Here is a 230,686-nt window from a genome sequence, read left to right as displayed (position 1 = left end):
TCCCGGCTGTTTCCCTGATCGCACGGAGCTGACATGCGAAAGCACATCTTGAATGCGATCCAGGCGCACGCGGCGGCCGAGTACCCGAAAGAGTGCTGCGGCCTGCTGCTGGCGATCGGACGCAAGCAACAATACTTCCCCTGCATCAATGTCTCGACGGAGCCGAATGAAGAGTTCCGAATCGACCCCGAGCAGTACGCCGCGGCCGAAGACGAAGGCGAAGTAATCGGCATAATTCATTCGCATCCAGACGCAACCAGCAGGCCGTCCCCGCGTGACCTCGCCATGTGCGAAGCGACCGCGATGCCTTGGCATATCCTGAGCTGGCCGGAAGGGGATCTGCGGACCATCGTCCCGACTGGTGATGTGCCGCTGCTGAAGCGTCCATTCGTGCACGGCGCCTGGGACTGCTGGCAGGTCTGCGCCGACTGGTACAAGCGCGAGTGGGGACTGGAGTTCGAAGCCTTCAAGCGCGCCGATGGCTGGTGGGAAAGCAAAGACAACACCAGCCTGTACGAGGCGAATTACGAGGCCGCCGGCTTCTACCGAGTCGACCAGCCGCAGCGCGGCGACATGATCGTGATGGAAGTGGGGCGGACGGTTTACCCGAACCACGCTGGGATCTTTCTCGGTACTGATCCTGCGCTGCCGGGTGAGGATGCTGCGACGTTCGGGCCGGGGCCGTTCCTGCTTCACCACCTGTACGGCAGGCCATCTGAGGTCATTGTCTTCGGCGGCCCGTGGCTCGACCGCACGCGACTGGTGCTGCGGCACCGCCGATCTCAGTGATAAGGTGTAAGCCTTATCACAGGAGTGGCATAAATGAGCAAAAACGCAAGCTCGCTATCGGTACTTTTATTGGCGGGAATGACCTTCGCGCCCCTAGTTAATGCCGAATGGGTTAGGTCCGAAGTAAAAGACGAGATGCGCGGAAGCGTTACGATAGTTTTCAGCCAAACAGCAAAGCCAGCGGATGGCGGCGGGCCTAGCGCCACTTTAATGGTAATGGACAAAAAAGATGGAAAGCCTGGCGTCGTTTTGCACGTGGAAGACGGCAAGGTCAAAGGCTGCCCTGCGCCAGACGGATCGCTTTGTAGTGCAAGCATCAAATTCGACGACGGCAAGGTTCGAGAAGAGCTCTTTGCTTCTGACGACGGACGACAATTGATACCGACCCAGGTGGTAGCTTTTGCCGGTTCTGTCGTCAGAGCAAAGCAACTATTTGTAGAACTGAAAGTAAGCGGAGTAGGTACTCGCCAATACAAATTTGATTCCGGCGCATTGGACCTATCCATAGATGAAGGGCGACCGCTCACCCTGCTTGGCTATCAGCTCGGCAAAAAGTACCCCGATGTGGGCCCTCCTTTGGAAAGGACAAAAGGCGAGGGGCTAGATGCTTGCTACACGGGGGATAATTTGCCAAACGTTCTTGGCCCAGAAAAAATGCAAAAGAGCACTCTGTGTTTTTTTGACGGTTTCTTTTATAGCGCGGTCGTCGTTCCTGGAACGAAGGCGGGCTACGCATCCGGCGTTAAGTATCTAACGTCGGTTTTCGGAAAGCCTGATCCGGACGGCGTTTATCCTTCCTGGCCAAATAGAGGCGGCAAGCTACTCGATATGGACACTCGGAGAGCCTCATATTTCTCGATTGGCAAAACAACTTATACAGAACCATTTATCATAGCCGATGAGATAATCAGCCCCTTCGTCCCGCAATAGCTGTCCGCGCTTGCCTCAAGGAGAGGATTTTGAAGTTTATATCTATTGTTGTCGCCATGCTGATGTTGGCCGGTTGCGCCACGACGCCAATACCGTCATCCCAGGCTGAGCCTGTGCCCGCATCAAGACTTTTTGCATATCAGAAGCCAGCTTCAGACGATGCTGTCTTGATCGTTACCCGTGATTCCGGCTTTGTTGGTGGTGGCTGTAATACTTCCGTAAGCATCGACGGGCGAAAAGCTGCCGAGATTGGCTCTGGCGAAACCGCAAAGTTCTACGTTCCCGCCGGTGAGCATATCGTCGGCGCGTCGTCATGCGGCAGCGGGCTTAAAGAGCGGGAAGCCAACATAAAGGCTGGCGCCACTAAGAAATTCAGGATATCCATCGACTCATCAATGAGCATGGACTTATCACCCACCATGCAATGACAAAGCCGCCTACGGGCGGTTTTTTTATGACCGGAGAAAGCCGTGGCAGTGACAGCGAGTAACAACCCAGCCATGACAACCATTCTTCTTTCAGGCCCGCTTATCAAGCTGTTTGGTCGAGTCCATCACCGAGAGCTTGGCAGCAAGTCCGTGGGCGAGGCGTTCAAAGCGCTGAAGTGCACGATCGAAGGATTCGAAGGCGCTATTAAAGATCTTGAGCGCAAAGGGATGCGTTTTGCGATTTTCAGAAACCGGAAAAACGTAGCTGAAAAAGATTTCGGTCTCGGCGGAACCCAAGAGATTCGCATCGTCCCAGTCATTTCCGGGAGCAAACGAGCAGGCCTGCTTCAGACGATCATTGGCGCGGTTCTGGTCGTGGCCGGCTCGTATTTCGGTCAGCCTTGGGCCGTGCAGTTGGGTGCTGGGCTGGTGGCTGGCGGCGTCATTCAGATGCTCAGCCCTCAAGCGAAGGGCCTGAAGCAAAGCGCATCCCCCGAAAACTCCCCGTCCTACGCCTTCGGCAGCGCCAAGAACACCACGGCCAGCGGCAACCCGGTACCGATCTGCATCGGCGAACGCCGGTGGGGCGGGATGATCATTTCGGCCTCGATCCTGGCTGAAGACAAAGTGTAATCAGGACAGCAGCACACAGACCGCCCGCGAGGCGGTTTTTTTATGCCTGGAGGAAAGCATGGGCGCAGCAGCACAGATCGATATCCACGGCGAGAAGGGCGGCAGCAGCAAGCCGAAGTCGCCGACCGAAGCCAGCGACAGCCTGCGCTCCACCAACCTGGCAAAGCTGCTCATCGCCGTGGGCGAGGGTGAATTCGACAGCGTCCCGACCGATTACGACATCTACCTGGACAACACGCCGATTCGCGATGCCAGCGGCAACTACAACTTCCCGAACGTGAAGTGGGACTGGCGCCCGGGATCGGTGGATCAGACGTACATCCCCGGCATTCCGTCCGTCGAGAACGAGACGTCGCTGAACATTGAGCTGCGCAGCGATTCGCCGTGGGTGCGCTCGATCACCAATACCCAGCTTTCCGCCGTGCGCATGCGGTTGGCCTGGCCGGCGCTGCAACGCTCCGATGACCAAGGCAACGTTGGCGGCTACCGGATCGAATACGCAATCGACGTGGCCACCGATGGCGGCGCCTATCAGCAGGTGCTGGTGGATGCCGTCGACGGCAAGACCACCACGCGCTACGAGCGCTCGCGCCGCATCGATTTGCCGACCGCCACCACGGGCTGGCAGATCCGCGTGCGCCGCCTGACGCCGAACCAGAACAGTAACAAGGTCGCCGACACCATGCTTGTGGCCGGTTACACCGAAGTGATCGATGCCAAGCTGCGCTATCCGAATACCGCGCTGCTCTACATTGAGTTCGACGCCGAGCAATTCACCAACATCCCGGCGGTGACCGTGAAGTGCAAGGCCCGGCGCTGGATGGTGCCGAGCAACTACGACCCGATTCTGCGCACCTACACCGGGACGTGGGACGGCTCGATGAAATCGGCCTGGACCAATAACCCGGCTTGGATCACCTACGGCGTCTGCACCGAAGACCGTTTCGGCCTGGGCAAGCGCATCAAGCCTTTCATGGTCGACAAGTGGGAGCTGTACCGCATTGCCCAGTATTGCGACCAGCTGGTGCCGAATGGCCTCGGCGGTCAGGAACCGCGCTTCCTCTGCGACATGAACCTGCAGGGCAAGGCTGATGCCTGGTCGCTGCTGCGCGATATCTCAGCGATTTACCGGGGCATGACGTATTGGGCGCAGGGCCAGTTGGTGATGCAGGCTGACATGCCGCGCGCGCAGGATTTCGACTACGTCTTCACCCGGGCCAACGTCATCGACGGCAAATTCTCGTATGGCAGCGCTTCGGCGAAAACCCGGTACACCCGGGCACTGGTCAGCTACGACAACCCGGCGAACAACTACGACACCGACGTCATACCGTTTGCGGATCTGGATCTGCAGCGCCGCTATGGCGACCGGCCGACCGAACTGAGTGCCATTGGCTGCACCCGCGCCTCCGAGGCCCAGCGCCGCGGCAAGTGGGCGATCTTGAGCAACAACCAAGACCGCACCGTGTCGTTCAAAACCGGCATGGAGGGCGTGATTCCGCTGCCGGGGCACATCATCCCGGTGGCTGATTCTTTGCTCGCGGGCCGCGAAGTCGGCGGCCGGATCTCGTCAGCTGCTGGCCGCGTGGTGACGCTCGATCGCGATACCCAGGCCAAGGCCGGTGATCGGTTGATTATCAACCTACCGGGCGGCCGCGCCGAAGGGCGCACCGTGCAGAGCGTCAACGGCCGCGCGGTAACGGTGACTGTCGCTTACAGCGAGCCACCAGTCGCGCAACTGCAATGGGCGCTCGACGCTGACGACCTGGCGATTCCGCTGTACCGCGTGTTGCGCACCAAGCGCACGACTGAAGGCGACTTCGAGATCAGCGCGCTGCAGTTCGAACCGAGCAAGTTCGCACACATCGACACTGGCGCTCGACTGGAAGAGCGGCCGATCAGCGTGATTCCGATCACCGTCGTTCCGGCGCCGGCCAGCGTATCCCTCACGTCGACATCGTCGGTAGTGCAGGGCCTCGCCGTGGCCACCATGACCATCAGCTGGCCTGCCGTGGACGGCGCGGTTGGTTACGACGTGGAATGGCGCAAGGACAGCGGCAACTGGATCAAGCTGCAGCGCACTGGCATGACCAACGTCGACGTGGTCGGTATCTACGCCGGTGCCTACGTGGCGCGGGTCCGCGCGGTGAGTGCGTTCGATATCTCATCGCAATGGCGCAACTCGATCCTGACCAACCTCAGCGGGAAGCAGGGACTGCCGCCGGCGCTCAGCTATCTGACGGCCACGCCACTGCTGTTCGGCATCTACTTGAAGTGGGGTTTTCCTGCTGGCGCTGAGGACAGTCAGCGCACTGAAATCTGGTACGGGCCGACCACCAGCTTGGACGCTGCGACCAAGTTGACCGATTTGGCTTACCCACAGAGTGACTTTTCGTTGCTCGGCCTGCGGGCTGGTGTGACGTTCTACTTCTGGGGCCGGGTCGTCGACAAAATCGGCAACATCGGGCCGTGGTATCCGATCGGCATGGGTGTGCAGGGGCAGTCCAGTGCGAACGCTGGCGATATTCTTGAAATGATCGCCGGAGAGATTGGCCGCACGGAACTTGGCCAGGACATCCTCGACGAGATCGACAAGATTCCGGGACTTCAAGAGCAGATCGACAATATCGCCGACGCGCTCGAATACGACCCTGAGTCAACTTACCTGAAAGGCGACACCGTTCGAGTGGGGCGACGCTTGTATCAGGCCGCGCAGGCAGTTCCAGTCAACACTCCACCGCCGAATCCTACCTACTGGGATGATATTGGCCAGGTCTTGGAGGAGGCCAATGCACTGGCCGCTCAAGTCTCGAAAAACACGCTGGATATCGAGCATCAGGGAGACCAACTGACCGCTCAGGCGTCCAAGCTTGATGGCGTCTACGTGCAGGTGAATCCCGCGCTCGCTGGCGACACCGAAGGGTTTGCCGGCTCTGACCAGGTTTATGTTGGGGTTTGGTCGGAGCAGTCGGCGCGGCTTGAGGACGGAATCGCCACTGCCAAGCGGATCGATACCGTACAGGCGGACGTGAACAAGAACAGCGCCACAGTGCAGACGGTCAGCCAGGCTGTGGCCACGCTTGACGGAAAGGCCTCAACGATGTGGTCGGTGAAGATGCAGGTTACCGCCGGGGGGCAATACGTCGCCGCTGGTATCGGTCTTGGGATTGAGAACACCGGCGCCGGTCTGCAAAGCCAGTTTCTGGTCAGTGCTGATCGCTTCGCCATAGTCAACTCGATTGCAGGCGGAGCTACGTCGGTGCCGTTCGCGGTGCAGGGTGGTCAGGTATTTCTCAACTCGGCGTTCATCCTGGACGGCACCATCACCAACGCAAAAATCGGCAGCTACATCAGCTCAACCAACTACATCGCCGGCCAGCAAGGCTGGATTCTCAACAAAGACGGAACTCTGGAGATCAACGGCATCGTGCCAGGGCAGGGACGGCTGGTGATCAACTCGCTGAACGTCTCGGTCTACGACGCCAACAATGTGCTGCGCGTCCGTCTTGGATATCTGGGGTGACCAATGGGGCTATTTGGCCTGCGTGTCTTTGATGAGAGCGGTCAGCTCGCCATGGACACCAACAGCTTTACCTACCAGGTGCTGTGGCAGGGCGTGATCGATTTCAGTGGAGCTGTTCCCAGCTACACGCTCAACATTCCGGGCTTCAACCCGGCCAACTGCGTGTTCATGATCATCCCGACGAGGGGGCAGGACGTACAAGCGTCGGAAACCGATGGCCTGGGAAACAGCAAGTCATATCCCTACGTGACCACTTCAGCTGGACAGGTTGTTGTGAGGAACAAAAACCCATCAGCCAGTGCTTCGACGACCGCGACGCGAATTGTCGCGAAAGGCTTCGCTATCAGGTACGGGACATGACTTTTGGCTTTCAGAGCATCAACGACAACTCGTTTGTTCAAATCGATTCCGACGCACCCAGGTTGTGCGTCCTCACCAAAGGCACCTATTCCGGCGTGGCAACCGCATCAGGAACGTTTGCGCGGGCGGTGACCAGCCAAGACCCGCCAATGGTGTTCATTCGCCCTGATCAGGGCGGTGCGATTCAGGTTCCCATTTCTGTGTGGTTCACCGGCGGTCCGGGTAACTGGACTGGTTTTGCCATGAACGCATCAAAGGTCAACGAAACACTAAGCGGTCAGTATTTCGTGGCTGCATGGGCTTCGATGGGTACCGCCACGTACGGGATGCGCCTTTGGGGCGGTGCTGGCGCGCTCGTCTACGACAGTGGCGCGCCCGCGGTCGTCGTCACGTTCGCCGCTGGCAACTGGACTTATCTGGGTACAGAGCAACTGAGCGTCGGGCGCCGGTACATCTGGGGAATCAATAAGGCGCTCGGTGCTGGGGAGTACGTGTCCCTCAACCCCTTCACGATGAACTGCCACAACGATGGAACCGGTGGCGGTTGCGCACTCGGGGTCGATTACGCAAACGGCCGAATCATGATGTACAGCCTAGCCTTTACGGCTTGGACTGATCAGGGACATCGCCCATTTCTTTGCGCCAAGCTGGTGGCTTAAACCGCGGCGCTCCAAACAAACGGAAAAATTTCATGGCAAAGCAGACGATCAATCTCGGCACTCCTCCTACCGGCGTGGGCGGTGATACGCCCCGTAGTGCGTTTACCAAAACCCAGAGCAACTTCGACGAACTGTATGCAGCAGACGCTTTGAACTACAAAAAGTCGAACGTTCTTGGCCCTGTCGGCATTGCAAACGGGGTGCCGACCGGCGCCGTTATGAGCTACTCGATCGATACCACCACCGGCGATAGAACCACGAAGTACGCCAATGGGCAGATGATCTTCGACGGTGTCCGACAGGCAACTGTAGGGGTTGGTCCAGGCGCGTTTGTGGCGCCCTCAATCGCTCGGCCTGCGGATTTCGTCGGTAACGTTTCGTCATTTTGTGATCTGGCGTTCTTCACCGGCGGTGGAACGGCTGGCAATCAACTCTACGCGACTCGGCAATCTCTTACGTCTTCCAGCAATCTTTATCTGGGCGCTTTCATCAATATGGGGCGATCGCCTGCAAGTGAAATTCCAAACCTTGCGCTTGGCTCAACGGTAGCCCAGAGCTATCTCTTCTGGTTCGTGGCCGTCGGCCGCTGGTTCTAATCGAGGTTCACATGCCATACGCAGCAACTAATCAAATCAGCACTGCACCGATCGAAGGCGGAATCGAGATCACCGACGAGCAGTACGCCTCTACGCTGGCCAGCATTGAGGCCGGTAACTTTCTGACCGTTTCTGTGGTGGGTGGCATCTTCAGTGCCAGTCCGGCGCCGCCGCCGGCGAGCCAGACACCCGAAGAGCAGGCGCATTGGGACCGGCTCAGCGCGATCGCTGGCGAAGACACCTGGCGTGTGGCTGAGGTGGCATTCATTACCGATCAGCTGATCGCGCTTGAGGATGGCGACCCATCCGCCATGCCCGGAAGTGTTCAGCAGTGGCGGGAATACCGAACCGCCGTCCGCGGATGGAAGGACGGGGCACCCGGCTTCCCGGATTCGTCGGCTCGGCCGTCTCGCCCGGCGTAACCATTTCAAACCCGTCAACCCGCCATTGAGCGGGATTTTTTTTGCCTGGAGAAAAGTGATGCCTGTAACCGAAAAAGACCGCGACATCCTCGCCCGAACCTTGTGGGGTGAGGCTCGCGGCGAAGGCACGGCCGGCCAGATCGCCGTGGCCTGGACGATCCGCAACCGTGTGTTCGATGGTAAGGAAAAGTCGTGGTGGGGTGAGGGGTACGCTGGCGTGTGCCAGAAGCCGTATCAGTTCAGCTGCTGGAACAAGACCGACCCCAACTATCAATTCCTGATCGGCGTGAAGCAGATCCCGTTCCGCGAGCTGGCGCAGTGCCGAATCGCTGCTGACCAGGTGATCGACGGCAAGGTGCCGGATCCAACTGGCGGCGCCACCCATTACTACGCCACTAGCATCAAGGCGCCGGCCTGGTCGGCGAAGGCCAAGCAAACGCTCAAGTTGGGCGGGCACGTCTTCTTCAAGGATGTGCCGTGATGGTCGTGCCTTGGAAAACGGTTGGCGTGCTGGTGCTCGTCCTGATCGGCGCCGGTAGCGCTTGGCAGTTTCAGGACTGGCGCTACGGGAAGCAGTTGGCCCAGCAGGCCCAGCAGCACGCCGAAACCCTCAATCAACTGACCCAGGCAGCGGCGGCAGCGCAACAGGCCGAGCAGGACAAACGTCTGGCGCTCGAGCAGCGGCTGGCGGCCAGTGAACAAACCCACTTCAGGAAAATGACCGATGCCCAACGTGACCAAGATCGCCTGCGCGATCGCCTTGCCACTTCTGATCTGCGGCTGTCAGTCCTCCTCGACGCAACCGACGCTGCCAAAGGCTGCGGGGTGCCAGCCACCGCCGGCCCCGGCGGCGTGGATCATGCAGCCGTACGCGCCCGACTTGACCCAGCGCATGCTCAACGAATTATCGCCATCACCGACGAAGGCGACCGGGGGCTGATCGCGCTGCAGGCATGTCAAGCCTACGTCCGTACGCTGAGTGATGGCTCGGAGCTATTGTTGCGAGGTGAGCACCGGTAAACCATCATTTATGTTCGATCTGGATGATGCGGGCACATGGACAAGCAACTGGCTGGCTACTCAATTGTGATGACGATTATCTGGGTTTCAGTCGTTCTTTCTGTCATTTATTGGATGTCGTAGTGAAGGTAATAGGTGGCTGATATGGAAGGCGTGGTGCTGAGCGATAAGCAGAAACGAGAGGCTGATCGGTTGCTGGCGCAAATCGTTCGGGCCGATTCGATGATCATCGCTGTGAAGGCGGGAGCACGGGCGGATGGCTTCGTGCTTGGACTGGAAACCGGCGGGGCTTTGCGCGCCGGCGATGCGGAAAGGCTGTACATCATTTTCGAAGCCGCCTTGGTGGAGCGGCTGAAAACGCTGACGCACAGTTGATCAATCGACGGGCTTTATCAGATCCGGGCCTTGATTCCGGACATTCCCCACGGCCCGATCAACCTTGAACCACTCGAAAACCTCTGTCGGTTCGCCCTGATGCAGCACCATCTGTTCGGCGCGTTCTTTAGGCGTGGCCGGATCCAACCATTCCCGTGCGAGTTCAGGCGATAACGCCACCGGCCGCCGGTCGTGTATATCGACCATTCCCCCGGCGCTGTCGGCTGTAATGATCACAAAGCCGTCGTGCTCGCCCGGATCGTGCTCTTCGTTCGGATATTGGCCGATGGCGGCACACAGGATTGGTGACTGGTCCCGGTGCCTGATCAAATAGGGCTGCTTTTTCGGCCCGCCTTCGTCGACCCACTCGAACCAGTTGTTGATGGCTATGATCGCCCGGTGCGGCCAGATCGCGCGGAAGAACGGGCCGTGGGCTACTTTCTCGACCCTGGCGTTGATCGGTGCGGCGCGGTCTTTTGCCCAGTGCGGTCGCCATCCCCACCGAACCATGTCCGCGTGCAAGAATTGGCCTTCTTGGTGGAAAAGGGCGAGCTGGGCGGTCGGCGCGGCGTTGTACCGCTCGAAACGCTGATCCCCAGTCGAATTGACCAGGGCGTTCGGCATGCTCAGCGCTGCCACGAAGTCGTGAATGCCACTGTACTGGGATAGTCGTCCGCACATTGCCCGATCCTCGCATGGTTTCTTCAGCGTAGACCCGCGGGCGCGGGCTTCGTCACAAAACCTTTTCCGGAGCAGGTTGGGCAGTCATCACGCGCATCAAAGCGATCGAGGCAGGTGGTGCACATACAGAAAGCCGCCGACTCGATGTGCGGGCGCACCTTTTCAAAGGCACGTAGGTCGCGCTCTTCCTGGGCGATTTGAGCCGCATCAACCAGCGCTCGGTAAGCGTCTGGGTCGTCGACAGGTTTGTAGTCGACGCCACTGATCACCCGCTCGGTTTCCACCAGCTGGTACTGGCGCCCATTCAGTTCCAACATCAGGCCCGAGATTGTCCCAATCTTTCGAGAGAGCCCAAGAGTCAGGTGCACTCCATCAGCGCCAGAGTAGACCTTGCCGTCGTAAGGAAAGGAGGCGCCGCGCGGTTCGTCACTTTCGAAGTTGAAGATCGACCGGCTGATCGTACCCAGCAATTTCCCGTTGTCGATCCGCACGACGTCGTAGGTCGACGCTCCGCGGTACTGGCCCGGCGAGTTCTGCAACTCCTCCACGGCGTGCCAGTAGGCAGCGTCTGCCATCTCGTTCATGTCGAATTGCTCAAGCTGATCGATCAGTCCCTCTGTATGTAGCGCACCAGCCATTTGATGAAGCGTTTCCCGATGTGCCTCCGGGTTTTGCATGCGAAAGTCTTGGTCGTCGAGAGTCGCGCGCCATTGCTGGAGCCGGAGAGATTTGGCTTGGTCGAAATTCATGGAGGGAGATTCGCTGTACAGATGCTGTATGCATGTACAGTAATCGAGGCGCTGCATGTGAGCGAGGGTGAGGCGACGAGCTGTAGGATTTGGGATTGGTGTTCGGTCGGCAGAACGCCGTAGACTTGGGCCAATTTTTGGGCCAATGGTGTGAAATGATGGGGGTTGGTGCGGGCGCAACCCCCTGTAAATGCTGGCTTTAACCCTCAGAAAACCCCGATCAATACTGCATCGTGATGTTAGCTGTAGAAATCAAAGGTTTTTCCTGCGAAGCATTCTGAGTAGCGAGGGTGCGGCTGGAGCGCTTGGCCCGAGTCAAAGTGCGCTGAGGCGGGACATTCCCGTCATCAACCAAGGGGGCGCGTAAAGTTTGGCGGCGATTGTACTGGTCTGGCTCTTTAAACGATAGGGCGATGACGCCGCGTCTGCCGTTTGGCAGATTCAGCGGACAGTTTTTCACAGATCAGGTTCACCATTGGTTACAAAGTATGGCTAAAATGCCAGCCAGTTACCCAATAGCCGCTAACGGCAAGGGCTCAAGGAAGTGCCACCGGGATAGTATTTGTATTCATGCCACTGCATCAGACCCTGGGCCACCGGCCGGCAGGCGCGCAGTTTGTTCACTTTTGACGTGTGACGATTTCCGTGAAACTCATCATTGCTGCTATTTATGTCATTTCGATTGCATACGTTCACCTTCGTGGGCGCGTGCGTCACAAACTGGGCCGTCAGTTGAGCGATCACTCGACGTTCCTGGCGCCGATCAACTGCTTCCTGTACCTGTTTTCGAAGAAGCCGAACAAGCCGTATCTCGATCCTTCCGAATTTCCTGATCTGAGCCCTTTGCAGGCGCACTGGGAAGAAATTCGCCAGGAAGGGCAGAATCTGCTGCGCGCCGGTGAGATCAAACGCTCGAATCAGTACGATGACGTCGGTTTCAACTCGTTCTTCAAAAGTGGCTGGAAGCGTTTCTACCTCAAGTGGTATGGCGAGAGCCATCCGTCGGCCATGAAGTTGTGCCCGCGCACCACCGAGCTGGTGCAGAGCATCGGTTCGATCAAGGCAGCGATGTTCGCCGAGCTGCCGCCGGGTTCGAAACTGGTCCGTCACCGTGATCCTTACGCCGGTTCGTATCGCTACCATCTGGGTCTCGACACGCCGAACGACGCGGGTTGCTACATCAATGTCGACGGTGAGAGCTATCACTGGCGCGACGGTGAGGCGGTGATGTTCGATGAGACCTACATTCACTACGCCGAAAACACCACCGACAAAAACCGCATCATTCTGTTCTGCGACATCGAGCGGCCGATGAAGTATCGCTGGGCAGCGGCGTTCAATGCCTGGTTCAGCCGCACCGTGATGTCGGCGGCAGGTGCGCCAAACGATGCGGGTGATCGTGTCGGTGGGATCAACCGACTGTTTACCAAAATCTACAAAGTCCGACTGCGTGGCAAAGAGCTGAAAAAGCGCAATCGCACGCGTTACTACATGGAAAAGTGGGCGATCTTCGGCGGTTTGCTGGCGGTGTTCATTCTGATCTGACAGCATCGCCAGCCTGCTGGCGATGAGTCTCTCAAAACCAACCTGTCAGCTTCCTGACAGGAACCGGATCTGATTACGCCCCCGAGGCCTTTTTGGTCTTTCTCGCGGGGGCTGCCTTGCTGGCAGGCTTCGCTTTTGCCTTCGGTTTGGCCGTGGCCTTGCCGCCCAGACTGCGTTTAAGCAGCTCGGTCAGGTCGATCACATCCGCAGACTTGCGCTCTTCCTCGCCACCCACCGTCTCGACATCCTCGATCTTGCCTTCATGGGCCTTTTTCTCGACCAGCGCCATGATCTTGTCTTCAAACTCGTCCTTGTAATCCTCCGGACTCCAGTCGCCGCTCATGTCCTGCACCAGACGTTTGGCCATGTCCAGCTCACCCTTGGCCAACTGTGGCTTGGTCACTTCGCTGCCCAGCTCCAATTCGTCGAGGCCGCGCACTTCCTGCGGCCAGCGCAGCTTGACCAGCACCAGCGCCGATTCCAGCGGCATCAGTGCCGCCAGATATTGCCGAGTGTGCAGGACGACGCGGGCGAGGGCGACCTTGTTGGTTTTGCTCAATGTTTCACGCAGCAGCGCATAGACCTTGCCGCCGCGCTTGTCTGGCGCCAGGTAATAAGGCGTGTCGATGTTTTGTAGCGGAATCTGCTCGGCATCGACGAATGAAAAAATGTCGATGGTCTGGGTCGACACGGGGTGCGCCGACCGAATTTCTTCCTCGCTGAGCACCACGTAGCGGCCCTTCTCATATGCCACACCTTTAACGATGTTCTCTTTGGTGACTTCCTTGCCCGTGACTTTGTTAACCCGTTTATAACCGACCGGGTCCATGCTGCGGCTATCGAGCCAGTCGAAGTCGACGCCTTGCGAGGACGTTGCCGACACCAGCGCGACGGGGATGTGTACCAGTCCGAAGCTGATCGCGCCTTTCCAGATTGCCCGAGCCATGGTGAGTTCTCCGAGTGATGATCAGGTGACCCACGTCCCGGCTCGAAAGTTTCCAGCGTTTGCATGGGCTCGCAGCAATGCCGGTCAAGTCGTGTTACATCTTGTTTAAGGGCGATGGGTTAACAAATCCGAACCCAGGGCGTAGCGTGGACTCGAAGGCTCTATCCCCTGCGCATCGAGAGGCCGCGCCATGACCCGAATTCCGTTAGGCATCATCGTTCTGTTCCTTGGGGCGGGGCTGGCGCATGCCGAAGTCGGGCCGCCGTCCGCGCCGCTGCTGCTGGCACAGAGTCCCACCGGTACCGACAACAACCCTTACAACAGCCCGATCCGCCGCGCCAATCCCAACAGCATGCAGGGCACACAGCCCAGTGCGCCGATTATTCGCGGGCCGAACACGGTGCCGGTACCCAGTTCGCCAACCGTCGGTAATGGCGGCATCGGCAATGGTCAGCAACAACGTTCGGTGCCGAGTACACCACCAAAATTCATTCCCAACCCACCTTCACGCGATGGAGACAGCAACCGTTGAACGGCAGGACTGAGCGCCTGTCAGCCTTTCGAACGAACAAAAGGAATCGTGCATGTTGCGTAAAACCTTTCTAGCCACGCTGTGTGTCGGCGCGTTGATCAGCGCTCCCGCTTTCGCCGCTGTCCCCAAAGAGCTCAAAAGCGAGCAGGGTACCCTTGAAGTCACCACGATTACCCAAGGACTCGAGCACCCTTGGGCGCTGGCGTTTCTGCCGGATCGGCAGGGCATGCTGGTGACCGAGCGTCCAGGCAACCTGCGGGTGATCAGTGCCGATGGCAAGCGCTCTGAACCGATCAGCGGCGTACCGAAAGTCTGGGCCAAGGGCCAGGGTGGATTGCTCGATGTGGTGCTGTCGCCGGACTTCAAAGAGGATCGGCTGGTCTACCTGTCCTATGCCGAGGGCGGTGGTGCCGGGGACAAGGCCGGGACGGCGGTGGGGCGCGGTCGTCTGTCGGACGACTTGCGCAGTCTGAGTGATTTCAAAGTGATCTTCCGTCAGGAACCGAAGCTTTCGACTGGCAACCACTTCGGTTCACGGCTGGTGTTCGACCGCGACGGCTACCTGTTTGTCACGCTTGGCGAAAACAACGAGCGGCCCACCGCGCAGGATCTCGACAAGCTGCAAGGCAAGGTCGTGCGAATCTTCCCCGATGGCAAGGTGCCGGATGACAACCCTTTTGTGGGCCAGTCCGGCGTGCGGCCGGAAATCTGGTCTTATGGCCATCGTAATCCGCAGGGCGCTGCGCTCAATCCGTGGAACGGCACAATCTGGGAGAACGAACACGGTCCCCGGGGTGGCGATGAGGTGAACATCATCGAACGCGGGAAAAACTACGGCTGGCCGTTGGCGACCCACGGCATCAACTATTCGCTGCAACCGATCCCGGAAGCCAAGGGCAAAAGTGTCGAAGGCGCCGTGGATCCGCACCATGTGTGGGAGAAGTCTCCCGGCGTCACCGGGATGGCGTTTTATGACGCTGATCGTTTCAAACCGTGGCAGCAGAACCTGTTCATCGGCGCGCTGGTCAGTCAGGAGCTGATCCGGCTGCAGTTCGATGGCGACAAGGTCGTGCACGAGGAGCGTTTGCTGGGCGATTTGAAACAGAGAATTCGTGATGTGCGGCAGGGGCCGGATGGGTATCTGTATGTGCTGACGGATGAGCAGGACGGTTCGCTCTACAAGATCGGCCTGAAGTAACCTTACTTCAAATTTTCACAGATATCCTGTGGCGAGGGAGCTTGCTCCCGCTGGGTTGCGCAGCAGCCCCAAAATTTTGTGAGCGCTACGCATTCATGCGGGAGCAAGCGCCCTCGCCACCAAAAAGCCTCTAGAGCCTAACGATAGTTGGCGTAGGGCGGTCATACAAAACCACTGCCGCCCGCAATTTCCCCCGCCCAAACCGGCTCATCTTTTCAAACTCCCCATGGCTGACCGGCACATGTTGGCAGTCCATCGGCTGGCGATGCTGGCTGTGATCGATGTCGGGATCGTGCAGGTACACAAAGTCTTCATCGCAATCGGTGACCACCACCCAGTGCGGTGATTTGGAGCGGGTCAGGCGATAGCTGCTGATCAGCACCAGTGGCTGACCGCCAGCCTCCAGCAGGCGCGGTAAATCCAGATGGTTGCCAATCTTCCGCTCGATGTCGGTCTCCTGCATTTGAGCGGTGAACTCCTCGTGCACCAGGCGCATGACGTCTTTTTTATGCTCATCGCGCACGCCGTCGAGAAACAATGGCCCGGCCATACTCAGCTGCAAACGCACCCGGAAACCCCGCCGCCAGGCCGCCAGTGCCAAACCCTGGGGGCTGCAGCCACCATGGCCGGAGGTCATGAACACCGTGGTCGCTTCACGCCAGATCTGCAATTCCTCACACCGCTCCAGCAGGCGCGCAGGCTGCAGCGCGCCCATGGCCATCAGCAGACAGGCCGGGCCACAGGTGAATTCGGTGGTTTGCGGGTAGTAGGGCACCTTGATACTGCGCGAGTCACGGTGCTGAACAATGCGCTTTTCCAGACGCAGTGCATCGGCATGGTCCTCGTAGTAGTCGTGAATCAGCGCGAAACGCCGATAGCCGTTGCGCTCGTAAAGCGCGATGGCGGTGGGGTTATCGATACGGACTTCAAGGCGCAGATACGCGCAGTCATGCTCAACGGCACAGGCCTCGATACGTTGCAGCAATTGTTTGCCCAGACCGGTGCCACGGGCTTCGCCGGCAATGGCGATGGAATACAGGCGCGCCAGTGATGTGCCGCGATGAAACAGCACCAGTGCATAGCCGAGCAATCGCCCGTCAAGCTCGGCGACCAGCAGTTGCGCATGGGCGCGGGTGATCATCCATTGAAAGCTGCGGCTGGTGAGCCGGTCGGTGGTGAAACATTGCATTTCCAGGGCCAGCAACGCTGGCAGATCTTCAACTACCGCCAAACGAAAAACAGCACTCATATGACCACCGTAAAAGTTGCGTAACGAAACGGGACTTTCGAAAAACTTCGTGCTTAATAGAAATGGTCTTGTTCTCCAACGGATCAATCTCTATGTCAGCGGTACAGGGTCATTGGCGCGAAGTATCCGAGCAAAGTTTGCCGACGGCAACTTTTTTAAATCCAGTCATCAGAACTTCCAGTCAAGTGTTGATCATCGTCGAACGCAAGGAAGACTGGGCCTCGTACTTTCCCAGCGAGGACATCGTCACGGCTCAGGAATACCTTGAGCAAACCCGTGACAGCGAACCTGGCAAACGGGTGCAGGTGATTAACCTGTGCCGCAGCTACAAGTACCTGGGGCACGGTTACTATTGCTCGCTGCTGGCAGAAGCCCGCGGTCACAAGGTGATTCCATCGGTCCGCACCATCAGCGAACTGACGAAAAAATCGCTTTACGGCCTGGCGCTGGACGACCTCGATAAAACCCTGGAAAAAGCCCTCAGCCATCATCTGTACAGCGATACCGAAGGTTTCACCCTGACACTTTACTTCGGCAAGACGCATATCGAGCCGCTGCAGGATCTGGCCCGGCAATTGTTTGAAGTGTTTCCGTGTCCGATTCTGCTAGTTGAGTTTCGCCGAACTAACGGCTGGCACATCGAGGGTATAAAGTCCGGCGCTCTGCACAAGTTGCGCGACGATCAGGAAGATCAGTTCGCCAATGCGCTGGACGGCTTTAGCCGTAAAGTCTGGCGAGTGCCGCGCTCGCCGCAAGTGGCGCGTTATGACTTGGCGATTCTGCACGATCCACAAGAAGCCTTGCCGCCGTCAAATGCCAAGGCACTGGAGAATTTCGTGCGGGTCGGCAAGGGTATGGGCATCGATGTCGAGCTGATCGAACGCAAGGACTACGCGCGGCTCGCCGAGTACGACGGCCTGTTGATTCGCGAGACTACCAGCGTCGATAACCACACCTATCGCTTCGCGAAAAAAGCCGAGAGCGAAGGGTTGGTGGTCATGGATGACCCGACGTCGATTCTGCGTTGCACCAACAAGGTCTATCTGACTGACCTGCTCAACAGCCATCAACTGGGTATGCCTGCCACGGAAATTCTCTACAAGGAACGACCGGAAGATTTCGAACGGGTCGGCGAACGCCTCGGTTTTCCGCTGGTGCTGAAGATCCCCGACGGCTGTTTTTCTCGCGGGGTGATCAAGGTTGAAAGCCAGCAGGCGCTGCTTGAGGCTACCGCTGAATTGTTCGAACACTCGGTATTGCTGTTGGCTCAGGAGTTTTTCTACACCGAGTACGACTGGCGCATCGGCGTGCTCAACCGCAAACCGATTTTCGCCTGCCAATACTTCATGTCCAAGGGCCACTGGCAAATCTACAACCACAAGGCCAAGGGCCAGGACATCAATGGCGAGTGCCGCACCCTGGCTGTTCACGAGGCACCGCGGGCAGTGGTGGAACTGGCGGTCAAGACCGCGAACCTGATTGGCGACGGCCTCTACGGCGTGGATCTGAAACAGGCTGGCGACAAAGTGGTGGTGATCGAGGTCAACGACAATCCGAACCTCGATGCCGGCATCGAAGACGCCTATTTGCAGGACGATCTGTATTCACTGGTGCTGGAGGAGTTCGTGCGACGACTGGAACTCAAACGTCGCGGCCAGGCCTGGTGAAGCGCCGATGATCAGCAGTTTCGCATTGAGTCACGGCGCGTTGCAGCGGGTGGAACGGCTGGATGCCGAGGTGATGCTGTTCAGCAATCCCGATGCTGCCGAGCGCGACTTGCTCCACACTCACTACAAGGTCGATGAACACGCGCTGGCCTCGGCGCTGGATCCGGACGAAGTCTCGCGAATCGAGTTTCACCCCGACCACTTGTTCCTGATCTGGAAGCGCCCGGAAAACTATTCCGGCGGTGGCAGCCTGGCGTTTGAAGTGTCGTCCTGCGGCCTGCTGTTTTCACCCGGTAAGTTGCTGGTGATCGCCACCGACGACACGCCATTGCACGGCATCGGCACGCGCCAGCCGCTCAATGCGCCGCTGGATGTGTTGCTCGATTTGCTGTTCAACAACATCCACCATTATCTCGGCCACCTGAAGGTGATCAAACTGGTCGCCCGTGAGCTTCAACAGAAGTTCAACGCCTCGATGCAGAACCAGCATCTGGTGCAGATGTTCAACCTCAGCGAAAGCCTGATCTATTACATCAATGCCCTGCACAGCAACGGCGCAGTGCTGACGCGGCTGCGCAATCACGCGGAAAAACAGCACTTCGGCAGCGAGGCGATCGGGTTGATCGACGACCTGATCATCGAGAACAACCAGTGCTACAAACAGGCAGAGATCTACTCAACGGTGTTTTCCGGGCTGATCGATGCGCGCGGCAATCTGATGAACAACAGCATGAACAATCTGCTGCGCAAGCTGACGTTGATCAACGTGGTGTTTCTACCGTTGAACCTGATTGCCAGTATTGGCGGGATGTCGGAGTTCAGCATGATGACGGCGGGGACGCCGTGGTGGATTTCCTACCCGGTGTTTCTGATGGTGATGTTGCTCGGGGCGGGGGGAATGTTGTTTGGGCTGCGGCGGTTGGCCCAGTGATCGGTGGTGACTTGGCCGACGCCATCGCGAGCAGGCTCACTCCTACAAATTGGAACGCGTTTCTCTGTAGGAGTGAGCCTGCTCGCGATGGCGTATTCAGCAATACCGGAAACCCGGATCAGCTCACCGGGTTCGCCGCTGCGACCTTCCGGCGCTCCCGAACCCCACGCACCACCAGATACAACAGCGGCCCAATCGACACAAATACTGCCGTCAGCAACAGATACGGCACCACCGACCAGACCGACATCCCTCGCGACCGCGCATCCTTGACCATCCACACCCCGGCCAGCGTCGCCAGCAGATACAGATCAATCACCACCTGCGCCGTGTCCGGGCGCGACATCAGGCTGATACCGAAGTCGATCAACGACTGTTCGGCCTGGAGCATCACCGACACGGTGTAGCCAGTAAACGCAATCAACGCCGTGAGGGGCAGGGCGACAGGCATCATGTATTCCTTCCTTGGGGTGATGAGCAGAATCGCCAGCCTACCTTGGCATCCCCAAATAAGCCATTGACTCGCCGGCCGCCGCCGGGCTAATTTCAGGCCCATGACTTCCACCGTATTGCGCTGCCAGCCAAGCATTATTACCGCCATTCCTCATTTGGCGGGCTAGCTCACGACTGCAGCACCCAACCCGCCCTAGAGGCGGGTTTTCATTTTCTGTCTCCGGGGTTTTAACAACGAAGGCTCCCTGTAGGAGCTGCCGAAGGCTGCGATCTTTTGACTTTGTTTTACTCAAATCAAAAACAAGATCAAGAGATCGCAGCCTTCGGCAGCTCCTACACAGAGCGCACGGAGATGACGATGAAATACAGCCCCGACCAGCAAGTCCTGCTTGAGCAGTACGTGAAAAAGATCCTTGCCGCGCCGGTCTACGACATTGCTGTGCGCACGCCGTTGCAAGCGGCGCCGGCGCTGTCCGATGCGCTGGGCAACCGGATCCTGCTCAAGCGCGAAGACCTGCAACCGACGTTCTCCTTCAAGATCCGTGGCGCCTACAACAAGCTGGTGCAATTGAGTGATGCGCAGAAAGCACGCGGCGTAATCACCGCGTCAGCGGGTAATCATGCCCAGGGCGTGGCCCTGGCGGCACTGGAACTGGGGATGGCGGCGACCATCGTCATGCCGTTGACCACGCCCGAACTGAAGGTGCTTGGAGTGCGAAGTCGGGGCGCCGAGGCGTTGCTGCACGGCGAAAGTTTTCCGTTTGCCCTGGCCCATGCGCTGCAATTGGCCGAGCAAACCGGGCGCACTTTCGTTTCACCGTTCGATGACCCGGACGTGATCGCCGGGCAAGGTACGGTGGCCATGGAAATCCTGCGTCAGCATCAGGGGCCGCTGGAGGCGATCTTCGTTCCGGTGGGCGGTGGCGGCCTGATCGCCGGTATCGCGGCATACGTCAAATACCTGCGGCCGGAGGTGCGCATCATCGGTGTTGAATCGGAGCACTCCGCCTGCTTGAAGGCAGCGTTGCAAGCGGATGCGCGTGTGATGTTGCCCAGTGTCGGGACGTTCGCCGATGGCGTGGCCGTGGCGCAGATCGGCGCGTATGGTTTCGATGTGTGTCGGTTTTGCGTGGACGAGGTGGTCACCGTCAGCAATGACGAGCTCTGCGCCGCGATCAAGAACATCTACGACGATACCCGCTCAATCACCGAACCTTCCGGCGCGCTGGCGGTGGCCGGGATCAAGCAGTACGTGGCGCGTAACTGTGTTCGCGAGCAGACCTTCGTCGCGATCGACTCCGGCGCCAACATCAATTTCGACAGCCTGCGCCACGTCGCCGAGCGCGCCGCGGTATGCGGCGTCCCGGCGTGATAACGCTCAGGGCAGTAGCGGGCGCAGAAAACTGCGCTCGTAGCTGACGATGAATTTTTTCTGCACCAGCGATTCCACCAGCGCCGTGCTTTCCGGATCGGTCAGCGCGATGTGCCGGTAGCTTTCGTAATCGGCCAGCGAGGGAAAGCTGAACAGGCAATAAGCGATGTTGCTCGCGCCCTCGGAGGGCAGGAAATAGCCGTGATGAGTGCCGCCCAAACGCTCGACGATGCCCAACCAGGCCTTGGCATAGGCCTCGAACTCGGTCAGTTGGTACGGATCGATCACGTATCGCACATGGCAGGTAATCACGTTTGGCGCTCCCTGTTCAGGTCATTCCGCAATAGCAGTGCCGACCTTGTCCGAAGCCGACCAGATGCGATAGCGCACCTCGACATCTTTCGGGGCGTAGATCACCAGTGGCAGCTTGCTGTTGTAGCGCAGCATGAAGCCGTCACCGACGACCGGCACAAATGCGCGCTTTTTCTGAGTGCCAGGCGGGCAGGCCATCAGTGTGCTCATCGGGCCGATGACTTTTTCCAGTCGGTAGAACGGGTAACCCCAGCCTTCGAGATTTTTCTCATCCAGGGCGCCGCCCAGACGCTGGCTAGTGCAGTCGACGTCCAGGTTTTTGCCGGCAAGGACTTCAACCTGGAAATTCTCTTCCTGTTCTTGCTTGGGCAGGTAGATGACCTGACGGGTAAAGCCGTTTTCCGCCTTGGGGTAAGGGGCAACGTCTTCCAGTTTGGCCCCGTGGGCGAAGGTGGACAGGCCGGCAATGAGCAGACCGATTGTCGCGTGAGCACTTAAAGAACCCATGAAAGCCTCCTGGCGGGTGTAGGGTGGAGTGACCGGCATTCTCACTGTCATGGTCGATGAATGCAAACCGGCGTCGACGTGCATATTGCAGTGTCCAAGTGGGGCATTCTTGCAATTTGCAACTGGCCAACTACTGGCCACCGCGCCAAGTGCTTGATTTATCGAGGGTCAAAATGACCCGATGAAAGGCACGGTTTATGCGTCTACTTGGTGCAGCGCACCGCGTTCGGGCGCCTACACTCCAAGAAGCATTTCGCTGTACAACCGTTTGCCGCACCAGGGAATCAGCGGGGAAACACCCGTGCAGGGGCAGCAAAAGCGGTCAACGTGAAGGGTTGATTGGCAGTTTCATCAATAAGGAGAGGTTCATCATGTTTCTGTCTGCCTTGGAACTACGCAACATCATTGAAAGCAGTTTTCTGCCTAAACGTTGCCAGTGCACGCTGTCGCCAGACCTGTCGATGACCGTCAAGGTATTCGGTGACCACCAGACTGACCAGGTTGATTTGCACGTCAGCGGGATCGATGCCAGCCATCTCAATGGCTGCCGCGAGATCAACGAACTGATTGCCGGCCTGCGCTCGGATCTGGCGCAACAAACCACGCCACAGCATTACAGTCCTCGCTCCAGAGCGCTTTAACTCACCGTTTCACCCAGTTCGACCGTCACGCGCCGGGCCTGCACAAAGCCAAGGCCCAGCGCGAACTCGACAAGCACCGCGAGCAGAATCCCGGGGCCGGCATGGCCGTTGAGCCATTCGCCGAAACCCAGTACTGCCAAACCAAAACAACCGACGATAAAACCGTTGCTCAGGGCATTACGACCCAGTGATGGCGGAGCGCTGCGCACCAGATAAAACATCACCCCTAACGCCGCAAACAGCACCGCACTGCGCCGCGCAACAAAACCGGCAGCGAACGAATACTCAATGCTCCAGATCGCCAGCAACACCTCCGGGAAAAAGCCCCAGACCAGCGCCAGTACAAAACACAACGAAGAAGTGATGATCGACAACGTACGAAACGACAACTGCATGGCGAGTCCTTGCGGCAGTGAGGAGGGCCCCCGAGCATAACCCGCGAACCCTCCACCGCCTACCGCAACCCCGCAAATCAGAGCCTTCTGTCAGTTCTGGTCACTGCAGGCGTCGGACATTTTCCGATAGGTGATTTCCTCAGGCTTCCCGGCATTGTCGATGTACTTCATGTCAGCAGTAACGACTTTGCACTGACGAGTGGGTTGCTCGGTCATGGAGATCACTTTGTTCACATGCAACGGCATGCCGTACTGATAGGGGACAGGCTTGGTTGTGGCGGTGGTGTCATTGGCCTGAGCCAGTCCGGCGAAAGCTGTGCAGGCGAGGGCGGAGGTGAGCAGTAGCGTGCGAATGTTCATGGATCGGACTCCCGTGCGACGGAATGAGCGTTCGGCACCATACGGCCGAACCTGCCGCACTCGGCGTCAGCCAGCGGCTGAGGTGTGCGGTTCAGTAGAGTCTTGGACTGCGGCGTTAAGTGATGGTTAACCTGGCTGAACGCCGGCTGTCTGGCAGAGGGATGATTTCTTTGGGATGCGGGGCCGATTCCTACAAGGATGGATGCTTTGTCTGCTTTCGGCGGCGGGAGCGGGGCGGGTATGGTTTGGCGTCGCTGCAAAATCAGCGATTCGGGTTTGGTCACCTGAGCACGACACCATTGCAGATGTGCCATCATTTGCGCTGCGGACTTCTATGTCTTTGCAGTGCGCTGTTATGGCGGCTGTGTGCAGGGCGCCTTCGGGCGAGCTGAGTTTTGGTGTTGTCTCAGTTGACCAATCCTGCATGCGGCCGCCTCCCACTGTTTGGTCACGGTACTGGCGGTTACTTTCTAAAATATCGAGTAATCAAAATGCCAATACTAAACCCGCTCCCAAACCGCTATCACCCGCTCAACAGCGGCGTCACCGACAGCGCACCAATAGTCATCGACACCCAAGCCAATCCCCAAGACATCCTCGAGTCCGCCGTCCAGCGCATCCGCGCCTGCAGCGACCTGCTCGAAACCCTGCACTGCATGTGCTTCCGCCATGGCGATGTTCAGGACATTCCACACATTACCCATGCGCTGTACCTGCTGGCGCAGGATGGCAATGATTTGCTGCAGGTGGCGCAGCAGCAGATGCTGGATTGGAAGGCGCCGGTTTGAAATTCTAGAATCAGGCTTGGAGGGAAGTCAGACGAGACTTCCCTCCAACTGCATAGGCCGTTTGCATCAGACCATTATCGTGATGCTGCCTCAAGCCATGCTTGTAGTGGTGGATCGCGGAATTTGTGCCAAACGTACCGACTCCTGATTCTCACGATGCTCAGCCCAACGATCGATATGCTTTTGCAGCTCCGGCAGTGCCGTGCAATCGCCGTAGATTTCAGCCAATGTCAGCTTTGTAGAGCTCAAGCGCGTGATCGTCAGGAGTGTTTCTTCAAGCGCTTTCAGTTCCTTTTGGTTATGTTTTATTGCTTGCCTGATTGCCGTCTGGCGCTCTTGAAGGTCGGACATCGTCGAGCGGCGCTGGAATGCGGTGGCGCGATCTTGAGGGCGGCTTTCAATAGTGCCGCCGGGGAATTCCTTATCCGCCTCGGTCTGCCATTGCTGCAGTTGCGCGCGGTAGGTTTCCACCTCCAGCTTCAAACGGTCGGATTCGGTTTTGCTGACGATGTAGCCGCCGGTTTTCTCTGTATCCTGCCAGCGGCGTAACGATGCCCAGCATGCCGGAATATAACCGTCGAGCATCTTGTGATCGGCACCGTTGGCCGCCTGAACCAGGAATTGCTTGCGATCCGGTGTGTCGTTGTTCTTCAACTGAGCAACGCATTTGGCCATGGCTGCTTCTTCGTAGCCTTCGCAACCGGGTGTCCAAAGGACAGACGAGACCTCGCGACCGGGCAGGCGCAATGGCATGAAGTAGCGCTGCTCACCATGATGCCAATAAGGCTTGCCGCCAAAACGCGTCAAGCCGGCCGCAAACACCAGTCCCCCGGCGGCTGGCGTCAAAACACCCGAGACAGTTGCCGCAAGGCCGGTGATCCAGATCGGTTTTTTGGTATCCATCCAGCCGGCGGGTACGCTTGGCACTGGGTCGTTTTGGTTGACGATCCGGTGATGAACCAAGCCGCTGGCGGATTCGACGAAGTCTTTGTCGCCGGCACGCGGTGAGCCGAAGGTGTAGAGGATTACGTCGCTGGTGATCTCACGATGGAGCCATTCCGAAAGCAGCAAGGAAATGGCGCCGCCCAGACTATGGCCGCAGACGATGATTTTCTGGTCGGTGCGAAAGCGAAGAATGTAGCGTTCGATAAATGGCCGCAACGCCATGAACGCTTCATAAAAGCCTTGATGCGCCTTTCCGGTTCCGCCCTCAATCGGTACTTGTTTGGCATCGGCATCTCGCCAGCCGTCCCAGCCTTCGGCCGTACCCCGTACACCGATAAGGATGATCCGGTCATCGTGGGTGGCATAGGCCTGGGTGTCGGTATTTTTCCAGTCCGTTGCACCTTGTCTCAAATCATTGAAAAAATGCACGTCTGAGGGGGTTTCCAGTTCTTCACCAGAGGATGGGTCATTCTGCGGGTAAAGTTCTGGATCGAAGGGGACGATTTCCAGGCGCTTGGAGTAGGGCACATCTTCTACGAGTGGAAACGATGGCTTCTTGGAGTCCGCGTAACTCGACGGCTCTTCGAAACACGCAAGGCAAGTATTCAGTACATGACCAATGGTGCCGCGCGAGGGATAGGTGAACGCAAAATCTTTTTTCGGGGCCGCATCAGCTTTCTCAGGTGTCTGACCGAAAGCGCCGTAACTGAGCGTGGCGAGCAGAGACAGTTGATAAAGGTTCAACGCGCTGAATTCCGGCGCCAGCGACAGAAGCGGCCTGAACGCGCGCAAGGCGCGAACTTCGAGGACATAGTGTTTTTCTGGTAGCAGGCCTACACCAAAACTCGGAACTTTGTCCCCGGCGAAATCACGGGCGAGTTTGGCGCAACCTGCTGGCACAGGATTTGAAAGCTCTGCAGCAGGGGGCAAATGTTTGCTGAATTCAACAAAGTCACGAACTTCAACGTTGTGAAACTCGCCTTTTTCTGCCGAGGCGCGGTATGCACCCGTTTTGCTGGTGCTACCAATTGGTCGTCGTAGTGTTTGCTCTGCGGCAGCTTGCAGCTCTGTTATCGGCAATGGGTAATCTTTCCGGTTTGACAGATCGGCATAGATCTTTTCTCCACCCTTGTATGGGGCGGATAGTGTCAATATCAGCGGTCCGCTGTAAGTCCCTGTTAATCGAGCATAAGCCTCTCCGTCCAAGACCCCTTCGTATCTTGTACCTTCAGAGTCAGTCAATACATAGCTGAGGCCTGCATAAGGCGTGGCTTCTCCGAACTCGTCTACTAAGCGGAAACTTATCCAGCCCCCCCGCAACGGACATGTGCGCCCTTGATCAGAAAGCAGTGATTTTTCTTGGCTCTGCATAAAAATCCTTATTCATTACACCCGGGATACACGGAGCAATCGCGTCCATTCAGTTTGAAAGTTCTAAATTGAGGGGGCGAAGTACATAGTTCTTCTCGACTAGAATTCCAGCGTCCAGTACATGGCTTCCAGCCACCTGGGAGCTTGATCCAGTAATTTTGATAGTATGGTTCTTCTAATGGGGATAATTTGAACTCTACATGGACTGATTTGTTCGATATGTCACCTCTTGCGATTACGCCACCAGGCTTGCGACGTTTAAAGCGATCGTGTGTCATTTCCCACTCAGGGCCTGTTGCTTCACAGGAAAGGATTTTTTCAATTTCGCCTTTTTTGATTTTTGATGTGCTTATCTGGAAGTACCAAGTGCAGATTCCGCGTTGCTCTATAACGCTAGAGGCCGACTCTATTGTGATGGAGGCCTTATCTGCAACTGAAAGCCCACCTGCTAACTCCATGTCGCGATCCAAGGAGCCTGGGCCGTATCTACCGCTTAGCTCATAGCTAACGCTTGTAAGCTCCATCGAACAGTCCGCGATATTATATTCAAGCGGAATATCCGTAGATACTGTCTGCTCAACTTGCTTTGCCTCAGTCGTATTAGATTTTTGTTGTTGGCGTGTCACCTTTCCACCAAGGCCGGGGCTATAGATATCGCATTTTTTTCCATCTTTAGGAGAGTATTTGGCTTTTGATGTGAAGCCGAATTTGGCAGGGATGGTGGCAACTAGAGTGAAGTGATCGTCGCTGTAATAGCTTGTAGCCCCTTCTAACGAGTTGCTCGCAATTTGCCCGGCAAAGCTGCATGCGCCCATTAATGGTAGAACAAGGAAAAACACAATTCTGACACTGTGCGGGAAATAACGGTCACTCATTAATTGCTCCTTGTTCAATGCAGTTTGGATATACGGTGCATTCGCGCTCATCTGCCATGAAGGATCGAAATATAGGTGGATCTACACATCGGGCCGTATATTTCGTTTCTTGACAAGGTTTCCATCCGTAAGCTGTTTTAATCCAGCGATTAGCTTTGGAGGGTTCTTCAATTTTAGAGAAATTAAATGTAACGCTGATTATATTTTTTGACAGTATGTCTCGAGCTATCGTGCCCCCAATTTTTTTTTGTTGGGAATAATCAGCCTGGACTTTCCACTTTTCGTCCGCGGCGCTGCATGACAAAATTTTCTCAATATTGTCTTTTTTCGTCTTCGCTGTGCTGATTTGAAAAAGCCATCTACAGATTCCACGTTGTGCTATTACATTTTTAGAAGGTTGTTCTGGGGCGCTCTTGGAGTCTTTTACAGTTAACCCTCCTGCAAATTCCAAATCACGATCCCGGGCGCCCGTTCCGTAAGAAGCACTCACCTCATAACTAACCCTGCCAAGCTCCATCGAACACCCCGCAATGTGATATTCCAGCGGTATATCCGTAGACGCAGTCTGCGCTTCCGCTTTTGCTTCAACCGTATGGGACTTCTGCTGTTGACGGGTGACGTAGCCGCCGAGTCCGGAGCTGTAGACCTCGCAGGTCTGGCCCGGTTTTGGGTAGTAGTGTGCTTTAGAGGTGAAACCGAAGTTCGCCGGTACGGTGGCGATCAACGTGAAATGGTCGCTTGAGTAGTAACTCACGCTGCTTTCGGCAATCTGTTGCGCGAAGCTGCATCCGCCCAGTGCCGGTAGCACTGCCATGGCGGGCCAAAGACTGATTCTCAAGCCAGGACGCCTGCTTTTGGATTACTGAACACTCGCTGACAACGCGCAAAATGGACTTCTGGCGTCTCCCCCAAAAGGGGTTCCCAGGCGATATCAGATGCGCACTGTGTCGACAGGCGCAGGCTCAGCATCAACTGACGTTGTTCTTCGGTCCGCCAGTCCCATGCATCCAGCAAGTCCATTTGCTCCTCAAGCCATTCACTGACAACTCGGGTTTCGGCCAGTGTGGCAGCCGCATCGACGTGATAGGTCAGCAACCAGCGCTTGAGGTTGTCTCGCAGGATGCTTCTGGCTTGCTCGCCTGATTCCGGAGTGCGGAGCCATGGCGCCGGATTCGGTACCGGATACATCCCAGACCTACTGTTATCTGCACTTTTCCATTGATCCTGGTCCCAATACAGCACGCTGCTGATTGGCCCGAGCAGCAGCGGCCATTCGGTTTCTTCCATGTTGCCCAGGCAGCGGGCCAGAACCCGGTTGTCTTGAAAACGGAACAGCGAGCGCTCGCCGTCTTCATCAATGACCATACGGGCAATCCAGTGCTGGGTAAGGCTGTCGAGATCAGCCTTGTCCATGCTGCCGATCCAGCCCCAGTTACGCTGTGGGTCATCGAGTAGTCTGCGGAACGCATCGTTGCCCGGGTTCTGTAATTCGCTCAGCCATGGACTGATGGCGGCGAACTGCGCGTATTCGGTACGGCGGTAAAGTTGTACCGAGCGTTGCATGACGCCGGCGCTGTACAGCGAGGTCACCGGATTGGGTTCGGCGAGGCTGTCCAGTGCCAGAATCAGCACGCGATTGAGTCTGGCCTGTTCGCCTAGCCAGTTGTTGAGTGCTTCGCTCATGCTGTAGCTCCCAGATCGCATTTGCCTTCGCGGCAGGCTTCGCAGATCGGGCAACGTATGTCGCCGGCAGCGCGAGCGGCTTTGGCCAAGGCCATCTGTGCGGCGGCCGGGACGAGCAGGGCACCTGCTTTGTCTTTCGCTGCGGCCCACGGTATGACAGGTTCCAGAATCCCGATGCCGGTGCCGGCGCCAGGCGCACCACCGGTATTCACCTTCACCTCAGCCCCGCTGATGGTCACACCACCGGCATCCACCTTCACAAAGCTCCCACCAGCCTTGGCTGTAAGCTCCATGCCACCCTCGATCACCACTTTCTCACCCGCGTGATAGTGAATCTCGGTCCCAGCCTCGACAAACTGCGCTGTACCGACCTTCACATGCTGCGTCACGCCCACCGTGAGGTGATCATCCGCGCGCATCTCGCTGATGCGATCCAGATGGGTAATACGGTGTTCCTCAACCTTGAATTCGCTCAGGGTGTTGGCCTCAACCGTGTCATGCCGCTCATTGCCCACTCGGATCTTCTGGTCGTGCTCGATGTTTTCATCCCAATCGCGCTGGGCGTGGATGTAGATCTGCTCGGCACCCTTTTTGTCTTCGATGCGAAATTCGTTGTAGCCCTTGCCACCCGGGGAGCTGAGGGTTTTGAAGGTGCTGCGGGTCTTGTTTGCCGGCAGGTCGTAGGGGACGACGTTTTCCTTGTGGTACAGGCAGCCGGTGACGAGTGGCTGGTCGGGGTCGCCTTCGAGGAAGGTGACGAGGACTTCCATGCCGATGCGCGGGATGGCGATGCCGCCGTAGGCCGCGCCGGCCCAGCCGCTGGCGACGCGCAGCCAGCAGGTGGTTTTGTCGTCGGACTGGCCATCGCGGTCCCAGTGGAACTGGACTTTGATGCGGCCGTACTGGTCGCAGTGGATTTCTTCGCCGGCCGGACCGGTGACGACCGCGGTCTGGCTGCCGAGGACTTTTGGTTTCGGGTGTTCGAGGGCAGGGCGGTAATGCGCGTCCCATGGGGTGGCGAGGAAGCTGTTGCGGTAGCCCTGGTGGAAATCGCTTTTGTTGTCGGTGACGTCGCTGGTGACGTTTTCACCGAGCACTTGCGGTTGTTTGCCTTCGTGGATGACTTCCAGCAGCAGCCACAAGTCGTTCCATTCAGCGCGCGGGTGTTCGGCCAGGGTCAGGAAGTGGCCGCTGGTCAGGGTCGGTTCGTCACCTTTGCCTTCGGCGAGTTTGTAGTCGCTGCGATGACGTTCAAGGGCGCGGGTCGAGAGGAATTTGCCGCGCTCGCGGGTGGTGAAACGACCGGGGTAATCGTAGTCCTCAAGATCCGGGGCGAACTCGGATTTGACTGCACCTTCGGGCAGGATCTTCGGTTTTTCGAAGTCATAGTCGCGGCGGCTGACGCGGGTGGTGCGGGTTTCCAGGCGCAGGTTGAAGCGCTTGATCACCGGTTTATCGGCGCTCATGCCGGAGTCTTGCTTGTAGCTCACGGCCTTGAGTTTGCGGAACACCGTCTGGTCGTCGCCGAACACCAGTTTGTGCCCGCTGCTGCTGTGCTGGAAGTGGAAGTGGATGCCTTCCTCTTCGCACAGCCGCTGGATGAAATGCAGGTCGGACTCGTCGTACTGCACGCAGTAATCGCGTTGCGGGTACTCGGCGTTGAGCTGGAAGCTGTAGGCGTCGGCGAGGATGCCGCGATCTTCCAGCACCTGGGCGATGATCTTCGGCACCGTGAGGTTCTGGAAAATCTGCTGGTCATGGTTGTGCCGCAAATAGGCCAGTTGCGGCACCAGGCTGATGCTGTAGCGGGTCAGGGTCTTGCCGGAATCGCCTTGCTCGATGCGGTACACCAGGCCATGAATCTTGCCTTCGCCGGTGGCGCCGAAGGTCAGGACACCGGGCTTGTGCAGCAGCTCTTCGAGTTTGAGGTCGGGGCGGGCGCTGACCAGTTCGAGGTCGAAACGGAAAGGCTCGTTGAGGGCTTCGCGACCGGTGAAGCTGAGCACTTGCAGGTCGGCGGAGGCGCCTTCGAGCGTAAGGGTAATGTGGGTAGCGTTGGCGTCCAGCATGCCTTGAATTCCGTCCATTGAATAAGCAGGTGACGGATGATGGAGGATTAAACCGCCCCGTTCAAGGCGCAAATGCCGTAGGGATGGGGTCTGCGACGTATAGGGAAAACCCTTAGATCGGCTTTTTGGCCCAATGAAACCGGGGGCTTCGCAGTCGTGATCCATTGATCAGCAGGCGGTTTTAGCCAATTGCAGGCCAAAGAATAGCCAGTCAGTTTCAGACTAAAGTCGCCTTCAGCCCGTAAAAGCCATCTGCCATCATTGCGGCTCACCCCTGCGTGTCCACTTCTTCCCGGCTGTTTTTGACCCGGGACGGGAGCTATTTTTCTGGCTAACTGCGCCCCGGCGCAAACGCTGTACTGTTGGAGTTTTTCATGCGCCCCCCATTTCCCCTCATCACCCCGCGCCACTCGTTTGGCTTCGGCGCCGTTGTGCTGTGCGCCGGTTTTACCGCGCAGGCTCAGGCCAGCGGTTTTCTCGAAGACACCACGGCGAAAATCGAATCGCGCACGGTGTATTTCAACCGCGATTTCCGTGATGGGCACACCTCCAACGAGCAGGGCGCTTCCAAGCGTGAAGAGTCGGCTCAAGGCTTTATTCTCAATCTGCAATCGGGTTACACCGAGGGCACTGTGGGCTTCGGTATCGATGCGCTGGGCATGCTCGGCTTCCAGCTCGATTCCAGCCCTGATCGCAGCAACAGCGGCTTGCTGCCGTCCAGCGGCGACAACCCGCGCGGCTCGAAGGGCCAGTACGCGAAAATGGGCCTGACCGCCAAGGTCAAGGTCTCGGACACGGTGTTGAAGTACGGCGCGTTGCTGCCGGATCTGCCGCTGCTCAAGTACAACGACGGTCGCTTGCTGCCGACCATGTTTAACGGCGCCATGCTGACCTCCAAAGAGGTCAAGGATCTGACCGTCATGGCCGCGCGTCTGGACAAGTACACCGCACGTGATTCCACCGACTCGCAAGACATCCGCGTGCACTGCAAGAACAAGCGCTACGCCTGCAACACCACCGCCGATCATTTCGACATGTATGGCATCGACTACAAGATCAACGATCGCCTGACCGCGCAGTATCACTACGCGGAACTGGAAGACATCTACCGTCAGCACTTCATTGGTTTGCTCGGCAATCAGCCGTTGGGCGACGGTGTGCTGAAGGCTGATCTGCGCGTGATCAAGAGTGCCGACAGCGGTGCTGAGCGTGCCGGTTCGATCGACAACCGCGCCTTGAGCGGCATGCTTTCCTATGGCATCAGCGGCCACACCTTCAGTGCCGGCTGGCAGCGCATGAACGGCGACAACTCGATGCCGTACCTCGATGGCAGCAACCCGTATCTGGTCAACTACGTGCAGGTCAACGATTTCGCCGCGGCGCAGGAGCGTTCCTGGCAGCTGCGTTATGACTATGACTTCAAGGCCATCGGCATCAACGGCCTGAGCTTCCTGACCCGCTATGTGAACGGTGACCACATCAAAGTCCCGGGCAGCGATCAGGAAGGCAAAGAGTGGGAACGCGACAGCGAGCTGAAGTACGTGATCCAGACGGGCACGTTCAAGGATGTGAGCCTGCGTCTGCGCAATGCGACGTACCGCACCAACTATGAAAAGTTTGCGCGGGATGTGGATGAGACCCGGCTGATTGTGAGTTACAACTTCTCCGTCCTCTAAGCCTCACCCCTGTGTAGGAGCTGCCGCAGGCTGCGATCTTTTGATCTTGGTTGTAAAAAAAAATCAAAAGATCGTAGCCTCGCTGCACTCGTCAGCTCCTTGAGGGAGGGTGTCACGGAAGTTTGCTTATGAAAGCCTGGAAGTTTGCCTGAGGTGTCGCTTTGAAGTGGCCAACCGCATCCTGAGCCGAATTTGTAATGGCTGTTCCGCGATAAGAGCCAGCGCCCGGTGCGGGCTGAATGCTGCTTAAGCCACTACTTGGATTCCAGGTGAAAGCAGTCACCGGTAAAGTAATGTCATTGGCAGCGCAGGTCATGAGTAACGTATCGACACTTTGGGCGATGGCGTTGGCCAAACAGAAATCGAATTTCGGCGGTAATGGTATCTGCTGTCCGTTGACTGCTGACGCAGGCCAGTAGACCGGCAACCTCTTGTCAGGAGTGATTGCGTTGGCAATGACGGAGCCGTTGCTATTGAAAAAGGCCGCTTCGGTTGGCAGATTGTCCGTAAATACCAGTGTCTTTGGCTCAGCATCGAACTGCGGCCAGAAAGTAGCCTTTGTGCTGCCGGTGTAGTGACAAGTACCCGCAACCTGATTGTTACCATTGATGCCAATAACCTCGCAATAACTGGCATTTGCAGGCAGTTTCAACGCTTTCATGGTGTAGTTGGAACCGTTGTAAGTCGCGATGGTGGCGGTTGTAATTCCAGATCCGTCCGGGCAATTGAGTGCTACGGGAGTAGAACTATCAAAAACTGAATCAGCAATGGCTGCTACCCGGCAGTTATCGTTGCGACCAGAGACCTGTACGGGGTCACCCCTTTTTTCAAAGCGCCAGATCACCGCTGTGCTTCCGGAAGGAGTGAGGCTTTGTCCCGCTACATTGCCAAAAAGTGTTGCTGCGAGCGCTACGCTTCCCGTATCGGTGGGCAAAGGTTTGAAAGGTTGCGGTTCGCTCTTGGCGGAGGCAACGGGCCAGAATACCGGTACAGCGCCCTGCGATTGGTCACAGTTTCCCGTGATTATGTTCAGGGCCAGAAAACCACTCTCGCACGATTGATTGGGTTGCAAGGGTTTGAGGTTGATCAGCTCGGCCGGACTCGTGCTTCTGTACCAGGCTTTTTTGACACCGTCGACTACGCAATAGCCTAAAACCCTGGAGTCTTCTACTACGCCCGTTGCTGTACATCGTCCTTCAGTAGGACCCACTGTTTGAGGTTCTCCGGCCTGTGCATTGGCCAAAAGAGTCGACATCGAAAGCAGCGGGATGGCGATGAGAAGCGGTTTCACAATAAGTTTCATGAGAGTTCCTTCCATTGGATGGGCTGGTCGGCAGCCTTCCAATTGAAGTAGACAGACAAAAAACACCGTTGCCTAGCTGTCAGAGTTGACAACTAGGCAACGGTGTTTTTTAAGTGTAAAGAAGCGAATGGCCGAGAACGAGCACCACTACAACCAATGCCAGAACCGGCTCCAGAAGCCGCGATTCAGATCGTCCTTGCATCCGGCATACTGCCGCGCATACACGTCGGAACGCGCTTGCACCTTGCGTGCAGTCGGCATCAGCCAGGCCTTGCTGGCGTAGGTCTTGTTGCGGAAACCGCCCCAGCCTTCGTGGTAGTTCAGGTACTGGTTATAGGCGTCGTACTTGTACACGCCATTGATCGAAGTGGTCTTGTCCATGTACCAGCCGACGAAGTCGATGGCGTCGTCGAAGTCTTCGCGATCGGCGCCATGTCTGCCGGTGCTTTTCTGGTAGTCGGACCAGACTTCATCCTTGGCTTGGGCGTAGCCCGACGCGGTGGTGACCCGGCCCCACGGGATCACCCACAGCAGGTATTTGCGCGGCGTCTTGGCGTCGTAGCGATAGCCGGACTCCTGATACATGATCGCGAAGGGCACCTGGATCGGTACGCCCCAGCGCTTTTGCGTGACTTGCGCGGCGTCGTACCAGTCGCTTTTTTCGCGGAAGATTGCGCAGATGTCTTCCGGCGAACGCGGCGGCGAGGTGCCGCAGCCGCTGAGTAATCCCGCCAGTATCAAAAGTCCCGCCGTCCGCCCCGAAATCAAACCGTCATCCCCATGCGCGCAAAAAGGGCGACAGTTTACGCGCTCACCTCAACTGCTGACGATAGGGCAAATCCGGACCGGTTTTGCTGCACGTAAGGGCGGCCGCCTGTACGGCAAACCTGAGCATCGTGTCGATCTGCTCGCGGCTGAGTGCTTGAACCCCTTCGACCGAGTCCAGCCCCTGTTCAGTCAACCAGGTGATCAGCGCCGCTTGAAAGGTATCGCCGGCGCCGACGGTATCGGCGATTTTCACTGAAACCGCTGGTACCGACCATGAGCCGTGAGCGCGACTGAATACCGTTGCGCCTTCGCCGCCACGGGTCAGGAACACCAACTGGCAGCGATGCTGCAGCCAGCCTTCGATGACGCGCTGCGGATCCTGTTCCGGGTACAGCAGGCTCAGGTCTTCGTCGCTGACCTTGATCATGTCGGCCAGTTGCACCAGGGTCGCCACGCGCTCGCGCCACAGGTCGATGTTCGGCTCCGGGTTGAGGCGCACGTTGGGGTCGAGGGTGATCAACCGCTTGCCGCTTTCACGCTGCACCAGCGTCAGCAAGGTGTCGGCGATCGGCTGCACCACCAGCGAGAACGAGCCGATGTGCAGGCCGCGTACTTCGGCGCTCAACTGCGGCAGATGGGCGAGGCTCAACTGGCGATCGGCGCAGCCCTCGCCGCGAAAGCTGTAATGCGGCGAACCGTTGGCGCCGACCGCAACCATCGCCAGCGTGGTTGGCGCGGCGAAGTCGATCAGGTAGTCCGCACGCACGCCTTCATCCTGCAGCACCTGCTGCAAACGCCGGCCGAGATAGTCGGTAGACAGCCCGGCAAACAGCGCCGAATCCACGCCCAAACGGCGCAAGCCGACCGCGACGTTGAACGGCGAGCCGCCGGCAATCGCCTTGAAATTCACCTTCGAGGCCAGACCGCTGGCTTCGTCTTCGCTGAAGAAATCGAACAGAGCTTCGCCACACACCAAATACATAATTGTTTGCTCTTTATAGGGTTGCGACATGCTGTTGATAGCGTTCATAGGCCTGCTGGAACGCCGCGACATTCGCGGCAATCGGCAGGGTTTCACTGTGCAGATCGAGTTTTACGCAGCGCTGGCACAGATCGGCCAAAGTGTCCTCGTGGCCGTTCGACCATGATTTGCACCACGCCGCCTGAATCGCCGCGCCAAGGGCTGCAGCTTCGCTGTGTTCGGTGCAGATCACCGGGGTGTTCATGATGTCGGCGACGATCTGCCGCCACACCGCGCTTTTGGAGCCGCCGCCGATCAGGCAAATGCTGCGGCTTTGTAAACCATTGTGGCGCAACAGATCCAGTCCATAACGCAAACCGAAGGTGGTGCCCTCGACCACGGCGCGACACAGGTTGGCCTGGGTCAGGTTGTTCAGGGTCAAGCCGTGCAGGCTGCCGGTGGCATGGGGCAGGGCGGGGACGCGTTCGCCGTTGAGGAACGGCAGCATGCTCACGCCTTCGGCACCGATCGGCGCCTGGGCCACGAGTTGATTGAATTGCTCCAGGTCGAGGTCGAACAGTTCGCGGATTGCGCCGGTGGCGTTGGTCAGGTTCATGGTGCAGATCAGCGGCAGCCAGCCACCGCTGGACGAACAGAACGTGGCGACCGAGGCATCCGCGCTGACCTTCGGCGCTGCGGCATAGGCGTACACCGTGCCGGAGGAGCCGAGGCTCATGGTGATCGCACCCGGCTGAATGTTGCCGGTGCCGATGGCGCCCATCATGTTGTCGCCACCACCGCTGGAGACCTGTGCATTCGGGTTGAGGCCGAGCTGTTCGGCAATCGAAGGCAGCAGCGTACCGACCGCCTGATGCGCGTCGATCAGCTCCGGCAGCGCTGCTTGCAGGCGACCGGTGGCGTCAATGTCGCGCAGCAGTTGCAAGTCCCACTGGCGGCTGCGCACATTGAAATAGCCGGTGCCGGAGGCGTCGCCGTATTCGCTGCACGCGCGGCCGGTGAGCCAGTAATTCAGATAATCGTGGGGCAGCAGAATGCGCGCGATACGCGAGAACACCTCCGGGTGTTGTTCTTTGGTCCAGAGCAGTTTCGACACGGTGTAGCCCGGCGCGATGACCACGCCGAGGCGTTCCAGTGAGCCTTTTTCGCCGCCGAGGTGTTTGAGCAAACGGTCGTTTTCATCAGTGGTTTCGGTGTCGCACCACAGCTTGGCCGGACGCAGCACCTGGCCCTGATCGTCGAGCAGCACCAAGCCGTGTTGCTGACCGGAGACGCCGATGCCGAGAATCGCCTGACCGTCGATATTGGCGGCGAGCAAGGCGCGGCGGGTGGCGAGGGCGAAGGCGTCCAGCCACTGTTGAGTGTCCTGCTCGCGCCGGCCGTGGGCGCTGCTGATCATCGTATGGGTAGCGGCGCCTTCGCCGAGCACCTGACCGCTGGTGGCATCAAGGATGATCGCCTTGGTGCCCTGGGTGCCGCAGTCGATGCCGAGGAAGAGTTGTCGGGTGGTCACAGTGAGGTCCTCAGGGTTTCAGATCTGCCAAGGTGAGGCTGCCATTCGCGAGCAAGCCCGCTCCCACATTTTGAAACGCGTTCCCCTGTGGGAGCGAGCCTGCTCGCGAAGGCGTCGGTGGTTTCACCGCTGAATTCAGGCCAAAACCCGCTCCAAAGTGCGCGTCACACCCACCTCACGCAAGCTGTTGCAGCACCACTCGAACGCCGCGACAAACGCCGCCGAACGCGGAATCGTCGTGCCGAAGATCTCCTCGACCGCCAGCAGCCGCTGGGTAATCAGCGCATCATCCGCCACCAGCCCCTGACAAAATTCCGCCCGCGGATCAGGAATCGCATAGGTATCGCCGTTCTCGTCGACTCCCTTCAGATACAGCGCCCAAGCCGCCACCACCAGCGCCGCACGCCTGGTTTCCTGACCATCGGCAATCAAGCGGTTGATCGTCGGAATGGTGAACTTGGGAAACTTCGACGAGCCGTCTGAACACACCCGTTCCAGCTGATCGGCAATCGCCTGATTAGAGAAGCGCGCGACCAGCGTATTTTTGTAGTCGGTCAGATCGATGCCCGGTACCGGCGCCAGTTGTGGGGTGACGTCGAGGTCCATGTACGCACGCATGTAGCGCACGAACAGCGGGTCGTTCATGGTTTCGTGAACGAAGCGGTAGCCCTTCAGAAAACCCAGATACGTCAGCGCCAAGTGGCTGCCGTTGAGCAGTTTGATCTTCATTTCTTCGTAGGGCGAAACGTCATCGGTGAACTGCACGCCGACCTGTTCCCAGGCCGGGCGACCGTTGACGAATTTGTCTTCCAGCACCCATTGCACAAACGGCTCGCAGACCACTGGCCAGGCATCGTCCACCGCGTGTTTGTCGGCCAGTTGCAGGCGATGCGCGGTGCTGGTCATCGGCGTGATGCGATCAACCATGGCGTTGGGAAAACTGACGTTCTGCTCGATCCAGTCGCGCAGCCCCTGGTCACGCAGGGTGGCGAAGGCGAGCAGGGCTTTGCGGGTGACCGCGCCGTTGTGCGGCAGGTTATCGCAGGACATGAGAGTAAACGCCGGCGTGCCCGCGCCACGACGTTTTTCCAGCGCGGCGCAGAGGAAACCGAACACGGTTTTCGGCGTTTGCGGATTCGTTAGATCGTGCTGAATCTGTGGCAGATGCGCCATGAACTCGCCGTTGCTGTCGTCGATGCAGTAGCCGCCCTCGGTGATGGTCAGCGAGACGATGCGGATCTGCGGATCGGCGAGTTTGTCGATCAGCGCCTGCGCGCCGTCTTCGGCGAGGAGCATGTCGCGGATCGCGCCGATCACCCGCACCTCGGTGTCGTCGCTGTCACCGAGTTCGAATAGGGTGAACAGGTAGTCCTGTTCCTTCAGGTCGTCACGGGCGCGGCGGTCTTCAGCGCGCAGGCCGACGCCGCAGATCGCCCAGTCCAGTGCCTGACCGGTGTTCATCAGTGCATCGGTGTAGTACGCCTGATGCGCGCGGTGAAAGCCGCCGACGCCAATGTGTGCGATGCCCTGTCGGGTGTCGCTGAGGCTGTAGGCCGGCAGTTGCACCTCGGGAGCGAGGCGATGCAGGTTTTGTTTATTCAGTTTCATCGGGCAAGTCTCGAAATTCAGGCCGCCGCACGCAGCGGGCGGGTCAGCGCCACGCCATTGGCGTCGAACAGGTGGCAATGGCTGGCGTCCAGGTGCAGGTTCAGTTGCTCGCCGTAGCGGCTCGCCAGGTCACCGCGCACGCGCATGGTCAGGGCTTCGCCGGCGCTGGTGGTGACGTGGCAGAAGGTGTCGCTGCCCAGACGCTCACTGACGTCGGCGGTGACTTGCAAGGTGCAGTCGCCCGGTTGCGCCAGTTCCAGATGTTCCGGGCGAATGCCCAGGGTCACCGCGCTGCCGATGCTCAGGTTGGCGGTGTTGAACGGCAGGGTGATGCGCGTGCCGGCATCCAGCGAGACTTCGCAGGTCTGGCTGTCGACACGGGCGATTTTGCCCTTGAGGAAACCCATTTTCGGCGTGCCGAGAAAACCGGCGACGAACAGGTTGGCCGGGTTGTGATAGAGGTCCAGCGGCGAGCCGACCTGCTCGATCTTGCCGCCATTGAGCACCACGACCTTGTCGGCCATGGTCATCGCTTCGACCTGATCGTGGGTCACGTAGATCATTGTCGCTTGCAGGTCTTTGTGCAGACGCAGCAGCTCCAGACGCATCTGCACGCGCAGCGCAGCGTCGAGGTTGGACAGCGGTTCGTCGAACAGGAAGATCTTCGGATTGCGCACGATGGCCCGGCCGATGGCGACCCGTTGCCGTTGGCCGCCGGACAGCTGTTTCGGCTTGCGCTCCAGCATCGGCCCGAGTTCGAGAATGCGCGCCGCTTCACCGACCTTTTTCTCGACTTCGGCTTTCGGTACGCCGGCCAGGTCGAGGGCGAACGACATGTTTTTCTTCACGGTCATGTGCGGGTACAGCGCGTAGGTCTGGAACACCATCGCCAGATCGCGCTTGGCCGGGCTGACTTCGGTGATGTCGCGGCCATCGAGTTCGATGGTGCCGCCACTGACTTCTTCCAGCCCGGCGATCAGCCGCAGCAGGGTCGATTTACCGCAGCCGGACGGGCCGACGAAGACCACGAATTCCTTGTCGTTCACCTCAAGGTCGATGCCCTTGATGATGGAGAAACCTTCGAAGCCTTTTTGCAGATTCTTGATTTTCAGGTTGGCCATGGTGATGGGCCTCCGCTTAAGTTAATTCAATTGCGCCGGGCAGGTTTTTGGTGGGAGCGGGTACGGTTGGAGAACTTCATTTCACGGCGCCGAACGACAAACCGCGCACCAGTTGTTTCTGGCTGATCCAGCCGAAGATCAGGATCGGCGCACAAGCCAGGGTCGAGACCGCCGACAACTTGGCCCAGAACAAGCCTTCAGGGCTTGAATACGAGGCGATCAGCGCGGTCAGTGGCGCGGCTTTCGACGAGGTCAGGTTCAACGACCAGAAGGCCTCGTTCCAGCACAGAATCAGCGACAGCAGCACGGTCGAAGCGAGCCCACCCTTGGCAATCGGCAGCAGCACGCGGACCATTTCCTGCCACAGGGTGGCGCCGTCCAGACGCGCGGCCTCGAGGATGTCCTTGGGGATGTCCTTGAAGTAGGTGTAAATCATCCAGACCACGATCGGCAGGTTGATCAGGGTGTAGATCACGATCAGTGCGATGCGTGTATCGAGCAGGCCGAAACTCTTGGCCAGCAGGTAGATCGGCATCAGCACGCCTACCGGCGGCAGCATCTTGGTCGAGAGCATCCACAGCAACGTGCCCTTGGTGCGCTGGGTTTCATAGAACGCCATCGAGTAGGCGGCAGGCACCGCGATCAGCAGGCACAGCGCCGTGGCACTGAAGGAAATCACCACCGAGTTCCAGGCGAAACTGAAGTAGTCGCTGCGCTCGTTGATGTGCAGATAGTTCTCCAGCGTTGGCGTGAAGATGAACTGCGGCGGCGTGGCGAAGGCGTCGATTTCGGTTTTGAAACTGGTCATCACCATCCAGAAGATCGGGAAGAAAATCACGATCGCGATGGCCCAGGCCAGGGTGCCGAGCAGCAGGCTTTGCAGCCGGCGGGATTGTTGAAGAGTCATGGCAGGCCTCAGGCTTTGTCAGTCAGGTTTTTGCCGATCATCCGCACCAGAATGATCGCCGCGATGTTGGCGATGACCACGGCAATCAAGCCGCCCGCCGAGGCCATGCCGACGTCGAACTGCACCAGCGCCTGGTTGTAGATCAGGTAGGCGAGGTTGGTCGAGGCGTAGCCGGGGCCGCCGTTGGTGGTGGTGAAAATCTCGGCAAACACCGACAGCAGGAAGATCGTTTCGATCATCACCACCACCGCAATCGGCCGCGCCAGGTGTGGCAGGGTCAGGTGCCAGAAGATCGCCACCGGACCGGCGCCATCCAGGCGTGCAGCTTCTTTCTGTTCCTGGTCGAGGGACTGCATGGCGGTCATCAGGATCAGGATCGCGAACGGCAGCCATTGCCACGAGACAATGATGATGATCGACAGCAGCGGATAGTGCGCCAGCCAGTCCACCGGTTCGGCGCCAAACAGCCGCCAGACGTAGGCGAGGATTCCCGACACCGGATGGAAAATCAGGTTCTTCCAGATCAGCGCACCGACGGTGGGCATGATGAAGAACGGTGAAATCAGCATCACCCGCACGATGCCGCGTCCGAGAAATTCGCTGGCCTCAAGCAACGCGCTGATCAACACCCCGAACACCACGCTGATCAACAGCACGCTGCCCACCAGCAACAGGGTATTGGTGGCGCCGGGCAGGAAACCGGAGTCGGTCAGGAAGTAGGTGAAGTTCTCCAGCCCGACGAATTCGTTCACCCCCGGATCGAGCAGGTTGTAGCGAATCATCGAGAAGTAAATGGTCATGCCCAGCGGCACGATCATCCACAGCAGCAACAGGGCCACCGACGGGCTGACCAGAAACCAGCCGGGATTGCGTACGCGGACTTTGCGCTGGGGTTGCGACAGGTCGAGGTGGGCTTTGGCAGTTGAAGTATTCATGGTGATCACAACCGAGTCATACAGACCTATGGAGATCCCTTGTGGGAGCGGGCTTGCTCGCGAAGGCGCCGTGTCAGTCAATACACATGACACTGACCCACCGCTTTCGCGAGCAAGCCCGCTCCCACAGGAGGCAGGAGCAAGTCGTTCAGCGGTTACTTGGGATAACCGGCGCGCTTCATCTCGCGTTCGGTAGTTTGCTGCGCGGCGGCCAGGGCCTGGTCCACCGTGGTCTGGCCGATCAGCGCCGCCGAGAACAGTTTGCCGACCTGGGTGCCCACGCCCTGGAATTCAGGAATGGTCACCAGTTGAATGCCGATATAGGGCACCGGTTTCAACGTCGGTTTGCTCGGATCCGCCGCTTTCAGCGACTCCAGCGTGACCTTGGCGAACGGTGCGGCGCTCATGTAAGCGTCGCTGTAAGTCGAAGCGCGGGTGCCCGGTGGCACGTTGGCGATGCCATCGGTCTTGGCCACCAGTTCACCGTACTCCTTGGAGGTGGCCCAGGCACTGAACGCCTTGGCGGCATCCTTGGCTTTGGAGCTGGTCGGAATTGCCAGCGCCCACGAATACAGCCATGCCGAGCCCTTATCGGTAACCTGATGCGGCGCGAAAGTGAAGCCGACGTGATCGGCGACCTTGCTCTGGGTCTTGTCGGTGACGAACGAGCCAGCGACGGAAGCGTCCACCCAGATTGCGCACTTGCCGCTGTTGAACAGCGCCAGGTTCTCGTTGAACCCGTTACTGGAGGCGCCCGGCGGGCCGGATTTCTTCATGGTGTCGACGTAGAAGTTCAGCGCGTTTTTCCACTCCGGGCCGGTGAATTCCGGCTGCCATTTTTCATCGAACCAGCGCGCGCCATAAGCATTGGCGACAGTGGTGATCAGCGCCATGTTCTCGCCCCAGCCGGCCTTGCCGCGCAGGCAGATGCCGTACTGCTCTTTATCCTTGTTGGTGAGTTTTTCGGCGAAGCCGGCGATCTGTTCCCAGGTCGGGCGCTCGGGCATGGTCAGCCCGGCGTCCTTGAACAGGTCGGTGCGGTAATAGGTGATCGAGCTTTCGGCATAGAACGGCAGTGCGTACAGCGAACCCTTGACCGACAGGCCTTCACGCACAGACGGGAACACGTCGTCGAGGGCGTAACTGGCCGGCAGATCCTTCATCGGTTCCAGCCAGCCCTTGGCCCCCCAAAGTGCCGCTTCGTACATGCCAATGGTCAACACATCGAACTGACCGCCCTGGGTCGCGATGTCGGTGGTCAGGCGCTGACGCAGAACGTTTTCTTCCAGTACCACCCAATTGAGCTTGATCTCCGGATGCTCGCTCTCGAAGGTTTTCGAGAGTTTTTGCATGCGGATCATGTCGCTGTTGTTGACGGTGGCGATGGTCAGGGTCTGGGCGCCAAGGCTGACGCTGCTGAGGGTCATGCAGGTGAGGGCAAGCAGAGCTTTTGCAGTGAGTTGCATCGTGCACTCCTTTTCTGCGTCCGTTGGGAGGCAGAAGGACAGTTATTGTTTTTGTGTCTTCCTGTGCAGGAAGAATGTGCACTGATTACAGCCCTCAATCGACGGGCTGACAAATCATCCGTCGCACTCGAATCAATACTTTTTTGCACTGGGGTTTATTGCAGTAAATGCAGGGAAGGGGTTTTCAGCGGGGAGGGGCTATTGAATCAGTACAGGTTTCATCGCGTCGGATGCTTTTTTTGGGAGCGGGCTTGCTCGCGAAAGCGCTGTGTCAGTTTGCCGATCAGTTGACTGATACAGCGCTTTCGCGAGCAGGCTTACTCCTACAGGGGGCGGTGGTATCAGCCGAGGTTTTGTTCAGTCAGGCGCTGCACGGCGAGGCGTCGATAGTGTGACGGCGTCATGCCCTTGAGTTGCTGGAAGCGTCGATTGAAATTGGAAATGTTGTTGAACCCCGACTCGAAGCACACGTCGGTCACCGGTTTGTCGCCATCGGCCAACAATTCGCAGGATTTGCTGATGCGCAGGCGATTGACGAATTCGATGAAGTTGCGCCCGGTGGCCTGTTTGAACACACGACTGAAATAGGTCGGTTTCATCCCCAGATGCTCGGCGACTTCTTCCAGGGTCAGCTCGCGCGCGTAGTGGCTGAAGATGTAATCCACCGCGCGGTTGGTGCGGTCGATATTGTGCTCATCGGCCAGTTGCGTGTTGGTGGCACCGGACAGCAATTGATAGTCGTCAGTGGCTGCCAGCAGCTCCATCAGGATGAAAAAGTACCCGAGACGGGTAATGCCGCGTGTATCGGCAATCTGCTGCATCAGGGTCATGGCCTGGCGGATCGTGTCCTTGTCTCGAAACTCGATACCGTACTGCGCGCGTTCCAGCAGGGGGGTCAGGGTTTTGAGTTCGGCAAACACCAGATGCCCGCCTTCGAACAACTCGTCGGTGAAGTTCACCAGCATGTCGCGCTTTTCCACCACCTCGTCTTCGGCCACCTGGCTGATCCAGTTGTGCGGCAGATTGGGCCCGGTGAGGAACAGTGTTTGCGGGTAGAAGTTGCCGATGTAGTCGCCAATGAACACTTTGCCGGAGCTGGCGACGATCAGGTGCAGTTCGTATTCCTTGTGGAAATGCCAGCGCACCAGCGGACAGGGAAAACCGTGCTGGCGGTAAATGATGGACAGGCCGTTATGGTCGTCCATCAACTCGTAGGAGGGATCAGTGATTCGGGTGGCCCGGGTCATGTCCGATGCATTCTGTTGTCATGTTGACGTCCATCATGCACGCACGCTCCGGCCAGTGCCAGCGTCTCAGCCCCGGGCCTTCCTGAGACCTTTGGCGTGGTTGATCTGCTGGCAATACTCGATCAGTGGCGTGCCACCGATGAAGTCGGCATTGATGATGCTGCACTTGGGCGCCCATCCCGAGTCCGGGCCAAACCATTGATTGAGTTCGTTGGTAATTCGTTTGACGCCGGCCAGTTCGCCGTAACTGGTTGCGGACAATGACCACAAGGTGCCGGATCGCGGCGGGTTGGCCAGGGTTTTCGTGATGTGTTGCTTGAGTTGCTCGGGAGACGTGATGTCACTGCCGCTCCATTCATGACGGATATTCGGCCAGTACAGCGGCGAATTGAAGTCGGGATGCCATTCACTGGCCAACACCACTCGTTGCCGTGAATCGGCTTGTTTAAGTTGCCCCAGCGTCAAGTGGCTGTTGCTCCGGGGGATCAGTCGCGGCGCCAGATGATTCATGATGACTTGATGGAAACCCTGATAATCAAAAGGCTTGTTGTCGACCCCCTTGAGTTCATGAATGTCGAGGACGACGAATTCGCTCGGGTGCTCATCGAGGAACACTTCCAGGCTCTTGATCAGTTCACTCAGGGAGCGCCCGCGGAACAGTTTCAGGCCGTGAAAAGTATGAAACTTCTTGATGCCCAGCCAATGTTCGTCCGAATGCAGGCGCAAGTCGAAGGCGCGCACACCTTCACTCAGTTGCTGAATGAACGGGCCATCCTGGCAAACGAACCAGTTTTTTGCGGGTTGGAGATAGGCCGGATACGAGAAGTCGTAATCCAGCCCGGCGTTATGTGCGCCAGGCCAGAGAACTTCGCCGAGGGTCAAGGCGTCGATGGCGGACGCAGTCGTCATCCAGTTTTTATACGGGTAATTATTCATGGTGCATTCCGTTGCAGACAAAGTTGAGAGTTTACGACCCGAAAGATAGTTGCTTCAGTTCGAAAAACATTCTTTGGTTTGCTCGGGGAAAGTACAAGTCAACACTCTTTTCAAAGTGTTGAAGTGCTTTTGTTTAATACTGAAGAATTAACTGTTGTGGTTTTTTGCTTCGATCCATTGCGCCATGTATTGGGTGCTTTTGTGCAAGTGGTGACGCAACATGCTGCCGGTGAAGTTAGCGCGGCGCAGGGCCGGCAAGTTGTCGCGGCATTCTTGCAGACGTTCAATCAATGCCCGACCGTGGATGGCGTGCCGATAGCGCTCGTGCAACAACGTGACGCCGGCCTGTTGCGCGTCGGTCCAGCGCAACTTGTCTTCATGCAGTCTGACCGCCGCATCGGCCAGCGCCTGGGCCGACAGCGCCACCTCACCGGGCCACGGCAGCGCACCGCTCATGCCCTCAGCGCCGATGGGGGTGGTGACGTTCGGCGTGCCACAGAGCATGGCATCGACGATTTTGCCCTTGATCCCTGCACCGAACCGCAAGGGGGCCAGGCAAACCCGGGCTTGCGACATCACTTGCAGCGCATCTTCGGCCCAGTTCATCACATGAAAACCCTGCGCCGCGTTGTGCAGTGCAGTGGCCTTGGGCGGGGTGTAGGCACCGTAGATATGCAACTGCGCACCGGGCAATTGCTGGCGAATCAGCGGCCAGACTGCGTTCTTCATCCACAGCACGGCGTCCCAGTTCGGCGCGTGACGGAAATTGCCGATACTCAGAAAGTGCGCACGATCCTCGAAGGGCACGAAAGCGCCGCTCGGTGGTTCGAGCATCAACGGGCACCAGTGCAACAGGTCCCGGGGCACCTGGAACTGTTCGATCAGCAACTGGATTTCCACTTCGGAAATCATCAGGTTGAGGTCACAGCGATACAGCGCGGCGATTTCCCGTTTGGCCAGGTCGGTGTCGGCCATCAAGTCGAACTCTTCACCCAGCGCCGGGGCAAACAGTGCGCTGAAATCCTGATTATCCGGGTCGTCCTTCAAGCGCTCCTTGAGCCGCTGGTGACGGGCGTGTCGCAGACTTTGCAGGTCGGAAGTCTCCAGCACCCGCAGGGCATTCGGGCAATGTTTCTCGACGCGCCAGCCGAACTGCTCTTCCATCATGAACTGGTCGAACAGGACGATATCCGGGGCCAGTTCTCTGACGAAAGCATCAAAACTGCTGTTATTGAGTTCGATCGGTACTTCCAGAATCCCCAGCCCAGTCAGGTCAGCCTTGTGTTCGCCGGGCCCCGCCGGGCTGCTGAAGGTGATGTCCCAGCCTTGTTGCAGGAAGGTTTCGAGAATCTGCATCACATGCCCGCTGGCCGCCGAAGAGCGGGGTTCGGGCCAGACGTAGCCGATGACCAGAACTTTGGTGGCAGGCGATGCAGTCATTGACAGGTGTTCCTTACAGACAGGCAGAGAAAAACGGGGCGCATTAGACCACATCTGATGCCGGCTTTTACAGACAGGAAGTTTTCCGACTTGAGGAGTTGGCGGAGTTGCCTGACCGCAAGAGCCTGTTTCTGAAAGTTTGAATGTTGTCGGGATGTTGGAAAAAGTTGCTAACGGAACTTCATTTAATATTTCTTTCTTATATCGGTATGTTGCCTGCTGCTCGATAACTTCAAGTCAGCATTGATTGCTGGCCTCATACCGGAAAGTTAACTGATGAAAATGGATGCAGATGTTTTTGATCTTGGTCAAGCCGCAAGCGAGGACTGCGGGTTATTGGCGCTGCTTGATCCCTGGGGGACTCAGAGCAACTTGAACGAACCTCGCGTAGAGGCGCTGACGCAGGTACCTGACGGAGAAGATCCGGCCGATTTCATTGATTCGGTGAATATCAAGGAACTCGGCGACAAGATTGCCAGTCATTGCGCCGCTCTGACCGATCCTGCCAGTTTTCACCCGGCTTATTTCATCCGCACCCGCATCGAAGACACGGCGCATGCGTGGGTCACTGCACCCAAGGAACTGGCACAGATCACCTATGACGCGACGATTGCAGTCAAGTATCTGGAACATGACCCGGTCAATCGCAGCGATTCGCTGAAACCCGAAAAAGCACCGGCCAAATGGCGCCAGAAAAACTTCACCCTGGCCGAGCTTTGCACCGATCATCATTTGGTGGTGCTGAAGGAACATGGTTACAAGGAGATCCTCTGGCCTGAGTTTTATCCCAAGGCGTTGATCGAGGCCTTTTCTGAGGCCAACTACCAGGACGATTTCAAACAGTATGTGAAGGACCATCTCTTGCCCGCCGGCGCCCGTGTGTTTGGCTACTATTTAAAGAGAACGGAACTGATCAAACTGGTGGTCGAATTCATCAAGGACGAGAAGCGCGCGCTCGACGACCGTCATATCGCTTTCGCGTTTCTCAGAGGGACTCTGCCAGCGCGCACGTTGCTGCTGCACAGTGACCCGAACCTGCTGGTGGATAACGCGGTGTTTATTGGCCCCGACAACCTGTCCAACGGCATTCTGTTCTTTCTGGGTGAAGACCGGCAGGCCATTGTCTTTCCGTCCGGACATGACGCGCGCGGGAAGTTTCTCGAAAACAATGCGCAACTGCAGACGTTGTTGCTCAAGCGCGTTCCGCTTCGGGCACAGCAGCAGGCCCATGTCAGGGACTTCAAATATCGCGGCATGGAAATGCCGCTGTTCGCGACTCGGCCGCACTATCGGGAGCTGGTGTTCCGCACGAGCAACGACATCGGGCGCAGCTTGTATGAGCTGCAGGTCGAGCGCGCACTGGCGGATATCGACACCCTGGTGTCGACCTCGGAGGAGCGCATAACCGACCTGGCGCTCGAGGCCGCAGGGCATGTCCTGCAATGTCTGGCGCTGGCGGCTTCGATGCCCTGGGGCGGCAGCGGTGTGCTGGCCTCGACCTCGGTGAAGGTTCTGGTATCGATGCTGGTGGGCCTCGGTGCGGCGGCGACCGATCTGATCCGTGCGGAAATTGCCGACGACCCGGCCGAAACCGACCGCTTGCGCATCACTGCCGCGATAGGCGTACTGGCCGAGCTCGCGGGCCCGATCGGTGAGCGGCTGATCGGCAAAGCGTTGTCGGCCGCCGCGAAAAAACGCTTGAGCCAGCGCATTCTCAATACTCTGACCCAGGCGAACAGACCCTCACTGTTACGTCGACCGGGCGCAAGTCTGTCGCATCATTTGGCGAGTACGACTGGCAAGGAGATACCGGATCGGGCCAAAGGCGCGGTGGTCGCCGGTCAACTGCAAGAGCTGGCGGGCGGGCCGAGTGTCGCGCAAATGATCGCCGATCAAACCCAGCTCGTGCACCACGCGGGGCCGCAGAAGGGCTTTGTGTATCAAGGCTTCACCTTTCGCGGCGACACCCGTGATCCGTCGATTGTCTTCAAGGAGGGGTTCCGCCAGCGCACGCCCATCACTGACCTCAATCAGGTCAACGGTTTCAAGGGCGGCTACGGCGGCGCGCACGATGCGTTGGCACCGGACGGCGCAGGCATTTCAACGTCGGCATTTTACAAGAAGGATGGTGCTGGAGCCTTTGTCTACGGCGGCGACAAGGGCGGCCACACGTATTTCATCGATGCCCGGCAACTGGAGGGGTTTCATTTGTACGCCAACACCGAGCTGGCATTTCGGCCGAACACCGGGCTCAAGATGCTGCCTCCGCTGGAAATCAACTACGCCGTCGATATCTCGCCAAGGTTGATCCTCGGGGCATACGACAGTGCGGGTAAATTCATCCCCAATCCGCAGGCACTGCGACTGGCGATCCAGGCGAGTCAGGACGGCGTCGGTCACGGATTCGGCCGGGATGTTGCGAAAAAGGCCGGTAGCGGTGCCGATCCATTGATTCCAACGGGTGGCGAGACCTACGGCAACGAGCCAAGGCTCGAAGCCGAATATGGAGGGGCTAAATTCAGCATAGGGTGACTTTAGCCCGCTTCACGGTTACTTCTGAGAGAGAATGCCCTTGACCTTGTCACGCAACTGATCGATCGAGAACGGTTTGCCGATGACGTGCATGTCAGCGGGTACGTCGATGTTTTCGGCGTAACCGCTGGCGAACAACACGGGCAGGGTGGGGCGTAGTTCACGGGCTTTGCCGGCCAGTTCACTACCTTTCATGCCCGGCAGGCCGTAGTCGGTCATCATCAAGTCGATATCGTTGCTCTGATCCCCGAGAATCTTCAGCGCAGACTCGCCGTCGTCCGCCTCCAGCACATTGAACGCCAGCTCCTCCAGCACGTCGACGATGAGCATGCGCACGATGTTGTCGTCTTCTACTACAAGGATGGTGGACGCTGGGGTGGACATATTGGTGCTCTCAAGAAAGGAAATCGGGACGGCGACCGGTCGAAAATGCCGGGCTCTTGCATGAGTAAGTGGCGCATGGCCACAAGTTCCCGATTCGATGGAAAAAAGATTAGCTGCAATCCGCGGCGCAAGGATAACGGTTGGTTGCTCGAGAAGCGCAGCAAAATGTAGGAAATTGCTGCCAAAGCAGTCAGAAACATGGATCCATGCGGCCGTTTTGGGGCAAACTCCCGGGTTTCGACAGTTCGACAAGGCCGCCCCATGTCCACTCCGTCTTCGATTGATGAAACACGGTTTCGCAAACTCCTGACGCGCAACATCGGCTTGCCGCTGGGCGTTGGCGCGCTCAGCGCCGTGTTCTTTGTGTCTCTGATTACTTATCTGCTGTCGGTGATCCAATGGGTGGAACACACCGACCGGGTGATCAATAACGCCAACGAAGCGGTGAAGCTCACCGTTGATCTGGAAACCGGCATGCGCGGTTTCCTGCTCAGCGGCGACGAACACTTCCTCGACCCGTATGAAACCGCCAAGCCGCGGATCAACGTCGCGCTCAATACCCTGCTGGAACTGACCGCCGACAACCCGGTGCAGACCGATCGTCTGCGGCGTCTGCAGGCATTGCAGACCGAGTGGGCCAACTACGCGCAATCGATGATCGATCTGCAGCGCTCCAGCGGTGATTACCGGGGCGCGGTGAAAGCCGGGCGTGGCAAGCGCCTGACCGACGAGATCCGCAAGCAATTCGAAGATGTGATCGATATGGAGCAGCAGTTGCGCACCACGCGCAACGAAGACGTGCGCCGCACCACGATCTGGAGCATCACCCTGTACCTGCTGTTTATCGCCGGGATCAGCGGCTTGCTGGCCTATGTCGGTCGCCGCGATCTGATTCGCCTGTCTGACAGCTACAGCGCCAACCTCGCCGCGCAGCAGGCCAGCGCCGAGCGTCTGGAGCGCCAGGCGTGGATGCGCAGCGGCCAGACCGAACTGGCAGAGCAGGTGCTGGGGCAACTGACGCTGAACCTGCTGGGGCGCAACATTCTGCAGTTCTGCGCGCAATATCTGGGCACCGCCGTGGCGGCGTTGTACGTGCGCGAAGAACACGGCGGCCTCAAGCGTGTGGCGTCCTACGGCTTCTCCCGCGAGCAGGAAGAACTGGATCAGCAGATCTATAGCGGCGAAGGCATCGTTGGTCAGGTTGCCCAGCAGGGGCAACTGATTCGTCTGGACTCGGTGCCGGCCGACTACTTCAAAGTCAGCTCGGGCCTGGGTCAGGGGCTGCCACGCAGCGTGCTGGTGGTGCCGACGACTAATGATGACCAGGTCAACGGCGTGATCGAGTTGGGCTTTTTACGGCCACTCACCGAGCGCGATATCGAATTGCTGGAACTGATTGCCGGCAACATCGGCACCTCGATCGAAGCGGCGCGTTATCGCCAGCGCCTGCAGGAAGTGCTGGCTGAAACCCAGCAGCTCAACGAAGAGTTGCAGGTGCAGCAGGAAGAGCTGAAAACCGCCAACGAAGAACTCGAAGAGCAGTCGCGGATTCTCAAGGAGTCGCAGGCGCATCTGGAAACCCAGCAGGTCGAGCTGGAGCAGACCAACGAGCAATTGGCCGAACAGGCAAAGACCCTGGCCGAGCAACGCGATGCGATGGATCAGAAGAACACCGAGCTCAATCATGCCCAGGTGCAGCTCGAAGAGCGCGCCGAAGAGCTGCAGCGCTCGAGCAAGTACAAGTCCGAATTCCTCGCCAACATGTCCCACGAACTGCGCACGCCGCTGAACAGTTCGCTGATCCTCGCCAAGTTGCTGGCGGAGAACCCGCAGGACAATCTATCGGCCGAACAGGTCAAGTTCGCCGAATCAATCTATTCGGCGGGCAACGATCTGCTGAACCTGATCAACGACATTCTCGACATTTCCAAGGTCGAGGCCGGCAAGCTGGAAGTGATCCCGGAAAACACCAGTGTCGCGCGTCTGGCCGATGGCCTGCGCAGCGTGTTCGAACCGCTGGCAGCGGAGAAGCAACTGTCTTTCAGCGTCGAGTTGCAGGCGGATGCGCCGATCATGCTGTACACCGACCGCCAGCGTTTGGAACAGGTGATCAAAAACCTGCTGTCCAATGCCGTGAAGTTCACCGAACACGGCGCGGTCAGCCTGACCATCGCCAGTCAGCCGAACGAGCGCATTGCGTTCATCGTGCGCGATTCCGGGATCGGTATTGCCGCGGACCAGCAGGAAAGCATCTTCGAAGCATTCCGTCAGGCCGACGGCACGACCAACCGCAAGTACGGCGGCACCGGTCTGGGCCTGTCGATCTCGCGGGATCTGGCGGCATTGCTCGGCGGTTCGATCAGCGTCAGCAGCGCGCCGGGGCAGGGCAGTGTGTTCACTCTGGTGTTGCCGCAGCAATACAGCGAGCCGGGTGACAGCCCCGCGGCCCCGTTGACCTTCACTGCGCCGGCATCGATTCCGGTGCCGGTTGCACTGCCACCGGCAGGCGTATCGCCCATGGCGCCGGTGCACATCCCGCGCTTTGCCGATGACCGTGGCAAGGCACCGTTCGCCACCCGCTGCATTCTGGTGGTGGAAGACGAGCCGAATTTTGCCCACATCCTCTACGACCTCGCCCACGAACTGGGTTACCAGTGTCTGGTGGCCCACGGTGCGGACGAAGGGTATGACCTGGCCCGCGAGTTCGTGCCGGACGCGATCCTGCTCGATATGCGCCTGCCGGACCACTCCGGTCTGACCGTGTTGCAGCGTCTGAAAGAACACGCCGAAACCCGGCACATCCCGGTGCACGTGATCTCGGTTGAAGACCGCGTTGAGGCCGCGATGCACATGGGCGCGATCGGTTATGCGGTCAAGCCGACCACCCGCGAAGAGCTCAAGGACGTGTTCGCCCGCCTCGAAGCCAAGCTGACCCAGAAGGTCAAGCGCGTGCTGCTGGTCGAAGATGACGATCTGCAGCGCGAAAGCATTGCCCGCCTGATCGGCGACGATGACATCGAGATCACCGCCGTCGGTCTGGCGCAGGACGCGCTGGAGAAACTGCGCACGACGATCTACGACTGCATGGTGATCGACCTGAAATTGCCGGACATGCTCGGCAACGATCTGCTCAAGCGCATGTCTACCGAGGACATCTGTTCGTTCCCGCCGGTGATTGTCTACACCGGACGCAACCTGACCCGCGATGAAGAAGCCGAGCTGCGCAAGTATTCGCGCTCGATCATCATCAAGGGCGCACGTTCGCCGGAACGTCTGCTCGATGAAGTGACACTCTTTCTGCACAAAGTCGAATCGCAGTTGTCCCATGAGCGGCAGAAGATGCTCAAGACTGCCCGCAGCCGCGACAAGGTTTTTGAGGGGCGCAAGGTGCTGCTGGTGGACGACGATGTGCGCAACATCTTCGCCCTGACCAGCGCGCTGGAGCATAAGGGCGCAGTCGTGGTCATCGGCCGGAATGGTCGTGAGGCGATTGATAAGTTGAATGAAGTCGAGGACATTGATCTGGTGCTGATGGACGTGATGATGCCGGAAATGGATGGTTTTGAAGCCACCATTGAAATCCGCAAGGACCCGCGCTGGCGCAAGCTGCCGATCATTGCGGTGACGGCCAAGGCCATGAAGGACGATCAGGAGCGCTGCCTGCAGGCGGGCGCCAATGATTACCTGGCCAAGCCCATTGACCTGGATCGCCTGTTCTCGTTGATTCGCGTGTGGTTACCGAAGATGGAACGCATTTAGTGGAAAGCAGTCACTCTTTGGAGCGCAACAGCGAAATCGAATTACGCCTGTTGATCGAGGCTATCTACCTCAAGTACAGCTACGATTTTCGCGATTACTCCGGCGCTTCGATCAAGCGCCGGGTGCAGCACGCCTTGAGCCAGTTCGAATGCGCGACCATTTCGGCCTTGCAGGAGAAAGTCCTGCACGATCCGACCGCGTTCATGCAGTTGCTGCAGTTGTTGACGATCCCGGTCAGCGAGATGTTTCGCGATCCATCGCACTTTCTGGCGATCCGCAAGGAAGTGGTGCCGCTGCTGCGCACCTATCCGTCGCTGAAGATCTGGATCGCCGGGTGCAGCACGGGTGAGGAGGTGTATTCGATGGCGATTCTGCTGCGCGAGGAAGGCCTGCTCGACCGCACGATCATCTACGCCACTGACATCAACCCGCGCTCGCTGGACAAGGCCAAACAGGGGATTTTCTCCATGGAGAACGTCCGCGCCTACACCGCCAATTACCAGCAGGCCGGCGGCCAGCGCTCCTTTGCCGATTACTACACCGCTGCTTACGGCTACGCGATCTTCGACAAGAGCCTGTGCGAGAACGTGACCTTCGCCGACCACAGTCTCGCGACTGATAGCGTGTTCTCCGAAACGCAGCTGATTTCCTGCCGCAACGTACTGATTTACTTCAACAAGAAACTTCAGGACCGTGCCTTCGGTCTGTTTCACGAATCGCTGTGCCACCGTGGCTTTCTGGTGTTGGGCAGCAAGGAAACGCTGGACTTTTCCAACTACTCGAATCAGTTCGAACCGCTGGTCAAACAAGAACGGATCTACCGCAAATTATGAACGATGCCGTTGATTTGCCTCGCGTCGAAGCCATCGTGGTCGGTGCTTCGGCCGGTGGTGTCGAAGCACTGCTGACGCTGCTCGCGCCGCTGCGCAAGGGCTACGTGTTGCCGATCATTGTCGTGTTGCATCTGCCGGAAGAGCGCCGCAGCCTGTTGGCCGAGGTGTTTGAGCGGCGGCTGATGCTGCCGGTGCAGGAGGCGACGGACAAGCAGGACATCGTCCCCGGCACGGTTTACTTCGCTACACCCGGTTATCACCTGTCGGTCGAGCAGGATCGCAGTCTGTCGCTGAGCCTTGAAGACCGCGTGCACCATTCCCGACCGTCGATTGACTACCTGTTCGAATCCGCCGCCGACGCTTACGGCGAAACACTGGCCGCCGTGTTGCTGACCGGCGCCAATCACGATGGCGCTCGCGGCCTGGCGCAAGTCAAGCAGCGCGGCGGACTGACCATCGTTCAAGACCCAGAAGATGCACAGGTCGCCACCATGCCTCAGGCTGCACTGAAGCTTCAGCAGCCCGACCATGTCCTACCCATTCACGGCATCGGCCGTCTGCTTGTCGAGCTGGAACGAATCGCATGCTGAGTAATATCCAGGCCAAATTGCTGATCGTCGACGATCTGCCGGAAAACCTGCTGGCCCTCGAAGCGCTGATCAAGCGCGAGGACCGCACCGTCTACAAGGCGCTGTCGGCGGATGAAGCACTTTCGCTGCTGCTGCAACACGAGTTCGCCATGGCCATCCTCGACGTACAGATGCCGGGTATGAACGGCTTCGAACTCGCCGAGTTGATGCGCGGCACCGAGAAAACCAAGAACATTCCGATCATTTTCGTCAGCGCCGCCGGCCGCGAATTGAACTACGCGTTCAAGGGCTATGAAAGTGGTGCGGTGGACTTCCTGCATAAGCCGCTGGATATCCACGCGGTGAAGAGCAAGGTCAACGTATTCGTCGACCTGTACCGTCAGAGCAAGGCCATGAAGCAACAGGTCGAAGCCCTTGAGCAGGCGCGCCGCGAGCAGGAAGCGCTGCTGCAGCAACTGCAGAGCACGCAACTGGAGCTGGAGCAGGCGGTGCGGATGCGCGATGACTTCATGTCAATCGTCGCCCACGAAGTGCGCACGCCGCTCAATGGCCTGATACTCGAGACCCAATTGCGCAAGATGCATCTGGCACGGGACAACGCCGCTGCGTTTACCCTCGACAAAATGCACGCGATGGTCGATCGCGACGAGCGGCAGATCAAAAGCCTGATCCGGCTGATCGAAGACATGCTCGACGTTTCGCGCATCCGCACCGGCAAGCTGTCGATCCGGCCGAATCGTTTCGATTTGTCGCAACTGGTGGGCAACCTGCTGCAGAATTTCGCGCAGCAGATGGAGGCCGCCGAGACTGAAGTCAGCTTCACCGCGCCGGAGCCGGTGGTGGGTCATTGGGACGAGTTCCGTATCGAACAGGTGGTGTCCAACCTGCTGACCAATGCCTTGCGCTACGGTGGCCGCAGTCCGATTCAGGTGCGCGTGTACCGTGTGGGCGACGAGGCGCGGGTCGAGGTTCAGGACCATGGCATCGGTATCAGTGAAGAGAACCAGAAACGTATTTTCCAACAGTTCGAACGGGTTTCCGCCAAGACGGTAGTGGCTGGTCTCGGGCTGGGTCTGTTCATTTCCGAGCAGATCGTCGCCGCCCATGGCGGCTCCATCGCCGTCGAGAGTCAAATCAACGAAGGCGCCCTGTTTCGCGTTTGTCTGCCAATCCAGGAAAACGGCACATCCGACGCAACCTCTGAGTGACCGCACGGTCGTATCAGCAGCTATTGACCGAACAAAGGCTTCCCATGAGCGTAGATGCACAAGATGTAGTACTCGTCGTCGAGGACGAACCGGTTATCTTGATGGTGCTGACAGATTATCTGTCGGGGCAGGGGTATCGCGTGTTGCAGGCCGAAAACGGCGAGCAGGCGTTCGAGATTCTCGCGAGCAAGCCGCATCTGGACATGTTGATCACCGACTTCCGCCTGCCGGGCGGAATCTCCGGCGTGCAGATCGCCGAGCCGGCAGTAAAACTGCGCCCGGATCTGAAAGTGATCTTCATCAGCGGCTACCCGCAGGAAATCCGTGAGACCGGCAGCCCGATCACGCGCAAGGCGCCGATCCTGGAAAAACCGTTCGATCTGGATGTGCTGCAGGAAAAGATTCAGGAACTGCTGGCCTGATCTGAATACACCGAAACGCCCCTGTAGGAGCTGCCGCAGGCTGCGATCTCTTGATCCTGAAAACAAGATCAAAAGATCGCAGCCTGCGGCAGCTCCTACAGTCGTTTTTGGGGGTCAGTTCTTGATCATCTCGCGAACCTTGGCGGTCAGCAGATCGAAGGTGAACGGTTTGGTGATCATCTGCATCCCCGAGTCGAGGAAGCCACCGCGCACGGCAGCGTGCTCGGCATAACCGGTGATGAACAACACCTTCAACCCGGGCCGGTACTGCCGGCCGATTTCCGCCAGTTGCCGACCATTCATGCCCGGCAGGCCGACGTCACTGATCAGCAGATCGATGCGCTGCGCCGAGTTGAGGATCGGCACGGCGCCGTCGGCATCGCCGGCTTCGACAAACGCATAACCCAATTCACTGAGCACCGCGCTGACCAGCACGCGCACGGCAGGGTCGTCTTCGACGATCAACACGGTTTCGCCATCCAACGCCTCCGGGGCCTGCTGAACAGCGGACACCGGATGCTCCACCTCTTCGCCGCGAAAGCGTGGCAGGTACAGTTTGACCGTGGTGCCCTGATCGATTTCGCTTTCAATCGTGACGTGACCACGGGACTGTTTGCTGAAGCCGTAAATCATCGACAGACCCAACCCCGTACCCTGACCGATGGGCTTGGTGGTGAAAAACGGATCGAACGCGCGGTTGATCACGCTCTGCGGCATGCCGCTGCCATTGTCGGTGACGCTGAGCATCACGTAATCGCCAGGCTCGAGATTCGGGTAGGCCTCGGTGAATTCCCGTTCAAGCACCTGGTTGCTGGTCTCGACCACCAGTTTGCCGCCTTCGGGCATCGCGTCGCGGGCGTTGAGCACCAGATTGAGCAGGGCGCTTTCCAGTTGATTGGGGTCGGCTTCGGCGATCCACAGCTGGTCGTTGAGGCGCATGTCCAACTGAATGCTTTCGTTGAGGCTGCGTTGCAGCAGCTCGCCCATCGACAGCACCAGTGTGTTCATCTGTACGGCTTTGGAGTCCAGCGATTGCCGGCGCGAGAACGCCAGCAAGCGGTGAGTCAGTCCGGCAGCGCGGTTGGCTGAAGTCACGCCAAGATCGATCAGGCTGTCGAGGTCTTCGGTGCGCCCGCGAGCCAGCCGTCGACGTAGCAGCTCGAGACTGCCGATGATCCCGGTGAGCATGTTGTTGAAGTCGTGGGCGATGCCGCCTGTGAGCTGGCCGACCGCTTCCATTTTCTGCGACTGGCGCAAGGCTTCTTCGTTGTGGCGAAGTTGCGCGGTGCGCTCCTCGACCTGTTGCTCAAGGGTTTCCAGGGTCGATTGCAGGCGCCGTTCGCTTTCACTCAAATCGATCAGGCGATCGCGGGCGTCGTACTGTCGTCGTCGTCCGCGCAGGGCGGTGGAGACCAGGCTGACCAGGGTCGCCGGATGGAACGGGCGCTCCAGGAACGTGACGTTGCCCAGCAGTTTGCTCAGGCGTGAGGAGGGGCCTGGTTCCGGGCCTCCGTGGTGGGTCAGCAAGACGATCGGCAGATCCGACCAGGCCGGTTGCTGTTCGAGAAAATTCAGCAGCGTTTCCAGTTCGGGGCCGCGCAGGGCTTCGGTGGCAATCAGCAGCAGTCCGGCGCCGGGTTCCAGTTGCGCACACAGTGCACCCAGATCTGGCGTGATGACCCCACCAAACCCTGCCTCATTGAGGATCATCAGCGCCACCTGGCTGTCACGACCCATGGGCGCCAGAATCAGCGCCCGTTCCGCCAGCGTTACGGTAACCGTCACAAGGTTTCTTCCCGCAACAGCGGATTGCTCGCGCCGAGGTAAGTCGGCACGCCGCGCAACACACCCTGGAAGGCCTCCAGCGGTTCACCGATGGTCATGCCGTGCGTGGAAATACGATATTCACGGATGGTCGATTCGTGGCTGCCGGTACGTTTCTTGATGATCGAAATCGCCCGGCGGACCTTGCCGATGGCTTCGAAGTAGCGGAGCAGGATCACCGTGTCGGCCAGGTAAGTGATGTCCACTGGCGCCTGCATGTCGCCGACCAGACCGTGCTGGGCCACGGTCATGAAGGTCGCTGCGCCTTTGCGGTTGAGGTACAGCAGCAGCTCGTGCATGTGCAGCACCAGTGCGTTCTCTTCCGGCATCGCCGCTTGGTAACCGTTGATGCTGTCGATCACCACGGTCTTGATGTTGCCTTCGTCAACGCAGCGACGTACCCGGTGGGAGAACTCGCCGGGGGACAGTTCGGCAGCATCCACTTGTTCGATCAGCAGGTTGCCGGTGGCTTGCAGCGCCTTGAGGTCGATGCCGATGTTGTTCATACGCTCAAACAGCAGACCCAGTTCTTCATCGAAGATGAACAGGGCGGCTTTCTCGCCGCGAGACACGGCGGAGGCGGCGAAGATCATCGAGATCAGCGATTTGCCGGTACCGGCCGGGCCAAGGATCAGCGTACTGGAGCCGGTTTCGACCCCGCCGCCGAGCAAGGCGTCCATTTCCTGGATGCCGCTGCTCAGTTGCAGGCGTGGGTAGTCGCTGCGGTGTTCGGCGGCGACCAGGCGTGGGAACACATGCACGCCGTCGCCCATGATGGTGAAGTCGTGGTAACCGCCACGGTACTTCTGGCCGCGATACTTGACGATGCGCACGCGTCGGCGCTCGGCGCCGTAATTGGGGGTCAGTTCTTCGAGGCGGATCACCCCGTGGGCGACGCTGTGCACGGTCTTGTCGAGGGATTCGGTGGTCAGGTCGTCAAGCAGCAGGACAGTGGCGTCGTAGCGCACAAAGTAGTGCTTGATCGCCAGAATCTGTCGGCGGTAACGCAGCGAACTCTGCGCCAGCAGGCGGATTTCGGAGAGGCTGTCGAGTACCACGCGAGTCGGCTTGAAACGCTCGACCACTTCGAAAATCTGCTTGGTGGCTTCGCCCAGTTCCAGGTCGGAGGAGTACAGCAGGCTTTGCTGATGCTCGGCATTGAGCAGGCTTTCGGGTGGCGTCAGCTCGAAGATCTCGATGTTCTCGTTGAGCTCCCAACCGTGAGACAGCGCGCCCTGGCGCAGTTCACGTTCGGTTTCCGACAGCGTGATGTACAGACAACGTTCGCCGGCACGGGCGCCCGCCATCAAGAAATGCAACGCGACGGTGGTTTTGCCTGTACCGGGTTCACCTTCGAGCAAAAACACATGCCCTCGGGACAAACCGCCGGCCAGGATGTCATCCAGGCCGACGATGCCGGTGGCGGCTTTTGCACTGATCAACTCGTTGGACGTAGACAAAGAATGCCCTCTCATGACTAGGGGAATCGAGGCAGCAGGCTGTATCAGCCGTTGTGCTCTACCTGATTACTTGACCGCTGCCAGTCATGACGGTTCCGAGGTTTCGATATCAAAATGTCATTGAATTAACGAGTAAAGGCTCAAAGTCCTTGCTGCAAGGCCGGGTCGTCAGGGTTCATCTGCTCCAGTTGTGCCAGCAGGATCTGCACGTTCTGCAACTGCCCGCTTTCCTTCCAGTAATTGATCAGCAGCACCCGGGCCTTGCGGTCGGCGGGGTGGCGCTGCACGACTTCCTGCAACTGTTTTTGCGCCGCTTCCAGCTCTTCGGCGGCGTGCAGGGTGGTGGCGAGGTCGTAGCGGTAGTCCTTGTTGTCGGGCTCGAGTTCCACCGCTTTGGACAAACCGAGCAGGGCGAACTCACGTTGGTCGTGGTGCAGCAGCCACAGCCCCAACGCGTGTTGCAGGTAGGCGGAATCCGGTTGGGCCTGCAGCTGTCTGGCCAGCAACTGGCGGGCGGCGTCGCTTTGGCCCTGACGGTCGAGGACATCGATTTGCATGACCAGCGCCGGAAGGTTATCCGGTTCCAGGCGCAGGGTATTGTCGAGCGCTTGCTGCGCTTGTTTGAGTTCGGCGTTGTGCAGATACAGGCGCGCCAGTTGCGCATAGGTGGCGGCGTTTTCCGGTTGCTCCTTGAGCACTTGCTCCCAGCCATCGATCGCTTGCTGCAACGGCGCGAAATACAGACCCAGTTCATCCGGCGTCAGGCCCAGCAAGGCGTTGATCGCAGCGAACCGCACACTTTGGTCTTCATCGTCGAGCATTGGCCCGAGCAACAGACTGCGCTGCCCGCCGGGCACCAGTCCCACCACACTTTGAATCGCCGCCAGTCGCACTTCGGGCGCGTCGTTTTGCAGATGGGCGTCGGCCAGTTTCAGCGCTTGCGGGCTTGGATAGTTGGGCAGCTCCGCCAGCAGCCAGGCACTGCGTTTGGGCGACAGATCCGGGCGTCCCAACTGTTGATACAACTGCCGCGCTGCACCCGGCTGCCCCGAACGGGCCGCCGTGAGGGCTTCGCTGTAGCCGCGCTTGATCGCTTCTGGCACCACCGGCGTGGTGCTGCGCAGCGATAACCAGGCGATGACGATAACCAGCACAAGGCCAAGGCTGATGAACAGGTAGCGGCGGGACTGAGGCATGCAGGATTCCGTGAACGGGCGTTCTTTGGCAGAGGGGGCAAGCTTCGGTCAGCATGGCCGTTGAGTCAAATTCCCACACCGATCAATTGTGAGAACAGGCACAAAAAAGCCCCGCGACCGAATGATACGCGGGGCAAAAAATTGGTTGGTTGCGGCCAACCAAAGGAGCTCTGTAGAAATGCTTACTTGCTGGCGACGGTTTCCGGCTGCCAGCCACCACCCAGGGCCTTGTAGATCGCGACGATGCCGCGATACAGATCGACTTCAGCCTGGGCCTGGCTGTCTTCGGCATTCAGACGTTCCCGCTGAGCGTCGAGCAGCACGAGGAAGTCGGTAGTGCCTTCGCGGTAGCGGATCTCCGCCAGATCGGCTGCCTTGCGGCTCGATTCACTCTGGCGGATCAGCGAGATCAGCCGTTGCTGACGCTTGCCGTAATCGCTGAAGGCGTTTTCCGATTCTTCCAGCGCCAGCAGCACTTGTTGCTCGTAGGTCGCGAGCGCGCCTTCGGCATCGGCATCGGCGCCGCGCAGACGGGCGCGCACGCTGCCTAGGTCGAACGCTGCCCAAGTGATGCTCGGGCCGAGTGCCCAGGCGTTGGCCGCCGAGGAACCGATCTGCGAACCACGCCCGGCCGTCCAGCCAAGGAACCCGCTGAGGCTGACCCGTGGGAACAGATCAGCTTTCGCCACGCCGATTCGCGCGGTGGCCGAGGCCAGTTTGCGTTCGGCGCTGAGGATGTCCGGACGGCGTTGCAGCAGCTCACCCGGATCGCCGATCGGCAAGGCCTTGGCAATCGCCGGCAATTCTTTCGGGCTCAGATCCACGGTCAGTTTGTCCGGACGCTCACCCAAGAGGGTAGCGATACGGTTTTTCTGCCGAACCTGTTCCGCCTGCAGTTGCGGCACGCTGGCTTCGACCGAGGCCAGACGCGCATCGGCACGTTCGACGTCGAGCTGATCGCCAACGCCGGCGTCACGCAGGCTGATGGTGATCTTGCGTGACTCCTGCTGGTTTTCCAGGTTGGCCACGGCGATTTTCTCGCGCAGTTGCGCACCGCGCAGCTGACCGTAGGCATCCACCAGTTCGGCAATCATGGTGACTTGCAGTTGGTACAGATCGGCTTCCGCTGCCTGCTGGTCGGCGTCGCTGGCTTCCAGATTGCGCTGGATGCGCCCGAACAGGTCGATTTCCCAGGCCATGTCCAGCCCCAGATCGTAGCGTTCGCTGTTGACCCGTTTGGTGGTCTGGCCGGGGATTTGCCCCTTGGCCAGATCACTGCTCGCGCGGCTGGTGATGGTCGGCATCGCATCGTTGCTGACGTCGTCGCGGATCGCCCGGGCGGCTTTCCAGCGGGCGAACGCCACGCGCAGTTGACGGTTGCCTTGCAGCGATTGAGTCACCAACTGGTTGAGGGTCGGATCGTCGAATTGCTGCCACCAGATGCCTTCGAACTTCGAACGGTCAAAGTTCTTCTGACCGGCAGCGCCGTCGGTGGCGGTCGTGATGTTGGCCGCCTCCGTCGCCGGGGTCTTGTAGTCAGGGCCGACGGCGCAGGCGCTCAACGCCAGCACCAGCAGACTCGGCAGGAAGACTTTCAGACTCATTATTGCGCCTCCAGTGGCTTTTGCAGAGCGTGTGCCTTGGCCGCTTTGCGGGCTTCGCCACGCTCGACGAAATTACGGATCAATACGTAGAACACTGGCGTCAGCAACAGACCGAAGAAGGTCACCCCGAGCATCCCGGAGAACACCGCCACACCCATGGCATGACGCATCTCGGCACCGGCACCGCTGGAGAACACCAGAGGCACCACACCCATGATGAACGCGAAGGAGGTCATCAGGATCGGCCGCAGACGCAGACGGCAGGCTTCCAGAACCGCCGCCAGCGGATCGAGACCTTCCAGCTGTTTGTCCTTGGCGAACTCGACGATCAGAATCGCGTTCTTGCACGCAAGCCCCACCAGTACGATCAAGCCGATCTGGGTGAAGATGTTGTTGTCGCTGCCAGAGATGATCACACCAGTGATGGCCGACAGCAGGGTCATCGGTACGATCAGGATCACCGCCAGTGGCAGGCTCCAGCTTTCGTACTGAGCGGCGAGTACCAGGAACGCCAGCAGGACGCAGAGCGGGAACACGAACAGCGCGGTGTTGCCGGACAGAATCTGCTGGTAGGTCAGGTCGGTCCACTCGTAGGTCATGCCGTTCGGCAGTTCATCCTTGAGCAGTTTCTCGATGGCTTTTTCCGCTTGACCGGAGCTGTAGCCGGGGGCTGCCGCACCGTTGATTTCCGCGGTGATGAAGCCGTTATAGTGCATCACGCGATCCGGGCCCGAGGTGTCGCTGACCTTGATGAAGGTCGCCAGCGGGATCATTTCGCCTTTGTTGTTGCGCACTTTCAGCTGACCGATCTGGTCGGATTCGAGACGGAACTGCTGTTCAGCCTGAACGTTGACCTGATAGGTGCGCCCGAAGCGGTTGAAGTCGTTGGCATACAGCGAACCCAGGTAGATCTGCAGGGTATCGAAGATGTCGCTGACGGCCACGCCGTGGGTCTTGGCTTTTTCGCGGTCGATGGCAGCGTCGACCTGCGGCACGTTCACCGTGTAGCTGGTGAACAGCCCGGCCAGTTCAGGCACGTTGTGGCTCTTGGCGATGATGTTCATGGTTTCCTTGTACAGCTCGTCGTAGCCCAGGTTGCCCCGGTCTTCGATTTGCAGGCGGAAACCACCAATGGTGCCCAGGCCTTGTACCGGCGGTGGCGGGAAGATCGCCATGTACGCTTCCTGAATGTTCGCGTACTGACCGTTCAAGGCTCCGGCGATTGCTCCGGCGGACATGCTTGGGTCTTTACGTTCGTCGAACGGTTTCAGGGTCACGAACACGATGCCGGCGTTCGGACTGTTGGTGAAGCCGTTGATCGACAGACCGGGGAACGCTACGGCGCTTTCCACGCCTGGCTGTTTCAGCGCCAGGTCTGACATGCGCTTGATCACGTCTTCGGTGCGATCCAGGCTCGCGGCGTCCGGCAGTTGCGCGAAAGCCACCAGGTATTGCTTGTCCTGGCCGGGGACGAAACCGGTCGGGGTGTTGGCAAAACCGAAGAAGGTCAGCACCATCAGGCCTGCGTACAGCAGCAGGGCGATACCGCTGCTGCGGATAACCCGGCGCACGGTGCCGACATAACCATGGCTGGCGCGGTCGAAGAAGCGGTTGAACGGACGGAACAGCCAGCCACCGAAGATCTTGTCGAGCACTTTGGAGAAGCGGTCTTTCGGCGCGTCATGCCCTTTGAGCAATACGGCAGCCAGTGCCGGCGACAGGGTCAGCGAGTTGAACGCAGAGATCACGGTCGAGATCGCAATGGTCAACGCAAACTGCTTGTAGAACTGCCCGGTGAGGCCGGAGATGAACGCGGCCGGTACGAACACCGCACACAACACCAGCGCCGTGGCGATGATCGGGCCGGTCACTTCACGCATCGCCCGCTTGGTCGCTTCGACCGGGGTCAGTCCCAGTTCGATGTTGCGCTCGACGTTCTCCACCACCACGATGGCGTCGTCCACCACGATCCCGATCGCCAGTACCAGACCGAACAGCGACAGGGCGTTGAGCGAGAAACCGAACAGGTGCATCACCGCAAACGTACCGATCAACGATACCGGCACCGCCACCAACGGAATGATCGAGGCGCGCCAGGTCTGCAGGAACAGGATCACCACCAGCACCACAAGGATCAGTGCTTCGAAGAGGGTGTGAACCACTGCTTCGATCGAGCCGCGCACGAAGATCGTCGGGTCATAGACGATGCTGTAGTCCATGCCTTGCGGGAAGCTTTTCTTCAGCTCTTCCATCTTGCCGCGAACTTCGTTCGAGATCTCGATGGCGTTCGAGCCTGGACGCTGGAAGATCGGGATCGCTACAGCAGGCTGGTTGTTCAGCAACGAACGCAGGGCGTACTGGCTGGAACCCAGCTCGACGCGAGCGATGTCCTTGAGACGAGTGATTTCACCGTTGTCGCCTGCGCGAATGATGATGTTCTCGAACTCTTCTTCGGAGACCAGACGGCCCTGCGTGTTGACCGACAGCTGGAAGCTTTGGGCATTCGGGGCAGGGGGCGCGCCGAGCTGACCGGCAGCCACTTGACGGTTCTGCTCACGAATCGCCGTCACCACATCAGTGGCGGTCAGATTGCGCGAAGCGGTCTTGTTCGGATCCAGCCAGACCCGCAGCGAGTAGTCGCCCATGCCGAACAGTTGCACGTCACCGACACCGCCCAGGCGAGCCAGCTCATCCTTGATGTTGAGGATCGCGTAGTTGGACAGGTAGAGCATGTCGTAGCGTTTGTCCGGCGAGGTCAAGTGCACAACCATGGTCAGGTCGGGCGAGGCCTTGTCGACGGTGATACCGATGCGCGTCACTTCCTCGGGAAGTTTCGGTTCGGTACGGGTCACCCGGTTTTGCACCTGCACCTGCGCGTTGTCCAGGTCGGTGCCCAGGGCGAAGGTGATGGTCAGGGTGATCTTGCCGTCAGCGGTGGACTGCGAGGACATGTACAGCATGTTCTCGACGCCGGTGATGGCTTGCTCCAGCGGAGCGGCCACGGTTTCACCGATGACTTTGGGGTTGGCGCCCGGGAAGTTGGCACGCACCACCACGGTGGGCGGCACGACTTCCGGGTATTCGCTGATCGGTAGCTGGAACAGCGAGATCGCACCGGCGATCAGGATCAACAGCGAGAGCACCGCTGCGAAGATCGGCCGTGAAATGAAGAATTGGGAAAAATTCATCGGAGTTGTCGTCCCTTAACCGCGTGGGGTCGCAGCGGCGAGCTTCACAGCCGTACCCTGTGCACCTTTGGCGGGTGCGACTTTGGGCAGGTTGCTGGCTTCCAGCGCTTGTCGTTGTTGAGCCAGAGCGGCAATGGTCTGCTCGCTGGCCATCGGGATCACTTCAGGGGTAACCGGCGAACCCGGACGTACCCGCTGCAAGCCCTTGACGATGATCGTGTCGTCCTTGTTCAGGCCGCTGCGCACGATGCGCAGGCCTTCGATCTTCGGCCCGAGTTCGACGGGACGGTAGGCGGTCTTGTTGTCCGCATCCATCACCAGCACGAACTTCTTGCCCAGATCGGTGCCGACCGCTTCGTCGTTGATCAGCATGGCGTTGTAGGTGCCGCTGCCGACCAGTTTCAGCCGTGCGTACAGGCCTGGGGTGTAGGTGCCGTCGCTGTTGTCGAACACCGCACGGCCACGGATGGTGCCGGTTTTCGGGTTGACCTGGTTGTCGACGAAGTTCATTTGACCGAGGTGCGGGTTGCCGTCTTCGTTGGACAGGCCCATGTACACCGGAGTGGTCGCGCCGCGCTGACCGTTACGGGCGAGTTGGGTGTATTTGAGGAACACACGCTCGTCGGCGTCGAAGTAGGCGTAGACCTTGTCGGTGGAGACCACGCTGGTCAGCGGGGTGGTGTCGGCGGTCACCAGGTTGCCCGCAGTGATTTCGGCACGGCTGACGCGACCGCTGATTGGCGCGGTAACGCGGGTGAAGCTCAGGTTCAGCTTGGCCAGATCCAGCTGCGCTTGCAGTGCGCCAACGGCGGCGCGGGCTTCCTGTGCAGCACTGGTGCGCGAGTCGGCCAGTTCCGCGGAGATCGCGTTGCTGGCACGCAGACGTTCGCCACGACCGGCTTCGTTTTCACTGCGGGTGGCGTTGGCGCGGGATTGGGCAACCAGAGCTTCGAGGCGGCGCACCTCAGCCTGGAAAGGACGCGGGTCGATCTGGAACAGCAGGTCGCCTTTCTTGACCAGCGCGCCTTCGGTGAAGGCGACCTCGTCGATCTGGCCAGAGACCCGGGGACGGATTTCAACGGTTTCCGGCGCTTCGAGGCGCCCGGTGAATTCGTCCCACTCGTTGACCGGTTGTTCCAGCACCTTCGCCACGCTGACTTTGGCAGCGGGCAGGGTGGCGGCAGTCTCCGGAGTCTTGCCGCAAGCGCTCATCACCAGCACGGCCAACAGGGCCAAGGGGAAGCGCAAATGTTTGAGTGACTGTTCCATGGAATCATCCGCCAATGTATTGAAGATGGGCGGATGATGCTCGGCGGGGGTGTGATGGCACGAATCGAATGAAGCAAAGGTAACTATCATTCGGAATGATATAAGACCGATTCGAGCCCTCTAGCATGCACCTTTCGTTAGGGGGCTATCAATCTGTTTGATGACAAATCTATGTTGCGCCGCGAGTAAAAATCCAGCGGCGTTTCAGATTCATGTCGTACAAACAAAAAGACGGCCATGAAGGCCGTCTCGTTCAACGTGCTGCGGGGTGATTCAGTTGTTGCCTTTGCGGTTCGGCCCGAAACGGTTTGGCCCCGGCTGGCTGTCTTGCACCAGGAACACCAGGTTGACGATCGGCAGCAGCAACCACCAGCCGCTACGGTCGGTGTCGTGCATGCGGCGCGCACCGGCGGCAATGCTCGGCAGGAACATCGCCAGACTGTACAGGTTGTAGAGCACGCCCTTGGTGTTGAGCATTGCATCGAGAACGCCCATGACAATGCAGATACCCAGGTTGATCAGCACGAACATCCAGTATTCGCGGCGAGTGGCGCGGCCTTTGAATTCGGCGTAATTCTTCAGCGCTTCCACGTAAGGGTTGCCCGTGGTGATCGCGGGACCGCTTGCATAGGACTGTTGAGTGGCCTGAGGTGCACCGCACTGTGGGCAGGCCACAGCCAGACTACTAATCTCCTTGGCGCAACCACGGCAGAAAACCAAGCTCATATTTTTTCCCTAAAATTATTCAATCGATAGACAGGACAAAACGAACGCGGCAAGGCCTGACAAAACAATGCCGGCAATCGCGATGTTTCTTCCTGGGTGTTTTTGGTTGATACAGACGATGCCGCAAGTGAGGCCCGCAAGGCTGAGAATGCCCACACCGACAATCGCATCCCTGTCCCATTCGGAATCATCAAACAGGGTAAGTGCGCTGATAATTCCGAGGATCAACGAAACGATGGCCAGCCAGGGTATTGCAGCTTGCGTTTGCGGCACGCAGGCCTGTTGGGCAGCCCCGCATTGGGGGCAGGTGAGCGCCGTTTCGTGTAGCTCCTTGGCGCAAGCACGACAATAGACCATTGCCATCGTTTTCCTTAACTGAGTGCGAATGCCCGACCCTCCATCGGTCGGGGCGGCGGTAAGTTAATAGTTATTGCAAGATTTGTCATGCAGCGTTTGTATAAACAGCCTCTCAATGTTTAATCCGAGAGAAAGTAAGCGGGTATTACCATTGGCTGTTCATTTTGAGATCCCTGAAGTTTTCTGGCGCTTTTTGAGGTGTACTTTCGCAGATAGCGTCAAGATGTCAGGGTTATTGATATTCCCTATGATTGAGCTGTTGAATTTCAATTTTGCCGGCTCGAACGGTCTGCATAGACTGCCTGACAGCGGATGTCTGCTCGATTGACAGTCGCGCGGCAGATTTGCGCAAATACAAGCCGCCGTCGTTCATGCAAGCATTGCCGGGCAGATCCAGTCAGTGGGGGATTGGCTGTGAAAATGAACGCCGGGTACCTGCTGATCTCTATCGTCCAGAAAAAAAAGAATGGTGTGGCAGGCATACATTGCGTTCGCGACGTCGATTCTCCTTTCAGTGTTTTGCGTTGAGGAAGGTGCGGCGTTCTGTATTCCTCGAGCCCGACAGAAGTGATCATCATGAGGGAACAAGATGACCGGGGGTTTTTCGAATAATCACTCTACGCATTGGGAACATGAAGTTCTCGACAGTGCAGGGACGCTGCAAGCTTTCATAAATAAGGCTGCGCCATTGAAGGTCGATATGGTGCTGGAAGGCGAAACCGGCACCGGCAAGGACACGCTGGCCCGACGTATTCATCAATTGTCCTGTCGCGAGGGACCGCTGATTGCACTCAACTGTGCAGCGGTGCCCGAACAACTGGCCGAGAGTGAATTGTTCGGGGTCATGGCCGGCGCCTATACCGGCGCGTCAAAGTCCCGGGCGGGCTACATCGAAGCCTCCAACCACGGCACGCTGTATCTCGACGAAATCGATAGCATGCCGTTGCTGCTCCAGGCCAAGTTGCTGCGTGTGCTGGAGATGCGCGGTATCGAGCGCCTGGGCTCGACGCGCTTTGTGCCGCTGGACCTGCGGGTAATCGTCGCCACCCAGACCCCCCTGGAAAAACTGGTGGAAGAGGGAAAGTTTCGCCGCGACCTGTTTTTTCGCCTCAATGTGATCAAGATCCAGCTCCCCACCTTGCGCTCGAGCCTGCAACACATCCAGCCGTTGTTTCAGCGCTTCGTCAATGAAGCCGCCGTGCGTCACCATCAACCGATTCCGCAACCCGACCCCGACCTGCTCAAGCGTCTGCTCAGCCATCGCTGGCCGGGCAACATCCGAGAACTCAAATGCGCTGCCGAGCGTTTCGTGCTGGGCATGCCTGCGTTGCAGATGGATGCACCTTTCGGTGATTGCCAGTCCGGCGTGCCGCTCAAAAGCCATTTGCGCCTGTTCGAGAAAACCCTGATTCAGGATTGCCTCAGCCGTCACGACAAGTGCATTGACGCGGTGATCAGCGAACTGGGGATCCCCCGACGCACCCTTTACCACCGTATGAAAAGCCTGAGCATCGATTCCCCCGAGCTCTGATCTCGGGTTTGTGCGCATCGATTTGCCGACCTCATGGAACCGCTTCCGAGAATCGACCACTCACTGTTCGAACACCATTGGGGTGTTCAAACAACCTTCGATTATCAGGAGTAACACTATGGCCGGTACCGCATCCCTTGGCGCTTCGATGGCTGCCATGACGCAGATGGACGCCACTGCTGCAGCAACCACCACCATGAACGCCCAGGCTCAGTCCAACAAGATGATGACCGATACCGTCAACGGTATCGCCAGCGCCTATCAGGACTCTGCCACCAAAGCGCAGAACGCTGCCCAGCAGACCGGCAAGGCGATCAACTACTAAGTGGTCGTGGGCCCTCTCGACTCCGGTCGAGAGGGCCATGACTTGCGCAGTCAAGCAGGAGCACATCTATGTTTTCCACTTCGATAAGCATGCCCCAGACCACCTCGTTCCAGGGCGGTTTCAATACCTCCGGCCTGGGCAATCTGCAGAGCAACTCCGACAGCGGCGCCGGGCAGATCGCCTCGTTGCTGGGCGAGGCACTGTTCGAGAAAAACGGCAGCGGCGCGAACATCCGTGATGCGAAAAACCCGCTGCTGGGGATGATCGCCGACTACATGGACAAGAACCCGGACAAATTCGGCAAACCCGACGATGCCAGCGGCAAGGTTCGCAGCTGGCGTGATGAGCTGAGTGAGGACAACTACCTCAACAAAGAGGAGAAGCAGGCCTTCACCCAAGGTCTGGAAGGTCTGATCAAGGACATTCTCGGCGGCGGCACCCAGAACGGCGGCAACGTCGGTGGCAGCAATGGCGGCTGGAATCCGGGCGCCGGCAATACCGGCAACAGTCAGGGCAGTGGCGGTATCCAGGACTTGCTGTCGTCGTTGCTGGGCAATCTGGGCGAAGAAAAACTCGACAACCTGCTCAAGCCAACCGGCAACCCCGTGCGTGACGCGAAGGGCGAAATGGCTTTCTCCAACGACGACAAGGACGTGCTCAAGGAAGTCGCGCGTTTCATGGACATGCACCCGGAAGAGTTCGGCAAACCGGACGGCAAATCCAAGGACTGGATGGGCGAGTTGTCCGAGGGCGATCTGTTCATGTCCAAGGGCGAGAGCAAGCAGTTCCAGAAAGCCATCGACATGATCAAGGGTGAGGTCAAGGGCAGTGCCCAAGGCAATTCACTGGGTGGACTGTTCCCCAATGCCGAGCAGAACTTCCTTAACGGCGGTGCCGGTAACACCCTGAAAACCGACGCCAGCATCGCGGCCGGCAACGTCTTGTCGGTGCTGGTACAGCAAAGCTCCACCAGCTATCGCGGCTGATTGTAAACCTTCGTCCCGGCAGGAGAGCATGAATGGCGATTACAGGGGTAACAGCTAACCACTCGGGTCTATCCGTTACCGAAGGGCTGCCGCTCAGGCCGCCTGCCGAGGCGGACATTGCCTGGTTTAACTCACAGATGCAGCAGGCCGCTGCCCGGCCACCGCGCGAGGAGGCGGCAGATTCGCCGATCGCCCGGGCTTCTACGGCCCTGCAAAAGGATGCCGACAAGGCCGATCGAGACTTGCAGCGAGCATCGCGCTCCACCGATCCGCAGCAGGCGTTGCAGGCCAACCGGTCCTTGTCCTCGTTTTATCTGGAGAGCCTGCTCAGCGCCAAACTGGTGAGCAAGGCTGCTCAGAGCGTAGAAAAACTCACCAGTCTTCAATAAGGCCAGACCATGCATTTCAAGGCATTCAGGCGGCTTGTGCCGGCGCTGATGATCCTGCTGCTGTGCGGTTGTGGCGAGCGTATGGAGCTGCATCGCGACCTCTCCGAACAGGACGCCAACGAAGTGCTGGCGGAACTGGCCGGCAAGCACATCGATGCGCAGAAGCGGCTGGACAAGAACGGCGTCGCGGTGCTGGTGGCGACCCGTGACATTTCCCGGGCGGTGCGGGCGCTCGAAGCCGTGGGGTTGCCGCGCCGCTCGCGCTCCAGCCTGGGTGAAGTGTTTCGCAAGGAAGGGGTGATTTCCTCGCCGCTGGAAGAGCGCGCGCGGTACCTCTATGCCTTGTCCCAGGAGCTGGAGCAGACCCTGTCGCAGATCGACGGTGTGGTGGTGGCCCGGGTTCACGTGGTGCTGCCGGAACGGGTGGCGCCGGGCGAACCGGTGCAACCGGCGTCGGCAGCGGTGTTCATCAAACACCGCGCGGAACTCGACCCGGACAGTGTACTGCCACGCATCCGGCGCATGGTTGCCAGCAGCATTCCGGGAATCAGCGGCGCCGATGACAAGAAACTCGCGGTGATCTTCGTGCCCGCCCAGAGCTATCAGGAGGCCGAGGAACAGGTGAGTATCGGCCCGCTGCGCATGACTCAGGAACGCTGGCAGTTCTGGCAGTGGCTTGCCGGGCTGTGTGTGCTGGCGGCGTTATTGCTGGCGGGCGGATTGCTGGTGCTCAACCCGCAATGGCGTCAGCGCCTGGGCAAAGCGGTAGGCGGGGCGAGACCGACGCCGTCCGATCCGCGATGAGTGTGCCGGCGGTTTCTCCGGAGCAAGCGCTGGCCTGGGTGCGCTGGTGGGTGCAGGGCGCACGGCAAGCCGAGGCTGATTGGGCTTTGGGCGAGCAGAACGTTGCAACACACTGCCTGGCGTTTTTACGCAGTCATTCGGGGCCGTGGCTGGATGCGCATCTGGGCATGAGCGCCGAGTGGCCCGCCACACCCAACCCCGTTCTGTTGCCGTTGCTCAGCCTGGATCGTGAGCAATGGCGGCGGGTGTTGAACCTGGTGGCAACGGTCTGCGCGGGCAGCCAGACCCCGCAACCACCGGGCTTGAGCCAGCCCGAGCTGATCTGGTGTCGACGTCTGGGCAAGGCGCTGCAACCGGGAAACTGGTTGCCGCCGACAGCGTTGGCCGACACTGCCGAGATTCGCGGCCTGCGCCTGTTGCGGGCGTGGGTGGGGGAGTCGGCCTGGTCTCGCTTGCGTCTGACGTTTGCCCGTTCGCGCGTGGTCGATGCCGAACGTGTGAGTTTCGCTTCGCTGCCGGGGCAACGCCTGACGAGCCTGTGGCAGGCCGTCAGTTGGTACGCCCTTACTGTCCCGAATGAACAAGGAACGCCCCATGTTGACTCGCCGCTGTCTGACGTTCAGTGATCCTCAGGCGTTGCCCGACGGCCCGGTTCTGCGCCGTGAAATCCTCGAACAAAATCTGTTGGCCAGTCAGCTGCTGGAGGCTGCCCGCAGCAATGCCGAAAGCATCCTCGCTCAGGCACGCCGGCAGTCGGCGCAACTGGCCGACGAGGCCCGTGAGCAGGCACGGGCCGAGGTCTGGCGTCAGGCGGACGCGCTGCTCAACGAATGGCAGCGGCAGCGGCAACAGATGTGGACGGACATTATCGCCAGTGCCGAAACATTGGTCAGTGAGGCCATGCAGTGTCTGTTGGGCGAAACGGCGCAACCGGAGCGTATCAAGGCGCTGTTGCGCCAGCTCGCCGCAGCTCAGCCCTCGGATGAAGCAGGCGTGCTGCACTGTCATCCTGCAGCGCTGGATGCCGTCAGCCACCAGTTGCAGACGACGCAAGCGTTGTGGAGTGTCCGCGCCGACCCGCAACTGCCGCCGGACAGCCTGTGCCTGCGAACGGCGCTGGGGGATTTCAGCCTGTCGTGGGGCGCCCTGGTCGCCCAGGTCTGGCCATTGCCGCAAGTCCCGGCGCAATCAGTGCGATAACGCATGGAACCAAACTCGAAGGCTGACCACTCAGTGGGCAGTTTTCGGACCTGGAGTCTCACCATGCTGTCTTCTGATGCACTGCGCCGCCGTCTCGACAACACCTTCGAACACACGCAAAAGGATCTGGATTCCGCGGCTTTGTCACTGGATGCGTTTTCCCCGGATGACTGGCACGCGTTCAACTCGGCGATCCGCCAGTCCTCCACCGCCAGTTGGGCGGCCAATCAGGAAATTGTCGTCAAGCACAACCTGGCCAAGGCAATCATCAATGAAATCCGCTGAGCTGAGCGTCACCGTGCAACGCTGGCTGGACAGTGGTGAGGGCGAGCTGACGCTGCTGATCGATCAGCAATCGGTGCGCCTGCAACGGCGACCCGCCGGAGTGCTGTGTTGTGCCGGATTGAGTGTCGCCTGGCGCGGTGGCGACGCCGACCTTGAAGCGGCTCTGCGTTTGTCCGGCCCCAGTCTCGGACGCTTCAGCGCCGCCCTGGCGCTGGACCCGCAGGAGCGGCGTCTGTGTCTGGTGCGCTATCTGCCATTCGACGGTGTCAGCCCGATCATCGCCGCGCTGGAAGCCTTGGCCAATCAGCGTGAAGTCTGGGAAGCGATGCTGGCCCATACCCCGGCACCGGTGCGCCCTCGGCATCACGCTCTACCTTTGGGGCACCGTTATGTTTAAGCATTTGTGCGGGATGTCCCTGCTGCTGGCACTGTCGTTGCCGACCCTGGCTGCGGTCCCCGCTGACTGGGGGCAATCGGCCTACGCCTACGAAGCCACACAAACTCCGCTGGACACCGTGCTCAGGGATTTCGCCAATGCCTTTGGGGTCGGCCTGAGTGTGACCGGTGTCAGCGGTATGCTCGACGTCAAATTGCGCGCGACCAATGCCGTGGAATTTCTCGATCGACTGGCGCTGGAACACCAGTTTCAGTGGTTCGTCTACAACGGCAAGTTGTACATCAGCCCCCAATCGGCTCAGGTTGCACAGCGCCTCGAAGTGTCGGCCGATGCCGCGCCGGATCTGAAACAGGCGCTGACCGATATCGGCCTGCTGGACAAGCGTTTCGGCTGGGGCGAATTGCCCGATGAAGGTGTGGTGCTGGTCAGCGGGCCGGCGCGTTATGTCGAGCTGATCCGCAGCTTCAGCAAGGAGAAGATCAAGCCTGACGAGAAGCAACAGGTGATGATGTTTCCGCTGCGTTTTGCGGCCGTTGCCGACCGGCAGATTCAGTACCGCGAGCAAACCGTGAGCATCCCCGGCGTGGCGGCGATTCTCGAAGGGCTGCTGGAAAACCAGCGCTCCACGACGCCTTCAGCGCTGGACCCCAAGGCCAATATCAATGCGCTGCAGAGCATGGCTGATACTGCCCGGGGCAAGATCGTGCGTTTGGCCACGGAGCGGGTCAGCGGCCGTGCCGAGGTCAAGTCCAACGCCAGTGGACAGCGGCGCGTTGCCGCTGATGTGCGCAACAACGCCGTGCTGATTTACGACAACCCGGACAAGCGCGGGCAATACCAGCAACTGATCGAGCAGCTGGATTTGCCGAGCAAACTGGTGGAGATCGACGCGATCATCCTTGATATCGACCGCAGCCAGTTGACCACCCTGGAGTCGCGCTGGTCGGCCCGTGCTGGCAGCGTCACGGCGGGTAGCTCGCTGCTCGGCAGTGGCTCGTCGACCTTGTTCATACGCGATTTCGACCGATTCTTCGCCGAGATTCAGGCACTGGAGGGGCAGGGCGTGGCCTCGGTGATCGCCCGTCCCTCGGTGCTGACCCTGGAAAATCAGCCGGCAGTGATCGACTTCAGCCGCACGCAGTACATCACCGCCACCGGCGAGCGCGTAGCGACGATTGAACCGGTTACGGCCGGCACCAGCCTGCAAGTGATTCCGCGCACCATTGCCGGCGGTGGCGACAATCGTTTTCAGTTGATCGTCGATATCGAAGATGGCCAGCTGGAGCAGGTTCGCGACCAACAGACGCCGACCGTCAAACGCGGCACGGTAAGCACTCAGGCGGTGATCGCCGAAAACCGTTCGCTGGTGATCGGTGGTTTCCACGTCGATGAGCGTGGCGACCAGCAGCAACAGGTTCCGGTGCTCGGACAGATTCCGTTGCTGGGGCCACTGTTTTCCTCCAACAAGCGCCAGACGTCGCGGCGCGAGCGCTTGTTCATCCTGACGCCACGCCTGATTGGCGACCAGGTGGACCCGGCGCGCTATGTGGCCAGCGAAAACCGCGGGCAACTCGACCGGGCGCTGGCGTCCGGCCGTGAACCGGGAAAACCTGCGATTTTGCGTGCAGCGATAGCCGCGACTTTTGCCGGTCTGGTCAAGGGCGCTATCCCGGGTGATATCAAACAGTCATCATCTGGTGCGGCCTTGGGCGACCTGTGTAAAGTGCCAGCGACGCTCACGCTGGATCGGCAGCGGATGCAGTGGTTCAACGCAACGGATTATCGGGTGGCGGTCGGCGTGGTGAAAAACACCAGTGCCACACCGCAGCGCATTGACCCGGCAGCTTGTTCAGGATCACAGACATTGGCCGTAACAGTTGCGCCCAAGTTCCTGTTGCAACCTGGTGAATCAACTGAGATTTTCGTGGCTTTACGACCGACGGCGACTGCAACGCCTGCGGCAACACCGGCACGGATATCGATGTTGCCCCCACAGTGATGGGGGTTATAAAAAATAACGAGACCTGCATCGTTTTTTCGCCGTCCTGCCCAATGGGTGGCCGGAAAAGGATGTAGCGTCCGACAAGGAAGGTGACGAGATGAAGTTGTACCAGGCCATTATTGTGGCAGCGAGTCTGCTTTTGTTGAGCGCTTGTACTTTAATTCCAGAAGCTTCATGTGGTTCAGGTGATTGTCAGCAACTTGGCGCCAATAATGCCGAGTTGAATGTCTGGTGGTCTCCCGCACTACGGGATGGCGGCGGCGAATACAGTACGGTGTCTCTGAATGACTGAAACGATTTTGCAAAGTACCGATCAACAGGATTTTCTTGCGCGCATCGGCGAGAAGCAGGCCAGTGCCTGGCAATGGGCTCCGGGCATTGAGTTCGTGTGTCGCAAGGAGAGTCTGGGCTGGGGGCTGGCGCTGAATATCCAGCGTCAGGCACAACGTCCCGATTTGTTTTCGGACGCGCTTAAACGGCGTTTCGAAAATGTTGAATCCTACGACGGTTACTACATTTGCCTGGATAGCCAGCACACTTTCGTGGTCTGGCATGAACTCAACAATGAATATCAAGGAGAACAACTACAGGCGTTACTTGCTCAACTCTTGTCGCTGGCCGGGTTGAAACACTGATTTCGCAATGTTTGTTCTGAACGGAACTCCTCGTCGTTGTTTTTCCACTCATGTTTCGTACCGGCAGCTGTCCGGCGAAATCAACTACAGGAAAAGCAATGGCGAACTCCGAGTCCATCATCCAGCGTTTAATTGCCCAGTTGGCCAGCCAATTGGGCACGCCACTTACCTTTCAGCGCGGCGTCTGTGCGTTATATGACCGCGACCATCTTCAAGCGGCTGTCATCGAGTTGCCGGAACACAGCGAAACCGTGGTTTTGCATTGTCGCCTGGGCACTGCGCAACCGGGGGCGGACAACCTGCAACGTCTGCTGAGCATGAACTTCGATGTCGCGACTTTGCGCGGCTGCTGGCTGGCCCTGGATCAGGGCGACGTGCGCCTGTGTACTTCCCGTGAACTGGCTCGACTCGATGAAGACACCTTCGGTGGGCTGGTGCAGGGCTTTATTGCCCAGGTACGGGAAACCCGCCTGAGTCTGGCCCGGCTGCTCAATTGATTGACGAAGGAACTGCCTGCCAGCGCCGGCCACACAGAGGGCGTGTCGCCGCACAGTGCTGCGGCGAGCACGGTGGATCGCAGGCCATCCCGGCCTCGATCCGGACTCTCTCAGCAACGGGGTACGATGCAGATGGCAGATTTCAGTGTTTTTTCAGGGCTTTCACAGAGTGGGTCGGTGGCCGGTTTGTCGCTGGATCAGAGCACGCTGCCAGGTCAGAACGCGCCGTCCGGTGCTTCCGGGTTGCATGATCTGGCCAGCATGCTGGCCGAGATGTTGTTGGGCTCATCGTCGGGCAAGGAAGCCGGCGCCTCCGACCAGAGCGCCGGCGATGATTTGCTGCAGAAGCTGCAAGGGTCGGGCAAGGACGGGCAAACCGCCACCGAGGGCAGTGGCGGCGAGTCGTCCAAAGAGTTGCTGACTCAGGTCTTGATGGCACTGTTCGAGAAGATCCTCGGCGGCGACGGTGCTCAGGGCGGTGACGGCGCACAGGCCAAGGGTGTGGGGGGCACGCAAGGGGCTGGCGCTGGTTCGAGCCCCGAGGATCTGGTCAATACGCTGATGAAGAGCCTTGGCGAAGGCTCCCTGAACAGCGCGATCAGTCCGACTGCCGAGGGCGGCGGACAAGTGTCCGGCGACGATCGACTCAAGGAACTGCTGGAGATGATCGCCCAGTTCATGGACAGCCACCCGGATACCTTTGGCACACCGGGAGCCGACGGTGGTGGCACATCAAGCAAGGGCGGCGCACCGGTAACCGGCAACACTGTGCCGGTGCCGGACGCTGGTGTCAGTCCGAACCCGGAAGCTGGGGCACCGGTTCTGGACAACATTGGTGCAGCGCCGGTGACGTTCCCGACCGCTTCGAGCAACCCGACCGTGGTCAACAGCACCATCAAGGTCGGGCCGGGCGAAGTGTTCGACGGCGGCGGCAAGACCTTCACTGCCGGTGCCGCACTGGGCGACGGTGGTCAGGGCGAGTCGCAGAAACCGCTGTTCGAACTGGCTGAAGGCGCCACTTTGAAAAACGTGATCATCGGCGAAAACGGCGCTGATGGCGTGCACGTCAAGGCAAACGGCGAGGACCCAGTCAACGTGGATAACGTGCACTGGACCAATGTCGGCGAAGATGCCCTGACGGTGAAGGACGGCGGCGCCAAGACCACCCACCTGAACATCACCAACAGCAGTGCCCAGGGCGCGGTGGACAAGATCTTCCAGCTCAATGCCGATGCCAACGTCAATGTCGACAACTTCAAGGCCAAGGACTTTGGCACCTTCATGCGCACCAACGGTGGTCAGCAGGGCAACTGGAACCTCAATCTGAGCAACATCAGCGCCGAAAACGGCAAGTTCTCCTTCGTCAAAAGCGACAGCGAGGGTTTGAACATCAGCACTCACAACATCGACCTGAAAAACGTGCAGAACGCTTACAGCAAGCTGCCCGAGTCGACCCGGTTCCAGGAGGTCTGACATGAGCGCCCAGCCTTCAATCCCGAGCAGTTGGAAGGCGCTGGTTCATGGCAATGGCGAGCTGGATGCCCGTCAGCGTCAGGCGTTCGAACAGGCCATCGCTCTGGTCAGTCAGAGCTTGCGGGCGAGCCTCGAAAAACCGGCGATTCGCCGCAGCGAGCGCTTCAGCCTGCCGCGTTACATCGACAGCCTGGAACAGGATTTCCAGCCGCATGGCGCAACGGATCAATTACAGCAGGCAGCTGCGCTGACGGCCTACTGGATTGTCCGTTTGCTGGCTGAGCGTTTGCAGGAAGCGAACGCTCAGCCGCGCCGCTAACGGCCACCATAAAAAAACGGGCACCTGGTGACAGGCGCCCGTTTTTTATTGCGCTTCAGTGCTGGCCCTGCAGGCGTGCCTGCTCGAATTCCAGATAAAGGATCGTGCGCGGTGCATCGCTGGCATTGACCACAAAATGATCCTGCGAGCCGTCGAAGATCACCGCCGTGCCGCAGCGATGCTGATAAAACTCGCCGGCAACGTTCAGGTAGGCGTAGTTGCGTTCGGCGGCCGCGCCCAGGGTCAGGTGCATTTGCAGCAGGCCTTCCTCGCAGACCTCGGGATGACGGTGAGTGCTGAGCCAGGCGTGAGGCTCCAGTCGAGCGAGGGCGGCGACCTTGAGCCCGGCCAGGGTTTCGAGCAGCGCCACCGTGCGCGGCAGTGCCGCCCGGGCGGGAGGCAGTACCTGATCGCGGAACAGCAGCGGGTATTGCACCCAGTCGCGGTTACCACCGGCGTCGCCCCAGCCTTTGAGCCAGCCATAGTCGCCGCCCTGTTGCAGGTGCGTGGTGACTTCGTGGTGAATCTGTTCATGAGCCTTGTCAGTGCGGTCGATGTCGAGCACCGGCGCTTGCAACGTCAGCACCTCGTGCTGCATCAACGGCCATTGCGCGGCCAGTTCGGCCAGTAACGGAAAATCGTCGAGGGGATAAAACGCAGGACGCATGTGGCCTCCTTGGAGAGTCTGGATAATCGCTTGGGGAAAAAGCCGTGGCCACGCGGGCCACGGCGAAGGCAGGCAGGTTCAGCTCTTGAGTTGCAGGCCGTCTTTCTTCAAGGCGTCCACCGTGGCCTTGAGCGACGCCCCAGGCCTTGAGAGTTCGCCGTCGAGGAAGTAACTCTTGGGGGTGTCCTGATCCTGGCCATAGCTGAAGTTGATCTTGCCCAGCGTCTTGTTGACGTTGAGCGAAGCACTGCTGCTGTAGCTGACCAAGGGCAGCGGCGAGGTGAAGCTCTCGGGCTGGTTGACGCTCTGGAACACGGTGATGGCCTTGATCCGCATGTTGTCGCGGTCGCTGAGGAGCGCCGCCAGTTCCTTCTGCGACAGGTCGCCTCGGCGGCTGCCTTCATCGATGCGGTCCTGCACCGAGTCCTTGAGTTCAAGGCGCACTCGCGCCAGGGTGCCCGGCGTGCCTTGCAGATCCTTGACCAGGGCCTTGAGCGTCGGGTCCTGGCCGAGCAACGCGGAGACGCGCTCAGCGTTGCTCGGCGAGTGCATCGGGCTGACCAGACTCATGACCTTGGACACCACGCCTTGCTCGTCCAGACGCGAGAGGTTGGTGTAGGAGCTTTCAAAGCGTCCGCCGTCGAGCAGGCTGTGTCTGGCCTCCGCCGCCTGTTGCTGTACGCCGGCCCGCTTGAGCGCGCGCAGGGCTGCGTATTGCTCGTCGTTTTCCGCCGGTTTGTCGGCGAAGTGTCGCTGCAGACCGTCCAGTTGCTTTTGCAGTTTTTCCTTGGGGCCGAGGCCTGCGTAGTCGGCATGTGCGGTATCGGCCAGTCGCGTCAGTATCTGTTGTGACGCCGGATCCTTGAACGCGGCGCCGAGGCTGCCACCGAGTTTGCTCAGGTTGGCACTGGTCAGCGGTTCGGCTTCCTTGAAGGTGAATTTGACGCGTTTGCTGGTCTTGTTGTCGACGTTGACGGTCGCACTGCCACCCAGTGGCGCGACCACGCCCTGCGAGGCGCCGGACGGCTGGGCATTGCTGCCGGCGAGCTGGGCGCGGGCGAACAGTGAACCGCCGAAGCTGTTGAGCGCGCGCGGACGGTTGCGGCTGCTTTCCTGCAACTCGCCCTTGTTGCTGTGCTGGTCGAGGGAGTAGTTGGTGTAGTTGAGCAGGTTGACGTTGACCGTGCCGCCGACACCGAGCCGTGCGGCGGCGGATAACGGCGAGCTGTCCTTGTCGCTGATGCCAAGGGCGACGCGCATCTCGGCGCTGGCGCTGGCATTGACGTCGACGTTGAAACGCAGGCCTTTCTGGGTTTCGTGATCGACGCCTTTTTTCATCACTTCAAGCGGACTCATCTTGCCGCTGAACAGGTTGTCGACGAACTGATCGATGCCTTCGTCAGGCACGGTGAACACCACGCCGTCACGCTGAGTGCGGGTGGCGGTGCCGGTGACGTCCACGCCCAGGCGAAACGCCGGGGTCAGTTGCCGATCATTGCCGATATCAACCTTGGTGAACTTGTCCACTTCGCCGGCCTTGAAGAACCCCGGCCAGTAGTCCTTGCCGCCACCCACGCCACCGCTGGCCATCCCCGAGCCTTCACGTTGCAGGTACACGGTCACGCCTTTGTCGCCACGCTCGGCGTTGAGGTTGTAATTGCGCCCGCCACCCACCGCACCGCTGGGCCACGGGCCCATGCCCTTGTTGGCCAGCGACACGAACGGCGTGCTGAGGTTGAGTCCGTAGCTGCGTTGCAGGGCAATTTCGTCGTCGGGGTGTTCGAGTTGCTTGAGCGCCGACTTGAGCTGGTCCGCCAGTTCCGCCTGGGTCTTGCTGCCGGTTGCGGCCCGCAGGTTGACGCTGGTGGCGTGGTCTTCCTTCTTGAACCCGTTGAGGAAGGCCTTGATGCCGTCATAGGACGCTTCGAGGTTGGCGTGATCGGTGAAACCCATGTCGGTGATCTGCTTCACCGGATGTTCACCGTAGGTCTTGTCCCGCAAATCGCTGAATTGCTTTTTCAACTGCGCCAGCTGCTGGCTGTTGTCGGCGTCGGGGCGGAGCATTTCCACCCTGCCCAGCAGGTCGCCGAGGTCCTTCAGCGTCACCACGTCCAGCGCCAGCCGGGCTTTGGTCAGTCCTTGGCTGTCACTGGCGTCACGGCGTTGCCCGAGGGGAATATCGGCCTTTTGATGAGAGAGCTTCATGCCGTTGTCCTGCAGGGTCTTGAGCAGGGTGCCGGTGGGATTGTCCGCTGACGGTGCAACCTGCTTGAGTGCGCCTTGCACCTCCTTGAGCAGGTCATGACCTGAGCTGGCGATATTGAGTTTTTGCCCGAGGTTTTCCAGTTTCATGCTCAGTTGCGTGCGTCGTGATGCCGGCGCCAGTTCGCCGTGGATGTTCAGCAAACCCTCCTTTTGCTGCAGCAGTTTCGACTTGCCGTGCTGCTGGCCCAGATGCCGGGTGGCCCGCAGGCTGTTGTCCTCCAGCTCGCCGCGCAGGGATTCGAGATCCTGCAGCAGGTCGGCGCCTTGCGGGCCAAGATCGAGCTGACTGATCCGCGACTTCAGATCGCGCCCCGGCGGCGCGGCGGGCTGATCGTGATTGAGAATTTCCAGACGCTTGAACAGCTCGCCTTCGGACTTGTACAGCGGACGCAAACCTTCGCGGCCGTGGTGGTGGTGCTGGATGTGGTTGCCGATATTTTTCAGTACCCGCGGGGTTTCCAGCGTCGGTTTGAAAATGTTGGCGCGGATGAATTCACGGGTGGGCGCACGGTTGGAGTTTTCCACGTTGCCACGGCCCATGAAGTTGGCATTCAGGCGTGCGGTGAGGCCGGTACCGGGAATTCTTGCGGTTTTCTCGCCGCCGCGCACTCGCGTGAACAAGTCGCTGAGGGCGTTATGGTCGGCCGGGCGCGGTGTCACGGGTTGCCAGGTCTGGTCCTTGAGCTGCAAGGGCGGTTGCTCGGGGTTGTCCCTGACGGTCACGTTCAAGCGATTGTCATCGCCGGTGCGGATACTTTGCAGCCGTTGCCCGGCCGGCAGCGGCACGGGTTTCCAGCTGGCCTCAGGGCGCGGCTGGTCGGGCTTGGCCTGCCAGTCATCCTTGGCCAGAGTGAACAGTTTGCCTTCGGTGGTCAGCGCATGCAGGTTGTGATTTTCGTCCAGTGCCAGCGAGGCTACGGTGCCTTCCAGATCGAGGCGGCTGAGGTCGCTGCTGGTGCCGTCGGGATGATGCGCGGTCAGGCGCTGGTTGCTGTCCTGGGCGACAAACTGCTTGTCGTTGAGCATCGCGAATGCAGTGATATGGCGCTCTTCAAGGCCGGCCAGCGGCTCGCCCAGTGCAACCTTGGTTGAGCGCGGCGGCTGGTTCAGGGTGTGGCTGCCGCCGACGTTGACGGTGTTGTAATGGGGGCTGACATCGAGCTTTTTCAGCTGCCCGTCCTGCAGCAAATAAGCTTTGCTGTCGATACCGCGCTGCAACTGCTCGACGCCCTTGATGCCGGTGTCCTTCCAGTCCTGACTGGTGGAGTCCCAGCGCTGCACACGCTGATCGCTCAGGCCCACCCGGCCCAGCCGATCAAGGTCGAAGGTCTGCGCCGGCGTTGGCGCGGCACTGCCGGGCAGGCCGCGCTTGTTGTCCAGCACCAGCGCGTCACTGAGATTCCAGCCATCCTTGAGGCGCAGATTGGGCTCGTCCAGCGCATGGGTGTGGGTCTGCCCGGCGCGATCGCTGAGCAACACCTGCAAACCGCCCTGATTGTCATGGAGCAAACCGCTGACCTGATGTTTGCCGCCCAAGCGTTCACCTTCGGGGTGGAAGTGCTCCTCGGGCATCAGTTGCAGGGTCGGCGATTCGGCATCGATATCCGCACGCTTGACGCTGTACAGACGACCTTCAGTGTCGCTGACGAACAAGCGCTCAGGGCTCAGGCCGATGTGCCTGGCTTCGGCCAGGCCGCCATTGAGGATCAGCGTCTTGCCGGCGCCGGCAGCCGGGGTTTCCTGTGCCAGATCGAACAGGTGCAGGGTACGGTTCTGCTCGTCACTCAGGGTCGCGACATGCTGATCGGCGCCGACTGAAAAGGCCTTGAGTTGCGGAATATCAACGTGCGGTACATCGCGGCTGGTGAGGTCCACCAGATGATCACCGATCTGTCCATACAACTTGCCGTTGCCCTGACTCGACAGATGGCTGAACTGCATGTCTTCGCTGCCCGGCGGCGTGCTCCAGGTGCGGCTGGCGTGATCGAATTCGTAAAGCTTTTCTTCGTGCAGACGCAAGGGCTGACCGTCGCGATCCTGATGGATTCCGGTCAGATGGCCGAGATGCGCGCGGCCAATCGTGTCCAGTGCGTTGCCGGTGTTGACGCGTGCTTGCTGGTCTTGCAGGACCAGTGTCGGTGACTGACCTTTGCCGGTTTCCTGCGGGCCGGCCGGCTGGCTGCTGCGCAGCATTGTCACGGCGATCGGCGTCTGTTTGATGTGCAGCAAATGGCCTTGGGACTCCAGCAGCAGATGGTCCTCGCCATTGCGGTCACTGGCGCTGGCCTGATAGTGCTGCCCGGATCGGGTCAAGGTGCTGTGCAGCAGATCGGCCACCGCAGCCGGTTTGAAATCACTGAATTGCGGCTGGCCCTTGGCATCCAGATGTATCTCCGGCGACTTGTCGTCGCTCGGCGTGCGACGCTGAATGCGCTCTTCCTGACCATTGAAGTGCGCGGCGTTGCTGCGGCTCAGTCGCGGCGTTTGCCCGGTGTTGCCGGCGCTCGAAGACGAGGCCTGCGGTTCGCTTTCCAGTGCCGCCGACGGATTGGCGTTGCTGGCCGAGGAGGAGGGGGCCGACAGGCGAGGCGTCGCCTGGGTGTCCTGTTTGACATGGCCGACCAGGTTCAGCAGGCGTCGACCCAGATCTCTCAAGGTGTGACTGCTGCGCTGGGTCGGTGCCTGCGGCTGTTGTTCCAGGCCCAGCGGGTTGTGGGTGGTCTGCGGGAGGGGCGCCAGCGTCGGCGACGCCGTCCGTTGAATCGATGACTCCATGGGAGAGCTCCAGGTCATGGACTGACACGGCGGGGTCGTTACGTCCGCCTTGGGCGTTCAGGAAAAATTCCTTTGCCCTGAGTGGCCGTCGCCGAGAGCTGGTTCCTTGGTGGTTCAGTAGGGTGTGCCGGGCATTTCAATGGTCTGCTCCTGCAGCTGATCGTCGAGTTCACGCAGCAGGCGATAGACCTGAGCCACCGCTTGCAGGGTTTCACGCGGGATGAACTGGCCGACTTCGCTGCGATACAGCGTGCGCGCCAGCCACACATAACGAATCACCGGCACGCCGGCCGCCCGGGCGCGCTCGATCAGCTCCCGCGCCTCGGCATCGTGGCCCTTGCCGATGATGCGTGGCAGCGGGGTTTGCTGCGGGCGATAGAACAACGCCACGGCATAGTGGGTCGGGTTGACCAGCAGCAAATCGGCTTCTTCCACCGGCGCCTTGGCCGCAGCCGCGCCGGCCGGCTGCTGGAGCATTTCCCGGGCCAGTGACTTGCGGTGCGACTTCATGTGCGGGTCGCCTTCCATTTGCTTGAATTCCTTGCGCAGGTCTTCGTGGCTCATGCGCTGACCCTTGATGAAAAAGTACTTCTGCAGGGCGAAGTCCACCACCGCCAGCACCAGCAGCAAACCCAGGCAGATACGGGAGAGGCGGCGAAACAGGGCGATCATGGCTTGCCAGTAAGTGTCCAGGTCAGCACTGGCCAGACTGATCAGATCGCCCAGCGCCGGCGGCAACACCAGGTACAGGACCACACCGATCAGCAACGCCTTGCACAGGCTGTTGAGCAGGTTGAACAACTGGCGCGAAGAGAACATCTGCTTGAACTGATTCAGTGGATTGAGCCGCTCGAAATCCAGCTTGAGCGCTTCGGGCGCGAACAGCGGCCCGAACTGCACCCAGCCACCGATCAGGCGCATGGCCACGGCAATCCCCAGCACTGGCAGCATGAACAGCAGCAAGTCCCAGCCGGCCTTGGTCAACACCTCGCCGACGCCGGCGCCGAACGGCCGGCCGATCTGCTGCAGGGGCAGGTTCATCAGCGCCTTGAGCCTGGCGATGCCGCCGTCGGCCAGTCCCAGGATCAGCTCGAGCAGTGCGCCGAAGATCAGCAGTTTGGGCACGTCCTGGCTTTGGCCTACCTGACCTTTCTTGCGGGCATCGGCGAGTTTTTTCTGCGTCGGCTGCTCGGTTTTTTCGCTCATGGCGTGGCCTTGAGCAGCAAGGGCAGCAGGTGTTTGAAGTCACCCAACTGCGCCAACTGGCCCTGGCCGAGCCAGCACAGCATCGGCAGATAGAGCACCAGAAAGCCCAGACCGACCAGGCTTTTTGCCGGCATCGCCAGCGTCGACACCTGCAACTGCGGGCTGTACAGGCTGAGAATCGCCATGCCGAACTCGATCAGCAACAACAAGCCCACCAGCGGCGCGGCGTACAGCACCATGCAGCGAAAGGTGCTGGCGAGCAGTTTCAGGTAAAGATCCCAGCCATCCGTAGCGGGCATTGGCAGCCAGTGATTGGCCGGCCACACCGCGTAGCTGTCCCAGATCACCTGCGTCAGCGCGGCATAACCGCCGCCGAGGATCAGCAACAGAATCAACAGTTGCTTGAACATGTGCCCCAGTTCCGAGGTGTTGTCGCCCAATGCCGGGTTGATCTGGCCGCCGATCAGCGCACCGCGCTGGTTGTCGAACAGGCAGCCGATGGACTCAAACATCCAGAACGGCATCGCCAGCAGCAGGCCCAGCAGCAGGCCGATCAGGCTCTCTTTCAAGACCAGCCCGCCAAGGTCGATCCAACCCAGGTCGTGACCGGCCAGACTGGCGCGGATGCCTGGCATCGGCACCAGCGCCAACGCCAGGACGATGGCGTGGCGCAGCATGCCCTTGATCTCGCGAAAGGCGAACGCCGGCACCAGCAACAGGCAGGGATAGAGGCGCGCCATGCCTAACGTCAGAGCGAGGATGGATTCGGAGACTTCAGTGAAGGCCGGCTGGAACATTTCAGGCCCTCGTCTGCGCGATCATGCTGAATGCCAGGTTGGCCAATTGCATCAACTCGACGCCAATCCAGCGCCCGGTCAACGCCAGAGCGATGCCCACGGCGACCAGTTTGATCGCGAACGGCAGGGTCTGGTCCTGCAACTGCATGACCGCTTGCAGCAACGAGGTCAGCACGCCGACGATCACCGCCACGATCAACGGCGGCGCCGACAGCACCACCACCAGCAACATTGCCTGCTTGAACAGCGTCAATGTATCCATGGCGCCCTCACAGGTAGCTGTAGAAAAGGCCATCGAGCAGGCGTGTCCAGCCATCGACCAGCACGAACAGCAGGATCTTCAACGGCAGGGAAATGGTCATCGGCGCCACCATTTGCATGCCCAGCGCGAGCAGGATGTTGGAGACGATCAGGTCGATCACGATGAAGGGCACGTAGATCAGAAAACCGATCTGGAACCCGGCCTGCAACTCCGAGAGCACGAACGCCGGGACAATCAGCAACAGGTCGTCGCGGCTGGCCTTGGCCGCCATCGGCGCCGGCCACATGCGCTGAGTGTTTTCCAGCAGATGGGTCTGGATGTCGGGATCGACATTGCGTGACATGAACAGGCGCAACGGCTCCAGCACCTGGGTGCCGGCGCTTTGCATGGCGCTGAAGTTGTCCATGCGTTGCGGCAACTGCCGGAAGCGCTGGCCCATGTCGTTGAACACCGGCGCCATAATGAACAGCGTCGCCGCCAGCGCGATGCCGTACAGCGCCATGTTCGGCGGTGCCTGCTGCACACCGATGGCGTTGCGGGTAATCAGCAGCACCATGGAAATCTTCAGGAACGCGGTGCAGATCATCATCAGCAGCGGCACCAGCGACAGGGCGCCGAGGAACAGGGCGAGGGTCAGCGGGTCGACATCCTGCACATTCACAGGCGCGGCTCCAGCCGGGTGATCTGCAAGCCCAGACGGCCTTCGATGTCGACCAGTTCACCCTGCGCCAGCACCCGCTCGCCGTGGCATAACGTGGCTTCACCCGGGGTGCAGCCGTTGAATCGCAGCACCGAGCCGACCCCCAGATTACGCAACTGGCCGAGGCTCAAGTGGAGGCTGCCGGCACGCAAGGTCAGGGCCAGCGGCAGGTCGTCAAAGCGCGTGGATTCTGCACCCGGCGCTGAGGGCTGTACCTCGCTGGGCATGGGTTGATCGGCGAGGGCGAAGTGATCCAGAGAGGCATTCATCGTCAGGTCTTCCAGTTCGGTGAGGGTGAAGTGCAGGGCAGTGCCCGGCAATTGACGCAGGTGCAGACGGCAGGCGCCGATCTGCAGGCTGCCCTGGCCGTCGGCGCTGAACAGGGCCTGGTGGATAAGCAGAACATCACCCGGTTGCAAGTCGAGTAATTCGCCGCGACTCAGGCTGCAATGTCCCAGCAGCAACGGGATATGCACGGGCCAGATCGGCTCGTTGTCGTTGCCGGGATTGCTTTGCCAGGCCGCGTTTTCGAGCCAGCGCAGCAAGGTCTCGGCGCTGATTCGCAGACGGCTGGTGTGGGTGCCCAGCGTCGCGCCGCGCAGCTCCAGCAGACAGTCCAGCCCCGGCACGGGCGGTGCAATGACCGTTTGCAACGGGCTCCATATCGCCTGCAGTTCAGGGGCCAGATACTGGTTGTACAGCGGCCAGTACCAGGAGCATTGCGTGCTGGCAGTCAGTGGGTCGGCAAGGATCGCCGGGCATGCGGAGATCGCACTCAGCAGTGGTTCTGCGTTGTCCAGCCAGAACCGGCCGCAAACTGATTCGAGCGCTGTGGCGGGCTCGCTATTGAAGGCGGCCGGGGCCAGCCGTAGATGAAGGGTAGTGGGCGCCGGTTGCGTCAGGTTCAGGCACAGGCCCGCGCCCAAACGCTCGCGCACCTGGGCTTCGGCCCACGACAGGTTGCGCAGGCGCAACGCTTGCACGGTCATGTCAAACGCCCTCCCGGTGCAGCCGCAGGCGCACCGCGCGTCCCAATTGCCGGGCAAGCCACGCCGCGCTGGTCTGTTGCAGCGGTTCGACTTGGCACCACGCATCCGGAGCCATGTGCACGGCGATTTCCAGCGCCGCGCCGTGGTGGATGACATTGACCTTGACCGGGCCAAGGTTGGGCAGCTCCAGATGCGCTTCGAGTACGCCGGGTTGCGGATCATCCAGATGCTGCTCCAGACGTTCCAGCAGTGCTTGCCACCAATCGATGTCGCGCTGCTCCAGTGCCGCCGCACTGTCTGCGGAGGAACCGGAATTCTGCTGCTGCGGCTCCTGAAAACCGGCACCGCCAAAGTCGGCCAGCAGGCCTCGGTCGAGGTTGCCCAGGGTGTCCAGCAAGTGTTCGAAATGCTCGCTCTCGTCACGAATTTCACCGCGCAGATCCTGGCGCCGTTCGGTTCTGGCGGGCCAGGTCGAGGCCGTGGTTTCCTGACGTGGGCGCGGGGCTTCGGGCATACGCGGTGGCGGTTTGAGCGTGGCGTGGCGCGGATTCATGAGGCATCCCGTGCGAGGTCGCGCAAATAGTCGAGTTTCTCCACATCGCGCTGGCGCCGCCGCAATTGCTGCTCGCTGTCCTCCGTCCATTGCTGCTGTTGCCGATGTTCGTCCTGCAAGGCCTGATAGCTTTGCTCGACCCGCTCGATTTTGCGCAGAGCCTGCTGTTCGCCGACCAGCCACTGGTTCATCTCGGTGAGCAGCAGACGCCGATTGACGTGGGCGTCGCGTTGGTCAATGCGACCTTGCTGGTGTTGGTCACGCAGCTCGCGCAGCTCACCGGCCAATTGTTCGAGCCGGCCGTGCAAGGCGCTGAGCACCGAGCGTTGGCGTTGCCAGGCTTGTTCGGCCATGGTCAAACGGTGGCGGCGGATCGGCAGTAGCAGATCGAGCGTCGGTGTCAGGTCGGCATTGGCCGGGGTCTGGTAATCGGAATCAGACTGGAGCATGGGCGGTTACCTGCAGAAGGTGATCCAGGGTTTCATCGAGCGTCACCGGCTCGCGCAGCGATTGCTGGAGGAAGGCCTCGATGCGGGCGCGAGCGTCCACGGCGCAATCGGTCAGCGGGTCGTTGCCAGGCTGGTACTCGCCGAGCTTGATGAGCATTTCCACTTGCTGATAAGCAGCCATCAGTCGGCGCAACTGTGTGGCCCCGTGTTGCTGTTCGGTTCCCACCACATTGCTCATTGTCCGGCTCAGGCTGGCGAGAATGTCCACCGCCGGGTAATGCCCGCGTTCGGCCAGGCGCCGGGACAGCACGATGTGGCCGTCGAGCAGCGAGCGCACCTCGTCGGCGACCGGATCGTTCATCGAGTCCTGTTCGATCAGCACCGAATACAGCGCGGTGATGACGCCGTCGTGGGTGCGCCCGGCGCGTTCCACCAGACGCGGCAACAGGCTGTAGACCGACGGCGGCAAGCCACCGCGCCCGGCCGGCTCACCGCTGGCCAGACCGATCTCGCGCTGGGCACGGGCAAAGCGGGTCAGCGAGTCAATGATCAGCAGCGTCGATTTGCCCTGCTGGCGGAAGCCCTCGGCAATCGCCGTGGCGGTGAACGCAGCGCGGGCGCGCTCCATGCTGCTGCGGTCGGAGGTGGCGCAGACCAGCACGGTGCGGCTGCGCAGTTCGGCATCCAGTTCATGGTCGAGAAACTCACGCAGCTCGCGTCCGCGCTCGCCGATCAAGCCAAACACGATGGCCTGACACGGGGTATTGCGTGCCAGTTCGGCGAGCAGGGTGGTCTTGCCGCAGCCGGCACCGGCGAATATCCCCACCCGCTGGCCTTCACCCAGCGTCAGCAGACCGTCAATGGCGCGCAGCCCGGTGGCCAGCGGTGCTTCGATTCGCGGGCGCTCGCTGGCGGCGGGGGCATCGCGAATCACCGGCAGCGCGCCAATCACCCCGGCCTCGGCAAACGCCTGCGGGCCTTCGCCGTTGAGCGCGCGGCCAAAGCCGTCGAGCACGCAGCCTAAAAGGTGATCGCCGACCAGCAGACTGTGCGGCTGGAACAGTGGTGTGACTCGCGCGCCAATGGCTATCCCGTCCAGCGCGCCGAGGGCCGCCAGCAACGTGTGTTCACGGTCGAACCCGACGATTTCGGCCATCACCTCGCTGCCGTCGGCACGCTGGATCTGGCACAGATCGCCGATCCGCGCCCGGGGCATGCGGCTGTGCAGCAAAATGCCGCTGACCCCGGTGATGCGCCCGTGGATCGCTACCGGTGCGCAGTGTTCGATCCGTTGCCGATGTTGCCCGCACCATTGCTGCAACTGTGCGATGGCATCCTGCATCACCAGCTCACCTCGATGCGCCGATCACCTTCGAACACCACTTGATGTTCGCTGATGCCGACCAGCCGCACGCCAGCCACTTCGTCGCCGAGAAACAAGCGCCGGCCATCGCTGGTCAACACGTTGGGCAAGCGCGCCAGACTGATCTGGACAATGCTGAACGGCAGCAGCGGGGTGGCTTCGGGCAGGTCGCTGAGCACCTGCAACGGGCTGCGATACTGCTGCTCGAAACGCAGCAGCATGCGTTCGGTCGATTGCAGCAGATCGTCCTCGTCGAAACGGCCTTTGAGCAGGATTTTGCCCGGTTGCTCGACGAGGCTGATCCGGCTCTGCAACTCACGCTCGTTGAGCATGTCTTGCAGAACCTGACGGACTTCGGCGGCATCCTTGAGCGCGGTTCGGCCCGGCACTGGCAGCGGCGTCGGCGGTTGCGCCGGGGTGTTGATGCCCCAGATCAATGTGGCGAGAAACAGCAACAGCGCACCCAGCAACAGCAATGGGCCGAGCAGCGAACGCGAGCGTGTCGGGGCGGCTATGTCAGCGTCGCGCTCCGCATTCATGGGCGGCAATGGGGTTTCTGTCGATGCCTGCGGCTGATCTTCAGGCTCGTCCTCGGCGGGCCATTCGGTGTTGGCACTGACCACCGACAACCAGACACCATTGAGGGCAAACGGCGTGCCCGGTTGCAGGGTGGCGATGGCATCGACCTTGTGCCCCTCGCTGTCGGTGACCGGGCCGTCCTTGCGGGCCAGCGACCAGGTGTCGTCGACCAGCCGCAGCAGGCAGTGGCGATCCTTGATGCCGGGGTCGTACAACGCCAGGTCGGCGCTCTGGGCCGAACCGATGCACCATTCGCCACCGCTCAACGGCAGCGCCGCCCCCCGGTGCAAACCGGTGAGCACGCGCAGCTCATACATCATCTCGGGTTTCATCGCATCACTCCGTCAGGCCATCAAGGCATGGGCTTCTTGCAGATCGAGGCGTCCCAGCACCTGTACCTGCACCGAGGACAGCAACTCGGCGAATGACAGCACCGGAACATGGTTGAATTCATCCCTGAGCAAACCGTGCAACGGGCTGCGCAGGTCCTGCGCCACCAGCAGCACCGGCGCCGGTCGCGAGCGCAGCGGGAAAGCGTGGCGCAGTTGTTCGAGCAGGGCATTGCCCAGTTCCGGTTCGAGGGCAAACCAGGCTTCGTTCTGGCTCTGGCGCAGGGCGTCGCGCAGCAGCACTTCGGTTTCCGGGGTGATCAGCCACGCATTGAGCGCACCTTGTTCTGTGTGCTGGTGGCAGATTTGTGCCTTGAGGGCGATGCGCACGTAATCGGTGAGGGCGTTCAGGTCGCGTTCGTGTTGCCCTTGTTCGATCAGCGTCTCGGCAATCGGCCGCACCGAGCGCAGCGACACCAGCTCGGCGGACAGCCGTTGCAGCACGGCGGCGAAACGCGCCAGGGGCAGGGTACGTTGCAGCTCCTGCGCCAGCTCCGGCTGTTCGCTTTCGAGCCAGCCGAGGATCGCCTTGCTTTCCTGCAGACCAATGAACTGCGGGCCGGTGGCCTGGAAGGCGCGGCTCATGCGTTCGAGGATCAGTTCCTCGGCACTGACCGGCTCGACACTGCTCATGCGCAACAGCGCATGGTCGGGGGCAAACCACACCCATTCACTTTCATCACGCTCCGCGCGCCCCGGCTCGCCGTCGTGCAGCTCCCCGCACTGGCGCAGATGCACGGCTTGCAGGGTTTCACTCCAGGTGGCGCGAATCAGCGGCACTTCGTAGACGCAGAATCGAAATTCGTCTTCGGCGCAATCCTCGCTGAACTCCAGATCGAACGAAGGCAAGGTCAAGCCGAAACGGTGCACCAGGGTGTTACGTCGCTGGCGAATGCCGTGCAGCAAACGCTCCAGCGCCGCACTGCCTTTGTGGGCGGGATGGAACTGCAACAAATAGGCGCGGGACGGATTGAAGCGGCGGATGTCTTCGCGGCCATTGAGCTCGGGCGCGCCATTGCGGGTGGCGCCGTCGTGATCCTGGAGAATCTGCTTCTGGCGAATGCGCCACAGCTGAATCAGGCCACTGAACAGGCAGATCAGGCTGATGCTGATGAACACCAGACTGGGCATGCCGGGGATCGCGGCAAAGCCGAGCATGCCGATCGAGGAAAACACCCAGGCCTTGGGCTGACTGGTCAATTGTTCGGCGATTTCATGGCCGATGTTGGCGTCGCCGGCCTGACTGTCCGGCGCCACCCGGGTGATGATCATGCCGGCAGTCAGGGAAATCAGCAGCGCGGGAATCTGCGCGATCAGGCCGTCGCCGATGGTCAGCACCGAGTACAGGTGCATGGCGTCGGAGGCCTGCATGCCGTTTTGCAGCACGCCGATGGAGAAGCCGCCGATCAGGTTGATAAAGACGATCACCAGACCGGCGATGGCGTCACCTTTGACGAATTTCATCGCACCGTCCATGGCGCCGAACAACTGACTTTCCTTGGACAGTTGCTCGCGCCGCTGACGGGCTTCACGCACGTTGATCAGGTTGGCGCGCAGGTCGCTGTCGATCGACATCTGTTTGCCGGGCATGGCATCCAGGGTGAAGCGCGCGGCGACTTCGGCCACCCGTTCCGAGCCCTTGGTGATCACCAGAAAGTTGACGATGGTCAGGATCAGGAAGATCACCAGACCCACCGCCAGATTGCCGCCCACCACGAAACTGCCGAAGGCTTCGACGATGTGCCCCGCATCCTGTTGCAGCAGGATCAGGCGGGTGGTGGCGATCGACAGCGACAGCCGAAACATGGTGGTCAGCAATAGCACCGCCGGAAACGTCGAGAACGCCAGCGGTCGCGGCAGGTACATGGCCAGCACGATCAGCAGCGAAGAGATGCAGATGTTCAGCGCGATCAGCACGTCGACCAATGCGGTGGGCAGCGGCAGGATCATCATGAACACGATGGCCATGACCATCACGGCGCCGACAATTTCGGTGCGGCGCATCACCGCCAGCGCCAGGCGGTTGAGGGCGTGGATCAGGCGATTCATTGCAGACCTCGCCCCGGCTCGACCAGCCCCATGGCCTGGCGTTCTTGCCGGGCCAGTTGCTCCATCAGGTTATGCAACAGGCGCAGGCCGTTTTGCCGGGTCTTGAGGTCTTTCCACAACACCAGCGGCAGGTTTTGCAGCAGTGGATAGAGGCCGTTGAAATACAGCGGCTGCAAGTGCGGAGCGTTGTCCAGGGTGTCATCGCTGAGCAGCGTCAGGTCGCGGGCGAAGAAACCGTTGGCACAAAAGCGCAGCAGCCGTTTGCTCATGGCCAGCGGCGTCATGCTTTCGCGGCGTTGTTTCTGGCTCAAACGCTGCAACAGGTCGTGGCAAGCCTTGATCAGATTGTTGAGCTGCCCGCAGGAGCCCAAGCCGCGCAACATCGAGCCGAGAACGTTACCGGGCAACGAGGGCGAAAGGGCGGCGATGTCGTCCGCCAGCGCCCGTTGCAAGGTGCGCAGGCCGCGGGCGAATTGCTCTTCACTGAAGTGTTCGAGCAGGGCTTCGAGCAGGCTGGCCAAGGGTTGCTGGCCGACGATGGCTTTGTAGTAGAGCTGACGCATCGCCGCCCGTTGCTGCGGGTCGCGGCTGAACAGGGCGATGGCGCTGGCGGTATTGAAGCCCGCTCGGATTTTGTCACCGTGCACCAGACGCAATTCGTCGATCAGCTCGCGCGTGTTCTGCGCCTCGCCGTCCAGACCTTCAGCCAATGACAGGCGCATCGCCTGTTGCAGCAGAATGTCGGTGCGCGCCGGATCGTTGTCCGCGACGCTCAGCGCCGCCTGCAGCGACGGCTGCTGTTGCAGTTGCTGCTGCATGCGCCGCGCCTGTTGTTCGAGGCTCGGCTGGTCGCCGTGATCAAGCAGGCGATAGAGCTCGACGAGCTTCTCGATGCGCTCCACGCGCTGCCCTCGGGAAGCATCGCTGATGTGGCGCTCGTCGAGGCTCTTGCTGTGGCGCTCGATGCTTTCGCTGAACTTCAGGGCCACCTCTTCCATGGAGTCGATCAGCGGGTTCTTCGCCGTGGCCGCAGTGGCTTCGGTGCCAAACAGCGGACGCGGCAGCAAGTCCAGTGGCAGGGCATCGTTGTAGTTGGAAATTTTCATGGAGGCGCACGTTCCACCGCTATTCAGGTGTGCAGTGAGTGGCGTTTGCCGGCGTCCGGTTCCCTGGGCGCGAAGCGGCCCGTTTGACTGTGCAAGAACTGGCACAAGCATTTTGTCGAAAGTGCAACAAATGGCAAAAAACGCGCTTTTCGGTTTTTAAAAGTGTTTAAAAACAACACGTTGGAAAAGTACCAAGGTTGGTACGCTCGCTGCTCTCTATCCCTCCCGCCACTGTCGGCATAGCGTGAGTGATGAGGGAACAAGCGTGGAATCGAGTAGTGTTCAAACGGAAGCGAAAGTCATTGCCGCCATCGAACTGGACCTGGGCGGACTGGCACACAGCAGCGAGAAAAAGCTGCGCGGTTTCATCAATAAGCGAGTGTTCAACCCGGCCGATGTCGATGACCTGATGCAGATGACTTATCTGGAAGCCTGGCGCAACCAGCACAAGTACACCGGGGCGTCGAAACCGGAAACCTGGCTGTTCGGCATTGCCACTAACCTGGTCAGCAACCACTTCAAGAACTTCTATCGCCGGCCGCAGTGCGCGGTGCTGGAAGAGGCGGGCATCGAAAGTCTGGAATATGGCCACGACCCGAGCCAGGTCAGCGAGCACCAGCGCCTGCTCAGGCGCACGCTGGAGGCCATCGACGACTTGTCGGTGGACATGCGCGCGGTGATCGATCTGGTGGTGGATTCCGACATCAGCTATCAGGACGCCGCGCAGCAACTGGGCGTGCCCATCGGCACGGTGCGTTCACGTCTGGCCAGGGCTCGGGGCCAGTTGAAGTCCAGTGTCTACACCGGGAGGGCCAGCGCATGAACGGATTTCGTCATAGCCAACCCATGACCCTGCCACGCGGTGTGCGTGAGTCCTGCGATGCCGACCTGCCGGCGATGATGGAGATCTTCAACGAAACCGCCGGCACGGGTGCCAACTCGCCAGTGACCCGGCCGATGACGCTTGAGGAAGTGACTTTCTATATCAATCTGTACAAGCGCGATGGCCTGCCCGTCTACGTGCTTGAACGCGGCGGCGAAGTGGTCGGCTGGCTGTCGATCAACCGCTTCAGTTGGGGCACCCAGGCCTGTCGCAACACCGGCGAAACCGCCATTTATGTGCGCGCCGATCGCTACGGCAGTGGTATTGGCGTGCGCCTGGGCCATGCGACGGTGATCCTCGGGCGTCAGTTTGGCCTGGAAACCCTGGTCGCCTGGATCATGGCCGCCAACGTGCCTAGCCAGCACATCGTGCAATCCATCGGCGCGGTACTCTGGGCCCGCTTGCCAGGTATCGCCCGGTTTGGCGAGGAGCGGGCGGACGTGTTGCTGTTTGGTCTACCGTTGTTTGAGGATGGGCCGGACTGAGGGCAGATGTGCATCTGCTGCTGTGCAGCGGTGACTCGCGTCGCCGCTGCCGAGGGCAGCCTCGGCAGCGGCGCTGGTTACTTCCTAGACATGGTCGAGCGCTTCACCGGTCCTTTGCTGCTCAAGATCCGTCGTGCGGCATGTACCGCGCGCTCGGAGAGCATTTCCATGCGCGGTGATTGCAGCGCCCACGCATGCCAGTACAGTTCGACATCGGTGAAATGCCCCGGCGCCACATCCACCAGTTCGCGACTTTTCAGCAAATCGCTGACCTGCATATACGGCACCATGCCGTAGCCGAGTCCGCGGCGAATGGCTTTCAGACGAGCCTCTGGCAGTGACAGGTAGTGCGTGGGGTAAGCGTCTGCGTGCAGGCCGAAGCGTGACTGCATGAACTCCGACTGCAGGGTGTCTTTGCGCGAATAGGCAAATACCGGCGCCTTGCGTGCCGCCGCGCGGGTCAGGCCTTTGGCAAACCAGCGCTGCTGAAACTCCGGCGATGCGACCAACTGGTAACGCACCGGACCCAGCAGCTCAGCGAAACAACCGCGCATAGGCTGCGAACGCGTGCCGATGCAGCCGATGACCTGGCCGCTTTCCAGCAAGGCATAGGTGTGATCCTGATCGTCGACCACGACGTCGAGCAAAATATTCTCGCTGACGAATATCTCGGCCAGTGCCGGAAAGAACCATGTCGCCAGCGTGTCGCCATTGACGGCAATGACCACGCGCAGGTGATCCTGTTCATCGCCGGTCAGCTCGTTCAGCAGTTCTTCTTCGAGCACGGTTGCACGGCGCAGATAGAGCATCAGTTTTCTGCCCGCCAGCGTCGGCTCGCACGGGCGACCGCGCACCACCACCGAGCTGCCCAAGCGAACTTCAAGGGCGTGTATGCGTTGCGACACCGCCGACGGCGTCACGTTAAGACGTTCCGCAGCCTTCTCGAAACTGCCGCTGTCGACCACGGCGAGGAACGCCTGCATCTGTTTTGCGTCGAGTTGCATGGCTGTCGCTCTGGTTAAGTATTTCTAATCGTTACTGAAAGATACTGCGTTTTTCTTCACTTAAACATAGTGCTGCTCAATCATTGCTCGGCGGCGACAGTGAGCGGTTTCAACCCGCGCAAAACACTGCACCGGGTGTCATCCGATTTTCCGAATGACAGCAATGAGGCTTTATTCACAGAGAAAGGTGGGCGTGATGAGCATTCAAATATGCAGCGTCCGATACTTGCCATGAAACTCAATATGATCATCGCTGTGAGCGCCATTGCATTGGTCGGCAACTATGTCTGGCAATCCCACGACCTGAAACTCGGTCCTTATGAGTATCAGGTCTCGGCAAAAACACAGCCGTCCCGCCACACTCATTCCGAGGCCCGTCGGATGGCGCTTAGCGGCGCCGGGAAGAAGTGCGCTTCGCTCGGCAAGCAGATCGACGTGTTTGACGTGCAATCGCGCTTGCCGCTCGATCCCGGGAATGACGTGGCTAACGTGACATTCGTCTGCAAGTGATCGCTGTTTCGGCGATTCGAGCCAGCCAGGAACATTGCAACTTTTAATCTATCGGCGGTACACACCATGAAGTTATTGATGATTGCGTTGCTTGCGACGCTGTTGAGCGCCTGTGTGACATCTGTGCATGACTGGTCCAGACCCGGCGCGAGTGCCGCTGATATCCAGCACGACAAAGCTGAATGCCAGTACCAGGCCAAGGCCGCGACCGCCAGCTACCATTCAAGCCCTGCTGCAAACGATACAACTCACGGCATGGGCAGTGCCGTGGGTGACGGGATCGTCATTGCGGAAAAACAGATCGACCTGACGAATGATTGCATGCGCGTCAAAGGCTACTCAGGGCAATGAGCGAGGCAGATGGTCTCATTCAAGACCTCGCCTTATTGACCGATGCATACCGTGTTGGACTTGGTTCGTGTGGTTTGGCCATCGGCTGACGCGTCACCCTGAACATCGACGCTTTCGGTGGTATTACATTCCTGCATGGCGGGTTTCGCGGTCTTCTGTTGCCACTCCCGATCTTGCTGGGCTTGCCAATCGGCAACGGCTTTCTTGCGTTTCTGGTCGGAGATCATCATGCAGTTTGCAAACTCGGTAGAGCCTTGTACGTAGCCGTAACCGGCGCATGTCTGACGGTCTTCAGCCGCTTGTTGTTCAGCGCTCATGCAACCGCTTAACGTGGCGGCAGCGCTGAATGTCAGGAAAAGGAGGGGAATGGCGCGTGCAGCGCAGGTATGAGGCGATTTCATGGGAATTTCCAGGAAGTGAGGTCATACATTCAGGGGCTGCACGTCCTGGTCCGCTGGCCTGATGCCTGTGCTTGAGGGATCGAGGGGCACTCGAAAGTGAACGTCGAGTGCTTCAACCCGTTGGACAAGTCACCAAATCTTTATAGTACAGTCGTCATCGAACCACCTGTCGTATGAGGCTTTTCGGCAATGGGTGTACAAAAAACCGACAGATGGGCACGGATCGCATGCGTACAATTACGCACGATCATCGAAGAGTAATACGACGTTTAAATGAGTGATTCTACGGCGACAAACAACGGCAACTGGTACGCAGTGATTGCCCTGGCACTGGCTGCGTTTGTGTTCAACACCACCGAGTTTGTACCGGTCGGTCTGTTGAGTTCGATCGGCAGCAGCTTCGACATGTCGACCGCGCAGGTTGGCCTGATGTTGACTATCTATGCGTGGGTGGTGTCTTTGACGTCGCTGCCGATCATGCTGCTGACACGCAATGTCGAGCGCCGACGGCTGTTGATCGTGCTGTTTGGAATGTTTATCGCCAGTCACATTCTGTCGAGTCTGGCGACCAGCTTCGGTGTGTTGCTGGTGAGCCGGATCGGTGTGGCGCTGTCGCATGCGCTGTTCTGGTCGATCACCGCGTCTCTGGCCGTACGCCTCGCGCCGCCGGGCAAACAGGTTCAGGCCTTGGGTTTGCTGGCAACCGGTACTTCGCTGGCGATGGTGCTGGGCATTCCCCTCGGCCGCTTGTTGGGCGAGGCCATGGGCTGGCGCACCACGTTCATCGTGATCGCCGGCTTTGCGGCGGCGCTGGTGTTCTGTCTGGCAAAGGTGCTGCCGTTGTTGCCCAGTCAGAACTCCGGCTCGCTCAAGAGTCTGCCCGTGTTGTTGAAGCGGCCGGCACTGGTGGCCATCTATGTGCTGACGGCGCTGGTCGTGACGGCACAGTTCACCGCCTACAGCTACATCGAACCGTTCGTTCTGACCGTGGCGGGCATGAGCGGCGATGTGGTTACGCTCCTGCTGTTGTTGTTCGGCGGCGCCGGGATTTTCGGCTCGCTGCTATTCAGCTACCTGCACAGCTATAACCCGCAGCGCTTTCTGATCATCTGCGTGTCGTTGCTCGCCTTGTGCCTGGCTTCGCTGTTGCCGCTGAGCGGCAACGTCTCATACCTCGGCGTGCTGAGTGTGTTCTGGGGGATGGCGATCATGGGCTTCGGGCTGGCGTTGCAGTCGAAGGTCCTGGTGCTGGCTCCGGACGCTACCGACGTGGCGATGGCGTTGTTTTCCGGGATCTACAACATCGGTATCGGCGGCGGGGCACTGGTCGGGAGTTGGGTGGGGAGTCAGTTTGGCTTTGCTTACATTGGGGTGGTGGGCGGGATGCTGGCGGTGTCGGCGCTGGCGTTTTACTGCCTGTCGCTGTATCGCCTGGCCCGGTCCGTGGCTTGAGTTCAAGGACTACAAGCCGCCGGGCGCATTTCATTTAAAACGTTGCCTGCTTAATGTGCAGGCAACTCGAGACTGTCCGGGTCGCCGAAGAACATCTGAATCCGCGACCGTAACCAACGCTCCCCGGGATCATTATCCTGCGACCCGCGCCACGCCATGTGCAGCTCAAACGTGCGCGTCGGCAACGGCGGGTCTTCCGCCCGCACGCCACCGGCGGCCGTCAGTGCATCGGCGGTGTAATCCGGTACGGTGGCGACGATGTCGGTGCCGGCGAGCAACGTACTCAAACCGTTGAATTGCGGCACGGCCAGCACCACATGGCGCTTGCGCCCGAGCTTCTCCAGTTCCTCATCAATAAAACCACTGAGGTCGCCGGCGAACGACACCAGCGCATGCGGGCGCGCGCAATAGTCATCCAGGCTCAGCGGGCCGGGCACGGTGTCGGCGCGCAGCAGTTTCGGCTGGCTGCGACGCAGCACCTTGCGTTTGGCGTTGGCCGGCAGGTCAGTGGTGTAGCTGACGCCGATGGAGATTTCGCCAGAAGCCAGCAGCCCCGGCATCAATATGTAGTTGACCCGACGCACGACCAGCACGATGCCCGGTGCTTCGGCGCGCAGACGTTTGAGCAGCATTGGCAGCAGGGCGAATTCGACGTCGTCGGACAGGCCGATACGGAATACCGAAGTGCTGGTGGCCGGATCGAACTCAGCCGCACGGCTGACGGCGGTGGAAATCGAGTCGAGCGCCGGGGAGAGCAGGGCAAAGATCTCCACCGCGCGGGCGGACGGTTCCATGCTGCGCCCGGTGCGCACAAACAACGGGTCATCGAAAAGGCTGCGCAGGCGCGAGAGCGCCGCACTGATTGCCGGCTGGCCAAGAAAAAGCTTCTCGGCGGCGCGGGTCACGCTGCGTTCGTGCATCAGAGTTTCGAATACGATCAACAGGTTCAGGTCGACACGACGCAGGTCATTACGATTCATCTGGAGTCCTGGCAGAGTCATCAAGCTTGACGAGAGCGGCCATATGAGAACAATGGCCGGCATGAATATTACGGGGAAAGGCTGGTACTCTGCACCGCTAAATTCAGCTTTACCGAGCCGGTTGCGGTATTTTTTTCATCGATTTTGCCAATGCCGTCCATACTGCGGAATCAATGACAGGCATGTCGACTATTAATAGCCACTGATAGTCTTGGGTCAAAAGCCCAGATAGAGTTCAGGGCATTAGAGGTTACTTTGACGAGGTTTGCGATGTCCCGCACGATCCGTTTTCACAAGTTTGGTCCGGCCGAGGTGCTCAAATGCGAAGAGCATGCGGCCGCTCAGCCAGGTCCCGGCGAAGTGCAGGTGCGTGTCGAAGCGATCGGCATCAGCTGGTACGACATTCTCTGGCGTCAGAACCTGGCCTCGTCCCAGGCGCGCCTGCCGTCTGGTCTCGGCCATGAAATGGCCGGTGTGGTGACCGCCGTCGGTGACGGTATCGGCGATCTGTCGGTTGGCGACAAGGTGGCCAGTTTCCCGGCGCAAAGTCCGAACGACTATCCGGTGTATGGCGAGCAGATCGTGCTGCCACGCACCGCGCTGACCCGCTATCCGGATGTGCTCAGCCCGGTAGAAGCCAGCGTGCATTACACACCGCTGTTGATCGCCTATTTTGCCTACGCCGATCTGGCACGGGTCAAACCCGGGCAGTTTGCCCTGGTCACTGACGCCAGCCATTGCGCCGGCCCGTCCTTTGTCCAGTTGGGCAAAGCCTTGGGTGTGCGGGTGATCGCGGCGACAAAAACCGCTGAAGAGCGCGAATATCTGCTGTCGCTGGGTGCCGAGAAAGTCATCGTCACCGAGGAAGAAGATCTGTTGATGCGCATCAACAAGATCACCGACAGCCGTGGTGTCGACGTGGTATTCGATGGTCTCGGCGGCCCGCAGATGTCGTTGCTAGGCGATGTGCTCGCCCCACGTGGCAGCCTGGTTCTGTACGGTCTGCAGGGTGGTAACCAGACACCATTCCCGGCGTGTGCGGCGTTCCAGAAAAACATTCAGTTCTTCGTACACTGCATCGGTAACTTCACCGGTAAGCCCGAGCTGGGCATCACCCAGGACCACGTCGCCTTGCAGCGTGCCCTGCGTGACATCAATCAGCTCACCGCCGACCGCGTACTGCTGCCACTCAAGACTCGGGTCTTCCCGTTCAACGAGTTCGTCGAAGCACATCGCTACATGGACGAATGCCCATGCCGCGAACGGGTCGCCCTTCAGGTCGAACCTGCGTAACGCCCTCCAAACAGAGTCCGTGGCCCCACGGACTCTTGCGTTGTACCCCTCGCAAATAATCAGACATACCGGACAGGGTGCGTGGCCGGTTGTGCATCTGAACCGGTTTTTGTCCGCTATCTGTATCTTCTAATCGGCATTTAAGCCCTGATAATTGAATGATTACTTTCATCTCAAGGAATGAGCCATGTCTGTGCATTCTGTTTTGTTTGCCGTGTTTAATATTTCCTCCTGTGGGCGATATACCGGTTTCTGTTTAATGGCTGTAGGTTATTTCCTATTGTCGTTCTGCTTTTCTTGTACTCAATGTTCGTGGGACGCTGTAAGAAGTTTCCTCAGATATTTTTCACTCAGGGAAAACTCAATGGTGACGGGGGTTTACGTCACCTAGAGTGGCGAAGATAACGACTTTCATGCGTCAAGTGTTTCAAATAACTTCAAAAGCATAAGTGTTAGTATTTGATCGTCTATTACTTATTGATGAATTTATTGCGCCAGCTTCACTGCTGATGCGCGATATGAATTTTTTACGCCGGGTAAAGTACTGATGAGCACGATCCATGATCAGGCAATGAACTATGTCTATCAGCAAGTATTGCAGCGTCTGCTGAGTTTCTTTTCCAGAGCCGAACGCACAGCATTGCAATTGCTGATTCAGCGGCTGGTGGTCGCCGCCGGTGGAATGGAGCGCATGGGTGAATACAAGGTCATGGTGACACCGTCCGGTACCCGTGACAGTTGCTATACCCTGGCGTTGCTGCGCGCCGCGCAGCTGAGTATCGCTGGTCGAGCGCCGGCCACTTTTCAGTTGCGTGTGGCCACATTGCGCTGGAGCGGAGCGGGGGCGGCGCCCGGAAATATGCACCGCAGCTTCGCCGCACTGTTTCTGTACGACGATCCCCGGGTCGAGTTGCTGATGGTGGATCATCGTCAGGTGTTGCCATTCAATCACCTGGCGCCGCCCGACAAGGACAGTACGGAAGCCAATCGCACCAACCTACTGATGATGGGGCATCGACGGGCTTCGGACGAAAAGCTTGAGTTGTGGGATGACGCATGCCTGGCCTGGGCGGAGTTTTGCGGCCAGATCGCCCGCTGGGGCAATGGTGTCGACGCCTGGGTTGCCAGCGAGTCGCCGCGTCGACAAAAGCAATTCATCGATAACCTCGATCGGGCGGTGCAAAAGGCGGGGCTCGGTGCGCTGCCGCCCAATGCCGGAACATTCGATGAGCTGTTCGCCTTGCTCGACGGATTGGGAGGGGACTTGTATCGTGGTTTTTACGCCGAATCCGAGCGCCGCTGCTGGCGTCCGGAAGACGGGTTCGAGTCATGCCGTCGCACAACGTTTGTCGACATTCACGACATGGCGGTGGGCAACCTGGAAGAACGCTGGCCGCTGCTCAGCGAGTTTCTCGGGTTTCAGGCAGAGGAGTGGGTGTTCCACCAGGGCGAGGGCGAATACGCCGACCCGTTGATCAAGGCCCATTTGCGCGGCCTGGAGGCGGAATTCCTCGACGGCCGCAGCTATGAAACCGGATTTTCCCAACATGTTCAGCACATGCTGGCGACCATGCAGCAGCAACGGGTGCCGGAACCGGTATGCGAGCAGATGATTGCCAGGTTGGGGCAACAGCCGGCGCTGGATGAACTGCGCGAGGCCGCGGCGAACTGCATTCACGCGACCTACGGCTTGAATGAAACCCAATGGGTCTGCCTGTTGTTCACGCCGTTCATTGACCGTGGTGCCGGCCTCGAGCGGTTCCTGCGCCGTTGTCATCCCGGCATGTTGGTGGCGATGCCCGATTTGCATCGTGCCATGCAGGGGCTGCACGGCCCGGAGCAAGTGCTGCAATGGATGACGGATGTCAGTGGTTTGCCGGTCAGGCTGATCAGTCGTCTCTACGCCATGGAGTCATTGCCGGTGCGTGGCGCCGCCCCGCACGCAGCAGACGCCGCGCACCAAACGGCTATCGACGCCAGCGTGGGTGAGCGATCAGCGGAACGTTGAGGTGAGCGCTCCATTCTTCGGCGCATCTGTGTCAACGGTATTGGGCTCATGAAGACTGCGCGGGAGCCCGGTTTTGCTTATCAGGCGGTCTATCGCTACCTGATGCGGCTGATAGCGGAGTCGTCCGGCGACGGCAACGCCAGGCTGCCGTCGTTGCGCCAGTTGGCCAATCGTCTGAACGTATCGATCTCGACCATTCAATACGCTTATTCGTTGCTGGAGAAGGAAGGCAGGATCTATTCAGTCGCCAAGTCCGGGTACTACGCCCGGGCGGTGGCGCAGGTTACGCAGCCAGCGTTCGGCAATGATCTGCTCGAAACGGTCTACGTCAATGCGCGGCGCCCTGGAATGCGATTGTTGAGTGCCGAAGATCCGGTTTCACTCCAATCGCTGGACAGCCCGTTGCTGTTGATGGAGCGCGAACTGCTGCGTCAGTATCCCCGGCAGCCACTGTTGCTCGGCCAGCCCTGTGGTGACTCGGAGTTGCGCGCTGCGCTGGCGGCCCGCTACACCACCTCGCCGAGGCAATGCTGGCATGCCGAGGATGTCTACATCGGTGCGGATCTGCGCGGGGTACTGGAAATCCTCGTTGCCGTTCTGCAACTCAAACACGCAACCGTTCTGGTCGAGTCGCCGTGTGACTGGTTGATACTGCGGTTGCTGCAGGCGGCAGAGGTGCGCGTGATCGAGCTGCCGTTGCTGGCCTGTGGCGGGCTGGAGCCGCAACTTCTGGAAACACTGCTCAAGACTGAAAACGTGCGGCTGATTCTCCTGTCGTCGGGCCTGAGCATGCCCCGTGGCACGCAGGTTCCTGCGGATAACCGCGACATCATTGCCGGACTGCTTCGCGAGCATGGCACCTGGGTGCTGGAAAATGATTGCTATGGCGAGCTTGGCGAGGGAGTGGACGGCGAGCGCTTGCGTGATCGGCTGGATCCTGACCGGCTGTTGATCTTCTCCTCCTTCGAGAAAATCATTGGCATCGAGGCCCCTTACGGGTTCGTGTTATCGCGCCAATGGAAAAACGAAATGCTGCGGCATTTTCTGATGCGATCATTCCGACTGTCCCCGATCCGTCAGAAAGCCATTTCCCGACTGTTTGGAAACGGCCGGATCGACCAGCACCTGCATGTACTTCGCAGGCTCCTCAGGGAGTGTCGGACCCCGATGATTCACTTGCTGCGCGAGCGTTTGGGCGATGCACTTCAGGTCGTCGAACCGCAAGGCGGTGCGACCGTCTGGGTACGGGCACTGCGTCCGGTGGACATGCGCGATGTGTTCCAGCGCCTGCTCCGACAACAGGTATTGATTGCGCCGGGCGAACTGTTCAGTTTGCAGGGATTGCACCGTCGCCATCTGCGCCTGAACCTGCTGGATCATAGTGACACCGGTTTGGCAGGGGCGATTGCACTGCTGGGCGATGCACTGCGGTTGGCACCTCTTGAATGAACGTTGAAATCTGTCGGATAGATCCCGTCGCGCTGTGGTCAAACTGCCAGTAAACTGCGCTGTATTTCCTGAACCACTCTATTTCAGAGGTTTTGCATGACTATCAGTCCTTTTGCGGGCAAACCGGCACCGGCAGAATTGTTGGTCGACATCCCGCGACTGGTAACGGCTTATTACACCGGCCAACCGGACGCTTCGATTTCCACCCAGCGTGTGGCGTTTGGTACTTCCGGGCACCGCGGCAGCTCCTTCGACCTGAGTTTCAATGAGTGGCACGTTCTGGCAATCAGCCAGGCGATCTGCCTGTACCGCGAAGCCCAGGGCATCGATGGCCCGTTGTTTGTGGGCATTGATACTCACGCACTGTCGACCCCGGCCGGGGCCAGCGCGCTGGAAGTGCTGGCGGCCAACGGCGTGACCGTGATGATCGCCGAAGGTGACGAATACACGCCAACCCCGGCGATTTCACACGCCATTCTCTGCTACAACCGTGGCCGCACTTCGGGCCTGGCGGATGGCATCGTGATTACGCCGTCGCACAATCCGCCGCAAAGCGGTGGCTACAAATACAACCCTACCAACGGTGGCCCGGCCGATACCCACATCACCAAGTGGATCGAAGCCAAGGCCAACGAACTGCTCGCCAACAAACTGGCCGGCGTCAAACGCATCAGCTACGAGCAGGCGCTCAAGGCCAGCACCACTCACCGTCACGATTATCTGAACACCTACGTTGCCGATCTGATCAACGTGATCGACTTCGATGCCATTCGTGACGCCAAGCTGCGTCTGGGTGTCGATCCGCTGGGCGGAGCAGGGGTGCGCTACTGGTCGGCGATTGCCGAGCATTACCGTCTTGATCTGGACGTGGTGAACAAGCAGGTCGATCCGACTTTCCGTTTCATGACGGTCGATTGGGACGGGCAGATCCGCATGGATCCTTCCTCCAGCCATGCCATGCAAGGTTTGATTGGTCTCAAGGAACGTTACGAGGTGGCCTTCGCCTGCGACCCGGATCACGACCGTCATGGCATCGTCACCCCTTCGGGTGGTCTGCTGGCGCCGAACAACTACCTGGCGGTGTCCATCGACTACCTGTTCCAGAATCGTCCGCAATGGCGCGCCGATGCCGCCGTGGGTAAAACCGTGGTCAGCAGCGGTCTGATCGATCGCGTGGCCAAGCGTCTGGGACGTCGTCTGTACGAAGTACCGGTCGGTTTCAAATGGTTCGCCGATGGCCTGTTTGACGGCTCGTTGGGTTTTGGTGGCGAGGAGAGTGCTGGCGCTTCGTTCCTGCGCAAGGATGGCGGCGTCTGGAGCACCGACAAGGACGGTTTGATTCCGGCGTTGTTGGCGGCTGAAATGACCGCCCGTACCGGCCGTGATCCAAGCCAGGCCTATCGCGCCCTGACCGATGAACTGGGCGAACCGTTCTCGGTGCGCGTCGATGCCAAGGCCAACCCTGAGCAGAAAGCGCTGCTGAGCAAGCTGTCGCCGGAGCAAGTGACTTCGACCGAGCTGGCAGGCGAGAAGATTCAGAGCATCCTCAGCCACGCGCCGGGCAACGATCAGGCCATTGGTGGCCTGAAGGTGATGACCGAAAACGGCTGGTTCGCCGCGCGACCTTCGGGTACTGAAGACATCTACAAGATCTACGCCGAAAGCTTCATTGGCGACGATCACCTCAAGCAACTGGTGGCCGAAGCGCAAACGCTGGTGGATGGCGCAATCAGCACCCAGTGATCTTCAGGGAGGTGAGTTCTTTCTGTGGTGAGGGGATTCATCCCCGATGGACTGCGTAGCAGTCCGCTCCAACGGTAAAGAAGGGCCGCTTCGCGGCCAATCGGGGATGAGTCCCCTCGCCACAAAAGTTACAAAAAAGGGGCGACCATGACGGTCGCTCCTTTTTTTCGCCTGCAGTTCAGGCCATCAAGCCAGATCCACCAACACGATTTCGCTGTCTTCGAGCGCGGTCACGGTCAGCACCGACTCATGTTCCACAGCAACACCGTCTCGAGCTTGCGCACGCAAGCCATTGACTTCAATCAAACCGGTGGCAGGCACTAGATAGGCTCGGCGTCCGGCATCCAGACGATATTCAGCCGTTTCCCCAGCCTTGATATTCGCCGCGACCAGCCGCGCATCGGCGCGAATGCGCAGGCTCTGGTCGTCACCGTCCTTGCCGCTGGCCAGGGTCACGAACCCTTCGCGCTGGCCTTTGGGGAACGGTTTGGCGCCCCACGATGGTGGCGCGCCGGTTTCGGTTGGAAGAATCCATATCTGGAAAATCCGCGTTTCCTGGTCTTCCAGGTTGTACTCGCTGTGAGCGATGCCCGTGCCGGCGCTCATGACCTGTACGTCGCCAGCCTCGGTACGGCCCTTGTTGCCAAGGTTGTCCTGGTGGGTAATCGCACCTTCACGAACGTAAGTGATGATTTCCATGTCGCGGTGCGGGTGTTGTGGGAACCCGGTGCCGGCGGCGATCACATCATCGTTCCACACCCGCAGATTGCCCCAGTTCATGCGCTGCGGGTCGTAGTATTCGGCGAACGAAAAGTGGTGATGGGCATCCAACCAGCCGTGATGAGCGCCGCCCAGCGTGTTGAAAGGTCTGAGTTCAAGCATGATCGTCTCCTCAAAAGGTTCGTCATGGGGCGCAACGCCAGAGCCACGAAGCGAGACCGTTGGTTAAAGACGGGCATCATCCTTCAGTCAATCATCGAGAAAAAGCGTAAAAAGTGCGGCATTCTCATCGAATCTGTTGATGGGAAGCAGGCTCGAAACGATCTCACCCAACTTTCAGTTCATCGCCTAAACCAATGACCTGTAAGCATTTCGCTAGAACTCATGGGCAAATAAAGACACCATAGCCCCCAACAGCCTCACACACTGGAGCCCATCAGCGTGGCGCAACACACTCCCGATCTTCCTTCCGAACTTCGTCCGTTGGCCGAGATGCCTTGGTTCAAACGTCTGGCCGCGCGTTTCTTCGGCCATGGCCTGACGCGTTTGCGCGCCCAGCACCGTGCCTCTTGGCTGCACGGTCAGGCTGACGGGTTTCGCAGCGGGCACACCGCGGGTGTGGAGTACGGTTTCAAAGAAGGAAAACTCGAAGGGCTGGAGGAAGGTCGCCAGGTCCTGCTGATTCGTGACAGCCGCAGCACCGAGCATCGTCCGCCGAGCGTCGACAACCATCTGTTCGATGATTGGCGTCTGCCACTCAGCGCCGAACTGAAGAAACGCATGAAGGCCGATGTGGCACGCCTGCTGCCCGAGCACGCCCAGCCAAGCGTCGCGCAATGGAAGATGATTTTCAGTGATACACCCTCAACCTCGGTGATTGCCGGGGCCGGTGCGGGTAAATCGACGACGCTGGTGCTGCGTATTCTGTTGCTTACGCATTATCTGGGCTTCGAACTCGACTCGATGACCGTGGTGACCTTCACTCGCGAGTCACGCAAGGATTTCATCAATAAACTGATCGAGATGCTCGCGCTCTGGGGCCAGAAATTGAGTTTGAAACAGGCGCGGGAACTGGTGCGGACTTTTCACTCGCGCATTCTGCCGATGGTTCGCAGCCTGCCGGGCTTCGAGCGCTTGCAGGCTTTTGAAAACCTCAGCAATCGACCACAAGGGGCTGACGAGGAAGTCGATAGCAACCCGTTCGATCTGCGGATCAACGATGCCCAGCGCCAGCAGCTCAACGCCTGCTACCACCGGTTATTCAATGAAGACGAGCGTTTTCGCCCGTTGATTCAGCCGTTGGCCAAGGCTGCCTTGCAGCTCAAGGAACTGGAGCGCGATCACCCGGACGTGCAGAAGCGCATGGCGGTGACCGAACTGGCGTCCAAACGCGACGAAGAACTGTGCGACGCCATCGAAGACCTGTGGTTTCGCGCCGGTGCCTGGCCGATCAAAGGCATTGAGCCCAACCGGCAGACGTTCGAGATCAACGGTTCGACCTTTCATTGTCATGGCTACATCCCCAGCCTCGATGCCTGGGTGGTGCTCGGCTTCGATCCCCGGGAAAACCCGCAGATCTGCCGGCCCAACGCCAAGCTCAGCGTGCGCGCCGAGTGGGCTGTAAAACGCACCCTGTTTCAAGCTTTCTGTCGTAAGCCATTGATTTGGCTAGATAGCTATGAAATGTCAAAGCGAGTTCTGTCGACGTTGGCCGGCGACGCGAGCGCGGGTCCCGGGTTCGATTACAAGGTCAAAGGTGAGCTGGTCTCAGCGCCGCTGCTGGACTGTTTTGTCGCGGCGGCCGGTTTCATCGAAAACCTCGGGCTGGATGTGCCGGACGCTGTCGGTCGTATGAGTTTTGCCAAGGATGATCCGGATCGGTTTTTCTTCGAGGCGCTGAGCCTGTTCTGGCGTGCCCTGGAAGATCATTTGCTTGATCAGAAGCCGCCGGTGATGACCTACAACCGGATGTTCGCGCTGTTCAGCGAACACTCGCCGGAAAATCTCAAGCTGCTGAGTGATGAGCTGCTGCGGCCCATGTCGCACTTGATGATCGACGAGTTTCAGGACGTATCGCCGCAAATCGTCTCGTGGATCCGCGCCAGCCTTGCGGAAATCCGCAGTCGTGGCCCGGCCATGCATGTCGGGCGGGGCGCACAGCGTTCGTCGTTGCTGTGTGTGGGTGACGACTGGCAGTCGATCTACGGCTGGCGGGGCAGTTCGCCGAGTTACTTCATGGAGTTCAACAAGGAGTTCCCGTCTCCGAGCACCACGCGGGTGATGCTCAGTGACAATTACCGCAGCCATCAGCACATCATCGATGCCGCCGAACACATCGTCCGCGCCGCGCCGGCAATTCCGGGCAAGAAGGCCAAGGCCAGTGGCGCAGCCAAGGCTTTGCAGCCGGTGAATGTGCTGGAGCGCGATGATCAGGCTTTGGGTCAGCGCCTGGCCGAACATTACAATCGCGGCGATTCAATCTTGATGCTTTATCGAAAAAGCAGTGATAAGTCATTGATAGAGCAGCATATACAGCCTGTTGTTAATGTGGATTCGAGCTTGCCGTACGAGGCTCGACGCCTGAAGCAACTGACCTATCACAGCGCCAAAGGTCTGCAAGCCGACGCCGTGTTCCTGCTCGGTGATTGCCAGCACCTGACCAGTTCGCCGTACAAGAATCAGGTGTACCGCATGGCCGGGCTGGGCAAGGCCGGTGACAGCGAGCCTTATGACACGGCGCAAAAGGACGAGATCCTGCGTCTGGCCTATGTTGGCATCACTCGGGCGGTCAGCCATTGCTATTGGTACGTCGAGCCGCAGGACAACCAGGCAGTAAACATGCCGAGGGCGTCCGATCGGGTTGCGCAAGGCAAGGCGTTCTTTGTCGATCACCGCTCGCAAGCAAAAACCGGGTAACCGCCGCGCACAAAAAAGCCCGCCTTTACGGCGGGCTTTTTTATTCAAAACAATTACTTATGCGTAACTCCTGAAAGATTCCGGAGGAATGAATGCTTCCAGCTCATCCTCTACGGCCTCGATAATGCGCTCGACATCGGCCGCGTTCATCACCGTGGCACATGGAATACCGGCAATGGCGATCATGGTTTCACCGCTGGCACGATCAAACAGACGGGCAATCATGCTGCCCGGTGCATCCATCGTTGCTTCGAAACCCATGGGATGAAAGTGCCAGCGCATCAGCTGGCACGCGTTGGGGAAGGTGACTTTGCTCGAAGCTTTATTCATGTGTTGCCCGCCTTCTTCATCGAGCGCTTCCTTTTGCTCATGTTAGGTGGGAAGAGCCTTCATTGGCTCAACCGTTCAGTGACTTTAAAAGTAGCATCCGGATGTGAAATCTCTGTGAGATTTTTCAGTTCATTTTGCGATTGCTTCGCGTTTTTTGATGTAAGTCACGCTCTGGTCAGTGATCGCCAAAAGGCCACTACGGTTTGCTCGTTGATCGTTTTCATGAAGTTGGGCAAGCTCGACTCTTTTGCATCGAGCCCTTTATGCACGCCGACGATGACGGCCCCGAACAGACCCCGGCCACGGCCGCCACGGTCATGCGCTACCACCTGAGCTGGAAGCACCGCGATCTGGACAGCGTCATGGCGCTGTATCACCCGGACGTCCAGTACAACGATTTCTTTCAGAACCGGGTCCTCGGCCTCGACGAACTGCGCGAGTACGTGCGCGTGAGCATGCCGCGAGAATCCGACGAAGCGCTGGAGCATTGCGACCGGATCCGCGTGGATGGCAACACTGCGTTCATTCAGTACGAAGTGACCCTGCGCGGCGGCGACGGGCTGGTGTCATTCCGTTCCAGCGAAGCGATCACGGTCAAGGACGGGTTGATCTGGCGGGTCAACGAATACGCTTCACTGGTTCGTGCGCAAACCAACGGTGCCGTCGCACCCAGTCAGCGCCCGGCGGTGAGTCGCCTGGGCTTGTCGCCGCGCCAGATCAGTTTCATGGCCGAGGATCTGCAGCAGTATTTCGAACGCCAGCAGCCGTACCTCGATCCGGAACTGGACCTGCAACGAGTGGCGAAGGAGTGCGGGTACAGCCGCAATCAGATTTCCTATCTGCTCAATCAGGTGTTGGGCCAGAGCTTCTATCGCTACGTCAACCAGGCACGCTTGCAGCACTTGCTCAAGTCACTGGATCAGGCCACGCCGCCGCTGCGTATCGACGAGCTGGCGTTTGCGGCCGGTTTCAACTCGCTGTCAGCGTTCTACAGCTGTTTCCGCCAGCACACCGGCCAATCCCCCAAGGCTTACGCCAAACAAATTTCTTTGCGGGCACGCGCGCAAGACATTCGCTGAAGGCACGCACTAGGATCGGCGCCATCGAAGGTTTTCAGTGGCGGAGTCTTGCATGCCGGCGTGGCGCACTATCAGTTTGTGGATGGATCAACTCGACGAGCCGCTTACCGCGCGGCCAGCGCTGGAGCGGGATCTGGATGTCGACGTTGCAATCATCGGCGCCGGTTATACCGGGCTGTGGACCGCGTACTACCTGAAAAAACTCGCTCCCGGTCTGGATATCGCCATCGTCGAGGCGCAAACCGCCGGTTTCGGGGCGTCCGGGCGAAATGGCGGCTGGCTGATGGGCAACCTGCTGGGCGAGGATCGACTGCTTGCCGGGCTCTCGCCACAACAACGCCGCGCTTCGTTCGATCTGCTGCACAGCATCCCCGATGAAGTAGAAGTTGTGCTCGAACGTGAGGGCATCGACTGCGATTACCGCAAAGGCGGGGTGCTGTACTGCGCCGCACGCTATCCGGAGCAGGAAACCAGCCTGCGTGAATACCTCGACAAACTGCATGCTCAGGGCCTGACCGACAACGATTATCGCTGGCTCAGCCCCGAGCAACTGGCGCAACAGATTCGTGTGGCAAAACCCTACGGCGGCATCTATGCGCCGCATGTGGCGACCATTCACCCGGCGAAACTGGTGCGCGGTCTGGCGCGCACCGTGCAGAACATGGGCGTGAAGATCTACGAAAACAGCCCGGTCACGCACTGGCAGTCCGGCAGCCTGCGCACGGCCAAGGCCAGTGTGCGCAGTCGCTGGATCGTGCCAGCCGTCGAAGGTTATTCGGTGACGTTGCCGCCGCTGGGCCGCTATCAGTTGCCGGTGCAAAGCCTGATTGTCGCCACCGAACCGTTGTCGGCAGCGACCTGGGATGAAATCGGCCTCAACCGTGGCCAGGCCTTCAGCGAGTTCAGCCGCCAGGTCACCTACGGCCAGCGCAGTGCCGATAACCGCCTGATCTTCGGCGCCCGCGGCGGTTACCAGTTCGCCGGCAAGCTACGCCACAACTTCGATCTGACCCGTGATGAAGTAGAGCTGCGCCGCTATCTGTTCGGCGAACTGTTCCCTCAGCTGAAAAACGTGCAGATCACCCACGCCTGGGGCGGCAACCTCGGCATGTCGCGGCATTTCAAGCCGCACATGCTCTGCGATCGCGCCAACGGTATTGCGCTGTCCGGCGGTTATGGCGGGGAGGGTGTCGGTGCAAGCAACCTCGGCGGCCGAACGTTGGCCGATCTGATTCTGGAGCGCGACACCGAACTGGTGCATCAGCCGTGGGTGCTGCCGGATGGCGGGATACATGCGCTGCGCGCCTGGGAACCGGAACCGTGCCGCTGGCTGGGCTACAACGCGATCATCAAAAGTTTTGTCCACGAAGACCAGACCCTGGCCAACCCGGCCACTGCACCGTGGCGGCGCAAGCTTGCCAGCCAGGTCGCGGGTTTCATGGAAGGTTTCATGCACTAACCGCCGTTTTCTTCAAAAGACAGGTCCCCCCATGAGCATTACGCAGTTCAAGAACACCGCCACTCTGCAACTGGACGAGTCCAACCCGGTCGCCGTGCCCCTCGGTGAGCCGGTCGCGATTGCCTCGACCACCAGCGTCGAACGCGACGACGGCGTCGAAACCGGCGTCTGGGAATGCACCCCGGGGCGCTGGCGCCGGCAGATCACCGCGCAGGAATTCTGCCATTTCATTTCTGGCCGCTGCACGTTCACCCCGGACGACGGCGGCGCAACCCTGCACATACAAGGTGGCGACGCACTGATGTTGCCGGCCAACACGCTCGGCGTCTGGGACATCCAGGAGACCGTGCGCAAGACCTACGTGCTGATTTTCTGATTGCTTGATCCTTTGATTGCCTGCCAACAAAAATAGCCACTACAGGAATCACCTCATGATCCAGAAAACCCTCGCTCTGGCGCCGCTGCTGCTGGCCGCCTCCATCAGCCATGCCGCCGAAACGGTCAAGGTTTACAACTGGTCCGATTACATCGCGCCGGACACCACGAAAAGCTTCCAGAAAGACACCGGCATCGGCGTCACCTATGACGTCTACGATAGCAATGAGACCCTCGACGGCAAGTTGATGACCGGCAAATCCGGTTATGACGTGGTGTTCCCGTCCAACCACTTCATGGCCCGGCAGATCCAGGGCGGGGCGCTGAAGAAGCTCGACAAGAGCCAGTTGCCGAACTGGAAGAACCTCAACCCGGTATTGCTCAAGGCCTTGCAGGTCAACGACCCGAACAACGAGCACGGCTTTCCGTACCTGTGGGGCAGCACCGGCATCGGCTACAACATCGCCAAGGTCAAAGCGGTGCTGGGTGACAACGCGCCAGTGGACTCCTGGGATCTGATCTTCAAGCCCGAGTACATGGAAAAACTGCAGAAGTGCGGTGTGGCGATCCTCGATAACGGCCCGGAACTGCTGCCGGCGGCGCTCAACTATCTCGGCTTGCCGCCCCACAGCAAGAACCCCGAGGACTACAAGAAAGCCGAAGCGCTGCTGATGAAAGTGCGGCCGTATGTCAGCTACTTCCATTCCTCGAAATACACCAGTGACCTGGCCAACGGTGACATCTGCGTGGCGGTCGGCTTCTCCGGCGACATCCTGCAAGCGGAAAACCGCGCCAAGGAAGCGAAGAACGGCATCGACATCGGTTACGCGATTCCCAAGGAAGGCGCGGCGATCTGGTTCGACATGGTGGCCATGCCGGCCGATGCGCCGGACGAGAAGGCCGGTTACGCGTTCATGAACTACCTGCTGCGCCCGGACGTGATGGCCGGCATCAGCAATTACGTGCACTACGCCAACGGCAACGAGCAGGCTGACAGTCTGATCGACCCGGCTATCAAGAGCGACACCAAGGTCTATCCGAGCCCGGAGATGATGGGCAAGCTGTTCGCGCTGGAAGCGATGCCGCTGAACATCGACCGGATTCGTACGCGGGTGTGGAACAAAATTCGAACGGGTAGTTGATTCACTTCATTCCTGTGGGAGCGGGCTTGCTCGCGAATGCGTCCGTTCAGTCAGCAATTATGTTGATTGATAAGCCGCATTCGCGAGCAAGCCCGCTCCCACAATGTGTTTTCAGCGCAGCATTTTATTTGATATCAATACACTGGCATCGCACTAATAGAGTGCAGGAAAGTGAGACGCGTCTAACAAAAAACAACTTACCAATATTTAATATTTAAATAGAAAATCGTCAGACAATTGGGCGTGGTGATGCCCGGTAAAACAATCTTTCGACCCCGCAGGCTTTGTTTTCGGCAGTTTTACGCAACAGTTCAATTTGATCTCAAAAAAACGCTAGACGACAGATTTCAAATTGTGTCAGGTTTCTTACGCCTTCATTGGGCGAGTGATAGGACGATCTCGCCAGGGATTGTCGCTATCTGACAAAAACTGTTCCATTGCTAAACAAGGAAGTGTGTTTATGTCGAAAGTAAAAGCTAACGCTATTGATATCACCGCAGATACATTCGTACCTGTCGGCGCAGCGCAGTCTCTGGCTGCATCCAGCTCCGCCTGGAACCAGATCAATAGCTTCAGCCATCAGTACGATCGTGGCGGCAACCTCACGGTCAATGGCAAACCCTCCTTCTCGGTGGATCAAGCCGCTACTCAACTGTTGCGAGACGGTGCTTCCTGGCACGATCTCGATAACAGCGGCAAGATCGAACTGACTTACACCTTTCTGACCGCCAAAACCGCCAACTTCAGCGGCTTGGGCGTCACCGGTTTCAGTCAGTTCAGTGCCCTGCAAAAAGCTCAGGCCGTGCTCGCCATGCAATCCTGGGCTGACGTTGCCAATGTCACGTTTACCGAGGCTGCCAAAGGTGGCGACGGTCACATGACATTCGGTAACTACAGCGGTGGCCAGGAAGGCGCGGCGGCGTTTGCGTTCCTGCCAGGCACCGAGCCAGGCTATGACGGTCAGTCCTGGTACCTGACCGGCAGTGGCTATGACGTCAACAAAACCCCGGGCCTGAACAATTACGGGCGTCAGACTCTGACGCACGAAATCGGTCACACCCTGGGCCTGTCTCACCCTGGCGACTACAACGCCGGCGAAGGCAACCCGACCTACAAGGATGCTTCCTACGGTCAGGACACCCGTGGTTACAGCCTCATGAGTTACTGGAGCGAAAGCAACACCGCCCAGAACTTCAGCAAGGGCGGTGTGGAAGCCTATGCCTCCGGCCCGCTGATGGATGACATTGCGGCGATCCAGAAGCTGTACGGCGCCAATATGAGCACCCGTGCCGGTGACACCACCTACGGCTTCAACTCCAACGCCGGGCGCGATTTCCTCAGCGCCTCGTCGTCGAGCGACAAGCTGGTGTTCTCGGTGTGGGATGCGGGCGGCAAAGACACCTTCGACTTCTCGGGTTTCACCCAGAACCAGAAGATCAACCTCAATGAAGCCTCGTTCTCCGACGTTGGTGGCATGGTGGGTAACGTGTCCATCGCCAAGGGCGTGACCATCGAAAACGCCATCGGCGGTTCGGGCAACGACCTGCTGATCGGTAACAGTGCGTCCAACGAGCTGAAGGGCGGTGCCGGCAACGACATCATCTACGGCGCCGGTGGTGCGGACAAACTGTGGGGCGGCGCCGGTTCGGACACCTTTGTGTTCGCAGCCAGCTCCGACTCCAAGCCGGGTGCCATCGATCAGATCCTCGATTTCGTCAGCGGTCTGGACAAAATCGACCTGAGCGCCATCACCAACGGTTCCGGTCTGCACTTCGTCAGCAGCTTCACCGGTGCAGCCGGCGACGCGATCCTGACTTCGTCGGGCGGCAACAGCCTGTTGTCGGTGGACTTCTCCGGGCACGGCGTGGCGGACTTCCAGGTCAGCACCGTTGGCCAGGCAGCGACCAGCGACATCGTGGCGTGATGTGAAACGGGAAAGCGGCGCTCAATGCGCCGCTTTCTTTACTTGCATCGTCCTGGCCGCTGGGCAAGGCTACGTGCCGGAGCGAATATTCTCATGATCTATAAAGCTTTTACCTACAAGGCAATGGCGTGGCTTTCGGCGGCGTTCATCATGATTTCTGGAGAAACAACCATGGCAAGCAGCCTCAGACTTGAAGATCCATCGGTTTTTGCCGGGCAATGGCAGGCTGTATTGACTGCGCCTGATGACGCCCCGCAGGCGCAGGCATTGCAAGACAAACCGTCGAACACCTGCCTGATCGATCTTGAACCCAACCAGACGCTGGGCAAGGGCGCCGAATGCCTGGGGGCATGGCTTGAGCAAGCGCCGATCGGCTGGTTTCCTGATCCGGACGGCCTGTCGATTACCGGCAAGGAAGGTTCAAGAATCCAGTTCTTCAGCCGACAACGTGATGGGCTTTATCTGAGCACTTTGAAGTCGGGGCTGGTGATTACGCTCACGCGCCATACGCCGCAGTCGTGAACAGCGCCACCGACTGAGCAGTTGCATATAAGGTTGTGCGTTGCAGTTATAAGCAACAGCTCAATACAACGAATGGCCGTTTAAATGACGGAAGTTGTTATTGAAGTGTCAGTGAAAGTTGCAAGAACTAGTCCGGCATGTGCGCGGATAATTAATGGAAGCGTCTCGTCAAAGATTGGCGGGGAATAATTTCAGGAATATTCAATGAAGATGGCGAAGGCCCCAGCCACCGCTCCCTTATTCAAGGCTTTGGGTGACTATAAAGGCATTCTGATCAGCGTCGGGTGCTTTACTGCACTGATTAACGTGCTGATGCTGGTGCCCTCGATTTATATGCTGCAGGTCTACGACCGCGTACTGTCTTCGCAGAACGAAACCACCCTGGCGATGCTGTCCTTGATGGTCGTTGGATTTTTTGCGTTCATCGGCATGCTGGAGGTAGTGCGCAGTTTCATCGTGATCCGTATCGGCAGCCAACTGGAGCGCCGCTTCAACCTGCGGGTCTATCAGGCGGCGTTCGAACGCAACCTGTTCAAGGGCGAGGGTAACGCCGGGCAATCGCTGGGCGACTTGACCCACATTCGCCAATTCGTCACCGGGCCGGCGCTGTTTGCGTTTTTCGACGCTCCGTGGTTCCCGGTCTATCTGTTCGTCATCTACCTGTTCAACGTCTGGCTGGGCGTGCTCGCCACCGCTGGGGCGCTGCTGCTGATCGCGCTGGCGTGCCTCAACGAATACATGACCAAGAAGCCGCTGGGCGAAGCCGCCGGTTACTCGCAGAAGTCCAGCCAACTGGCGACCAGCCACCTGCATAATGCCGAAACCATTCAGGCCATGGGCATGCTTGGCGCGCTGCGCAAGCGCTGGTTTGGTGTGCATTCGCGCTTCCTTGGCCTGCAGAATCAGGCCAGCGACACTGGCGCGGTAATCAGCTCGATCAGTAAGACCCTGCGTTTGTGCCTGCAATCGCTGGTGCTCGGCCTGGGTGCGTTGCTGGTGATCAAGGGCGACATGACCGCCGGGATGATGATCGCCGGTTCGATCCTGATGGGCCGGGTGCTGAGCCCGATCGACCAGTTGATCGCCGTGTGGAAACAGTGGAGCGGGGCGAAGCTGGCCTACCGTCGTCTGGACTCGTTGCTGCAGGCGTTTCCGCCGAGTGACGACGCCATGGCGTTGCCGGCGCCGAAAGGCCAGATTGCCTTTGAGCAAGTCAGTGCCGGCCCTCCGGGGCAGCGCGCGGCGACCCTGCAGATGGTCAACTTCAGCATCGGCGCGGGCGAAGTGCTGGGCGTGCTCGGCGCCTCTGGTTCCGGCAAGTCGACCCTGGCCCGGGTGCTGGTCGGCGTGTGGCCGACCCTTGGCGGGACTGTGCGCCTGGACGGTGCGGATATCCACCGCTGGAACCGCGATGAACTCGGTCCATACATCGGCTACCTGCCACAGGACATCGAACTGTTCAGCGGCAGCATCGCCGAGAACATCGCCCGTTTCAGCGAAGCCAACCCGGAAAAAGTCGTGGCCGCCGCGCAACAGGCGGGTGTCCACGAGATGATTCTGCGTATGCCCCAAGGCTACGACACCCAACTGGGGGAGGACGGCAGCGGCCTGTCCGGCGGCCAGAAGCAGCGCGTCGCTCTGGCTCGCGCCATGTATGGCGATCCGAGTCTGGTCGTGCTGGATGAGCCGAACTCCAACCTCGACACCGTTGGCGAAGCCGCGCTGGCCAGCGCCATCGCCCAGCTCAAGGCCAAGGGCACCACCGTGGTGCTGGTCACGCACCGTTCTTCGGTACTGGCCCAGGCCGACAAGTTGCTGGTGCTCAACGATGGTCGTTTGCAGGCGTTCGGCAACAGTCAGGATGTCCTCAAGGCGCTGTCCGGCGCCCAGGAACAACAACGGGAAAAATCTGCGCAGGCACCGGGCGGGCTCAGCATGAGCCGGCAGTACCAGCCCACGACAAGGAATTCGGGTGTATGAGCAGCGCCAGCATGAACACTGAAAACGAAGCCTCCATGGAACACGCGTACGTCACCGAGCGCCCGGAGCGCGATGCGAAATTCTTCGCGCGCATGGGCTGGATTCTGGCCATCGTCGGCGCCGGCAGCTTCTTCACCTGGGCCGCACTGGCGCCGCTGGATCAAGGCATTCCAGTGCAGGGCACCGTGGTGGTGTCGGGCAAGCGCAAGGCTGTGCAGTCGATGAGCAGCGGCGTGGTCAGCCGGATTCTGGTACGTGAAGGCGAAATCGTGAAGCAGGGGCAACCGTTGTTCCGCCTCGATCAGACCCAGGTCGCCGCCGACGTGCAGTCGCTGCAGGCGCAATACCGCATGGCGTGGGCCAGCCTCGCGCGCTGGCAGGCCGAACGCGACAACCTCAAAGAAATCACCTTTCCCGCCGAGCTGAGCAACGACCCGGACCCGCGTCTGGCACTGGTGCTGGAAGGTCAGCGTCAACTGTTCAGCAGCCGCCGCGAAGCGTTCTACCGCGAGCAGGCCGGCCTGCGCGCCAGCATCGAAGGTGCCACCGCGCAACTGGCGGGCATGCGACGCGCGCGCACCGACCTCAATGCCCAGGCCGATTCGCTGCAACAGCAACTGAGCAACCTGCAACCGCTGGCGGACAACGGCTACATCCCGCGCAACCGTTTGATGGAGTACCAGCGGCAGCTGTCGCAAGTGCAGCAGCAACTGGCGGAAAACACCGGTGAAAGCGGCCGGGTGGAGCAGGGCATCCTCGAGTCGCGCCTGAAGTTGCAACAGCATGGCGAGGAATACCAGAAGGAAGTGCGCACGCAACTGGCCGACGCGCAGCTGAAAAGCGTGACCCTGTCCGAGCAACTGACTTCTGCCGGTTTCGACCTGCAACACAGTGAGATCCTTGCCACCGCCGATGGTGTGGCGGTCAACCTCGGCGTGCACACCGAAGGCGCCGTGGTGCGTCAGGGCGAAACCCTGCTGGAGATCGTCCCGCAAGGCACCACCCTGGAAGTCGAAGGGCACTTGCCGATCAACCTGATCGACAAGGTCGGCACGCATCTGCCGGTCGATATCCTCTTCACCGCGTTCAACCAGAGCAAGACCCCGCGTGTGCCGGGTGAGGTCAGTCTGATTTCCGCCGACCAGATGGTCGACGAGAAAACCGGCGTGCCGTACTACGTGTTGCGCAGCAGTGTCAGTGACCAGGCCATGGAGAAGCTTCACGGTCTGGTGATCAAGCCCGGTATGCCAGCGGAAATGTTCGTGCGCACTGGCGAACGCTCACTGCTCAACTACCTGTTCAAACCGCTGCTCGATCGGGCCGGCTCCGCGTTGACCGAAGAATAAGGATGTTCGGCTGTATGAATAAGCTTTCGATGTTGGGAGCAGCGTTCGCGCTGCTCGCAGGAAACAGCGCGCTGGCGGCCATGGGGCCATTCGAGATCTACGAGCAGGCATTGCGTAACGACCCGGTGTTCCTCGGCGCGATCAAGGAGCGCGACGCGGGCCTGGAAAACCGCATCATCGGCCGCGCCGGGCTATTGCCGAGACTGGGTTACAACTACAACCGTGGTCATAACACCTCCAAGGCCACGCAACTGACCAATCGCGGCAGCCTCACCGAAGACCGCAACTACAACAGCTACGGCTCGACTCTGACCTTGCAGCAACCGTTGCTCGATTACGAAGCCTATGCGGCATATCGCAAAGGCGTGGCCCAGTCGCTGTTCGCCGACGAGGCGTTTCGCGGCAAGAGTCAGGAGCTGTTGGTGCGGGTGCTGGATAACTACACCAAGGCCTTGTTCGCCCAGGATCAGATCGACATCGCCCAGGCCAAGAAGAAAGCCTACGAGCAGCAGTTCCAGCAGAACGAGCACATGTTCAAACAGGGTGAGGGCACACGCACCGACATCCTTGAAGCCGAGTCGCGCTATGAGCTGGCGACCGCCGAGGAGATCGAAGCGCGCAACGAGCAGGACGCGGCGCTGCGTGAGCTGGGTGCGCTGGTCGGCGTGCCGACGGTGGACATCAGCGAGCTGGCGCCACTGGATCAGAATTTCCAGACCTTCGCCCTGATGCCGGCCAACTACGACACCTGGCACGAACTGGCGATCAGCAACAACCCGAACCTGGCGTCGCAGCGTCAGGCGGTTGAAGTGGCCAAGTACGAAGTGGAGCGCAACCGCGCCGGGCACATGCCCAAAGTCAGTGCCTATGCTTCGATCCGCCAGACTGAATCGGACAGCGGCAACACCTATAACCAGCGCTATGACACCAATACCATCGGTTTTGAAGTCAACGTGCCGCTGTATGCCGGTGGCGGGGTGTCGGCTTCGACCCGTCAGGCCAGCCGCACCATGGAGCAGGCGGAATACGAACTCGACGGCAAGACTCGCGAGACGTTGATCGAATTGCGCCGCCAGTTCAGCGCCTGCCTGTCGGGTGTCAACAAGCTGCGCGCGTACCAGAAGGCCTTGGCCTCGGCTGAAGCGCTGGTGGTGTCGACCAAGCAAAGCATTCTCGGCGGCGAGCGGACCAATCTCGATGCGTTGAATGCCGAACAACAACTATTTACCACCCGCCGCGATCTGGCTCAGGCACGCTACGACTACTTGATGGCCTGGACCAAGCTGCATTACTACGCGGGGACCTTGAACGAACAGGATCTGGCGCGGGTGGATGAGGCCTTCGGACAAGGCCCGAAAAGCAACCCGCGTTAATGCTTGGCACTGAACTTGTGGCGAGGGAGCTTGCTCCCGCTTGAGTGCGCAGCGCTCACCGGATTTTGCGCTGCTGCGCAGCCAGCGGGAGCAAGCTCCCTCGCCACGAATGGAGACGCGCTCGATATTTCAGGAAATGCTCGCCCGGCGAAACGGGTCATAACAAAAACATAAGAAAAGTGAGTGGTGAACATGGACGTACGCATCAAGCCGGCAGCGGTCGGCACTCTGTTGCTCGCAGTTTCCATTGCGCAAGCCAACGCGCAGTACCTTGAAACCGGCAAGCCCGGCGATCCCGCCAGTTGGCGCAGCGCCGAATTCCAGCGCGACTGGGGCCTGGCGCGGATGCAGGCGGATCAGGCCTACGCCGCCGGCATCACCGGTAAAGGCGTGAAGATCGGCGCTCTCGACTCCGGCTTCGATGCCGCCCATCCCGAGTTCGCCAGCGACCGCTATCACCCGGTGCTGGCCTCCGGCAGTTACGTCGATGGTTCGCTGTTCAGTGTCAACGGCACCCTCAACCCCAACAACGATTCCCACGGCACTCACGTGGTCGGCACCATGGGCGCGAGCCGGGACGGCACCGGCATGCACGGCGTGGCGTACAACGCACAAATCTACGTCGGCAACACCAACAACAACGACAGCTTCCTCTTCGGCCCCAAACCCGATCCGCGCTATTTCAAAGCGGCCTACGACGCCCTGGCCGCTGCCGGCGTGCGCGCGATCAACAACAGTTGGGGCAGTCAGCCGCCTGATGTCAGCTATCGCACCCTGGCCGATCTGCATGCCGCTTATGCCCAACACTGGAATCAGGGCACCTGGCTCGATGCAGCGGCGGACGTCTCGCGCCGTGGCGTGATCAACGTGTTCAGCGCCGGCAACAGCGGCTATCCGAACGCCAGCGTGCGCTCGGCGTTGCCGTACTTTCAGCCGGATCTCGAAGGTCACTGGCTGGCGGTCTCGGGGCTGGATCAGAGTAATCAGCAGAAGTACAACCAGTGCGGCATCGCCAAATACTGGTGCATCACCACACCGGGGGCGAAGATCGACAGCACCATTCCGGGTGGCGATTATGCGATCAAGTCCGGCACCTCGATGGCCGCGCCGCACGCCACCGGGGCACTGGCGCTGGTGATGGAACGCTATCCGTACATGAACAATCAGCAGGCGCTCGAAGTGCTGCTGACCACCGCCACGCAACTCGACGGCTCGGTCACCGATGCACCCACCGAACGGGTCGGCTGGGGCGTGGCCAACCTGGATCGGGCGATGCGCGGGCCGGGGCAGTTGCTTGGCGCGTTCGATGCCAACCTGGCGGCCGGGCAAAGCGATGTCTGGAGCAATGACATCTCCGACAAGGCACTGATTCAGCGTCAGCGCGAAGACCTCGCCGAACACAGCGCCTGGCAGCAAACCCTGCAGGACAAGGGCTGGCAGAACGGCATTGCGGCCGGCGCCAGTCAGCAGGATCAGACCGACTACGCGGTCGGTATGGCGCGTGATGCCGCCGCGGCGACCCGGGTCTATCAGGGCAGTTTGATCAAGTCCGGAGCAGGACGTTTGCTGCTGACCGGCGACAACACCTTCCGTGGCCCGACCACGGTCAATGGCGGCTTGCTCAGCGTCAACGGTTCGCTGGCGTCGGCGGTGACGGTCAACGACAGCGGCACCCTGGGCGGCTCCGGGCGCATCGGCGCGTTGCTCGCCAACAGCGGCGGCCGTGTGGCGCCGGGCAACTCCATCGGCACCTTGAACGTGGCCGGTGACGTGACCTTCGCCGCGGGCTCGACTTACGCGGTGGAGCTGTCACCGACCAGCAGCGACCGCATCGTCGCCGGCGGCGTCGCGAGCATCAACGGTGCCACGGTCAGCCTGTCGCTGGAAAACAGCCCGACTCTGCTCAGCACCACTGAAACTCGCAGCCTGCTCGGCCACTCGTACGACATTCTGCAAGCGGCTGGCGGCATTCAGGGCCGGTTCGGCGCGGTACTGCCGGACTACCTGTTCATCGGCGGCAACCTCGACTACGCGGCCAACGCGATTCAGCTCGACATCCAGCGCAACGCTACCTCGTTCGCCAGCGTCGGACAAACCCCGAATCAGCGCGCCGTAGCGGCTGCCGTCGAAGGTTTGGGCGCTGGCAATTCGGTGTACGAAAGCCTGCTGCTCTCAGCGTCTGCCGCCTCGGCGCAGCAAGCTTTCCAGCAACTGAGTGGGGAGATCTACCCGGCAATCGGTTCGATGCTGATCAATGACAGCCGCCAGTTGCGCGACGCGGTGGGCGAACGTCTGCACGATGCCAGCACCTCACAAAGCAATGGCTGGATCAAGGCCCTCGGTGCCTGGGGTTCGACCGACTCCGCTAACGACACGGCGCGCTACAGCACTTCGATCGGTGGCTTGCTCGCCGGTGTCGACGGTGCGCTGGACGAGCAGACCCGCATCGGTCTGGTCACCGGTTACAGCGACAGCTCGCTGAACATGGGGTCGGACACGCACTCGTCGGCCAAGGTCGACAGCTATCACCTCGGCGCTTACGCCGGTCATGAAATCGGCGCCTGGCGCCTGAGCACCGGCGCGGCCTACAGCTGGCATCGCGCCGATGTGAAGCGCGATCTGCAATACGGCGACGTCAGCGCCAAACAGAAAGCCAAGGTCGATGCGACCACTGCTCAGGTCTTCGGTGAAGCAGCTTACCGGCTGAACCTGCAACCGCTGGCACTGGAGCCGTTCGCCAACCTCGCTTACGTGCATCTGGACACTGACGGCTTCACCGAAAAAGGTGACGCGGCGGCGCTGAAAAGCTCTGGCGACCAGCGTGATGCGGTGCTCGGTACGCTCGGTGTGCGCGCGGTCAAGCGCTTCAACCTGTCGAATCAGCAGGCGCTGGACCTGAGCGGGCATCTCGGCTGGCAGCACAGCCTCAGCGACATCGACTCTGAACAACATCTGCGTTTTGCCAGCGGCAGCACGCCGTACTCGGTCGAGAGTTCGCCATTGGTGCGTGATGCGGCGCTGGTCGGTGTGCAAGCCAGCCTGGCCTTGAGCAAGGACGTGCGGGTCAACCTTGATTACAACGGGCAACTGGCCAATCGCGAGAAGAGCCATGGGGTTGGGTTGAGCCTGAACTGGCAGTTCTGACGGACGGTGTACGCGTCTCCCTGTAGGAGCACATACCTGTGGCGAGGGAGCTTGCTCCCGCTCGGCTGCGCAGCAGTCGCAAATTCGCAAAACCGGGTTCGACTGGAAAAATGCAGGGGGCCGCTTCGCGCCCCAGCGGGAGCAAGCTCCCTCGCCACAAAAAGCAGCATTCATGAGATTGAAGTACACGGATTTTTCGCAACAACACTAAGGAAGGTCGCTGGATGAATAACAACAAAACCCCCGCGCAAACGGGCGGTCGCTTCGCCATGAAAACGCTCAATTGCGCCGTGATTTGTGCGCTGACCACTTGGGGCAGCGCACACGCGGCGCCTTATGTGGAAAGCGGCCGCACTGGCGATCCCGCCAGTTGGCGCAGTGCCGAATTCAAGGCTGACTGGGGCCTGGGCGCCATCGGCGCGGATTACGCCTACGCCGCCGGTTACACCGGCAAAGGCGTGAAGCTGGGGATCTTCGACCAGCCGGTGTACGCCGCCCACCCGGAGTTTTCCGGGGCTAACAAAGTCATCACCCTGGTCACCAGCGGGATCCGCGAATACACCGACCCGTACATCCCGGTCAAAGCCGGGGACGCGTTCCGCTATGACGGTTCGCCCTCGGTCGGTTCCAACGGCAAGCTCGGCGCCCACGGCACCCACGTCGGCGGTATTGCCGCCGGCAGCCGCGACGGCGGGCCGATGCACGGGGTGGCGTTCGGTGCGCAGATCATCAGTGCCGACAACGGTGACCCGGGCCCAGAGGACGGTATCGTCCGTGGCAACGACGGCGCGGTGTACAAGGCCGGTTGGGATGCGCTGATCGCCAGCGGCGCGCGGATCATCAACAACAGCTGGGGCATCGGCATCACCGACCGTTTCGACCTCGGCGGCCGCAACCCGGCGTATCCGCACTTCACCGTCAACGACGCGCAATTGCAGTTCAACGAAATCCGCACGCTGCTCGGCACCAAGCCCGGCGGTGCCTACGACGGCGCCATCGCCGCCGCCCGCAGCGGTATCGTGACGATCTTCGCCGCCGGTAACGATTACAACCTGAACAACCCGGATGCCATCGCCGGCCTCGGTTACTTCGTGCCAGACATCGCGCCGAACTGGATCACCGTCGCCGCGTTGCAGAAGAACCCGGACCTGGCCAGCGCCAATCCGTACATCATGAGTACGTTCTCTTCGCGTTGCGGCTACACCGCGAGCTTCTGCGTCTCGGCACCGGGCACGCAGATCTACAGCTCGATCATCAGCGGCACCAACGCTGACAACCTGACCACTGGCTACGCCAACTACAATGGCACCTCGATGGCCGCGCCACACGTGGCCGGCTCGATGGCGGTGCTGATGGAGCGCTTCCCGTACATGACTGGCGATCAGGTCGCCACGGTGTTGCGTACCACCGCGACCGACCTCGGTGCACCGGGCATCGACGCCTTGTACGGCTGGGGCATGATCAACCTGCGCAAGGGCATTGATGGTCCGGCGATGTTCGTCACCGAGAAAGACATTCCGGAAGAATTTCGCATCCAGGGTGCCTACGGTTCCGGGCAGTTCGTCGCGGACTTGCCGGGCATCGGCGCGATCATCGACAAGGGCAAACCGACCGAGCGCCTGTGCACCGACATCACTTGTGGCCTCGACACCTGGCGCAACGACATTTCCGGTCACGGCGGCCTGACCAAACAGGGCATCGGCACCCTGGTGATGACCGGCAACAACACCTACAGCGGCCCGACCCTGGTCAATCAGGGGCGTCTGGCGATCAACGGCTCGCTGGCTTCGGCGGTCACGGTCAACGACAGCGGGATCCTCGGGGGGAACGGCCGCATCGGCGCACTGACCGCGAAAAGCGGCGGTACCGTCGCGCCGGGCAACTCGATCGGCACGCTGAACGTCGCCGGTGACGTGACCTTTGAACCAGGTTCGACCTACGCGGTAGAAGTATCGCCGACCAGCAGCGACAAGATCGTTGCCGGCGGCAAGGCGGTGATCGATGGCGCCACGGTCAGTCTGTCGCTGGAAAACAGCCCGACCTTGCTGACCACCACTGAAGTGCAGAGCCTGCTCGGCACGCAGTTCAACATCCTGCAAGCGGCCGGTGGCATTCAAGGGCAGTTCGGGCAAGTGCTGCCGAACTACGCGTTCCTCGGCGGCACCCTGGCGTACTCGGCGAGCGGCGTACAACTGGAAGTGGGGCGCAATGGCGCGTCGTTCGCCAGTGTCGGTCTGACGCCGAACCAGCGTGCGGTCGGCGCGGCTGCCGAGCGTCTGGGCGCGGGCAATGCGCTGTTCGAAACCCTGCTGTTGTCGCCGAACGCGGCGACGGCGCAACAAGCGTTCCAGCAGCTGTCCGGCGAGATCCATCCAGCCATCGGCACGCTGCTGATCAACGACAGCCGCTACCTGCGTGAAGCCGTGGGCGAGCGTTTGCGTGAGCGTGATCTGTTCAATGCCAACGCGCCGACCGACGATCGCAGCAACGCCTGGGTCAAGGTCCTGGGTTCGTGGGGCAAGAGCGATGGTGGGCATGAAAATGCCGACTCCAACAGCTCCATCAGCGGGCTGCTGGCTGGCGTCGACGGCTTGATTGCTGAAGATACGCGTCTGGGTTTCGTTACCGGTTATAGCGACAGCTCGTTGGGTATGGGCGACGGCACGCATTCGTCGGCCTCGGTCGACAGTTACCACCTGGGTGCGTACCTGGGGCATCAGATCGATGCGCTGCGTCTGACCGCCGGTGCGGCCTACAGCTGGCATCGCGTGGATGTGAAACGTGACCTGCAATTCGGTGACGTCAGCGGTAAACAGAAAACCAAGCACGATGCGGCGACTACCCAAGTGTTCACCGAAGCGGCTTATGATCTGCGCCTGCAACCGATGAATCTGGAGCCGTTCGCCAATCTGTCGTACGTGCACTTGAACACCGACAGCTTCACCGAGAAGGGTGATGCGGCGGCGCTCAAGGGTAGTGAAGACAACCGCGATGTGGTGCTGTCGACCCTTGGCGTACGCGCCAAGCGCACCTTCGCGCTGTCGGACAAACATCAGCTGGAACTGGGCGCGACCCTGGGCTGGCAGCACAACCTGAGCAGTGTCGATGCTGACAGCCACCTGGCCTTCGCCAATGGCAACAGCGCGTTCACCGTGCAGAGTGTGTCGATGGATCGTGATGCTGCCGTGGTCGGTGTACGCGCCGGGCTGGCGCTCAATCGCGATGTCCGGGTTAACCTGGACTATAACGGACTGATCGGTAACAACGAGAAGGATCACGGTGTGGGTCTGACGCTCGACTGGCAGTTCTAAAGGCAATGCCGGCAGTTCCTTGGGGGCTGCCGGTTTTGAAGGAAGAGAGAGCACAACATGGGACTGTTCGATTACAAGAATGCCGATGGCAAAGCGTTGTACAGCGACGCTATCGCGCTGACGCTGTATGCCTACACCCCGACCGGGCAAGCATTGCCGGGCACGGCCTGGAAACCGCTCAGTGCGACAGCGCTGGGCTATCAGGGCAAGGTCGGGGCGCAGGGTACGTTCTTCGGCGAGAAGGACGGCTTCACCAGCGCCGAAGCCGAAGTGCTTGGCAAATACGACGCAGCAGGCAAGCTGACCGGTATCGGTGTGGCCTTTCGTGGCACCGGCGGGCTTGGTTTCAGCGACACTTTCGGCGACTTGAAAAACAACCTGCTGGCCGCCATCGGGCCATCGGATTACGCGAGCAACTACGCGAAAAATGCCTTCGATAATCTGCTCAAGGCTGTCGCCGCGTTCGCGGTATCACACGGCATTGCCGCCAAAGATGTACTGATCAGCGGTCACAGCCTTGGCGGGCTCGGGGTCAACAGCGTGGCCGAGTTGAGCGCCAGCAACTGGGGCGGGTTCTTCAAGGACGCCAACTACATTGCGTTCGCTTCGCCGACGCAGAGCAGCACCGGCAACAACGTGCTGAACATCGGTTACGAAAACGATCCGGTGTTCCGTGTGCTCGACGGCACCACCTTCAGCAGCAGCTCAATGGGCAAGCACGACAAGCCGCATGAGTCGACCACCGACAACATCGTCAACTTCAATGACCATTACGCGTCCACCGCGCAGAACCTGGTGCCGTTCAGCATTGCCAATCCGCTGAGCTGGTCGGCCCATGGCTCGTTGGGCTATGCCGATGGCTTGAATCGGGTGATCGACTCGAAGTTCTACAACCTGACGCACAAGGACTCGACCATCATCGTCTCCAACCTTGAGGAAGCGTCCCGGGGCAAGACCTGGGTCGAGGATCTGGGGCGCAGCGGCGAGCCGCACACCGGCAGCACTTTCATCATTGGCACGCAGAGCAACGACTGGCTCAAGGGCGGGGCGGGTAACGACTTCCTCGAAGGCCTGGGCGGCGATGACCGTTTCCGTGATGACGGTGGCTTCAACATTCTGCTGGGCGGCCAGGGTCACAACACCTTCGAGCTGCAGAAACCGCTGCAGAACTTCAGCTTTGCCAACGACGGCGACGGCACGCTTTACGTGCGCGACGCCTACGGCGGTATCAGCATGACCCGCGACATCGGCGCGCTGGTGAGCAAGGAATCGGGTTCGTGGTGGGGCAGCAAGGAGATCACCTGGGGCGTCACGGCCAAGGGTTTGACCAATGGCAACGACCTGACCCAGTACACCCATTCGCTCAACGGCGATGCGTACGGTAATGCACTGCACGCCAGTGCCGAGGGGGACTGGCTGTTCGGGCTGGGCGGCGATGACAAGCTGATCAGCGACAAAGGCCACGTGACCTTCGTCGGCGGCGCCGGCAATGACGTGATGACGGCGGTGGGTGGCAACAACACCTTCCTGTTCAGCGGCGCGTTCGGTTTCGACGCGATCAATGGATATCAGGGCAGCGACAAACTGGTGTTCATGGGCGTCGAAGGCGCGGGGCAGGGCTACGACTACAAGCAGCATGCGGCACAGTCGGGGGCTGATACCGTGCTGAAGATTGGCGAGTATGCCGTGACCCTGATCGGGGTTGGGGTGGCTAACCTGTCGGACTCGTCTTTCGTGTTTGCCTAGCTCTAATGTGGGAGCGAGCTTGCTCGCGAAAGCGGTGTGCCAGCCAAGCAAATGGCAGCTGACACTCCCTCTTCGCGAGCAAGCTCGCTCCCACAGATTTGATGTGTAAGTAGTGAAAATGCTCCGGGGCGTGCCCGCGAGGGGCGCCCTGGCTGTGAGCTATCTCTGACAATTCCAACAAAAGAGAGGCAATAGCAATGGGTGTGTATGACTACAAGAACTTCGGCACAGCCGATTCCAAGGCGCTGTTCAGCGATGCCATGGCGATCACGCTGTATTCCTACCACAACCTCGATAACGGCTTTGCCGCCGGTTATCAGCACAACGGCTTCGGCCTCGGCCTGCCCGCCACGTTGGTGACCGCACTGCTCGGCGGTACTGATTCGCAAGGGGTGATTCCCGGTATTCCGTGGAATCCCGACTCGGAAAAACTAGCCCTCGACGCCGTGAAAAAGGCTGGCTGGACACCGATCACCGCTTCGCAACTGGGCTACGACGGCAAGACCGACGCGCGCGGAACCTTCTTCGGCGAGAAGGCCGGTTACACCACCGCCCAGGTGGAAATCCTCGGCAAGTACGATGCCCAGGGCCATCTCACGGAAATCGGCATCGCCTTTCGTGGCACCAGCGGCCCACGGGAAAACCTGATCCTCGACTCGATCGGCGACGTGATCAACGACCTGCTGGCAGCCTTCGGTCCCAAGGACTACGCCAAGAATTACGTCGGCGAAGCGTTCGGTAATCTACTGAATGATGTGGTGGCGTTCGCCAAGGCCAATGGCCTCAGCGGCAAGGACGTGCTGGTCAGCGGCCACAGCCTCGGCGGGCTGGCGGTCAACAGCATGGCCGATCTGAGCGGCGGCAAGTGGGGCGGATTCTTTGCCGATTCCAACTATATTGCCTACGCCTCGCCGACCCAGAGCGGCACCGACAAGGTGCTCAACGTCGGTTACGAAAACGATCCAGTGTTCCGCGCCCTCGACGGCTCGACCTTCACCGGCGCCTCGGTCGGCGTGCACGACGCGCCCAAGGAATCGGCCACCGACAACATCGTCAGCTTCAACGATCACTACGCCTCGACCGCGTGGAATCTGCTGCCGTTCTCCATCCTCAACATCCCGACCTGGATCTCGCATCTGCCGACCGCTTACGGTGACGGCATGAACCGGATCATCGAGTCGAAGTTCTACGATCTGACCAGCAAGGACTCGACGATCATCGTCGCCAACCTGTCGGACCCGGCGCGGGCCAACACCTGGGTGCAGGACCTCAACCGCAACGCTGAAACCCACAAGGGCAGCACGTTCATCATCGGCAGCGACAGTAACGACCTGATCCAGGGCGGCAGCGGCAACGATTATCTCGAAGGTCGCGCCGGCAACGACACCTTCCGTGACAGTGGCGGCTACAACGTCATTCTCGGCGGCGCCGGCAACAACACCCTCGACTTGCAGCAGTCGGTGAGCAAATTCGACTTCGCCAACGACGGCGCCGGCAACCTGTACATCCGCGATGCCAAGGGCGGGATCAGCATTACCCGCGACATCGGCAGCATCGTCACCAAGGAGCCGGGCTTCCTCTGGGGCCTGTTCAAGGACGACGTGACCCATAGCGTGACGGCCAGCGGCCTGAAGGTCGGCAACAACGTCACGCAGTACGCGTCCAGCGTCAAAGGCACCAGCGGCGCCGATACGCTGAAGGCCCACGCCAGTGGTGACTGGTTGTTCGGTCTGGACGGCAACGACCACTTGATCGGCGGTGCCGGCAACGACGTGTTTGTCGGTGGCGCCGGCAATGACCTGATGGAGTCGGGGGGCGGGGCGGATACGTTCCTGTTCAACGGCGCGTTTGGTCAGGATCGGGTGGTGGGTTTTACGTCCAACGACAAACTGGTGTTCCTTGGCGTGCAGGGCGTGTTGCCTAACGACGACTTCCGCGCGCATGCCTCGATGGTGGGGCAGGACACGGTGCTGAAGTTTGGCGCTGACTCGGTGACGCTGGTTGGAGTGGCACTGAATAGCCTCAGTGCCGATGGAATTGTGATCGCCTGATGCACCCGTAACCTGTGGCGAGGGAGCTTGCTCCCGCTGGGTCGCGAAGCGGCCCTGAAGACTTTGTGCGCGCTACGCGCTCAAGCGGGAGCAAGCTCCCTCGCCACAACCCAGTATCAAAAGTGACTCGATAGCCACACCCTGACTCAAAAGCTGTGCAAACAGCAAAAGCGGCCTAAAGCCAGCACGTGCCCACACGTTCTATAGCTAGCCGCCATCGAGTACAGGAGATTCACACGTGAGAAGGTTCAAGGGGTATGTCGGGATTGTCGGACTGGCGCTGTTATCGGCCAATGCCTGGGCCGATCTGCCGCCAACCTCGATTCTGAGCCGCTACGGGATCAGTACCGATCAACTGCCGAAACCGGAAAAGACCGAAGTGGTCGAGCCGGTGGAAGAGAAAAGCCTGTTTCAGATTCAGCCCGAACAGCCGTTCGTGACGTTCCGGCCGGGTGACGGCAAACAAGCGCAAGCCACTGGCAACCTGAGCATTGACCGCATGACCCAGCTGGATCTGGAACGCTGCCGGCGTCTGCAAGCAGAACTGGCGCGGCGGGGCGAGCAGTATTTCAGCTGTGACAACAGCATTGTGGGTTTGCCTGCTTTCGAATAACCCAGGCGGATAACACTTTCCTTGTAGGAGCTGCCGCAGGCTGCGATCTTTTGATTTTGATCTTGAAAAACAAAGTCAAAAGATCGCAGCCTTCGGCAGCTCCTACACGTACAGCAGGGTGGTCAGTCTTCCTTGCGCACCGTCGCGACCTCGTCGCCGCGGACTCTCACCTTGGTCCCGGAAATATCCTCGAATTCATAGAACCCATCCTTGTTCTTGGTTTTCGGCATGTCCTTGGTCAAATACTGGGTGCCGTTCTGCAAGGTGACCACCGTCGGCGTCGAGCAGCCGCCCAATGCCAGCAGGGCCGCTACCGCCAGGGGAATACCCAGAGTCTTGATCTTCATACCCACCTCAAATACCTCATTCCATATCAATTGACCGACTTCGGTCTCTAACGCGGTTGGTGCCATCCAACCGGGAAAAGTTCGATGGCACCCTGAAAAAATTCCGATTGCCGCTGCCACTGATCTTTTTCCGTTTGCACGCGACAGGGTAGAGCTGGTATCTGTACGCATAACCAGTATTCGCTCGCCATGGCCCTGAATTCCCGTGACTGCCAACCCGCTCGACGATCCGTTCTATTACCTCAACAACTTCCGGCAAGTGCTTGATTGGCTTGAGCTGCGCTATGCCGATGTGATGAGCGAATCCGAGCACGGCTTTATCCGCCACTTCAAGGCTTTGCCACGCGCCTCACAGGGTTTGCTGGTGCGCATGGTAATGCGCAAGGGCGTGCATTTCCGCCTCGGCAAACTCAACTACCCGGAAATCGGGGACATCAGCGACGCCGCGCAGCCGTTGCTGAGTCACGGCTGGCTCGACGATCAGGCTCTGTTGAGCGTGGCCGAAGTGTTCGACGTGTTGCTCAAGGCCGAACTGCTGCAAGCGTTCGGTGCTTTTATCGAACAACCCAAGGGGCGCAAGGACGACTGGCTGCCGGCGCTCGCGGAGCAATTCAGCGCACCGCGCAGCCTGTCCGACTGGGCGCCGACGCTGGGCGACTGCTTGCTCAGCCTGACCATCATGGACCTGTGCGACCGCCTGCGCCTGATGTTCTTCGGCAACCTGTACCAGGACTGGTCGGAATTCGTCCTCGCCGACCTCGGCATCTTTACCTACGAAAAAGTCGAGTTCTGCGCCGATTCCCGTGGCCTGCGCAGCCGTGAAGACGTTGACGCCTGCCTGTTCCTGCATCAGTGCCAGCAACGCTTCGAGGCCGGTGAACCGTTGGAAACCATTGTCGAGCAGGTCAGCGCATTGCAGTTCGCCAACCCGTGGCTGCAACGGCGGCGCGGCAAGGTGCTGTTCCAGATCGGCCAGTATTGCGAGCGCATCACGGAGTTCGCCCTGGCGCTGAGCATTTACCGCGATTGCGCCTACCCCGGCGCCCGCCAGCGAATGATTCGGGTGCTGGAGCGCTGCGGCGAATACGCACTGGCGCTGGAGCTTGCCACTCGCGCCGAACAGGCGCCGGAAAGCGCCGCCGAACAGCAGAGTCTGCAGCGGATGCTGCCCCGGCTGCGACGCAAACTCGGCGGGCCACCGCTCAAGCGCGCAACGCCGCGCCCGGTCGAGCGCCTTGATCTGCAATTGCCGCGCACCGATCCGTCGCTGTCGGTGGAGTTTTATGTGCAGGCGCATCTGCACGAAGACAGCGGCCCGGTGCATTACGTCGAGAACAGCCTGATCAACTCGCTGTTCGGCCTGCTGTGCTGGCCGGCGATTTTTGCGCCGCTGCCGGGGGCGTTTTTTCATCCGTTTCAGCGTGGGCCGGTGGATCTGCTCAACGAAGACTTCCAGCAACGCCGCGCCGAACTGTTCCAGGCGTGCCTCGACCAACTCGACGATGGCCGTTATACGGCGACCATTCGTGAGCGCTTCGTCGCCAAATGGGGCGTGCAGTCGCCGTTCGTGTTCTGGGGCGCCTTGAATGAGCAACTGCTGGAGCAGGCGCTGGCGTGCTTGCCGGCCGAACATCTCAAGCACTGGTTCAATCGCCTGCTGCTTGACATCAAGGCCAACCGCGCCGGTATGCCCGATCTGATCCAGTTCTGGCCGCAGCACAAGACCTACCGGATGATCGAAGTCAAAGGCCCCGGTGACCGCCTGCAGGACAACCAACTGCGCTGGCTGGAGTTCTGCCACCAACACCAGATGCCGGTCGCCGTGTGCTACGTGCAATGGGCGGAGCAGAGCGCTTGAGCTACAGCATTGCGGTCCGCGCGTTGTGCGAGTTCACCGCCAAGACCGGCGACCTCGACCTGCGGTTTACCCCTTCGCCGACTGCGCTCGAAGGCATGCTCGGGCACCGCACCGTGGCCTCGCGGCGCAGCGACAAGTACCAGAGCGAAGTGGCGCTGGAAGGCGAGTTTCTGCAATTGAAAGTCAGGGGCAGGGCGGACGGCTACGACCCGGCGCAGAACTGTCTGGAAGAAGTCAAAACCTATCGCGGTGACCTGAGCAAGCAGCCGGCCAACCATCGCCAGCTGCATTGGGCGCAGGCAAAAGTCTACGGCTGGCTGATGTGCCGCAAGCTCGAGCTTGAGCAGATCAATCTGGCGCTGGTGTATTTCGACATCGTCAGCGAGAAGGAAACCTGTCTGGTCGAGGCCTTCACTGCGCCAGTCTTGCAAGACTTTTTCGAACAACAATGCCGGTTGTTCCTGAACTGGGCCGAGCAGGAAGTGGCCCATCGCGAGGCGCGCAATCGGGCCGCGCAGCAATTGAGCTTTCCCCACGCCGACTTTCGCCCCGGCCAGCGGCATCTGGCCGAATCGGTGTTTAAAGCGGTCAGCACCGGCCGTTGCCTGATGGCGCAGGCGCCCACCGGGATCGGTAAAACCCTCGGCACGCTGTTCCCGATGCTCAAGGCGTTGGCGCCGCAGCAACTGGACAAGGTGTTGTTCCTGACCGCCAAGACCCCGGGGCGCAAACTGGCGCTGGATGCCAGTCAGGTGTTGTTCGATCAGTCTGAACGCTTGCCGTTGCGGGTGCTGGAGATGGTCGCCCGCGACAAGGCCTGCGAACACCCGGACAAAGCCTGTCACGGCGAGTCCTGCCCGTTGGCCCAAGGCTTCTATGATCGCCTGCCCGCCGCCCGTGAAGCGGCCAGCCGGATCAATCTGCTGGATCAGGCGGCGATGCGCGAAGTGGCTCGCCAGCACACGGTTTGCCCGTACTACCTGAGCCAGGAAATGGCCCGTTGGGCCGACGTGGTGGTGGCGGACTACAACTATTACTTCGATTTCAGCGCGCTGCTGTTCGGTCTGGCCCAGCTCAATCAGTGGAAAGTCGCGGTGCTGGCCGATGAAGCGCACAACCTGGTCGAGCGCGGACGTTCGATGTACAGCGCCAGTCTCGATCAGGCCGCGCTGGCCAGTGTGCGCAAGACGGCCCCCGAGGTGCTGAAAAAATCCCTGCAACGGGTCAACCGCGAATGGAACGCGCTGCATCAGCCGCAACTGGCGCCATATCAAGCCTACGACAAGGCCCCGGAGAAACTGCTGCAAGCGGTGTCCCTGTGCAGCGCGGCGATTGGTGATTACCTCAACGACCATCCGCAGGGACTCGACAGCGCGCTGCAAACCTTCTACTTCGACATGCTGCAGTTCGGCCGGGTAGCGGAGCTGTTCGACGAGCATTACCTGTTTGACATCAGCAAACGTGACCTCGAGCGCAAACGGCCGCTGTCGCAGCTGTGCCTGCGCAATGTGGTGCCGGCAGCGTTCATCGGCCCGCGCCTGAAAGCGGCGCGCAGCAGCGTGCTGTTTTCCGCAACGCTGAGCCCGCGGCGCTATTACGCCGACCTGCTCGGTACGCCCGCCGACACGGTATGCATCGACGTCGAATCGCCGTTCAGCGCCGATCAACTGCAGGTGCAGATCGTCAGCCGCATTTCCACGCGCTTCAATCATCGGCAGGCGTCGCTGGAACCGATCGTCGAGCTGATCGCCCGCCAGTTCAGCGAGCGTCCGGGCAATTACCTGGCGTTCTTCAGCAGCTTCGATTACCTGCAACAGGTGCTGACCCTGCTCGCCAAACGTCATCCGCAGATCAATCTGTGGCAGCAATCCCGGGGCATGGCTGAAGGGCAGCGTCAGGTATTTCTCGATCAGTTCACCGCCGACAGCCAGGGCATCGGCTTCGCCGTGTTGGGCGGTGCGTTCGGCGAGGGCATCGACCTGCCCGGCGCACGGCTGATCGGCGCGTTCATTGCGACCCTGGGGCTGGCCCAGCTCAACCCGGTCAACGAACAGTTGAAACGGCGTATGGCGGCGATTTTCGGTGCCGGTTACGATTACACCTATCTGTATCCGGGTGTGCAGAAAGTGGTGCAGGCCGCCGGGCGAGTAATCCGCACGCGGCAGGATCGCGGCGTGGTGATGCTGATCGATGACCGCTTCGCCGAACCGCGCATTCAGCAACTGTTGCCGCGCTGGTGGGCGCTCGGTACAGACCCGGCCTCAGATCAAAGCGTGAATTGAAGCGCGTTTGCACCTTCCCATGGCGCTGGATTGCCGCATACTTGCGCTAATGAAAACCAGCGGTGAACCTGATGAGTGACAACCCGAGCAAAACTGCCGCGATCGAGGAGATGCGTTTCCGTCTGCTGATCGATGCGGTGGTCGATTATGCGATTTACATGATCGACCCGGACGGCATCATCACCAGTTGGAACTCCGGCGCGAAACGCTTCAAGGGCTACGAAGAGGCGGAAATTCTCGGCGAGCATTTCTCGCGCTTCTATACCGCCGTTGATCGTGCGGCGGGCCTGCCGCAACGCGCGCTCGACACCGCGCTGCACGAAGGACGATTCGAAGGCGAGGGCTGGCGGGTGCGCAAGGATGGCACCAACTTCTGGTGTCACGTGGTCATCGATCCGATCATCGATCCCAACGGCAAACTGCTCGGCTACGCCAAGATCACCCGCGACCTGACTGATCGCAAGATGGCCGAGGAAACCCTCAGGCAAAGCGAGCAGCAGTTCCGCCTGTTGGTGCAGGGTGTCACCGATTATGCGATCTACATGCTCAGCTCCGAAGGTCGCGTGAGCAACTGGAATCAGGGCGCCCAGCGGATCAAGGGGTACAAGCCGGAAGAAATCATCGGCCAGCATTTTTCGATTTTCTACACCCCTGAAGACCGCATCGCCGGCGAACCGCAACGAGCGCTGGAGATTGCCACCCGCGAGGGTCGTTTCGAAAACAAGAGCTGGCGCATGCGCAAGGATGGCACGCGGTTTCTGGCACACGTGGTGGTCGATGCCATTCGCGGCGAAACCGGTACGCTGCTCGGATTTGCCAAGATCACCCGCGATGTCACCGAAGCCCATGAGGCGCAAGTGGCGCTGGAAAAGACCCGTGAAGCGCTGTTCCAGGCGCAGAAGATGCAGGCCATCGGTCAGCTCAGCGGCGGCATCGCCCATGACTTCAACAATTTGCTGACGGTGATTCTCGGCAATCTGGAGATTCTTCAGAAGCGCATCGGCGAAGATCCGAAAAACAGTCGTCTGCTGGAAAACGCCACGCAGGGTGCATTGCGTGGCGTATCGCTGACCCAACGCATGCTGGCCTTCGCCCGCCGTCAGGAACTCAAGACCGAGCCGGTCGATATCCCGCAACTGGTGCAAGGTATCACCGGGCTGTTGCGCAGCTCGATAGGCCCCGGGATTCGCATCGAGACGCGCTTTCCCGAGGATCTGCAACCGGTGCTGGCGGACAGCAACCAACTGGAACTGGCGTTGCTCAATCTGGCAACCAACGCCCGCGACGCCATGGTCGACGGTGGCAGCCTGACCATTACCGCGAAGCCGGAAGTCGTGCTTGAGCAAAGCCTTTCGTCAATGGCCGCGGGGCGCTATGTGTGCCTGAGCGTGATCGACACGGGTGAGGGCATGGACGAAGCCACGCTGGGTTCGGCCAGAGATCCGTTTTTCACCACCAAGGGCGTGGGCAAGGGCACCGGGCTGGGCTTGTCGATGGTGCATGGCTTTATCGAGCAACTGGGTGGCCGTTTCATTCTCAAGAGCGAAAAAGGCCATGGCACCCGCGCAGAAATGTGGATACCGGTGGCGCTGGCCGGGGAGACGGCAAAAAACCTGTACCCGGCGGTCAAACCGGTGTTGGTGCCACGCCTCAGCGTGCTGGTGGTCGACGACGACTCGCTGGTGATGACCAGCACCACGCTGCTGCTCGAAGATCTTGGCCATCGTGTGATCAGCGCCACGTCCGGTGCCAAGGCGCTGATGCTGTTCGAGCAGGGTGAAGTCATCGACCTGATGATCACCGACATGGCCATGCCGCAGATGAGCGGCGCGCAACTGGCCCATGCAGTACGTCTGCTCAAACCGGATCTGCCGATCATCCTCGCCACCGGTTACGCTGAACGACTGGAGGGGTTTGCCGCGAACTTGCCGCGTCTGCCCAAGCCGTTCACCCAACTTAATCTGGTGGAAATCATCGCTCAGTCGATGAAATGAATCCGCCTGAACTTGTCCGTGGCGAGGGCCTTCTAAAAGGTTTCCCCGCCATGGAGTGCGCGTCCCTTGCCTCGCATACTGACCCAGCCCACCGCAGAAGAGCACCTGACCGAACACGACGCCAAGATGTTCGGCTCACCCAAGGAACGGCTGGATTTCTATCGCAAGGAAATCCAGTACGAAACCAGCATCCTCGCCAACCGCACTGACGCCTATCTGGCGGCGCAGTCGTTTCTGGTGATTGCCTTTGCCTCGTGCATGGCCAACCTCAACCCCGAGTGGGGCAAGCTGTTTACACTGGTGGTGCCGCCGTTCCTCGCACTGCTCGGGCTGCTCAGTTCGCTCAATGCCTGGCCGGGGATTCGTGCCGCGTACGACATCATCGATCACTGGCACTACAAGCAGAGCGAGTTGTTGCGCAGCGAGCCGATCATGGGCATGGCTTACGACGAGTCGCCGTTGTTCAGTGAAATGGAATCCAGCCATAAGGGCTATCGCAAGTCGCTGTTGTTTTCGGTGCGCACGCCATGGATCTTCGCCACGTTCTGGATACTGCTGGGTACTTACGCGGTGTTCATTCAGGTGACCAACCCCGGCGGCTGAACGCCGCCCAAAGAAAAAGCCCGGACATCGCTGCCGGGCTTTTTCTTGTGCGCTTTATTCGACGGTTTCAAGCTGCCGGCGCAACTCCTGCGAGTGATGCGGCGACATCGGAATCGGCGGGAAGTCCTCGTTGAGGACGCACAAGTGATCGATGGCTTCGGCGAACTTCGCATCGGCTTTGCGGCGCATGGCTCGATAGTGCTCAAACAGTTCGAGGTCCAGATTGTCCGCCTCCAGCAGCTCGTAAGCGGCGCGGTTGAGGGCGTGGGCGTCTTCGAACAGTTGACGATTGCGTTCCAGGGCCAAAGCCCTGCAAGCCTTGATTTGTGCCGGAGTCGAGCATTCTTTCATGACCGTGACCTTGTTATCCAAAGATTCCTATTCATGGGCTGCAAGCCGCAGGGGAACCGAACCTGCCGGACCCCGCCGAGTGCTTACAGCGAGGGGTTATGGTTGTGACTGCCGGAATCTGCAGAGGGATCCATTTATTTTCAGAAAAAACTTCGATGGATTGCCCAAGATATAGCCGCCTGAAAAATCAGTTTTTTCGTTTTTGCCGTTGTTCGTAGCGCGCCAGCAGTGGCTGGGTGCTGATGCCATGCAGCAAAATGCTCAGTGCCACCACGGACAGGGTGATGTTGGTACACAGCGTCGCGACCGAAGGACTCAGGCCGTGGTTCAAGGCATAAAACAGATAGAACAGGCTGCCGATCCCGCGGATGCCGAACCAGCCGATCAACAGCCGCTGACCACCATCGAGCAAGGTGCCCCATGGCATCAGTGCAACGCAGAGCGGACGCACCACGCAGAACAGCACCGCGCCAATGATCAACGCCCGCCAATCCCAATGCGGCACCAGCACCACGCCGAGCAGGGTCACCAGAAACACTTCCATGGCCCGTTCCACCAGACTGCCGAAGGAGAGCATGTCGCCCATCATGATCCCGGCAGCGACCTGACTGCTTTCCAGGCGTTCGGTATCACCGTGTACCGCGTGCTGCGGTTCGATGTTCTGATGGCCCACCACCGGTTGCACCAGATGTTCGGCGGGCGGTTGGCTGGCGCCGGTGGATTTGACTTCTTCCTGACGCAGGCCAAGGCCGGCAGCGAACACCGACAGAAAGCCGTAACCGCCGATGGCATCCGCGCCGACGTAAGCCAAGGCAATCAGCGACAGCGCCAGATAATCATTCGGGCTCAGGGTGCTGTCGTCGTTACGGATGCGCAGTGACAAGGTGATCCGACCAATGCCGCGGCCCATCCAGTAACCGGTGAGCAAGCCGACCGGCACCGCCCAGAGCAAACCGTGCAGCACCCAATCGGTCAGCGCGCCGGGATGAGCATCGGCCTGTACCAGCAGCAGGCCGAGAATCACGAACGGGAACGCGATCCCGTCGTTCAGTCCGGCTTCACCGGAAAGACCAAAGCGCACGCTGTCGACATCCCGTGCGTCGTTGACCTGCACCAGCGCGGCCAGCACCGGGTCGGTCGGTGCGAGAATCGCGCCGATCAGCAGTGACGGCCCCCAAGGCAGTTGCAGGCCCCAATGCAGCAATACGCTGACCCCGGCGATGGTCAACACCATCACCGGGCCGGCCAGCCCGAAAGCAATCCGCCAGCGCTTGTCGCGCAATGGCAAACGCAGCTTGAGGCCGCAGACAAACAGGGAAAACAGCACCGCCACTTCCGTAAGGTGTTCCATCCATACGGAAGCGTTTTCCAGTGACAGTTTCAGCAGATCCAGCCCGCTCGGGCCGATGACAATCCCCAGCAACAGGCACACCGCCGAGGTGGTGACCGGCATCCAGCGCAGGTAGGACGAGGTCAGCGCAAGGGTCAGCAAGACGGCGCCCAGCACCGCGACCCAAATGACAAAGCTCATGAGGCTTACAACATCGGCTTGCCGCCGGTGACGCCGTAGCGCTGACCGGTGATGTAACTGGCTTCATCAGAGGCCAGCAGCACATAGATCGGCGCCACTTCCACCGGTTGTCCGGGGCGACCGAGCGGAGTTTCGCTGCCGAAATTCTGTACTTCTTCATCGGGCATGGTCGAGACGATCAGCGGCGTCCAGATCGGTCCCGGGGCCACGCAGTTCACGCGGATTTCTTTCGGCCCGAGTATCTGCGCCAGCCCGCCGGTGAAGTTGGCAATTGCGCCTTTGGTGGTGGCATAGGCGAGCAGGGTCGGTTTGGGCATGTCCGAGTTGATCGAGCTGGTGTTAATGATCGACGCACCGGGGCGCATGTGTTTGATCGCCGCCTGACACAGGCGGAAAATCGCCGTGATGTTGACGTCGAAGGTCATCACCCATTCGTCATCGGGGATTTCTTCGAAGCTTTCGTGGGTCATCTGGAACGCAGCGTTGTTGACCAGAATATCGATGCGCCCGAAGCGTTCGACGGTCTTGTCCACCAGTGCCTGGCAGTGAGCCTTTTGCGCCAGATCGCCGGACAGCAGCAGGCATTGGCGACCCGCCTGTTCGACCCAGCGTGCGGTCTCTTTGGCGTCGTCATGTTCATTCAGATAGGCCACGACCACATCGGCGCCTTCACGGGCGAAGGCAATTGCCACCGCGCGACCGATGCCGCTGTCGGCACCGGTGATCAGCGCAATCTTGCCGGCCAGCCGCCCGGAACCGACGTAGCTTTGTTCGCCACAATCGGGGTAGGGCTGCATTTTGCTTTGCGCACCGGGGACAGCTTGGGCTTGTGCGGGGAAGGGCGGTTTTGGGTAGTCGGTCATCACAAATCTCCGAGGTCTCAGGGCAGGTATGGGCGGTTGACCCGGACGGTTTGCCGTGAGTTCGATCGGATTTGCGCTGGATTGTTTGGCGATGACAATGCAAAACCCTGTGGGAGCGAGCTTGCTCGCGAATACGGTGTTTCAGCCGACATCAAGGTTGACTGAACCAACGCTTTCGCGAGCAAGCTCGCTCCCACAGGGGGCTCTACTGTGGATTCAGGTATTGCGGTTTGTCAGGGCGCGCTCCATGCGGCTGATGCCTTCTTCAAGCAACGACCGTGGGCAGCCGAAGTTCAGGCGCACGAACTGTTGGTGCTGATCGCCGAAATCCACACCAGCGCTGAGGCCGACCTTGGCCTGTTCGAGGAAGAACTGCTGAGGATTGTCCAGCTCCAGCGCCGAGCAATCGAGCCACGCCAGATACGTCCCTTGCGGCACATTGATGGTCACGCCCGGCAAGCGGCTGCGCACCGCGTCCACCAGCCAGTCGCGGTTGGCCTGCAGATAGGTTTTCAGTTCGGCCAGCCACGGCGCGCCTTCGCTGTAGGCGACGCGGGTGGCTTCCATGCCCAACGGGTTGACGCTATCGACCATGCCACAACGTGCATGGTTGACGCGCTCGCGCAGGGCGGCGTCCTGGATGATCATGAACGAGGTCTTGAGGCCGGCGATGTTGTAGGCCTTGCTGGCGGACATCAGGGTGATGGTGCGCTTGGCGATTTCCGGGCTGAGGGAGGCGGTCGGAACATGTACGCGGCCGTCGAAGCACAGCTCGGCGTGGATCTCGTCGGAGATGATCCAGGCGTCCTGTACCGCACAGATGTCGGCCACGGCTTGCAGCTCTTCACGAGCAAACACTTTGCCGATCGGGTTGTGCGGGTTGCTCAGGAGCAGGGCACCGCCACCGTTCAGCGATTCGCGCAGGGTCTCCAGCGGCGTGGCGTAAGTGCCATCGGCCTGGGCGACAAATTCCAGCTCAACCTTGTTCAGCCCCCAATGCCCCGGCGCATGCCGCAGCGGCGGGTAGTTCGGCACTTGCACCACGACGTTCTGCTGCGGCTGCACCAAGGCTTTCAAAGCCATGTTGAAACCGGATTCAACGCCGGGCAGGAAAATCAGTTCCTGTGGTTTGACCTTCCAGGCGAACTTGTTCCACAGGTCGGCGACGATGGCTTCACGCAGATTGTCCTGCGCCACGCTATAGCCCACCAGCGGGTGCAGCAGGCGCTGCTGCAACGCCTCGATGATCACCGGAGGCGCGGCGAAATCCATATCAGCGACCCACATCGGCAACACATCGGCCGGGTAGCGGCTCCACTTGGTGCTGCCGGTGTTGTGGCGGTCGAATACCTGATCAAAATCGAAAGTCATGCGCGGTCTCGTGAAGGCGGGATGGGTCCTGCCGGGCATTCTAAGCCCTACGCGATCCTTGTGGGAGCTGGCTTGCCAGCGATGGCGTCGTCACTGTCGCTATTAGTGTTGACTGATCCACCGCTTTCGCTGGCAAGCCAGCTCCCACAGGGTTTTTGCGTTTGTTGGCGGATGTACCGACAAACGGCCGACGGTCGGTTTTCACACAGAACGTGTGGTCATTGTCTACAGTGAAAAAACCGGCAGGCATTCTGCCGTGACCGTGTTTGTCCAGAAAAAGCCCGGCTCAAGTACCGGGTTCCACCTGATCAGGAGTGCACGATGGATCTCAGCCGTCGTCAATTCTTCAAGGTCGCCGGTATCGGCCTTGCAGGCTCTAGCCTGGGCGCGTTGGGCATGGCCCCGACGCCGGCCTTCGCCGAGCAGGTGCGTCACTTTAAGCTTGCCCACACCCATGAAACCCGCAACACCTGCCCGTATTGCTCGGTCGGTTGCGGGTTGATCATGTACAGCCAGGGCGATGCCGCGAAGAACGTCGCGCAAAACATCATCCACATCGAGGGCGACGCCGACCACCCGGTCAACCGCGGCACCCTGTGTCCAAAAGGCGCAGGCCTGCTGGACTTCATTCACAGCCCGGGCCGTCTGCTGTATCCGCAAACGCGCAAGCCCGGCAGCAGCGAATGGACCCGGATCAGCTGGGATGAAGCGCTGGATCGCATCGCCGACCTGATGAAGGCCGACCGCGACGCCAACTTCATCGAGAAGAACGACAGCGGGCAAACGGTCAATCGCTGGCTGACCACCGGATTCCTCGCCGCGTCCGCAGCGTCCAACGAAGCGGGCTACATCACCCAGAAGGTGATTCGCAGTCTCGGCATGCTGGGGTTCGATAACCAGGCGCGTGTCTGACACGGCCCGACGGTGGCAAGTCTTGCCCCGACGTACGGCCGTGGAGCCATGACCAACACCTGGACCGATATCGCCAACGCGAATCTGATCCTGGTGATGGGCGGCAACGCAGCAGAAGCGCATCCGTGCGGCTTCAAATGGGTGACCGAGGCCAAGGCGCATAACGCTGCCCGGCTGATCGTGGTCGATCCGCGTTTTACCCGGACCGCTTCGGTGGCCGACTATTACGCGCCGATCCGTACCGGTACCGACATCGCCTTCATGGGCGGGTTGATCAATTACCTGCTGACCCAGGACAAGATCCAGCACGAATACGTGCGCAATTACACCGACGTGTCGTTCATCGTCAAAGCCGGCTATGGCTTTGAAGACGGCATCTTCAGCGGCTATGACGCAGCCAAGCGCAGCTACACCGACAAATCCGGCTGGGGTTACGAGCTGGGTGAAGACGGCTTCGTCAAGGTCGACCCGACCCTGCAGGATCCGCAGTGCGTCTATCAATTGATGAAGCAGCATTACAGCCGCTACAACATTGATCTGGCGAGCCAGATCTGCGGGATGCCGGTCGATGCGATGCAGAAAATCTGGGATGAGATTGCCACGTGCTCCACGCCCGGCAAGACCATGACCATTCTCTATGCGCTCGGCTGGACGCAGCATTCGATCGGCGCCCAGATCATCCGCAGCGCGGCGATGGTGCAATTGCTGCTGGGCAACGTCGGCATGCCGGGCGGCGGCGTCAATGCCTTGCGCGGACACTCGAACATTCAGGGCCTGACCGACCTCGGGTTGCTGTCCAACTCGTTGCCGGGTTATCTGACCCTGGGCAGCGATGGCGAGCAGGACTACAACGCCTTTATCAAAAAACGTACGCAAATGCCGTTGCGTCCGGGGCAACTGTCCTACTGGCAGAACTACAGCAAATTCCACGTCAGCCTGATGAAGTCCTGGTACGGCGCCAACGCCACGCTGGAGAACAACTGGAATTACGACTATCTGCCGAAACTCGACATCCCCAACTACGACGTTCTGAAGATGTTCGACCTGATGAGTCAGGGCAAGGTCAACGGCTACATGTGCCAAGGCTTCAACCCGATCGCCGCGTTGCCCGACAAGAACCGGGTGATGGGCGCGCTGGCCAAGCTCAAGTGGCTGGTGGTGATGGATCCGCTGGCCACCGAGACCTCGGAGTTCTGGCACAACGTCGGGCCATACAACGACGTGAAAAGTGCGGAGATCCAGACCGAAGTGATTCGCCTGCCGACCACCTGCTTTGCCGAGGAGGACGGTTCGCTGGTCAACAGCAGCCGCTGGCTGCAATGGCACTGGAAAGGCGCCGACGGCCCCGGCGAAGCGCAGACCGACATCCGCATCATGAGCGAATTGTTCCTGCGCCTGCGCAAGCGTTATCAGGCCGAGGGTGGCAAGTTCGCCGATCCGCTGCTGAAACTGTCGTGGCCATACAAGATCCCGGACGAGCCTTCGCCGGAGGAACTGGCCAAGGAGATCAACGGCAGCGCCATGGCCGACTTCACCGACGCCAGCGGTGCGACGGTCAAGGCCGGCTCGCAACTGGCCGCGTTCGCTCAGCTCAAGGATGACGGCAGCACCGCCTCCGGCTGCTGGATCTTCGCCGGCAGCTGGACCGAGGCCGGTAACCAGATGGCCCGGCGCGACAACGCCGACCCGTATGGCATGCACCAGCATCTGGGCTGGGCCTGGGCGTGGCCGGCCAACCGGAGGATTCTCTACAACCGCGCTTCGGCGGATGTCTCGGGCAAACCGTGGGATCCGAAAAAGCGCCTCGTATGGTGGAACGGCAAGGCTTGGGGTGGCACCGATGTGCCGGACTACAAGGCCGATGTGCCGCCGGAAGCCGGGATGAACCCGTTCATCATGAACCCCGAGGGCGTCGCGCGGTTCTTCGCCGTCGACAAGATGAACGAGGGGCCATTCCCCGAGCACTACGAGCCGTTCGAAACGCCGATCGGCATCAACCCGCTGCACCCGCAAAACAAGAAAGCCACCAGCAACCCGGCGGCGCGGATCTTCGATTCGGTCTGGGAAAGCCTCGGCGAAGCCAAGGACTTCCCGTACGCCGGCACCAGCTACCGGCTGACCGAGCACTTCCACTTCTGGAGCAAGCATTGCAAGTTGAATGCAATTGCCCAGCCCGAGCAGTTCGTCGAAATCGGCGAAGTGCTGGCGAAGGAGAAGGGCATCGCGGCCGGAGATCGGGTGCGGGTCAGCTGCAAGCGCGGGTTCATCGAGGCGGTGGCGGTGGTGACCAAACGCATCCGGCCGCTGCAGGTCAACGGCCAGGTGGTGCATCAGATCGGCATCCCGCTGCACTGGGGATTCACCGGCCAGACGCGCCACGGTTACCTGACCAACACCCTGGTGCCGTTCCTCGGCGATGGCAACACCCAGACCCCGGAATCCAAGTCATTCCTGGTCAACGTGGAGAAACTGTAAATGGCCAGCCAAGACATCATTGCCCGCTCGGCCACCACCACGGTGCCGCCCTCGGTGAGGAATCAGCAAGAAGTCGCCAAGCTGATCGACACCACCAAATGCATCGGTTGCAAGGCCTGCCAGGTCGCCTGTTCGGAATGGAACGAGCTGCGCGACGAGGTTGGCCACAACCACGGCACCTACGACAACCCGCAGGACTTGAGCGCAGAAACCTGGACCTTGATGCGCTTCACCGAACACGAAACCGACGCCGGCAACCTGGAGTGGCTGATCCGCAAGGACGGCTGCATGCATTGCGCCGAACCGGGGTGCCTCGCGGCATGCCCAAGTCCCGGGGCGATCATCAAGCACGCCAACGGCATCGTCGATTTCGATCAGGATCACTGCATCGGTTGCGGCTACTGCATCACCGGTTGCCCGTTCAATATTCCGCGGATTTCGCAGAAGGATCACAAGGCTTATAAGTGCACCTTGTGTTCTGACCGCGTCGCGGTAGGGCTGGAACCGGCGTGCGTGAAAACCTGTCCGACCGGGGCCATCGTCTTCGGCAGCAAGGAAGACATGAAGGAACACGCCGCCGAACGCATCGTCGACCTGAAAAGCCGTGGCTTCGACAACGCCGGTCTGTACGACCCGGAAGGCGTCGGCGGCACTCATGTGATGTACGTGTTGCACCACGCCGACACGCCGAAGATCTACGCCGGGTTGCCGGATGCGCCGGCCATCAGTCCGCTGGTGGGCCTGTGGAAAGGCATCAGCAAACCGCTCGGCCTGCTGGCGATGGGCGCGGCGGTGCTGGCCGGGTTCTTCCACTACGTGCGCATCGGGCCGAACCGTACCGAGGAGGATGACCATCCGACGCCGCCCGATACCTCGGTGCATGTTGTCGATCCGGCGGTGCACACCTTCGATCCACGCGGGGAGGACCGGCCATGAGCAACAAGACGATCCTGCGCTACACCGCCAACCAGCGCACCAATCACTGGCTGGTGGCGATTCTGTTCTTCATGGCCGGGCTGTCCGGGCTGGCGTTGTTTCATCCGTCGATGTTCTGGCTGACCAACCTGTTTGGCGGCGGGCCGTGGACGCGGATTCTGCACCCGTTCATGGGCGTGCTGATGTTCGTGTTGTTCCTCGGCCTGGTGTTCCGCTTCTGGCGCGCGAACTTCTTCATCGACAACGACTGGAAGTGGATGCGCCGCATCGATCGGGTGTTGGTCAACGATGAAGAAAGCGTACCGCCGGTGGGCAAGTACAACGCCGGGCAGAAGATGCTGTTCTGGACTTTACTGCTGTGCATGCTCGGTTTGCTGTTCACCGGGCTGGTGATCTGGCGTGCGTATTTCAGTGCGTACTTCGGCATCACCGTGATCCGCTGGGCCATGCTCCTGCATGCGCTGGCCGGGTTTGTGCTGATCCTCAGCATCATCGTGCACATCTACGCCGGGCTATGGATCAAGGGTTCGGTGGACGCAATGCTGCATGGCTGGGTCAGTCGCGCCTGGGCGAAGAAGCACCACGAACTCTGGTATCGCGACATCACCCGCGATGAACGCAATCCGGACGTGCCGGAGCGACCGATCACCAAAAAGGGCTGACCTTTGGCAACCATTCTTGAACCCGGGGAAATCGAAGCGGCGGCCAGTTCGCCGCCGTTTCTGCACCTGCCACCGCACAATCTGTTCACTTTGCGCGCCCAGCGGCTGGAGCAATTGGCCGAAGGGCATCCGCTGGTCGATTATCTGCTGCTGATCGCCGGATTGTGCCGGGCTCAGCAGCAGGTGATGGACGAGCCGCCCTTGACGGTGCCAATCGACGCGCAACGCCTTGAAGTCTGTCAGCGCCACGGCTTGCCGCCATTTGCCGCCGATACGCTGGTGCGCGAGGACGGCTGGCAGGCGTATCTGGATGCTTTGCTGCAACGCTATGTGCCATCGGAACAGCCGGCGGTGCTCGACGCGTTGGCCACGCTGCGGGAGGCCAGTGCCGGCCAGTTGCGTGCGTGGGCGGTGGCGCTGGTCAGCGGCCAGTATTCAATGGTGCCGGCGGCGCTGGTGCCGTTTCTCGGCGCCGGCCTGCAAGCGGCGTGGAGCCACTGGCTGCTCAGCGCAGCGAACTTGCAACTGAAACCCGGCGACAGCCTCAACCAGTGTCCGGGCTGCGGTTCGCCGGCGATGGCCGGGGTGATCCGTCATCGCGGCAAACACAACGGTCTGCGCTATCTGGTGTGCTCGCTGTGCGCCTGCGAATGGCACGTGGTGCGGGTCAAGTGCGTGTATTGCGAGTCGAGCAAAGGCCTCGATTACCTGAGCCTGGAGGACGATCGCCACGCCGCCAATCAGGCGCCGATTCGCGCGGAGGTCTGTCCGAGTTGCAACAGCTACCTGAAATTGCTGTACCTGGAAAACGATGCCGAAGGCGAAGCGTTGTCGGCGGATCTCACCAGCCTGCTGCTCGACATGCGTCTGGCGCAGGACGGTTATCAGCGTCTGGCACCGAATCTGATGCTGGCGCCGGGAGACGAATGACCAGAACGTCTACACTCCTGAAAAACCTGTGGGAGGGGGCTTGCTCCCGAAGGGGCCGTGTCAGTCAGATCATTTGTGGCTGACTCACCGCATTCGCGAGCAAGCCCGCTCCCACAATTGAGGGCCGGTGTGCAGTATTTAGACGCGTTGCGTCAGGTCATGCCGGAGAGTCTTGTTTTCGGGAGTGGCTGATGTCTTCGAGTGTTGCCCTGCGGTTGCCTTCCATTGATGGGTTGTTGCGTCACCCGGCCTGTCTGCCGCTGGCCGAGCGTTATGGTCGTGAGGCGTTGTTGAGCGGCTTGCGGCAGTTGCTTGATGAGCTGCGGCTCAGCGTGTTGCAAGGTCAACTGTCTGCCATTGAAATCAGCCCCGAAGTGCTCGCCGGCCGCGTCGGCGAGCGCCTGACCCAGCAACAGCGCAGTAACGTTCGGCGAGTGTTCAACCTGACCGGCACGGTGCTGCATACCAACCTCGGCCGCGCCTTGCTGCCCGAAGAGGCCATCGAAGCGGTGCAGATGGCCGCACGTTACCCGCTCAATCTGGAATTCGATCTGGCCAACGGCAAGCGCGGTGATCGCGATGATCTGATCGAAGGCCTGATCCGCGAACTGACCGGCGCCGAGGCCGTCACTGTGGTCAACAACAATGCCGCTGCGGTGCTCCTGACGCTCAACAGCCTGGGCGCGCGCAAGGAAGGCATCATCTCACGCGGCGAGCTGATCGAGATCGGCGGCGCGTTCCGCATTCCCGACATCATGGCCCGCGCGGGCGTGCGCCTGCATGAAGTCGGCACCACCAACCGCACCCACGCCCGCGACTACGAAGCAGCGATCAGCCCGCGCAGCGGCTTGATCATGCGCGTGCATGCGAGCAACTACAGCATCGAAGGCTTTACCGCTCGCGTACCCACCGCCGAGCTGGCCGAGCTGGCTCATCGGCATGGCTTGCCGCTGCTGGAGGATCTGGGCAGCGGCAGCCTGCTGGACCTGACCCGTTGGGGCCTGCCGGCGGAACCCACAGTGCGCCAGGCGCTGCTGGATGGCGCGGACATCGTCACTTTCAGCGGCGACAAATTGCTCGGCGGACCACAGGCTGGCTTGATTGTCGGGCGCAAAGACCTGATCGCGAAGATCAAGAAAAATCCGTTGAAGCGTGCTTTGCGGGTCGACAAGTTAACCCTGGCCGCACTGGAAGCGGTGCTGGGTTTGTATCGCGACCCGGATCGCCTCGCCGAACGTCTGCCGAGCCTGCGGCTGTTGACTCGCCCGCAAGCCGAGATCCTCGCCCAGGCCGAGCGCCTGCTACCGGCCCTGGTACAGGTCATCGGCGAACCGTGGAATGTCAGTGCAGTGAAAGCGCTGGGCATGATCGGCAGCGGCAGCCAACCGGTGGCGCGGTTGCCGAGTGCGGCGCTGTGTTTGCGCCCGCAGGTGTCGAAACGCATGCGCGGGCGTTGTCTGCTAAATCTGGAAGCGGCATTGCGTGCGTTGCCAATCCCTGTGCTCGGGCGCATTGACGACGACGCGCTGTGGCTCGATCTACGCCAACTCGACGACGAAGCGGCGTGGCTGGCGCAGTTGCCGCAGTTGCCGCAGTTGCAGGTCGAGTCGTGATCGTCGGCACCGCCGGGCACATCGACCACGGCAAAACCTCGTTGCTGCAAGCCCTGACCGGACAAACCGGCGACCGCCGGCCGCAGGAGCGCGAGCGCGGAATGACCATCGACCTCGGTTATCTCTACGCAGAGCTGGAGCCCGGAGCCGGACTGACCGGGTTCATCGATGTGCCGGGCCACGAGAAATTCACCCACAACATGCTCGCCGGGGCGCAGGGCATCGATCTGGTGTTGCTGGTGGTGGCGGCGGACGACGGGGTGATGCCGCAGACCCGTGAGCATCTGGCAATTGTTCAGTTGCTGGGCATTCCCCGGGCATTGGTGGCGATCACTAAATGCGATCGGGTCGAGACGGGCAGGGTGAAGCAGGTTCAGCGGCAGATTCTCGATCTGCTCGAAACCGGGCGGTTTACCGACGCGCCGATACTGGCGGTGTCGAGCGTGACCGGGCAGGGCGTCGATGAACTGCGCCAGGCCTTGCTGCAGACCCAGGGTGATGTGCATCAGCGCAGCCGTGAAGGTGGTTTTCGCCTGGCCATCGACCGCGCCTTCAGCGTGGCGGGCGCCGGGATTGTGGTGACTGGCACGGCGTTGTCGGGGACGGTTTCCGTCGGGGACAAACTGACCCTCGGGCCATCCGGTAAAGCACTGCGAGTGCGTGGCTTGCATGCGCAAAACACAGTCGCTGAACAGGCCTTCGCCGGGCAACGAGTGGCGTTGAATATCAGCGGCGAGCGACTGACATTGGAACAGATCCATCGCGGCCAATGGCTTTTGGCAGACTGGCTGTACGCACCGACGCAACGCGTGGACATCGAATTTCAACTGTTGCCCGGCGAGCGTACCTTCGAACATTTTCACCCGGTCCACGTGCATCTCGGCACCCAGGACGTCATCGCCCGCGTCGCGTTGCTCGAAGGCACGCGCCTGCTACCTGGCGAGCGCATGTTCGCGCAACTGCTGATCAACACGCCGGTGCACGCGGTGAAGGGGGATCGCGTGATCCTGCGCGACCAGAGTGCGCAACGTACCCTCGGCGGAGGTCCGGTACTCGACCCGTTCGCCCCGGCCCGCCAGCGCCGCAGCCCGGAGCGACTGGCGCAACTGCAAGCGCTGGCCCGCAGCGACACTCTTGAGCAGGCGCTGCCGGTGTTGCTCAACCACAGTGCTGGCGGCCTCGATCCGCAACGGCTGGAGCGTCAGTTCAATCGCTCGCGTGAGGGCTGGTCGCTACCGGCCAACGTGCGCCTGATCGACACCCGCCAAGGTCCGGTGCTGTTCAATTTGCAGCGCTGGGGACAACTGAAATTCACCGTGCTGGAGCAACTGGCGAAGTTTCATGAGCTGGAGCCCGACCAGATGGGCCCGGACCGCGACCGCTTGCGGCGCTTCAGTGGTCTGGCGCTGGAGCGTTCGACTTTTGTCAGCCTGCTGGAAGAACTGCGTGCTGCCGGGTCGATCAACGCCAGCGGGCCTTGGCTGCATCTGCCCGATCATCAGGTACGGTTGAATGCTGAAGACGAGACCCTGTGGCAGCAGATGCAGCCGCTGTTCGAGCAGGCCGGATTTGATCCGCCGTGGGTGCGCGACATTGCCAAAACGCTTGGTACGGAGGATGCCGTGGTGCGTCTGCTGCTGCGCAAACTGGCGCGGTTGGGGTTGATGCACCAGGTGGTGCGCGACCTGTTTCTGTCTGACGGGCAACGGCAGCGCATGGCCGACATTCTGTTGCAACTGGAGCAGGAAAATCCGTCGATCCAGGTGACAACGTTCCGCGATGCGCTAGGCTTGGGACGCAAACGTTGTATTCAGTACCTGGAATACTTCGACCGCCTCGGCCTGACCCGGCGCATCGGCGAATCGCGGGTGATCCGCCACGACAACGCGCTGGCCAGTGCCGACGCACCCTGAGTTCAAAGGAAGGCAATCGCGCCCGGTGGCGCGGCCGGGCTTCAAACCCGGTTGGGGACGGCATCCGTTCCCGGGCAGGTTCGACTCCGGCTGCCTTCCGCCAATCATTCGATATAAAATATATTTAGAGAAATTGGATAATTGTTGAAAAGCTTTTAGCTTGCAGCTCTGAAGCTTTCCCTTACAGATACCGCTTTGATAAAGTCGCTCGCACATTCAGGACAAGGAAGCATTGACGCGATGGGTATTACACAAACCACACAATCTCCGACGGAAGCGGATCTTGAGGCACAGATAAACGCCTCGATAAAGCGTGTTTTCTTCAATCTAACAAGTGATTCAATTCGTCATCAAATTAAATTCAAATTTGATTTTGGGCACAAAACGATTGAAATAGATGGTGCCAAACCATTTTCAGTGCATGCCATCGCTGACGTGATTCTATTTTGGAACGATGTCCCCCTAGCAGTTCTTGAATTGAAGCGACCTGGAGTCAAGCTTCGAAAAGAAGATGGGAGTCAGGGGTTATCTTATGCGCGCGCCTTATTTCCGACTCCACCGCTCGTAATCGTCACCAATGGAAATGAAACAATTTTTTTCGAAACTCGGACGGCAGAGCGTTGGGAAGCGTTGGAGGTAAATGAAAAGTCGTTGAAGGCGCTATTTGAAAGTGCCGTCTGTGCCGCCCGCTCAGACATGAGGTTTGCGGTTGATACACTGATGGGTACAAATCCTGACGTATGGATGCAGGCCATCAGAAAAACGTCAGAAGCCACATTGGAAGAGTTGACGGGAGAACTATCAGAACTCACCCAGCCGTTTGCTCGTGATTTTCTTATAAAACGTTCCGCGACTGCAGAATTAATCGAAATGTTGGACAGTGGTGAAAATCTGATTTTCGTAGAAGGCTCATCCCTTTCAGGGAAGAGCAGTGTTTTGCGCGAGTTGTGTGAGCAAAGCTTTAATAACAGTAAGCGGTCTGCGCTTTATATGCATAATGATGGGCAGTGCAGTATTTATCAAACCATCGCAGATTCGCTGGAAGAATCTTTGAATTGGCCCTTGACACTAGATGAGGTGCGATCTTGGCTAAAGCGACTGTCCAAGTCAGACGGACCTCAATTGATTCTGGTCATTGATGGCCTAAATAACGATTCCAAGGGAGTGCAGAAGGAAATCAAAGAACTCTCGAGCAGTATGTATGGTAAGCAATTGAAAATTGTTATTGCACTGGATACGTCTGTCGCTACCAGACTTTCAACGGACAAAGGCAGAAATAAAACAACCATCGGCCGTAGAGCATCAATCATAAGAATCTCCAAGCTTGATGATGACGAATTTGCTAATGCTAGAGAGCTGTTGTTAGAAAAAGGCATGATTTTTATGCAGGGAGCCCAGTTCAGTAATGATTACAGGCGACCATGGATTATTCGATCCGTGGCTGCATTCGCACAGCACAATTCCAAACCTACAAGTCTTGCCAACGAAATTGCCGTCCCGCCGCTACCAGGTACTGGACTGATAACATTTGCGCGCGAGCGTTTTTCAAATATTGAGATTCGTGAATACTTCAGTTTTCTCGCCACTGCTATTGTCAAGGAGTCACAAGACAGCAGCCGACATCGAGTTTTAATGGATGAGTTAAATCTTACCCCTTTAATTCGCAAAAAGATGTTTCGCCAATATTTAAATGATGATGCGGAGAAATATTTGATTGAGAATGGTTATCTGGTTGAAGTGATCCATTACGTTACTGATGAGCATGTGTTTTATATTCGTCAGCCAGCGCTGATGGCCAGCGAGATATCAAGGTTAATGGAAAAACAAATACTTCCATATTTGTTCTCTAAACCTAAAGAGACTATGAACTGGATAGTTGGCGTTGTCGAGCACCTGCCGTTGGGCGGGATAATCATGGCTCAAGCGTTGTGGGGGGCGGGAATTGAAAATAAGCAATTATTAAGAGAAGCAGTTGATTTGCTCAAGGCTATTGAGCCCGTTACTCATCAACCGAATGTGGGGCAAGAATTTACTGCGTTTTTGGGTGGGCTTCCAAAAACATTGCGGATGATTGAAAAAGACGTATTTGAAGTTTTGGTCAAAGGCCAGCCGCCTCAAATTGTCAGAGGTACATTTACAATAGCTCACATGAATGGTGACTTTGCACCTTGGGAAATACTTTCGCATTTGGCAGAGTTGGAGATTCACAGTGGCTTGGAAGAGTCTCTCGGCAGAGCAGAAGAAATCCTTCTGACAATTGGTACTGCTCCCAAACCTTTTATTGTTGGTAGTAAAGGGTCCAAGTCAATACAGATATACGATATATCTCCCGATGAAACGGTAGTTTGCCATCAGTCAGGAATTGTAGAACAAATAACTCAGTCCCTATGGTGGCTTTTGAAAGCCGATACCGCTCGCGCAAGTCTCTTTTTAGAAAAAGCCATATTAAAAAACTCAACACCGTTGCTCTGCCGGATTCATATTGCGCTGCTCGAAATCAAGCAATCTGCGGATATCAAACTGTCCAAGTGGTCAAAAGACACACTAGACAATATCGTACTTCCAGTTTTACGAGTAAAGGCTCCTGTACTGTTTTCAGCTCAAACCTCCTTTGATTGACGTGAACCTATACATGATCTGAACAAGGTACAAGCAAACCTTGGCTGAGCCGCCAATACCCGTCGCTAAACAGGTAAGGGTGGCGGCTGTACGCAGGTTAGCGAACCGGTCAAAGGCACCCGGTAGACCCGAAGGTCTCCCGCATACAGCCACCATAGCGAGACTGCAGACATGAGTCCGCAACGAAGCCTGGAGTGCTGATGCGCCTTTATTGAACAGAGTCGCTAAACCCGATCGCTGAATGAGTCAGCGACCCGGAAACGATAGAGACCCGCCCCAAAGCGCACAAGCCGGCGGATTCTGGCGTAGCCGTAGGCAACGACGCAAGGATGTGTAGGCTGCGAGAGTGTCTGCAAGTGTTGCTTAAACAAGGCTGTTTAGCGCAGCACAAATCCCCTGTGGGAGCGGCGGTGCGACGACTCCCACAATGGGCAATGGGTAATGGGTTTCGGGTTACAACACGCCATACTCGCGCGCTGTGCGATCCACCGCGATCCGCGTCTTGTCGACCAGTTCATCCAGTTCCGCCCGCGTGGCGATCAGCGCCGGAGCCATGATCATCCGCCCCAGCGTCGAACGAATGATCAAGCCTTCCTCGAACCCGATGGTCCGGCAGCGCCAGGCGATGTCGTTCTCGTTGGCAAAGCGCTTGCGGGTGGCTTTGTCTTCGGCGAACTGCAATGCCGCCACCAGCCCGACACCCTGAACCTCACCCACCAGCGGATGGTTGCCGAACACCTCACGCAGGCAGTTCTGCAGGTACGGGCCGGTGTCGTTTTTCACCTGAGTGACCACGCCTTCATCGCGCAAGGCCTTGAGGTTGGCGATCGCCACCGCCGCCGCCACCGGGTGTCCGGAGTAGGTGAGGCCGTGAGCGAACACACCGCCTTTTTCCACCAGTGCTTCAGCCATGCGTCGCGACAGGATCAGGCCGCCCATGGGGATGTAGCCGGAGGTCAGGCCTTTGGCGATGGACAGGGTGTCCGGTTCAAAACCGAAGGCCTGGTGCGCGAACCATTCGCCAGTGCGGCCGAAACCGCCGATGACTTCGTCGGCGCACAGCAGCACGTCGTACTTACGACAGATGCGCTGAATTTCCGGCCAATAGGTGGCGGGCGGAATGATCATGCCGCCAGCGCCCTGGAACGGTTCGGCGACAAACGCAGCGACTTTGTCGGCGCCCAGTTCGAGGATCTTGTCTTCCAGTTGCCGCGCCGCTTGCAGGCCGAACTCCTCCGGACTGAGGTTGCCTTCGTGGGCGAACCAGTACGGTTCGTCGATGTGCGCGACGTCGGGGATGGTGCCGCCCATTTCGTGCATGAATTTCATGCCGCCCAGCGCTGTCGCGGCCAGGGTCGAACCGTGGTAGCCGTTCCAGCGGCCGATCATGATTTTCTTCTCGGGCTGGCCCATCACCTGCCAGAACCTGCGCACGGTGCGGATCAGCACTTCGTTGGCTTCGGAACCGGAGTTGGTGTAGATCGCGTGGCTGTAATGCTGGGGCAGCAGGCTGAACAGCAGCTCGGAGAGCTCGATCACCTGCGGGTGAGTGGTGTGGAAGAACATGTTGTAGTAGGGCAGTTGTTGCAGCTGCGCGGTGGCAGCGGCGGCCAGATCCTTGCGCCCATAACCGAGGTTGGTGCACCACAGGCCGGACATGCCGTCCAGATAACGATTGCCGTCGTTGTCCCACAGCGCCAGGCGATCACCGCTGACCATCACCCGTGGGCCTTCCTCGTTGAGGGCCTTCTGGTCGACGAACGCGTGAATGTGGTGGGCGGCGTCAGCGGCCTGGTAATCGCGGGTGCTGCGGGTCGGATCGAATTCGGCGGACATGGCGGTTCTCCAGAGAAACGGGGCAAGTGGGTGCGCGTTCATTCCAGCGGTGCACGGCCAATATTTGTCACTTAAAAATATTTTTGTAAAGAAAATATTTGTCGGTGAAAAAAGAAATCCGTAGGCTGACGCCCATCAGCAACACAGGACACCAGCACCATGAGCGGGCTCAGAGAACGGCAAAAGGAACAGCGCAGGGAAGTCATTGCGCAAGCAGCGCTGGAGCTGTTCATCAGCAACGGCTTCGGCGCTACCACGCTGGAGCAGATCGCCAATCAGGCCGGGGTTTCCGCGCCGACGGTGGTCAACTATTTCGGCGGCAAACAGGAGATTTTGCTGGCGTTGCTCAAGCAACCGGACGAGCAGGCGATGCGCGACGCCCGGGCCAATCTGGATGACGACAGCGATCCACTGGAGGCGTTGTGCGAGTTCGAAGGGCTGATGACCCGTTACCAGTTGCAGGCCATGCCGGCATCACTCTGGCGGGAACTGGCGCCGTTTCTGTTTTCCGGCGAACTGGCGCAGGCCCTGGAGCCGTGGAATGCGGCGGTGATCGAGGAAACCAAGGCATTGCTGGTGCACTTCCAGACCCTCGGCAAAGTGCGCAAGTCGGTCGATATCGACGTGGCGGCAACGCTGTTTAATCAGTACGCGAACCTGGCGTTCATCCGTCTGGCGACCGAGCCTGAGCCGGATCGGGCTGCACACGCCGAACACATGCGCGGTGTTCTGAGTCTGCTGTGTCACGGCATGCTCGCGCATTGAATGCATCTTGGGAAAAGGCCTACAGACGCTAAACCCGCGCGCCCCTCAACATTCCTCTGCTGCAACTCACCTGGCCAGACCGGGTGGGGCAGCAGTGACTCCCATATGCAGCTTGCAGATGGGCGTCAGTAATTGAGCCGCCATGAAGGCGGCGCATCGACAATTATAGGAATCCAGTATGAAAAGCATTTTCAAGGCAACGATCGCCATCACTGTTGTCACCGGCGTCGCACTGCTGTCGGGCTGCACCGGCCAGGTCTACAACCAACCGAAGAATTGCACCTACGATTACCTGTTCCACCCATCGGTTTCGGTCTCGAAAATCATTGGTGGCTGCGGTCCGGTAGACAAGCTGCCGCAATAAGCGCAGCGGTCTGACCTGAACCCTCCGTTGCGCAATGGACGGAGGGTTCTACGAGCCTTTCGGCAACCACGGTTGCATCTGCTGCAGCAACCCGCGTCCGCCACGACGCAGTCCGGCTGCCAGGGTCAGCCACGACAGTTCGGTCATGATCACCTCAGAGGCGTGCAGCAAGCGCACTTCGCCAGCCGTGCCACCGGCCGTTCCGCCATCCGGCATGTACACCGTCATCCAGTCGCCGACGCTCTCCACCACCAGACACAGACGCCAGCCTTGTTCTTCGGCAATCATGCCGACCTTCGCACCGTCGGTAGTCTCCATCCCCGCAAACCGCGCAGTGGTGTCCTTGAGCAACTGGTAGCCGGGCAGGTTGCTCAACACCTTGTCGCCGGTGGCTTCAATCGCTCGTGCCGCCGTCGAAGTCCGGGCCAGCAGCCCGGCGAGAAAACACAGCACAATCAAGCCGAATAACGTAGCCAGCGTGATCAGGGTCACGCCGGCAATGTCGTGCCCGGCAAACATCGGCAGCAGTTTTTCCACGGGACCACGCAACAGGTGAATGGCTTTTTCCAGCAGGACGAAAATCAGCACCAAAGGCAGAATGAACAGCAACCCGCCAATCACGGTGGTTTTGATGAACTTGAACATGGCAGCTCCTTGCCGAATTCCTTCAGTCACAGAAACCAAGGCTAGCTGATTAAAATGCCGAGGCCGACTGGTGGCGAACAAGGAGCAGGGCGCATGAGCGTACCGGATCAACAAGCATGGCAGCCGTGGACGCCCGAGCAATTGGCGCAACGCCTGAAACACGTCTCGCGCCCGTGGTGCGTGGTGGGCGGATGGGCGCTGGATTTATGGCTGGGCCGGCCAACCCGTGCGCACAGCGATCTGGAGTTCACCCTCCTGCGGGACGACTTTCAGCGCTTCCGGCAAGCGCTGGCCGAGCTGGACTTCTATACCGTCCGGGACGGTGAACTGGCGTTTTTACCAGTGGGGCAGACGCCAGGCGCGGAGATTTTTCAGGTGTGGGGATATGATGCCGTTGCCCATGTCTGGCGAGTAGATCTGATGCTTGAATCTGGCACGACCGATACGTGGGTCTATAAAAGAGATCCGTCGATTGTCTATCCACGCGCGGCGATGGTGGCACTGAGTGATACGGGGACTCCCTATCTCAGGCCTGCGGCGATTCTGCTGTTCAAGGCCAAATACACGCGTCCCAAGGATCAAACCGATTTCAGTCAGGCATTGCCGAATTTATCTCGCGAAGACCGGCAATGGCTGGTGCAACATTTGGCTCGGTTGCATCCCGAGCATGAGTGGATTCAACGATTGCAAACGACTGAAAAATACTCCCGACCCAACGAATGAACTGTGGCGAGGGAGCTTGCTCCCGCTGGGGCGCGAAGCGGCCCCGCTGTTGAGGAGGACTGCTATGCAGTCCAGCGGGAGCAAGCTCCCTCGCCACAAAATGTCTAGCGGCGGATCGCCAGGTATGCCTGGCCCAGGTCGCCGGCCCAACCATCGAGAACAGCCTTGACGTCATCGGCAGTCAGCACCTGCTTGTCGTTTTCCAGTGGCATTCCGGTGCCTTTGCCCACGACTTCGGCGACCACTTCGCCGGTCGAGCCGTCTTCGAAGGAGACTTCGGTGGTGATTTCGCTGTCCTGATCGCGAATGCCGGTGGCGGTGCTCACACCCGCAGCGACCAGCGTCACCGGTAGCCATTCATAAAAGCGCAGGCCCTGGGTGCTGGCGGCCACCCGGGTGATCGCCGGTCTGACGGTCAGCGTATTCGGGCCTGGCCTGGATACCAGTTGTGCCACCTTGCCCAGTTCGAGCCGCAGGGCCGCGTCGTAGTAATCGGTCACACCGGAAAGCGTGCTGAGCGGAATCCGTTGAGTCGGCTCGGTCTTGGGGTAAATCTGGCTGGGCGCCAGGTACACCTGAGTGTAACGCCCCCGGGCCAATGCCGGGCTGACCCAGCTCAGAACAGGCTGCCCTGAAGGCGACTGGCGTTCGCTCAGCACGCTGTAGTCACGCAGAAAACCGCGAGGCTTCTCGGGTTCGACCTTTTTATTGCTGCAGGCCGACATACTCAAGGACACGGTGCAGAGCAAGGTCATCAGGCAATGACTTCTCATCGGGCCAATCCTTGCCCGGCCGACGGGGTATTGTCCGAGCATTCGATGTGCAGTTTGCCGTGGGTCATGATCCAGTGGATCAGGTCGGCGGTCGGAATCGAATGCACGTACTCCACCCATTGCGAATCAGCCGGGCCGTACTGTTCGAAATAGCGGCGCAGGACAACCCGGCTCTGGTCGTTCGCCAGCCCCAGGCAGAACTCCTGAAACAGCAGCGGCGTATCCTGCTCAGGTGCGGTGGTGCGCTGGCTGAGAATCAACGGATAGCGGGCGTCGTGGCCCTCGGCGGTATAACGGTTGTGCAATGCGCTCATTGAATGCCCCCGGTTGTCGATGGCGTGCAGGGTGCCCGAAGGGTTTTGCCGCAGAATGTCCGCTTGATGTCCGGGGCGAAGGAATGTTGCTCGATTGAAATATATGACCCGCCCGCCAGAATAGTTTTAGATGCGTTCTTTTTTGGCCTGAGGATCCTGTGCCCGTGAGCAGACTGCTGATCGTCGACGATGACGTGGAAATTCTCGCCCTGCTGAAGAAGTTCTTCGTCCAGCACGCCTACGAGGTCGATGTCGCCGCCGACGGCGCAGCGATGTGGGCGGCGATTGCGCAGCAGCGCCCGGACACGATCATTCTCGACCTGATGCTGCCCGGCGAAGGTGGCCTGAGCCTGTGCCAGAAAGTGCGTGCGCAGATGGGCATTCCGATCATCATGCTGACCGCCATGGGCGAGTTGAGCGACCGGATTGTCGGCCTCGAACTGGGCGCCGATGACTACGTCACCAAACCGTTCGCCCCGCGTGAATTGCTGGCCCGCCTGCGCGCCGTGCAGCGTCGCGCCGGTGAGCAGGTCAGCCCCGCGAGCGAGCCGTCACGGCCGGTGATCGCCTTCGCCGGTTGGCATCTGGATATCACTTGTCGCGAGCTGCGCTCCCCGGAAAACGTGATGATTCCGCTGTCCGGTGGCGAGTTCGATCTGCTGGTGGTGTTTCTCGAACACCCTCAGCGCATCCTCACCCGCGAGCAACTGATCGACTTGTCTCGCGGTCAGGGCCACGACGCCTTTGATCGCAGCATCGACGTGCAGGTCAGCCGCCTGCGGCGCAAGATCGAACCGGACAGCAAGCGCCCGGATCTGATTCGCACGGTGCGCAACGGCGGTTATATGTTCACGGCCAAGGTTACTCGCGCATGATCCGCCGGTTCTTGCGGCGCGACCCGCTGAGTCGGCGGATCGCCCTGACCATCGTTGCCGCCATGCTCGCTTCGCTGGCACTCAATTTTCTGTTCGTGGAGGTTGCCGGGACCTGGGCGCGGCCACCGATTGAACGCACCGGGTTGCTGGAGCAGATTGCCGCGACCGTCAAAGTGATCGAGGCTGCACCGGCGCCTTTACGCCCGAAACTGGCGCACGCGGCAAACGGCCCGACGCAGGAGGTGACCTGGAGTGCGCACCGCGACGAACTCGGATTGCCCTCGGGTGGCACGCAGCTCATCGCCGACAAGACGTCCGGGTTGCATCAGTTGTTGGGCGATGAGCGAGACATTCGGGTGTTCAATCCCGCTGACTGGCCGAGCGGCAGTCCGCTGGCCCGGTACGCGGCGCTGATTCAACTGCCGGATGCCAGCTGGCTGCTGTTCTCCTCGCCCGAGCGCTCCTGGGGCCTGGACATCGGCACGCGCATCGCAATCATCATCGCTCTGGGCCTGATCGCTACCGTGCTGGTGGCCTGGCTTGCCACGCAGCAACTGGCCAAGCCGCTGCAGCGTTTCGCCAGCGCCGCCCGCCGCTTTGGCGGTGATCTGCGCGCGCCGCCGATCAAAATCGAAGGCCCGGACGAGATCCGCCAGGCAATCATCGCGTTCAACACCATGCAGGCGCAGATTCAGCACTACATCAGCGAGCGCACGCACATGTTGGCCTCGATTTCCCACGATTTGCGTGCACCGCTGACCCGCATGCGCCTGCGCAGCGAGTTCATGGAGGATCTCGATCACCAGAGCAAACTGATCCGCGACATCGAAGAAATGCAGTCGATGATCAACGCGGCACTGGCGTTCTTTCGTGAAGACACTCAGCCGGAGCAAAGCACCGCGTTCGACCTGTCGGAATTGCTGCAGACCATCATCGACGACTACCGCGACCAGAACATCGCGATCGATTTCAACGGCCCGGCGCATCTGGTCTACGAGGGCCGGCCGCTGGGGATCAAGCGGGTGATCGTCAACCTGCTGGAAAACGCCGAGAAGTACGCGCAGCAGCCCGCCATCGCTCTGAGCAGCGACGGCTACAGCGTCTGCATCGACGTCAGCGACGATGGGCCGGGGATTCCCGAAGCGTCGTTGCAGCGGGTGTTCGATCCGTTTTTCCGCCTGGAAACTTCGCGCAACCGAGAAACCGGTGGTGTCGGGCTCGGGTTGTCGGCGGCGCGGGCAATCGTGCGTGAGCAGGGCGGCGAACTGACGTTGAGCAATCGCAGCAGCGGTGGCTTGCGGGCTCGAGTTGAATTGCCTTTGTAATATGTTGAAACATTTGGCCATGACGAGCGGTCAACAGGACACATTCACTGTAAGAAGCGTCCATGAAAACCCCACGGCCCTCCGCTCGTCTTGAACCGCTGTCGCAACTGCGCAATTTGAAAATGGCTCGCTCCGCCCACGCTTACGTTCGCGGCAGCACGGTGCAGTTTTACCAGTGGCTGCATAGCCAGCCCGGGCGCAGCCTGCCGCAGGGCCCGGCGGTGTGGATCTGCGGTGATTGTCACGCCGGTAATCTGGGGCCGACGGGGGATTTGAAGGGACGCATCGACATCCACATCCGCGACCTTGATCAAACGGTGATCGGCAACCCGGCGCATGATCTGGTACGCCTGGCGCTGTCACTCGCCACTGCCGCCCGTGGCTCGGACCTGCCCGGCGTCGCCACCGCGCGCATGCTCGAAGAGATGATGCGCGGCTACGAGCAGGCGTTCGAAGACGATGTCGACAAAGAGCCGCCAAGACCCGCGCAAGTGAAGGCCGGGATGCGCAGCGCCGTGCAGCGCACGTGGAAGCATCTGGCGCAGGAACGCATCGAGAACACCAAGCCGACCATTCCGCTGGGCAAGCATTTCTGGTCGCTGTCACGCGAAGAGCGCAGCGCGCTGAAGACCCTTAGCGCCACCCCGGACCTGCACACGCTGGTGACGTCATTAAAGGGCCGCTCCAAGGATGACAGCGTGAAAATGCTCGATTCGGCCTATTGGGTCAAAGGCTGCAGCTCGCTGGGGCTCAAGCGTTATGCGGTGTTGCTGGGGGTGGGCGAGGGCGACGATCAGGAATATTGCCTGCTGGATATCAAGGAGGCAGTTGCCGCCGCCGCACCTCGGGTGGCCCGCGCTGCGATGCCTCGCGACAACGGCAAACGCGTGGTCGAAGGTGCGCGCTTTCTCTCGCCAGGATTAGGCAACCGGATGATCGCCACCCGCGTGCTCGATCACGGCTTCTTCATCCGCGAACTGCTGCCCCAAGACATGAAACTGGAACTCGACCAGTTGAGCCAGACCGACGCGATGCTCGCTGCCGGGTATCTGGCCCGAGTTGTGGGCCTGGCCCATGCCCGGCAGATGGACATGAGCACACGGGCTTCGTGGATGCGTGAACTGCAAGCGTGTCGCTCGAAGACCCTGGATGCGCCGTCGTGGTTGTGGACCAGTGTCGTGCAGTTGGTTGGCAATCATGAAAAAGGCTATCTGGAGCATTGCCGGCGTTATGCGCTGCAGCACTGACCAGACCCACTGAAAACCTAACGGGCCAGCCCTTCCAGGGTGATTGTCACGGTGTTCGTTTGCCGAGGCCCGGCCAGCGGGGCATTGGTCTGACTGCGATAAGCGTTCGGGCTGCAGCCCAAATGCTTCTGAAAGGCTCGGCGCATGCGTTCTTCCCGACCAAAGCCAACGGTTTCGGCGATTCGCTTGATCGGCTCGCGGGTGGTCTTGAGCAACCAGGTCGCCGCCTCCAGGCGCAGGTTCTCCACGGCTTGCGCCGGAGTCTCACCGGTCGCGGCGACATAGGCGCGAGCAAAGTGCCGCGGGCTCATGCCGAACTGCTCGGCCAGCCGCTCCACGCGCAAATCGCCGTTCAGATTCGCCGCAATCCAGCCATGCAAACGTGCCAGCCGCACATCCGGATCGGTGCGCAGCGCCTTGGACTGGGCGTTGAGTGAAGCACTGAGTTGCGGTTGCTCGGCGCTGCGCCACAAAAACACCGTGAAGTAGCGCGCCAGCGCCAACGCCGCGTGGGCGCCCAGATCCTGTTCGACCAGGCCGAGCGCCAGGTCGATACCCGCCGTGGCACCACCGCAGGTCCAGAGGTTGCCGTCATGCAGGTAAAGCGCATCGGTCTGGCATTGCACCGACGGATAACGCGCCTGCAACTCATCGGCGAACTTCCAGTGGGTCACGACCTTGCGACCATCCAGCAGTCCCGCGGCGGCAAGGGCAAAGCTGCCGGTACCGATCGAACAGAGGCGGCGGATGTCTGGAGCGCGACGGCGCAACCAGTCGCAGGCTTGCTGGTCGGCTTCCAGCGCGGCCATGCCGGGGCCGCCCGCGACGATCAACGTGTCGATCAAGGCAGCCATCTGGTCGATCTGCTCAAGTGAACAGGTCGTCACGGTAATGCCCGAGATCGACATGACCTGGCCACCCTGCGGTGAAGCGACCAGCAACCGATAGGGCGGATTTGCCGTGAAGTCTCCGGCCAGCACTCGCGGTATAGCGGCAAACACCTCAAGCGGCCCCGCCGCATTGAGCAACAGCAGATCATCGAACGCCAATACCACGACGGTGCGCGGGATGTCCGACATGGCAGCAAAGGAGGGGTGTTTGGCATGGAGCGGCACGGCGGGCCTCGACATACTGAAATCAATGCACAAGTGAGAGCGCGACAATGCCGATAAAAACTGCTGCTGCCAAGCATCCGCTTACCGCGCGCCTGAAAGCGCTGCTGTGCTGCGCCGCGTTGTTCCTGACCCCGGCGGTTTCTGCCATCGCCGGGCCGTTGAAGATGGGCGATCAGAGCGGTTTGATTCAGGCGTTGCTGCACGCGGCGGGCGAGGATCAGGATCTGGCCTACGGGTTGTCGTGGCATCCGTTTCTGGCCGGGACCACGCTGCTCGAAGCGTTGAGCGCCGGGGCGATTGACGTCGGTGTGGTGGGCAACGCGCCGCCAGTGTTTGCCCAGGCCGGCGGCTACGCGGTGCGGATCATCGGCGTGGCCAGCGGTGCGCAAAACAACAACGCGCTGCTAGTGCCCGAAGGCTCCGAGGTGCGCAGCGTGGCTGACCTCAGAGGCAAGCGAATCGCAGTCGCCAAAGGCACCAGCGGTCATTATCTGTTGTTGGCCGCGCTGCATCAGGCCGGTCTGACACCGCGTGAGGTGAGCATTGCCTATGTCAGCCCGGTGGACGCGCAGAACGCTTTTGCCGGCGGCAAACTCGATGCCTGGTCGGTGTGGTATCCCTTCGTCGGTCAGGCGACTTCGCGGGGAGCGCGAATTCTGCTCGATGGCAGCGCCTGGCCGGAAACCGGTCTGAACTTCACCGTTGCCAGCCAGCCTGCACTGGATGATCCCGAGCGCGCAGGGCAGGTGAGTGATCTGCTGGCCAGGCTGGCCCGTGCTCAGAACTGGGCCACGGCCCATCCCGAAGACTGGGCCCGGGTGTTCGCGCAAACCACGCGGCTTCCCGTCGAGCTGGTGCGTGAAATGCTCGCTCATCAGAACCTGCGGTACGTGCGAATTGAGCCTTCAGTCATTGCCTCGCAGCAGCGTCTGGCGGACATGTTTGCCACCGAACGCCTGATCCCCCATCCGCTGCAGGTCGAGCAAATGTTCGATGACCGCTTCAACCGCGTGCTGCCCACGCCCTGAATCCCTTTTTTCATGCCCCGTTCACCGTGCTGCTGCGCTGGCGGCCGGGGCTTACACGTCTGGAGAAAAGCTATGCCTGCTGTGCAAACCACTACGCTCAAACGCCAGAAGACCGGTCTGATCGCTGTCGATCATGCCCGCAGTGCCGGCGGCTACACCTTGTTCGCCCCGCAAACCGCGGACGGCCAAGTGTTTTTGATCGACCTTGACGGCGAGATCGTCCATCGCTGGAAACTGCCTCAGCGCCCGGGGCGCGACGCAGTGATCCTGCGCAACGGCAACCTTGGCTACAACGGCAACCATCCCGATTCGCCGGACCTGTTCCCGGGCTGGTCGGTGTGGCACGGCGGTGCGTTCAGCGAAGTCACCCCCGAAGGCGAGGTGGTCTGGGAGCACACTGACCTGTTGCATCACCACGACGCGCAATGGCTGGACAACGGCCACCTGCTGTACACCACTGCCGAGCCCTTGAGTGCGGATCTGGCCCGGCGTGTGCTCGGCGGCATTCCCGGCAGCGAGGCGCCGGGCGGGGTGATCTATGCCGATGTGGTCAAGGAGGTCGACCGCCAGGGCAACGTGGTCTGGGAGTGGCGCAGTTGGGAGCACCTGCGCCCCGAGGATTACCCGTTGCACGAATGCTTCGAGCGTCATCACTGGCCGATGACCAACGCCGTGACGCCGGGGCGCGACGGCAAGGTGATTCTCAGCCTGCGTAGCGTTTCCTCAGTGATTGCCGTGCAACGTGGCAGCGGTGAAGTGCTGTGGCGTCTGGGGCACGATCTGGTCGCGCAACAGCATTGCCCGAGCGAACTGGAAAACGGCAATGTTCTGGTGTTCGACAACGGCATCTTCCGCCCCCACATCAGCATGCCGCACTCGCGCATTGTGGAAATCAACCCGGCCACCCAACGCATCGAATGGCAATACGCCGACACGCCGGGCTACGCGTTCTTCACCCCGTTCATGGGCGGCGCGCAACGTCTGCACAACGGCAACACGCTGGTGACCGAGGCTAACTTCGGTCGGTTGTTCGAAGTCACCCAGGCCGGCGAAGTGGTGTGGGAATACGTCAATCCGCACTTCGCCAGCTATCCCGATGCGCCATCGCGACGCTATTTGCCGGGCGAGAACAACGCGATATTCCGTGCGCACCGTTATCAGCGTCAGGACCTTCCATGGCTGCGTGACTGAACACCCACTCAACCCACCGCAACGATCACGCTCACGCAAGCCACGCGCAGCGAAGTATCGACTCCTCTCGAAGAGCGGCTTGAGGCCGCTCCAGGAACCACCGATGAATCTTCTTTATTCGCGCACCTTTAACGCTGGCGCACTGAGCCTGTTCTCCCTGATGCCGTTTTTGCCGGCAACGGCCAATGACCTGCCGGCCAATTCCGATGTGCTGCAGACGGTCACGGTTGAGGCCCGACGCCGCAGCGAAGATGCCCAGCAAGTGCCCACGGCGATGAGCGTGCTCGGCGCACAAACCCTCGAGGAACAGCGCCTGTATCGCTTGCAGGATTTGCAGCAGGCGATGCCCAGCGTCAATGTCGCGTTCATGCACGCGCGGCAATCGAGCCTGTCGATTCGCGGCTTGGGCAACAACCCGGCCAGCGACGGCCTGGAGGGCAGCGCCGGCATCTACCTGGACAACGTCTATCTCGGCCGTCCCGGCATGGCAGTGTTCGATTTGCTGGATGTCGAGCAGATCGAGTTACTGCGAGGCCCGCAGGGCACCTTGTTTGGCAAGAACACCACGGCCGGGGTGCTAAACATCACCACGCGCCGCCCATCGTTTACGCCGCAAGGCAGCCTCTCCACCTCGGTGGGCGAGGATGGCTACACGCAAAATCAGGCGAGTTTTTCCGGACCGCTCAATGACACGTTGGCGGGGCGCCTTGCGGTTTATCGCACTCATGACAACGGCTACGTGAACAACGAGTACGACGGGCACACGCTGGGCGGCGGCGTTCGTCAGGGCGCGCGTGGGCAGTTGCTGTTCCAACCCAACGAGGACTTCAATCTGCGCTGGCTGGCTGATTATCACGAAGAGGATTCCAGCGCCGGCACACGTTCTTTGTTCAGCACCGGGCCGACCATCAATGGCGTCAACCGCTACGAACAGCGTGCAGCGGCGGTCGGGGCAACGCTGGTCAGCGGTCGCCGGGTCAATCTGGACGCCGATCAGAGCGTCAAGGTGTTTCAGGGCGGTACTTCGCTGGAGGCGAACTGGAATCTGCCTGATGGCTACACGCTGACGTCGATCAGCGCTTATCGGTGGTGGGATTTCACCCCGCGCAACGATGACGAACTCAACGTTGATGTGATGCACAACGTCGGGCAGTCCGCTCGCGATAAACAGTACTCGCAGGAGCTGCGACTGGCCTCCCCGGTGGGGGAACATTTCGACTATGTGCTCGGTGCTTACTACTTCCGCCAGGAAATGAACAACAGCGTCTTCACCGACTACGGCCCTCTGGCAGATACCTGGAACGGCACCCCGCAAGGTGCATTGAACAACGTCACCAGCTTAGGGCATGGCTATGTCGATACCGACAGCTTCGCCACATTTGCTCAGGGCACCTGGCATTTGACCCCTCGCCTGGATTTCACTTTGGGCCTGCGCGGCACGTATGAGCGCAAGCTGGCGGAGGTCACCCGCAACGCGCCTTTGGGTGGCAGTCCGGTCAGCGGCGCCGCAGCGGGCGCCCGGGCCGGAAGGGTCGGCGCTTACGATTCCGGTGACTTGAGCCTGTACAGTTTCAGCCCATCGGCACTGGCAAGCCTCGCCTGGCATGTGAACGATCAGGTGCTGGGCTATGCGTCGCTGTCCCACGGCGAAAAGTCGGGTGGTGTGAACCTCAGCGTCGCCAGTGCCCCGGTCGCCGGTGCCGACTCATTGTTGATCGGCAGCGAAAGGGCCAACGACGCCGAACTGGGCATCAAAACCACGTTGCTCGATCAACGCCTGTTGCTCAACGCCAACCTGTTCTGGACGGTGGTGCATGGCTATCAGACCAATGCCTACGACGACGTCAATCTGACCAGCTATCTGACCAATGCCGGCTCGGTACGCAGTCGCGGGCTGGAACTCGACAGCAGTTGGCGCCCGCTGCGGGGCCTGACGATCAACCTCAATGGATCATGGAACGATGTGCGTTATCTGTCTTACGAGGATGCCCCATGCCCGGCCGAGATCGCCTTGCGTCCGGGGGCGCCGGCGGCCTGCGATCTGAGCGGGCATGCCGTGGTGGGCGCGTCGAAATGGATCTTCAACAGCAACGCCGCGTACCAGTGGAATCTGGACGACGGCTTGCAGCCCTACGTCAGCGGTAGCTACGCGTGGCGTTCCCATGCAGTCGGTACAGTGGATGACTCAGCGCAAGGTCAGTTGCCGGGATACGGCCTGGTGAACGTCGCCACCGGTGTGCGTGGCGACTGGGGCAGGGGGCAGTGGGACGTTTCGCTGTGGCTGAAAAACGCCTTCGACAAGACGTACTACACGACGCTGTGGAACTCACCCAACGGTGCGTACACCGGAGTGCTGGGTACGCCGCGAACCCTGGGAATGACCGCGCGTTATGATTTCTGAATGACGTCTGCGGGCGCTGGTTTAAATCACAAATTGCCGACGCCGCCGTCTACCAGCAATTCGGTCCCGACCACGTAAGCCGATTCATCAGAGGCCAGGTAAACGGCAGCTTTTGCCAGTTCCCACGGGGTTCCCATGCGGCCGATCGGCACCAGTTGGCGAATCCGCTCGCGCAACGCCTGCTGCTCTGCGGCAGGCAAGCCGAGTTTGTCCAGCGCCGCCGTTTCAGTAGGGCCGGGGCTGAGGCCATTGACGCGAATGCCTCGCTGGATCAGTTCGCCGGAAAGCGTGCGCGCCAGCGACAGCAGCCCGGCCTTGCTGGCGGCATACGCACTGCTTTGCGCGAGACCAATCCTGGCACTGACGGAACCGCAGAGGATCACCGACGACGGATTGGCCAGCAGCGGCATCAGCGCCTGGATCAGGAAGAACGGGCCTTTGAGATTGGTCTGCATGAGCTGATCCCATGCCGCTTCGTTCCAATCTTCGATAGAGCGGTGAGTGACGTCACCGGCGTTGACGAACAGCACGTCCAGCCGCGGCCAGACCCCGGCGAGTTTGCGCGCCAGCGTCTGTTGGCCAACGCTGTCACCCGCATCGCTCTGGATCGCGAGAACGGCATCGCCCAGTTCGTGCGTGACAGCCTGCAAGGCACTTGCGCTGCGTCCAGTGACTGCGACTGTCGCGCCTTCCAGCACAAACTGGCGTGCGGTTTCCAGGCCGATGCCGGAGGTGCCGCCAGTGATCAACGCGAATTTGTTTTTCAGCCTCGACATGTCTTTCGCCTCTGCAACGGGTTGGATAGCCATTCTCAGAGCATTAGTATCCTTTGACCAGTAGGCACCTTTTGCATACCAAGGGACGGACTTGATCCTCATGAACACTCAACAACCGCTGCCAGACACCACGGATTTGCCGCTGAAACCGCCCGCGGGTTGCCCGATGGTCGATTTCGTCAATCTGATTTCCGGCAAGTGGGCCATTCCGATCCTGTACCGGCTGATCGTGCTGGACTGCCCTGTGCGCTTCAGTGATCTGCAGCGTGCGGTGGCGCCCATCACCCAGAAGGAACTGACGCGCCAGTTGCGCCTGTTTGAACAACGCGGGCTGGTGACGCGCACGGTTTTCGCGCAGGTACCGCCCCGGGTGGAATACCGGATCACGGCTCTGGGGAGCACTCTGCAAGGGACGCTGGACTCGCTGGCTGAATGGATGCGCATCAATGCCGATCAGCTTCGCCATCCCCACTGCGAATAACGCGGATACCCAGGCGCTACGCTGCAAACAGGCCCCAGAACATGCCGATGACCACGACCGCCATCGCCGCCGTGCAACTCCAGCCCAGAACTTTAAGCCCGGGCGCAATGACAAAGGAGCCCATGATCTTCGGGTGCGATGCCATCAACATCATGATGAACATGATCGGCACTGCAATCACCCCGTTGACGACAGCGCTCCACAGCAACGCCTTGATCGGGTCAATCGGCGCAAAGCAGATCAACACACCCAATAAGGTCGACGCCGCGATGATGCTGTAAAACGCTTTGTTGGCCAGGGGTTTGGCCGACAGGCTGTTGCGCCAGTGAAATGTTCCGGCGACGGCGTACGCCGCAGAACCTGCCAGGACGGGAACCGCCAGTAGTCCTGTGCCAATGATGCCGGCGCTGAACAACCAGAAGGCGAACTCGCCGGCAATCGGTCGCAAGGCACTCGCGGCCTGCTCGGACGTCTGGATGTCCGTGAGGCCATGCAGGTGCAGGGTGACAGCGGTGGTCAGCATGATGAAAAACGCGACGATATTCGAGATCCCCATGCCGATCAGGGTGTCGGTATTGATGCGGGTGAAGTTGGCTTTTGCCTGGTTTGGCGCATCGATCAGTGACTGCGCCTGCGGATCGGCCTCCAGTTCTTCGACTTCCTGGGATGCCTGCCAGAAAAACAGATAAGGGCTGATGGTCGTGCCAAAAATGGCCACCACGATGGTGATGTACGCCGGTTTCCACGACAGCTGAGGCCAGGCGGTGTGCTCAACGACCTGGCCCCAGGGAATGTGCACGGCAAACACGATCCCCACATAGGCCAGCAGCACCAGGGTCAGCCACTTGAGTACGCGCACATAACGCTTATAGGGAATGAACACCTGTAGCAGCAGGGACACGATGCCGAAGCCAACGGCATAGAAGTGCGGCGATCCGCCGATCAACAGCTTAAGTGCCGCCCCCATGGCGGCGATGTCCGCTGCAATATTGATGGTATTGGCAAACATCAACAGCGCGACGATCCCGAACAACAACGGGCGAGGGTAATGCCTTCGAATATTGGTCGCCAGCCCATGCCCGCTGACGCGACCGATCCTGGCACTGATGATCTGAATGCCGACCATCAACGGAAACGTCAAAAACAGGGTCCAGAGGGTATTCAAGCCGAATTGTGCGCCGGCTTGCGAGTAGGTGGCGATCCCGCTGGGATCATCATCCGCCGCCCCCGTGATAAGCCCGGGCCCGAGTTTTTTTACCCATGAACCGTGGCTGACAACCGCAGGCTTCTCGATGGGCGTTTTATTGTTCATTTTTTTCTCAGGGAGAAGGACTGCCGCACCTGTTTTGAATGATGTTTTTTTCAACAGGATTCAGAAACGCCTGAAGAGGCGTTGCCACGGGTTTGACTATAGACGCATACCCGGACGTGCACCGGCCCGGGCAGGTTAAGCGGGAAATTTCCTACACAACGGAGTGACGAGTCCTACATTTTCGCCAGTGGCCGTCAGCGATGATTTTCAGCGGAACAAAGTGCTCGTCATTTTCTACGCCCTGAAAGACTCGCTGTCAGCATCGACCGTTACAAGTCAAACAATCGACGGTGTGTTTTCAATGTATTTCAGGTGCGAACTCAGAAGGGCGAGTAGTTGTTTCAAAAATAACTATCCCATCGAGATTCAGTCATGAAAAAGATTGTCGTTGTTACTGCCGCTACCGTTGTAATGGGTCTGGCTTCCCTGGCGAACGCCGCCACACCGCCTACTGGCAACCCGGGCACTATTCGCTTCACCGGTGAGATCGTTTCCGGCGCGTGCGGTATCGATGCCAACTCCCTGGACCAGACCGTTCCACTGGGTCAGGTACCTGCCAACACCTTCAAGGCAATCGGCGATCGTTCGAGCCCTGAGAAGTTCGACATCGTCCTCACCGAGTGCGACACCTCGACCCAGAAAAACGCCCGTTTCACCTTCACCGGTGTACAGGATCCAACCGTTCCAGAGCTGTTCGCCACCACCGGTCTGGCGCAGAACGTCGGCATCCGTCTGCAGGCCAGCGCCGGCGAAATGCTCGACAACGGTAAAGAGCAAGTGGCTCCGGTAGTTCTGCAGAACGGCAACAACACCGTTTCGTTTGCTGCCATGTACGAAGCGACGGCGGCCACCGTCACTACCGGTGAAGCTGACAGCGTTGCCAACTTCACAGTGGCTTACAACTGATAAGCCTTTATCAGTTGTAAGAGAAAGGGGTGCAAACCCCTTTTTTTATTGCGCTTGAATCATTCGATAGGGTTTCTCCCTTGTATCGTCGCACTTTCATTCTGTCCTCTCTTTGGTTGGCAATCAGCCAGGCACAGGCTGTCGAGTTCAATTCGGACTTTCTGAATATTGATAACGACAAGAATGTCAGCCTCGGGCAGTTTGTGCATGCCGACTACACCGTGCCCGGCACTTACTTGCTCGACATTGCTGTCAACCAACGGTACTTCGGCACGCGCTCGATTGAATTCAAACCCGGCGCTGACCCACAGCAGAGTTATGCCTGTCTGACGCTGGATCTGGTGCAGACCTTCGGCCTCAAGCCGCCACTGCTGGAAAGCCTGCCGCGTACGGCAAACGGGCAGTGCGTGGATCTGGCCAGCGTGCCCGGCGTAAGCATCAAATACCTGAAGAACCTGGCACGCCTGGCAATCAGTATTCCTCAGGCGTCGTTCGAGTACGACGATCCCAACTACATTCCGCCGGCAGCCTGGAGCAATGGCTTGAATGGCGCGCTGCTCGATTACCGGGTGATCGCCAACTCGCGTCAGTCATCGGCGTCTGGCAATTCCACTCGTTCGAATTCGGTGCAGAGCTACGGCACGGCCGGTCTGAACTTCGATACCTGGCGCGTGCGTGCGGACTATCAGGCTCAGGTGCGCAACGACAGCCAGGGTGATGACATCGGCGACAAACCGTTTCAGCTGAACCGCTTGTACGCCTATCGCGCGCTGCCCTCGATTCGCTCGAAATTGTCGGTGGGCGAGGATTACCTGAACTCGGACGTGTTCGATACCTTCGCCCTGCGTGGCGCGACCCTGAGCAGTGACGACCGTATGTTGCCGCCCAATCTGCGCGGCTATGCGCCGTTGATCAGTGGCCTGGCACGCACCAATGCCACCGTCACGGTTTCCCAGCAGGGGCGCGTGCTGTATTCCACCACCGTGACTCCGGGCGCGTTCAGCATTCAGGACTTGAACAGCAGCGCCCAGGGCACGCTGGACGTCACTGTGCGCGAAGAGGACGGTACCGAGCAGAAATTTACCGTATCCACCGCAGCGGTGCCGTTCCTCGCCCGTGAAGGCGAGTTGCGCTACAAGCTGTCCGGCGGCCAGCCACGGCTGGACGGCGCGCGCGGGATCGAACCGGGTTTTGTCGCCTCTGAACTGGCGTACGGCTTGCCCCATGACTGGACCGCGTATGGCGGCGTCCTCGCTTCCTCGGGTTATCTGGCTCATGCCGTCGGGCTGGGCAAGGATCTGGGCGCGTTCGGCGCCTTGTCGGCCGACGTCACCACCTCCCGCGCCAAGTTGCGCTGGAACGGTGAGCAAGTCACCGGTAACTCGTACCGCATCAACTATTCCAAGCACTTCGATGGCATTGGCACCGATCTGCGCTTCCTCGGTTATCGCTTTTCCGACAAGACCTTCACCAACTTCTCGCAGTTTATCGGTGACCCCGACTCCTACTCGATGAACGCCGGCAAGCAGCGCTATTCGGTGATCCTCGCCAAGAGTTTCCCGTGGCTGTCCACCAGCCTGTCCTTCGACCATTCCACCTATTGGGATGCGCCGGATGCCGATCGGGTCGGCGTGTCGCTGGCGCGCAGTTTTTCCCTGGGCAACGTCAAGAACATCAACGTCAACCTGTCGGCGTACCAGACGCGCAATGCCTTGCAGAACGACTCGCAGATCTACCTCGGAGTGACCATTCCGCTGGGCGGCAATTCGACGATGTCGAGCAACATCCAGCACAGCGGCTCCGGTGGCTATGCCGGCAATGTCGGTTACAGCCACGACACTGGCGAGGGCGTGAATTATCAGGTTTACGGCGGCGTCGGCGACAACCGCTACGTCAATGCCTACGTCGGCAAACGCACCTCGACGTATCGCGCCAATGCCTCGGTCACCACCGATGGCAGCACCTACAGCTCGGCCACCGGTGAAATTGATAGCTCGCTAGTGGTGACCCGCTATGGCGTGGCGGCCCACGGCAACGGCTCGAACGGCGACACCCGATTGCTGGTGTCCACCGACGGCGTGCCGGACGTGGCGTTTGCCGGTCGTACCCGAACCAACCAGGACGGTTACGCCGTCATGGATGGCCTGCCGTCGTTTCAGGCCTACGAGGCCCGGGTCAACATGGAAAAGCTGCCGCTCAACACTGAAGTCAGCAACCCGATTCAACGGCTGGCGCTGACCGAAGGCGCGATCGGCTACGTGAATTTCCCCGCGGGGCAGGGGCACAACGCGTTCGTCACGCTGCTGTTGGCAGATGGCAGTGCAGTGCCGTTCGGGGCCTCGATTCAGGACAGCAATACCAACAAGGAAGTGGGCATCGTCGGCGAGGACGGAGTGACGTACCTCTTGGGCGTGAAAACCGACGCTCGCCTTGTGGCGCGTTGGGACGACAGCAAAAGCTGCGCCCTGGCCGAACTGCCCGTCGAAGACATCGTGACCAATGTCTCGCATCCCTTGCGCTGCCTGTAGGGCGGCGCCCTGACTTTCTGGAGATTTCCTATGAATTGCAAACCCAACTTGCAGCGCTGCAAATCGCTGCTCCTGACGCTGTCCATGAGTCTGCCGCTACTGGCCAACGCCGCGGTGGTGCCGGATCGGACCCGGGTGATTTTCGAAGAAGGCGCGCCGTCGGTGAGTGTCACCGTCGGCAATCGCAGCCCGGAACTGCCCTTCGTCATTCAGTCATGGATCGAGGATGAAAGCGGCAAGAAAATCAGCTCGCCTTTCATGGTGCTGCCGCCGCTGCAACGGATCGAGGCCAAGGAAAGTACGATTCTGCGCATCGTCAAACTGCCCGATACCGTGTTGCCCACAGATCGCGAATCGGTGTTCTACCTGAACATCCGCGAGATCCCGCCCAAGACTCAGGCGGTCAACGCGATGCAGATTGCGCTGCAGTCGAAAATCAAGCTGTTCTACCGTCCGAGCGGAGTGAAAAGAGAGCGGGGCGCCGATCTGGCGTTGGGGCTGAACATCAGGATCGACCCGGCCGCCAAGGCGTTGCTGGTGGATAACCCGACGCCGTTTCACATCACCATCGTCGGATTGCAGGCAGGCCCCGAGAAGACCGCGATGCCGATCGACACGGTGATGCTCAAACCGATGAGCAATACCCGTTTTGCGTTGAGCCAAACCGGGTTCAACACCTTGCGGGTGCTGAACATGAACGACTTCGGTGGTCAGACTGATTCGCTGTTCCAGTGCGCCGCCAACGTGTGCAAGGGCGTGCAGAAATGACGGGCTGGTTGCGCCGGCATCGACGCAAGGCGCTGCAAGTGTGCGTCGCGTCGTTGCTGCTGGGGTTTTCCCAGGCGTCGATGGCGCTGTTCTGCAAGTCGATGACCAATGGCGACTATCTGAGCGAATACATCGGCCCAGTATCGGTGCCGGACAGTGTGCCCGACGGTACGATCATCTGGCGTTCAAGAACCCAGGTGGTGCCGGCCCAGTGCTGGAAGCCGTACGATATACACTTTGCCGAAAATGATCCGATCTATTTCTACGGCAACCCGGCACGCCTGGACGCCACGCCATGGGGCATCGAGTTCGGTCTGGTGTACCGAGGCGTCACGGCGTGGGATGGCGACTGGAGTTCCAACCCGGCGATGGGCGTCAACACCGGGTTCGTTTCTCCGGGATGTCCGACGGCGGGCACCGCCGATGAGGTTAAAGCCTGTTCGATGGTCTACCCCAACATCGCGTTTCAGGTGGTGATCCGCAAACGCGGACTGCTACCGTTGCAGCGTCCGACGCAGGATACCTACGACGTGTTCCAGTTCGACGGTCTATACGGTCTGAACGGCGGGCCGTCCAACCCGTCCGGCAACTTCCGTTATCAGCTCAGCGGTTTGCAGAACATCGTCGGCACTGCCTGCACGGTTGATGTCACCGTGACGCCGGAGCCGGGCATCGTCGACTTCGGCGTGGTGCAGAAAACCAGCACCGGTTTCTCGCCGCCCAACCCGACCAAGCCGTTCAGCCTGGCGCTGGACAAGCATTGCAGCACGCCGGTCAATATCGGTGCGACGTTCGTGACGGCCAACCAGCAGGGCGAATACAACATTCTGCCGGCGGCGGACAGCCAGTTCGCGATCCAGATCCGCGATGCGAAAAACAACTTGCTGCCGATCAACGAGCCGTTCGACCTGGCCAGTTTTGCCGCGGACGTGAGCCATATCGACGTGCCATTGAGCGCGTCCATGGTGTCGCTGGGTGACCCGCAGGTCGGGCCGTTCAATGCCATCGTGGTGGTGCAGGTCGTGTATCACTGATCTCGACGGCTCGGGCACAGAGGACGCCGGAACAAGTCTTGGGAAATTTCCTACATGACGCAGAGATAAATCCTTCCTCGAAAGGCCCGCCTAACCGCCATCATTGTGCCTTCAGGTTTGCAAAATAATGGAGGTGACGATGACCACCCCACGTGTTCTGGTGATGGAAAAACATGGGTTCGAGCGCAATATTCTGGGCAGGATGTTGCGCCAACTCGGCATACATGACGTGCTGCAAGCCGAAGATGCTGAGCAGGCGATGATCGCCATGCAACGCAGCGGCGGCGTCGATATCGTTCTGTGTGACCTCGGGGGCAAGGGGCTCGACTGCCTGGAGCTGTTGCGTTATGCCAGTCCGATCGGACTGGTCAAAGCCGTGGCCCTGTTCAGCGAACACCAGCCGGAATTGCGTCGTGCGGTGGGGCAGATGGCGAGTCTGTCGGGCCTGCAATTGCTCGGTGTTCTCGATGTGCCGTTGCAATTGGGTGCGCTGAGCCGGCTGCTCAAGCGTTACCGTTGTCCGCCGCCACCTCTATTGCAGGCGTTGGCCGTCACCGAGTTGCCCAGCGAGGAAGAGGTGCGCCGGGGCCTGGCCATGGGCGAGTTCCGTGGCTGGTTCCAGCCCAAGCGTGTGATGAGGGACGGCCGGCTGGCCGGTGCCGAGGCATTGGTGCGCTGGGAACATCCTGAAAAAGGACTGTTGTTACCCAAGGACTTTCTCGCTGCGGTGCTGGCCTACGACTTGATTGATGAGATGTTCAAGCAGTTGTTCGAGCAGGGGCTGAACATTCTCGGCATTTTGCGCCGACAGGGAATTGCCCTGGAACTGGCGTTCAATCTGCACGCTTCGCAATTGTCCAGCCCGAGTCTGATCGAGCACATTCAGCGCACCTTGCAGCGTCATGGCATTTGCGGTTCGGCCCTGATGTTCGAGCTGGCGGAGAACGGTCTGCTGGATCTGCATGCCCAGGTTCAGGAAAACCTGCTGCACATGCGCATGCTGGGGTGTGGTCTGTCGATCGATGATTTCGGCTCGGGTTTCTCGTCGCTGAAGCTGTTGTGCCAACTGCCATTCAACCAGATCAAGCTCGATGGCCAGTTCGTGCATAACTTGAGTGAACCGCGAAATCGCGCCATGGTGGCCAGCACACTGGCACTGGCCCGGTCGCTGGACATGACCCTGGTGATCGAAGGTGTCAGCAGCCGGCAAATTCGTGATGCACTGGTCGCCATGGGCTGCCAGATTGGCCAGGGTTTTTACCTGGCCAGGCCGATGTCCGGCCACGACCTGCTGCAATGGTTGCACCAGGCAGCATTCGAGGCGCAGAACGTGCCCTCAGATTAGGCGGACGCTTTCCAGAAATTTCCTACAATTCAGTCGGGTTCGTGTACTTTTGTTGAGCTATCGACTGGCCGACGGGTTCATCGTTGCACCATGGACGTCTTGTCACCGGAGTCATCCGGCGTGTCTTACAGGGGTTTACATGTATAAAGCTTTGATTGTGGATGACCATCCGTTCATTCGCTCTTCGGTCAAGATGCTGTTGCAGCACGAGCAGTTCGAAGTGGTCGCCGAGGCTGACAACGGTGCCGACGCCGTGCAACTGGCCCGCGAACACTTGCCGGATCTGATCATTCTCGACATCGCCATCCCAAGGCTCGATGGGCTTGAAGTGCTCAGCCGTATCGCCGCATTGCGCCTGCCCAGCAAGATTCTGGTGCTGACCTCGCAGTCAGCGCTGTTCTATTCGATGCGCTGCATGAAGGCCGGCGCCGCCGGTTTCATTTCCAAGACCAATGAGCTGGATGAGTTGGTCAAGGCGATCAAGACTGTGATGGACGGTTACACCTTCTTCCCCAATCTGGCCAACAGCTCGGTGCGCCGCAGCGATGTCGAAGCGACCGATCTGGAGTTGATCCAAAGTCTGTCGGACCGCGAGCTGGTGATCTTGCAGCAACTCTCCATGGGGCTGACCAACAAGGAAATCGGTGACGCGATGCTGATCAGCAACAAGACCGTTAGCACTTACAAAACCCGCCTGATCGAAAAGCTCAACGTCAAGTCGGTGGTGTACCTGGCTGACTTCGCCAAGCGTAACAACCTCATCTGAATGAACAGACTTCTGAAACGTTGCCTGGCAGGCGCGGTGCTGTTCTGTTCGCTGGCCGGTGGCCTGGCGTGGGCGGCTCCGCCACAGAGCCTGCACCTGCTCGGGCGCTCCAGCGTGGGCGATTACAGCGTCGGCCTGGATGAGGCCGACTGGAGCTGGTTGCGCAGCAAAGGCACGTTGGTGCTCGGGTCTGCGGCACCGGATTACTTGCCGTTCAGTATCACCACCAATGGTCGGGATTATGAAGGCGTAACGGCCGACTACGCCCATTTGCTCGGCGAGCTGTTGCACGTCAAAGTCAGAGTGCAGCGCTATTCATCGCGGGCCGAGGTGTTGTCGGCGCTCAAGGCCGGTGACATCGACCTGCTGGGCAATGCCAACGAGTTTGAAGCCGCCGACCCCGAACTGGTGCTGTCCGAGGCCTACGCCGAAGATCAGCCGACGCTGGTCAGCCGGGTGGGCGACAGCCAGAACCTTGATCCGGAGCTGGCCGACAAGCGTGTCGCCATGCTCTATCACTACTTGCCGCCAGAGACCGTCGAAGCCTTTTATCCAAAAGCGAAGCTGCAGCTGTATCCGTCAACGCTCAGTGCTCTTGGTGCGGTGGCATTCGGGCAGGCCGATGTGTACCTCGGCGATGCGATCAGTGCCAATTATCTGATCAACAAAAACTACTTGAACAACGTGCAACTGGCCGACTTTTCGCGCATGGAAGTCAGCAACTTCTCGTTCGCCCTGAGCCGCAACAATTCGCGTCTGCTGCGCATCATCAACGCCGCGCTGCTGGAGATTCCGGTCACCGAACGCATGACCATCCTGCGCCGCTGGAGCGCCGGCGGCGCAAGCATGCCGGGCCAGCATCAGTTGCATTTCAGCGTCAGCGAACAGCGCTGGCTCGACAAGCATCCACGGCTGCGCGTGGTCGTCGACGACAGTTTTCTGCCGTTATCCTTTTACACCGATGAGGGCGAGTTTCGCGGGATCAGCGCCGACGTGCTGTCCAAGGTTTCGTTGCGCACCGGGTTGAAGTTCGATGTGCAGCGGGTGAACTCGGTTGGCGAAATGATCGAATCGATCGTCAGCAACAAGGCTGACCTGCTGATCACTCTGACGCCCAGCGCCGAGCGCGAAAATGTCCTGCGCTTCACCCGGCCTTACCTCGCCACGCCCTTTGTCCTGGTCAGCCGCACAACCGCCGGCAGCCCGAGCACGCTGGACGACATGGCCGGCAAACGCCTGGCGGTGATCACCGGCAATGCCACGCGCGACATGCTCACCGAGCAATACCCGAACATCCACCTGGTCGACGCCGATAACGCTCAGGACGCCATGGCCATGGTGGTCAACGGCGAAGCCGACGCGGCCGTCAATTCGCTGATTACCGCGCGTTACATGATCTCCCGCCAATACCGTGATCGCCTGCGCATTACCAGCACCGTGGGGGTGATGAATGCCCGGATCGCATTTGCCACCGCCCGTGGCTCGCTGGAGCTGTATTCGATTCTGGACAAGGCTTTGCTGAGTATCGCCCCGGAAGAAATGGACGAATTGACCAACCGCTGGCGTAGCGAAGTGGTGGTGGGCGACAGCTATTGGCTGCGTAATCGCACTGCGATCATTCAGGGCTTTGTCGCGGCTGCCGCACTGTTGTTGATTGCGCTGGGCTGGATCGCCTACCTGCGGATGCTGATGCGCAAGCGCAAGCAGGCCGAGCAGGCGTTGAACGATCAGGTCGAGTTCATGCGGGTACTGATCGACGGCACGCCGCATCCGATTTATGTGCGCGATCGTGACGGGCGCTTGTTGATCTGCAACACCGGTTATCTGCAGGTGTTCGGTGTCGAGCGCGAGCAGGTGATCGGCAAGACGGTACTTGAAGGCGTGCTGGGCAATCCGGATGAAGCGGCGACCTATCACCGCGATTACCAGCAGGTCATGCAGGATGGCTTGCCGCAGATTCAGGATCGTAGCCTGAGCATGGTCGACGGTCGGGTGCTGACCATTTACCACTGGATGCTGCCGTATCGCAGCAGCAATGGCGACGTCAGCGGAATGATTGCCGGCTGGATCGACGTCAGCGAGCGCCAGCGTCTGCTCGCCGAGTTGCGCGAAGCCAAGGAGGGGGCCGATGACGCCAACCGCGCCAAGACTACGTTCCTCGCGACCATGAGCCATGAAATCCGTACACCAATGAATGCGGTGATCGGCATGCTGGAACTGGCGCTGAAAAAAGCCGATCAAGGGGTGATGGATCGCTTTGCCATCGAAGTCGCCTCCGGCGCCGCTCGCGGCTTGCTCGATTTGATCGGCGATATCCTCGACATTGCCCGCATCGAATCCGGGCGCCTGTCGCTGGCGCCGGAGCGCGCCAACTTGCGCGAGTTGCTCGAATCGGTGGTGCGCATTTTCGAAGGGCTGGCGCGGCAGAAGCATCTGCAACTGCAACTGGATCTGGATGCGCGGGCCAATCGTGATGTGCTGGTCGATCCCTTGCGCTTCAAGCAGATCATTTCCAACCTGTTGAGCAACGCCATCAAGTTCACCGCCGAAGGGCAGGTGCGCCTGAGCGTGCGGGTCGAGCCTCAAGCCGATGATCAGCACCTGAGTGTGGTCATCCGGGTCGAAGATACTGGGCACGGGATCAGTGAAGAGGATCAGAAACGCCTGTTCAGTCCGTTCACCCAGGCCGCCAACCACAACCAGTCCGCACGCAGCGGTTCCGGCCTGGGGCTGATGATCAGCCGCACGCTGTGCGAAATGATGGGCGGCCAGTTGACCCTGACCAGTGCGTTGCACAAGGGCACGCAGATCGAAGTCACGCTGGATCTGACCACCCTCGAACCGCTGGCGGAACTGCCGCCGGCAGAAACCGAAAACCGTGGATCCGGGCAAAGCCTGAATATTCTGGTGATCGACGATTACCCGGCCAACCGGCTGTTGCTGTCACAGCAATTGAGTTATCTGGGGCATCGGGTGGTTGACGCCGAAGACGGTGCTCACGGTCTTCGGGCCTGGCGCAACGGCAACTTCGATGTGGTCATCACCGACTGCAACATGCCGATCATGAATGGCTACGACCTGGCCCGGGCCATCCGTGACGATGAAGCCGCGCGCGGGTTAAAGCCAAAATTGATTCTCGGTTTCACGGCTAACGCACAGCCGGAGGAAAAGGATCGCTGCCGCGAGGCGGGGATGGATGATTGCCTGTTCAAACCCATAAGCCTGAAGAACCTCACTGCGCGGCTGAGCCAGGTGATGGGCGCCGAAACGCCAGTGGAGGTCAGTGCCGAGCCGATGCCCGAATCCACCGAGGTGATGGATCTTGCCAGCCTGGAGCAACTGACCCGTGGCGACGTGGCGTCGATCAAGAGTCTGTTGGGCGATCTGGCCAGCAGCAACAGCGAAGACATGGCGCGACTGATGCAGTTGTTCAGCAAACATGATTTGCCGGGGCTGGCCGACCTGGCCCATCGGGTCAAGGGCGGGGCACGCATCATCAAGGCCCACGCGCTGATCCACAGTTGCGAGGCGCTGGAAACCGCCTGCAACGGCGCGGACTCCGTGCAGGTGACCGAGGCCGTGGATGCCTTGCATCAACACATGGATCGCCTGGCCGAGCACCTCGAAGACTATCTCGCCTGATCCATCGTAACGCCAAGGGCGGCGGGCCATTGCCTGTCGCCCGCGCTCTGTACTTCCCAGCACTTTCACCCCAAAACACCGGCCTTATGCCTGAGGCCGGTTTGGGGCAGTCCTGCGCGCAAATTTTTTGTTTTTCAAAGCGTTGCTTGGGAAACGTCCTACAGAGCGGCTTGCAGCCTTCGGATAGTTTGTCGGCACTGACTGTGCACAGGCAGTTCCACAAGCATCAATCCGCAGGGGAGAGGTTGCCCCGGGATTACTTTTTCAGGCTGGAGCAGTAGATGACGAATACACAACGGGTAGGTACGTGGGCAGCGTTGCTGGCACTGGTCGCTGCGCTGAGTGCCTGCGCCAGCGCGCCGGCACCGGACGACCAGATTGTCCTGGCGAAAAACGCTGTCAATCGTGCCGTTTCGGCAGACGCCACGCAGTACGCGCCGCTGCAAATGAAAGCCGCTCAGGACAAGCTGTTCCTCATGGAACGGGCCATGGGCGAACGTAACTTCGTACAGGCGCGGACTCTGGCCGAACAGATTGAGGTCGACGCCAACCTGGCTGAACGCCAGGCGCGTGCGGTGAAGTGGCAGCAACAATTGCAGCAGTCCCGCGCCGGCATCCAGGTGCTCAAACAGGAAATGCTGCAGGCCCCGGATACGGGTTTCACTCCATCGGCCAATGCCGGCGAATAAGGAAAAAAACATGCGACATTCAGTACGTATTCCTGCCGTTTCGCTTTTCGCAGTCTTGATGGCCGGTTGCGCCGCACCACCGCTCAACAGTCATCTGCAACAGGCGCACGCGCAGTTCAGCGCGCTGCAAGCGAAGCCGCAATCGAACACGTTGGCCGCACTGGAAACCAAAGACGCGTTCATCGCCCTGAACAAGGCGGACGCCGCGTCGAACAACGATCGTCGTGATCCGGCCATTGATCAGTTGGCGTATCTGGCCAGTCAGAAAATCGAGTTGGCCGAGCAGACCATCCTCGGTCGCGAAGCCGAAGCGAGCCTGAAGAACATCGCCGCCGAGCGCACTCAGGTGCAGCTGGACGTGCGCACCCAGCAACTCAAGGCGTTGCAGGCGCTGAAGGCGAAGCCCACCGAACGTGGCCAGGTCATCACTTTCGGCGATGTGCTGTTCGATACCGGCAAGGCTGATCTGAAGTACGGCAGCCAGCGCAACTTCCAGCAGTTGGCGGATTTTCTCGCGGCCAACCCGGAGCGCAAGGTGCGCGTCGAAGGCTTTACTGACACGGTCGGCAGCGATGAGCTGAACCTGCGTCTGTCCGAGCGCCGTGCTGCCTCGGTGGCTTCGGCCCTGGCGCAATTGGGCGTCGACAGCCACCGCATCATCACCGCCGGCTACGGCAAGCAGTATCCGATTGCCGATAACAGCAGCAGCCATGGCCGCCAGTTGAACCGTCGGGTTGAAGTGATCGTGTCGAATAGCGCCGCAGTGGTCGGCACTCGCAATTGAGGTTGGATTCAGCCGCTGAAACGCCCGCTTTCCGCCTGTCGGTCAGCGGGTTTTTTGTGCGTGAAGCCAGCGCTCACGCAAGGAAATTTCCTACAACGCGACGGGCGTGTTCCTACAGGGTTTGTCCTGTCGCATCTCGATAATGAACCCCGTTGAAAGGCAAACCGCAACCCGGTGAGCCATTCACCAGTGGATGAAGCCCGAGCGGGTTTCCCAAGCCTCCTCATTATCTGGATAACGTTATGAACAAGTTTGCGCTCAAAAGTCTGATTGCTGCTGTCGTTCTCGCCGCGGGTTCTCAAGCTGCCATGGCGGCTGACGGCGAAATCAATTTCGTCGGCACCGTGACCGACAACACCTGCCCGGTGGTCGTGACTGACCTCAACGGCTCGGCCGGTGCCGGCGATGTTGGCCTGGGCAACGTACCGAAAACCGCACTGGCCAATGTCGGCGACGTCGCTGGCGGCGGCGCCTTCACCCTGACCATCGATACCGGCGCCCCAGGCTGCAGCGTCACCGGTAAAAGCGCCACGGTGAAGTTCCTGTCCCTGAGCGGCAATGCCGGTTCCAGCGGTCAGTGGATTGGCATCACCCCGGACGCCGGCGCCGCGACCAACGTCGCCGTACAGATCAAGGACGCCACTGGCAAAGACGTGCAGTTGGGCCTTGAGTCGGCTCCGTACCTGGACCTGACCCAGCCGTTGCGTTTCACCGCCAACTACATCGCCACCGGTGCTGCGACTTCCGGTCCGGCCAACGCCAAAGCGGCGTTCACCGTCGACTACGAGTAAGCCCTGTTGATGCGCCGCTGCTGTCCTGGATGGCAGCGGCCATCCCCTCGCTCGTGCCAGTGGCCGGGCGGCCAGAGGATGATCGAAATGAAAAAACTGACTTCCCCCTTCAAAACCGCATCGGCCATCGCGCTGCTGCTGGGCAGCACATTGCTGAGCAGCGTCAGTCAGGCCGGTGTGATGCTCGGCGGCACGCGGATCGTGTTCGACGGCAGCAAGCGTGATGCGTCCATCACTGTCAGCAACACCACCTCGCAACCGTACATGGTGCAGACCTGGGTCAACACCGAGGCGGATGACATGACCACGGCGACGCCGTTTGTCTCGACGCCACCGTTGTTTCGCCTTGATCCGCGCAAAGAGCAGATGGTGCGGATCCAGAAAGTCGCGGGCAATCTGCCGACGGATCGCGAATCGGTCTTTTACTTCAACGCCCAGGAAATTCCGGTGGCCAGTGAGGGTAATGCCAACACGTTGAAGATCGCCATGCGCACCCGGGTCAAGCTGTTCTATCGCCCGACGGGCCTCAAGGGCACCGCGCTGGATGCCGCGTCGCAGTTGCAATGGAGCCTGACGCAGGAGCAGGGCCAGGCCGTACTGGTGGTCAACAACCCTTCGCCGTACCACGTGTCGTTCATTGGTGTGACAGCCAAGTCGGGTGCACAGAGCGTTGAAGTCGCCGAACCGAAAATGGTCGCACCGATGAGCAGCCAGCGTTATCCGCTGCCGGGCTTCAAGGGCACCAGCGGCGAAGTGGTGTACTCCGCGATCAACGACTACGGCGGCTACACCGATCCCAAAAGCGTTGCGCTGAGCGGCGCCCGCTGACGCTTCATCCCTTTTCCCTGCGATTGAATCGGCGTGCCACACCTGTGGCGCGGCGGCAGAGTAGTGAGTATTGCCATGCGAATCGAAGCCTCCTCCAGCTCCCGTTTTTCCGTGCCGTTTGCGCCGCTGCCGTTGTGGGTGGCCGTCGTGGCCGCGTGCCTGAGCAACGTCGCCCACGCCGGTGAACCGGCGAAGTTCGATGCAGGTTTCATGCAGTCGTTTGGCGGTGCCAGTGCCGGTCCGAACCTGGACCTGGACGCCATCGGCAACAGCGGCAGCATCGGCCCGGGCACCTACCCGGTGGTGATTCGCCTGAACCAGAGCTTCTTTGATCGTCGCGACATGACGTTCGCCAAAGACGAGGCCAGCGGCGAAGTGCGCGCGTGCCTGTCGCCTGCATTTCTGCAGGAGCTGGGGGTGAAGATCGAAGCCTTCCAGGTGCCCGGCGAAATCCTGCCTGACTGCATGGATCTGGCGGCGCTGATCGACGGTGCGTCGGTGAGCTTCGATGCCGGTCACCTCGCGCTGGACATCAGCGTGCCGCAGATCGCCTTGCGCCGCGATGCGGCCGGCTATGTCGCACCTTCGGAGTGGGATCGCGGGATCAATGCAGCGATGCTCAATTACCAGTTTTCGGCCGCACAGACCCACAGCGATGCGCGCGGTAGCGGCAACCAGTACAACCTCTATGCCAACGGTGGCTTCAACCTCGGCGACTGGCGCTTTCGCTCCAGCTCTTCGTTCCGTCAGGACAAGGAGGGTGGCAGTGACTGGCAGCGCAGCAACACCTATGCGCAGCGCGATATCACCTCGCTCAAGGGCACCTTGACCCTCGGCGAAAGCTTTACCCCGGGCGATGTGTTCGACAGCGTGCCGTTTCGTGGCGTGCAACTGGCCTCGGACATGGGCATGTTGCCGGACTCGATGCAGGGCTATGCGCCGATCATTCGCGGCATTGCCGAAACCCAGGCCAAGGTCGAAGTGCGCCAGAATGGCTATTCGCTCTACACCACCTACGTGGCGCCGGGTGCCTTCGAGATCGACGACCTCAACGCCGCCTCGGGCAGCGGTGATCTGGAAGTGATCATCACCGAAGCCGACGGCCGCGAGCGGCGCTTTACCCAGCCGTACGCGACGCTGGCCAACATGTTGCGCGAGAAAACCTGGCGCTACAGCGTCACGGCCGGTGAGTACAACGCGGCCAACGGCGGCGAGCGCCCGATGTTCGGCCAGGCCACGGCGGCGTACGGTTTGCCGTTCGACCTGACGTTGTACGGCGGTTTGCTGGGTGCCGACTTCTATCGCGCCGGCACCGTCGGTGTCGGCAAGAGCCTGGGCAGCCTCGGTGCGGTCTCGGTGGACGTGACGCAGGCGCAGACCGATGTGCCGACGTCGGTCTCGGCCAAGGGTGAAAGCAAGAAAGGCCAAAGCGTCGGCTTGCGCTATGGCAAGGCATTCGAAACCGGCACGTCGGTGCGTTTCGCCGGTTATCGCTACTCCACCGAAGGCTATCGGGATTTCGCCGAGGCCGTGGATCTGCAGCAACCCAACGAATACAGCCAGTTCTCCAAACGCAGCAAGGTCGAGGCCAGCATCAACCAGGCGCTGGACAACTATGGCTCGTTCTACCTGAACATGAGCAAGCAGAACTACTGGGGCAGCTCGCGCGAAGACAAGCAGATGCAACTGGGCTTCAACACCCAGTACAAGGGCGTGACCTATGGCGTATATGCCAGCAAGACCCTGACCGACTCGTTCGGTGACAACAACCAGTTGGTGTTCACCGTCTCGATGCCGCTGGGCCAGTCGCGCAACACCGGTACGTTCAGCGTGACCCGCAATAACGATGGCAGCCTCGATCAGCGTGCCGGTCTGAGCGGACGCGACGGCAACCTCAACTACAGCGTCAACGCCAACCGCGTCGAGAACACCGGCAACAACGGCTCGGCGATGGTCGGTTATCGCGCACCGTTTGCCCAGTTGGGCGCGGGTGTCAGCGTCGGTCAGGGTTACAAGCAGACGTCGGTCAGCGCCGCCGGTTCGGTGCTGGCGCACAGCGATGGCCTGGAGTTTGGCCAGACCCTCGGTGAAACCGTGGCGCTGGTCGAAGTCAAGGACACGCCGAAGGTCGGCGTGCTCAACGCGCCGGGCACCCTGACCAACGACAAGGGCTACGCGCTGGTGCCGTACGTCACGCCGTACCGCAAAAACCGCGTGGCAGTCGACACCAGCGAGCTGGATACCAGCGTCGACATCGCCGAAGGCGTGACCAACGTGGTGCCGCGTCGCGGCGCGGTGGTCAAGGCGACGTTCGCTGCGAGCCGTTCGGAAAAAATCCTGCTCAACGTGCGTTTGCAGGACGGCAAGTTGCTGCCGTTCGGCACCACGGTACATGACGAGCAGGGCGCCAGCGTCGGTGTGGTAGGGCAGGCCGGTCAGGTGCTGCTGTCCGCCGGCAGCGGCAAGACCTACACCATGAAGTGGGGCGAGAAAGCCGCACAAACCTGTGAAATTCAACTGGATATCGGCAACACCCCGGCTACTGATGGTTACCGGGTGATGGATGCCGTGTGTCGAGGAGTTCGTCCATGAAACACATGAAAACGTGGAAAAAGCGCCTGCTGCTGAGCGCGTTGGCGGCGGTACCGTTTGTGCTGTCAGAGATGGCGTTGGCCGACTGTAGGTCAACCAGCGCGACCCAGAGCGTGCACCCCATCGGGGATGTGTACATTCCCCAGGATGCGCGTGTGGGATCGACCATCGGTCTGGTCAAGTACACCCGGTTCCCGATCATCAACTGCACGACAACCGTGCCGTTTTCGATCCAGGCCAACATGTTGGGTGCGAAGTTGCCCACGGTCACCGCAGCCATCGGGGCTGTACAAGGTAGCCAGCTCTACGCCACGAACATTCCCGGCGTCGGGGTAGGGATGGTCAACGAGAGTCGCCCCAGCTACCTCTGCCTGACCTCCGGCAGTTGGTACTTTCCGTTGACGTTTGTCGGCTGCAATAGCGGTGGTTTTGCCTCCAATACCAACAACAGTCTGATCCTGATCAAGACAGGGCCCATTCCAGCGGGCAACCACGATTTCGGCAACTTACAGGTGTATACCGTCACGATCGACAACAATGGCACGCCGTTCGACTGGATCGACGGCCGCCTGACCGGCAGCGTGACCGTGGCCGGGTGCAGCATGCCCGAAGGCGTGGGCAGCATCATCGACGTGCCGATGAAAAACTGGGAGCGCCGCGTATTCAACGGGCCCGGCAGTGTGACCGAGACTCAGGGCTTCAACATCACCCTGGAAAGCTGCATTGCCGGAACCTACACCGGTAACCCGACCTGGAACTATTTCAGCGGCAACACCGCCAACATCCGCCTCGACGGCGCCAAAGGTTCGATGATCGTCGATGGCACCCAAGGCGTACTCGGGCTCAACTCCGAAGCCACCGCCAGCGGCGTTGCCGTGCAGGTGTTGAAGAAGGACGGCACGCCGATGCCGCTGGGCGTCGAAGTGCCGGTGATGCCGGTGCAGGATGGCAACACCGTGCTGGAATTTGGCGCACGCTACATCCAGACCGCCGGCAATTCCACAGGCCCACAGCCGGGCAGTGCGACGGCCACGGCGAATTTCACCATTACCTACAAGTAAAGGCATAGAACCTGCGCAGATTCATGTCAGGGTTGTTGGCGTGAAATTATTCGTATAGATTTTCATGAAATTATAAAAACATAATTTCATGAGGCGCCGAATGTTTCAGCAGTCCCAGCAGCATGTCGCCAGCTATTACGCCCACAGTTGCGCCGATATCCTCAGCACACGGCCCGTTCTGGAAGGTGAGCACGACACCGAAGTGGTGATCATCGGTGCCGGTTTCAGTGGGCTGCACACCGCGTTGCGCCTGGCCTTGGCCGGCAAGCGTGTCACCGTGCTGGAGGCCAGTCGTGTGGCGTGGGCTGCGTCGGGGCGTAATGGCGGGCAGGCGATTCTGGGCTGGTCGTGCGACATGCCGCCGCTGGAAGCCGCGCTCGGTCATGAGCGCGCCCGGCGTCTGTGGGACGGCATGCGTTGGGCCGCGCAGGAGCTGCGTGAATTGCCTGGGCGGCATGGCTTCGATTGCGACTATCGCCCGGGCCATTTGTGGACTTCGGTGATGCCGCGTCGGGTCAGCCTGCTGACTGAATGGCAACACGAGGCCAGTCACAAATGGGGCCACGACGGCCTGCAGTTCATTCCCCGCGAAGACCTGCCGCAATGGGTCGCCAGTGAACGCTATCAGGCCGGCCTCTACGACGCCGAAGGCGCGCACCTCAATCCGCTGAAACTCGCCCTCGGGTTGGCTGCCGCCATCGAGCGTGCCGGCGGGCGTATTCATGAGCAAAGCAAAGCGTTGAGTTCTCAGCAGGAGGGCAACGGTTTCCGGGTCAATACCGAGCGCGGTTCGGTGAAGGCCGACGTGCTGGTGCTGGCCTGCAACGCCTATCTCGATCAACTCGACCCGCAACTCTCCAGCTGCATCCTGCCGGTCGGCACCTATCAAGTCGCCACCGCACCGCTGACGCCGGAGCAAGCCACTGCGCTGCTGCCGAGCAACGTCTGTGTGACCGACAACCAGTTCGTCCTCGATTACTTCCGTCGCACACCCGACAACCGCCTGCTGTTTGGTGGCGGCTGCACTTATCTGGGCGGTATGCCCAAGGACATTGCGGCGGCGACTCGGCCGTTTCTCGAGCGGGTGTTTCCGCAGCTAAAAGGTGTAGAGGTGGAATTCGCCTGGGGCGGGCACATCGACCTGACAATCAAACGCACCCCGGACGTTGGCCGTGAGGGTGATCGCTATTGGTTGCAGGGTTACTCGGGCCACGGCGTGCTACCGACGCTGGCCGCCGCCCGCGCCGTGTCCGAGGCGATTCTCGGCAAGGAAGATGAATTGGCGTTGTACCAGGGCCTGAGCAATGGCCGTTTCCCCGGCGGCAAATACTTCGCCGCACCGCTGGAAGCCGTCGGCAAGGCCTGGTATCGGCTGCGCGACAGCATTTGATGAGATTTTGACCATGAACAAGCAAGAAGAAATCGCTGCGCTGGCGATCCTGATCCACGACCTGCGCAAGCACAAGAAATACACCCTCAAAGAGCTGGCCGACAAAATCGGCCGTTCGGTGGGGTTTCTCTCGCAAGTCGAACGCGGCCTGTCGCGCCCGACCGTGGCCGACCTCACCGCAATCAGCGAAACCCTCGGCGTGCCGACCACTTATTTCTACAGTCTGCCCAAGCCCAAGGAGTTGCCGTGGGTAACCCGCCCGGACGAGCGCCGCACGCTGTATTACGCCAACGGCATCACCGACATTCTGGTGTCGCCGCAGATGCGTGCCTCGTTCTCCATGCTCGAAAGTCATCTGGAACCGGGCGCGAGCAGTGGCGACCGGCACATGAGCGACAGCTCGGAGCAGGGCGGCTATGTGCTCGAAGGCGAATTGACTTTGTGGCTGGGCAATGACGGCGAGCCGGTGACGTTAAGGGCCGGCGACAGTTTTCAATTCGACAGTCACACCCATTGTCGCTACGGCAACCTCACCGGGCAGCTCACCCGTGTGCTCTGGGTCTACACCTGATAACAACAAAGGATGAACACGATGGACGCTGTCTGCTCTGACCTGCTCGCCGAAGTGCGCGCGTTTCGCCAATGCTACCCCGAGGTGCGTTATGTCGACCTGATTTCCCTGGACATTCCGGGGCACTTCTACGGCAAGCGCTATCCGGTGGACATGCTCGAAAAAGTCGCGGCGGGCAGTGCACTGAAACTGCCGCAAAACTGCGTGCTGCTGGGCGTGCAGGGCGGTCTGTTCAAGATTGGTGATTACTGCTTCAACGACGGCGACCCGGACGCCGTGCGTCGCCTCGTCCCGGGCACACTTAAACCGGTGACCTGGGAAGCGCAGCCGCTGGGGCAGATGCTGATTACCTCCGACGGCACCGCCAAACCGATCGAGTTCGAACCCCGCGAAGTGCTGGCGAAGGTAGTGGATCGATTGGCGGGCAAAGGCATTCACCCGGTGGTGGCCTTCGAACTGGAGTTCTATCTGTTCGACAAAAAACTGCGCGACGGCCTGCCGCAATTCCCTCGGGACGCGCTGACCGACGACGCCGATGATCAGCCGAACATGCACATCGAACGCCTGTCACGCTTTGCCCCGGTGCTTGATGAAATGGTTGAGGCGACAAGGGCTCAGGGTATCGACGCCACGGTGATCACCGCAGAGCTGGGGCCGGGCCAGTTCGAGATCAATTTCGGCCATCTGGACGACGGCTTGCGCGCAGCCGACTGGGCGGCGCTGTTCTGTCGCAGCACCCGTGGCGTCGCGTTCAAGCATGGCTATCGCGCCAGCTTCATGGCCAAGCCGTACGTGGAGCATCCGGGCAGCGGCATGCACGTGCATGTCAGTTTGTATGACGCGGCCGGCAACAACCTGCTGGCCGCCAATCACCAGCAAGCGCTGCGTCATGCGGTGGACGGCTGCCTGGACTTGCTGCCGCACAGCATGCCGATCTTCGCCCCAAACCAGAACGCCATGCGCCGCTTGAGCGGCACGGTGAACACCGCGACCAAGGCGAGCTGGGGTTACGAGGATCGTGACGCCTGCCTGCGCATCCCCGAGTCGGACACGAAAAACCTGCGCATCGAATACCGACTGGCCGGCGCCGACGCCAATCCGTATCTGGTGCTGGCGGCGATTCTGGTGGGTCTGGAACATGGTCTGGAATCAGGCAAGGAACCGATCCCGCCACTCAACGACGACCGCAACAGCGGCATCGACTTTCCGACGGAAATCCTCGATGCCGTGCGCGCGTTGCAGCATCAGCCGCAACTGCGGGCGGGACTGGGCGCCGAGTTTGTCGACGTGTATTGCGAGAACAAGCGTCAGGATCACCTGGCATTCATGCAGGAGATCAGTGCGCGGGAGTATCGCTGGTATTTGTGATTGCTGTTTCAACACACCACTCGAATCGGGTGCAGGGGCCCGCGATGACCGGATGGAATTCAGCGCCGGTGAATTCCATCGCTCATCAAAATTGAAGAGCGTGCCACGAGGTATTTTGAACACGGGGCGTGAGGATGGCGAAAGAACGGCTTCGAATGACGTCTGGAGATAACCAACGCCATCCCGTGCAATGTCTGCGTTGAGTTGGAAATAGTTGACTTTGGCTGACAGCTATCGGCCAGAAGCGGTCATTCAATATCTAAGAAATCCGGGGCGATTCAGTATCGCCATTGCCAGATTTGAGTCGAAAGCGGGCCTTGTGGGCAGACAGCTTTCGGCCAAGAGGGGCCGCTGGCCCCCGGCGACCGATTCCAGTAGTAAAGATGTGCCCCGTAAAACATATATTGCATTACCGTCTATGCTCGATTCATGGAGACCGATGACGACATACTGACAATGACAAGTAAAATAGATGATGTGCTTTACATTTCAGAAAGCAGCTTTGATAGGCAAATCCAATTGCTTTCCGAATTTGCGAGTCAAACACCACTTGAGTTGGTTGTTTGGCTTTATCCGGACTCAAGTGCCAACAGCATAATGGGTTTTGACGTTCATTCGCCCACTGCAGTCAATGCAATATCCGTTACAACTTACTCCGACGGAATTATTGGTATGTGCACTCAACGACTCCCAATAACTGACGATCTAATTAAAAGAATTGCCCTCAATGAATGTGCTTTTATGAAAAATTGCGACAGTCTATGCGTCTACTATCTTGAAAATTTCAACTGGCAAGCGAGTGTGATATTTCACGAGGGAGTTATCTTGGTTAGGGATCACTCACTACTGGTTAACCTAAAATCTTTTGATTTCAAAGCCTCACCAAATGCCCCCTCTTGGTGGTGATAGGCGTCGGCCCTCTAGCGGCAGGCATTTCCTACAAGGAGGCGACAGGCAACGCCATCACGAACAAAGTAGGTGGTCGCTTTGGCAGTCCATCGGTCGTATTTTCTATTGATCCTAACGCAGTGAATTGGGGCGGACGTTGGGGTACTAATGTCAACGTAGAATTTGGTGGTTATAACCATTTTTAAGGGGGTGGGTATGCGTAGTTTAAAAAGCCCGAGATTCAAAAAAATCAGGCCTCTAATTGCGATAGTGTTGATCGTCGTGATCGCAGGATTTGTGCTGAGGTACTACGAGGCAAAGGATGAGGCTAATATTGCGTTTCAAGAGTATTTACGCTCAAGCCAACAGATCCCTACTCAGATAGGCAATGTCGCTTCCTTAATATTGCTGAAGCGGTCCACATATTATAAAAGTGACACTGAGCCAGGTTTTCATCAGTACCTTTACTTGGTCAAAGGCGAGCATGGGAGCATGACTGTAGAAGTCAGAAGGATCGAGGGGAGTTCGCAGATTGTGATCAGTGATATACAGCAGTAGCAGTGCTGTTGAAGGCAGTAAGGAAGCTGAATTAATGCCTGTTTTGATTCTGGACTGGCAGCAAACACTGGTCTTGGCTTGCCAGCCATCTTTGAGGGGCCGGACAGATTGGAGGCTCATGCTTTGCGTACCGGTCTTTGTCGGATGGGTGAGCGCGTGTTTTCCATGCCCACTCTCCCCGGAATTAGCGCGGTAGTTGAGATGGGGCGAATCGGCTCTAATTTTGTAGAGCATTGAATGACTGCTTTTGGCCCAGAGTGTGTAAAAACCTCAGATTGGGTTTTCTATACTGCCCCTAGGAGACCGTGCTCACGTTTCGCAAACGGATCAGTTAAAACGGCTAAGTTGCCTCTTAAAGCCCTTTTAGTGGGGTAAAACGACCGATTTTTTACGCCGTTAACGCTTTCATCAAGCCGCTCGTGCCGATGATTTTCATGACCCGTTTCAGGTTGTAGGCGAGCACGTTCAAGCTCATCTCGGCGCTAACCCCATTGAGCTTTCGGGTTAGGAAGTGTGTCGCGCCCATCCATTGCTTGAGCGTCCCGAAGGGATGCTCAACTGTCCGTTTTCGGATGCGCATCATCTCCGGGGCGTTACTGCCTGTTCTGCATTTTCTCCAATACGGCTTCATGCTCCCATCGCCGAACTCGACGTTGCTTGCTCGGTGTGCACTTCGATTTCAGCTCGCATCCCTGGCAATTGGAACTCCAATAACGGTGTAACTTCATGCCTTTTTCAACGCTGGAAAAGCGCCAGATCAACGTCTCTCCAGCCGGACAAATGTATTCGTTTTTCGCGGTGTCATAGATGAAAACATCGTTATTGAAACGCCCGTCCGCTTTGGCTCCAGAGGTCATCGGCTTGGGCACATAGGCGGTGATGCCGGCATCGTGACAAGCGAGGATTTCTTCGCTTTTGAAGTAACCTCGGTCAGCCACTACCGACAGCGTTTTTGACGCCATCGCCTCGCCGGCCTGCTTGGCCATCGAACTGAGTTGATCGCGGTCGGAACCGACGTTGGTCACCTCATGTGCAACGATCAAATGGTGCTGGGTATCGACCGCTGTCTGCACGTTGTAACCGACGATTCCCGTGCCGCGAGTCATCATGGAACGGGCGTCTGGATCGGTCAGCGAGACCTGTTTATCCGGCGATTCATTGAGTTTGATTTCGATCGCTTGAAGCTCCTTCATTTGAGTTTTGAGCTTGGCGATTTTCTCTTCCAGCCGCACGGCACTGGGCTCGGAAGCTGTGGGTTCTTGCTGGTCGGCTTTGTCGAGCGCAGTCAGATATCGATTAATACTCGATTCAATTTCTTCCATTCGCCGCTTCAGCTTGGCGCTGGTGAAATTGCGGTCGCGGTTGTTGACGGCTTTGAATTTACTTCCGTCGATGGCGACCAGATTTTCTCCAAATAATCCCAACTGCTGGCACAGCACCACGAATTGGCGGCAGACGCCTCGGATGGCCTTGCTGTTGTCTTTTCGGAAGTTAGCAATGGTCTTGAAATCGGGCATCAAGCGGCCGGTCAGCCACATCAGTTCGACGTTACGCTGGGCTTCTCGTTCCAGGCGCCGGCTCGACTGAATGCGGTTCAGATAGCCGTAGATGTAGATCTTCAAGAGGATCGCGGGATGGTAAGCAGGCCGGCCAGTATCGGCTGGAATGGCACCGTCAAAACCCAGTTTGACCAGGTCGAGTTCGTCGACAAAGACGTCGACTACGCGCACCGGGTTGGTATCGCTGACGTAGTCGTCGAGGCTCTCGGGAAGTAAGGTGCCTTGGCCTCGATGTTCACCTTGGATAAAGCGCTTCATGGGCGATCCCTGCGATGAAATCCTCAGAAATCATAGCAAGGGTTCGCAAAAGCGTTTACACACTCTGAGCCAACTCAGTCTCTTATGAGAGGCGACTATTGACCCAAGGCTGACCCTGCTCTCGCGAAACGCGGGGCCGGAGTTATCAGATTTGGAACAGGCGGGAGATCGCGGTCATGGCCTTGTCTCCGTCAGTTTCATAGAGACCGAACAGGCGCGTTTGGTCGCTCAGACGATGAAGCCGAAAATGGTTATAGAACGCTTGGCCTAAGCGCTGATTATCGAACGCTCCGCGTTCCCAAAGAGTTAAAAACTCTTGATACGCAACGCGCTCAATTTCCATTCTCGGCATGCTTTCCATATTCACATCCATTTGTTTCAGTGATGACCGAATCCTACTGACGCCGGACAGGTGCGGCAATGCGCATTTGGGGGCAGTTTTAATCATCCGAGCTGGTTTTGGAGTTTTTACACACTCTTGGCCGAAAGCTGCCACTCATTAAATGCGGCTTACGATCAACAATGGAGTCTCTGCTTCAGTGATTCACACCTAAACGCCGTATAGAAGTTCGCGCCTCACCTGGAGAGCAATTGCTGCGAAGCCCTTTCCAGTGCCGCGCTTTCGGGACGCGTAGTCCTGATTAGCAGAAACATCCTCCCATTGACTCACCGATTCCACGTACCTATGAGTGCTATCGGTATCAATTTCAAACTCTATGAACCGCTCTGCGTGAGTGAGCAAAAGACCATAAAGGCGTGGCATTCCGGGAAAGTCAACTTCAAGGCCGAGTACGACGGTTTCTGACCATCTAACGCCTTTCGACTCGCCATAGTTTTTTAAGGCGAGAGGGACCCCTCTGGCCAGCCAAGCTTTGGCGGTTACAATGAGTGTGTGGGCCACAAGAGCATTTTGCTCTTGCACGTTCAGTTGCCTTTTTTTTAATAGACAGTCAATGTCCACTTCAATCTCCACTAAAGTAGCCGCTTCCAGGATGGCGATCTGTTAAACACGCAACGACTCAGTCGATTCACATCTCCACGCTGTTACCCGATCCTGCGGGGAGTAGCGAGGTTCCGATGTGGTTACCGAACGACGACTTTCGACCCAAAGCTGACGGTGGCGACAGACAAAAATCGGCCAGAAGCGGACATCGGCAAGCGACCGCTGTCGGCCACAAGCTGACGGTGGCTACAGACAGAAATCGACCCACACCTGCCTTCTGGATCAGTTGGGATCTTTGTTAGAGCGGGCTTACCCGTAAAGGAGGCTGCTTGAGCAACGCACATACTCTTCGAGCAATGTCATCTGCGCTATCGGGAATGTCCACTGAAATGCCTAAATAGTGTTCAAGGTGCAGGGTAAGCGTGTGTTCATCCACCAACAGATCCCAATAGCGTTGGTCCGGGCCATCAAGCCTCTCTTTCCAGCAACCGCCCAGCCCTTGCTCAATAACCCGGGCCAAGTCCTCGAAAAGCTTCCAGTCGGCTTCCTCTGATACTTCAATCCTCACTATGTGTCACCTCACCACCAACAGTCCTCCGATTGTGGTGGCTCCTACGAATGGTCGCAATGGGTCGACACCTAACGGTGCAGGATGACCGCTTTTGGCCGAAAGCAGCCGCTTAACGACGGCGACATGTTGCCCCGGCCTGCAAATAGCAAAACAGCCTGCAAAAATTTACGTCGATAGCGCGGTTGTCCATCAGTCTTTAACTGACCCTGCAAAAACCGCACAATTGCCGGCTTTTTCTCGACAGGGAGTTCCCATGCAACGGATTGTAATTCTTGGCAATGCCGGTAGCGGCAAATCTACCCTTGCCCGTGCCTTGGGCAGGCGTCTCGGTCTGCCGGTGGTGCATCTGGATACCCTGTTTTGGGAACCCGGCTGGATCGAGCCAGACGCCGAGCAGTTTCGCGCACGCGTCAGAGAAGCGATATCAGCGGATGCCTGGATCTGTGAAGGCAACTATGCCCGTCGCACATTCGACCTGCGCCTGCCTCGTGCCGATCTGATCATTTGGCTCGATACGCCGCGGCTCACCTGCTTCACTCGGGTGATCCTGCGCAGCGTATTGAATCGACCTCGTGCAGACCTTGCTGCAGGTTGTACAGAGAAGCTTGATCGGGCGTACCTGACATTCCTGAACTTCGTATGGAATTTCGATCGTGGCTATCGCCCTGGTATCGAGGCGGTGCGTCAGGCCATTGGCCCGCAGATCCCGACGGTGCACTTGCGATGCAAGCGTCAGATTGGCGCATTTCTGGATAGCTTGCCCGCATCACCTGAAGTCTGCCTGATGTGACAGCGGCTGCACTGCCAGGTGTGGTGTTTCGCCGAAGAACTCGATCAGCAGTTCAGTGAGCACACAAATCGGCCTTTCTGGGCGTATTCGAGAACTTCGACGGGTTCAACGCTGAAAAAGCGCTGGAAGAGGCGAGGAAGAAGGCCTGATTAGCGGGCAGTGGATGAAGGTGTCGCTAGCGAAAGCGGGCGCCACCTTTATTTTTTTACTGCTGCAAACGACTGCTTTTGTGCCGGCCCTGCTGCGGCAATGGCGTGCCCTGAACCGACGAACATTTCCGACGATTCCGTAGCCAGATTGCGTCATGACCCTGTCAGATACCAACATATGGATACTGGACAGTCGTGTCGCTGACTCATGAATCAGGAAGAGGCTTCACCAAAACCAATACGGCAGAAACTTCGGCGTGGGTTCGATCATGAGCTCCAGGTGGTAGGTGATCGGGTTGAAGAAAAACATATCCAGTATCAGAAATGCCGCTACCCCAAACGAAAGCGTCAAGAACTCGCGATAGGGATGTTCGACGAAGTACTCCTGTTTAACATGATAGAAGCTCAACAACGCGGACAGCCCCAGGCCTGCGCCGAGGTAGTTGGGCTGTAACGGGACATTGGCGAAGTTGTTGTAAACCAGCACCGCCACCAGCATCCCCAACCCCAGCATGGGCAACTTCAGGCAGAAGTTCAGCAGGCCGTTTCTGGTGCGTACGAAGACGGCTTCCTTGCTGACGAAGAGGTAGGCGGCCAGCAGCGAAATGGCCGGGGTGATTGCCAGGATGTAGCGCGCTTTCTTGGAACTGGGAACAGTGAACAGCACCAGCAGCACCAACAGCCACCCGCTCAGATAGAGCAGCAGGTCGATGTCTTTATCGCGGGTTGGGCGAAAGAACAGTTTGTACTTCCTGAGAATCACGTTGATGGCGTAAAACACCGTGATGCCGTAGGTCAGCAGGCCTGCGGAGAAGTAGAAGTAATAGCGTGGCGCGTGGTCGGAACCGAAGCGTCCGATGCCTTGCATGTTCAGCACTTCCTCGAGGAACGCTTGCCCCCCTTGCAAGTAGGCCGCCCATGCCAGCAACACAACCCCCACCGCCAGAATCACGCCCGAGAGCAATGAAAACAGCAGCAACAGGCGCCACTGCCGGCTCAGCAAGTAATAAGCGCCAATGACACTCGCCGGTCCGATCAAGCCAATAGGCCCACGAAACGCGAATCCCAGCGCCAGACCGAGGTACAGAAACACCAGGCGCCGCGGGTCCTTTTTCATTTCCGCCGAATAGGCAAAATAGAAGCACATCACCGTTAACAACGCCGGATAGATATCCAGTGCCAGCGAGTTGACGCCGTCAAGAAAGGCCCAGGTGAGCAGGCTGAAAAGAACGCCATACGCGCCCCATTTTTTGCTGCGCAACGCGCCCAGCCGATAAATGAATACCAGCATCAGCGACGCGGCCACGCAGGACGGAAAACCCATGGAAAGAACGGACACCCGGCCGAACGGCAAGGAAACCAGATAGACCAACAAGGTATTGAGGACCGTGTAGTCGGGATAAGGCTTGAGGTCGTCGGCAATCGGGAACAGCGTGACACCGTGCAGCAACATGTACTCGGCAAAGTCGACAAAGCGTGTTGTGTAGTTGAGGACAGCGGGTTTGTACTGCAATGCCATGAACACGGCCAGTGTCATGAAAAAAATGCTCAGGCAGGGATTTCTCGTAATCAGTCCCGTCAACATTCCAGCCCGCGAAGTGCGCTCTACAACCAGCGAGGCATCATATCGATCCATCGTTAACCCTTTAGTGAAGTTGTTCTTTTGACTGCCATCCTGACAGTCCGGTGACGCCTGCATTGAACTTGTGTGTGGCGCGAGATTAACTTCGAGCCTAGCCCGCAACGAGGACTATTCAAGCATGACGGCCCTAAACAAACCCTGAACAGAACCGATTAAAGTCAACAGGAAAGCCGCATTAACGAAGCGTGTCGAAACGGGCTTTGTGCATTTCAATGATTGAATATTGACAGTGATGTAAGGCCGGCTAAATGACGCGCCCTTTCTTGGGTGACGAGTGATCGGCCGGCTCGGCCCTGACGCTTTTCAACAACTGTGCAAACGCGGTCTTGTCGATCGGCCGACTCATGAAGTAGCCCTGCACCTCGTTGCATTGATCCTTGCCGAGAATCTCCAGTTGTTCCTCAGTCTCGACACCTTCGGCGGTCACGGTCAGGCCCATGGCTTTGCCCAGACCAATGATCGCCTGCACCACCGCGCGATCATTGGCGCCGTTGCTGATCGAGGCGATGAAACGCTTGTCGATCTTGATCCCGTCGAACGGGTAGGCGCGCAGGTAACCGAGGGACGAGTAGCCGGTACCGAAGTCGTCCATGTTCAGGCGCACGCCCAGTTGCTTGAGCGCATTCATCGTCGCCAGCGCACCGTCGGTGTCGACCAGCATGACGTTTTCGGTGATTTCCAGCTCCAGGCGACTGGCCGGCAAACGCGTCCGCACCAGCACTTCGCGCACGTCTTCGACGACATCGCTGAGGGTGAACTGCGCCGGCGACAGATTGACTGACAACAGGATGTCCGCCGGCCAGGTGAGGGCGGTTTCACAGGCTTCGCGCAGTACCCAGCGTCCCAGCGGCACGATCAGGTCGGTCTGCTCCGCAAGGCTGATGAACACGTCCGGCCCGAGCAGGCCCTTGGTCGGATGCTGCCAGCGCACCAGGGCTTCGACCGAAACGATGTGCTTGCCGTCGACCGTATAGCGCGGCTGGTAGTGCAGGACGAATTCGTCATTATTCAGCGCACCGCGCAAATCGCTTTCCATCTGCCGGCGTGTCTGGATCTGGTCGCTCATGTGCGCTTCGAAATAGCACCAGGTGTTCTTGCCCTCGGACTTGGCCTGATACAGCGCGATGTCGGCGCAACGGATCAACTCGCTCGGCACGAAGCCCTGACGGCGGCTCAGGGCGATGCCGATGCTGGCCCCGACGTGCAGCGGGTGATGTTCGAAGACCATCGGCTGATGCAGGCTCTCGACCAGCCGGGTACAAAAGCGGTCGACCTCTTGCCGAGTGTCCATACCATTGAGCACCACGACGAATTCGTCACCGCCCAGGCGGGCGACGATGTCGAGCTCACGGGTGCATTCGCGCAGGCGACTGGCGACTTCCTGCAACACGGCATCGCCCGCCGGGTGGCCGAGGGAGTCGTTGATCGGCTTGAAGTTGTCCAGATCGATCACCAGCAGCGACAACGCTGGCGCATGCTCCTTGAGTTGCAGTGCATCATCCAGATAACGCGCCAACTGGTTGCGATTGGGCAGGCCGGTAAGGGCGTCGTGCATCGACAGGTGCTGGATCTGCGCATGGGCAGCGACTTCGTCGGTGATGTCACTGGCGGTGCCGCGATAGCCGCTCACGGTGTGCTTGTCGAGGATCGGGCGTGCCGACAACCGGCAATAACGTTGCTGCCCGGCATGATCGCGGTAGGTGCAACGCAGGTCGCTGGCATTGCTGTCTTCGGTAAGTTTCTTCAGCCACAGCTCCAGCGGGGTGGTATCGCACGTCACCAATTGCCCGATGCTCTGGCCGATCCATTGGGTTTGCGGGTAACCGGTCACTTCACTGAAGCGCGCCGAGAGGTAGGTCAGGCGCAGTTGATTGTCGACCTCCCAGATCCAGTCCGACGCCGCTTCGGCGACCGCGCGAAAGCGTTCTTCACTGGCCTCCAGCGCATGATTGGCCGCCTCCAGCGCCTGATTCGAGGCCTGCAAGGTGCTGAAGCTATGGTCGACGTAAGTGGACGAGCGCAAGGCGTAGCGCAGGAAATACGCAGTCAACAGCATCAGCACCACCAGCACCGCGCCGAGTGATGGTAGCAATGACCACAACAATTGCTGGCCGGGGCGTTCAAGATCCGCCGTCAGGCTGTAACCGGTGCTGTCCAGCGGCACGCGCGGTTGCGTCTTGGCGAGTTGATCATCCTGGGTCAGCATCAGGTTGTTCAGGCCATAGGCCGTGCCGAGTGCCTGCAGTTTGCTGGGCGTGAGCTTGTCGACGAACACCAGTACCGAGGTTTGTTTGGGATCGCCCACCGGACGCTCATCGTTAGGCAGGATAGCCGCCGCCGTGACCAGTGCCGGCCAGCCGTCGAACAGCGAATAGGTGCTGATGGGCACGGTCAGATCAGCCTGGCTCTGCACCTGATCCACCAGCGCGGCGGCGGTGACCTTGAGCCAACGCGAGAGGTCGCCGTTTTCTTGCTCGCCTTGCACCACAGCGTATTTGGTGCGTTGCCGATCCAGCACGAACACGCCGTCATAACCGTCAGTGGTGAACAGCGTCTTGCCGATGTTCTGCTGGGTATAGGCCCAGTCGGTGTCGACTTGGGCGTGTAGGTGTTCGTAGGCCGTGGTCCAGTCGGCGTAGCTGGTGATATAGCTTTTCGACGCGCTGATGCGATTTTCCAACGCACGGGCGGTATAGAACCGCGTCTCCTCGACATCCTCGCGATCCAGTCGAGTAGCGATGCTGAGCAAGGTGCCGATAGTGGCAATCACCCCAACGACAAACAGCGCGCCGACCGCGAAGGCCAGACGGCGAGTGATTGCACTTTGCTGAGGTGGAACCGGCGTTGCAGGAGCGAAAACATCCATATGCTCGTCCTTGAATCTGTAGCTGAATCATCTGGAACAGCGGCCCACGTGCAATGTTCAATGTGTTTGCCGGGCTTGCACCGAGGCGGATTTCTCAAGCGTAGTGAATGCGCGGGGATTTTGCCTTGAGACTGCGGCGGGCGTGCGATGGCCGGGAGCGTTCCGCCGGGTTCAGTGTGAGCAACTGCACATAGTTGAGTTGAGAGTCTTGCGTACTGTCTGTCATCTTCAATTTTCACGCTGAGAGCAAGGCCATGCCTGGTGTCTTAGTCGCCCATTCGCAGTATTACGACAATGGAGTTATAAACGTGGATCAAAATAAAGACGGCCTGAAATCGGCAAATCCTGTCGCCGGATTGCCCGGAGCTGTTTTCGAAAAAGCCTGGGAGTTACGGTGGGCATTGAAGCTCACCTATGTATGTCTTTTTCTAGACTCGCTTTGCGCCTTTGTACTGCATCAGAATCTGATGGGTTTTTCCGGCAATATGGCGATGTTGTGGGAGCGTCTTGGCACCGTTTTTGTGGGCTTTACATCGTTTTGCCTGATCGTTTCGCTAGTGATCCCGGCGATCGCCAGATTCGTATGTATCGCGGGCATTTATCTGCCCTGGCAATGGTTCGAAGGACATGTGCAATACGACATTCATCATGGATACGTGACACATAGCGCGTTGCGCGAACACAGTATCAGGCAGGAAGATGAATTTGCCTGGAAGCGTTGGGAGGCCGCCGATGCCATGAGAGACGAGGCACGAACTAAACGGTACCAGGCTGGAGAGTTGATATTCGGCTTAGGCGTGTTCGCGGTTTTCAATGCTTGGGTGGGTATAAGCAACGATGTCGAGACCTTGATGCTCACGCTGAACGCCATCATTGGTTTTAGCGGCTGGTTCCTCGTGAGTACAGTCATGGTCACAGGGCTGTACTGGGCCTGGTGGGCCTCGGAGGGCGTTGCGCAGATTTACCACCCAACGCTCTACGAAGAGCTTCGCGCAAAGGAACCGCCGCTGTTCAGAGCCAAAGCGAAGCATCTGGATGATCGAGGTCACGATGATAAAAACGATCACTGACGTTGAGTTTGATTGAACGGTAAGGAGAGCCACGTAGTAATGACGTGGCTTTTTCCTTTCCAGGCTCTCAGGCACCTTTCCGAAGCAACTGCCCCAGCGCCTCCAGCTCACCTTTCTCCACATCCGACACCAATACGAAGTGCATGTGTCCGGCCTGCCACGACACCACATTGAAGCCGCGCACGCTCTGGCTTTGCACGGCTTTATCAGCCTCGCTCGTAGGCAAGATGAACACGTTGATGATGTGCTTGGCATGCCCGTAGCTCAGGGCGGCGGTGGTCTGGTGTTGCAGGTAATCCAGACGCCCGCCGAGCAGAGGGAAGCCTTGCGCCGTGTAGTCGAACACCGGAGGCGAGAAGTCGAGTTTGCCGGTGAACCAGGGCTTGACGGTGTGGCGATCGGACGACACCACATCGTTCAGATGCTCGCCCATCAACGAACGAACGTGACTGGAAACGGCCTCGTCGATCAGTGGTTGCTCGCTGCCGGGAGTGGCGATATACAGCACCATCGCCAGGGCCAGCGCTGCGGCGGAAAAGGCCGGGGCCAGCCATTTTTGCCAGCGCTGGATGAACCCCGGCACGGGTTTGTCTGCGGCGAACACGCTGGCCGCCAATGAGGCGGGGGCGGGGTAGTAGGGCGCATGGCGCTTCACGCTGAGCTTGAGCAACTTCGCTTGATCATGCAGCCGCGCGCACTCGGCGCAGGCGCTCAAGTGCGCTGCCACCTGCGCAGCTGTCGCCGGGTCCAGTTCCTGATCCAGATAGCCGTGCAGCTGTGTCTGGCAAACCGTGCAGTCGAGTTCATTCATGGTCGTGCAACTTCAGTAATTCGAGCTTGAGCATCGCCCGCGCCCGGGCCAGCCTGGACATGACGGTACCGATGGGAATATCGACCACCAGGGCGATGTCCTTGTAGGGCAGGTCTTCGAGTTCCTTGAGCACAATCACCTCGCGAAACACCGGCGGCAGGGCGCATAGCGCTTGTTGCAACAGCGCGGCGTTTTCAGTGTGAATCGCCAGCAGCTCCGGGGTTTGACTGTGGCTCAACGCGCCGTCATCAAAGGCCATGTCGTCATCGAGGGCGACCCAATGGTGCCCGGCCGACGCCTTGAGCCAGGTGTAGCTTTCGTTGCGCACAATGGTCAGAAACCACGCCTTGGCATTGCCATCGGCGAAACGCTGCAAAAACCGGAAGGCGCGCAGGGCGCTTTCCTGCACGACGTCGCGCGCGGCGCTGTCGTTGCCGGTCAGCCAGCGCGCAAGGTTGTAGGCCGCGTCCAGATGCGGCGCAATCAGTTCCTCAAATCGCTTCATGGTGGGTTCCGCACTGTCACACCCCTATAACCGTGCTGCGCCGGGTTTTATTCCCGAAAAACAATTTGTTTTGCGACGTGGAATAAACCCTCGCGTCGCAAGGTTTACCTCGTGTCAGCTACCTCACTGTAGTCCGCCCGCGAGGACATACCGATGGACATTCAAGCAAAACACCCATTGCGCACCGACGGCTTGCTCAACCCGGACCGGCGCACCCTGCTCAAATGCTCGGCGTGGGCCGGGGCCGGGGTCATCTGGGCCTTGAGCGGCGGGGTTCCCAAAGCCTTCGCGCTGGACGAGGCGGGCAACGTCAGCGATCCCAAGGCCCTGGCCAGCACCTTTCACTTCGTGCAGATCAGCGATTCGCACATCGGCTTCAACAAGGAAGCCAACCCGGAGCCGGTCAAGACCTTGCAGGTGGCGATCGACAAGGTCATCGCGCTACCCAAACGTCCCGCACTGATTCTGCACACCGGCGACATCACGCACCTGTCCAAGCCTGAGGAATTCGACACCGCCGCGCAGTTGCTCAAGGGCCTGCCATCCACCGTGCATTACGTGCCCGGTGAACACGACACCCTTGACGAGGGCGGCGGCAAGCTTTACCTGGAGCGCTACGGCAAAGGCACCAAAGGCAACGGCTGGTACAGCTTCGATGATCACAGCGTGCACTTCATTGCGCTGATCAACGTCTTCAACTTCCAGGCCGGTCACGAAGCCACCCTCGGCGCCGATCAACTGGCCTGGCTGGCGGATGATTTGCGCGCGGTCAGCAGCAGCACCCCCATCGTCGTGTTCACCCACATTCCGCTATGGACCATTTATCAGCCCTGGGGCTGGGGCACCGAGGATGGCGATCAGGCGATTGCGATGCTGCGCAAGTACGGTTCGGTGACGGTGTTGAACGGGCACATTCATCAGGTGATCCAGAAAGTCGAAGGCAATATCACCTTCCACACCGCCCGTGGCACCGCCTATCCGCAGCCGGCACCGGGTGCCGCACCGTCGCCGGGGCCGATGACGGTAGCGGCCGATCAACTGCGCAATTACCTGGGGATCACCGACGTGCGTGCAACCCAGGGCGATCACCCGCTGGCACTGATTGACTCAACACTGGTTTAACCGAGGACACGCAAATGAAAAGGCAACTGTTGGCGCTGGTGGGCCTGCTGCTGGCGATGCCGGTGTGGGCGACGGAAGTGAAGATCGACATCAAGGAATTCATGTTCGGCCCAAAGGACCTGACCGTGGCCGTCGGCACCAAGGTGACGTGGGTCAATGACGATCAGATTCCGCATACGGTGGCGGAAACCCACAAGGTGTTTCGCTCAGGGGCGCTGGATACCAATGACAGCTTTTCCTGGGTGTTCGATACACCGGGGGAGTTTGAGTATTTTTGCGTGTTGCATCCACAGATGATCGGCAAGGTGGTGGTGACGCAGTGAATGCGATTCGCTGAAAAACTCGCTGAAAAACGTACCGGAAGGGTGCTGCTGACCTGAGTGTTACTCAGCTACCAATCTGCACCTTTCCGGGGCTCGCAATGAGCTATTGGGTAGCACGTCTCAAGTTCCGCGCAGCAGGAGCTGATCGCCGTTTTCCGCTTAAATCATTCAAATCAAGCGCTTGGCACGGTGCGGAGAAATCTGGCATGCATCGTGCTTTTTTGTATCCGTGGATAATTGGATACAAAAAGACAAAAAGTGCTGCCATGCAATTCGCTCCCGCCTATGACCAGCGTCAACCGATGACCGCCGAGGAGGAGGCCTACAACTTTCTGTTGGAAGGCATCTGCGGCGGTCGTTATCGCAAGGGTGACCGGTTGATTGCCGAGGACATTGCCAGTGAAATCGGCATGAGCCGCATGCCGGTGCGCGAAGCCTTTCGCCGCCTCGATGCGCAGGGTCTGGTGACGCTGCGGCCCAACCGCGGCGCGGTGGTCAGCGGTCTGGATGTCGAGCAAATGCATGAAGTCTTCGAGATGCGCAGCGCCCTGGAAGGGCTGGCGATTCGTATCGCCGTGCCCAAGATCAGCGAGCGTCAGTTGACGGCGCTGGAGCGGCTTCTCGATGAAATGGACGACTACCGCGAGGAGAGTGCGGCGTGGGTCAGTCGCCATCGCAAGTTCCATGAGTACCTGTGCAGCCTCAGCGATCGCCCACGACTGCTGAAGCAGATCAGCGCCCTCTACGCGCTGATCGAAGCGCCCATGCGCCTGTGGTTACAGCACATCGAAAAGCCCCTGAGTGCACGCCAGGAACACCAGATGATCCTTGATGCGATTCGCGCCGGCGACGCCCACAAGGCCGAGGCCGTGGTGCGTGAACACATCGAAGGCACGGTGCCCGAGCTGATCAAGTTTCTACAATCGGAAAAATAACCACAGAGCGGAACCCGAATCCGCCGATGTTTTGACTTTGAGTACTGCCCCGTTACTAACCGAACTGGAGTGTCTGGTCATGCATACGTCTCGCCTGTTACTGGCTGCAATTTCCCTCGGGCTCTGTTCGCAGTGGGCGCTTGCCGCACCGACGGTGCCGGAGCGTCTGGTCAAGGTCGACAAACTCACCTATTGCTCGGGCATGGATTCGCCGCCACTGGTGTCCTTCGATGAAGCGCAAAAGCCCAAAGGCCTGACCGTCGACCTGGGCCTGGAAATCGCCAAGCGTCTGGGCGACAAGAAGGTTGATTGGCGGGTGATTCCGTTTTCCGGATTGCTCCCGGCGTTGCTCGCCAAACAATGCGACATGATCGTCGATCAGTTGTTCGACAAGCCCGAGCGCCGCGAGGTGATCGACATCGTCAACTACATGTATTCCAGTCAGGCGGTGGTGGTGCCCAAGGGTAATCCGAAGGCGCTGAAAACCCTTGCGGATCTCAGCGGGCACAAGATCGCGGTGCTCAACGGTTCGACCATCAAGACCTTGCTCGACAGCGAAAATGAAAGCCTGACCAAGGCCGGCAAGCCGCCGATGAAGCTGGTGGTCTACAACACCGACACCGATGCCTTCCAGGCCTTGCGCATCAGTCAGGTCGACGCTTACGGCACCACGGTGGAAACCGCCGGTTATTACGCCGCGATGGCTCCGGACTTGTTCGAGGAAGGGGTACCAGCCTTCAGCCGGATCCTCACCGGTCTGGGCATTCGCAAGGACGATCCGCAACTGAGCGCTGCGGTGCAGCAGATCATCACCGACATGCGCAGCGACGGCAGCTATAACCAGCTCTTGAACAAGTGGCACGTCTCCAGCGACACACTCGATTGAGGTAAGCGTTGATGAACTTCAATTGGGATGTGTTCTGGCAGTACCTGTTGCAGCCCAGCGGTGTGTACCTCACCGGGCTCTGGCTGACCTGTCTGATCAGTGTGTTGGCGATGTTGCTGGGCTGTGTGTTGGGGCTGGCCGCCGCATTGTTGCGCTTATCGAAGAACCCTTTGCTGCATCTGCCGGTGCGCTTTTATGTGTGGCTGATGCGCGGCACGCCGTTGCTGGTGCAAATCGTCTTTCTCTACACGGCGCTGGCGGCGGGCGGGATTTTTCGCTTCGAAGACATTGAGCTGTTCGGGCTGGTGATCCCCGGCAACATTCAGGCGGCGATCATTGCTCTGGGCCTCAACGAAGGCGCATACATGGCCGAGATCATCCGCGCCGGGATCGGCGCCGTGGACAAGGGCCAGTACGAGGCCGGGCGCTCGCTGGGCATGACCTTCGCCAAATTGATGCGCCGTATCGTCCTGCCGCAGGCGTTTCGGGTGATCGTGCCGCCGCTGGGCAATGAATTCAACGTGATGCTGAAAAACACCACGCTGGTCAGCGTGATCGGCGTGCAGGAGCTGTTGCTCAGCACGCAAATGGTTACCTCGGCGACTTTTCGGGTGTTCGAGTTGTACCTGGTGGTGGCGATTTATTTCCTGTTGCTCACCACGCTGTGGGGCTTCTTTCAGCGCTGGCTGGAGAACCGCTTCGGCCAGTCCGACCGACCTTCTGCGCCACCGCCGGCCTCCAGCCGGATGTTCGGGCGCAACACGCTGAAACTGCTGAGGGGACGCTAATCATGGCGCATCAAAGTGACGAGCTGATCATCGAGGCGCTGAACATTCACAAGTCCTTCGGCGATCTGCAGATTCTCAAGGGCATCTCGCTGCAAGTGCGACGTGGCGAAGTGGTGGTGCTGATCGGCGCCTCAGGTTCGGGCAAGACCACGTTTATCCGCTGCATCAACCTGCTCGAAGACATTCAGTCCGGGGAGATTCGCGTCAGCGGCCGGCCCATGGGCTATCGCACGCGGGCTGACGGCAGTCTGGTGCGCGACTCTGAACGCAACATCGCTCGCCAGCGCCGGGACATCGGCATGGTGTTCCAGCGCTTCAACCTGTTCCCGCACATGACCGCCCTGGAAAACATTATCGAAGCACCGATTCAGGTGTTGGGTGTGCCGCGCCAGGCTGCGCTGGAGCAGGCGCAGGCACTGCTCAAACGGGTCGGGCTGGCGGACAAGGCCAGTCATTACCCGTCGATGCTTTCCGGCGGTCAGCAGCAACGCGTCGCCATTGCCCGAGCGCTGGCGATGAAGCCACAGGCGATGCTGTTCGACGAGCCCACCAGCGCCCTCGACCCGGAAACTGTCGGCGAGGTTCTGCAAGTGATGAAGGAGTTGGCCGAGGAGGGCATGACCATGGTCGTGGTCACCCATGAAATGGGTTTTGCCCGCGAGGTGGCCGACCGGGTGGTGGTGCTCGATCAGGGTGAACTGATCGAACAAGGCCCGCCGGAACAGATTTTCAGTCGTCCCACCCATCCCCGTACCCAGGCCTTTCTCAGCCGCGTGCTGTGAACTTCACAAGGATTTCGACGATGCGTTTATCGAGCTTGTTCGCGGCGCTGTGCTGCGCCGCCGTGGTGCCCATGCTTCAGGCTGCCGATTCGGTGGTGAAGGTTTACAACTGGTCCGATTACATCGGCCCCGACACGCTGAAGAATTTCGAAAAAGACAGCACGATCAAGGTTCAGTACGACATCTTCGACACCAATGAAATGCTCGAGGCCAAGTTGCTCTCCGGGCATTCGGGCTACGACGTTGTGGTGCCGTCCAGCCAGTTTCTTTCGAAACAGATTCGCGCCGGCGCCTACCAGCCGCTGCAACGCGGATTGCTGGATAACTGGAAGCACCTCGATCCACGTCTGATGCAGCGTCTGCAGGCTGCCGACCCCGGCAACCAATACGCCGTGCCGTACATGTGGGGCACGGTGGGCATCGGCTACAACGAGGAGAAGGTGCGCGCCGTGCTCGGCAAGGATGTGCCGCTCGATTCGTGGTCGATGGTGTTCGATCCGCAGAACCTCGCCAAACTGAAAAACTGCGGCGTGGCCTTCCTCGATGCCCCTGTGAAGATCATCCCCCAGGCCCTGCTTTACCTCGGGCTGGACCCCAACAGCGTCAAGCCCGACGACTACAAACAGGCTTCTAAACTGTTGATGACTCTGCGTCCCTCGGTGACCTACTTCAACTCATCGAAGTACACCGCCGACCTGGCCAATGGCGATATCTGCGTGGCGATCGGCTATTCCGGGGACGTGATGCAGGCCCAGACCCGGGCACGCGAGGCCGGAAAAAATATCGACATTCGTTACCTGATTCCCAAGGAAGGCGTGAACCTCTGGTTCGACATGCTGGCGATCCCCAAGGACGCCGGTAACGTTGCCAACGCCCATGCGTTCATCAACTACTTGCTGCGTCCTGAGGTGATTGCGCCGGTCAGCGACTACGTCGGCTACGCCAATCCGAACAAGGACGCCACGGCGCTGATGGACCCGAAGGTCAGCGGCAACCCGGGGATCTACCCGTCTGACGAAGTGATCAACCATGCCTTCGTCTCCGCCGATCTGCCGGAAAACATCCAGCGCCTGATCACCCGCGAATGGAACCGGATCAAGTCCGGCCAATGAATTGCTGATTTGAAGAGCCTCTGCCATGTTGAAATTTTCTGCTCACGAATATCCCTATCCGTCGCAACGCCAAAGCGTGTTTGCCCGTCGTGGCATGGTCGCGGCATCCCAGCCGCTGGCCGCACAGGCCGGCATCGAAATGCTGCAAAAGGGCGGCAATGCGATCGACGCCGCCATCGCCACGGCGGCGGCCCTGACCGTGGTCGAGCCTACGGGCTGTGGCCTGGGCGGTGACGCGTTTGCGCTGGTCTGGTTCAAGGATCAGTTGCATGGCCTCAATGCCAACGGCCACGCCCCGGCATCGTTAAGTATCGAAGCGGTCAAAGCGGCCGGCCATGAGCAAATGCCGTTGTATGGCTGGACGCCGGTGACGGTTCCCGGTTGCCCATCGGCCTGGGCCGAGCTGTCGCAACGCTTTGGCGTGTTGCCGTTCGCCGATCTGCTGCAACCGGCGATCAGTCTGGCCAGAGACGGTTTTCCGCTGTCGCCGGTGGTTGCCCATCAGTGGCAGATCGCGCTGGATGAGTTCAGTCCCCATCGCGATGAAGTGCTGCAGGCCTGGTTCGATACGTTTCTGATTGACGGTCACGCGCCCAAGGCCGGGGAGATTTTCCGTAACCCGGCGCAGGCGCGAACCCTTGAAGAATTGGCGGCTACCCGTTGCGAGAGTTTGTATCGCGGCGCGTTGGCGCAACGCCTGGATGCGCATTCGCGGGCAACGGGCGGCTATCTGCGCGCCACGGATCTGGAGCATTACCGTGCGCAATGGGTGGAGCCGATTCACGTCAATTACCGTGGCGTGGATGTCTGGGAAATCCCGCCGAGCGGGCAGGGTCTGGTCGCCTTGATGGCGCTGAAGATTCTCGAGGGTTTCGACTTCGATCACCGTGACAGCCAGCAGACCTGGCACCGGCAACTGGAGGCAATGAAACTGGCCTACAGCGATGGCCTGCACTACATCACGGATCCGCTGCACATGCGCGTGGCTGTGGATGATCTGCTGAGCGACGAGTACAGCGCCCGCCGCCGTGCACAGATCGGCGAACAGGCCCAGCCGCCGAAGCCGGGCGATCCCCACGCCAGCGGCACGGTGTACCTGGCCACGGCGGACGGGCAGGGCAATATGGTCTCGTTCATCCAGAGCAATTATCACGGCTTCGGCTCAGGTGTGGTGCTGCCGGATAGCGGCATCGCCCTGCAGAACCGTGGGCAGGAATTCAGCCTGGATCCCGAGCATGCCAACGCGTTGGCGCCGGGCAAAAAGACCTTTCATACGATTATTCCTGGTTTCCTCACCAAGGACGGTCAAGCGTTGGGCCCGTTCGGTGTGATGGGCGGCTACATGCAGCCGCAGGGCCATGTGCAGATGGTCATGAACCTGGTGGATTTCGGCCTGAACCCGCAATCGGCACTGGACGCGCCGCGCTGGCAGTGGCTTGGCGGGATGAAGGTCGGCATCGAACAGGGCGCTTCAAGGGATCTGGCCAATGCGTTGGCGCGTCGCGGGCATGAGGTGCAGATCGCCAGTGATCTGACGGATTACGGACGAGGGCAGATCATTCTGCGTGATCCGGTGACGGGGGTGCTGTGCGGGGGGACTGAGCCGAGGGCGGATTCGCATATCGCGGTTTGGTAGATACGGCAGGTACTCGCCAGGTCAGGAGCACACACTTTTTCACAAAGACCTCCCAGCCTCCATTCGATGGCAGAATCTCCCTGACTTGAATGTTTTGGAGAACACCATGCTTCGTGTGTTTGAACGAAGACTCGACCCTTTCCCGCCTGACGAGGTGCCACCGCCGCCCAACGGCCTGGCTAAATTCCTCTGGGCCTGCACCCGGGGCGCACGCGGCTACATCCTGGCGCTGGCGCTGCTCAGCGCCGCCGTGTCGATTTACGAAGCGTGGCTGTTTTCGTTCCTCGGTCAGGTCGTGGACCTGCTTTCGACGTGGCAGGCTGGCGGCGAAGCGGCTGTGCAGGAGAGCCGCGTGTTGTGGGGCATGGGCATTGTCATGGTGCTCAGTGTCGGGCTGGTGGCGTTGCGCACCATGGTCCAGCATCAGATCCTGGCGATTAACCTGCCATTGCGCCTGCGCTGGGATTTCCACCGGCTGATGCTGCGGCAAAGCCTTTCGTTTTTCTCCGATGAGTTTTCCGGTCGGGTCACGACCAAGGTGATGCAGACGGCGCTCGCCGTACGCGACGTGCTGTTCACCATGATCGAGATCTTGCCCGGGATCGGTGTGTACTTCATCGCGATCATCGCCCTGGCTGGCGGCTTTGCGCTGAAACTGATGCTGCCGTTTCTCGCTTGGGTCGTGCTGTTTGGCCTGGCGATGTGGTACTTCGTGCCGCGTCTGGGCAAGGTCGGACAGGAGCAGGCCAATGCGCGGTCGATGATGACCGGGCGTATCGCCGACGCGTACACCAACATCACCACGGTCAAGCTGTTCTCCCATTCCAACCGCGAAGCGCACTTTGCGCGGGCGGCGATGGAGGATTTCAAGCAGACCGGTTTTCGCCAGATGCGTCTGGTCAGCCTGTTCGAGATCGTCAATCAGGCGCTGGTGGTCGGGTTGATCATGTCCGCCGGAGGCTATGCCCTGTGGCTGTGGCACCAGGGCGATGTCGGCGCCGGTGCGGTGGCGGCGATCACCGCCATGGCGTTGCGGATCAATGGCATGTCGAACTGGATCATGTGGCAAATGACCTCGCTGTTCGAAAGCATCGGCACCGTCCAGGACGGCATGGCCACGCTGACCCAAGGCACCAAGGTGCAGGACGCGCCGGACGCCGGCGTGCTGGTCACTTCTGGCGGCGCGGTGACGTTCGACAAGGTGAAGTTCAACTACGGTGGCGAACGTCAGGTACTCGATGGCCTTAGCCTGAGTATTCGCCCCGGCGAAAAGATCGGTTTGGTAGGGCGCTCCGGCGCCGGCAAGTCGACGCTGATCAACCTGCTGCTGCGTTTCTATGATGTCGACAGTGGCGAGATCCGTATCGACGGCCAGAACATTGCACACGTGACCCAAGACAGCCTGCGCAGCGCCATCGGCATGGTCACCCAGGACACTTCGCTGCTGCACCGTTCGATTCGCGACAACATTGCCTACGGCCGCCCCGATGCCACCGACGCACAAATCCGCCACGCCGCTGCCAACGCTCAGGCCGATGAGTTCATCAGCCAGTTGAGCGATCGGCAAGGCCATACCGGTTACGACACCTTGGTGGGCGAACGCGGGATCAAACTGTCTGGCGGCCAGCGCCAACGTGTGGCGATTGCCCGAGTGATGCTGAAGAACGCGCCGATTCTGCTACTCGACGAAGCCACCAGTGCGCTGGACTCGGAAGTCGAAGTGGCGATTCAGGAAAGCCTCGATGAAATGATGCAGGGCAAGACCGTGATTGCGATTGCTCATCGACTGTCGACGATTGCGGCGATGGATCGGCTGATTGTGATGGATGACGGGCGCATCATTGAACAGGGCACCCATTCCGAATTGCTGGAGAAGAATGGTGTTTATGCGCGGCTGTGGGCGCATCAGAGCGGCGGCTTCCTGGGTGAGGACAAAGGTGTGATCGAGGCGTTGGATCAGGCCTGAGTAAGAGGGTGTGCGGCCGGGGAGGCGATAAGTCGATGGCATTAAACAGCTGATTGGCCGTTATCGGCTAAAAGCGACGCGGGCGCTGCGGCTTGGCTGAGATCTTGGCAGCGCCCATGGCTAGAGAATCGGGCTATTAGTTAGCCATGAGGGATAAAGTGAATCTACAACTTGAAATTGACAGGTTGTTTGGGGGATGCGCATTTGCCAGACCACTTTTCTATTCCTATCCAGGAGGTCTGCGTTTTGAACTCTCTGAAACGGGTGGAGTGATTCAGCAATTTCAAACGGCACTTCTAAAATCAACGAAGATCTGCAGCGATATCTTCCTTGATGATGCGACGCTTGTTGCTTGTCTGCGCGTTCATTCTGGTAGCAATCAATTTGCTCATAGATCCCGGATTCACGCTCTCCGTTCTGCCGGTATCAACATACCCACGCAACGCTCAGTCTGGAGTGAAAAAATAGACCCCGAGGAATGGCTTTGCGAAAGTGAGCCGGAGTATTGGATCAACGTTGCATTTGAAGCGCCAGCGACTCTGCTTCAAGCATTTCTTTGGTGTGCTTTGGCTAGTGACTTTGGCGTAATTCAGCCTAACCCCGAATGCGCTGTATACCTTTTCAATTTGAAGAAGCACGTCATGGTTTTTCCGTACGACGACAGAGGTATGGATGTAGTCGGCCCCAACAAAGATTTTCTTTCACAGCTGTATCGTCAGCATCATATATATCTGTTGGGTTACGACCGACACACGATGGACAGCACATTCCAAGGGCTTGCGAGTTAGCGTCTTTGCTTGAATTGGAGCTGAAACCGTGCCCGCAGCACTCATGTCCATCGTTTCATTCTAGTCAGTTGCAACCTGCCGCACAGGCGGCAATCGGGCACTCACCTACCGGTGATCTGGCCAAGGAGCCGTCAGGCTCTTCCCAAGGTCAGTGCATTAATAGAGGCACTTGTCGTGGGCCTGGTGCCGTCTGCCAGCAAAACCCTATGACCGCTTTCGGATGTGGATTCAACCAGTCGAGGCCTCCAAATAATCTGAACCCCGTCCGAACGCGTACGCCTAATGATCAACCTGTGATCAATTGCACAGGCGCTGTGCCAATACCGGCATATTCCGAGAGGTGGTCAAACGTGGCTAAAGACGAGAAGAAAAGCAAAGATGACGCTTCGAAAGCCAGCAAGGATTTGAAAGACAAAAAGTCCTCGCCGGACAAGAAGTCAGCTGCAGCTTCGGCGCTTTCAAAGTCTTCCGACAAGAAAGACAAGAAGAAAGACGCCGAACCGAAGAAGTCTGCAAAAAAAGCCGATAGCAAGCCGGAAAAGGCCAAGGATTCCAAAAAGGCAGACAAGCCGGCAAAAAAGAAAAAGTGATCGCTGCAACTCGCTAGGGCTCTACGCCCTAGCTTCCCTCCAAGCTTGTCTTCAAGCCGTTTCTTCAACCCTGCGCGCATCCCCCAACGAATCACGCTGCATCGACTGCAGGTTTTTCTCGATGGTTTCGCACAGGGCTTCCATCTGGATCTGGTGCTCGCTGTGGCGAAACGGGCTTTGCAGATCGGTGCCGATACGTTCGATGGCCAGCAGCATGAAGCCCACCACGGTCGAGGCGAGCGGGGTGAACCAGCCCAGCGATTCCACCAGCCCCACTGGCACAATCAGGCAGAACAGCGAGATAAACAGGCGCGGGAAGTAAACGTAAGGGTAGGGCAGCGGGGTATTGGCGATCCGTTCCATTCCGCCCTGGCTGTTGGACAGCTCGACCATCGTCGATTCCAGCCGTGCCAGACGAATGCTGTCCAGGCGCCCGGCCTTGTATTCACGGGCTAGCAAGGATGCAGAACCGGTGAGGATGTCGTTGGCAAAGTTGTTGGTGGTGCCGCTGCGGGCGAATTCATCTGCCGGGATGAACGCGCGGACTTCCTCCGGACATGGCTGACCTTTCAGGTGCGCCGCGAGGCAATTGACATACGCCACATGGCGGCGCAACAGCGTCGCCTTCAGCGGATTCACTTCGTTATCGGGGTCATCCAGCAGCGTCAGCACCTGGCGGGCGAAGCTGCGGGAGTTGTTGATCATCATGCCCCACAGCGTTCGCGCTTCCCACCAACGGTTGTAGGCGCTGCTGTTGCGGAAGCTGATCAGCACCACCAGCGCCGAACCGAGCAATGTCAGAGGCATCAGCGGCAGGTTGATCTTGGCGTTGAGGAACAACATGAAGTCGACGGTGACGGCGATATCCCAGAGCAACAGCCAGAACAGCGACCAGCCCACATAGCCCATGGTCTTGATGATCAGACGGTATTTTTTGACGATGGCAGCTTTCAAACGGGAACCTCGCGGCGAGCGGTAAGCGTTAACGCCTTAGCTCGGACGCTGGTTCGGGGGTAAAGGTTCGGTGTTGACCGAGCATCTTGGTTACGACAATTTGCGAGCAATAAAAAACCCGGCAATCACGCCGGGCTTTTTATTGCCTGAAGTTTCGCCAGAAGGCTCAGAGTGAAGCTTTAACCTGCAAGCCAAACACCAACGCATTGTCGATGTTCTGCCCGGAAAACGCGCCCGGTTCGATGATGTATTGCATGTTCGGGCGCAGCGTCAGCCACGGCGTGGCCTGATAGCCGTAGCCGAGTTCGATCAGTTGCTCGCCACTGTCCAGGTTCGGGAACTGCGTGCCATTGGCCATGGCGGCGTCCTGTTGCACGTCGCGGCTGCGCGGGTTAGGCACAGCGCGGCCGTAACCCAGAGCGACGGTGTCACGCGGCCGACCTTCGAACGGTTTGTACAACACCAGACCCGTGCCGTACCACTTGCTGAATGGCGATGCCGCTTCGCTGGCCGCCGAGTATTGGCCGAAGGCATGCAGGCTGCGGCCCTCGGACGATTGCGAACTCCAAACGGCCTGATCGATCAGCAGGTAATGCCCGCCACGGCCGGACACTTCTTTGTCGCTGCCGATGCGTTTCACGTCGGAGCTGTCGTAGTAGTAACCAACCTTGTATTCACCGGGCAATTCACCCGCGTGCTTGTACACCAACTCGATCGGCACCACGGTGCCGGTGGTGTGTTTCGGGCCAAGATGCCAGGCGCGGCTGGAGTTGCCGTTGCTTTCAGGATCGACATTGAATGCCGCCACGCGCAATTGCCACGAGGACGACAAGTCGTATTTCACCCGCACACCCAAGTGCGCGTTCGGGTAGTTGGTCCAGCCGCTGCCGCCGGACATGTTCAGCGGGTGGCCGCAGAAACCAGCGTTCATGAAGTTGCACAGGATGCCGCTGTCGAGGCCGCCGAGGTCGTTGCCCATGGCCATGTAACCCAGTTTCACGTTGAGCGCCGGGGTGAACAGGCTGCGCTCGTAACTGAGTTCGGTCAGGCGGGTGTAGAGGCCGCCGTAGTTTTCCTGGATCGGCAGACGGTTGCCAACCAGATCTTCCGAGGCGCTGTTGCCGCGGCGGTCGTTGATCGTCAGCTGGACCTTGCCGGCGTTCTCAACGCCATACAACTTGCTCAGGTCGAACTGCGCGCCGAGCTTGATGTTCTGCGAGTAACGGCCGGAGCGGTGCAGGCCGCCATCGGCGTTGTAGGCCATTTCCCCGGTGTAATCGCCGGTGAATTTGATCCCGTCTTCGTTCATCTGATGCCGCAGACCGCCCCAATCGCCGGTCAGGGTGTTGCGGGTCAACAGGTTCGAATCAGTATCGGCGAAGGCGGGCAGGGTGGTGCAGGTCAGGCCCAACAGCACGCCGTTGACCCAGCCGTTACGAGTAAAACCAAACATGGAGATCTTCCTGCTCAAAGCTGTAGCGATATCGGAAAGCGGCGCGGCACCCTCAGGTGCCGCGCGCAAAAAGAAAGCGCCCGTGTTCATCACGGGCGCTGCGGCTTACGGCAAGGCGTAGGCCATCACGTAGTCGCCGCGATCGGTCGACTGACGTGCACCACCGGCGGTGATGACGATGTACTGCTTGCCGGTTTTCGGCGAAACGTAGGTCATCGGGCCGCCCTGACTGCCGACCGGCAGACGCGCTTTCCAGATTTCTTCGCCATTGGCGCTGTTGAAGGCGCGCAGGTAGAAGTCCTGGGTGCCGGCGATGAAGATCAGGCCACCTTGGGTCGACAGGGTGCCGCCGAGGGTCGGCAGACCGATCTTGATCGGCAGGTGCATGCGAATGCCCAAGGGACCTGTGTCTTCAACGGTGCCGACCGGAACCTGCCACGCGATTTTCTGAGTCTTCATGTCAATGGCGGTCAGGGTGCCGAACGGCGGTGCCTGGCACGGAATGCCGGCCACCGACAGGAAGCGGTTTTTGTTGACCGCATACGGCGTGCCTTTGAGCGGTACCGCGCCCATGCCGGTGTTCAACGCCTCGCCACCAGAGGAGGCCTGCGCCTTGTTCTGCGACGGGATCATCTGAATCCACAGACCCAGGCGCATGTCGTTGACGAAGATGAAACCGTGTACCGGGTCAGTGGAGATGCTGCCCCAGTTCATGCCGCCCAGCGAACCCGGGAAGCTCAGGGATTTGTCGGTACCCGGCGCGGTGTACAGGCCGTCGTAACGCATCGATTTGAAATCGATCCGGCACAGCAACTGGTCGTAAGGGGTGGCGCCCCACATGTCCGATTCAGTCAGGTGCTGGGCACCGATCTGCGGCATGCCCACCGATTTTGGCTGGGTTGGCGAGTACGGTTCGTTAGGGATGTTGGCGGCTTTGACCGGTACTTCTTTAACGTCGGTCAACGGCTTGCCGGTGGCACGGTCGAGCACGTAGATCTGCCCGGCCTTGGTGCCGATGACCAGCGCCGGAACGGTTTTGCCGTCCTTGGTGAAGTCGATCAGGCTCGGCTGCATTGGCAGGTCGAAGTCCCAGAGATCGTTGTGCACGGTCTGGAACACCCAGCGTTCATCACCAGTGGTGGCGTCCAGCGCGAGGATCGAGGCGCCGTAGGTGTGATCGAGTTTGCTGCGCTCGACACCATAGATGTCGGTGGACGAGCTGCCCATCGGCAGGAACACGGTGTTGGTCGCCGGATCGTAGGACATCGGCGCCCAGCTGTTCGGCGTGCTGCGCACATAGGTGCTGCCTTCGGCCGGGGCCTTTTTATCCTGCGGGTTGCCCGGGTCGAAGGCCCAGCGCATGGCGCCAGTGATCACGTCAAAACCACGGATTACGCCGCCCGGCATGTCGGTCTGTACGTTGTCGGCGACACGACCGCCGACCACCACAGTGGTGCCGGCCATCAACGGCGCGGAGGAGAGCTGGTAGTAGCTGTCCGGCACATCGCCGAGACCGGCCTTCAGATCAACCTGGCCGTTGTTGCCGAAACCCTGGCAGAACTCGCCAGTGTCGGCATCGACCGCGATCAGGCGGGCATCGATGGTGTTGGTCAGCAGACGGCGCTGGCAATTGGCAGCCGGCGCAGGCTTGGCTTCGATGATGCTCGAATTGCTTGGCTGAGCGATGCTCTTGGTCGCATCGAAATAAGCCATGCCACGGCAACGCTGCCAGACTTTGGATTTGGCGTTGATCGCGTTCTTCCACAGCTCTTTGCCGGTGTCGGCATCCAGCGCGATCAGGTTGTTGTGCGGGGTGCAGATGAACACCTTGTTGCCGATCTGCAACGGGGTGAGCTGGTCTTCGGCACCGTTGCCATCGCTCTCGGCGACGTCACCGGTGTGGTAGGTCCACGCCACTTTCAGCTTGTCGACGTTGTTGCGGTTGATCTGGTCCAGCGCAGCAAAGCGGCTGCCGCCTTCGGTATTGCCATAGTGCGCCCAGTCTTTTTGCGCCTTGTCTGGCTCAACCGGGGTCAGGCCCGGGCCAGTGCCGGTAGCGGCGACGGTCGGGTGCGCAACGAACATGTTGCCGGCAGCCACCGCCAGTCCCACGGCCAGTACAGCGGCAACGCCGTAAGCGCCACGACCCGGAACACCACCGTTGGCACGCTTGAGCAGCGGGTAGACCAGCGTCACCGCCAGACCCACGGCGCTGAACATGAACAGACGCGAGAATACTGGCCAGAACACCAGCCCGGCATCGCTCACCGCCCAGATCGCTGTCCCCACCAGAAATGCCGCGAACAGCCAGGCGCCCGCAGTCTTGAAGCGAGCGATCAGCAGACCGGAAACGGCCATCACCAGACCACCCACGAGGAAGTACCACGACCCTCCCAGGCTGACCAGCTTCACTCCGCCAGCCGCAAGTGCCAGGCCGAGCAGGGCGATGATCACCCCCAGCCCGACCAGAATGAATTTTGATATGCCCGAGAGGCGTTGACTCTGCTTCACGTTGAATGTCCCGTTGAAATGAGGCGTGCATTATATAGATAGGTAACTACCTAGTTAAATCACTAATTCAGTAATGAACTGTTGTTCATTGCGAAATCCCCGTCCTGAGCGGGGACCTGCGCTTTCAAGGGGCTGGAAAGATATTTTGAATGCCTGCAAATAAGCCTTTTTGTCAGAAAAAATGTGAGTTATGACAGCTGTCGCCATCAACCACGATTATTACGCAGAATCGAAAAATTCAACGCCGCCGCCACACTCAGCCAGGCCAGATACGGAAACAGGATCAACCCGGTGATCAAATCCAGGCGCAACGCCATAAACACCATCACCGCGACCACCAGCCATAACAGCAGCAGAATCACCATGGCAGCCGCCACCTGATGTGCGCCGAAGAACACCGGCGTCCACAACGTGTTCAAGGCAATTTGCGCGGCCCACAGCGCCAGGACCGTCTGACTGCCAGGAATCAGGCTCAAGCGATAGCCGGCCCAGGCCAGCAGTAGATAGATAATCGTCCAGGCCACCGGAAATGCCCAGTTGGGTGGGGTGAATCCGGGTTTGTTAAGCCCTTCGTACCATTGACCGGGTTTGAAAATCACCCCGGTACTTGCTGCAGCGCCGGACGCGATCAGAAAAATCAGAAAAGTCACCATTTATCACTCCTTGGCCGCAGCCACTCTGTCTGGGGTTATGGCGCCGCAACGGTCGCTCATTCGGATTTCATCGCCATCAGGTCACTGACCCGCGCCACCAGCGTGTCGACGGCAAACGGCTTGGTCAGCACCTGCATGTCCGGGCCCAACTGACCGGCGCCAATCACAGCGTTTTCTGCGTACCCGGTAATGAACAGGGTCTTTAGATTCTGGCGGATTTCCCGGCCGGCATCGGCCAGTTGTCGACCGTTCATGCCACCCGGCAAGCCGACGTCAGTGATCAGCAAGTCGATGTGAATGTCCGAGCGCAACATCTTCAGCCCGACCACACTGTCAGCGGCCTCTATCAAGGTGTAGCCCAGATCACCGAGTACATCCGTCAACAACGCGCGCACCGTAGGCTCGTCGTCCACCACCAGAATCGTCTCGCCTGCCTTGGGCAATGCCAACGGAGCAGTATCCCGGTCATCGTGGTTCGGCACCGGTTCACCATGGTAACGAGGCAGGTAGATGCACATCTCGGTGCCATGGCCGACCTGCGAATGCACACGCACCTGGCCACCGGACTGCTTGGCGAAACCGTAAATCATCGACAGCCCCAGCCCCGTGCCCTGGCCCAGCGGTTTGGTGGTGAAGAACGGGTCGAAGGCTTTGGCGATGACATCAGCGGTCATGCCGGTGCCGGTATCGGTCACGCACAGGCACAAGTATTGGCCTTCGGGCATGTCCAGCGCGCGGGCAGTCTCGGAGTCCAGCGTACGGTTGGCCGTTTCGATGGTGATGCGCCCGCCGTCCGGCATGGCATCGCGGGCGTTGATGCACAGGTTCAGCAGGGCATTCTCCAACTGGCTGGCATCGACCAGCGTTGGCCAGAGCCCGGGCGCGGCGCGGGTTTCCAGGACGATGCTGGGGCCGACCGTACGCTGGATCAGTTCGGTCATGCCGGTCATCAGCGTGTTGACGTCGGTTGGCCGCGGATCAAGGGTCTGGCGTCTGGAGAACGCCAGCAGACGGTGGGTCAGGGCGGCTGCACGTTTGACCGCGCCCTGTGCGGTCACCATGTACTTGTCGACTTCACCCAATCGGCCTTGGCTGATCCGCGCGCCCATCAGCTCCAGCGCGCCGGAAATGCCGGCCAGCAGATTGTTGAAGTCATGCGCCAGGCCCCCGGTCAGTTGGCCGACGGCTTCCATTTTCTGCGACTGACGCAGTTTCTCTTCGGCTTGCATCAGTTCTGCGGTGCGCGATGACACGCGCTGCTCCAACGTATCGTTGAGCGCCCGAAGCGCGGCGATGGCGCGGTCGCGCTCCGCTTCGACATTGCGCCGTTCCTCGACATCGATCAGCACGCCGGGAAAGCGCAACGGCGTTCCATCATTGGCACATTCAACACGGCCGTTGGCCTCGATCCACTGGTACTTGCCGTCCGCGCGGCGCACCCGGTACTGATGGGAGTAGGCGCCACCACGGCCGATGGCTTCGCTGATCGCGGTGGTCAGTCCATCGCGATCTTCGGGATGCACGGTCGCCATCACTTGCTCGAGACTCAGCCCTTCACGGCCCAGCCCCGGATCGAGGTCAAACACCCGGGCGAACGCTTCATCCACCGCGAAACGGTCGGTGGGCAAGTCCCAGTGCCAGGTTCCGATAATTGCGCCGGCGGCGAGCGCCAGTTGCACACGCTCGACGTTCTCCCGCGCCAGCGCTTCACTGGCACGCAAACGCTCCTCGGCATCGCGCCGCTCGGTCACGTCGTTGAACAGGATCGCGATCTGCCGGTCGGCCGGATCGCCGACACGCACCGCGCGCACGTCGAACCAGCGTTCAAAGGTGTTGGCGTAATTTTCGAAGTTCGCCGGTTCCCCGGTCTTGGCCACGTGGCCGTAGGTTTCGAACCAGAAGCTTTCCAGATTGGGCGCGAACTCGGTCACCCATTTGCCGCGCAAGTTGACCCCGCACTGGCGTTCGAATGCCGGGTTGGCTTCGACGAAGTAGTAATCGACGGGTTTATCGTCGGCGTCGAATTTGACTTTGACGATGGCGAACGCCGATTCGATGGTTTCCAGAATGGTGATGAAGCGTGCCTCACTGCGGGCGAGCGCATCCCGACTGGCTTGCAGTTGCGCCGCCATGTCGCGATCGAGGTCAACGACCTGCGTGTCGACCAGGGTGCTCTGAAGCGCCGCGCGCAATCGCCTTACCTCTGACTCAAGCGCTTCGCGACTAAGGTGTTCAAGGGTATCCATGTGACCTGCTTTATTGAATGTTCAGGGGCTGGCTTCATAGAGCGCGTAGGCACAACGCGAGCAGTGAACGTTGCACTCGCAGGGGACTTGAGCGCCGATCATCCGTTGACCGGGCGCGCTGTGCTTAAGTTTCACCATCTGCGTAAGCGAGCGTTCATTTCAAATCGACTCGCCATTATCCAGGCGCGCCAACAGGTCTTGCCCGCGTTGCCACAGCGCCTCCTGTTTGGCTTGCGGCATGCGGTCCAGGTTCTTGTACATCATCGCCATGCGCTGATTGCCGCGCAGCAGATCACCGTGGCGCATCAGGAAATGCCAGTACAACGTATTGAACGGACAGGCATTGTCAGCCGTACTTTCGCTGACCTTGTAGGCGCAACCGCGGCAGTAGTCGGACATGCGATTGATGTATTGGCCACTGGCGCAATAAGGTTTGGAACCGAGATAACCGCCATCGGCGTGCATGACCATGCCCAGCGTGTTGGGCAGCTCGACCCAGTCGAAGGCATCCATGTAGATCGCCAGGTACCACTCACAGATCTGGCTCGGCGCGATCCCGGCGAGCAGGGCGAAATTGCCGGTGACCATCAGCCGCTGAATGTGATGCGCATAGGCATGCTGCAGACTCTGGCCGATGGCCTGGCGCATGCAGTTCATCTGCGTAGCACCGGTCCAGTAGAACTCGGGCAATGGCCGGCTGTTGCCGAATGCATTGCCCAGTGCGTAGTCCGGCATTTTCAGCCAGTACACGCCGCGCACATATTCTCGCCAGCCGATCAGTTGGCGAATGAAGCCTTCGGCCGCATTCAGCGCAATCCTTCCTGACCAATAGGCCGATTCGACATCGCTGCACAGCTGTCGCAAATCCAACAGGCCAATGTTGAGTGCGGCGCTGATCCGCGCATGAAACAGGAACGGTTCATCACTGGCCATGGCGTCCTGATAGTCGCCGAATCCTGCCAGACCATAATCCAGAAAGTATGCCCACAGCGCCTGCGCGTCGGCATGGGTGACCGGGTAGTTGAAGTCGTCGAGTGTGCCGTAGTGCTGGCTGAAGCGCGCCTTTACCAACGCAAGCACTTCACGGGTGATGGCGTCGTTGCTGAAGCGGGCCGTGTAGGGGGCCTTCACGCCTTTGGGCAGGGCCTTGCGATTCTCCGCGTCGAAATTCCACGCGCCGCCCACCGGCGTGCCGTCGCCGTTGAGCAGCAACCGACTCTTGCGGCGCATCTCGCGATAAAAGAACTCCATGCGCAACTGCTTTTTGCCGGCAGCCCAAGCGGCAAACTCGGCACGACTGCACAGAAAACGCGTGTCGGCGTGCCAATAAACGGGCAGCCCACAGTCCTTGATCGACTGCTCCAGTCGCCAGTCCCCGCACTCGGTGATGTGCACTTCCTCGGCCTGCAGCCGCTGTTGCCAACGGCGTAATTCCCCCGGCACTGAACCGCTATTGTGCGGATCATCCAGGGTCACATATTCGACACGAACGCCCTGATCTCGCAGTGCCTGTGCGAAATGACGCATGGCGCTGAAGATCAGGGCAATTTTTTGCGGGTGGTGCGGCACATGGCTGGCTTCTTCCATGACCTCGACCAGCAGCACGGTGTCGCGCTCGCTATCAAGTGCCTGCAATGAAGCCAGGTCGAAGGACAACTGATCGCCCAGCACCAGGCACAACCGACGATTCTGGTTCATTCAGTGCGATCCGGCAGCATTCGTTTCATAACGGTGTGGTCAGCGAAAACGGAATTCGCAGTTCTTCAACCGGGTCTGCATCACGCCCGCACATTTCGTCGTGCACGCATTGCTGCACCAACACGCAAGGGAATGCCGGCACGGTCTGCAGCAAGTCACGCAGATGGGTGATTGAACGCAAGTGCATCGGTTTCGCCGCGTCGTCGAGCAGGGTGAACTGGCCGTGATCCAGGCGGATGCGGGCCAGGTAAAAACCACCTTCAAGCGACAGCAGTTCCAGCTCACGTATTTCGCTGTTGGCCGCACGCTCGGTCAGGGTTTGCAGATTCATGCTTCACTCCTTGCCTATCAATTCAGCACTGTTCATTGGTTTTCCCCCGCGCCCTGGCGACGGAAGAACAAGGTCACCTGGCCGACTTCAACACCGAGCTTGGACATGCTGGTGCGGTTGATCAGCGTGTCCTCGTCCATCTGGTACATCCAGTCGTCCATGCTCATTTCATAGGTCGAGCCATCGACCGGCAGATTCAGGTGATAACGCCAGTGCAACGCATTGCCGGCGACCTGGCCTGTGGCGACACCCACCACGTCACCCGCACGACCGCTCCAGCGTCCCTGGCCCTCCGGCGTCAGGGTCCAGACGCGACGTTGGCGCGTGCCGTCGCTGTACAGGAAGTGCTCATCGAGAATCAGGTTGTCGCCTTCACGATGGCTGACGATGTTGACCTCGAAACGCTTGACCACTTCCCCGGAGCGCTTCTGAAACATCCCCCAGGCTTTCACGGGTTTGCTGAAAAAGCGCTGCAGATCCAGCGCCGGTTGCTGATCCGCATAGCGGGCGACATCCACGCTACCGCAGCTTGCAACGCCGAGTACCAGAGCCAGTAAGAGCACAAGTCGGGCCATTGCCGTTCTCCCTGAGTGCACAGGTATGGAGAGTGAAGTTGGGAATATCGTGCTTGTACAGTGGGTTTGCCGTGTACAGGTTTATCGCACCTGTCGAAGGTCGAAAATCAACTTCGCCGCCCGATCAATTGCAAAAACTCCTGACGCGTCGTGGAGCTGTCACGGAAGGCGCCGAGCATCACCGAGGACGTCATGATCGAGTTCTGCTTTTCCACGCCGCGCATCATCATGCACATGTGTCTTGCTTCAATGACCACGGCCACCCCGGCGGCATCGGTGATCTGCTGGATCGTCTCGGCGATTTGCCGGGTGAGGTTTTCCTGGATCTGCAGGCGACGGGCGAACATGTCCACCACGCGCGCTACCTTCGACAGACCCAGCACTCTGCCGGTGGGGATGTACGCCACGTGCGCCTTGCCGATGAAGGGCAGCATGTGGTGCTCACACAAGGAATAGAGCTCGATGTCACTGACGATGACCATCTCATCGCTCTGCGACTCGAACAGCGCACCGTTGGTGACCTCTTCAAGGTTCATCGTGTAGCCATTGCACAGATACTGCATCGCTTTGGCCGCACGTTTGGGCGTATCCAGCAGGCCTTCACGCTCGGGGTCTTCGCCGACGCCGATGAGGATTTCACGGTAATGGCTGGCAAGTAGAGGATTCATTCAGGGTTCTCGCGGCGGTGCGGTGCGTGAGGGCCAATCCATAGCGGAAGAGTTGTACGCAATGAAGTGCTTTGTATAGGTTTTATTCAAGATAGGCTGAAAAAATCCACCTGACAATGAATCGGAGATCTTTTTTGTGCAGATGCGAGAACCTCACATCGCAGCGCGTGAGGTTGCGGGTGTAGCGGGGAGGAGAGGATGCGCTCCCGGGGAAATGGGAGCGCGGTGCGAATTGGCTGAATTATTCGCTGTAGGTCGGGTAATCCACATAGCCTTCGGCGTTGCCGCCGTAGACCGTGGCGGGATTCAACGGATTGAGCGGCCAGTCATTGGCGATGCGCGCCGGCAGGTCCGGGTTGGCCATGAACGGACGACCGAAAGCCACCAGATCGGCCAGTCCCGACTCAAGCAATTGTGCGCCGGACTCAGCGTTATAGCGCCCGGCATAGATGATCGCGCCACTGAAGGTGTCGCGCACTGCACGGCGGAAGGTCTGCGGCATCACCGGCGCGTCGTCCCAGTCCGCTTCAGCGATTGACAGGTAGGCAATGCCCACATCCTCAAGCACCTTGATCGCTTCGATATAAGTGGTGTGCGGGTCTTCTTCCACCATGCCCAGATAGGTTCGCGCCTCGTCGGTGGTGGTGAACAATGGCGCGAACCGCACGCCGACTTTCTCCTTGCCGATGCACTCGGCGACACCCGATACCACTTCGCGCAGAAACCGC

The 230,686-nt window shown here is 59.6% G+C and carries 198 protein-coding genes, 1 tRNA gene and 2 pseudogenes (2 of these 201 cut by a window edge); 119 read left to right on the top strand and 82 right to left on the bottom strand.

What is annotated here, in order from left to right; translation table 11 throughout:
* The 13 genes from ACVHNU_RS11155 to ACVHNU_RS11095 all read left to right on the top strand — a co-directional run.
* A protein-coding gene (locus tag ACVHNU_RS11155; RefSeq protein WP_473019725.1) for a phage minor tail protein L crosses the window boundary here: on the top strand, nucleotides 1-32 show its end. The gene continues 718 nt to the left of window position 1, outside the view; 32 of the gene's 750 nt are visible here — the last part of the coding sequence; its start codon lies beyond the left edge, outside the window; the stop codon is at nucleotides 30-32.
* Between the two features lies 1 nt (nucleotide 33).
* The gene (locus ACVHNU_RS11150; RefSeq protein ID WP_473019724.1) at nucleotides 34-789 is read left to right on the top strand and encodes a C40 family peptidase; all 756 of its coding nucleotides are present in this window, start codon (nucleotides 34-36) and stop codon (nucleotides 787-789) included.
* A gap of 33 nt (nucleotides 790-822) precedes the next feature.
* Complete coding sequence (locus tag ACVHNU_RS11145) at nucleotides 823-1,719, top strand: hypothetical protein (RefSeq protein ID WP_473019723.1); 897 nt, start codon at nucleotides 823-825, stop codon at nucleotides 1,717-1,719.
* A 29-nt stretch (nucleotides 1,720-1,748) separates the two neighbouring features.
* Nucleotides 1,749-2,147: a hypothetical protein gene (locus ACVHNU_RS11140; protein WP_473019722.1), complete on the top strand. Its 399-nt coding sequence runs from the start codon at nucleotides 1,749-1,751 to the stop codon at nucleotides 2,145-2,147.
* A gap of 72 nt (nucleotides 2,148-2,219) precedes the next feature.
* Nucleotides 2,220-2,780 (top strand): tail assembly protein, encoded by a 561-nt coding sequence (locus ACVHNU_RS11135; RefSeq protein ID WP_252878160.1) that lies wholly within the window; start codon nucleotides 2,220-2,222, stop codon nucleotides 2,778-2,780.
* A gap of 58 nt (nucleotides 2,781-2,838) precedes the next feature.
* Complete coding sequence (locus ACVHNU_RS11130; RefSeq protein ID WP_473019721.1) at nucleotides 2,839-6,303, top strand: TipJ family phage tail tip protein; 3,465 nt, start codon at nucleotides 2,839-2,841, stop codon at nucleotides 6,301-6,303.
* Between the two features lie 3 nt (nucleotides 6,304-6,306).
* The gene (locus ACVHNU_RS11125; protein ID WP_473019720.1) at nucleotides 6,307-6,663 is read left to right on the top strand and encodes a hypothetical protein; all 357 of its coding nucleotides are present in this window, start codon (nucleotides 6,307-6,309) and stop codon (nucleotides 6,661-6,663) included.
* Entirely contained in the window at nucleotides 6,660-7,322 is a 663-nt protein-coding gene (locus ACVHNU_RS11120) for a hypothetical protein (protein WP_473019719.1), read from the top strand. The genes ACVHNU_RS11125 and ACVHNU_RS11120 overlap by 4 nt, the downstream gene beginning before the upstream one ends.
* Before the next feature lie 32 nt (nucleotides 7,323-7,354).
* Nucleotides 7,355-7,918, top strand: a complete 564-nt coding sequence (locus ACVHNU_RS11115; RefSeq protein WP_473019718.1) for a hypothetical protein — start codon at nucleotides 7,355-7,357, stop codon at nucleotides 7,916-7,918.
* Between the two features lie 11 nt (nucleotides 7,919-7,929).
* Nucleotides 7,930-8,340, top strand: coding sequence for a hypothetical protein (locus ACVHNU_RS11110; protein WP_473019717.1), 411 nt, complete (start codon nucleotides 7,930-7,932; stop codon nucleotides 8,338-8,340).
* Between the two features lie 58 nt (nucleotides 8,341-8,398).
* Nucleotides 8,399-8,821, top strand: a complete 423-nt coding sequence (locus ACVHNU_RS11105) for a cell wall hydrolase (protein ID WP_473019716.1) — start codon at nucleotides 8,399-8,401, stop codon at nucleotides 8,819-8,821.
* The gene (locus ACVHNU_RS11100) at nucleotides 8,821-9,360 is read left to right on the top strand and encodes a lysis system i-spanin subunit Rz (protein WP_473019715.1); all 540 of its coding nucleotides are present in this window, start codon (nucleotides 8,821-8,823) and stop codon (nucleotides 9,358-9,360) included. The genes ACVHNU_RS11105 and ACVHNU_RS11100 overlap by 1 nt, the downstream gene beginning before the upstream one ends.
* A gap of 144 nt (nucleotides 9,361-9,504) precedes the next feature.
* Nucleotides 9,505-9,735 carry a hypothetical protein gene (locus ACVHNU_RS11095; RefSeq protein ID WP_112997893.1) on the top strand — a complete coding sequence of 77 codons (231 nt, stop codon included), beginning with the start codon at nucleotides 9,505-9,507 and terminating at the stop codon, nucleotides 9,733-9,735.
* On the opposite strand, the gene ACVHNU_RS11090 is transcribed toward ACVHNU_RS11095, so the two are convergent.
* Both ACVHNU_RS11090 and ACVHNU_RS11085 read right to left on the bottom strand, forming a co-directional pair.
* Nucleotides 9,736-10,416, bottom strand: coding sequence for an SOS response-associated peptidase family protein (locus tag ACVHNU_RS11090; protein ID WP_473019714.1), 681 nt, complete (start codon nucleotides 10,414-10,416; stop codon nucleotides 9,736-9,738).
* Nucleotides 10,417-10,439: 23 nt separating this feature from the next.
* The gene (locus tag ACVHNU_RS11085) at nucleotides 10,440-11,165 is read right to left on the bottom strand and encodes a hypothetical protein (protein ID WP_473019713.1); all 726 of its coding nucleotides are present in this window, start codon (nucleotides 11,163-11,165) and stop codon (nucleotides 10,440-10,442) included.
* Nucleotides 11,166-11,810: 645 nt separating this feature from the next.
* On the opposite strand from ACVHNU_RS11085, the gene lpxO reads away from it, so the two are divergent.
* Nucleotides 11,811-12,710, top strand: coding sequence for a lipid A hydroxylase LpxO (gene lpxO, locus ACVHNU_RS11080; protein ID WP_045122779.1), 900 nt, complete (start codon nucleotides 11,811-11,813; stop codon nucleotides 12,708-12,710).
* Nucleotides 12,711-12,783: 73 nt separating this feature from the next.
* Here lpxO and ku read toward each other — a convergent pair whose 3' ends face one another.
* A complete protein-coding gene (gene ku, locus ACVHNU_RS11075; RefSeq protein ID WP_003225188.1) occupies nucleotides 12,784-13,656 on the bottom strand; it encodes a non-homologous end joining protein Ku in 873 nt (290 codons plus the stop codon).
* A gap of 190 nt (nucleotides 13,657-13,846) precedes the next feature.
* Here ku and ACVHNU_RS11070 point away from each other — a divergent pair, with 190 nt between their 5' ends.
* Nucleotides 13,847-14,188: a hypothetical protein gene (locus tag ACVHNU_RS11070; protein ID WP_003225187.1), complete on the top strand. Its 342-nt coding sequence runs from the start codon at nucleotides 13,847-13,849 to the stop codon at nucleotides 14,186-14,188.
* Nucleotides 14,189-14,240: 52 nt separating this feature from the next.
* Nucleotides 14,241-15,386, top strand: a complete 1,146-nt coding sequence (locus tag ACVHNU_RS11065; protein WP_473019712.1) for a PQQ-dependent sugar dehydrogenase — start codon at nucleotides 14,241-14,243, stop codon at nucleotides 15,384-15,386.
* 130 nt (nucleotides 15,387-15,516) lie between these two features.
* Here ACVHNU_RS11065 and rimI read toward each other — a convergent pair whose 3' ends face one another.
* On the bottom strand, nucleotides 15,517-16,635 hold the full coding sequence (rimI, locus tag ACVHNU_RS11060; RefSeq protein WP_473019711.1) for a ribosomal protein S18-alanine N-acetyltransferase: 1,119 nt from the start codon (nucleotides 16,633-16,635) through the stop codon (nucleotides 15,517-15,519).
* Nucleotides 16,636-16,727: 92 nt separating this feature from the next.
* Here rimI and ACVHNU_RS11055 point away from each other — a divergent pair, with 92 nt between their 5' ends.
* Nucleotides 16,728-18,302: a RimK family protein gene (locus ACVHNU_RS11055; RefSeq protein ID WP_473019710.1), complete on the top strand. Its 1,575-nt coding sequence runs from the start codon at nucleotides 16,728-16,730 to the stop codon at nucleotides 18,300-18,302.
* A 7-nt stretch (nucleotides 18,303-18,309) separates the two neighbouring features.
* Complete coding sequence (locus tag ACVHNU_RS11050) at nucleotides 18,310-19,233, top strand: magnesium transporter CorA family protein (protein WP_473019708.1); 924 nt, start codon at nucleotides 18,310-18,312, stop codon at nucleotides 19,231-19,233.
* Between the two features lie 118 nt (nucleotides 19,234-19,351).
* On the opposite strand, the gene ACVHNU_RS11045 is transcribed toward ACVHNU_RS11050, so the two are convergent.
* A complete protein-coding gene (locus tag ACVHNU_RS11045; RefSeq protein WP_473019707.1) occupies nucleotides 19,352-19,687 on the bottom strand; it encodes a DUF2834 domain-containing protein in 336 nt (111 codons plus the stop codon).
* Nucleotides 19,688-20,038: 351 nt separating this feature from the next.
* Here ACVHNU_RS11045 and ilvA point away from each other — a divergent pair.
* Nucleotides 20,039-21,034: pseudogene (ilvA, locus tag ACVHNU_RS11040) on the top strand (threonine ammonia-lyase, biosynthetic); the annotation flags it as partial.
* Between the two features lie 30 nt (nucleotides 21,035-21,064).
* On the opposite strand, the gene ACVHNU_RS11035 reads toward ilvA, so the two are convergent.
* Nucleotides 21,065-21,370, bottom strand: coding sequence for an NIPSNAP family protein (locus tag ACVHNU_RS11035; RefSeq protein ID WP_003225174.1), 306 nt, complete (start codon nucleotides 21,368-21,370; stop codon nucleotides 21,065-21,067).
* A gap of 21 nt (nucleotides 21,371-21,391) precedes the next feature.
* Nucleotides 21,392-21,877, bottom strand: coding sequence for a serine protease inhibitor ecotin (eco, locus tag ACVHNU_RS11030; protein WP_473019706.1), 486 nt, complete (start codon nucleotides 21,875-21,877; stop codon nucleotides 21,392-21,394).
* Nucleotides 21,878-22,248: 371 nt separating this feature from the next.
* On the opposite strand from eco, the gene ACVHNU_RS11025 reads away from it, so the two are divergent.
* A complete protein-coding gene (locus ACVHNU_RS11025) occupies nucleotides 22,249-22,518 on the top strand; it encodes a DUF1652 domain-containing protein (protein WP_007964586.1) in 270 nt (89 codons plus the stop codon).
* Here the strand turns inward: ACVHNU_RS11025 and ACVHNU_RS11020 are convergent.
* Entirely contained in the window at nucleotides 22,515-22,913 is a 399-nt protein-coding gene (locus tag ACVHNU_RS11020) for a hypothetical protein (RefSeq protein ID WP_103483539.1), read from the bottom strand. The two genes, ACVHNU_RS11025 and ACVHNU_RS11020, sit on opposite strands and share 4 nt — an antisense overlap.
* 90 nt (nucleotides 22,914-23,003) lie before the next feature.
* Nucleotides 23,004-23,273 carry a DUF2790 domain-containing protein gene (locus ACVHNU_RS11015; RefSeq protein WP_473019705.1) on the bottom strand — a complete coding sequence of 90 codons (270 nt, stop codon included), beginning with the start codon at nucleotides 23,271-23,273 and terminating at the stop codon, nucleotides 23,004-23,006.
* 491 nt (nucleotides 23,274-23,764) lie between these two features.
* Between ACVHNU_RS11015 and ACVHNU_RS11010 the strand changes: the two genes are divergently transcribed.
* Entirely contained in the window at nucleotides 23,765-24,061 is a 297-nt protein-coding gene (locus ACVHNU_RS11010; RefSeq protein ID WP_201137581.1) for a hypothetical protein, read from the top strand.
* Between the two features lie 90 nt (nucleotides 24,062-24,151).
* On the opposite strand, the gene ACVHNU_RS11005 is transcribed toward ACVHNU_RS11010, so the two are convergent.
* From ACVHNU_RS11005 to ACVHNU_RS10985, 5 genes are read right to left on the bottom strand one after another with little or no spacing between them, the layout of a single operon-like run.
* Nucleotides 24,152-26,377 carry a lipase family protein gene (locus tag ACVHNU_RS11005; RefSeq protein ID WP_473019704.1) on the bottom strand — a complete coding sequence of 742 codons (2,226 nt, stop codon included), beginning with the start codon at nucleotides 26,375-26,377 and terminating at the stop codon, nucleotides 24,152-24,154.
* An 8-nt stretch (nucleotides 26,378-26,385) separates the two neighbouring features.
* A complete protein-coding gene (locus ACVHNU_RS11000) occupies nucleotides 26,386-27,252 on the bottom strand; it encodes a hypothetical protein (protein ID WP_473019703.1) in 867 nt (288 codons plus the stop codon).
* Nucleotides 27,245-28,090 carry a hypothetical protein gene (locus tag ACVHNU_RS10995; protein ID WP_473019702.1) on the bottom strand — a complete coding sequence of 282 codons (846 nt, stop codon included), beginning with the start codon at nucleotides 28,088-28,090 and terminating at the stop codon, nucleotides 27,245-27,247. Before ACVHNU_RS10995 ends, ACVHNU_RS11000 begins: the two co-directional genes overlap by 8 nt.
* Complete coding sequence (locus ACVHNU_RS10990; protein ID WP_473019701.1) at nucleotides 28,087-28,935, bottom strand: DUF4123 domain-containing protein; 849 nt, start codon at nucleotides 28,933-28,935, stop codon at nucleotides 28,087-28,089. The genes ACVHNU_RS10995 and ACVHNU_RS10990 overlap by 4 nt, the downstream gene beginning before the upstream one ends.
* Entirely contained in the window at nucleotides 28,932-31,004 is a 2,073-nt protein-coding gene (locus tag ACVHNU_RS10985; protein WP_473019700.1) for a type VI secretion system Vgr family protein, read from the bottom strand. The genes ACVHNU_RS10990 and ACVHNU_RS10985 overlap by 4 nt, the downstream gene beginning before the upstream one ends.
* 374 nt (nucleotides 31,005-31,378) lie before the next feature.
* Between ACVHNU_RS10985 and ACVHNU_RS10980 the strand changes: the two genes are divergently transcribed.
* A complete protein-coding gene (locus tag ACVHNU_RS10980; protein ID WP_473019699.1) occupies nucleotides 31,379-32,680 on the top strand; it encodes an OprD family porin in 1,302 nt (433 codons plus the stop codon).
* Nucleotides 32,681-32,792: 112 nt separating this feature from the next.
* Here ACVHNU_RS10980 and ACVHNU_RS10975 read toward each other — a convergent pair whose 3' ends face one another.
* The 12 genes from ACVHNU_RS10975 to ACVHNU_RS10920 all read right to left on the bottom strand — a co-directional run bounded on the left by ACVHNU_RS10975 (nucleotide 32,793) and on the right by ACVHNU_RS10920 (nucleotide 46,903).
* On the bottom strand, nucleotides 32,793-33,983 hold the full coding sequence (locus ACVHNU_RS10975) for a hypothetical protein (RefSeq protein WP_473019698.1): 1,191 nt from the start codon (nucleotides 33,981-33,983) through the stop codon (nucleotides 32,793-32,795).
* 147 nt (nucleotides 33,984-34,130) lie between these two features.
* Nucleotides 34,131-34,751, bottom strand: a complete 621-nt coding sequence (locus tag ACVHNU_RS10970) for a transglycosylase SLT domain-containing protein (RefSeq protein ID WP_003225153.1) — start codon at nucleotides 34,749-34,751, stop codon at nucleotides 34,131-34,133.
* Between the two features lie 43 nt (nucleotides 34,752-34,794).
* Nucleotides 34,795-35,733 (bottom strand): carbohydrate kinase family protein, encoded by a 939-nt coding sequence (locus ACVHNU_RS10965; RefSeq protein WP_473019697.1) that lies wholly within the window; start codon nucleotides 35,731-35,733, stop codon nucleotides 34,795-34,797.
* A 13-nt stretch (nucleotides 35,734-35,746) separates the two neighbouring features.
* The gene (xylB, locus tag ACVHNU_RS10960; protein WP_473019696.1) at nucleotides 35,747-37,243 is read right to left on the bottom strand and encodes a xylulokinase; all 1,497 of its coding nucleotides are present in this window, start codon (nucleotides 37,241-37,243) and stop codon (nucleotides 35,747-35,749) included.
* 135 nt (nucleotides 37,244-37,378) lie between these two features.
* On the bottom strand, nucleotides 37,379-38,851 hold the full coding sequence (locus ACVHNU_RS10955; RefSeq protein WP_473019695.1) for a mannitol dehydrogenase family protein: 1,473 nt from the start codon (nucleotides 38,849-38,851) through the stop codon (nucleotides 37,379-37,381).
* Nucleotides 38,852-38,868: 17 nt separating this feature from the next.
* Entirely contained in the window at nucleotides 38,869-39,972 is a 1,104-nt protein-coding gene (locus tag ACVHNU_RS10950; RefSeq protein WP_473019694.1) for an ABC transporter ATP-binding protein, read from the bottom strand.
* 76 nt (nucleotides 39,973-40,048) lie between these two features.
* Nucleotides 40,049-40,879, bottom strand: a complete 831-nt coding sequence (locus ACVHNU_RS10945) for a carbohydrate ABC transporter permease (RefSeq protein ID WP_003225143.1) — start codon at nucleotides 40,877-40,879, stop codon at nucleotides 40,049-40,051.
* Nucleotides 40,880-40,887: 8 nt separating this feature from the next.
* Nucleotides 40,888-41,814: a carbohydrate ABC transporter permease gene (locus tag ACVHNU_RS10940; protein ID WP_003225141.1), complete on the bottom strand. Its 927-nt coding sequence runs from the start codon at nucleotides 41,812-41,814 to the stop codon at nucleotides 40,888-40,890.
* A gap of 155 nt (nucleotides 41,815-41,969) precedes the next feature.
* Nucleotides 41,970-43,280: an ABC transporter substrate-binding protein gene (locus tag ACVHNU_RS10935; RefSeq protein WP_473019693.1), complete on the bottom strand. Its 1,311-nt coding sequence runs from the start codon at nucleotides 43,278-43,280 to the stop codon at nucleotides 41,970-41,972.
* Nucleotides 43,281-43,621: 341 nt separating this feature from the next.
* Nucleotides 43,622-44,527, bottom strand: a complete 906-nt coding sequence (locus ACVHNU_RS10930; protein ID WP_003225137.1) for an AraC family transcriptional regulator — start codon at nucleotides 44,525-44,527, stop codon at nucleotides 43,622-43,624.
* A gap of 66 nt (nucleotides 44,528-44,593) precedes the next feature.
* Nucleotides 44,594-45,463, bottom strand: a complete 870-nt coding sequence (locus ACVHNU_RS10925) for a phosphatidylinositol-specific phospholipase C domain-containing protein (RefSeq protein ID WP_473019692.1) — start codon at nucleotides 45,461-45,463, stop codon at nucleotides 44,594-44,596.
* A 147-nt stretch (nucleotides 45,464-45,610) separates the two neighbouring features.
* Nucleotides 45,611-46,903: a glycosyltransferase gene (locus ACVHNU_RS10920; RefSeq protein ID WP_473019691.1), complete on the bottom strand. Its 1,293-nt coding sequence runs from the start codon at nucleotides 46,901-46,903 to the stop codon at nucleotides 45,611-45,613.
* Nucleotides 46,904-47,179: 276 nt separating this feature from the next.
* Here ACVHNU_RS10920 and ACVHNU_RS10915 point away from each other — a divergent pair, with 276 nt between their 5' ends.
* Nucleotides 47,180-49,435: a hypothetical protein gene (locus ACVHNU_RS10915; protein WP_473019690.1), complete on the top strand. Its 2,256-nt coding sequence runs from the start codon at nucleotides 47,180-47,182 to the stop codon at nucleotides 49,433-49,435.
* Nucleotides 49,436-49,453: 18 nt separating this feature from the next.
* Here ACVHNU_RS10915 and ACVHNU_RS10910 read toward each other — a convergent pair whose 3' ends face one another.
* A complete protein-coding gene (locus ACVHNU_RS10910) occupies nucleotides 49,454-49,819 on the bottom strand; it encodes a response regulator (protein WP_473019689.1) in 366 nt (121 codons plus the stop codon).
* Between the two features lie 261 nt (nucleotides 49,820-50,080).
* Between ACVHNU_RS10910 and ACVHNU_RS10905 the strand changes: the two genes are divergently transcribed.
* Genes ACVHNU_RS10905 through ACVHNU_RS10885 form a run of 5 tightly spaced genes read left to right on the top strand, consistent with a single transcriptional unit; the run spans nucleotide 50,081 to nucleotide 56,631 of the window.
* A complete protein-coding gene (locus ACVHNU_RS10905) occupies nucleotides 50,081-53,578 on the top strand; it encodes a response regulator (protein ID WP_473019688.1) in 3,498 nt (1,165 codons plus the stop codon).
* On the top strand, nucleotides 53,578-54,411 hold the full coding sequence (locus ACVHNU_RS10900; protein ID WP_201137597.1) for a CheR family methyltransferase: 834 nt from the start codon (nucleotides 53,578-53,580) through the stop codon (nucleotides 54,409-54,411). The genes ACVHNU_RS10905 and ACVHNU_RS10900 overlap by 1 nt, the downstream gene beginning before the upstream one ends.
* On the top strand, nucleotides 54,408-55,001 hold the full coding sequence (locus ACVHNU_RS10895; protein ID WP_262141770.1) for a chemotaxis protein CheB: 594 nt from the start codon (nucleotides 54,408-54,410) through the stop codon (nucleotides 54,999-55,001). Before ACVHNU_RS10900 ends, ACVHNU_RS10895 begins: the two co-directional genes overlap by 4 nt.
* Nucleotides 54,995-56,209 (top strand): hybrid sensor histidine kinase/response regulator, encoded by a 1,215-nt coding sequence (locus tag ACVHNU_RS10890; protein WP_473019687.1) that lies wholly within the window; start codon nucleotides 54,995-54,997, stop codon nucleotides 56,207-56,209. The genes ACVHNU_RS10895 and ACVHNU_RS10890 overlap by 7 nt, the downstream gene beginning before the upstream one ends.
* Nucleotides 56,210-56,253: 44 nt before the next feature.
* On the top strand, nucleotides 56,254-56,631 hold the full coding sequence (locus ACVHNU_RS10885) for a response regulator (RefSeq protein WP_003225116.1): 378 nt from the start codon (nucleotides 56,254-56,256) through the stop codon (nucleotides 56,629-56,631).
* Between the two features lie 114 nt (nucleotides 56,632-56,745).
* Here ACVHNU_RS10885 and ACVHNU_RS10880 read toward each other — a convergent pair whose 3' ends face one another.
* The 8 genes from ACVHNU_RS10880 to ACVHNU_RS10845 form a co-directional block, all read right to left on the bottom strand.
* Nucleotides 56,746-58,416 (bottom strand): ATP-binding protein, encoded by a 1,671-nt coding sequence (locus tag ACVHNU_RS10880; protein ID WP_473019686.1) that lies wholly within the window; start codon nucleotides 58,414-58,416, stop codon nucleotides 56,746-56,748.
* Nucleotides 58,413-59,915, bottom strand: a complete 1,503-nt coding sequence (locus tag ACVHNU_RS10875) for an ATPase domain-containing protein (protein WP_103522258.1) — start codon at nucleotides 59,913-59,915, stop codon at nucleotides 58,413-58,415. The genes ACVHNU_RS10880 and ACVHNU_RS10875 overlap by 4 nt, the downstream gene beginning before the upstream one ends.
* A 140-nt stretch (nucleotides 59,916-60,055) precedes the next feature.
* Nucleotides 60,056-61,111, bottom strand: coding sequence for a tetratricopeptide repeat protein (locus ACVHNU_RS10870; protein WP_473019685.1), 1,056 nt, complete (start codon nucleotides 61,109-61,111; stop codon nucleotides 60,056-60,058).
* A 182-nt stretch (nucleotides 61,112-61,293) separates the two neighbouring features.
* Nucleotides 61,294-62,715 carry an efflux transporter outer membrane subunit gene (locus tag ACVHNU_RS10865; protein ID WP_003225107.1) on the bottom strand — a complete coding sequence of 474 codons (1,422 nt, stop codon included), beginning with the start codon at nucleotides 62,713-62,715 and terminating at the stop codon, nucleotides 61,294-61,296.
* On the bottom strand, nucleotides 62,715-65,903 hold the full coding sequence (locus ACVHNU_RS10860; RefSeq protein ID WP_003225105.1) for an efflux RND transporter permease subunit: 3,189 nt from the start codon (nucleotides 65,901-65,903) through the stop codon (nucleotides 62,715-62,717). The genes ACVHNU_RS10865 and ACVHNU_RS10860 overlap by 1 nt, the downstream gene beginning before the upstream one ends.
* A gap of 15 nt (nucleotides 65,904-65,918) precedes the next feature.
* Nucleotides 65,919-67,172, bottom strand: a complete 1,254-nt coding sequence (gene mexE / locus ACVHNU_RS10855; RefSeq protein WP_262141774.1) for a multidrug efflux RND transporter periplasmic adaptor subunit MexE — start codon at nucleotides 67,170-67,172, stop codon at nucleotides 65,919-65,921.
* Nucleotides 67,173-67,445: 273 nt separating this feature from the next.
* Nucleotides 67,446-67,898: a DUF805 domain-containing protein gene (locus tag ACVHNU_RS10850; RefSeq protein ID WP_103483515.1), complete on the bottom strand. Its 453-nt coding sequence runs from the start codon at nucleotides 67,896-67,898 to the stop codon at nucleotides 67,446-67,448.
* A gap of 15 nt (nucleotides 67,899-67,913) precedes the next feature.
* Nucleotides 67,914-68,261: a DUF4190 domain-containing protein gene (locus ACVHNU_RS10845; protein WP_473019684.1), complete on the bottom strand. Its 348-nt coding sequence runs from the start codon at nucleotides 68,259-68,261 to the stop codon at nucleotides 67,914-67,916.
* Between the two features lie 583 nt (nucleotides 68,262-68,844).
* Between ACVHNU_RS10845 and ACVHNU_RS10840 the strand changes: the two genes are divergently transcribed.
* The 15 genes from ACVHNU_RS10840 (at nucleotide 68,845) to ACVHNU_RS10770 (ending at nucleotide 79,098) form a co-directional block, all read left to right on the top strand.
* Nucleotides 68,845-69,786, top strand: coding sequence for a sigma 54-interacting transcriptional regulator (locus ACVHNU_RS10840; protein WP_473019683.1), 942 nt, complete (start codon nucleotides 68,845-68,847; stop codon nucleotides 69,784-69,786).
* 10 nt (nucleotides 69,787-69,796) lie between these two features.
* Nucleotides 69,797-70,111, top strand: coding sequence for a type III secretion system major pilin HrpA (locus ACVHNU_RS10835; RefSeq protein WP_472978235.1), 315 nt, complete (start codon nucleotides 69,797-69,799; stop codon nucleotides 70,109-70,111).
* 68 nt (nucleotides 70,112-70,179) lie between these two features.
* A complete protein-coding gene (locus tag ACVHNU_RS10830) occupies nucleotides 70,180-71,097 on the top strand; it encodes a DNA-binding protein (protein WP_473019682.1) in 918 nt (305 codons plus the stop codon).
* Between the two features lie 32 nt (nucleotides 71,098-71,129).
* A complete protein-coding gene (gene sctI / locus ACVHNU_RS10825) occupies nucleotides 71,130-71,486 on the top strand; it encodes a type III secretion system inner rod subunit SctI (RefSeq protein ID WP_103483514.1) in 357 nt (118 codons plus the stop codon).
* A gap of 9 nt (nucleotides 71,487-71,495) precedes the next feature.
* A complete protein-coding gene (sctJ, locus tag ACVHNU_RS10820) occupies nucleotides 71,496-72,290 on the top strand; it encodes a type III secretion system inner membrane ring lipoprotein SctJ (protein ID WP_103483513.1) in 795 nt (264 codons plus the stop codon).
* Nucleotides 72,287-72,916: a hypothetical protein gene (locus tag ACVHNU_RS10815; RefSeq protein WP_473019681.1), complete on the top strand. Its 630-nt coding sequence runs from the start codon at nucleotides 72,287-72,289 to the stop codon at nucleotides 72,914-72,916. Before sctJ ends, ACVHNU_RS10815 begins: the two co-directional genes overlap by 4 nt.
* Entirely contained in the window at nucleotides 72,885-73,490 is a 606-nt protein-coding gene (gene sctL, locus ACVHNU_RS10810; RefSeq protein ID WP_473019680.1) for a type III secretion system stator protein SctL, read from the top strand. The genes ACVHNU_RS10815 and sctL overlap by 32 nt, the downstream gene beginning before the upstream one ends.
* 63 nt (nucleotides 73,491-73,553) lie before the next feature.
* Nucleotides 73,554-73,775, top strand: a complete 222-nt coding sequence (locus tag ACVHNU_RS10805; RefSeq protein ID WP_003225084.1) for an HPr kinase — start codon at nucleotides 73,554-73,556, stop codon at nucleotides 73,773-73,775.
* Nucleotides 73,762-74,172: a type III secretion system chaperone gene (locus ACVHNU_RS10800; protein WP_003225083.1), complete on the top strand. Its 411-nt coding sequence runs from the start codon at nucleotides 73,762-73,764 to the stop codon at nucleotides 74,170-74,172. The genes ACVHNU_RS10805 and ACVHNU_RS10800 overlap by 14 nt, the downstream gene beginning before the upstream one ends.
* Complete coding sequence (sctC, locus tag ACVHNU_RS10795) at nucleotides 74,165-76,171, top strand: type III secretion system outer membrane ring subunit SctC (protein WP_103483510.1); 2,007 nt, start codon at nucleotides 74,165-74,167, stop codon at nucleotides 76,169-76,171. The genes ACVHNU_RS10800 and sctC overlap by 8 nt, the downstream gene beginning before the upstream one ends.
* A gap of 100 nt (nucleotides 76,172-76,271) precedes the next feature.
* Nucleotides 76,272-76,466: a hypothetical protein gene (locus ACVHNU_RS10790; protein WP_146774697.1), complete on the top strand. Its 195-nt coding sequence runs from the start codon at nucleotides 76,272-76,274 to the stop codon at nucleotides 76,464-76,466.
* Nucleotides 76,459-76,809 carry a hypothetical protein gene (locus tag ACVHNU_RS10785; protein WP_003225079.1) on the top strand — a complete coding sequence of 117 codons (351 nt, stop codon included), beginning with the start codon at nucleotides 76,459-76,461 and terminating at the stop codon, nucleotides 76,807-76,809. Before ACVHNU_RS10790 ends, ACVHNU_RS10785 begins: the two co-directional genes overlap by 8 nt.
* A gap of 98 nt (nucleotides 76,810-76,907) precedes the next feature.
* Nucleotides 76,908-77,306 (top strand): type III secretion system chaperone, encoded by a 399-nt coding sequence (locus tag ACVHNU_RS10780; protein WP_400505337.1) that lies wholly within the window; start codon nucleotides 76,908-76,910, stop codon nucleotides 77,304-77,306.
* A gap of 126 nt (nucleotides 77,307-77,432) precedes the next feature.
* Complete coding sequence (locus tag ACVHNU_RS10775) at nucleotides 77,433-78,779, top strand: pectate lyase (protein WP_473019679.1); 1,347 nt, start codon at nucleotides 77,433-77,435, stop codon at nucleotides 78,777-78,779.
* A 1-nt stretch (nucleotide 78,780) separates the two neighbouring features.
* Nucleotides 78,781-79,098 carry an HrpW-specific chaperone gene (locus ACVHNU_RS10770; protein WP_103520945.1) on the top strand — a complete coding sequence of 106 codons (318 nt, stop codon included), beginning with the start codon at nucleotides 78,781-78,783 and terminating at the stop codon, nucleotides 79,096-79,098.
* A gap of 55 nt (nucleotides 79,099-79,153) precedes the next feature.
* Here ACVHNU_RS10770 and ACVHNU_RS10765 read toward each other — a convergent pair whose 3' ends face one another.
* The 13 genes from ACVHNU_RS10765 to sctW all read right to left on the bottom strand — a co-directional run bounded on the left by ACVHNU_RS10765 (nucleotide 79,154) and on the right by sctW (nucleotide 95,247).
* Nucleotides 79,154-79,765, bottom strand: a complete 612-nt coding sequence (locus ACVHNU_RS10765) for an aspartyl/asparaginyl beta-hydroxylase domain-containing protein (protein ID WP_473019678.1) — start codon at nucleotides 79,763-79,765, stop codon at nucleotides 79,154-79,156.
* Nucleotides 79,766-79,843: 78 nt separating this feature from the next.
* Nucleotides 79,844-84,805: an AvrE-family type 3 secretion system effector gene (locus tag ACVHNU_RS10760; protein ID WP_473019677.1), complete on the bottom strand. Its 4,962-nt coding sequence runs from the start codon at nucleotides 84,803-84,805 to the stop codon at nucleotides 79,844-79,846.
* A 114-nt stretch (nucleotides 84,806-84,919) separates the two neighbouring features.
* Nucleotides 84,920-86,011 carry a type III secretion system export apparatus subunit SctU gene (gene sctU / locus ACVHNU_RS10755; RefSeq protein WP_473019676.1) on the bottom strand — a complete coding sequence of 364 codons (1,092 nt, stop codon included), beginning with the start codon at nucleotides 86,009-86,011 and terminating at the stop codon, nucleotides 84,920-84,922.
* Nucleotides 86,008-86,808 carry a type III secretion system export apparatus subunit SctT gene (gene sctT, locus ACVHNU_RS10750; RefSeq protein WP_473019675.1) on the bottom strand — a complete coding sequence of 267 codons (801 nt, stop codon included), beginning with the start codon at nucleotides 86,806-86,808 and terminating at the stop codon, nucleotides 86,008-86,010. The genes sctU and sctT overlap by 4 nt, the downstream gene beginning before the upstream one ends.
* Nucleotide 86,809: 1 nt before the next feature.
* The gene (sctS, locus tag ACVHNU_RS10745; RefSeq protein WP_003225065.1) at nucleotides 86,810-87,070 is read right to left on the bottom strand and encodes a type III secretion system export apparatus subunit SctS; all 261 of its coding nucleotides are present in this window, start codon (nucleotides 87,068-87,070) and stop codon (nucleotides 86,810-86,812) included.
* A gap of 7 nt (nucleotides 87,071-87,077) precedes the next feature.
* The gene (gene sctR, locus ACVHNU_RS10740) at nucleotides 87,078-87,731 is read right to left on the bottom strand and encodes a type III secretion system export apparatus subunit SctR (protein ID WP_003225064.1); all 654 of its coding nucleotides are present in this window, start codon (nucleotides 87,729-87,731) and stop codon (nucleotides 87,078-87,080) included.
* Nucleotides 87,728-88,759, bottom strand: coding sequence for a type III secretion system cytoplasmic ring protein SctQ (gene sctQ, locus ACVHNU_RS10735; RefSeq protein WP_473019674.1), 1,032 nt, complete (start codon nucleotides 88,757-88,759; stop codon nucleotides 87,728-87,730). Before sctQ ends, sctR begins: the two co-directional genes overlap by 4 nt.
* Nucleotide 88,760: 1 nt before the next feature.
* Nucleotides 88,761-89,312 (bottom strand): type III secretion system HrpP C-terminal domain-containing protein, encoded by a 552-nt coding sequence (locus tag ACVHNU_RS10730; protein ID WP_473019673.1) that lies wholly within the window; start codon nucleotides 89,310-89,312, stop codon nucleotides 88,761-88,763.
* Complete coding sequence (locus tag ACVHNU_RS10725) at nucleotides 89,309-89,761, bottom strand: type III secretion protein (RefSeq protein WP_201137614.1); 453 nt, start codon at nucleotides 89,759-89,761, stop codon at nucleotides 89,309-89,311. The genes ACVHNU_RS10730 and ACVHNU_RS10725 overlap by 4 nt, the downstream gene beginning before the upstream one ends.
* Nucleotides 89,748-91,103: a FliI/YscN family ATPase gene (locus ACVHNU_RS10720; RefSeq protein ID WP_338802041.1), complete on the bottom strand. Its 1,356-nt coding sequence runs from the start codon at nucleotides 91,101-91,103 to the stop codon at nucleotides 89,748-89,750. The genes ACVHNU_RS10725 and ACVHNU_RS10720 overlap by 14 nt, the downstream gene beginning before the upstream one ends.
* On the bottom strand, nucleotides 91,103-92,035 hold the full coding sequence (locus ACVHNU_RS10715; protein WP_473019672.1) for an FHA domain-containing protein: 933 nt from the start codon (nucleotides 92,033-92,035) through the stop codon (nucleotides 91,103-91,105). The genes ACVHNU_RS10720 and ACVHNU_RS10715 overlap by 1 nt, the downstream gene beginning before the upstream one ends.
* A gap of 12 nt (nucleotides 92,036-92,047) precedes the next feature.
* Nucleotides 92,048-94,141, bottom strand: coding sequence for a type III secretion system export apparatus subunit SctV (gene sctV, locus ACVHNU_RS10710; protein WP_003225053.1), 2,094 nt, complete (start codon nucleotides 94,139-94,141; stop codon nucleotides 92,048-92,050).
* Nucleotides 94,138-95,247 carry a type III secretion system gatekeeper subunit SctW gene (gene sctW, locus ACVHNU_RS10705; RefSeq protein ID WP_003225051.1) on the bottom strand — a complete coding sequence of 370 codons (1,110 nt, stop codon included), beginning with the start codon at nucleotides 95,245-95,247 and terminating at the stop codon, nucleotides 94,138-94,140. The genes sctV and sctW overlap by 4 nt, the downstream gene beginning before the upstream one ends.
* A 265-nt stretch (nucleotides 95,248-95,512) precedes the next feature.
* Between sctW and ACVHNU_RS10700 the strand changes: the two genes are divergently transcribed.
* The gene (locus ACVHNU_RS10700) at nucleotides 95,513-96,070 is read left to right on the top strand and encodes an RNA polymerase sigma factor (protein WP_103483498.1); all 558 of its coding nucleotides are present in this window, start codon (nucleotides 95,513-95,515) and stop codon (nucleotides 96,068-96,070) included.
* Nucleotides 96,067-96,615: a GNAT family N-acetyltransferase gene (locus tag ACVHNU_RS10695; protein ID WP_226499285.1), complete on the top strand. Its 549-nt coding sequence runs from the start codon at nucleotides 96,067-96,069 to the stop codon at nucleotides 96,613-96,615. Before ACVHNU_RS10700 ends, ACVHNU_RS10695 begins: the two co-directional genes overlap by 4 nt.
* A gap of 77 nt (nucleotides 96,616-96,692) precedes the next feature.
* Here ACVHNU_RS10695 and argP read toward each other — a convergent pair whose 3' ends face one another.
* A complete protein-coding gene (argP, locus tag ACVHNU_RS10690; protein ID WP_103483496.1) occupies nucleotides 96,693-97,619 on the bottom strand; it encodes an HTH-type transcriptional regulator ArgP in 927 nt (308 codons plus the stop codon).
* Between the two features lie 99 nt (nucleotides 97,620-97,718).
* On the opposite strand from argP, the gene ACVHNU_RS10685 reads away from it, so the two are divergent.
* On the top strand, nucleotides 97,719-98,129 hold the full coding sequence (locus ACVHNU_RS10685; protein WP_473019671.1) for a hypothetical protein: 411 nt from the start codon (nucleotides 97,719-97,721) through the stop codon (nucleotides 98,127-98,129).
* A 66-nt stretch (nucleotides 98,130-98,195) separates the two neighbouring features.
* Nucleotides 98,196-98,480: a hypothetical protein gene (locus ACVHNU_RS10680; RefSeq protein ID WP_003225039.1), complete on the top strand. Its 285-nt coding sequence runs from the start codon at nucleotides 98,196-98,198 to the stop codon at nucleotides 98,478-98,480.
* A 32-nt stretch (nucleotides 98,481-98,512) separates the two neighbouring features.
* Here ACVHNU_RS10680 and ACVHNU_RS10675 read toward each other — a convergent pair whose 3' ends face one another.
* Complete coding sequence (locus tag ACVHNU_RS10675) at nucleotides 98,513-98,881, bottom strand: hypothetical protein (protein WP_473019670.1); 369 nt, start codon at nucleotides 98,879-98,881, stop codon at nucleotides 98,513-98,515.
* A gap of 273 nt (nucleotides 98,882-99,154) precedes the next feature.
* Here ACVHNU_RS10675 and ACVHNU_RS10670 point away from each other — a divergent pair, with 273 nt between their 5' ends.
* Nucleotides 99,155-100,333: a sugar transporter gene (locus tag ACVHNU_RS10670; RefSeq protein ID WP_473019669.1), complete on the top strand. Its 1,179-nt coding sequence runs from the start codon at nucleotides 99,155-99,157 to the stop codon at nucleotides 100,331-100,333.
* Nucleotides 100,334-100,383: 50 nt separating this feature from the next.
* Here ACVHNU_RS10670 and ACVHNU_RS10665 read toward each other — a convergent pair whose 3' ends face one another.
* Nucleotides 100,384-101,313 (bottom strand): LysR family transcriptional regulator, encoded by a 930-nt coding sequence (locus ACVHNU_RS10665; RefSeq protein WP_007963542.1) that lies wholly within the window; start codon nucleotides 101,311-101,313, stop codon nucleotides 100,384-100,386.
* 270 nt (nucleotides 101,314-101,583) lie between these two features.
* Here ACVHNU_RS10665 and ACVHNU_RS10660 point away from each other — a divergent pair, with 270 nt between their 5' ends.
* From ACVHNU_RS10660 to pgm, 4 genes are all read left to right on the top strand, one after another.
* Complete coding sequence (locus ACVHNU_RS10660) at nucleotides 101,584-102,606, top strand: zinc-dependent alcohol dehydrogenase family protein (RefSeq protein ID WP_103483494.1); 1,023 nt, start codon at nucleotides 101,584-101,586, stop codon at nucleotides 102,604-102,606.
* 547 nt (nucleotides 102,607-103,153) lie between these two features.
* Nucleotides 103,154-104,614 carry a hypothetical protein gene (locus ACVHNU_RS10655; protein ID WP_473019668.1) on the top strand — a complete coding sequence of 487 codons (1,461 nt, stop codon included), beginning with the start codon at nucleotides 103,154-103,156 and terminating at the stop codon, nucleotides 104,612-104,614.
* Between the two features lie 48 nt (nucleotides 104,615-104,662).
* Nucleotides 104,663-106,063: an aminotransferase-like domain-containing protein gene (locus ACVHNU_RS10650; RefSeq protein ID WP_473019667.1), complete on the top strand. Its 1,401-nt coding sequence runs from the start codon at nucleotides 104,663-104,665 to the stop codon at nucleotides 106,061-106,063.
* A gap of 96 nt (nucleotides 106,064-106,159) precedes the next feature.
* Nucleotides 106,160-107,806: a phosphoglucomutase (alpha-D-glucose-1,6-bisphosphate-dependent) gene (gene pgm / locus ACVHNU_RS10645; RefSeq protein ID WP_473019666.1), complete on the top strand. Its 1,647-nt coding sequence runs from the start codon at nucleotides 106,160-106,162 to the stop codon at nucleotides 107,804-107,806.
* 186 nt (nucleotides 107,807-107,992) lie between these two features.
* Here the strand turns inward: pgm and ACVHNU_RS10640 are convergent, their stop codons facing one another.
* Nucleotides 107,993-108,688, bottom strand: coding sequence for a pirin family protein (locus tag ACVHNU_RS10640; RefSeq protein ID WP_003225024.1), 696 nt, complete (start codon nucleotides 108,686-108,688; stop codon nucleotides 107,993-107,995).
* A gap of 279 nt (nucleotides 108,689-108,967) precedes the next feature.
* Here ACVHNU_RS10640 and ACVHNU_RS10635 point away from each other — a divergent pair, with 279 nt between their 5' ends.
* A complete protein-coding gene (locus ACVHNU_RS10635; RefSeq protein ID WP_473019665.1) occupies nucleotides 108,968-111,442 on the top strand; it encodes a UvrD-helicase domain-containing protein in 2,475 nt (824 codons plus the stop codon).
* 57 nt (nucleotides 111,443-111,499) lie between these two features.
* On the opposite strand, the gene ACVHNU_RS10630 is transcribed toward ACVHNU_RS10635, so the two are convergent.
* A complete protein-coding gene (locus tag ACVHNU_RS10630) occupies nucleotides 111,500-111,772 on the bottom strand; it encodes a DUF1652 domain-containing protein (protein ID WP_045122460.1) in 273 nt (90 codons plus the stop codon).
* Nucleotides 111,773-112,035: 263 nt separating this feature from the next.
* Here ACVHNU_RS10630 and ACVHNU_RS10625 point away from each other — a divergent pair, with 263 nt between their 5' ends.
* From ACVHNU_RS10625 to ACVHNU_RS10560, 14 genes are all read left to right on the top strand, one after another.
* Nucleotides 112,036-112,851 carry a helix-turn-helix domain-containing protein gene (locus tag ACVHNU_RS10625; protein WP_226499291.1) on the top strand — a complete coding sequence of 272 codons (816 nt, stop codon included), beginning with the start codon at nucleotides 112,036-112,038 and terminating at the stop codon, nucleotides 112,849-112,851.
* Between the two features lie 52 nt (nucleotides 112,852-112,903).
* The gene (locus tag ACVHNU_RS10620) at nucleotides 112,904-114,310 is read left to right on the top strand and encodes an NAD(P)/FAD-dependent oxidoreductase (protein ID WP_103483489.1); all 1,407 of its coding nucleotides are present in this window, start codon (nucleotides 112,904-112,906) and stop codon (nucleotides 114,308-114,310) included.
* Between the two features lie 31 nt (nucleotides 114,311-114,341).
* Nucleotides 114,342-114,686, top strand: a complete 345-nt coding sequence (locus ACVHNU_RS10615; protein ID WP_201137623.1) for a cupin domain-containing protein — start codon at nucleotides 114,342-114,344, stop codon at nucleotides 114,684-114,686.
* A 55-nt stretch (nucleotides 114,687-114,741) separates the two neighbouring features.
* Nucleotides 114,742-115,827: a polyamine ABC transporter substrate-binding protein gene (locus ACVHNU_RS10610; RefSeq protein ID WP_103483487.1), complete on the top strand. Its 1,086-nt coding sequence runs from the start codon at nucleotides 114,742-114,744 to the stop codon at nucleotides 115,825-115,827.
* Nucleotides 115,828-116,287: 460 nt separating this feature from the next.
* Nucleotides 116,288-117,751, top strand: a complete 1,464-nt coding sequence (locus ACVHNU_RS10605; protein WP_473019664.1) for a serralysin family metalloprotease — start codon at nucleotides 116,288-116,290, stop codon at nucleotides 117,749-117,751.
* Between the two features lie 93 nt (nucleotides 117,752-117,844).
* Nucleotides 117,845-118,273, top strand: coding sequence for an AprI/Inh family metalloprotease inhibitor (locus tag ACVHNU_RS10600; RefSeq protein WP_473020064.1), 429 nt, complete (start codon nucleotides 117,845-117,847; stop codon nucleotides 118,271-118,273).
* Between the two features lie 204 nt (nucleotides 118,274-118,477).
* Nucleotides 118,478-120,253: a type I secretion system permease/ATPase gene (locus ACVHNU_RS10595; RefSeq protein WP_003225008.1), complete on the top strand. Its 1,776-nt coding sequence runs from the start codon at nucleotides 118,478-118,480 to the stop codon at nucleotides 120,251-120,253.
* Nucleotides 120,250-121,599: an HlyD family type I secretion periplasmic adaptor subunit gene (locus tag ACVHNU_RS10590; RefSeq protein ID WP_003225006.1), complete on the top strand. Its 1,350-nt coding sequence runs from the start codon at nucleotides 120,250-120,252 to the stop codon at nucleotides 121,597-121,599. Before ACVHNU_RS10595 ends, ACVHNU_RS10590 begins: the two co-directional genes overlap by 4 nt.
* Nucleotides 121,600-121,601: 2 nt before the next feature.
* Nucleotides 121,602-122,972: a TolC family outer membrane protein gene (locus tag ACVHNU_RS10585; RefSeq protein WP_103521425.1), complete on the top strand. Its 1,371-nt coding sequence runs from the start codon at nucleotides 121,602-121,604 to the stop codon at nucleotides 122,970-122,972.
* Nucleotides 122,973-123,164: 192 nt separating this feature from the next.
* Nucleotides 123,165-126,116, top strand: coding sequence for an autotransporter serine peptidase EprS (gene eprS / locus ACVHNU_RS10580; RefSeq protein ID WP_473019663.1), 2,952 nt, complete (start codon nucleotides 123,165-123,167; stop codon nucleotides 126,114-126,116).
* A 224-nt stretch (nucleotides 126,117-126,340) separates the two neighbouring features.
* Nucleotides 126,341-129,427, top strand: coding sequence for an autotransporter domain-containing protein (locus ACVHNU_RS10575; RefSeq protein ID WP_473019662.1), 3,087 nt, complete (start codon nucleotides 126,341-126,343; stop codon nucleotides 129,425-129,427).
* A 57-nt stretch (nucleotides 129,428-129,484) separates the two neighbouring features.
* Entirely contained in the window at nucleotides 129,485-131,173 is a 1,689-nt protein-coding gene (locus tag ACVHNU_RS10570) for a polyurethane esterase (RefSeq protein ID WP_473019661.1), read from the top strand.
* 197 nt (nucleotides 131,174-131,370) lie between these two features.
* Entirely contained in the window at nucleotides 131,371-133,224 is a 1,854-nt protein-coding gene (locus tag ACVHNU_RS10565) for a polyurethane esterase (RefSeq protein ID WP_338802023.1), read from the top strand.
* Nucleotides 133,225-133,462: 238 nt separating this feature from the next.
* Complete coding sequence (locus ACVHNU_RS10560; RefSeq protein WP_473019660.1) at nucleotides 133,463-133,837, top strand: hypothetical protein; 375 nt, start codon at nucleotides 133,463-133,465, stop codon at nucleotides 133,835-133,837.
* 122 nt (nucleotides 133,838-133,959) lie between these two features.
* Here the strand turns inward: ACVHNU_RS10560 and ACVHNU_RS10555 are convergent, their stop codons facing one another.
* Nucleotides 133,960-134,184, bottom strand: a complete 225-nt coding sequence (locus tag ACVHNU_RS10555; protein WP_003224992.1) for a YgdI/YgdR family lipoprotein — start codon at nucleotides 134,182-134,184, stop codon at nucleotides 133,960-133,962.
* Between the two features lie 205 nt (nucleotides 134,185-134,389).
* Between ACVHNU_RS10555 and ACVHNU_RS10550 the strand changes: the two genes are divergently transcribed.
* The 4 genes from ACVHNU_RS10550 to ACVHNU_RS10535 all read left to right on the top strand — a co-directional run bounded on the left by ACVHNU_RS10550 (nucleotide 134,390) and on the right by ACVHNU_RS10535 (nucleotide 140,921).
* Entirely contained in the window at nucleotides 134,390-136,042 is a 1,653-nt protein-coding gene (locus tag ACVHNU_RS10550; RefSeq protein ID WP_473019659.1) for a VRR-NUC domain-containing protein, read from the top strand.
* Nucleotides 136,039-138,324, top strand: coding sequence for an ATP-dependent DNA helicase (locus ACVHNU_RS10545; RefSeq protein WP_473019658.1), 2,286 nt, complete (start codon nucleotides 136,039-136,041; stop codon nucleotides 138,322-138,324). Before ACVHNU_RS10550 ends, ACVHNU_RS10545 begins: the two co-directional genes overlap by 4 nt.
* 71 nt (nucleotides 138,325-138,395) lie before the next feature.
* Complete coding sequence (locus ACVHNU_RS10540; protein WP_473019657.1) at nucleotides 138,396-140,318, top strand: hybrid sensor histidine kinase/response regulator; 1,923 nt, start codon at nucleotides 138,396-138,398, stop codon at nucleotides 140,316-140,318.
* 66 nt (nucleotides 140,319-140,384) lie between these two features.
* Entirely contained in the window at nucleotides 140,385-140,921 is a 537-nt protein-coding gene (locus tag ACVHNU_RS10535) for a hypothetical protein (protein ID WP_103483476.1), read from the top strand.
* A 54-nt stretch (nucleotides 140,922-140,975) separates the two neighbouring features.
* Here ACVHNU_RS10535 and ACVHNU_RS10530 read toward each other — a convergent pair whose 3' ends face one another.
* The 4 genes from ACVHNU_RS10530 to ACVHNU_RS10515 form a co-directional block, all read right to left on the bottom strand.
* A complete protein-coding gene (locus ACVHNU_RS10530) occupies nucleotides 140,976-141,272 on the bottom strand; it encodes a hypothetical protein (RefSeq protein WP_262141807.1) in 297 nt (98 codons plus the stop codon).
* A gap of 187 nt (nucleotides 141,273-141,459) precedes the next feature.
* The gene (locus ACVHNU_RS10525) at nucleotides 141,460-142,803 is read right to left on the bottom strand and encodes a cation:proton antiporter (protein WP_473019656.1); all 1,344 of its coding nucleotides are present in this window, start codon (nucleotides 142,801-142,803) and stop codon (nucleotides 141,460-141,462) included.
* Nucleotides 142,804-142,808: 5 nt separating this feature from the next.
* Nucleotides 142,809-143,666, bottom strand: a complete 858-nt coding sequence (locus tag ACVHNU_RS10520) for a glucose 1-dehydrogenase (protein ID WP_473019655.1) — start codon at nucleotides 143,664-143,666, stop codon at nucleotides 142,809-142,811.
* A gap of 216 nt (nucleotides 143,667-143,882) precedes the next feature.
* Nucleotides 143,883-145,037 carry a MalY/PatB family protein gene (locus tag ACVHNU_RS10515; protein WP_473019654.1) on the bottom strand — a complete coding sequence of 385 codons (1,155 nt, stop codon included), beginning with the start codon at nucleotides 145,035-145,037 and terminating at the stop codon, nucleotides 143,883-143,885.
* Between the two features lie 321 nt (nucleotides 145,038-145,358).
* On the opposite strand from ACVHNU_RS10515, the gene fdnG reads away from it, so the two are divergent.
* The 8 genes from fdnG to ACVHNU_RS10475 all read left to right on the top strand — a co-directional run bounded on the left by fdnG (nucleotide 145,359) and on the right by ACVHNU_RS10475 (nucleotide 157,097).
* Entirely contained in the window at nucleotides 145,359-148,424 is a 3,066-nt protein-coding gene (fdnG, locus tag ACVHNU_RS10510) for a formate dehydrogenase-N subunit alpha (protein ID WP_226499307.1), read from the top strand.
* Complete coding sequence (gene fdxH / locus ACVHNU_RS10505; RefSeq protein ID WP_003224976.1) at nucleotides 148,425-149,360, top strand: formate dehydrogenase subunit beta; 936 nt, start codon at nucleotides 148,425-148,427, stop codon at nucleotides 149,358-149,360.
* The gene (locus ACVHNU_RS10500; protein WP_103483471.1) at nucleotides 149,357-150,022 is read left to right on the top strand and encodes a formate dehydrogenase subunit gamma; all 666 of its coding nucleotides are present in this window, start codon (nucleotides 149,357-149,359) and stop codon (nucleotides 150,020-150,022) included. The genes fdxH and ACVHNU_RS10500 overlap by 4 nt, the downstream gene beginning before the upstream one ends.
* A gap of 3 nt (nucleotides 150,023-150,025) precedes the next feature.
* Nucleotides 150,026-150,952, top strand: a complete 927-nt coding sequence (gene fdhE, locus ACVHNU_RS10495; protein ID WP_473019653.1) for a formate dehydrogenase accessory protein FdhE — start codon at nucleotides 150,026-150,028, stop codon at nucleotides 150,950-150,952.
* A gap of 191 nt (nucleotides 150,953-151,143) precedes the next feature.
* On the top strand, nucleotides 151,144-152,565 hold the full coding sequence (gene selA, locus ACVHNU_RS10490; RefSeq protein WP_473019652.1) for an L-seryl-tRNA(Sec) selenium transferase: 1,422 nt from the start codon (nucleotides 151,144-151,146) through the stop codon (nucleotides 152,563-152,565).
* Entirely contained in the window at nucleotides 152,562-154,478 is a 1,917-nt protein-coding gene (selB, locus tag ACVHNU_RS10485; RefSeq protein WP_473019651.1) for a selenocysteine-specific translation elongation factor, read from the top strand. Before selA ends, selB begins: the two co-directional genes overlap by 4 nt.
* A gap of 7 nt (nucleotides 154,479-154,485) precedes the next feature.
* A tRNA-Sec gene (locus ACVHNU_RS10480) sits at nucleotides 154,486-154,581 on the top strand.
* A gap of 137 nt (nucleotides 154,582-154,718) precedes the next feature.
* Entirely contained in the window at nucleotides 154,719-157,097 is a 2,379-nt protein-coding gene (locus ACVHNU_RS10475) for a type I restriction endonuclease (RefSeq protein WP_473019650.1), read from the top strand.
* Between the two features lie 453 nt (nucleotides 157,098-157,550).
* Here ACVHNU_RS10475 and ACVHNU_RS10470 read toward each other — a convergent pair whose 3' ends face one another.
* Nucleotides 157,551-158,933, bottom strand: coding sequence for an aspartate aminotransferase family protein (locus ACVHNU_RS10470; protein ID WP_473019649.1), 1,383 nt, complete (start codon nucleotides 158,931-158,933; stop codon nucleotides 157,551-157,553).
* A gap of 159 nt (nucleotides 158,934-159,092) precedes the next feature.
* Between ACVHNU_RS10470 and ACVHNU_RS10465 the strand changes: the two genes are divergently transcribed.
* Both ACVHNU_RS10465 and ACVHNU_RS10460 read left to right on the top strand, forming a co-directional pair.
* A complete protein-coding gene (locus ACVHNU_RS10465) occupies nucleotides 159,093-159,698 on the top strand; it encodes a TetR/AcrR family transcriptional regulator (protein WP_473019648.1) in 606 nt (201 codons plus the stop codon).
* A gap of 178 nt (nucleotides 159,699-159,876) precedes the next feature.
* Nucleotides 159,877-160,062, top strand: coding sequence for a YhfL family protein (locus ACVHNU_RS10460; protein WP_003224965.1), 186 nt, complete (start codon nucleotides 159,877-159,879; stop codon nucleotides 160,060-160,062).
* Nucleotides 160,063-160,110: 48 nt separating this feature from the next.
* Here ACVHNU_RS10460 and ACVHNU_RS10455 read toward each other — a convergent pair whose 3' ends face one another.
* Nucleotides 160,111-160,707: a DUF502 domain-containing protein gene (locus ACVHNU_RS10455; protein ID WP_473019647.1), complete on the bottom strand. Its 597-nt coding sequence runs from the start codon at nucleotides 160,705-160,707 to the stop codon at nucleotides 160,111-160,113.
* A gap of 93 nt (nucleotides 160,708-160,800) precedes the next feature.
* Here ACVHNU_RS10455 and ACVHNU_RS10450 point away from each other — a divergent pair, with 93 nt between their 5' ends.
* The gene (locus tag ACVHNU_RS10450) at nucleotides 160,801-161,430 is read left to right on the top strand and encodes a nucleotidyltransferase domain-containing protein (RefSeq protein ID WP_473019646.1); all 630 of its coding nucleotides are present in this window, start codon (nucleotides 160,801-160,803) and stop codon (nucleotides 161,428-161,430) included.
* A gap of 104 nt (nucleotides 161,431-161,534) precedes the next feature.
* Here the strand turns inward: ACVHNU_RS10450 and ACVHNU_RS10445 are convergent, their stop codons facing one another.
* Nucleotides 161,535-162,203, bottom strand: a complete 669-nt coding sequence (locus ACVHNU_RS10445) for a DUF3313 domain-containing protein (protein WP_473019645.1) — start codon at nucleotides 162,201-162,203, stop codon at nucleotides 161,535-161,537.
* Nucleotides 162,200-162,517, bottom strand: coding sequence for a hypothetical protein (locus ACVHNU_RS10440; protein WP_003224955.1), 318 nt, complete (start codon nucleotides 162,515-162,517; stop codon nucleotides 162,200-162,202). The genes ACVHNU_RS10445 and ACVHNU_RS10440 overlap by 4 nt, the downstream gene beginning before the upstream one ends.
* A gap of 164 nt (nucleotides 162,518-162,681) precedes the next feature.
* Between ACVHNU_RS10440 and ACVHNU_RS10435 the strand changes: the two genes are divergently transcribed.
* The 3 genes from ACVHNU_RS10435 to ACVHNU_RS10425 all read left to right on the top strand — a co-directional run bounded on the left by ACVHNU_RS10435 (nucleotide 162,682) and on the right by ACVHNU_RS10425 (nucleotide 165,964).
* Nucleotides 162,682-163,392 (top strand): response regulator, encoded by a 711-nt coding sequence (locus ACVHNU_RS10435; RefSeq protein ID WP_047597252.1) that lies wholly within the window; start codon nucleotides 162,682-162,684, stop codon nucleotides 163,390-163,392.
* The gene (locus tag ACVHNU_RS10430) at nucleotides 163,389-164,717 is read left to right on the top strand and encodes an ATP-binding protein (protein WP_473019644.1); all 1,329 of its coding nucleotides are present in this window, start codon (nucleotides 163,389-163,391) and stop codon (nucleotides 164,715-164,717) included. The genes ACVHNU_RS10435 and ACVHNU_RS10430 overlap by 4 nt, the downstream gene beginning before the upstream one ends.
* Before the next feature lie 62 nt (nucleotides 164,718-164,779).
* Nucleotides 164,780-165,964, top strand: a complete 1,185-nt coding sequence (locus ACVHNU_RS10425) for a DUF2252 family protein (RefSeq protein ID WP_103483459.1) — start codon at nucleotides 164,780-164,782, stop codon at nucleotides 165,962-165,964.
* Nucleotides 165,965-165,981: 17 nt separating this feature from the next.
* Here the strand turns inward: ACVHNU_RS10425 and ACVHNU_RS10420 are convergent, their stop codons facing one another.
* Nucleotides 165,982-167,094, bottom strand: coding sequence for a GlxA family transcriptional regulator (locus ACVHNU_RS10420; protein ID WP_247868499.1), 1,113 nt, complete (start codon nucleotides 167,092-167,094; stop codon nucleotides 165,982-165,984).
* Between the two features lie 32 nt (nucleotides 167,095-167,126).
* On the opposite strand from ACVHNU_RS10420, the gene ACVHNU_RS10415 reads away from it, so the two are divergent.
* The 3 genes from ACVHNU_RS10415 (at nucleotide 167,127) to ACVHNU_RS10405 (ending at nucleotide 171,699) form a co-directional block, all read left to right on the top strand.
* Complete coding sequence (locus ACVHNU_RS10415) at nucleotides 167,127-168,107, top strand: ABC transporter substrate-binding protein (protein ID WP_473019643.1); 981 nt, start codon at nucleotides 167,127-167,129, stop codon at nucleotides 168,105-168,107.
* 72 nt (nucleotides 168,108-168,179) lie between these two features.
* Complete coding sequence (locus tag ACVHNU_RS10410; RefSeq protein ID WP_003224940.1) at nucleotides 168,180-169,298, top strand: aryl-sulfate sulfotransferase; 1,119 nt, start codon at nucleotides 168,180-168,182, stop codon at nucleotides 169,296-169,298.
* 160 nt (nucleotides 169,299-169,458) lie between these two features.
* Nucleotides 169,459-171,699, top strand: a complete 2,241-nt coding sequence (locus ACVHNU_RS10405; RefSeq protein WP_473020063.1) for a TonB-dependent receptor — start codon at nucleotides 169,459-169,461, stop codon at nucleotides 171,697-171,699.
* Nucleotides 171,700-171,725: 26 nt separating this feature from the next.
* Here ACVHNU_RS10405 and ACVHNU_RS10400 read toward each other — a convergent pair whose 3' ends face one another.
* Complete coding sequence (locus tag ACVHNU_RS10400; RefSeq protein WP_473019642.1) at nucleotides 171,726-172,475, bottom strand: SDR family oxidoreductase; 750 nt, start codon at nucleotides 172,473-172,475, stop codon at nucleotides 171,726-171,728.
* A 100-nt stretch (nucleotides 172,476-172,575) separates the two neighbouring features.
* On the opposite strand from ACVHNU_RS10400, the gene ACVHNU_RS10395 reads away from it, so the two are divergent.
* Nucleotides 172,576-172,956, top strand: a complete 381-nt coding sequence (locus ACVHNU_RS10395; protein ID WP_473019641.1) for a winged helix-turn-helix transcriptional regulator — start codon at nucleotides 172,576-172,578, stop codon at nucleotides 172,954-172,956.
* 16 nt (nucleotides 172,957-172,972) lie between these two features.
* Here ACVHNU_RS10395 and ACVHNU_RS10390 read toward each other — a convergent pair whose 3' ends face one another.
* Nucleotides 172,973-174,268, bottom strand: coding sequence for an NRAMP family divalent metal transporter (locus tag ACVHNU_RS10390; protein ID WP_473019640.1), 1,296 nt, complete (start codon nucleotides 174,266-174,268; stop codon nucleotides 172,973-172,975).
* A 372-nt stretch (nucleotides 174,269-174,640) separates the two neighbouring features.
* On the opposite strand from ACVHNU_RS10390, the gene ACVHNU_RS10385 reads away from it, so the two are divergent.
* The 17 genes from ACVHNU_RS10385 (at nucleotide 174,641) to ACVHNU_RS10305 (ending at nucleotide 196,237) form a co-directional block, all read left to right on the top strand.
* Complete coding sequence (locus ACVHNU_RS10385; RefSeq protein WP_103483453.1) at nucleotides 174,641-175,174, top strand: fimbrial protein; 534 nt, start codon at nucleotides 174,641-174,643, stop codon at nucleotides 175,172-175,174.
* Nucleotides 175,175-175,254: 80 nt separating this feature from the next.
* Nucleotides 175,255-177,702 carry a fimbria/pilus outer membrane usher protein gene (locus ACVHNU_RS10380; protein ID WP_473019639.1) on the top strand — a complete coding sequence of 816 codons (2,448 nt, stop codon included), beginning with the start codon at nucleotides 175,255-175,257 and terminating at the stop codon, nucleotides 177,700-177,702.
* A 30-nt stretch (nucleotides 177,703-177,732) separates the two neighbouring features.
* Entirely contained in the window at nucleotides 177,733-178,470 is a 738-nt protein-coding gene (locus tag ACVHNU_RS10375) for a fimbrial biogenesis chaperone (RefSeq protein ID WP_103520413.1), read from the top strand.
* On the top strand, nucleotides 178,467-179,504 hold the full coding sequence (locus tag ACVHNU_RS10370; protein WP_201137654.1) for a fimbrial protein: 1,038 nt from the start codon (nucleotides 178,467-178,469) through the stop codon (nucleotides 179,502-179,504). The genes ACVHNU_RS10375 and ACVHNU_RS10370 overlap by 4 nt, the downstream gene beginning before the upstream one ends.
* A 139-nt stretch (nucleotides 179,505-179,643) precedes the next feature.
* Complete coding sequence (locus ACVHNU_RS10365; protein WP_338801996.1) at nucleotides 179,644-180,849, top strand: EAL domain-containing response regulator; 1,206 nt, start codon at nucleotides 179,644-179,646, stop codon at nucleotides 180,847-180,849.
* 139 nt (nucleotides 180,850-180,988) lie between these two features.
* Complete coding sequence (locus tag ACVHNU_RS10360; RefSeq protein ID WP_103483451.1) at nucleotides 180,989-181,615, top strand: response regulator transcription factor; 627 nt, start codon at nucleotides 180,989-180,991, stop codon at nucleotides 181,613-181,615.
* Nucleotides 181,616-185,257, top strand: a complete 3,642-nt coding sequence (locus ACVHNU_RS10355; protein ID WP_473019638.1) for a transporter substrate-binding domain-containing protein — start codon at nucleotides 181,616-181,618, stop codon at nucleotides 185,255-185,257.
* A 281-nt stretch (nucleotides 185,258-185,538) separates the two neighbouring features.
* Nucleotides 185,539-185,946, top strand: a complete 408-nt coding sequence (locus ACVHNU_RS10350) for a DUF4398 domain-containing protein (RefSeq protein ID WP_103483449.1) — start codon at nucleotides 185,539-185,541, stop codon at nucleotides 185,944-185,946.
* Nucleotides 185,947-185,956: 10 nt separating this feature from the next.
* On the top strand, nucleotides 185,957-186,730 hold the full coding sequence (locus ACVHNU_RS10345; RefSeq protein WP_103520685.1) for an OmpA family protein: 774 nt from the start codon (nucleotides 185,957-185,959) through the stop codon (nucleotides 186,728-186,730).
* Between the two features lie 242 nt (nucleotides 186,731-186,972).
* Complete coding sequence (locus ACVHNU_RS10340) at nucleotides 186,973-187,521, top strand: fimbrial protein (protein WP_473019637.1); 549 nt, start codon at nucleotides 186,973-186,975, stop codon at nucleotides 187,519-187,521.
* A gap of 87 nt (nucleotides 187,522-187,608) precedes the next feature.
* Nucleotides 187,609-188,349, top strand: a complete 741-nt coding sequence (locus tag ACVHNU_RS10335; RefSeq protein WP_103483446.1) for a fimbrial biogenesis chaperone — start codon at nucleotides 187,609-187,611, stop codon at nucleotides 188,347-188,349.
* A gap of 75 nt (nucleotides 188,350-188,424) precedes the next feature.
* A complete protein-coding gene (locus ACVHNU_RS10330; RefSeq protein ID WP_473019636.1) occupies nucleotides 188,425-190,941 on the top strand; it encodes a fimbria/pilus outer membrane usher protein in 2,517 nt (838 codons plus the stop codon).
* Nucleotides 190,938-192,002, top strand: a complete 1,065-nt coding sequence (locus tag ACVHNU_RS10325; protein WP_201137660.1) for a fimbrial protein — start codon at nucleotides 190,938-190,940, stop codon at nucleotides 192,000-192,002. The genes ACVHNU_RS10330 and ACVHNU_RS10325 overlap by 4 nt, the downstream gene beginning before the upstream one ends.
* Before the next feature lie 100 nt (nucleotides 192,003-192,102).
* On the top strand, nucleotides 192,103-193,392 hold the full coding sequence (locus tag ACVHNU_RS10320; RefSeq protein ID WP_473019635.1) for an NAD(P)/FAD-dependent oxidoreductase: 1,290 nt from the start codon (nucleotides 192,103-192,105) through the stop codon (nucleotides 193,390-193,392).
* Between the two features lie 13 nt (nucleotides 193,393-193,405).
* Nucleotides 193,406-193,963, top strand: coding sequence for a helix-turn-helix domain-containing protein (locus ACVHNU_RS10315; protein ID WP_003224928.1), 558 nt, complete (start codon nucleotides 193,406-193,408; stop codon nucleotides 193,961-193,963).
* A 21-nt stretch (nucleotides 193,964-193,984) separates the two neighbouring features.
* Nucleotides 193,985-195,331 (top strand): glutamine synthetase family protein, encoded by a 1,347-nt coding sequence (locus tag ACVHNU_RS10310; RefSeq protein WP_473019634.1) that lies wholly within the window; start codon nucleotides 193,985-193,987, stop codon nucleotides 195,329-195,331.
* A gap of 429 nt (nucleotides 195,332-195,760) precedes the next feature.
* A complete protein-coding gene (locus ACVHNU_RS10305) occupies nucleotides 195,761-196,237 on the top strand; it encodes a hypothetical protein (protein ID WP_262141838.1) in 477 nt (158 codons plus the stop codon).
* A gap of 928 nt (nucleotides 196,238-197,165) precedes the next feature.
* Here the strand turns inward: ACVHNU_RS10305 and ACVHNU_RS10300 are convergent.
* From ACVHNU_RS10300 to ACVHNU_RS10290, 3 genes and pseudogenes are all read right to left on the bottom strand, one after another.
* A pseudogene (locus ACVHNU_RS10300) lies at nucleotides 197,166-198,594 on the bottom strand (IS1182 family transposase).
* A 145-nt stretch (nucleotides 198,595-198,739) separates the two neighbouring features.
* Entirely contained in the window at nucleotides 198,740-198,955 is a 216-nt protein-coding gene (locus tag ACVHNU_RS10295) for a hypothetical protein (protein ID WP_207866938.1), read from the bottom strand.
* 880 nt (nucleotides 198,956-199,835) lie between these two features.
* Complete coding sequence (locus tag ACVHNU_RS10290; RefSeq protein WP_342216043.1) at nucleotides 199,836-200,105, bottom strand: DUF3630 family protein; 270 nt, start codon at nucleotides 200,103-200,105, stop codon at nucleotides 199,836-199,838.
* A gap of 256 nt (nucleotides 200,106-200,361) precedes the next feature.
* Between ACVHNU_RS10290 and ACVHNU_RS10285 the strand changes: the two genes are divergently transcribed.
* On the top strand, nucleotides 200,362-200,898 hold the full coding sequence (locus ACVHNU_RS10285) for a P-loop NTPase family protein (protein WP_201138513.1): 537 nt from the start codon (nucleotides 200,362-200,364) through the stop codon (nucleotides 200,896-200,898).
* Nucleotides 200,899-201,273: 375 nt separating this feature from the next.
* On the opposite strand, the gene ACVHNU_RS10280 is transcribed toward ACVHNU_RS10285, so the two are convergent.
* Together ACVHNU_RS10280 and ACVHNU_RS10275 are read right to left on the bottom strand one after the other, a co-directional pair.
* Entirely contained in the window at nucleotides 201,274-202,584 is a 1,311-nt protein-coding gene (locus ACVHNU_RS10280) for an ArnT family glycosyltransferase (protein WP_473020062.1), read from the bottom strand.
* Between the two features lie 349 nt (nucleotides 202,585-202,933).
* Nucleotides 202,934-205,555, bottom strand: a complete 2,622-nt coding sequence (locus ACVHNU_RS10275) for a bifunctional diguanylate cyclase/phosphodiesterase (protein ID WP_473019633.1) — start codon at nucleotides 205,553-205,555, stop codon at nucleotides 202,934-202,936.
* 308 nt (nucleotides 205,556-205,863) lie between these two features.
* On the opposite strand from ACVHNU_RS10275, the gene ACVHNU_RS10270 reads away from it, so the two are divergent.
* The gene (locus ACVHNU_RS10270; RefSeq protein WP_473019632.1) at nucleotides 205,864-206,625 is read left to right on the top strand and encodes a hypothetical protein; all 762 of its coding nucleotides are present in this window, start codon (nucleotides 205,864-205,866) and stop codon (nucleotides 206,623-206,625) included.
* Nucleotides 206,626-206,692: 67 nt separating this feature from the next.
* Here ACVHNU_RS10270 and ACVHNU_RS10265 read toward each other — a convergent pair whose 3' ends face one another.
* Together ACVHNU_RS10265 and ACVHNU_RS10260 are read right to left on the bottom strand one after the other, a co-directional pair.
* Nucleotides 206,693-207,436, bottom strand: a complete 744-nt coding sequence (locus tag ACVHNU_RS10265; RefSeq protein ID WP_473019631.1) for an anti-sigma factor family protein — start codon at nucleotides 207,434-207,436, stop codon at nucleotides 206,693-206,695.
* The gene (locus tag ACVHNU_RS10260) at nucleotides 207,429-207,941 is read right to left on the bottom strand and encodes a sigma-70 family RNA polymerase sigma factor (protein WP_473019630.1); all 513 of its coding nucleotides are present in this window, start codon (nucleotides 207,939-207,941) and stop codon (nucleotides 207,429-207,431) included. The genes ACVHNU_RS10265 and ACVHNU_RS10260 overlap by 8 nt, the downstream gene beginning before the upstream one ends.
* A gap of 153 nt (nucleotides 207,942-208,094) precedes the next feature.
* On the opposite strand from ACVHNU_RS10260, the gene ACVHNU_RS10255 reads away from it, so the two are divergent.
* The 11 genes from ACVHNU_RS10255 to ACVHNU_RS10205 all read left to right on the top strand — a co-directional run bounded on the left by ACVHNU_RS10255 (nucleotide 208,095) and on the right by ACVHNU_RS10205 (nucleotide 218,869).
* Nucleotides 208,095-209,063 carry a metallophosphoesterase family protein gene (locus tag ACVHNU_RS10255; RefSeq protein ID WP_473019629.1) on the top strand — a complete coding sequence of 323 codons (969 nt, stop codon included), beginning with the start codon at nucleotides 208,095-208,097 and terminating at the stop codon, nucleotides 209,061-209,063.
* Nucleotides 209,064-209,077: 14 nt separating this feature from the next.
* Entirely contained in the window at nucleotides 209,078-209,386 is a 309-nt protein-coding gene (locus tag ACVHNU_RS10250) for a plastocyanin/azurin family copper-binding protein (protein WP_103483427.1), read from the top strand.
* A gap of 266 nt (nucleotides 209,387-209,652) precedes the next feature.
* Nucleotides 209,653-210,321, top strand: coding sequence for a GntR family transcriptional regulator (locus tag ACVHNU_RS10245; protein WP_103483426.1), 669 nt, complete (start codon nucleotides 209,653-209,655; stop codon nucleotides 210,319-210,321).
* 79 nt (nucleotides 210,322-210,400) lie between these two features.
* Nucleotides 210,401-211,207 carry an ABC transporter substrate-binding protein gene (locus tag ACVHNU_RS10240; protein WP_473019628.1) on the top strand — a complete coding sequence of 269 codons (807 nt, stop codon included), beginning with the start codon at nucleotides 210,401-210,403 and terminating at the stop codon, nucleotides 211,205-211,207.
* An 11-nt stretch (nucleotides 211,208-211,218) separates the two neighbouring features.
* Complete coding sequence (locus tag ACVHNU_RS10235; protein ID WP_473019627.1) at nucleotides 211,219-211,995, top strand: amino acid ABC transporter permease; 777 nt, start codon at nucleotides 211,219-211,221, stop codon at nucleotides 211,993-211,995.
* Nucleotides 211,996-211,997: 2 nt separating this feature from the next.
* A complete protein-coding gene (locus ACVHNU_RS10230) occupies nucleotides 211,998-212,777 on the top strand; it encodes an amino acid ABC transporter ATP-binding protein (protein ID WP_338801979.1) in 780 nt (259 codons plus the stop codon).
* 20 nt (nucleotides 212,778-212,797) lie between these two features.
* Nucleotides 212,798-213,889 carry a polyamine ABC transporter substrate-binding protein gene (locus ACVHNU_RS10225; RefSeq protein WP_400496607.1) on the top strand — a complete coding sequence of 364 codons (1,092 nt, stop codon included), beginning with the start codon at nucleotides 212,798-212,800 and terminating at the stop codon, nucleotides 213,887-213,889.
* A 25-nt stretch (nucleotides 213,890-213,914) separates the two neighbouring features.
* Nucleotides 213,915-215,525: a gamma-glutamyltransferase family protein gene (locus ACVHNU_RS10220; protein WP_473019626.1), complete on the top strand. Its 1,611-nt coding sequence runs from the start codon at nucleotides 213,915-213,917 to the stop codon at nucleotides 215,523-215,525.
* 106 nt (nucleotides 215,526-215,631) lie between these two features.
* A complete protein-coding gene (locus ACVHNU_RS10215) occupies nucleotides 215,632-217,491 on the top strand; it encodes an ABC transporter ATP-binding protein (protein ID WP_473019625.1) in 1,860 nt (619 codons plus the stop codon).
* 158 nt (nucleotides 217,492-217,649) lie between these two features.
* The gene (locus ACVHNU_RS10210; RefSeq protein WP_473019623.1) at nucleotides 217,650-218,279 is read left to right on the top strand and encodes a DUF3885 domain-containing protein; all 630 of its coding nucleotides are present in this window, start codon (nucleotides 217,650-217,652) and stop codon (nucleotides 218,277-218,279) included.
* A gap of 350 nt (nucleotides 218,280-218,629) precedes the next feature.
* Nucleotides 218,630-218,869 carry a hypothetical protein gene (locus tag ACVHNU_RS10205; protein ID WP_103483556.1) on the top strand — a complete coding sequence of 80 codons (240 nt, stop codon included), beginning with the start codon at nucleotides 218,630-218,632 and terminating at the stop codon, nucleotides 218,867-218,869.
* A gap of 51 nt (nucleotides 218,870-218,920) precedes the next feature.
* Here ACVHNU_RS10205 and ACVHNU_RS10200 read toward each other — a convergent pair whose 3' ends face one another.
* The 10 genes from ACVHNU_RS10200 to ACVHNU_RS10155 all read right to left on the bottom strand — a co-directional run.
* Nucleotides 218,921-219,823 (bottom strand): bestrophin family protein, encoded by a 903-nt coding sequence (locus ACVHNU_RS10200; RefSeq protein ID WP_003224902.1) that lies wholly within the window; start codon nucleotides 219,821-219,823, stop codon nucleotides 218,921-218,923.
* A gap of 166 nt (nucleotides 219,824-219,989) precedes the next feature.
* Nucleotides 219,990-221,276 (bottom strand): carbohydrate porin, encoded by a 1,287-nt coding sequence (locus ACVHNU_RS10195; protein ID WP_473019622.1) that lies wholly within the window; start codon nucleotides 221,274-221,276, stop codon nucleotides 219,990-219,992.
* A 105-nt stretch (nucleotides 221,277-221,381) separates the two neighbouring features.
* A complete protein-coding gene (locus ACVHNU_RS10190) occupies nucleotides 221,382-223,787 on the bottom strand; it encodes a glucose/quinate/shikimate family membrane-bound PQQ-dependent dehydrogenase (RefSeq protein WP_473019621.1) in 2,406 nt (801 codons plus the stop codon).
* Between the two features lie 206 nt (nucleotides 223,788-223,993).
* The gene (tspO, locus tag ACVHNU_RS10185; protein ID WP_473020061.1) at nucleotides 223,994-224,437 is read right to left on the bottom strand and encodes a tryptophan-rich sensory protein TspO; all 444 of its coding nucleotides are present in this window, start codon (nucleotides 224,435-224,437) and stop codon (nucleotides 223,994-223,996) included.
* 59 nt (nucleotides 224,438-224,496) lie between these two features.
* A complete protein-coding gene (locus ACVHNU_RS10180) occupies nucleotides 224,497-226,686 on the bottom strand; it encodes an ATP-binding protein (protein ID WP_473019620.1) in 2,190 nt (729 codons plus the stop codon).
* Between the two features lie 159 nt (nucleotides 226,687-226,845).
* Nucleotides 226,846-228,384, bottom strand: coding sequence for a cryptochrome/photolyase family protein (locus ACVHNU_RS10175; protein ID WP_473019619.1), 1,539 nt, complete (start codon nucleotides 228,382-228,384; stop codon nucleotides 226,846-226,848).
* 25 nt (nucleotides 228,385-228,409) lie between these two features.
* On the bottom strand, nucleotides 228,410-228,715 hold the full coding sequence (locus tag ACVHNU_RS10170; RefSeq protein ID WP_003224897.1) for a DUF6482 family protein: 306 nt from the start codon (nucleotides 228,713-228,715) through the stop codon (nucleotides 228,410-228,412).
* A gap of 32 nt (nucleotides 228,716-228,747) precedes the next feature.
* Nucleotides 228,748-229,290: a DUF3833 domain-containing protein gene (locus tag ACVHNU_RS10165; RefSeq protein WP_262141858.1), complete on the bottom strand. Its 543-nt coding sequence runs from the start codon at nucleotides 229,288-229,290 to the stop codon at nucleotides 228,748-228,750.
* Nucleotides 229,291-229,397: 107 nt separating this feature from the next.
* Nucleotides 229,398-229,958, bottom strand: coding sequence for a GTP cyclohydrolase I FolE (folE, locus tag ACVHNU_RS10160; RefSeq protein WP_473019617.1), 561 nt, complete (start codon nucleotides 229,956-229,958; stop codon nucleotides 229,398-229,400).
* A gap of 241 nt (nucleotides 229,959-230,199) precedes the next feature.
* Nucleotides 230,200-230,686, bottom strand: partial view of an alkene reductase gene (locus ACVHNU_RS10155; protein ID WP_201137689.1) — the end only. It continues 638 nt past the right edge of the window; only the last 487 of its 1,125 coding nucleotides appear in the window; its start codon lies beyond the right edge, outside the window — the gene reads right to left on this strand; the stop codon is at nucleotides 230,200-230,202.

The organism is Pseudomonas sp. Ors-4-3C (assembly GCF_055755035.1).
This window is presented reverse-complemented; position numbering and strand designations above follow the sequence as displayed.

Excerpts from the sequence above, each read along its gene's own strand:
- ACVHNU_RS10570 (WP_473019661.1), top strand. The coding sequence starts at position 129,485 with ATGGGACTGTTCGATTACAAGAATGCCGATGGCAAAGCGTTGTACAGC.
- ACVHNU_RS10785 (WP_003225079.1), top strand. The coding sequence starts at position 76,459 with ATGACTGAAACGATTTTGCAAAGTACCGATCAACAGGATTTTCTTGCG.
- ACVHNU_RS10465 (WP_473019648.1), top strand. The coding sequence starts at position 159,093 with ATGAGCGGGCTCAGAGAACGGCAAAAGGAACAGCGCAGGGAAGTCATT.
- ACVHNU_RS10430 (WP_473019644.1), top strand. The coding sequence starts at position 163,389 with ATGATCCGCCGGTTCTTGCGGCGCGACCCGCTGAGTCGGCGGATCGCC.
- ACVHNU_RS10250 (WP_103483427.1), top strand. The coding sequence starts at position 209,078 with ATGAAAAGGCAACTGTTGGCGCTGGTGGGCCTGCTGCTGGCGATGCCG.
- fdxH (WP_003224976.1), top strand. The coding sequence starts at position 148,425 with ATGGCCAGCCAAGACATCATTGCCCGCTCGGCCACCACCACGGTGCCG.
- ACVHNU_RS10680 (WP_003225039.1), top strand. The coding sequence starts at position 98,196 with ATGAAGTTATTGATGATTGCGTTGCTTGCGACGCTGTTGAGCGCCTGT.
- ACVHNU_RS10990 (WP_473019701.1), bottom strand. The coding sequence starts at position 28,935 with ATGAGCGAAGCACTCAACAACTGGCTAGGCGAACAGGCCAGACTCAAT.
- ACVHNU_RS10695 (WP_226499285.1), top strand. The coding sequence starts at position 96,067 with ATGAACGGATTTCGTCATAGCCAACCCATGACCCTGCCACGCGGTGTG.
- sctT (WP_473019675.1), bottom strand. The coding sequence starts at position 86,808 with ATGTTCCAGCCGGCCTTCACTGAAGTCTCCGAATCCATCCTCGCTCTG.
- sctU (WP_473019676.1), bottom strand. The coding sequence starts at position 86,011 with ATGAGCGAAAAAACCGAGCAGCCGACGCAGAAAAAACTCGCCGATGCC.
- selA (WP_473019652.1), top strand. The coding sequence starts at position 151,144 with ATGTCTTCGAGTGTTGCCCTGCGGTTGCCTTCCATTGATGGGTTGTTG.
- ACVHNU_RS10470 (WP_473019649.1), bottom strand. The coding sequence starts at position 158,933 with ATGTCCGCCGAATTCGATCCGACCCGCAGCACCCGCGATTACCAGGCC.
- ACVHNU_RS10630 (WP_045122460.1), bottom strand. The coding sequence starts at position 111,772 with ATGAATAAAGCTTCGAGCAAAGTCACCTTCCCCAACGCGTGCCAGCTG.
- ACVHNU_RS11020 (WP_103483539.1), bottom strand. The coding sequence starts at position 22,913 with ATGCAGTTGTCGTTTCGTACGTTGTCGATCATCACTTCTTCGTTGTGT.
- ACVHNU_RS11120 (WP_473019719.1), top strand. The coding sequence starts at position 6,660 with ATGACTTTTGGCTTTCAGAGCATCAACGACAACTCGTTTGTTCAAATC.
- ACVHNU_RS10395 (WP_473019641.1), top strand. The coding sequence starts at position 172,576 with ATGAACACTCAACAACCGCTGCCAGACACCACGGATTTGCCGCTGAAA.
- ACVHNU_RS10350 (WP_103483449.1), top strand. The coding sequence starts at position 185,539 with ATGACGAATACACAACGGGTAGGTACGTGGGCAGCGTTGCTGGCACTG.
- ACVHNU_RS10285 (WP_201138513.1), top strand. The coding sequence starts at position 200,362 with ATGCAACGGATTGTAATTCTTGGCAATGCCGGTAGCGGCAAATCTACC.
- ACVHNU_RS10840 (WP_473019683.1), top strand. The coding sequence starts at position 68,845 with ATGACCGGGGGTTTTTCGAATAATCACTCTACGCATTGGGAACATGAA.
- ACVHNU_RS10585 (WP_103521425.1), top strand. The coding sequence starts at position 121,602 with ATGTTCGGCTGTATGAATAAGCTTTCGATGTTGGGAGCAGCGTTCGCG.
- sctV (WP_003225053.1), bottom strand. The coding sequence starts at position 94,141 with ATGAATCGCCTGATCCACGCCCTCAACCGCCTGGCGCTGGCGGTGATG.
- ACVHNU_RS10670 (WP_473019669.1), top strand. The coding sequence starts at position 99,155 with ATGAGTGATTCTACGGCGACAAACAACGGCAACTGGTACGCAGTGATT.
- ACVHNU_RS10320 (WP_473019635.1), top strand. The coding sequence starts at position 192,103 with ATGTTTCAGCAGTCCCAGCAGCATGTCGCCAGCTATTACGCCCACAGT.
- ACVHNU_RS10885 (WP_003225116.1), top strand. The coding sequence starts at position 56,254 with ATGAGCGTAGATGCACAAGATGTAGTACTCGTCGTCGAGGACGAACCG.
- ACVHNU_RS10805 (WP_003225084.1), top strand. The coding sequence starts at position 73,554 with ATGCTGTCTTCTGATGCACTGCGCCGCCGTCTCGACAACACCTTCGAA.
- ACVHNU_RS10730 (WP_473019673.1), bottom strand. The coding sequence starts at position 89,312 with ATGAATCCGCGCCACGCCACGCTCAAACCGCCACCGCGTATGCCCGAA.
- ACVHNU_RS10845 (WP_473019684.1), bottom strand. The coding sequence starts at position 68,261 with ATGGCAATGGTCTATTGTCGTGCTTGCGCCAAGGAGCTACACGAAACG.
- ACVHNU_RS10800 (WP_003225083.1), top strand. The coding sequence starts at position 73,762 with ATGAAATCCGCTGAGCTGAGCGTCACCGTGCAACGCTGGCTGGACAGT.
- ACVHNU_RS10830 (WP_473019682.1), top strand. The coding sequence starts at position 70,180 with ATGTTTTCCACTTCGATAAGCATGCCCCAGACCACCTCGTTCCAGGGC.
- ACVHNU_RS10275 (WP_473019633.1), bottom strand. The coding sequence starts at position 205,555 with ATGGATGTTTTCGCTCCTGCAACGCCGGTTCCACCTCAGCAAAGTGCA.
- ACVHNU_RS10295 (WP_207866938.1), bottom strand. The coding sequence starts at position 198,955 with ATGGAAAGCATGCCGAGAATGGAAATTGAGCGCGTTGCGTATCAAGAG.
- ACVHNU_RS10760 (WP_473019677.1), bottom strand. The coding sequence starts at position 84,805 with ATGGAGTCATCGATTCAACGGACGGCGTCGCCGACGCTGGCGCCCCTC.
- ACVHNU_RS10770 (WP_103520945.1), top strand. The coding sequence starts at position 78,781 with ATGAGCGCCCAGCCTTCAATCCCGAGCAGTTGGAAGGCGCTGGTTCAT.
- ACVHNU_RS10475 (WP_473019650.1), top strand. The coding sequence starts at position 154,719 with ATGGGTATTACACAAACCACACAATCTCCGACGGAAGCGGATCTTGAG.
- ACVHNU_RS10590 (WP_003225006.1), top strand. The coding sequence starts at position 120,250 with ATGAGCAGCGCCAGCATGAACACTGAAAACGAAGCCTCCATGGAACAC.
- ACVHNU_RS10890 (WP_473019687.1), top strand. The coding sequence starts at position 54,995 with ATGCTGAGTAATATCCAGGCCAAATTGCTGATCGTCGACGATCTGCCG.
- ACVHNU_RS10870 (WP_473019685.1), bottom strand. The coding sequence starts at position 61,111 with ATGCCTCAGTCCCGCCGCTACCTGTTCATCAGCCTTGGCCTTGTGCTG.
- ACVHNU_RS10370 (WP_201137654.1), top strand. The coding sequence starts at position 178,467 with ATGACGGGCTGGTTGCGCCGGCATCGACGCAAGGCGCTGCAAGTGTGC.
- ACVHNU_RS10345 (WP_103520685.1), top strand. The coding sequence starts at position 185,957 with ATGCGACATTCAGTACGTATTCCTGCCGTTTCGCTTTTCGCAGTCTTG.
- ACVHNU_RS10175 (WP_473019619.1), bottom strand. The coding sequence starts at position 228,384 with ATGAACCAGAATCGTCGGTTGTGCCTGGTGCTGGGCGATCAGTTGTCC.
- ACVHNU_RS10650 (WP_473019667.1), top strand. The coding sequence starts at position 104,663 with ATGAAGACTGCGCGGGAGCCCGGTTTTGCTTATCAGGCGGTCTATCGC.
- ACVHNU_RS10565 (WP_338802023.1), top strand. The coding sequence starts at position 131,371 with ATGGGTGTGTATGACTACAAGAACTTCGGCACAGCCGATTCCAAGGCG.
- ACVHNU_RS10215 (WP_473019625.1), top strand. The coding sequence starts at position 215,632 with ATGCTTCGTGTGTTTGAACGAAGACTCGACCCTTTCCCGCCTGACGAG.
- ACVHNU_RS10625 (WP_226499291.1), top strand. The coding sequence starts at position 112,036 with ATGCACGCCGACGATGACGGCCCCGAACAGACCCCGGCCACGGCCGCC.
- ACVHNU_RS10405 (WP_473020063.1), top strand. The coding sequence starts at position 169,459 with ATGCCGTTTTTGCCGGCAACGGCCAATGACCTGCCGGCCAATTCCGAT.
- ACVHNU_RS10385 (WP_103483453.1), top strand. The coding sequence starts at position 174,641 with ATGAAAAAGATTGTCGTTGTTACTGCCGCTACCGTTGTAATGGGTCTG.
- ACVHNU_RS10915 (WP_473019690.1), top strand. The coding sequence starts at position 47,180 with ATGAAAATGGATGCAGATGTTTTTGATCTTGGTCAAGCCGCAAGCGAG.
- ACVHNU_RS10620 (WP_103483489.1), top strand. The coding sequence starts at position 112,904 with ATGCCGGCGTGGCGCACTATCAGTTTGTGGATGGATCAACTCGACGAG.
- ACVHNU_RS10980 (WP_473019699.1), top strand. The coding sequence starts at position 31,379 with ATGCGCCCCCCATTTCCCCTCATCACCCCGCGCCACTCGTTTGGCTTC.
- ACVHNU_RS10925 (WP_473019692.1), bottom strand. The coding sequence starts at position 45,463 with ATGAATAATTACCCGTATAAAAACTGGATGACGACTGCGTCCGCCATC.
- ACVHNU_RS10910 (WP_473019689.1), bottom strand. The coding sequence starts at position 49,819 with ATGTCCACCCCAGCGTCCACCATCCTTGTAGTAGAAGACGACAACATC.
- sctI (WP_103483514.1), top strand. The coding sequence starts at position 71,130 with ATGGCGATTACAGGGGTAACAGCTAACCACTCGGGTCTATCCGTTACC.
- ACVHNU_RS10790 (WP_146774697.1), top strand. The coding sequence starts at position 76,272 with ATGAAGTTGTACCAGGCCATTATTGTGGCAGCGAGTCTGCTTTTGTTG.
- sctS (WP_003225065.1), bottom strand. The coding sequence starts at position 87,070 with ATGGATACATTGACGCTGTTCAAGCAGGCAATGTTGCTGGTGGTGGTG.
- ACVHNU_RS10455 (WP_473019647.1), bottom strand. The coding sequence starts at position 160,707 with ATGTTCAAGTTCATCAAAACCACCGTGATTGGCGGGTTGCTGTTCATT.
- ACVHNU_RS10440 (WP_003224955.1), bottom strand. The coding sequence starts at position 162,517 with ATGAGCGCATTGCACAACCGTTATACCGCCGAGGGCCACGACGCCCGC.
- ACVHNU_RS10815 (WP_473019681.1), top strand. The coding sequence starts at position 72,287 with ATGAGTGTGCCGGCGGTTTCTCCGGAGCAAGCGCTGGCCTGGGTGCGC.
- ACVHNU_RS10390 (WP_473019640.1), bottom strand. The coding sequence starts at position 174,268 with ATGAACAATAAAACGCCCATCGAGAAGCCTGCGGTTGTCAGCCACGGT.
- ACVHNU_RS10930 (WP_003225137.1), bottom strand. The coding sequence starts at position 44,527 with ATGACCCGGGCCACCCGAATCACTGATCCCTCCTACGAGTTGATGGAC.
- ACVHNU_RS10170 (WP_003224897.1), bottom strand. The coding sequence starts at position 228,715 with ATGAATCTGCAAACCCTGACCGAGCGTGCGGCCAACAGCGAAATACGT.
- ACVHNU_RS10895 (WP_262141770.1), top strand. The coding sequence starts at position 54,408 with ATGAACGATGCCGTTGATTTGCCTCGCGTCGAAGCCATCGTGGTCGGT.
- ACVHNU_RS10720 (WP_338802041.1), bottom strand. The coding sequence starts at position 91,103 with ATGCAGGATGCCATCGCACAGTTGCAGCAATGGTGCGGGCAACATCGG.
- ACVHNU_RS10725 (WP_201137614.1), bottom strand. The coding sequence starts at position 89,761 with ATGCTCCAGTCTGATTCCGATTACCAGACCCCGGCCAATGCCGACCTG.
- ACVHNU_RS10935 (WP_473019693.1), bottom strand. The coding sequence starts at position 43,280 with ATGCAACTCACTGCAAAAGCTCTGCTTGCCCTCACCTGCATGACCCTC.
- ACVHNU_RS10575 (WP_473019662.1), top strand. The coding sequence starts at position 126,341 with ATGAATAACAACAAAACCCCCGCGCAAACGGGCGGTCGCTTCGCCATG.
- ACVHNU_RS11045 (WP_473019707.1), bottom strand. The coding sequence starts at position 19,687 with ATGATGCCTGTCGCCCTGCCCCTCACGGCGTTGATTGCGTTTACTGGC.
- ACVHNU_RS11110 (WP_473019717.1), top strand. The coding sequence starts at position 7,930 with ATGCCATACGCAGCAACTAATCAAATCAGCACTGCACCGATCGAAGGC.
- ACVHNU_RS10765 (WP_473019678.1), bottom strand. The coding sequence starts at position 79,765 with ATGCGTCCTGCGTTTTATCCCCTCGACGATTTTCCGTTACTGGCCGAA.
- ACVHNU_RS10315 (WP_003224928.1), top strand. The coding sequence starts at position 193,406 with ATGAACAAGCAAGAAGAAATCGCTGCGCTGGCGATCCTGATCCACGAC.
- ACVHNU_RS11105 (WP_473019716.1), top strand. The coding sequence starts at position 8,399 with ATGCCTGTAACCGAAAAAGACCGCGACATCCTCGCCCGAACCTTGTGG.
- ACVHNU_RS10360 (WP_103483451.1), top strand. The coding sequence starts at position 180,989 with ATGTATAAAGCTTTGATTGTGGATGACCATCCGTTCATTCGCTCTTCG.
- ACVHNU_RS10665 (WP_007963542.1), bottom strand. The coding sequence starts at position 101,313 with ATGAATCGTAATGACCTGCGTCGTGTCGACCTGAACCTGTTGATCGTA.
- ACVHNU_RS11065 (WP_473019712.1), top strand. The coding sequence starts at position 14,241 with ATGTTGCGTAAAACCTTTCTAGCCACGCTGTGTGTCGGCGCGTTGATC.
- ACVHNU_RS10335 (WP_103483446.1), top strand. The coding sequence starts at position 187,609 with ATGAAAAAACTGACTTCCCCCTTCAAAACCGCATCGGCCATCGCGCTG.
- ACVHNU_RS11070 (WP_003225187.1), top strand. The coding sequence starts at position 13,847 with ATGACCCGAATTCCGTTAGGCATCATCGTTCTGTTCCTTGGGGCGGGG.
- ku (WP_003225188.1), bottom strand. The coding sequence starts at position 13,656 with ATGGCTCGGGCAATCTGGAAAGGCGCGATCAGCTTCGGACTGGTACAC.
- sctJ (WP_103483513.1), top strand. The coding sequence starts at position 71,496 with ATGCATTTCAAGGCATTCAGGCGGCTTGTGCCGGCGCTGATGATCCTG.
- ACVHNU_RS11145 (WP_473019723.1), top strand. The coding sequence starts at position 823 with ATGAGCAAAAACGCAAGCTCGCTATCGGTACTTTTATTGGCGGGAATG.
- ACVHNU_RS11050 (WP_473019708.1), top strand. The coding sequence starts at position 18,310 with ATGATCAGCAGTTTCGCATTGAGTCACGGCGCGTTGCAGCGGGTGGAA.
- ACVHNU_RS10235 (WP_473019627.1), top strand. The coding sequence starts at position 211,219 with ATGAACTTCAATTGGGATGTGTTCTGGCAGTACCTGTTGCAGCCCAGC.
- ACVHNU_RS10595 (WP_003225008.1), top strand. The coding sequence starts at position 118,478 with ATGAAGATGGCGAAGGCCCCAGCCACCGCTCCCTTATTCAAGGCTTTG.
- ACVHNU_RS10420 (WP_247868499.1), bottom strand. The coding sequence starts at position 167,094 with ATGTCGAGGCCCGCCGTGCCGCTCCATGCCAAACACCCCTCCTTTGCT.
- ACVHNU_RS10905 (WP_473019688.1), top strand. The coding sequence starts at position 50,081 with ATGTCCACTCCGTCTTCGATTGATGAAACACGGTTTCGCAAACTCCTG.
- ACVHNU_RS10230 (WP_338801979.1), top strand. The coding sequence starts at position 211,998 with ATGGCGCATCAAAGTGACGAGCTGATCATCGAGGCGCTGAACATTCAC.
- ACVHNU_RS10325 (WP_201137660.1), top strand. The coding sequence starts at position 190,938 with ATGAAACACATGAAAACGTGGAAAAAGCGCCTGCTGCTGAGCGCGTTG.
- ACVHNU_RS10340 (WP_473019637.1), top strand. The coding sequence starts at position 186,973 with ATGAACAAGTTTGCGCTCAAAAGTCTGATTGCTGCTGTCGTTCTCGCC.
- ACVHNU_RS10975 (WP_473019698.1), bottom strand. The coding sequence starts at position 33,983 with ATGAAACTTATTGTGAAACCGCTTCTCATCGCCATCCCGCTGCTTTCG.
- ACVHNU_RS11015 (WP_473019705.1), bottom strand. The coding sequence starts at position 23,273 with ATGAACATTCGCACGCTACTGCTCACCTCCGCCCTCGCCTGCACAGCT.
- ACVHNU_RS10955 (WP_473019695.1), bottom strand. The coding sequence starts at position 38,851 with ATGAAACTGAATAAACAAAACCTGCATCGCCTCGCTCCCGAGGTGCAA.
- argP (WP_103483496.1), bottom strand. The coding sequence starts at position 97,619 with ATGCAACTCGACGCAAAACAGATGCAGGCGTTCCTCGCCGTGGTCGAC.
- ACVHNU_RS10965 (WP_473019697.1), bottom strand. The coding sequence starts at position 35,733 with ATGTATTTGGTGTGTGGCGAAGCTCTGTTCGATTTCTTCAGCGAAGAC.
- ACVHNU_RS11095 (WP_112997893.1), top strand. The coding sequence starts at position 9,505 with ATGGAAGGCGTGGTGCTGAGCGATAAGCAGAAACGAGAGGCTGATCGG.
- ACVHNU_RS10400 (WP_473019642.1), bottom strand. The coding sequence starts at position 172,475 with ATGTCGAGGCTGAAAAACAAATTCGCGTTGATCACTGGCGGCACCTCC.
- ACVHNU_RS10450 (WP_473019646.1), top strand. The coding sequence starts at position 160,801 with ATGAGCGTACCGGATCAACAAGCATGGCAGCCGTGGACGCCCGAGCAA.
- ACVHNU_RS10260 (WP_473019630.1), bottom strand. The coding sequence starts at position 207,941 with ATGAAGCGATTTGAGGAACTGATTGCGCCGCATCTGGACGCGGCCTAC.
- ACVHNU_RS10280 (WP_473020062.1), bottom strand. The coding sequence starts at position 202,584 with ATGACACTGGCCGTGTTCATGGCATTGCAGTACAAACCCGCTGTCCTC.
- ACVHNU_RS10610 (WP_103483487.1), top strand. The coding sequence starts at position 114,742 with ATGATCCAGAAAACCCTCGCTCTGGCGCCGCTGCTGCTGGCCGCCTCC.
- ACVHNU_RS11005 (WP_473019704.1), bottom strand. The coding sequence starts at position 26,377 with ATGCAGAGCCAAGAAAAATCACTGCTTTCTGATCAAGGGCGCACATGT.
- ACVHNU_RS11025 (WP_007964586.1), top strand. The coding sequence starts at position 22,249 with ATGTTTCTGTCTGCCTTGGAACTACGCAACATCATTGAAAGCAGTTTT.
- ACVHNU_RS11000 (WP_473019703.1), bottom strand. The coding sequence starts at position 27,252 with ATGAGTGACCGTTATTTCCCGCACAGTGTCAGAATTGTGTTTTTCCTT.
- ACVHNU_RS10425 (WP_103483459.1), top strand. The coding sequence starts at position 164,780 with ATGAAAACCCCACGGCCCTCCGCTCGTCTTGAACCGCTGTCGCAACTG.
- mexE (WP_262141774.1), bottom strand. The coding sequence starts at position 67,172 with ATGGAACAGTCACTCAAACATTTGCGCTTCCCCTTGGCCCTGTTGGCC.
- ACVHNU_RS10410 (WP_003224940.1), top strand. The coding sequence starts at position 168,180 with ATGCCTGCTGTGCAAACCACTACGCTCAAACGCCAGAAGACCGGTCTG.
- ACVHNU_RS10660 (WP_103483494.1), top strand. The coding sequence starts at position 101,584 with ATGTCCCGCACGATCCGTTTTCACAAGTTTGGTCCGGCCGAGGTGCTC.
- ACVHNU_RS11135 (WP_252878160.1), top strand. The coding sequence starts at position 2,220 with ATGACAACCATTCTTCTTTCAGGCCCGCTTATCAAGCTGTTTGGTCGA.
- ACVHNU_RS11130 (WP_473019721.1), top strand. The coding sequence starts at position 2,839 with ATGGGCGCAGCAGCACAGATCGATATCCACGGCGAGAAGGGCGGCAGC.
- ACVHNU_RS10245 (WP_103483426.1), top strand. The coding sequence starts at position 209,653 with ATGCAATTCGCTCCCGCCTATGACCAGCGTCAACCGATGACCGCCGAG.
- ACVHNU_RS10950 (WP_473019694.1), bottom strand. The coding sequence starts at position 39,972 with ATGGCCAACCTGAAAATCAAGAATCTGCAAAAAGGCTTCGAAGGTTTC.
- ACVHNU_RS10865 (WP_003225107.1), bottom strand. The coding sequence starts at position 62,715 with ATGAGTCTGAAAGTCTTCCTGCCGAGTCTGCTGGTGCTGGCGTTGAGC.
- ACVHNU_RS10255 (WP_473019629.1), top strand. The coding sequence starts at position 208,095 with ATGGACATTCAAGCAAAACACCCATTGCGCACCGACGGCTTGCTCAAC.
- eco (WP_473019706.1), bottom strand. The coding sequence starts at position 21,877 with ATGGGTTCTTTAAGTGCTCACGCGACAATCGGTCTGCTCATTGCCGGC.
- ACVHNU_RS10540 (WP_473019657.1), top strand. The coding sequence starts at position 138,396 with ATGAGTGACAACCCGAGCAAAACTGCCGCGATCGAGGAGATGCGTTTC.
- ACVHNU_RS10180 (WP_473019620.1), bottom strand. The coding sequence starts at position 226,686 with ATGGATACCCTTGAACACCTTAGTCGCGAAGCGCTTGAGTCAGAGGTA.
- ACVHNU_RS10985 (WP_473019700.1), bottom strand. The coding sequence starts at position 31,004 with ATGCTGGACGCCAACGCTACCCACATTACCCTTACGCTCGAAGGCGCC.
- ACVHNU_RS10165 (WP_262141858.1), bottom strand. The coding sequence starts at position 229,290 with ATGGCCCGACTTGTGCTCTTACTGGCTCTGGTACTCGGCGTTGCAAGC.
- folE (WP_473019617.1), bottom strand. The coding sequence starts at position 229,958 with ATGAATCCTCTACTTGCCAGCCATTACCGTGAAATCCTCATCGGCGTC.
- ACVHNU_RS11100 (WP_473019715.1), top strand. The coding sequence starts at position 8,821 with ATGGTCGTGCCTTGGAAAACGGTTGGCGTGCTGGTGCTCGTCCTGATC.
- ACVHNU_RS10850 (WP_103483515.1), bottom strand. The coding sequence starts at position 67,898 with ATGAGCTTGGTTTTCTGCCGTGGTTGCGCCAAGGAGATTAGTAGTCTG.
- ACVHNU_RS10530 (WP_262141807.1), bottom strand. The coding sequence starts at position 141,272 with ATGAAAGAATGCTCGACTCCGGCACAAATCAAGGCTTGCAGGGCTTTG.
- ACVHNU_RS10195 (WP_473019622.1), bottom strand. The coding sequence starts at position 221,276 with ATGTTTGGTTTTACTCGTAACGGCTGGGTCAACGGCGTGCTGTTGGGC.
- ACVHNU_RS10520 (WP_473019655.1), bottom strand. The coding sequence starts at position 143,666 with ATGACCGACTACCCAAAACCGCCCTTCCCCGCACAAGCCCAAGCTGTC.
- ACVHNU_RS10715 (WP_473019672.1), bottom strand. The coding sequence starts at position 92,035 with ATGAAACCCGAGATGATGTATGAGCTGCGCGTGCTCACCGGTTTGCAC.
- ACVHNU_RS11010 (WP_201137581.1), top strand. The coding sequence starts at position 23,765 with ATGCCAATACTAAACCCGCTCCCAAACCGCTATCACCCGCTCAACAGC.
- ACVHNU_RS10365 (WP_338801996.1), top strand. The coding sequence starts at position 179,644 with ATGACCACCCCACGTGTTCTGGTGATGGAAAAACATGGGTTCGAGCGC.
- ACVHNU_RS10860 (WP_003225105.1), bottom strand. The coding sequence starts at position 65,903 with ATGAATTTTTCCCAATTCTTCATTTCACGGCCGATCTTCGCAGCGGTG.
- ACVHNU_RS11115 (WP_473019718.1), top strand. The coding sequence starts at position 7,355 with ATGGCAAAGCAGACGATCAATCTCGGCACTCCTCCTACCGGCGTGGGC.
- ACVHNU_RS10330 (WP_473019636.1), top strand. The coding sequence starts at position 188,425 with ATGCGAATCGAAGCCTCCTCCAGCTCCCGTTTTTCCGTGCCGTTTGCG.
- sctW (WP_003225051.1), bottom strand. The coding sequence starts at position 95,247 with ATGAAAATTTCCAACTACAACGATGCCCTGCCACTGGACTTGCTGCCG.
- sctL (WP_473019680.1), top strand. The coding sequence starts at position 72,885 with ATGTTGACTCGCCGCTGTCTGACGTTCAGTGATCCTCAGGCGTTGCCC.
- ACVHNU_RS10940 (WP_003225141.1), bottom strand. The coding sequence starts at position 41,814 with ATGAATACTTCAACTGCCAAAGCCCACCTCGACCTGTCGCAACCCCAG.
- ACVHNU_RS10415 (WP_473019643.1), top strand. The coding sequence starts at position 167,127 with ATGCCGATAAAAACTGCTGCTGCCAAGCATCCGCTTACCGCGCGCCTG.
- ACVHNU_RS11090 (WP_473019714.1), bottom strand. The coding sequence starts at position 10,416 with ATGTGCGGACGACTATCCCAGTACAGTGGCATTCACGACTTCGTGGCA.
- rimI (WP_473019711.1), bottom strand. The coding sequence starts at position 16,635 with ATGAGTGCTGTTTTTCGTTTGGCGGTAGTTGAAGATCTGCCAGCGTTG.
- ACVHNU_RS10775 (WP_473019679.1), top strand. The coding sequence starts at position 77,433 with ATGCAGATGGCAGATTTCAGTGTTTTTTCAGGGCTTTCACAGAGTGGG.
- ACVHNU_RS10305 (WP_262141838.1), top strand. The coding sequence starts at position 195,761 with ATGGAGACCGATGACGACATACTGACAATGACAAGTAAAATAGATGAT.
- ACVHNU_RS10655 (WP_473019668.1), top strand. The coding sequence starts at position 103,154 with ATGAGCACGATCCATGATCAGGCAATGAACTATGTCTATCAGCAAGTA.
- ACVHNU_RS10615 (WP_201137623.1), top strand. The coding sequence starts at position 114,342 with ATGAGCATTACGCAGTTCAAGAACACCGCCACTCTGCAACTGGACGAG.
- ACVHNU_RS10920 (WP_473019691.1), bottom strand. The coding sequence starts at position 46,903 with ATGACTGCATCGCCTGCCACCAAAGTTCTGGTCATCGGCTACGTCTGG.
- ACVHNU_RS10945 (WP_003225143.1), bottom strand. The coding sequence starts at position 40,879 with ATGACTCTTCAACAATCCCGCCGGCTGCAAAGCCTGCTGCTCGGCACC.
- ACVHNU_RS10780 (WP_400505337.1), top strand. The coding sequence starts at position 76,908 with ATGGCGAACTCCGAGTCCATCATCCAGCGTTTAATTGCCCAGTTGGCC.
- ACVHNU_RS10240 (WP_473019628.1), top strand. The coding sequence starts at position 210,401 with ATGCATACGTCTCGCCTGTTACTGGCTGCAATTTCCCTCGGGCTCTGT.
- ACVHNU_RS10310 (WP_473019634.1), top strand. The coding sequence starts at position 193,985 with ATGGACGCTGTCTGCTCTGACCTGCTCGCCGAAGTGCGCGCGTTTCGC.
- ACVHNU_RS11125 (WP_473019720.1), top strand. The coding sequence starts at position 6,307 with ATGGGGCTATTTGGCCTGCGTGTCTTTGATGAGAGCGGTCAGCTCGCC.
- ACVHNU_RS10375 (WP_103520413.1), top strand. The coding sequence starts at position 177,733 with ATGAATTGCAAACCCAACTTGCAGCGCTGCAAATCGCTGCTCCTGACG.
- ACVHNU_RS10265 (WP_473019631.1), bottom strand. The coding sequence starts at position 207,436 with ATGAATGAACTCGACTGCACGGTTTGCCAGACACAGCTGCACGGCTAT.
- sctQ (WP_473019674.1), bottom strand. The coding sequence starts at position 88,759 with ATGACCGTGCAAGCGTTGCGCCTGCGCAACCTGTCGTGGGCCGAAGCC.
- ACVHNU_RS10445 (WP_473019645.1), bottom strand. The coding sequence starts at position 162,203 with ATGAGAAGTCATTGCCTGATGACCTTGCTCTGCACCGTGTCCTTGAGT.
- sctC (WP_103483510.1), top strand. The coding sequence starts at position 74,165 with ATGTTTAAGCATTTGTGCGGGATGTCCCTGCTGCTGGCACTGTCGTTG.
- ACVHNU_RS10500 (WP_103483471.1), top strand. The coding sequence starts at position 149,357 with ATGAGCAACAAGACGATCCTGCGCTACACCGCCAACCAGCGCACCAAT.
- ACVHNU_RS10515 (WP_473019654.1), bottom strand. The coding sequence starts at position 145,037 with ATGACTTTCGATTTTGATCAGGTATTCGACCGCCACAACACCGGCAGC.
- ACVHNU_RS10525 (WP_473019656.1), bottom strand. The coding sequence starts at position 142,803 with ATGAGCTTTGTCATTTGGGTCGCGGTGCTGGGCGCCGTCTTGCTGACC.
- eprS (WP_473019663.1), top strand. The coding sequence starts at position 123,165 with ATGGACGTACGCATCAAGCCGGCAGCGGTCGGCACTCTGTTGCTCGCA.
- ACVHNU_RS10675 (WP_473019670.1), bottom strand. The coding sequence starts at position 98,881 with ATGAAATCGCCTCATACCTGCGCTGCACGCGCCATTCCCCTCCTTTTC.
- ACVHNU_RS11150 (WP_473019724.1), top strand. The coding sequence starts at position 34 with ATGCGAAAGCACATCTTGAATGCGATCCAGGCGCACGCGGCGGCCGAG.
- ACVHNU_RS10225 (WP_400496607.1), top strand. The coding sequence starts at position 212,798 with ATGCGTTTATCGAGCTTGTTCGCGGCGCTGTGCTGCGCCGCCGTGGTG.
- ACVHNU_RS10355 (WP_473019638.1), top strand. The coding sequence starts at position 181,616 with ATGAACAGACTTCTGAAACGTTGCCTGGCAGGCGCGGTGCTGTTCTGT.
- ACVHNU_RS10555 (WP_003224992.1), bottom strand. The coding sequence starts at position 134,184 with ATGAAGATCAAGACTCTGGGTATTCCCCTGGCGGTAGCGGCCCTGCTG.
- ACVHNU_RS11085 (WP_473019713.1), bottom strand. The coding sequence starts at position 11,165 with ATGAATTTCGACCAAGCCAAATCTCTCCGGCTCCAGCAATGGCGCGCG.
- ACVHNU_RS10460 (WP_003224965.1), top strand. The coding sequence starts at position 159,877 with ATGAAAAGCATTTTCAAGGCAACGATCGCCATCACTGTTGTCACCGGC.
- ACVHNU_RS10640 (WP_003225024.1), bottom strand. The coding sequence starts at position 108,688 with ATGCTTGAACTCAGACCTTTCAACACGCTGGGCGGCGCTCATCACGGC.
- ACVHNU_RS10220 (WP_473019626.1), top strand. The coding sequence starts at position 213,915 with ATGTTGAAATTTTCTGCTCACGAATATCCCTATCCGTCGCAACGCCAA.
- pgm (WP_473019666.1), top strand. The coding sequence starts at position 106,160 with ATGACTATCAGTCCTTTTGCGGGCAAACCGGCACCGGCAGAATTGTTG.
- ACVHNU_RS10600 (WP_473020064.1), top strand. The coding sequence starts at position 117,845 with ATGATCTATAAAGCTTTTACCTACAAGGCAATGGCGTGGCTTTCGGCG.
- ACVHNU_RS10605 (WP_473019664.1), top strand. The coding sequence starts at position 116,288 with ATGTCGAAAGTAAAAGCTAACGCTATTGATATCACCGCAGATACATTC.
- ACVHNU_RS11055 (WP_473019710.1), top strand. The coding sequence starts at position 16,728 with ATGTCAGCGGTACAGGGTCATTGGCGCGAAGTATCCGAGCAAAGTTTG.